Source organism: Eilatimonas milleporae, assembly GCF_003688555.1.
In the GTDB taxonomy this organism is placed as follows: Bacteria; Pseudomonadota; Alphaproteobacteria; order Sphingomonadales; family Kordiimonadaceae; genus Eilatimonas; species Eilatimonas milleporae.
In genome coordinates, this window is sequence record NZ_REFR01000010.1 from 57,672 (window position 1) to 288,357 (window position 230,686).

The window sequence follows — 230,686 nt, forward strand, 5'->3', positions numbered from 1 at the left end:
CGACGGTGCCCGCGCGCCCAACACGGTCCTTGCGACATCCTTCGCCTTTGATCCCGAATTCGTTTGGACGGTCGAGGGAACATACCGCCTTGTCTCGTCGGACGGGCGTTTCACACTCGCGGCGACGGCATTCTACAATGATTACAGGGATCAGCAGTTCAATGTTCAGGTGACGGCGTCCCCCATCTCGTTTGAGACCATCAATCTTCCCGCATCGCGCTCCTACGGGTTTGAGCTTGAAACCACGCTGGAGGTGCGGGACGACCTGTCCCTGACGGCAGGTCTCGGTCTCCTGGATACCAAGGTGACGGAAACGGCCCCTGTCGGCTTTACCGTCGAAGAGGGCAATGAATTCGGCCTCGATCCGGACATCAGCCTGAACATCGGTGTCGACTGGCGTCCGACCGACCGGATCGGGTTCGACGGCCGTCTTTCTTATGTGGGCGAATATTTTAGCACCGTGACAAACACCCCCGGAGACGAGGCCGGCGACTATTTTCTCCTCGACCTGGGCGCAACCGCCGATCTGGGGCCTGTAACGGCCCGTATCTTCGTCCAGAACGTCACCGACGAACTGGCGTTCACGTCCCGCTTTCAGAACCTGAATGCCAATGTCACCCAGCCGCGAACGGTCGGCATAACGCTGTCCGCCGATTTCTAGGGCGACCCCGGCGGTCCCGCAGGCGCTCGGCCCGCCCTCACGCAGGGCAGGCCGCCCCCTCGCACTTGCACTCCCTAGGACGCGCGCCGCCCTAGCGGAGCGGGCCGTGATAACGGCCCTTGCGTGAGCGCAAAAACTGATCCCCAAGCGAGATTTTTCAAACCCGACCTCCCCAGGGCGCGACGGCGCCCCGGCCGGCCAGGCCGCCCTAGCGGAGCGGGCCGTGATAACGGCCCTTGCGTGAGCGCAAACAACGGACACAGGAAGACTATCTCAAACCGGACACCCTAGGGCGCGACTGCGCCTCGGCCGGTCAGGCCGCCCCTGCGTGAGCGCAAAAATCTCCACGCGCAAAAAACCAAACCCCACCCCGCCGGTGGCTTCAGCCCTCCGGCTGCGCAAGTCGTTCGGCCATCTCGCGCAGTGTCGCATCGCTGGCCATGTGGGAAGGGTCCGCCTGTATGTGCCAGGCGGCGTTCGGCAGGCCGTCGGCGGACAGGCGTGCGGCGGCATAGGGCACAAGATCATCGGCCTGCGCATGCCACAGATCGACCGGGCACCGTACGGCGCCCGGCGGAAAGCCCCAGTCGCGCGCCTGCAGCCTGGCTTCCCGCGCCGGGCCGGCCACATCCTGTGCCAGGATGGCCGTCAGCGCCGCGGACAGTCCGGCATGGTCCGCGAACCGCGCCGCCATGGTCTCACAGAATATCCGGAACTCGTCCCGCAGCGCGGTTTCGCCGGCCGTGGCATAGCGCGCATAGGAAGCCTGGCCATCCTCGGGATAGGCGGCAAGCACGGCTTCCATACCGATGAACGGCACGCCGGAGAGAATGCAAAGACGGCCGGCCCGGTCGGCCATGCCGGCGCTCAGGGCATAGGTATAGGGTGCCCCGGCCGACACGCCGACCGCATCGAACCGCCCGGTGATGCCGAGTGCCTCCAGCACCGGCGCGATCATGGCGGGCCAGTCGGCAATCCGGTCCATCGCCATCGGCGGTGTTTGCCCGTAACCGGGGCGCTCGATGACAATCCATTCAAGGCCGTGGTCTTCCCCCAAGGCTGTCATGCGCGGATCAAGTGCCGCGTCCCCGATCAGACCGTGATGCACCAGAACCGGCCGGCCGCCGGCCCGGCCCGATCGACCGTATCCCCAGAGTGTCCCGTCCGCTGTGGTCAGTGTCGGCATCCGTCTTGTCCCGCAGGTCCGGCTCCCGACCGGACACTCCGTGCTATATGCCATGGCACACGGTTTGACCATGGCCGCGACGGTCTCAAGGATACGATACAGACTTCAGGGGCGGGGAATAGGGGGCATGCGGCCTCACGGCCTCGCCTGGCGTCATGCCGTCGGTCGGGATTTTTGGATGGGCAGGGTCAGCTTCGCGGTCAATATGATATTGACACTTATTAGCGTTTTGATCACCATTCTGATTTCCGCCGCCACTGTTCATACGGGCCGGCCATGGGGAGACGCTGCCATGAAGACGGCAATCCGGCTTTTCGCCACCGCTATTTTGTTGGGTGTGCTGGGCGTCATCGTCTGGCGCTTGCCGGTGAACGGTTGGGGGTCACTTGTCTGGGTGGCCTCGATCGTTCTGCTGACGGTTTTGCGCATGCCCCACGCCCGGCAAACAAAGACCAACACGATCACCGACAAGCACGCCGTTTCGCTCGAACGGGTTCTGCTGGCACTGGTGGCGATCGGCGGGACGTTCGTGCCGCTCATTCATCTTGCCACCGGTTTTTTTGCCTTTGCCAATTACCGCCTGCCGGATTGGGCGGTGATCGTCGGTGCCGCCATTCTGGTGCCGGCCTATTGGCTGTTCTGGCGCAGCCATGCCGATCTCGGCCTGAACTGGAGCGTCACCACGGAACTCCGGGCGCAGCATGATCTGGTCACATCCGGGGTCTATGAACGCATCCGCCATCCCATGTATGCGGCGATCTGGCTGATTTTTCTCGTCCAGCCCCTGTTCATCCACAACTGGATTGCTGGCCTGTCCGGCCCGCTCGCCTTCGCTGTCATGTATTTCGTCCGCGTGCCCTATGAAGAGGTTATGATGCGTGAACGCTTCGGCGAGGCCTATGACGCCTATTGCAAACGCTCGGGACGCCTCTTTCCCCGTTAAGGCCATGTCCTCCGCCGTGAGCGCAAACCCCGGACACAGGAAATATCTCAACCCGGGCCCCGGCCGGCCAGGCCGCCCTAGCGGAGCGGGCCGTGATAACGGCCCTTGCGTGAGCGCAAATCCAACACCGGACAGGGCGCCCTAGCGGAGCGGGCCGTGACATGCGGCCCCTGCGTGAGCGCCAATACCCAACAGCGCCAAACCCCGACACCCTCTTTTTTGGACTTGGCAGTCCAGAGTGGCGCCGATACTCTCATGACAGGTGGGAGTTCGATCAGACAGGGGAGACGGGACATGGACGGCACATCACAGGCATCCGGCTCTGACGCCGCGGCGATTGCCGGCCTCCTCAAACGTCAGCGCGAAAGCTATCTGGCCGACGGTCTGCCGGACGCCGAGGTGCGGCGGGATCGTCTGTCGCGCGCGCGCATGGCGCTGATGTCCAACCGCGACGAGTTTATCGCCGCCGTGTCGGAGGATTTCGGCAACCGGTCGGCCGAGACCACGCTGTTCGCCGATGTGGTGCCGTCCAACGGCGCCCTCGGCGACGCGCTCGACCATGTGGCGCGGTGGATGAAGCCGGAAAAGCGCGGCCTGATGTTCCCCCTTGGCCTGCTGGGCGCGCGGGGGCGGGTCATGCACCAGCCCAAGGGCGTGTGCGGCCTGATCACGCCGTGGAATTTCCCCCTGACCATGGTTTTCGTGCCGCTGGCACAGATGCTGGCGGCCGGCAACCGGGTGTGCATCAAGCCGTCCGAGCACACGCCGAAAACCTCGGCCCTGTTCGCCGACGTGCTCAGCGCCGCCTTCACCGACACCGAGGTCGCCGTGGTCACCGGCGGGGTCGACACCTCGCAGGCTTTTGCCGCCCAGCCCTGGGACCATCTGATGTTCACCGGCGCGCCGGCGGTGGGCAAGCTGATCATGCGCGCGGCCAGCGAGCATCTGACCCCGGTGACGCTGGAGCTTGGCGGCAAAAGCCCGGCCATCATCGGACGCGGCGCCAAGCTGGCCGACGCGGCCGAGCGCATCGCCACCATGAAACTGATGAATGCCGGCCAGATCTGTCTGGCGCCCGATTATGTCTCCATCGATGCCGAGCGGCGCGACGAATTCGCCGCCCTGTACGAGGACAAGGTGCGGGCCATGTATCCCACCATGCTGGGCAATGACCAGTACACCTCGATCATATCGCGGCGCCACCGCGACCGGCTGGAAGGCTATCTGGATGATGCGCGGGACAAGGGCGCGGATGTGCGCGTCATCAGCCCCGAAGGCGAGGATTTCGCCGGCCAGAACCAGGCCAACAAGGTGCCGCCCGCCCTGGTGCTGGACCCGTGCGACGACATGCGCGTGATGCAGGAGGAAATCTTCGGCCCCATCCTGCCGGTGCGCACCCATGCCGCCACCGATGAGGTCATCGACTATGTCAATGCCCGCGAGCGGCCGCTCGCCCTCTATTATTTCGGCCGCGACAGGGCCGAGGAAACCCGCATTCTTGAGCGCACCACCTCCGGCGGCGTCACCGTCAACGACATATTGTGGCACGGCTCGCAGGAAAATCTGCCCTTCGGCGGTGTCGGCAACAGCGGCATGGGCCGCTATCACGGCTATGACGGGTTTCTGGAGTTTTCCCACCGGAAATCGGTCATGCACATGCCGTCCATGAGCATCGGCCGCCTGCTCGGCATCGTGCCGCCCTACACCGAAAAGCTGACCAAGGCGATGGCCCGCCAGTTGAAATCCTGAGCGGTCGTTTGTTAAGGGACGGGTGTCGGCGCGTCTCAAGGATAACACCAGGGTAATCAGGACAGCCGGAGAAGCCTTTACAGCCTGACCCGGCAGGGTGCTGACCCAGATAGCGGACCCAGGCAGCGGACGGGAACAATGACCGATTTCACTTTCAAAACAGTGCCCGACATCGTGGTCGAGGACGGCGCGGCGCAGCGGCTGGCCGCCCTGCTGGCCGACCGGTTTGTGTCCACGGGCTGTCACGGCGCCATGACCGGCTCGGCGCCGCGCCGCGTCCTGATCGTCAGTGATCCGGGGATCGCGGCCTGCGGTCTGCTGGCGCCGGTGGCGGACGCGCTGACGGCCGGCGGTTTCGCTGTGACCCCCTTTACCGGTGTCGGCGCCGACCCGGACGAGGCGCAGGTGCTGGCGGCAACGGACGCCGGGCGCCGGGCCGGGGCGGACATCGTCATCGGTTTCGGCGGCGGCAGTTCCATGGATGTGGCCAAGCTGACCGCCTGCCTGATCGCCGGGGACCAGCCCTTGTCCGCCATGTACGGCGTCGGCAACGCGGTGGGCCCGCGCCTGCCGCTGGTGCAGGTGCCGACCACGGCCGGCACCGGGTCCGAGGTCACGCCGATTGCCATCGTCACCACCGGTAAGACGACGAAAATGGGCGTGGTCGCCCCGGTGCTCTACGCCGATCTGGCGGTGATCGACGCGGCGCTGACCCTCGGCCTGCCGCGCGCGCAGACGGCGGCCACCGGGATTGACGCCATGGTCCACGCGATCGAGGCCTACACCAGCGCCCGGCTGAAAAATCCGGTCTCGGACGCGCTGGCCGTGCGGGCGCTCGGCCTGCTGGCCGGTGCCATCGGCACGGCCTGCGACAAGGGCGGCGACCTGTCCGCCCGGCGCGACATGCTGCTCGGCGCCATGATGGCGGGGCAGGCCTTTGCCAATGCGCCGGTGGCGGCGGTGCATGCGTTGGCCTATCCGCTCGGCGGGCATTTCCATGTCTGTCACGGCCTGTCGAACAGCCTGGTCCTGCCGCATGTGCTGCGTTTCAACATGCCGGCGGCGCGGTCTTCCTACGGCGAGCTGGCCGTCGCCGCCGGACTGAGCGGGGACAGCACGGCCGCGCGCGCCGGGGCCCTGGTCGACTGGCTGGCCGGTTTGCCCGCCGCCCTTGGTATTGAAAGCCGTCTGCGCGATGTCGGCGTGGCGCAAGACGCCGTGCCCCTTTTGGCGGCGGACGCCATGTTGCAGACCCGTCTGCTGGTCAACAACCCGCGCGAGGTCAGCGAGGCCGACGCCCGCGCCATTTACGAGGCCGCGTGGTGAGTGTGGGCCAGGACAACGCCGGCCAAAACAACGCGGGCCAGGACAGCGCGGGCCAAAACAACGCCGGGCAGGGCAGTGCTGGTCAGGACAGTGCTGGTCAGGGCAGTGCCGCCGGCGGCCGGGACGGTCGTGACCCCCGCCCGCGCGCCGCCTATCCGGCGGCCCACGGCATCACCACCCGCTGGCATGACAATGACATCTACGGCCATGTCAACAATGTGGTCTATTACAGTTTCTTCGACACGGCGGTGAACCGCTTCCTCATCGACCGGGGCGTGCTGGACATCCACGGGGGCGCCGAAATCGGTCTGGTGGTGGAAACCGGCTGCCGGTATTTCCAGCCGCTGGCCTTCCCCGACGATGTGACCGCCGGCATCGGCGTGGCGCATCTGGGCCGGTCCAGTGTGCGCTATGAGATCGGGCTGTTCCGCGCCGGCGAGGACCTGCCGGCGGCCGAGGGCTTTTTCGTCCATGTCTATGTCGACCGTCAGACGCGGCGCCCGGCGCCGCTCAGCGACGGTCTGCGCGCGGCGCTCGCCGCCATTCAGTTCCGTTAACACGCGAGAGGGGAGTATCAGGTGGATGTAAAGAACAAGGTCGTCGTCGTCACCGGCGGCGCCAGCGGGATCGGCAAGGCGCTTGTCGAACTGTTCGCGGCCGAGGGCGCGGCCCATGTGGTCGCGGCGGATCTGGACGGCGACGGTGCCGCCGCCGTGGCCGATGCCGCCGGCCCGTCCGTCAGCGGCGCCCGCCTCGACGTCACCGACGAGGACGCCGTGCGCGCCCTGGTCACGGATATCGAGACCGAACACGGCCCCGTCGATCTCTATGTGTCCAACGCCGGCATCCTGTTTTCCGACGCGCCGGACTGGACGGTGATCAGCCAGACCAACGCCCAGTGGCGGAAAATCTGGTCCGTCAATGTCTTCGCCCATATTCTCGCCTGCCGGGCGGTGCTGCCGGGCATGATCGCCCGCGCGAAAGAGGGGGCCGGGACCGGCTTCCTCGTGACCGCCTCGGCCGCCGGTCTCCTCAGCCAGATCGGCGACAGTGCCTATTCCACCACCAAGCATGCCGCCGTGGGCTTTGCCGAAAGCCTGGCCATCACCCACGGCGATGACGGTCTCTATGTGGGGGTTCTGTGCCCGCAGGCGGTCGACACCCCGATGATCGGTGAGGCCCGCGAAAGCTCGGCCGCCGTGGACGGCATCTTGCCGGCGGACGAGGTGGCGCGCCGCACCCTGGCCGCCATGCGCGACGGCGCCTTCATGATCCGCCCGCACGATAAGGTCGCCGGCTATTTTCAGATGAAGGCGGCCGACTATGACCGCTGGGTCGGCGGCATGCGCAAGCTGCGCCGGATGCAGATGGAGAAGACCGGGCGCCCCATCTAGACACTTTTTTACCTGGGTTGCCTGGGTTTGCCTCGGGTTGCCTGGGGTTATCATGGGGGGACCGGCCCCCGGACCCGTCCCCGCGCCCGCCTCGAAAGGGGGCTGGCGGGGGACACGGACGATATTGAGACGGTATCAACATTTCCATCTGCCGACAGGGCAGGGATGTAAGGGAGGGACGGCATGGCCGCGGACTATGGCAATCTTTTGGACTTTACGGGCAAGGTGATTTTCGTCAGCGGCGCCTCGCGCGGTATCGGCGAGGCGGTGGCCCGCGCCTTTGCCGCCAATGGCGGCGAGGTCGTCGTCTCCTCCCGCGACGCGGAGGCCTGCGAAAAGGTCGCCGCCGCCATCCGCGCGAACGGCGGCAAGGCCCACGCCAAGGCCTGCCACGCCGGCCGCATGGATGATATCGAGGCCGCCTTTGCCTGGATTGACGACACCTTCGGCCGCATCGACGTGCTGGTCAATTGCGGCGGCACCAACCCCTATTACGGACCCATCGGCGAAACGCCCGAAACGGCGTATGACAAGACCTTCGACGTCAATCTCAAGGGGCCCTTCTATCTGTCGTCCGCCGCCGTCAGCCGGATGAAGACGGCCAAAAGCGGGGCAATCGTCAATGTGGCCTCCATCAACGGCCTGACACCGGGGCATCTGCAGGGCGTCTATTCCATGACCAAGGCCGCCATGATCAACATGACCAAGGCGTTCGCCCGCGAATACGGGCCCGACGGCATCCGCGTCAACGCCATCTGCCCCGGTCTGGTGGAAACCCGCATGACCCAGGTCTTCACCGAGAATGAGGCGGCGCTGCGCGAATACACCGCCCAGTTCCCGCTGCGCCGCGCCGGCCAGCCGGCCGACATGGTCGGCGGTGTCCTCTATCTGGCCAGCGACGCCGCCGCCTACACCACCGGCACCACGCTGGTGATGGACGGCGGCCACACCGCCTGAACATGCGCCAAGGGGAGGGAGTGAGCAATGACTGACATGAACGCAACCATAGACGTGCGCGAGGGCGAGGAACTGGAGCCCGGCGTGATCGACCCGGTGATCAAGGCCCATATCGACGGCCTGACCGGCCTGCCGGCCATCCGCCAGTTTCCGGGCGGGCAGTCCAACCTGACCTATGCCATCGACTATCCGGAAAAAAAGCTGGTGCTGCGGCGCCCGCCCTTCGGCACCAAACCCAAATCGGGCCACAGCATGATCCGCGAGTTTCGCGTCATGAACGCCCTGCGTCCGGTGTTTCCGGCGGTGCCCGTCACCTATTTCCACATGACGGACGCCGACAGCCCGCTCGGTGCGGAATTTTACGTCATGGAAAATGTGCCCGGCTACAAGCTCGGGCGCACCCTGCCGCCGGAGCTGAATTTCACCGAGGAGGACACGCGCAAGCTGGGCCTGACCTTTTTCGACACGCTGATCGACCTGCACCGCGTCGACTACAAGGCCATCGGCCTCGGCGATTTCGGCCGGCCCGAAGGCTATGTGGAACGCCAGATCAAGGGCTGGAACAACCGCTATGAGCGGGTCATCACCGACGATGTCGAGGCCTTCGCCGATGTCCGCGCCTGGCTGGAGGACAACATGCCGCCGGGCGAGGTCGGCCATGCCATCGTCCACGGCGACTACCGGCTGGACAATGTCATCCTCAACCCCGACAACCCCTTCCGCATCGACGCGGTGCTGGACTGGGAAATCTCCGCCCTTGGTGATCCGCTGATGGACCTGGGCAACACGCTCGCCTACTGGATCGAGGCCACCGACCCGCCGGAGATGCGCGCCCTCAGCATGCAGCCCTGCGCCGCCCCCGGCATGCCGACCCGCGCCGAGATTATCGCCCTGTACGGCGAGCGCACCGGCCTCGACCTCAAGGGCTTCGATTATTATCTGGTCTACGGCGTGTTTCGCCTGGCGGTGATCCTGCAGCAGATCTATTACCGCTATTATCACGGGCAGACGAAAAACCCCCGCTTCGCCGTCATGGGTCAGTCCGTCAATGTCCTCGGCGCCCACGCCCGCCGCCTGATCGAGACCAGCGGCATCTGACGCACCGAAAGCCCGTGCCTCTCCGCGTTGGCCGGGCGGCGGGCGCCCGGCCAACGCGGACAGGCCGCCCAAAAGCTGGCGGACGGGCCGGATCTTCAGGGACAGGACAGGCGTGCGCGCCTGTCCGTACGCCTTTTCATAAAAAACGGCCTGTATTCATTTTCCTAAAAGTCGACGGAAATAAAAACCAATTCTTCAACCTATGTCTTTACCAAGACTGGGACTTTAAACCAGTGAAGGCGACATCCCATGAGCCCACGGGAACTGATTCTGCTGATCCATGAGCATGAAAAATGGCTGGCCGACACCTATGTCGGCAAGCGGGCCGATTTCGCCATGGGCGACCTGCGCGGCTTCGACTTCAGCGATACCAAACTGCGCGCGGCCAAATTCGTCGGTGCCGATCTGGAAGGGTGCGACCTGTCCAATGCCGACCTGCGCGGGGTTGACGGTTTCGCCGCCTCCTTCTGCCAGGCGGACCTAACCTATACCGACCTGACCCGCGCCGACCTGCGGGGTGCCCGGTTTCGCGGCGCCATTCTGCATGCCACGGTTCTGCGCAACGCCGACCTGCGCCGGGGCAAGCTGATCAATGGCGACGGCGACACCGTGCGCGTGGTCACATCCGATCTGTCCGGCGCCGATCTGGACGGGGCCGACATGCGCGACGCGGCGCTCACTGGCGCCAACCTGTCCGGCGCCATGCTGAAAAACGCCGACTGCGGCGGCGCCCTCCTGGATGGCTGCAATTTCAGCCGCGCCTGCCTGCAGGGCATCAGCCTCGGCCATGCCAGCATGGCCGGCGCCAACCTGGAAGAGGCCGACCTGTCCGGCGCCGATCTGCGCGACACCAATCTCGAAGGCGTCAATCTGAAAGGCGCCAACCTGTCCGGTGCCGATCTGACGGGCGCCCGCACCGACGGCGCCAATCTGGACGGCGCCAAATTGCGCGACGCCAAAATCCGGTTGGACGGCGGCGACGGCAAAACCGCGCTTCTCGACAGGCTCGGCTTTCTCATCGAGGCCCACGGCCTGTGGATCAAAAGCAACGGCGTCACCGGCCAGCGTCTGGAACTGCAAAATGCCGGCCTTGGCGGCATGGACCTCTCGGGCCGCATGCTGGACGGCGCCAATCTGCGCGGGGCGGATTTGACCGGCGCCGACCTGACCGGCGCCAGCCTGATCATGGCGGACCTGTCCAACACCACGCTCACCGGCGCCGCGCTGGCCGGCGCGCGCCTGGACGGGGCGACGCTGCGCGGGGCCATCCTTGCCGATGCCGGTTTGGACGGTGTCAGCCTGGCCGCGGTGCCGCTGATGGATGATGCGGGCACACCCTCGGGTCGGGTGTGGGCCGCCAACCTGTCCGGCGCGGTTCTGGTGCGCGCCCGCCTGACGGAGGCGGCGCTCACCGGCGCCAATCTGGTCGGCGCCGATCTGTCGCACGCCGATCTTGGCGGCGCCGATCTCAGCGGCACCCGCCTGACCGACTGCGACCTGGCCTATGCCAACATTGCCGGCGCCACCCTGCCGGAAGGGCACAGGACCCCCCAGGCAGCCTAAGAAGCAGGCTGCCTAAAAAGCAGGCCGCCTGAAAGGAGAGCGCCTGAAGCCGTCTGGTATCCGGAGCCATCTGATAGGCTCTGATATCCTGCGGCGGCATGGGGCAGGTGGCGGCCACCGGCAAAACCGGTGGCGCCGTCCCTTGCCCCTGCGTCCCTTGTCCCGTCCCTCTTCAGGGTCCCGCAGCCCTTAACATCCCGTCAGTCCTCAGGGGCCCCTCAATCCTCGCGGGCCTCCCATGTCATGTCCTGCGCCCGGATCGCCGCGCCGCAGCCGTCACAGCGCAGCACCGGGTCCAGCCTGTGTCCGCAGGGTGTGTGGATCAGGGTCAGCGGCGGCCCCTTGCCGTCATCCAGCCATGTGTCCCCCCAGCGCATCATCAGGACGATCATCGGATAGAGATCGCGCCCCTTTTCCGTCAGCCGGTATTCAAACCGGTTGGCGTGGGCGCTGTACTGCACCCGGTCGAAAATACCGTTACGCACCAGTTTTTTCAGCCGGTCGGTCAGGATGTTGGGCGCCGCGCCCGTGTGCTGTTTGAAGGCATCGAACCGGCGCGCGCCGAAAAAGGCCTCGCGCAAAATCCGGAAGGTCCAGGCGTCGCCGATGATATCCAGCGTGCGCTCCACGGAATCCGCCTCGGGGCGGTGTTGGGCTTTTGTAAGTTGCAAAATGATATTCACTATGTTAGTTGCATAACAATACCTACAACATGCACCACCGAAAGCCCACCCTGAAAAGCCCGGCTGGGGCCGGGCCGCGCCCTGGAGAACGCCGCCATGACCAACATTTTCCACACCCGCTCCGTTGAAGAAGCCCCCGTGCCGGACTTTACCGACCTTGTCTTTGAAGACCGCGGCACGGTGGCCAAAATCACCCTCAACCGGCCCGACGTCACCAATGCCCTGTCCATTCACCTGTCCGCCGAACTGACCCGCGCCTTCGAATATCTGCGCGACAGCGAGCGGTTTAAGATTGTCGTCATCACCGGGGCCGGCGGCAATTTCTGCGCCGGCGACGATCTGACGGAAATGGGCGCCGGTGCCTGGGGCAACGCCAATCAGGTCATGCGCCGGGTGCGGGCCTATCAGCATATGGCCAACACGCTGGAGGAACTGGACAAAATCACCATTGCCGCCGCCGACGGCTATTGTGTCGGCGGCGGCCTGGAAATCACCATGGCCTGCGATTTCGTCATCTGTAGCGAGCGGTGCCGCTGGGGCATGCCCGAAGTGGACTGGGGCATCACACCGGGGTGGGGCGGCACCACCCGCATGGCCCGTCTGATCGGCCGGCGCATGACCAAGGAAATCAACCTGCTCGGCGCGCTGCATCCCGCCCGGCGCGGGGTCGATCTCGGCCTGTTCAACCGCACGGTTCCGCACGACCGGCTGGCGGCGGAGACCGACGCCCTTGTCGACCTGTTGCGGACGAAAAACCAGCAGGGCCTGCGGCAGTTGAAATTCATGATCAACAAGAATGTCGAAGCCGACCTTTACACCGCCCAGGGCTTCGAGGCCCTCGGCGCCGCCCTGACCGGCGCCGCCCTCGGCGGCTGGGAGATTGACGATGCCGACGGCGCCCATGGCTGGCACGCCTACAAGTCCCGCGATCCGGAAAGCGCCATCCGCCGGCGCCGCCAGGCCGCGCTGGATTTCTGGGTCGACGCATAGGCCCGGCCGTCCGGCCGTCAACGGCCCCCGTCATGGCGCCGCCCGTGATCGGCGCCCATGGCTGGGGTCGTACGTATTTGGGCAATCCACCCGGTGTCCGGTCCGGCATAGGGCCCAGCCCTCTTTTCGGCACCGGGCTTTCATGCCAGAAAGGGGGCAGGGCCGGTGCCCGCATGCGGGCACCGCGCCACAGGATTTTCACGGACGCGAAAGAGACACCCGACGTGACCCTCCCGGATGACCGCCGTTCGGCCCTTTTGGACCGGCTTGCCGATTATGTGCTGGCCGAGGGGATTTCGGCGGCCAGCCTGCGCCGGCTGGCCCGTGCGGCCGACACCAGCGACCGCATGTTGCTCTATTATTTCACCGACAAGGCCGATGTCATCGCCGCGACGCTGGACCATGTGTCCGCGCGGCTTGTCACCCGGCTGGAGGAACGCACCGCCCGTGTGCCGCTGCCGCTTGACCGGCTGTGCCGCGATCTCGCGCGCATTCTGTTCACGGACGATATGTGGCCGTTCATGCGCCTGTGGCTGGAAATCGCCGCCCTTGCCGGGCGGGGCGATCCCGTCTACCGCGATCTGGGCGAACGTCTTGGCCGGGGCTTCCTTGACTGGGGCGCGGCGCAACTGGACAGCCCCGACCCGGAGGCCCGCGCCGCCGACGCCGCCCGCCTGTTCGTCATGATGGAAGGCACGCTGCTGCTGAAAAGCGTCGGCATGGACGACATCGCCGCCCGCGCCGTGGAGTAGGGGCCGGGTCAGGGCCCCATCCCTGTATGAACCTGCACCCCTTGGGGCCCCGCGCCAGCCTTTGCTTTGATCAGCCAATCATTGCTTTAATCCACCAGCCTTTGCTTTGGTCAGCCAGCCTTTGCTTTGATTGGACAGACTGTTATAACGTTGCGAATGATTCACAACAAGCTGGCGAAAGCAACGTGGCCGCCGACCCCTACGCCCTGATTGACCCCTATCAGCCGACTTTTCAGTCCGACCATACGGCCGGCCCGCAGCCGATCGCCAATGCCATTGCCTCAGCCGTCGGCGCACAGTTGGGCGAAGGGCTGTCCTTTTTCGGCCTGTCGGCGGATGTGCCCCCGGGGTTTCGCATGCACGGTCGCTCAATCCCGGGTCTGACCCTTGAAATCCACAGGAAAGGGCGGTCCCGCACGGCTGGCGCGAGCCATGATCGCGCGGCAACCCTGTCAACCGGTGTTGCCACCACAATCTTCACCGACCAGCCGGAGGACTGGGAGACCCGCGCAGGCGATCATGACAGCATTGAGCTTTTCTCCATCCTGACCGATATGGACTGGCTGGAACGTGCCGACCTCATACCGGCGGGCAAAGGGGCTTTGACGCATCTGGCCATCGGCTATGCGCCGGTCGACCCCGGTATTCTGAGGGCGCTGCCTGTCTCGGACGGCGACGACATCCACACGCCGGTGACCCGGCTTTTCCTGGAAGGGATCGCCCTGCAACTGCTCGGACAGTCCCTTGGGCGCCTGATATCAGGGGACAGCCGGATTATTGACGCCGCGACGAACCAGCGCGCGCGCCGGGCCCGCGACTATATCGTCAGCCTTCCCATCGACAAACTCGGCATCGTGTCCGCCGCCGCGGCCCTTGGCACCTCGCCGCGTCAATTGCAGCGCGACTTTCTCACCGTCTTCGGCGAGGGACCCGTCACCTATGCGCGGCGCTTCCATCTGATGGAAGCGGCGGCAAAAATCAGATCCGGTTCCCTGACGGTCGTCGAGGCCGCTTTCGATGCGGGATATTCAAGCACCGGAACTTTTTCGCGCGCGCTCTTCAACACCCTCGGGGTCCGCCCCCGCGATCTGAAGGCCAGATCGAAGTGACGAGGGTCAACACCTGCCCGAAGGGGCACGCTTCCCAACCCGCGACCATGACCTGACCTCTCGCAGTGCAAAATTGGCGCGCACGGCCATGATTTTGGCGCGCACGGCCCCGCAGAGCCTTCATCCATATGATAGTCACTATCAATGTCAATGAAAGTGATTGTCGGGGGTGTTCATGCGTCGCGTGTCAATATCAGCAGTGTCTGTCTTTATGTTTGCAGCGGTCGCCGTATCGCCCCGGTCCGCTGCCCAGGACGGCGCCGGGGCGGTGCCCGTCGTCGAGACGATTATCGTCACCGCACAAAAACGGGTGCAGCCGATCGATGAGGTTCCGGCCACACTGACGGTGATCGACGCCGACATGATCGAATTCGCCGCCGGCAATGATCTGCGCTCCGTGATCGAGCGCACACCGGGCGCCGCGTCCATCGGTTTGGGGTTTTCCGGCAACAATTCCGTCAGCCTGCGAGGGCTGGGCGGCCTTGCCACCTTTGGCCCTTATGACTCCGCCGTCAGCTTCACCCTTGATGAACAGGTCATCCCGCTTCGCAGTTTCGACGCCCTGCTTCTGGACGCCGAAACGGTCGAAATCCTCAAGGGTCCGCAAGGGACCCTCTACGGCCGCTCGACCATCGGCGGTGCCATCAACATCGTGACGCGGGAAATGACTAAGGACTGGCAGGCCGAAGCCACCGCCCAGGGCGGAGAACACGGCTTTCTTGCCCTTGGCGCCGCCGCCGGCGGTGCCCTCGGCGAACGCCTGCTGGTGCGGGGTGCCGTTCGCTATACCGAGTTCGACGGCGATGTTGAAAACACCCTGACCGACGCGGACACCAACGGGGCCGAGATTTTCGCCGGCCGTTTCAGCGCGAAGGCGCTTTTTTCGGACGACGCCTCTCTCAAAGTCACCTATCAGGCCGACCGCGAGGACCTGACCCCGACCGCCGACCTGCTGCTGTCGGAGCCCCGGTTTCCCATCTCGGGTCAAAGCGGTCTGTCCCTTGCCTCGCGCGATACCGACCGCATCACCGCCCGCTTTGAAAACGACTTTGGCGACATCCGCCTGATCGCCATGGCGGGCTTTGAAGATACGTCGGTCGGGAACGATTTTGACCTCACCGATTCCATTCTGGCCCCGGTCGCATTCGCCGTACCGGTCGCCTTCACCACGGATCCCGACAATGACCGCAGCGTAACAACAACCGACGAAGAGACCATATCGGCGGAAATTCGGGTACAGTCGGAAACCGAAGGTCCGTTTCACTGGCTCGTCGGGGCGAGTTATCTGGATCTCACCTTTGACCGCGAAGTCTCGCGGCGCAGCCTCATCCCCTCCTTCAACATTACCGAGGTCTCGACAAACGGAAACGTCACCTACGGTGTCTTCGCGGATATTTCCTATGACGTGTCGCAAAGGCTGACGATCGGCGGCGGTATCCGCATCGCCCGTGATGAAGTCGACTATGAAGGCGTGACGACCTTTTTCGGTCCCCTTGCCGGAACCCCGGATTTTTCCGAGGACAGCAATTTCGACGACGAGTATCTCGTCGGCAATGTGCGGGCCGTCTACGATTTCGGCGACCACAGCGTCTTTGCACGCTATGCCCGCGGCTTCGCATCCGGCGGCTATGGCGAGTTTGCCGCAAATGCCCTGGTACGGCAGCCCATCGACCCCTTCGAGGCCAGCACGTCCGACAGTTTTGAGCTCGGCATGCGCGGTCAAAAAGGCCGCTTCACCTACAGTATTGCCGCTTTCTACAACGATGTCGCCGACGGCCAGGTCTACCAGTTCGATGCAACCACATTCGTCAATATCGCCGAAAATCTCGACTTCGAGTCCTACGGTATCGACATCGAGGCCAGCGCCTTTCTGGCGCAGTGGGCTGTCCTGGATTTTGGCCTTGGCCTTCAGGAGGCCGAGTTTAAAAATGTGCCCGATACCAACCTGTCCGGCGCCCGCAGCGGCAACCGCGTTCCGCTTGCACCCGAGTTGACGGTATCGGCCGCCCTGTCCGGCGAACGGACCCTGTCAAATAGCGGCCCGTTGGAACGCGCTTTCTATACCCTGTCGGTCCAGCATGTCGGCGACCGTGCCAGCGATCCGGCAAACTCTTTTGAACTTGACGCATACACCATCCTTGATGCGCGGCTCGGCATCACCCTCGGACCGGCGGATATATATCTCTTCGGCTCAAACCTCGGGGACGAGCGCGCGCTTCTCTATGGGCAAAATTTCGGCACGCCGGCCAATCCCATTCCCACAGCCAACATAAACCGGGGGCGTGTCCTCGGCGCTGGCATCACGACGAGGTTTTGAAGATGTCGACGGTTTTCCTTTGGCGCATGGTCGCCCTCATCACAGCCATCCTGTCAGGCTATCTGACAGGGCATGTCATCGTTCTGGCGCGCTATTTCGATTGGCTCATCGCCAATGGGCACGCCGCCATGCTGAAGACGACATACAGCGTCTTCCGTGTCGAGGGGGATCCCGTCACCCCCTATCTGGGCAGCTTCATGGTTCAGTTTGCGGTCGCCGTCCTGCTCCTGGTCGTCGGTTTTCGTCAGCGCGCGCACTTTGGCAACAGCCGTCTTGCCGCCGCCGCGCTTGCGGCCCTTTGCCTGCCGCTGTCGGTGCTGGTGTTCACCCTCACGGGGTTTCACGACATCGAGCATGACGTCATGTCCGCAAGCGATTTATCGTCCGCCACGCTTGAGACCTGGCTCACCTTGAACGTTCCGCTGCATGTCATCAGCGCCGGGATTTATATCGCGGCCGCCATGGCCATGCTGCTGTCCGATCCGCCGCATCACCGCCGCATCACCGCCCCATGACCGTACAGGGACCACCCCATGATCGCCCCATGACCGCCCCGTGACTGCAACGCAAGGGGGCATAGACCCCATTCCGGCGCCGTCACATCCCCTGGCACCACCACATCGAACGAGCCTGACACAATGCCCAGATCCACCAATATTCTCATTCCTTTTTTCACCAGCTACGGCCACACCTTTGCACTGGCAGAGGCCGTCGCCGAAGGGGCAGGGGCGGTCGCCGGCACCGCGGTGAAGCTGGCGCTGTTTCCCGAAGTGCCCCTTGACCGGGACGACATTCCGGGCCGTGAGGCCCATGACGCCTTCTACAAGCGCGCACGCGAAAAGATGGCGACGATCCCGCAGGCTACGCTCGACGATCTCCGCTGGGCGGACGGTATCATCTGGGGAACGCCGACCCGATACGGCAACATGTGTGTCGAGATGAAAAATTTCATCGACAAGACTGGGACACTCTGGTTCGAAGGCGCGCTTGAGGGAAAAGTGACCGGCCTGTTCGTCTCCAGCGGTACATTGCACGGCGGCCAGGAAACGACATTTATCTCCGCGCTCATCCCCATGCTGCATTTGGGTATGATTTACGTCGGCACGCCCTACTCGGAAAACCCGCACATGCTTGACGCCACCCGGGCCCTGGGCGGTTCACCCTACGGCCCGTCGACCCTGGCGGTCCGCGATCTCTCCCGTGACGTCCAGCCGGAAGAACGCGCCCAGGCAAGGGGGCTTGGAAAACGGGTGGCGCAGGTGGCCGCGCGCCTCAAGGGCCTGAAAGACATTCCGGGTGACACTCCGAACAAAATTTTCGACGAGACAGGCTGAAACGGCACCGGACCGTGGGACCGGTGGCTGACGGTCCGCCGGCCCCGTGGTCTCAGGACGCCCGGTTCATCACGAAGCCCAGCACGATGGCCACACCCGCCCCCCACAAGATCGTGGCGCCGGCGCCGGCCACATAAGCCGTCTCCGTCCCGTACAGGCCGGGCGCCCACGCCAGCGCCAGCCCGTCCAGCAGGGCGGCCGCCGCCGTCGCCATCGCAATGCCCAGCGCCGTCTGATCATGCGCCAGCCCCGCCACTGTCCTGACCAGCGGAATGAACGGCACGGTCACCGGGATCACCAGCACATACAGGATGACCATATTGATACCCTCATAGGCCCCCATGGGGCCGATGACCTTCAGCAGAAGCGCGGCCAGAAACCACAGGACGGCACCGGCCATCACCGACAGCACCGTCTGGCGGGGGGTCAGGGCAGGGCGGGAAGAAATCATCTCTCACTCCTTGTAGCGGTTGCTACATATTCCAATACGCGATTGTAGCGACCGCTACAAGGCGGGAAATGCACGGCTGATCCACGTCGGTTTCTTATGGGCGGCGGGGCCATATGACACAGGCTGCCGCAAACATATGTATGCATCATGCATATGTTTGCCCCGCGCGTGGCGTCGCCCCAAAAACCGTTTTGCCAAAACCGCTTAACCGGAAAACCGCTTTTCAGGGCGACGACGCGGGGCGTCAGTTCAGCCAGGTCAGGACGGGCTGTATGGTGCCGACGGCCGGCGCGATCAGGGGTTCGGCCAGTTTCAGCCCGCCCTTGCCATTGGCGAAATACACCGCCCCCGTCCGCGCCACCGGGTCAAAGGCGGCAAAGGCCTTGAAAACCCCGTTGTCGCCCCAGTGAAAATAGACATCGCGGCCGTTCAGCCGTTGCAGGCCCCAGCCCGGCGTCCAGAAAATCTCGGCCGGCGCGATGGCCGCCGGGTCCGCGCCGAAAACATCGGCCCTGACCGGCCCCACCGGGCGCAGCATGTCGGCATGGGCCGCCGCGCTCAGGCCCGTACCGTCACACACCGTGGCGACGAACCGCGCATAGTCGGCCGCCACCGTCCGCAGGGTAAAGGCCGCATTGGCCGTGCGCGGCGACCGCATGGCCCGGCCCTGCGCCTTGCCGCCATTGGCGTCATGGCCGTAGGACCGGCGCACATCGCGGGCCAGCGGCACCACATATGTGGATCGCGGCATGATATCGCCCAGGCTTTGCCGGAACAGCGTCTCCAGCGGCTGGCCCGTCACCTGGGCCACCCGCGCCTGCAACAATTGATATCCTTCGCCCGAATAGCTGAACCCGGTACCGGGCTGGAACAAAAAGGGCAGCGGGTCGCGCCGCCCGGCATCGCTGCCCCGGCCGGCCCAGTTGGGCAGACCCGACCGGTGGCTCAGCACCATGCGCGCCGTCAGATGCGCATACCGCGCCGTATCGGTGATGCGGGGATAGTCGAGATGCCCGGCAATCGCCGCGTCCAGGTCCAGGGCGCCCCGGTCGGCCAGTTGCATGCTCAGATACGCGAACACCGGTTTCGACAGCGACGCGGCCTCGAACGCGGTCAGCGCCGTCACCGGCGCCCCGGTGCCGGTATCGGCCACGCCCGCCGTCTCCACACGGGTCGGCCGGCAGTCCTCCAGCCAGGCGGCGGCCACGCCCGGCACCGCCGCCTCTAACAGCAGCCGGCCCAGCCCGTCCGCGTCCGGTGCGCTCGGGTCCGCGGCCTTTACGCGCTCTGCGACCGGATTGGCGGCCATCAGGGTGGCGGCGACAATCAGCCCCGCCAGGCGTGGCAGGCCGCGCGTGGCAAGGCGGCCGCCGTCCCTTTTGTGGTTTGCTGTTTTGTCTCTGCCTGTATTTCCGGAATTGTGTGCCCCCACCTTTTGCCCCTCTTTTTATGCCCGTCATGGATCGTCGCGGCCCGCGCCGGGTGATTTTATCCCTGTCACGGGCTGTTGTGCCGTTCAACCGGTCTGTCCGCCCATTGCAAGGCACCGGGCTTGATAAAACCGTATCCTTGCTTCCCTGTCACATGGAAACCGTGTAGGACACGCAGGGCCCCCTGCGGGCACCCCGCTTTGCAACGGCCCTGATACCTTTATGGCCGCCTGTGTGGCTTCGCCTGTGCCCCCCTGTTTTGACGAAGGACGCATCATGACCGCCGCCCGTCCATGCGACACCGCCGTCACCTTCCGCCCCTCGGCGCCTGTGGACGCACCGGCCATTCACGCGGTGTGGGTGCGCGCGGTGCGGGCGACCCACCATTTTCTCAGCGACACGGATTTCGACGACATTTCGGCCATGGTGCGCGACGACTATGCCCCCCATGCCGATTTTCTGGTGGCCGAGCGGGCCGGGGTCATCGTCGGCTTCATGGGCATGACCGGCCGCACCATCGACTCCCTGTTTCTCGACCCCGATATGTTTGGCCCGATATGTTCGGTCAGGGGCTCGGCCGCGCCTTTGTCACCCGCGCGGCACAGGCCGGCACCCCGCTCGCCGTCGATGTCAACGAACGGAACACCGGCGCCCGCGCCTTTTACGAACGGCTCGGCTTTACCGTCGTCTCCCGCTCCGATACCGACGACCGGGGCCGGCCCTATCCGATCCTGCATCTCAGTCGGGACGCATAAGGCAAGCTCTTAAAATCTGGGATAAATCAGGGCTCTTTGACGCTCAGGCTTAGAGACCGCGACAAATTTAGGCCGCGTCGATGGTGGCGCGGGCGTCCTCCAGAAGGTCGCGTATGGATTGCCGCTCTTGCACGGTATTTTCGCGCGGGTAGGGCCGACAGTGTTCGGTTTCTCTTGATAACGCAAATGCGAGTCACTATTATATTTGGCGCATTGCGGGTCAGTTCGATCCCCCCCTCTTTCCGGATGTATCCCGGATATGACATGGAGCCATCACATGCGCGTTTTTCAGACAGTTCTGAGCTGCGGCCTTTTGGCGGCGTTCGCATCGCCGGTCTCGGCCCATATTGACGGAACGGCTCATTCCCATTCGTATGATTGGGTCACGGTCGTTGCACTGGCCGCATCGGCGGTCTGTCTCGTCATTCTGTTGCGCCGCCGGGTGAAACGGATCGTCGGGCCGTCCGATCATCGCAGGCACGACCGGCCATGAACAGCGCGCCCGGTTTTTTCAGCCAGGCCACCGGCGCCGCCCGCGCCGACACGGTGCTTCACCGGGACTGGCATCATCTGACCCGTTTTGCCAACCAGCTGTTCGACGTGGGACGCTTCCATGAAGCGGTCTCCTATTACGGCGAGGCATTCGAAGAGGCCCGAAAGCGTCACTGCGATGCCGCGCTGACAGGGGAACGGGCCACCGACGCGGCCCCCCGCATCATTGTTTCAGCCGCGAACATGGCGCGCAATTATGAGGAACTCGGCCAGCTGGACGTGGCGGCCCAGGTCCTGCAAGACGTTGCGCGGGACTTTCTGGCCGTTTTCAAATCCGGAACCTGCGCGGTCGAATACCGCGAAGCCTGCCTTGGACATTTGCCCAAACTGACGCTGGAACTGGTCGGGCGCCGCACCAGTTCCCAGGCCCTGATCGATATCAGCACCAGACTGGTCGCGGCGCTCAAGGAAAGCGCTGAAACTCTGCTGACTTCTGAAATGACACACACCTCAGGGAGACATTGGCAATGCTGACGACCTTATTGCGGGGACTTGACAGGATCGGATGGGTCGGCGAGGCCGGCGCTCACTGCGATGTTCCCTGCGGCATCTATGATACCGGTCCGGCCCTGGTCGCCTCGGTCTCCGTCGTTCGTCTGATGGACATCCTCAACGACAGCGCCAATGAGGACGAGATTGCGCTGACCAATCTGCGCAGCCGCGCCATCGCCGAAAAGGAAAAACAGGCCGAACTTGTCAAGCATGAGATCCGCATCATCTGGGGCGACTATTTCAAGCCGCCGCTCGTGGAAAAATACCCCCAGATCCATGGGCTTGTGCATTCCATCATGCTGAAGGGCAGTGCCTGCAAGCAGGACGTCCACCGCGAGGACGGTCTCGCCCTTGTCGATCTGGTCAATCAGTTCGCCGAGATATTCTGGGACAGCAAGGGGGTCAAACATGCCCGCGGCATCTGCCCCTATCCCCCGGCGATCGAGGTTGTGTATCCCGTCCTGTCCGCATGATGTTCGGCTGGACGCTCATCCGTATCCGGGGCCGGTCCATGGCCCCGGTGCTCCCGCATGGGAGTTATGCGCTTTTCCGTGCGAAGCGGACTGTCCGCACGGGTGACATCGTGCTCGCCGACCACCCCGTTCTGGGGCCGATTGTCAAATCGGTCCGCCGCCAAACCCCGGCGGGATATATCCTTGAGGGACGGTCCCCGGCGTCGATCGGGTCTGCGGCCCTCGGCGTGATCCCTCGTGACGGGATTATCGGGGTCCTGGTCATGGCCCACACCCCGCCGCGCCGCGCACCGGACAGGCGCACCGCATAAGGGTACTCATACCGGAACTTGGCCCATGCCCGGCCCATACCCCTTGTCTGACAGGCGGTACCGACCCGCGCTCAGTCCTTCAGCGCCGCCTTGGCCTCAGGTTGCAGGCGCAGCAGGCTTTCCTGCGCGGCGGAGGCGATCAGCAGTCCGTCGCGCCGGTACATGGCGCCGCGTGCCAGCCCCAGCGCCCCGCCGGACCAGTAGCCCTCGGTCTTGTAATAGGTCCAGTCGTCGACGCGGAAATCGCGGGCATGGAACCACAGGCTGTGGTCCAGGCTGGCCACCGTGCGCAGGCGCTTGTCGCGCGGGATCATCGCATGGGGGCGCAGGTTGGAGGACAGAAAGGCGAAATCGGACACATAGGCCAGCAGCCGGGCGTGCAGGTCCGGGTCGTCGCTGGTCACCTCCTCCTTGGCTTTCAGCCAATAGCCGGTGACCGGGTCTTTCGGCTGCATGTCCATCAGGTCCATCCGGTCGATCGACCGCATTTCGAACGGCATATAGGGCACCGTCTTCGGCTCCTTGCCGAACGCCCGCAGGGTCTTGGCGTAATAGGCCTCGTCATCGTCCAGGGCGTCCGGCGTCGCCACGTCCGGCATGTCGATCTGGTGCGACAGGCCGTCTTCGACCACATGATACGACAGGGCGATGGTGAAAATCGCCTCGCCGTCCTGTATGGCCACCACCCGGCGGGTGCAGAAACTGCGCCCGTCGCGGATCGGGTCCACGTCATAAAGGATCGGCCGGTCCGCCTTGCCCGGACGCAGGAAATAACTGTGCAGCGAGTGCAGGCGGTAGTCCGCCGCCACCGTGTGATGGGCGGCCTCCATCGCCTGGGCCACCACATGGCCGCCGAAAACATGGCCGTTGGGCCACTGGTTGGGGGTGCCGCGAAACAGCAAACGGTCCAGACGCTCGACGGTCAGCTCGTCGAGGAAATCGGAAAAACGGCTCATGGATACTCTTTTCTCTGTGTGTTGGCCCAAATCAAAACGCGGTATCGGCAGTGCGAAACGGTACGGAAAAACGCGGGTCGTCAAAGGGGCGGGGCATGGTGCGCCCCGCCGGGCAAGGGTGGGCGGGGGCCGCCCGGCTCATGCCCGGAAACCCGGATCCATCCTGTCCAGTTTTCTCAACAGGGCCGGCCACACCAGCAGGTCGGCACCGTTGGCGCCGGCCACCGCGCGCAGGTCGCGCAACGTGTTGTCGATGGCTTCCCGCGGCGGCATGTGCAGTTTGCCGGCCGCCTCGCTCAAAATCTGGATTTTGCAGGCGCGCTCCAGGAAATACATGGCCTCGAACGCCTTGGCGATGGAACGGCCCACCGTCAGCGTGCCGTGATTGCGCAGGATCAGCGCCTGCTTGTCGCCCATGTCGGCCACCAGCCGTTCCTTTTCGTCGTCGCGCACGGCCAGGCCCTCAAATTCGTGATAGGCCGTCAGCGCCCACGGGAAAATCGCCGACTGGCAGGTCGGCTTCAGTCCGCCCTCCAGATTGGACACGGCGATGCCGTAATCCGTGTGCAGGTGCATGACGCACATGGCGTCCTCGCGTGCGGCGTGCAGGGCGCTGTGGATCACGAACCCCGCCTTGTTGGCGATAAAGGGTGTGTCCATCAGGATATTGCCCTCCAGGTCCACCTTCACCAGGCTGGACGCGGTGATCTCCTCGAACAAAAGGCCCAGCGGGTTCATCAGGAAATGATGGTCGCTGTTCGGCACCCGCGCGGAAATATGGGTGTAAATCAGGTCGTCCCAGCCATAATGGGCGGCCAGCCGGTAGGCGGCGGCCAGATTGACGCGGGTCTCCCATTCCTCGGCCGACACCCGGTCCCTGACGGACTCGATGTTCAGCTCTTTCAGTGCCATGTCTTCCGGTAAGGCCATGATGCCGCTCTCCCTCATGTGAAACCGTGTGTCGAAACCGCATGATCAGGGCGATGCCCGCTCTTGCATCCCGCGCCGCGTCCCTCTCTCGCGGGGCGGTTGCCGCGTGCGGTGCAGCCATATCTTGCACCGAACCGTGCCGCGCCACCTGTGATAGCGGTAGCGATAATTGCGGTCCCATGCAAACTTTGCTTGATCGCCGTGCTCAGCGCCTTAAACATAATATGTGGACTGGCGAGTCTCAAAAACATTTCTCAATCTTGCCGATCTCGGGGCAGGGTGGGACAGGATTTTCGTGTTTCGCCGGATGAGGGATTTTTATCAGTTTATTTTTTGAGGGGAGTGGACGCTCATGACCGATTTGGACGCCTTTCGCGCCGAGACGCGCGCCTGGCTGGAAGAAAACTGCCCGGCCGGCATGCGCACGCCGATCACCAGCGACAGCGACATCTGCTGGGGCGGGCGCAATTTCACCTTCCAGTCCGAGGACCAGAAGGTGTGGATGCAGCGCATGGCCGCCCGTGGCTGGACCGTGCCCGCCTGGCCCAAGGCGTACGGCGGCGGCGGCCTGGATAAGGCACAGGCCAAAATCCTCGCCGACGAAATGAAGCGCATCGGCGCCCGCGCGCCGCTCAATTCCTTCGGCATCTGGATGCTGGGCCCGGCGCTGCTGGAATTCGGCACCGAGGAACAGAAGCGTCACTATCTGCCGCCCATCGCGCGCGGCGAAATCCGCTGGTGTCAGGGCTATTCCGAACCCAATGCCGGGTCCGACCTCGCCAGCCTGATGACAAAGGCCGAGGACAAGGGCGACCATTATCTCGTCAACGGGCAAAAGGTATGGACATCCTACGCCGATCAGGCCGACTGGATTTTCTGTCTCGTGCGCACCGACTTCGACGCGCCCAAGCATGAAGGCATCAGCTTCCTGCTGTTCGATATGGAAAGCCCCGGCGTCAGCACCAAGCCGATCAAGCTGATCTCCGGCAATTCCCCCTTCTGCGAAACCTTTTTCGACGATGTGACCGTGCCGAAGGAAAACATCGTCGGCGAACCGGGCAAGGGCTGGACCATCGCCAAATATCTCCTCACCCACGAACGCGCCATGATCGGCGACATGGGCGCGCCCGAACCCCTGTCGGCCATCGCCCGCGACAAGCTCGGCGTGGACGCGGACGGCCACCTGGATGACGGGGCGCTGCGCACCGACATCGCCGCCCATGAAATTGACGCGGCCGCCTTCCTGTTCACCATGCAGCGCGCCACGGACGAGGCCAAGGCCGGCGCCAGCCTGGGGGCGTTTTCCTCCATGTTGAAATATTACGGAACCGAATTGAACAAGACGCGCCATGAGCTGATCGTCAAAACCCACGGCTCCGAAGGGCTGGAATGGGAAGGCCAGTTTTCCGGCGACGGCAAGGTGGCGCGCGACTGGCTGCGCACCAAGGCCAACTCGATCGAGGGCGGCACCAGCGAGGTGCAGCTCAACATCGTCTCCAAACGTATTCTCGGACTGCCGGCATAACCGCCGGCGGTCTTTCATTTCTGAATTTTGTTTTCAGGGCGCGCATCCCGGTCGCAGGGACCGGCCGCGCCCGCCTGACACACGATAATATGGCACGCGATAATATGACACGCGACACCATACACGGGGGAGTGATTTCATGGCGCTGGTACTGACCGAAGAACAGCAGCTTCTCAAGGACTCGGCGGACGGGTTTTTCACCGACAAGGCGCCGGTGGCCCAATTGCGCCGCCTGCGCGACGACAAGGACGAAACCGGCTATGACACCGGCCTGTGGCGCGACATGGCCGAAATGGGCTTCGCCGGCCTGCTCGTCGGCGAGGATCACGGCGGCACCGGCTTCGGCCATGTGGGTGCCGGCATCGTGGCCGAAGCCATGGCGCGCACCCTGGCGGCTTCGCCCTTCATGGCCAGCGCGGTGACCGCCGCCGGCCTCATCGACACCCTGGCCTCCGACGCGGTCAAGGCCGATCTGCTGGCGAAAATCGCCGGCGGCGACACTGTCATCAGCCCCGCGCTCGATGAAAAAAGCCGCCACGATCTGACCGCCACCGCCACCCGCGCCGCCAAAAACGCAAGCGGTAACACAGATGGGGACACCTACACACTCACCGGTGCCAAGACCTTTGTCCCCGACGGTCATGTGGCCGACCATTTTCTGGTGCTGGCCCGCACCGACGGCACCCCCGGCGATACGGCGGGTCTCAGCCTGTTTCTGGTGGACAAGGGCACGCCCGGCCTTATCGTCGACCGCACCGTCATGGCCGACAGCCGCAACTGGGCCAAGCTGACTCTGGAAGGCGTCCAGCTTCCCGCCGACCGCCTGATCGGCACGGAAGGCGACGCCTTTGACGGTGTCGACGCCGCGCTTGACCGGGCGCGCATCATCTATGCCGCCGAACTGCTCGGCATCGCCCAGGTCTGTCTGGACACCACGGTGGACTATCTGAAGGACCGCAAGCAGTTCGGCGTCGCCATCGGCACCTTCCAGGGCCTGCAACACCGCCTCGCCCATCTGTACAGCGAGGTCGAGACGGCGCGCTCCGCCATCCTCAAGGGCCTTCAGGCCGCCGACAAGGGCGGCAGCCTCGCCTGGTTCGCCTCGCTGGCCAAGGCCAAGGCGTGCAAGGTGGCCGAGCTTGCCACCAATGAGGCCATTCAGATGCATGGCGGCATCGGCATGACGGACGAATACGATATCGGCTTTTACATCAAGCGCGCGCGCACGGTTCAGCAGCTTTACGGCGATTTTTATTTCCATTCGGACCGTTTTGCCCGACAGTCCGGCTACTGACGGATACGGACAGGGAACCGGGGCGGGCGGATCAGGACCGGCCGGCGTGAAGATTGAGGGACACGCCAGGCCGCCGAACAGACCCCCGCCACATCTGTGTGCCGCCCCCGTGGCGGCTCCACGGGGCCGGGTCCGTGATGAAGGGGCATCAATTCAGGCGATGATTTAGGGAGGACCCGCCGCAATGCTCGACACGCTGGATTTACCGCAACTGCCGCCGCACACCCCCATTGACGAGGCCATGCGCTTCATCGTCGACAAGGTGCCCATGTTCGCGACGCAACAGGTCACCGTGAACGGGGTGCCCTTTACGGGCTTTGCCCATCAGCCGAACGATGTGCGCGCCCTCTATCCCATGATCGCCGCCCACGGCGACCTGCCGTTTCTGGTGTATGGCGACACCCGGCTCAGCTTTGCCGAAACCATCGACCGGGCCAGCCGCCTGGCGCAGGCGCTGGCGGACGATTTCGGGGTGGGACACGGCGACCGGGTCGCGGTCGCCATGCGCAATTATCCCGAATGGGTCATTGCCTATCTGGCGGTCATGGCCGCCGGCGGTGTCGCCGTGCTGATGAACGCCTGGTGGCAGCCCGAGGAACTGGACTGGGCGCTGAAGGATTGCGGCGCCCGTCTCGCCATCGCCGACGGCGAGCGTGCCGCCCGCATGCGGGACAGCATCGCCCCCCTCGGCCTGACGGTCATCGTTGCCCGTGACACCCTGCCGGACGGGGATGCCTTCCACGCCCTCGACGATGCCATCGCCGGCAAGACCGGCGGTGCCTGGCCCGAGGTGGAGCTCGCCCCGGATGACGACGCCATGATGCTGTACACGTCCGGCTCCAGCGGCTTCCCCAAGGGGGCGGTGTCCACCCACCGGGCCCTGGTCGCGGCGCTGATGGCATGGATTGTCGTCGGTCTCGGCTTCCGCGTCCTTGGCCGCGTACCCGACGACCCGGACATGCAGCCGGGGTTGCTGATGGCCATTCCCTTCTTCCACATCACCGGCCTCATTCCGGTGATGATGGCCTCTGCCATGGGCGGACGCAAACTGGTCCTCATGCACAAATGGGATGTCGAGGGCGCCTTCCGCATGATCGAGGCGGAAAAGCTCACCGCCGTCACCGGCGTGCCGACCATGACCTATGAACTGTCCGCCTCCGACCTGCGCCACAAATACGACACGTCCAGCCTGACCGACATGTCCGCCGGCGGCGCGGCCCGGCCCGCCGCCCATGTCCAGCAGATGATGGACGCGTTTGAAAATATCTCCCCCGGCATCGGCTACGGGTTGACGGAAACCACCTCCCTCGGTGCCGCCCACTGGGGGCAAAGCTATGTCGACCGCCCCGATACGGTCGGCCGCCCCATGCCGCCGCTGATGCAGATGAAAATCGTCGACGATGACGGCAATGAACTGCCGCGGGGCGAACCGGGCGAGGTCCTGGCCAAATGCATCACCAACATGCGCGGCTACTGGAACAACGATCAGGCGACCGCCGACGCCTTTACCCCGGACGGCTATCTGCGCACCGGCGATGTCGGCTTTTTCGACGCCGACGGCTATCTGCACATTTCCGACCGCAAAAAGGACATTGTCATTCGCGGCGGTGAAAACATCAGCACGCTGGAGGTCGAGGGCGCGCTGCACGCGCTGGACGGCGTCGGCGACGTCATGGTCTTCGGCATCAGCGACGAACGCATGGGCGAATTGCTCGGCGCGGCGGTGACGCGGGACAGCACCGGCGTCTCGGCCGACGACCTGCGCACCCGGCTCAAGGGCCATCTGGCCGATTTCAAAATTCCCGAGCATATCTGGCTCGTGGACGCGCCGTTGCCGCGCATTGCCTCGGGCAAGATCGACCGGCGCGGCATCAGGGATCATTACCGCGGTCTTTACGCGGACGGAGACACCGGCGCGTAAGGCACCGGCAACAGGAGGGCACGACAATGGATCTGGGACTGAATGGCGAGGCACTGGCCTTGCGCGACCGCGTGCGGGATTTCATCGATGAAAAAATCCTGCCGCTGGAAGACGAATATCACGGCGAAATCGGCAAGACCGGCGACCGCTGGGCCTTTACCCCGCGCATGACCGAAATCATGGAAAGCCTGAAGGCCGAGGCGAAACAGGCGGGCCTGTGGAATTTCTTCCTCACCGGCAGTGAAAAGGGCTTTGGCCTCAACACCGTGCAATACGCCTACCTAGCCGAGGAAATGGGCCGCTCCGCACTGGCGGCGGAAATCTTCAACTGCAACGCCCCCGACACCGGCAATATGGAGGTGCTGGAACGCTTCGGCGATCAGGCGCAGAAGGACCGCTGGCTGAAACCCCTGCTCGAGGGCAAGATCCGCTCGGCCTATGTGATGACCGAACCCGATCATGCCTCCTCGGACGCCACCAATATCTCCATGCCCGCCGTTCTCGACGGCGATCATTATGTCCTGAACGGTGAAAAATACTGGGCCTCCGGCGCCGGCGACCCGCGCACGTCCATTTTCATCGTCATGGTCAAGACCGACCCGGACGCGCCGCGCCACAATCAGCACAGCATGATCCTGGTCGAACGCGACACCCCCGGCGTCGAAATCCTGCGTCCCATGATGGTGTTCGGCCATGACGACGCGCCGCACGGCCATATGCATATCCGCTTCACCGATGTCCGCGTGCCGAAGGAAAATCTCATCCTCGGTCAGGGGCGCGGCTTCGAAATCGCCCAGGGCCGTCTGGGGCCGGGCCGTATCCACCACTGCATGCGCTCCATCGGCGCGGCGGAACGGGCGCTCGATCTGTTGTGCAAACGCGCTGTCGGGCGCGAGGCCTTCGGCCGGCCGCTCGCCAAGCTCGGCGCCAATTACGACATCATCGCCGAATGCCGGATCGAAATCGAAATGGCGCGTCTCCTGTGCCTCAAGGCCGCCTATATGATGGACACCGCCGGCACCGCCGCCGCCCAGCCCTTCATCTCGCAGATCAAGGTGGTCGCCCCGCGCATGGCCCTCAAGGTCATCGACGAGGCCATGCAGATGCACGGCGGCTCCGGCATCAGCCAGGATTTCCCGCTCGCCGCCATGTGGACCGGCCAGCGCACCCTGCGCTTCGCCGACGGCCCGGACGCCGTGCACCGCATGGTCATCGCCCGGAACGAATTAAAGAAATATCGCAGCAACAGCGCCTAACATATTGGTTTTGAGGGATATATGACCATCACTGTCACAAAGGATGACTTAAAGGATTACATCGGCAAGGAAACCGGCGCGTCCGACTGGTTTCAGGTCACCCAGGACCGGATCGACCAGTTTGCCGATGTCACCCTGGATCATCAGTTCATTCATGTGGACCCGGAGGCGGCCGCCAAAACCCCGTTCGGCACCACCATCGCCCACGGGTTTTTGACCCTGTCGCTGCTGTCCCATCTGGCCGGCGGCAGCCTGATCCGGGTCGAGGGCACCGAAATGGGCATCAATTACGGCACCGACAAGGTCCGTTTCATGAGCCCGGTCAAGGTGAACAGCGAAATCCGCTGCCGCACCACCCTGAAACAGGTGGAAAACAAGGGCGCCGGCCGCCTGCTGCTGCATCACGACGTCACGGTCGACATCAAGGGCGAGGAACGGCCCGCCCTGATCGCCGAATGGCTGACCATGATCGTGGTCGGCGGATAAGTGTTTTGAGGGAGAGACGTTTATGAGCATTCGTTTCGACGACCGTGTCGCCATCGTCACCGGCGCCGGCGGCGGTCTGGGGCGCAGCCATGCGCTGGCGCTGGCCGCGCGCGGGGCCAGGGTGGTGGTCAACGATCTGGGCGGCGACGTGCGGGGCGAGGGCGGCTCGGCCAGCGCCGCCGAGGCCGTGGCGGATGAAATCAGGGCCGCCGGCGGCGAGGCCATCGCCCACGGCGCCAATGTCACCGACGAGGCCCAGGTGGCCGACATGGTCGCGGCCGCCGTGTCGGCCTTCGGCCGGGTCGACATTCTTGTCAACAATGCCGGCATTCTGCGTGACAAAAGCTTTACCAAGATGGGCATGGCCGATTTCGAGACCGTCGTGGCCGTCCACCTCACCGGGTCGGCCGTCTGCACCAAGGCGGTGTGGGACATCATGCGCGATCAGGCTTACGGCCGCATCGTCATGACCACCTCGTCCTCCGGCCTTTACGGCAATTTCGGCCAGGCCAATTACGGCGCTGCCAAAATGGCGGTGGTCGGGCTGATGAACACACTCTGCCTGGAAGGGGCGAAATACAACATCCGCACCAATTGCCTCGCACCGGTCGCCGCCACCCGCATGACCGAGGACCTGTTGCCGCCCGAGGCCGCGTCCCTTCTGGACCCGGCTCTGGTGACGCCGGCGGTGCTCTATCTGGCCGGCGAAAACGGGCCGGACCGCACCATACTCTCGGCGGGGGCGGGCGGCTTCGCGCGCGCCGTCATCACCGAGACCGACGGCGTCGTCTTCAAACCGGACGCGGCCACGCCCGAGGCCATCGCCGAACACTGGGCCGCCATCGATGACCGCGACAGCGCCCGCGAGTTGAAGGCCGGCGGCGAACAGACGATGAAATTCCTGTCCAAGGCCGCCGCCCTGCAGGGCATCAAAATCGGGGGGTAAGCCTGTGTCCCCCCGACACACACCATGTTCCCGATGACACCGACTTGACAGTAGAAACCGATATTATCCAAGGAGAACCCCAATGCGCGAGGCCGTGATCGTATCCACCGCCCGTACCCCGATCGGCAAAGCCTATCGCGGTGCCTTCAACGCCACCCAAGGGCCGACGCTGGGCGGCCATGCCGTCCGCCACGCGGTCGAGCGTGCCGGCATTGACGGCGCGGCGGTCGAAGACTGCATCATGGGCTGCGCCCTGCCGCAGGGCACCACCAGCCCCAATATCGGCCGTCTCGCCGCGCTCAAGGGCGGGCTCGGCGTCGGGGTCGCCGGCATGACGGTGGACCGCCAGTGCTCCAGCGGCATGATGGCCATTTCCATCGCTGCCAAACAGGTCGTCCATGACGGCATGGAGATTGCCGTCGGCGGCGGTCTCGAATCCATTTCCCTGGTCCAGAACGACAATATGAACCGCCACCTGCTGGTGGATGAAAGCCTGACGGCCATGCACCCGGACACCTATATGCCCATGCTGCAAACGGCCGAGGTGGTCGCCGAGCGTTACGGCGTCTCCCGCGAGGCCATGGATGAATACGGCCTGCAATCGCAAAGCCGCACGGCCGCCGCCCAGGCCGCCGGCAAGTTCGACGACGAAATCGTGCCCCTGCCGACGAAAATGGGCGTCATGAACAAGGAAACCAAGGACATCACCTTCCACGACGTGACGCTGGAAAAGGATGAAGGCAACCGGCCCGAGACCACGCTGGACGGCCTGTCGGGCCTGAAAACCGTGATCGAGGGCGGCACCATCACCGCCGGCAACGCCAGCCAGCTCTCCGACGGCGCCTCCGCCGCCGTGGTGATGGAGGCCAAGACCGCCTCCGCCAGGGGGCTCGCCCCGCTCGGCATCTATCGCGGTATCGCCGTCGCCGGGCTGGAACCGGACGAAATGGGCATCGGCCCCGTCCATGCCGTGCCGAAACTGCTGAAACAGCACGGGCTGACCATGGACGATATCGGCCTGTGGGAATTGAACGAGGCCTTCGCCGTTCAGGTCCTCTATTGCCGGGACAAGCTGGGCATCCCGAACGAGCTGTTGAATGTGAACGGCGGCGCCATTTCCGTCGGCCACCCCTACGGCATGTCGGGCGCCCGCATGGTCGGCCACGCCCTGATCGAGGGCAAGCGTCGCGGCGCCAGATATGTGGTCTGCACCATGTGTGTCGGTGGCGGCATGGGCGCCGCCGGCCTGTTCGAAGTGGCATAAGTGCAAGCGTAAGGGAGCCCGGAAATGCGCGCGGTATTGTGCAAGGCCCTGACCGGCCCGGACGATCTGGTCGTGGAACAGGTGGACGACCCCGTGGCCGGGGCAGGCCAGCTTCTCATCGATGTCAAGGCGGCGGGACTGAATTTTCCCGACATCCTGATCACCCAGGGCAAGTATCAGTTCAAACCCGAACTGCCCTTTACCCCCGGCGGGGAAGGGGCCGGCGTGGTCGCCGCCGTCGGTGACGGCGTCGACGGCGTCGCCGTCGGCGACCGGGTGATCTTCAACCATCTGACCGGGGCGTTCGCCGAAAAAATCGCCGTCCCGGCCACGACCTGCGTGCCTTTCCCGGATGCCATGCCCTTTGATGTGGCGGCGGGCCTGACCATCACCTACGGGACCAGCTATCACGCCCTGAAAGACCGCGCCGCCCTTCAGGCGGGCGAAACCGTGCTGGTGCTGGGGGCCGCCGGCGGTGTCGGCCTCGCGGCGGTCGAACTGGCCAAGGCCATGGGCGCAAGGGTGATCGCGGCGGCCAGCACGGATGAAAAGCTCGCCGTGTGTACCGCCCACGGCGCCGACGAAACGGTCAATTACACCACCACCGACCTCAAGGCGGCGCTCAAGGAACTGACCGGCGGGCGCGGTGTCGACGTGGTCTATGACCCGGTCGGCGGCGACTTCACCGAGGTGGCCGTGCGCGGCATGGCGCCGGGCGGACGCCTGCTTGTCATCGGCTTTGCCGCCGGCGACATTCCGAAAATCCCCATCAATCTGTGCCTGCTGAAACAATGCGCCCTTGTCGGCGTGTTCTGGGGCGCCTGGGCAACCGCCAACCCGCAAGGCCAGCGCGCCAACATGCAGGACCTGTTCGCCATGTTTACCGACGGCCGTATCAAACCGCTGGTGGACGATGTGCATGGCCTTGACGACGTGCGTGCCGCCTATGCCGCCCTGACCGGGCGCCGCGCCAAGGGCAAGGTGATTCTCACACCCTGACCCCCTTGAGATCCTCCTGAGGTCTTTCTGGGGGCGCTCTTGGCCCTTGTCGGGAACCGGCCTTGTCAGCCTGCCGGCTGGCGGCCTCCCGCCTGCAACGGCCGGTCGCAACCGGTCAGAAGCCAGCCGGCCGGCCCTTCGGAAACCGCGTTCGCCGGGCCGGCCGCCCTTCTGCCTTGATCGATCCTGCCCTCTGGCGGGGGATGACACGTGTCGGTTGTGACTTTCTGGACCGATCAGTCTTGATAATGCGCGCCCACTGCGGGTATCTTTTCCTCCTTGAATGGGAGAGCCATGTCCGACCTGCGCCTGATCGCCGGGAAAACCGCCCGCGCCCGTCTCGCCGAAACCGGCCTGACGCCGGATGCGGTGCGCCTTGTGCTCGGCGCCTCCGGCGGGCCGAAATGGCTGGTGCTGCGCGGGCTGGATCAGGCCGTCTTCGGCGAATGGCTGCCGGGGGCGGCGGGTGAAATTCCGCTCATCGGCTCGTCCATCGGTGCCTGGCGCATGACCGCCGCCGCCCATCCCGACCCCGCCGACGCCTTCAACCGGTTCGAGGACGGCTATTTCGCCTACCGCTATTCCCCCGGTGACAAGGCCGACAAGATCACGCGCGATTCCTACGATATGCTCAACCGGCTGTTCAGCGCCCGGGACCGCGCCGCCATTGTCGGCAACCGCACCCGGCCCGTCCATATCGTCACCGTGCGCGCCAAGGGCTGGCTGGCCAGCGAGGTTGCCGTGCAGGAAGGGGCGGGCCTGTTCGCCGCCATGACCGCCAACGCCCTCGACCGCCGCGCCGTCGGCCGCTTTTTCGAACGGGCGGTGTTTCACAGCGGCCCCACTGTGGCATATGGCGACCAGTGGCGCGATTTCGGCCGCATCGACATTCCGCTGACGGCGGCCAATCTGAACGATGCCCTCATGGCCTCCGGCTCGATCCCCTTCGTCATCGACCCCATCCGCGACATTGACGGCGCGCCGCCCGGCGTCTACCGCGACGGCGGGGTGATCGACTATCATTTCGACATTCCCTGGCGGGTGGACGGCGGCATTGTCCTCTATCCGCATTTCTACCCCCATGCGGTGCCGGGCTGGTTTGACAAGATGCTGAAAAAACGCCGCGCCGCGCCGTCCGTTTTCGACGAAATGCTGGTGCTGGCGCCCAGCGACGCCTTTGTCGCCCGGCTGCCCTATGGCCGCATTCCCGACCGCAGGAATTTCACCGCCATGGACGACGCCGACCGGCGCGCCTATTGGCGCCGGGTGGCTGATGAAAGCCGCCGTCTCGGCGATGCCTTCCGCGCCCTTGCCGCGCGGCCGGACAGCGTGATGGACAGTCTGGAGCCCGCCGAAACCCTGATGTGCGCCTGATCGGTGCCCGCCGCTGCTGCAAAAGACTTGCAGCTTCGCGCAATACATGAAGAATTACTCTTGTTGCAAGTGGGGAGAGTCGATGTCTGAAGTGATTTACAAGGGGCCGGAATTCGGCCCGGAAGATTTGCTGGCCCAGCATATGGGCGCCCTCATTGATCAGAGCGTGGCGACCCACGGGGACGCCACCGCTTTCAGTTGCGTGCTGCCCACCGGGCATGCGGCCAGTATGTCCTACAGCCAGCTCGGATCCATGACCGACGCCATGGCCGTGTTCCTGCGCGAGGAACTGGGCCTCAAGCCCGGCGATGTGGTGGCGATCCAGGCGCCCAACACGCTCGCCTATCCCGTGGTCGCCTTCGGCATTCTCAAGGCCGGGCTCACCATCACCAATGTCAATCCGCTCTACACGGCCGAGGAAACCCAGCATCAGTTGCAGGACAGCGGCGCGCGGGTGCTGTTCGTCATCGACCTGTTCGGCGACCGCGTCGCCCAGTCCATTCGCGATACGGCGGTGGAAAAGGTCTTTCGCCTGTCGCTGGTCGACCTGTTTCCGGGCCTGCGCCGCCATGCCCTCGGCTTCGCCCTCAAACGGGTGAAGAAACTGGTGCCGCCTTTCGGCGTCGACAGTCACGGCACGCTGGCTTCCGTGCTGGCCGCCGGGCGCCGCCACATGAAACGCGGCATTGACGTCTCCCAGTATTTCGCCGGGGCTGACCCGCATTCGGTCGCCTTTTACCAGTATACCGGCGGCACCACCGGGCGCAGCAAGGGGGCGCTGCTCTCGCACCACAATGTCATCAGCAACATCAGCCAGGGCCACAAGCGCAACGAGGGCGCCGTCCGGCCGGGGCAGGAAGTGATGATGCTGGTGCTGCCGCTCTATCACGTCTATGCGCTCGCGGTCGGCGCCATGACCAGCCTGCACAACGGCACCCATGTGGTGCTGGTGCCGGCGCCGCGCCCGCTCGCCAACCTTCAGCCGGTGTTCAACAATTTCGACATCACCCTGATGCCGGGGGTCAACACCCTCTATCTCGGCCTGTTGCAGGAGAACTGGTTCACCCGGAACCCGCCCGACAGCCTGCGCTACTGTTTCTCGGGCGCAGCCCCCCTTCAGCCCGCCACCGCCCAGGCCTGGGAAAAGCTCACCGGCGCCGGCATTTACGAGGGCTACGGCCTGACCGAGAGCACCTGCATGGTCACCACCACCCACCTCGCCAGCGAGCCCAAGCGCGGCACCGCCGGCCAGCCCCTGCCGGGCACCGAACTGCGCATTGTCGGCGACGACGGCAAGGACATGCCCCCGGGCGAACCGGGCGAGCTGTGGATCCGTGGGCCCCAGGTCATGCAGGGTTATCTCAACCGGCCCGACGCCCATGCCGAAACGTTCGCCGACGGCTGGCTGCGCACCGGCGATGTCGCCGTGGTCGATGACGAGGGCTATCTCTCCATCGTCGACCGCATGAAGGATATGGTCATCGTCTCCGGCTTCAACGTCTATCCCACCGATGTCGAGGATGTGCTCACCCGCCATGACAGCGTCGCCGAGGCCGCCGTGGTCGGCGCCCCCGACGCCGTTACCGGCGAACGGGTCGTCGCCTACATCGTCAAGGGCGACGACCGGCTGACGGCGGGCGATGTCACCGCCCACTGCCGCGACCATCTGACCGGCTACAAGGTGCCGAAAACCGTCATCTTCGTCGACGAACTGCCCAAGTCGCCCGTGGGCAAGGTCCTGCGCCGCGACCTCCGCGACCGCGCCGCCGCCGACGTCGAAGCCGCCTGAGGGGGCGGCTGAGTGGGTGCCTGAGGGGGCGTCCGGCGACGTCCCCAGGGCGACGCCGGGGGCCGGGGCCGGAGGCGGTCACCGATGCCTGAGGTAATGCCCAAAGCGCGCGGCCCAGGCACGTGCCCGGGCCGCCTGCTTCTGAAGGCTGATTCCGGGAGTGCCTGCCAAGGGGCCTGTTCTGGGGCTGTCTGTTCTGGGGCTGTCTGTTCTGGGGGCGCCTGAGGCCCTATCGCCTCACAGCCCCTCAGGGGTGCCCAGCATCCTCAGGGCCTCTCCCAGGCTATCCGCCTCCTCCATCCGTGGCCGGCCGGTCGCCGTCCGGGGGGCGCCGATCCTGTTCCCAGCGCAGGGCCCCAGGCTCCGCCCCTGCATCCAGCGACGGATGTCCGGCGATCTCCCCGGCGGGCGATGGTCGTGGCCGGGGGTCTTGCTCCACATCCCCTAGGGTCCCCGGGGGACTCCGGGTCTGTCCCGGGGTATCCGCCTCCATCCGGTGCCGGGCGGTCGCCGTCCGGGGGCGTCGATCCCGTTCCCAGCGCAGGGCCCCGGCCCCCGCCTCTCCATCCGGCGACGGATGTCCGGCGGCCTCCCCGGCGGGCGGTGTCGTGGCCGGGAATCTTGCTCTGCACCCCTAAGCGCCCAGGGGCCTCGCGGTCTGTCTCAGGGTGCCCGGGCCCGTCTCAGGGTATCAGGACCTCCGGGCCTGTCCCGAGGTATCCGCCTCCATCCGGGGAGCGCCGATCCTGTTCCCAGGGCAGGTCTCGGGCTCCCCCCATTAATCCGGTGACGGATGTCCCGTGGCTTCTCCGGTGGGCGATGTCGTGGCCGGGGGTCTTGCTCTGCGCCCCTAAGCGCCCAGGGGCCTCGCGGTGTGTCTCAGGATATCCTGGCCCGTCTCAGGGTATCAGGACCTCCGGGTCTGTCGCGAGGTATCCGCCTCCATCCGGGGCCGGGCGGTCGCCGTCCGGGGGGCGGGCGTCGATCCCGTTCCCAGGGCAGGTCACGGGCTCCCCCCATTCATCCGGTGGCGGATGTCCCGTGGCTTCTCCGGTGGGCGATGTCGTGGCCAGGGGTCTTGCTCTACACCCCCTGGGCGCCTAGGGCCTCGTGGTCTGTCTCAGGATACCCGGGCCTGTCTCAGGATATCCGGCTCTATCCGGTGCCGGGCGGCCTCCCTCCGGGGGCGCTGGCCCCCCCGTCATGTCTTCAGGCCCCGTCCCTTTATCCGGCGGCGGATGTCCGGCGGCCTCCCAGGCGGGCGGTGTCACGGCCGGAGGTGTCTTGCTCCGGGAGGTTTGTTCCGGCGGCCTTGCAGCGGCGGTTTAAGCCGGCGCCCGCGCCCTCCCGCCTTGCTCCTGTCCGGTCTCCGTCAGGCCCCGCCTGGGCCCCGTCATGCGGGCGTTCGCCACGGTTTCGGCCCCCCCCTCGGTTTCAGGCATCCGCTGTTTTTCGGGTATCCAGAGTTGCAGGCGCGCGCGCATTGTGTAACGAAAGACGCTATCACGGCACTGTCAAGGTGGCGGATCATATGATAATGCCTGTGCTTAAATGTCGGCGCAGGGCTATCGACAGGCAAGGGGGAAGGCCATCATGGATCTGGGACTGAACGGCACGCGCGCGCTCGTGACCGGCGGCACGCGCGGCATCGGCGCGGCCATCGTCGACCTTCTCGCGCGCGAGGGCGCCCATGTCGCTTTCTGCGCCCGCGACGGCCAGCAGGTGTCGCATCGTGTCGCGCAACTGCAGGCCGACGGTCTCAACGTTCTCGGCCAGACCTGCGACGTCGCCGACCCGGCCGCCTATCTCGCCTGGTGCCAGGCAGCAGCCCAGACCTTGGGCGGTGTCGACATCTTCGTCGCCAATGTCAGCGGCGGCGCCGGCACCGGCGAGGAGGGCTGGCGCACCGCCTTTGACGTCGACCTCATGGGCACGGTGCGCGGCTGCGAGAATGTCCTTCTGCCCATGGCGCAGTCGGGCGGCGGTGCCATCGTCATCATTTCCAGCATCGCCGGCGTCGAGGCCATGGGCGACCCCGGTCCTTACGGCACGATCAAGGCCGGTCTTCTGTCCTATGCCAGCCAGCTGGCCCGGGCCGCCGGCCCGCACGGCATCCGCGTCAACGCCGTCTCGCCCGGGCCGATCCATGCGGATGACGGTTTCTGGGGGGAGATAGAGCGCACGCAGCCGGATATTTACCAGTCCACCGCCGAGCGTCACCCCGACCGCCGTCTGGGCACGACGGAGGAGGTGGCGCGGGCGGTCGCCTTTCTCGCCAGTCCGGCGGCGTCCTGGATCAACGGCACCAACCTGATCGTCGACGGCGGCTTTACCCAGCGGGTGCAGTTTTAGGGGATTGTGTCGGTGCCCGCTGCCTTGCCACAGTCACGCATATGTCAAGTTTGGTTTGCCGTTGCAGAATGGCAAGACTATTCTTTTCGCGGTCAACAACGCCGCGACTGCCAACACTGTGATTGCAAAACACCGTGACTGACGAGGCTTTTGTAGAATATGAGCTGCCTGTGCCGACGGACACGCCGATAAAGCGCATTGTAATACTTCTGCCGCTGCTTGGCGCCGTTCTGGCGCTGGTCAGTGTTGCCCTGTCGCAAATCCTGTCCGAGGGCACGGGGGTCGGGGCCATCGGCGTTATGGCCGCCGTGTTTCTGGGGGGAGGCGTCGGGTTCGCATTGCAGGTGGCGTTCAACCGCATGGTGCTGCGCCCGCAGGATGTCCTGATCGATGCCGTGCTGGCCATCGCCGCCGAGGAGGAAAATGCCGGCGCCATCCTGGCGCAGGCCCCGAAAGTGCTGGACGAGGAGGTGGCCGGCGCGCTGGATGCGCTGAACGCCCGCCTGGCCGACATGGCGAGCAAGGTCCTGGCAGCGGAGGAGGGGGAGACCCGCCTGCAGGAAGTGATGCAGGACCGCCGCCGCAACGAAGGGGTCCTGCGCGAGCAGCGCGAGGCCTTCGCCAAACTGGCGAACGAATTGTCCCGCGCACGCGATGCGGCTGAATCCGCCAATGTCGCCAAGTCGGAATTCCTGGCCACCATGAGCCACGAAATCCGCACGCCCCTGAACGGCGTGATCGGCATGATCGAGCTTCTGATGGACACCGACCTGGATGAAAACCAGCGGCATTTCGCGGTGACCCTGCGTCAGTCCGGTGAGACCCTGCTGCGGGTGATCAACGACATTCTGGATATTTCCAAGCTGGATGCCGGCAAGGTGGACCTGGAATACCAGCCCCTGCGCCTGAATGACGTCCTGAATGATACGGTCGAGTTTCTGGCCCCCAAGGCCCGGGAAAAGGGCCTTGCCTTGCAGTGCGAATGCGGGTCGACCATTCCGGACGTCATCGTGTCCGATCCCACGCGCCTGCGGCAGATTCTGTTCAATCTTGTCGGCAATGCAATCAAATTCACCGAGACGGGCGGCGTGACCATCGGTACGCGCCTGCTGAACCGTCAGGATGACAACCTGACCGTCAAGATCACGGTCAGGGATACCGGTATCGGTATTGAGCCGTCGGCGATTGCGCGTCTGTTCCAGAAATTCACCCAGGCCGACGCCTCGACCACGCGGCGGTTCGGCGGCACCGGCCTGGGGCTTGCCATCTGCAAGCAGCTTTGCATTCTTCTCGGCGGTGATATCGGGGTTGAGAGCGAGATCGGCGAAGGCTCGACCTTCTGGTTTACCTTCAAGTGCAAGGTCGGCGATGCCAGCGACGTGGTGGAAGGACGCCAGTTCAAGAAAATCGTCGCCCTGTCCGAGACAACCGCACGCCGAAAGCTGCGGGTTCTCGTCGCCGATGACAATCCCATCAATCAGAACATTATTGAAAACCTGCTCGGCAAGCTGGGGCATGAACTGGTCAGGGTTGAGAATGGCGCCGAGGCTTGCCAGGCGGTCGAACAACAGGATTTCGACCTTGTTCTGATGGACGTGCAGATGCCGGTCCTTGGCGGGATAGACGCCACCAAATGGATCCGGGCCATGGAGGGCGACAAGGCGTCCATCCCCATTATCGCCTGCACCGCCGATGCCTTTCCCGAGCAGATACAGCGTTTTCATCAGGCCGGGATGCAGCAGGTGGTGACCAAGCCGATCAACCGCGAAGAACTGATGAACGCGATCGATATCGCCCTCGGCGAAACCATCCACGATTTCGTCGGACCGGAGGCCGTGCCGGGGGCATTGTTCCTGCCAGAGCAGGACGGCCCGGAAGCCGTGCCCCAGATCACGGATGCCGAATTCGATGATCCTGAAACGGGCGCGTCAGCGGCGGAAGACGCGGCAAAACCGGACACCGCCGACAAGACGGCCGGCAATCAGGCGCTGGACGAGCTTCTGAAGGAGCTTGGCTGAATCGTGAATTGAACCAAGCGGACACGGGCATCCAAAATCCGATGCCGGTTTGTCACAGAGCCGCACATTCCGATCAGAGAAACAAATTGATACGCGCCATGCCCTGAACGGTATATCCGCCGGGCTGGCCGCATGATGAGGGGAGGGAGCCATGTGGGCACGATCAGTATCCGCCATTGTCGCGGCCACCGTGATTTTGACAGGCCTGTTGCACGGGGATGCGGCCCTGGCCGATGCGCGGGAGGATGCGGCCACGGCCCTGCATGCCCTGTTTGCCCGCGAGCGCATAATCTATTACCGGGAAAATCCGGGGACTGCCCCGGTGGGTGCCCCCCGTCCCGTCCCTGACCGCTGGCGGGGTGTCGCGCCGGAAGATCACAGCCGCCGGAGCGATCAGGCCGGTATTTTCCTGGACGACCTGAACGCCATCGACCGGTCCGCGTTGGGCGATGAGGACCGTCTGAATCATGACATGTTCCGGTATTATCTGGAGCGCGAGCTGTTGTTCGCCCGCTATCGTACCTGGAGGATACCTTTTTTCAGTGACAGCGGCTTCCATACCTATCCGAGCCGGGCATGGACGCAGTATAACTTCACCAGTGTCGGGGATTATGAGCGCTACATCGCCCTTTTGACGGCGTTGCCGGCTTATTTTGAAGCGCACATCGCCAATCTGGAAACCGGGATGGCGGAAAGGTTCACCATGCCGCGGGTGGTGATGGAGGGGCTGCTGCCGACGTTCGGGGCCTATGTCACCGACGACCCTGCGGAGAGTCCGTTTTACGGTCCGTTCGTCCGCATGGCGGATACCATCGACCCTGCGGAAAGCAAGCGGTTGCAGACGACGGCGCAAGCGGCCATTGCTAACCATGTGGTGCCGGCTTATGCCCGTCTGGACCGTTTCATTCGGGAAGAGTATATGCCGGCGGTCCGCACGGCGCTTGACGCGACCGGTCTGCCGGGCGGTAAGTCATATTATGCGGCAATGGTGCGGTTCTACACCACGCTCGACATCACCCCGGAAGAGGTGCACGCAAAAGGCCTGAGTGAGGTTGAGCGCATCCGCAGGGAAATGGAGGCCGTGATTGCGGACGCCGGATTTGACGGCGGGTTGCAGGCATTCATTGCGTTTCTGCGCAGTGACCCGCAATTTTACGCCAAAAGCGAGCGGGACCTTTTGCTGACCGCCAGCTATCTGGCGAAAAAGATCGATGGGGTGATGCCGGCCTTTTTCGGGCGTTTGCCACGGCAGCCTTACGGGGTTGAAGCGGTCCCGGCGGCGATCGCCCCCAACTACACCACCGGGCGTTATGTGGGCGCGCCCCTGGATGCGCCGCGTGGCGGCATGTATTGGGTCAACACCTATGCGCTGGACAAGCGGCCCTTATATACCTTGCCTGCCCTGACCCTGCATGAGGCCGTGCCCGGCCACCATCATCAGATCGCCCTGTCCAAGGAACTGGAAAATGTGCCTGAATTCCGGCTGGGACTTTACCCGCATGCCTTTGGCGAAGGGTGGGGCCTGTATGCGGAAAAGCTGGGCATTGAAATGGGGCTTTATGAAACGCCTTATGACCATTTCGGGCGTCTGTCCTATGAAATGTGGCGGGCTTGCAGACTTGTGATCGATACCGGGATTCATGCCTTCGGGTGGACACGGGAACGGGCGATTGCCCTGCTGGAAGAAAATTCCGCATTGTCCACCCACAATATCCGCACGGAAGTCGACCGCTATATATCCTGGCCGGGGCAGGCACTGGCTTACAAAATGGGCGAACTGAAGATTCTGGAGTTGCGCCGCCGGGCGCAGAAGGTGTTGGGTGCACGGTTCGATATCCGTGCGTTTCATGACGAGATCCTGTCAGTTGGCGGTGTGCCGCTCGGCCTGCTGGAAGACCGTATCGACCTTTGGATCGAAGCGCAGACCGGTGAGGACGGTGCAGGTTAGGGGATTAGACAAACTATTCCGCTGCTCCTGTTTTCTTGAATTGCTTTTTGCGCGCCCAGCCGCCATTCCTGGGTGATATAGAAAAATTTTTTATCCTGGAGGCCTTTTCATGGATACGGGAGCGATCGCCGGTATCGGCAATACGCCGCTGATCAAGCTGAGATACGCATCGGAACTGACCGGATGCGACATATATGGCAAGGCGGAGTATGCCAATCCCGGCGGATCGGTAAAGGACCGACCCGCGCTGAACATCATCGAGGATGCCGAGAAAAACGGCTATCTGGAACCGGGAGGGCTGATCGTTGAAGGTACGGCCGGCAACACGGGGATCGGTCTTGCCGTTGTGGCGAATGCCAAAGGGTACCGGACGCTGATCGTGATGCCGGAAACGCAAAGCCAGGAAAAGATCGACACATTGAGAACGCTGGGGGCAGGGCTGAAACTGGTCCCGGCCGCCCCTTATTCCAACCCCAACAATTTCCAGCATGTGGCACGGCGCCTGGCGGAAGAGCTGGCATCCACGGAAAAACACGGTGCCGTTTGGGCCAATCAGTTTGACAATGTGGCCAACCGCGAGGCCCACATCAAAACCACGGCCCGTGAAATCTGGGAGCAGACAGAGGGAAAGGTGGACGGTTTTATCTGTGCGGCCGGGACCGGCGGGACCGTGGCCGGTGTCGGCATCGGGCTGAAATCATACCGCAGGGATGTCGTCATCGGCCTGGCCGACCCCATGGGCGCCGCCTTGTACAGCTATTATACGACCGGCGAACTGAAAGCCGAAGGGGGGTCGATTTCTGAAGGAATCGGACAAAGCCGCATCACCGACAATCTGGAAGGCGCGCCGATCGACACCGCCTTCCAGATTCCGGATGAAGAGGCATTGCCGATCGCTTTCGATCTGCTGGAAAAGGAAGGTCTTTGTGTCGGGGCATCGACGGGGGTCAATGTGGCGGGCGCCATCCGCCTTGCAAGGCGGATGGGGCCCGGCCACACCATTGTGACCATCATTTGCGACAGCGGCCTGCGGTATCAGTCGCGCCTGTTCAACCCGGATTTCCTGCGTTCAAAGGCATTGCCCGTGCCGCACTGGCTTGAAAAACGGCTTTAACCGTCAGCATCCACAGTTGGGTATGTTTTCTCAACCCGGACAGTGATCCTTGTTATGCGCAGGCAGTCTGTCAGGAGTCGGTTTTGTGTGTGCCGAGGGTTTCTTCCTCAAGCTCAGTCACGCCTTTCAGACTGTTTTCCGCCGCGAGACTGCCGAGTTTGGAGAATTCTTCCATATATTCCCGCATCATGTCCTGCATGAAGACTGAATACTGTTCCAGAACATCACCCGGCGACGTGCATTTGGACAGGGAATGCTGAAAATCAATATCTTCCTGCAGACGGCGACTGACGAAATTGCTCAATTCGCTGTGGACATTGGCAACGCCTGTGAGAAAAACGTCGCTCATACGCGACAGGGCCTGAATATTTTTTGTGCTGAGCGCCATGAAGGCCTCGCCGTCCATGGCAGGGATGCCGATGGGATTTGGCGTGGCGGCTGTAGTTGCAGCCGTGACACTTGCCGCCGTCTTCTGTGCGGCATCGCTGGCGGCAGCGGTTTTTCCGCTGGTTGAGGTTTGCGAGGCGGTTTTCGTCTGGGCCATAGGGTATCCTTTCCTGTCCTGGAGTAAAGGTGGCGCCCCTCCCTTCCCGCCGGGCGGTCGTGGCCTGCCCGATCAGAACCCGCCCGACTGTTGGCGGCAGTCGGACACGTTACGCATATCGCCCGACACATCCTGAAGGTGTTTCCTGTGAAGGTGGCCGAGCGCCTGTAACCCTATAAAACAACAGACCGGCAAATATTGACCCGCGTCAAGAAATGTGGGTTTGCCAACGAAAATAGACGATATCCCACCATTGCAGCATGTTTCAGGATATCCATCGCCATTGACGATTTAATCGGTGCCATCAATGCAGAGTTGCATGCGCTGGCATGACATGGCCTTCGAGAGACTGGCCGTAAGAGTCTTTTGTGCGATCCGGAACCCTATCCGTATCGGCCGGCGGCCGCAGGCGGAAGGAGGCGTCCACGAGACGACCGGCAAACAGGATCAGATGATGTTCGGCCAGACGGGCCTGTGCATCCTGAAGCCAGTGGCGGATCAGGGCGCGCCCGGTATGCAGGTCACCGTATTGATACGCGGCCAGGGCTGCCAGCAGTCTCCGCTCGTCAGCGCTGGGGCGCCCGCATTTCCGGCACCCTGTTGTCAGGCCGTCCGGCGCGTTGTGCGCCACGAGGCTGAGGAAACAGTCCCATGAGCGTGCCGCCGCCGGGCCGCCGGCATGGCAGAACGCGCGGCTCCATGCCATGAGGCTGTCGTGCCGCTCACGGCTGCCTTCCGGTGCGGTTACGGCGCCGACCCAGCGCCGTGTCATAAACAGAACCAGCTGTTCGGCGGCGTTCAAATCCCTGCAACTGCGTTCCTTTGGCGTGGATGGCGTGTCGTTCCTGTTGGGTGCGGCCATGTCGATGCGTGCGTGAGAGCGCAAGGGGCGGGTCATGAAAAGCTGTCCTTCCTAAATGGTGGAAAGTCAATCAATAATGAAGATAAGAATTATTATCAATAAAAATATCGATCCATATGGATGTATGATGCCATATCAAGCTGATCTTGCAGTAACAGACGTATCCACTGTGATGCCATGTCGCTTCTGATGGAAAGAGCTTCAGGGAAGCGGTTCAGGAGGAGTCTGGTCCAGAGGCAGACGATTGCGCCGCAGTACGGTGCGCAGGGCAAAACTGGAATGGACACGGGCAACGCCGGGCAACCGGGTCAGGCTGTGATGCAAACGCTCGTAATCCGGAGCGTCACGCACGACGACGCGGATCAGATAGTCCACATCCCCGCTCATCAGGAAACATTCCATCACCTCGGGTACATGGGTGACAGCGCGTTCGAATGCGCCCAGATGTTCCTCGCGCTGACTGTCGAGGGAGACCCGAACGAAGACCGACCCCGGCAATCCCACGGCGGCGGCATTCAGTGTCGCACTGTAACCGGTCAGGACATGCCTGTCCTCCAGTGCCTTGACCCGGCGCGACGTGGCGGACTCCGAGAGGCCGACGGCATCGGCCAGTTCACGGTTGGTCAGGCGCCCGTCATTCTGTAGCTGGCTTAAAATGGCACGATCAATCTTATCAAGGGCCATGTGGGGCAAGACTTTGCTTTCAATGTGCATATTGAGAAGAATGTTTGCATGATGCTGCGATTTTACCGCTGACTTCGCAAGGACTTTCTGTGCCTGCTTTGGTAGGGTGCCGGCCATGTCACCATTATGGTCATGATGCATCGAGGATAGAGGGGGTTGCCATGCTGATCGGCGTGCCGAAGGAAATCAAAACACGTGAGTACCGCGTCGGTCTGACGCCGGCCAATGTGCGGGAATTCATCGCCCATGGACATAGCGTTCTGGTGCAGAAGAACGCGGCCTATGAAATCGGTTTCACCGATACCGACTATATGGCGGCCGGTGCGGCGATTGCGGACACGGCGGAAGAAATCTTCGCCAAGGCCGAGATGATCGTGAAGGTGAAGGAACCGCAGGAGTCCGAATATACCCAGTTGCGCGAAGGACAGATCCTTTACACCTATCTGCATCTGGCGCCCGATGTGCCGCAGACGGACGGATTGATTAAATCCGGCTGTGTGGCTGTGGCTTATGAAACGGTGACGGACAGCCGTGGGGGACTGCCGCTGCTGGCGCCCATGTCGGAAGTGGCGGGCCGGATGTCCATTCAGGCCGGCGCGCATGCGCTGGAAATGAGCCAGGGCGGACGCGGTATGTTGCTTGGGGGCGTGCCGGGTGTGGTACCCGCAAAGGTCACGGTCATCGGCGGCGGTGTCGTCGGAACCAATGCCGCCCGCATGGCAGCCGGCCTTGGCGCCGATGTGGTCATACTGGACCGGTCCATTCCGCGTCTGGCGCAATTGGACGATTTGTTTCAGGGGCGGGCAAAAACCGTCTTTTCCACGGCGGAGGCGATTGAGGAACATGTGTTGAGTGCCGACCTGACGGTCGGCGCCGTTCTGATCCCCGGCGCGGCCGCGCCCAAACTGGTGACGGCGGACATGGTCGCCCATATGCCGCGCGGCTCCGTTCTGGTCGATGTGGCCATCGATCAGGGGGGCTGCTTTGAAACGGCGAAACCGACCACGCATGCCGAGCCCACCTATGTGGTTGATGAAGTGGTGCATTACTGCGTCGCCAACATGCCAGGCGGCGTTGCCCGTACGTCGACATTGGCCCTGAACAATGCCACGCTTGCCCATGGTTTGGCCCTGGCGGACAAGGGCTGGCAGCAGGCCCTGAAAGATGATACGCATCTGCGCGCCGGACTGAATGTATGTGAGGGCAAGGTGACGTATGAAGCGGTGGCGCGTGATCAGAACCGCGACTATACCCCGGCGGAAATGCTGCTGTAAGGGCGCTTTCCGCACAGCCGCTTCCATCGGGTTCATAAGATCCCCGTGGGGGTGCCTGTGAGCGGGCGCCTGTCCGTCCAGATATATGGACTGGGCGGCACCATCGCCATGAGCGGTATGGAGGGTGACGCTGTTCTGCCGGTTCTGGACGCGGCCGCGTTGACGTCGGCGGTGCCGGGGCTGGACCGCATCGCCGATATCAGCGCCGAAACCCTGGAAGGCATCGGCAGCGCCAATCTGCATTATGGGCATATTCTGGACATTTGCCGTCGTGCGGAGGCGGGAACGGCGCAAGGTGTCGTCGTTACGCAGGGGACCGACACACTGGAAGAAGCGGCGTTTCTGGCCAGTCTGCTGTATCGGGGCACGGTCCCTCTGGTCTTTACCGGCGCCATGCGCCCGGCCAGCAGCACCGGCGCGGACGGACCGCGCAATATTCTCGATGCGGTGGCAACCGCCCTGGATGCCGGCGCGCCGCCCGTTTCAATCGTGATGAACGGCACGGTGCACGACCCCTGGCGCGTGCGTAAGGCCCACACCAGCACAGTCGATGCCTTTGTCAGCGACGGCGGGCCGCTGGCCACGGTGTCGGAAGGACGGCCCGACTGGCTGGCCCTGCCGCCGGCAAGGCCGTGCCCGGACGGGGCGCGGCCCGCGGACCTGGCCCCGGTTGCCCTTGTTCCCGCCACTTTTAACGACACGGCCTGGATCATCGACCAGCTTGTGGACGCGCCGTATGCCGGTGTGGTGATTGCCGCTTTCGGAGCCGGACATGTCAGCGAGGTCTGGGCGGACAGGCTGGAAGTGCTGGCACGTACAAAACCCGTGGTTCTGGCCAGCCGCTGCGGGGCGGGACGGGTTCATGAGCAAACATATGGCTACACCGGTGCGGAAATCGACCTGATATCACGCGGGCTGGAGCCGTCCGGGCGTCTGGATGGTTATAAGTCGCGGTTGTTGCTTGGTTATATCTGTGCAACTATAGGCCCACAGTGGCGATCCGCCTTTCGCAGGGCGGTCGCCATGGACTTTTCAGGCAAAGGGCCAAGCATAAGGACCCGTTGAAAAAAGCCTTTGATTATTTGGTTTTGATATTTTTAGGGGCATGAAAGTTCGGCTCTATGCTGTTGCCCGATAAAAACAGACCTGGCTTTGTTTTCTTTTGGGTCGATGACGCAACGTTACGCGTGCGAGTCGCGGCTTTGATGACTGATTTCGGGGCATCGAGACGGTTTCTCGATCAGGACAGTGTCCTATGCTTTCACGTTCATCAGTCGGAAAGGGTGCTTTTGCAGCTGGACACATGTTTCAGCCTGTATGAGCGTCGGCATATCCGCCTGATGGTGTGCGATTCCCCCTCTCCCAATATCAGCCAGTTCGCCAATGTCCGCTCGCTTGAGCAACTGACAAACAGCCTGTCGGGCCGCTGGATCGCCGAACTCGTGGCCGAGAAACGTTATCGGTCCCTGATGCAGCCGATCGTCTCGGCGACGGATTATCGTCAGGTTCTGGGGTATGAGTTTCTGTTCCGGGGTATGAAGGAAGACGGAACGGATGTCCCGCCGCCCATCCTGTTCGATACGGCGATGCGCGCCGATGTTGCCTATATGCTGGACATGGCGGCAGGGGAAAGCGCGATTGAGACGGCAATCGACCTTTCCATCGATGGGGATCTTTTCATCAATATCCTGCCCGATACGCTGGCCCGGCCCGAAGGGCTGGATGCCTGGCTGACCACGGTTGTCGAAGACCGGGGCGTGGACACCGAGCGGATTGTTTTCGAACTGGTGGAAAGCCAGCAGATGGCGGACCCGGAATTGCTGAAAACACTGGCGGCCTGGTTGCGCAGCGCGGGTGCACGACTGGCATTGGATGATTTTGGCAGCGGTTTCAACAATCTGGTGATGCTGACGGATGTCCGGCCCGATTTCATCAAGCTTGACAAATCCCTTGTGCAGCATCTGACCCATGATCCGCAAAAGTGGAACATGGTGGCCAATATCGTCGACTCCGCCAAACAGGCCGGTGTCCGTGTCATCGCCGAAGGGGTGGAGGACAAGGTCACGGCATCCGCCCTCCGCGATACAGGCGTTGAATATCTGCAGGGCTATTATCTGGGGTATCCGGCGGAACGGCCGGTGGGGTTGAGAGCCCGCCAATCCGTCAGCATGGCTTAAAGGGCGGAACCGGAAGCCCGCCCGGTTGTTTTACATGCCCACCGCCCCGCTTCGGCGCCGTTTGCGGCTATTTCTCTTTTTCCATGTGATCGACCGCGTCCGGTGCGGCCAGCTTGTCGAGGAGCCTGTCGAGCGTTTCTCTCTCGTCCATGCTCAGTTTGGCCAGAATTTCCTGCTCATACGCCAGTGCGAGCGGAACGATGCGGCGGTAGACGGCATAGCCCTCGGCCGAGAGGGACAGAACCGACCGTCTCCGGTCATCGGCGGCAAAATGGCGTATCAAACGCCCCGATTGCAGCAGCCGTGCGACGGCGCGGCTGACGGCGACCTTGTCCATGGCGGTCCGCTCCGCCACGTCAGCGGCCGACAGGTCCGGCGTATCCCCCAGCACCGCCATGACACGCCATTCAGGCAGGCTGATCTGGAAACGTGCCTCGTAGCGGTCGGCAATGGCGCGGGACACCCTGTTGGACAGAACCGAAAGCCGGTAGGGCAGGAAGGACGCAAGTGTCAGCGCGGCGTGACGGTCGTTCATATCATGGTCAGCCATGGCGCGGCCTTTTTGACGTGAGAGATGCATTGTCGCTTGCGGAAAGTTTCATATGAAACTAATATCTTCGCAAGCAAAACTTGGACCCGGTATATGCAGAGGGTTGCGGTCTGCACCGTATCCTGCATCACCATTAAGGAGACGATAAATGGCGGATCTTTGGGACAATCCACTGGCGACGGACGGTTTTGAATTTGTCGAGTATGCAGCGCCCGATCCCGAACTGCTGCGCACGCTGTTTGAGCGTCTGGGCTTTCCCGCCGTCGCGCGCCATCGCTCCAAGGATGTGACGCTGCACCGTCAGGGGGACATCAATTTCATCATCAATGCCGAACCGGAAAGCTTCGCGCAAAAATTCGCCGCCACCCATGGCCCCTGCGCCTGTGCCATGGCATTCCGTGTGAAGGATGCGGCCTTTGCCTATGACGAGGCAATCAAGCGGGGTGCGAAACCGGTAAGCGATCCTGTCGGTCCGATGGAACTGAACATCCCCTGCCTTGAGGGGATCGGTGGCAGCCGTCTGTATCTGGTGGACCGTTACGGCGACAAAACGATCTACGACGTGGACTTCGTGCCCATCGAAGCCGCAGCGCGCAGTGAGCTTAACGCGGGACTGACCTATCTGGATCACCTGACCCATAATGTCGCCAAGGGCGGCATGGATGTGTGGGCGGGTTTTTACGAGAAGGTCTTCAATTTCCGTGAAATCCGCTATTTCGACATTGAGGGCAAGCTGACCGGTCTGGTGTCCCGGGCCATGACCAGCCCGTGCGGCAAAATCCGTATTCCGATTAACGAGTCTTCCGACGACAAGTCGCAGATCGCCGAATATATCGAGGAATACAAGGGCGAGGGCATTCAGCACATCGCGCTTGGCACCGATGATATCTATCAATCCGTCGATATTCTCAAAGATCGCGGCGTCGCCTTTCAGGATACGCCCGATACATATTATGAGCAGCTTGACACCCGCGTCGAAGGCCACGGCGAGGATACCGGCGCCCTGAAAGAACGCCGCATCCTTCTGGATGGTGCACCGACCGACGGGCAGGGTATTCTGCTGCAGATTTTTACCCAGAATGTGATCGGTCCGATTTTCTTCGAGATCATCCAGCGCAAGGGCAATGAAGGCTTTGGGGAAGGAAACTTCCAGGCGCTGTTCGAGTCCATCGAACTGGACCAGATTCGCCGCGGCGTCCTCGATGCGGATGAGGCATAAGGAAAGGCCCGGGCCATGAAATTGCAGGGCATTCATCACGTTGCCTACCGCTGCCGGGATGCCAAGGAAACGGTTGCCTTTTACCAGAAGGCGCTGGACATGGACTTCCAGCTTGCGATTGCCGAAAACGAAGTGCCGTCCACCAAGGAACCGGACCCGTACATGCACATCTTTCTCGATGCCGGGAACGGCAATGTGCTGGCCTTTTTCGAACTGCCCAATTCACCGGACATGGGGCGGGACGAAAAAACGCCCGAATGGGTGCAGCATATCGCTTTCAAGGTGGACAGCATGGACGCGTTGCTGGCGGCGAAAGACCGGTTGGAGGGGCAGGGCATCGAGGTGCTCGGCCCGGTGGACCATACCATTTTCAAGTCGATCTATTTCTTCGACCCGAATGGTCACCGACTTGAACTGGCGGCCAATACGGACAAGCCCGGTATGCTTGCGGAGTTGCACCGGGTCGCGCCCGATATGCTGGATGAATGGTCGAAAACCAAAAAAGCGCCGCAGCACGCCGCATGGCTGCACGGTGAGGGAGAATTTCCGGGGTAGGGTAGGCGATGTCTTTCGCAGGAGCCACGGCCCGGAGAGCCGATTTCGTTTTGGGGAACTGAATTTATGAAGCTTGCGTCTTTAAAGGAGGGCCGCGACGGCGCCCTCGCCATTGTCAGCCGTGATCTGAGCCGCATGGCCGATGCCCGTGATATTGCGCCGACCCTTCAGGCGGCACTGGACAACTGGGCGGAGGTCAAATCCCGCCTGCAAGACCGGTATGAGGCCCTGAACAGCGGAGCCGTAGAGGGTATGTCCTTTGATGAGACGGTCGTGGACGCCCCATTGCCGCGCGCCTATCAGTGGGCTGACGGGTCTGCCTATGTGAACCATGTGGAACTGGTGCGCAAGGCACGCGGCGCGGAGATGCCCGAAAGTTTCTGGACCGATCCCCTGATGTATCAGGGCGGGTCCGACAGCCTTCTGGCGCCGCGCGACCCTGTACAGGTGTTCCAGACCGACGGCTGGGGTGTGGATTTCGAGGCCGAGATTGCCGTCATCACCGACGATGTACCCATGGGTGTCAGCGCTGAGGCGGCGTTGGATCACGTTCAACTGATCCTGCTGGTGAACGATGTTTCGCTGCGCGGTCTGATCCCCGGGGAGCTGGCCAAGGGCTTTGGCTTTTTTCAGGCGAAGCCGTCCAGTGCGCTCAGCCCCGTGGCGGTGACGCCGGATGAACTGGGCGATGTCTGGGCAGGCGGTAAATTGTCCCTGCCGCTGCTTTCTTTCCTGAACGATACACCTTTCGGCAGGCCCGACGCCGGTGTGGACATGACCTTCCACTTCGGCCAGTTAATCGCCCACGCCGCCAAAACGCGGCCGCTTGCGGCGGGCTCCATCATCGGGTCCGGGACCATTTCCAACAAGATGGACGGCGGTCCCGGCAAGCCGATTGCCGAGGGCGGTGTTGGATATAGTTGTGTTGCCGAAATCCGTATGATCGAGACGATCGAAAGCGGTGCCCCGAAGACACCGTTCCTGCAGTTCGGCGATACCGTGCGGATCGAAATGCGGGATGCGGGCGGTCAGTCCATCTTCGGTGCCATTGAACAGACGATCGAACACGCGGACGGAGACCGGGGATGAGCACGGACGGACCCTGCCAGCGTAAGCTTTACAACTATTTCCGGTCATCCGCGTCATACCGGGTGAGGATTGCGCTGGCCCATAAGGGGTTGTCCTATGACTATGTGCCGGTGAACATCATGCCCAAGGTCAGCGAACAGAAAGACGCGGCCTACAAGGCGCTGAACCCGCAGATGCGGATACCGTTCTACAGGGATCATGCGGTGTCTATTTCGCAATCGCCGGCTATTCTGGAATATCTGGAAGAGTGCTTTCCCGATCCACCGCTTTTGCCGGGGGATCATGCGGGCCGGGCCCTGGTGCGGCAGATGGCGGCACTGGTTGGATGCGACATTCATCCGCTGAACAATCTGTCGGTCTTGACCTATCTGAAGCGCGATCTCGGTGCGGACGACGCGGCCGTCGATGCATGGTATAGTCACTGGATAACGCAGGGTTTTCAGGCATTGGAGACGCTTGCGGCCGCCAGTGACATGCGCGGCACCTTCCTGTATGGCGACAGCCCGACGCTGGCGGATGTTTACCTGGTGCCGCAGATGTGGAATGCGCGCCGTTTCAATGTGTCGCTGGAGGCCTTTCCCCTGCTGACGGCCATAGATGCGGCGGCATGCGCCTTGCCTGCCTTTGCCGATGCCGCACCGGAAGTACAGCCCGATACACCCGAGGAGATGCGTGCATAAGAGAGGCAGGCGGGACACGGGCCATGAACGGTATATGGAGGAGGGAGATATGCTGATTAAGACACGTTTGGGCCGCACCGTGGAAGTGGCCGAAGATTATACCGTTGACCAGGAGTGGGAGCATTTCACCGCGGAAGAACACGACCGCTGGGATCGTCTCTATGCCCGACAATGCAAGATGCTGCCGGGCCGCGCCTGCGACGAGTTCATGGACGGTCTGACCAAGCTGAGTCTTTCAGACAGCGGCATTCCCAATTTTATCGAACTTTCGGATCGTCTGGAAAAGCTGACGGGCTGGCGTGTCGTCGCCGTGCCCGACCTGGTGCCCGACGATGTGTTTTTCGATCATCTGGCCAACCGCCGTTTCCCGGCCGGCAATTTTATCCGCCCGGAAGAGCAGCTCGACTATTTGCAGGAACCGGATGTTTTTCACGATGTGTTCGGCCATGTGCCTATGTTGGCCCATCCCGTCTTTGCCGACTATATGGAAGCGTACGGGCAGGGCGGCCAGCGTGCCGGTGGCCGGGGGGTTCTGAAGAATCTGGCCCGGCTGTACTGGTATACGGTGGAATTCGGCCTGATCAAGACCAGGGACGGCATGCGTATTTATGGTGCCGGCATCGTCAGTTCCAAGTCGGAGAGCATCTTTTCCCTAGACAGTGACTGCCCGCACCGCATCCATTTCGATCTGGAGCGGCTGATGCGCACGGACTACCGCATCGACGACTTTCAGCAGACATATTGGGTGATCGACAGTTTCGACGAGTTGCTCAAGGCCACCTATCAGGATTTTGGGCCGCTGTATGACAGGCTGGAAGGCGACGTTACAGCCTATACCCCCGACACGGTCCTTGATAACGATACGGTGCACAGCCATGGTACCCAGTTGTATGCAAATGCAGGCGGGCGGCTCAAAGGGGCGAGCGACCCGTGCCTTGAGGGCCCGCAGGCGGCCTGAACACCTGGCGCGGGGCGCAATACACCCATAATACAGGATTGGCGATGCAGCCTCAGGACTGCTGTTTGCGCCAGTCCGTGGTCAGCATGCCGGCAAAGCCCCAATTGTCCTCGTCAACTTCATCGATGACGATGTGGATATGTTCGGGCTTTTTGCCAAGCCTGCCCACAAGGCTGTCGGTAATGTCGCCGACAAGCTGTTTCTTCTGGTCGCGTGTCGCGCCCCTGGTGATTTCGACCCGCACATAGGGCATGGCCCTGATCCCTTTTCCGGTATGACGCCACACCCCATTCGGACGGACCGAATGGGGCATGTGTCTTGCTGTCTTGCGGTATGGCTGTATATGTACGACTGGGGCTGAACGCCGGCCGGGACTTATTCCGCCGCTGCCGGTGTCGCCGCCAGTTTTGCCTCGCCCGCGCTGCGGATGATGTCTTCCGCCATTTCGTTGGCAATGATGCCGGTGGGACGTTCCTGCCGGTCGCTTGCCTCGAAAATGCGGCTCAGCGTGTCGCCGATGCGCAGGACCTTGGCACGGCGTGCGTCTTCGTCCAGCCGTTCCTTGTACACTTCGGACTCGACCGAGATAATGCCCCCGGCATTGATCACATAATCGGGCGCATACAGGGCACCGCGCCGGCGCAGGTCTTCATCTTCCACGCCTTCACGTTCCAGCTGATTGTTGGCGGCGCCGGCGATAACCGTGGCCTTTATTTCGGGAATGGTCTTGCGGTTCAGGCCCCCGCCCAGTGCACAGGGCGCGAACACATCGCAGTCCACGGCATGAATGCCTTCCGGTTTTACCACGGTCACATCGCCCATGGCTTTCACCGCATTGATATTGTCTTCGACAATGTCGGTGACGATCAGGTCGGCACCGGCATCCAGAAGATGCCTTGCCAGATACTGACCCACATGACCAAGGCCCTGAATGGCCACGCGTATGCCTTTCAGATCGGTTTTGTTCAAGCGGTGACGCACGGCGGCCTTGATGCCGACGAATACCCCGAGAGCCGTGTGCGGCGACGGATCGCCGGTTCCGAACTCACCCCCTTCAAGGCCGCAGACATATTCCGTCGCCTCGCTGGCGGCGGCCAGCATTGCCGGCGATGTGCCGACATCCTCGGCCGCGTAATAGTTACCGCCCAGACGGTTGACGTTGCGGCCGAAGGCGCGCATCAGATCGTCTGTTCCGAGGGTTTTGGGGGCGCCGATGATGACGGATTTGCCGCCACCGAGACGCAGGCCCGCCATGGCGTTTTTGTAGCTCATCCCACGGGACAGACGTAGGACATCGTACACCGCGTCTTCCTCGGCGCGGCTTTCGGCCACATCGACAGGGACGCTTTTGTAGATTGCACCATAATCCCAGAAGCGCGTTCCCCCGGTCGCCGGGCCAAGAGCCGTGGAGTGCACAGCGATAATCGCTTTCAGGCCTGTCACGCGGTCGCTGCAGAAAACAACCTGTTCATGGTCCCGGAAACTGCGCGAATTAAAAACGGGCATGTCTGGTATCCTTCCGTTGAATATCCCGTGGCGTTCGTTCTTGTCGTTCGGTGCGGGGTTTATTCCGCCATGATCCGTATCAGCGTTGTGCCGTTTGTGTGCTGTTTGCAAGAGTCGGGCAAACCCGGTGTATCAGGCCGATTTGTTCCCCATGGCTTTCCCGCGATGTCCTTGCCCGGGAGCGCCCGTGTCCGGGCTTTAACCGCAAACCGTATCTTCAATCAAGGCAATGCGTGCCGTCTTTTTTACCGGGGCGAATTTGCACCGGCCAAGACAGATGCGGGCCGCTGCGTATCCCTTACCCTTCCCAAATGGTTTATCCGTTGCCAATACGGTATCCGAGCGTGGCTTATCCGCCGTATGGCTTAAATTCCCTGTGCTGTCAGCACCCTCCTAGGTACATAATATGGCAGAAAAGCTTTGAAATGAGCTTTCTAAGTTTGCGCGGACGCGCAATCTTCACAGCCATTACTCCCCCGACCGTGAAAGAAAAAAAGAATTTGCAGGGAAACCATGCGTATATGCAATGGTTTGAAAATCCTAATTTCAACAAGCGTTTAAAGAATATATTTCGATGAAGCGGACGGTTAGCCCCGATTCATCCCCATCGCCGGTTCATGGGAGGCGGCTTAGCGTGTTTCTTCAAACAGTTCGCGGCCGATGAGCATCCGGCGTATTTCCGATGTGCCCGCACCGATTTCATACAGCTTGGCATCGCGCCAGAAGCGGCCCGTGGGATATTCGTTGATATAGCCGTTTCCGCCAAGTGCGCGAATGGCCTCGCCCGCCATCCATGTGGCCTTTTCCGCAGCATAAAGAATACATCCGGCCGCATCCTTGCGCGTCGTTTCCTTGCGATCGCAGGCTTCGGCGACCGCATAGACATAGGCCCGGCAAGCGCCCCAGGCGGCATACATGTCCGCCAGTTTACCCTGCATAAGCTGGAATGTGCCGATGGGCTGGCCGAACTGTTCGCGCTCATGCACATAAGGGATCACCGTGTCCAGGCAGGCGCGCATGAGGCCGAGCGGTCCGCCCGCGAGCACCACACGTTCATAATCCAGCCCGGACATCAGAACGTTTACGCCCCGGCCTTCCTCGCCAAGGATGTTCTCGAACGGTACGAAGCAGTTATCGAAGACCAGTTCGCAGGTGCTGGACCCGCGCATGCCAAGTTTGTCCAGCTTCTGCGCGGTGGAAAAGCCTTCGAAATCCTTTTCGATCAAAAAGGCCGTGATGCCGCGTGCGCCTGCGTCCGGGTTCGTCTTGGCATAAACAACCAGAGTGTCCGCATCCGGCCCATTGGTGATCCACATTTTATTGCCGGTCAGGAGGAAGCCGTCATTGCGGCGTTCCGCTTTCAGCTTCATCGAGACCACGTCGGAGCCGGACCCCGGTTCCGACATGGCAAGGGCGCCCACATGCTCGCCGGAGATCAGTTTGGGCAGATATTTCGCCTTTTGATCGGTATTGCCATTAAGGGCAATCTGGTTGACGCACAGGTTTGAATGCGCGCCGTAGCTGAGACCGACGGCCCCGCTGGCGCGGCTGATTTCCTCCATCGCGATCACATGGGCGAGATAGCCGAGCCCGGCACCGCCGTCTTCTTCCGGTACCGTCAGGCCGAGGAGGCCAAGCGCCCCCATTTCCGGCCACAGATCGCGCGGGAAGGTATTGGTTTCATCGACGTCAGCCGCGCGCGGCGCGATGGTGTCACCGGCGAAGCGTGCGACCGTATCGCGCAGCATGGCGATGTCTTCGCCGTGGTTGAAGGAGAGATGCGGAAAATCGAACATGGGGGCTATGTCCTTTCCTGTGTTCGCAGTTTCATCAGTTTTGCTCGTCCAGGTGCAGCAGGGTTTCCCCGTCACCGACCAATACGCCCGGCGTGGCCGACAGACCGTGCACAATACCGTCGCGCGGCGCGGCAAGCGTTTGCTCCATTTTCATGGCTTCCATCACGATGAGGGCATCGCCCTTGGTCACGCTGTCGCCGTCCTTGACCAGTACTTCGAGGATTTTGCCCGGCATCGGTGCCGTGATGGTGCCGGGGCCTTCCATGCCGTCGTCCAGCGATCCGGTGCGACTGTGGCGCGGCAAGGTCAGCGTCCTGTCCGCGCCGATCAGGGTTACATGGGTGTCGGTCACATCCGCGAACAGGCTTTCGCTTATCCTGTTAATGCTGAGGGTCAGCCGGCTTGCGTCCGTAAAACAGGCCGCGCCGTCAAAGTGTTCCGTGCCGACGCTGATCCGCCAGCCGTCCGCATGATGGATGCTGGTGACCGTCAATTCGGTGCCGCTTTCGGTTTCGACAGTCTCGAACAGATGCTGTTCGCTGTCCGCGAGGTTCAGGCGGAAGCCGTCCACCGTATCCCATGGATGGGATGAGCGGCCGAGCCCGTGGCGGTACTGACGCGCCGCCAGAATGGCCAGCACCGCGCGCGCATAATCATGTGCGCCGACCGTGGGCGGGGTCAGCAGGGCGGTTTCTTCCGCCGCGATAAAGCCGGTATCCAGGACCGCGTCCTGAAACCGCGCGGTGCCGAGAATGCGCGCCAGAAAGTCGCGATTGGTCGCCAGGCCGGCCACCGGCGTTGCAGCGATCAGCCGTTGCAGGCGCACTGTCGCCGTCTCGCGGTCCGGGCCCCAGGCGATCAGCTTGGCGATCATCGGGTCGTAATGGACGGAGATATCATCGCCCGCGCGCACGCCCGCATCCACCCGGCAACCGTCCTCGACCGCCGCGTCCGGGTCAAACAGGCCGAGTGTTCCGGTTTGCGGCAGGAAATCCCTGAACGGGTCTTCGGCATACAGCCGGGCTTCAATCGCATGACCGTTCAGGCGTACGTCGATCCCGTCCTGGGTAAGTGGCAAGGGGGCGCCCTCGGCCACGCGGATCTGCCATTCGACGAAATCCAGTCCGGTCACCAGTTCACTGACGGGATGTTCCACCTGGAGGCGGGTGTTCATCTCCATGAAGTAAAAGGCGGTTTCATCATGAAGACCGCCGCTGCCGTCGACGATGAACTCCACCGTTCCCGCACCCTGATACCCGATGCTGGCCGCCGCCTTAACCGCCGCCGTGCCCATGGCCGCGCGCAGGACGGGCGGCATGCCTGGGGCAGGGGCTTCCTCGACCACCTTCTGGTGGCGGCGCTGGATGGAGCAGTCGCGCTCAAACAAATGAACGGCGTTATCATGCGCGTCGCCGAAGACCTGCACCTCGATATGGCGCGGACTGGTGACGAATTTCTCAATCAGCAGATGATCGTTGCCGAAGCTGTTCGCCGCCTCCCGCCGGGCGGAGGCAATGGCCGCTTCCAGATCCTGGGCCTGATCCACCAGGCGCATGCCTTTGCCGCCGCCGCCTGCCACGGCCTTTACCAGGACGGGGTAGCCGATGGTGTCCGCCTCGGCTTTGAAGCGGGACAGCGATTGGTCCTCGCCGTGATAGCCGGGGACGACGGGCACGCCTGCCTCGGCCATAAGGGCCTTTGACGCATCTTTCAGTGCCATGGCACGGATGGCGGATGCGGGTGGCCCGATGAAGATCACACCGGCCTTGTCACAGGCGTCGGCAAAGTCGGGATTTTCCGACAGAAAGCCATAGCCGGGATGAACGGCGTCCGCCCCGGTCGCCTTCGCGGCCTCAAGGATTTTGTCGATGCGCAGATAGCTTTCGCTTGCCGCCGCGGGGCCGATGGCCACGGCCCTGTCCGCAAGTGCCACATGGCGCGCGTGGATATCGGCGTCGGAATAGACGGCGACCGTTTCAATGCCCAGACGGCGGCAGGTCCCGATGATACGACAGGCAATCTCGCCCCGGTTGGCGATCAGCAGGGTGCGGATACGCCGAATGTCCTGCCGCGCGCTCATTGCCCTTTGCTCCATATGGGCGGGCGTTTGGCGAAAAAGGCCGCGATGCCTTCTTTCGCCTCGTCCGTGCCGCGGCGTGCGGCGATGCGCTCAGAAGTGGCGGTGCGGACGTCCTGCCCGATGGGCCGTCCGGCAAAATCGGCGATCAGCCGTTTGGCGTCGGCGACCGCGCCGGGGGCATTTTTCAAAATCTCGTCCACCATGGTTTCCGCCACGGCGATGGCGGCGTCCCGGTCGGCCGCAATGCTGTGAACGAGGCCGATTGCGGACGCCGCTTCGGCGTCAAACCGTTCGGCGGTGAGGAAATAGCGCCGTGCCGCCCGTGCGCCGATGGCGGCGAGCACATAGGGGCTGATGGTCGCGGGCGTCAACCCCAGCCGTACTTCAGAGAGGGAAAATCTGGCGTCCCGGCTGGCGATGGCTACGTCGGCCGCCGCCGTCAGCCCGACGCCGCCGCCGAACGCCGCACCGTGTACAACGGCGATCACCGGCTTGGGGCAGTCATTGATGGCCGACAGCATGGCGGACAGGCGCAGCGCATCCTCGCGGTTTTCCTGCCCGCTGAAATTTGCCGCCGCCTTCATCCAGCCAAGGTCGGCACCGGCCGAGAAGCTGCGCCCCGCACCGGTGAGCAGCACGGCGCGCACAGCCGTATTTTCGGCAAAGCCGGTGAAGGCGTCCGTCAGGGCGGCGATCATGTCCGGATTGAAGGCATTGTGCACATCCGCCCGGTTCAGTGTCGCGCGGGCCAGGCCATTTTCGCCAATATCGACAAGAAGTGTATCGTTTATCGCTGTGTTCATGGCGACGCTCATCCCTTTGGCCCCTTACATGCGGAACACGCCGAAGCGCGTCGTCTCAACCGGCGCGTTGGCCGCCGCCGCAAGACCGAGGGCAAGCGTGCGGCGGGTGTCCGCCGGATCGATCACACCGTCGTCCCACAGGCGGGCACTGGCATATGTGGGATGGCCCTGTGCCTCATACTGCTCGCGGATGGGGGCCTTGAAGGCGTCTTCTTCGTCCGCCGGCCAGCTTTGACCGCGTGCTTCCATACCATCGCGTTTGACGGTGGCGAGCACCGTGGCCGCCTGTTCGCCGCCCATGACGGAAATGCGCGCGTTCGGCCACATCCACAGGAAGCGGGGCCCATAGGCACGCCCGCACATACCGTAATTGCCGGCGCCAAAGCTGCCACCGATCAACATGGTAAATTTCGGCACCTTTGCGCAGGCGACGGCTGTCACCATCTTCGCGCCGTCCCGTGCGATGCCGCTGTTTTCGTATTTGCGGCCAACCATGAAGCCGGTGATGTTCTGCAGGAAAACGAGCGGAATGCCCCGCTGCGCGCACAGTTCGATAAAGTGCGCGCCCTTCAGCGCGCTTTCGGAAAAGAGCACGCCATTGTTGGCGACAATACCGACCGGATAGCCCCAGATATGGGCGAAACCGGTGACAAGTGTTTCGCCGTACAGCTTTTTGAACTCGTCAAATTCGCTGCCGTCCACCAGACGGGCGATGACTTCCCGTACATCATAGGGCTGGCGGACATCCCTGGGGATCACGCCGTACAGCTCCCCCGGATCATACAGCGGTTCGCGCACCGTCTCCGGCGTCATGCTGCGTGTGGCGGGACCGAGAGTGGCGACAATACGCCGGGCAAGCGCCAGGGCGTGCGCATCGTCACGGGCCAGATGGTCGACCACGCCGGACTGGCGGGCGTGTACGTCACCGCCACCCAGATCTTCGGCGCTGACCACCTCGCCGGTGGCGGCTTTCACCAGCGGCGGCCCGCCGAGAAAGATGGTGCCCTGATTCTGGACGATGATGCTTTCATCCGCCATGGCGGGCACATACGCGCCGCCTGCCGTACAGCTGCCCATCACGGCGGCGATTTGCGGGATGCCCATGCCGGAAAGCGTCGCCTGATTGTAGAAAATCCGGCCGAAGTGATCGCGGTCCGGAAAGACCTCATCCTGGTTGGGCAGATTGGCGCCGCCGCTGTCCACCAGATACAGGCAGGGCAGACGGTTTTCCCGTGCGATATCCTGCGCGCGCAGATGTTTTTTCACTGTGACTGGATAATAGGTGCCGCCCTTGACGGTGGCATCATTGCAGACGATCACGCATTCACGGCCCGATACGCGGCCAATGCCGGTGATCAGGCCGGCTGCCGGCACATCGTCATCATACAGTCTGTATCCGGCAAGCTGCGACAGCTCCAGAAACGGGCTGCCGGGGTCAAGCAGGCGGGCGATGCGGTCACGCGGCAACAGTTTGCCGCGTGCCAGATGCTTCTCCCGTGCGCGTTCCGGCCCACCGAGGGCAATACGCGCCACCAGGTCGCGCAGCTCCCGTACCTGGGCGGCCATATGCGCCCGATTTTCCTGAAAATCGGTTTCGGACGGTTTCAATGCACTGGTCAATACGGCCATCAGTGGCATCCTTGGCAATCGGCGGCGGACAGCGGCACGGACGGGCGGGCACATTGACGGTTGGGCAAACTGGGCCGGTCAAACTGGTGAACAGCCGGCAGGGTTCCTTCAACCTTGCCCGCCGGCCGTTCACACCGACCACTCACAGCAGGGGCGGCACAATATGCCAGTATCACCTGCTACCCATCCTTGCGTCAGGGTCCTCCCTCCGGTCGCGTGGGGACTATACGCAGATGCATCTCATTGGTAAAATCGAGTAGAACTATCCTTTCCATAGATGGTGTCTATGTTTGATCTGTATCTTTTGCGCTATTTTCTGGCTGTCGTTGAGAGCGGCAGTTTCACCCGCGCGGCGGAGCGTGTCTTTGTCACCCAGCCGACCCTGTCGGCAGGGATCAAAAAACTGGAAGCGCAGGTGGGCCAGCCGCTGTTCGAGCGCAGCAGCCGCCGCGTTTTCCTGACGGACGCGGGTACCCGTTTTCTGCCGCGCGCCAAGGCCATTTTGCACGAGTGCAACATGGCCATGCAGGCGGTGGACGATGCCCCGGTGCGGCCGGTGTTGCGCATCGGCCTGCTTGTCACGTTGCCGAACCGGGTCATGGGCCGGTTGCTGGGGGCCTTCCACGACGCCAACCCCTCCGTGACGCTGGAGATCACCGACGGCACGGAGCAGGAGCTTCTGAACCGGCTGGACGACCGCAGTCTCGATTACGCCATTTCCATTGACCGGGGGGAGGGCACGTATCCGGCCCTGCTGCTCAAAGAGGAGGCCTATGTTTTTATCGTGGCGCGGGATCACGGACTGTCGGGCCGCAGGCACATTTCCGCCGCCGACCTGCGCGAGGAACGCATGATCGTACGCAGTCGCTGCGAGGTGCTGAGCGAAACCAGCCGGTATTTCACCGACCATAATGTGCGCCCGCGTCTGGTTTACCGCACCGGCAACGAAGGCAGGGCGCTGGCCATGGTGGCCGCCGGCGTCGGCGCAACGGTGGTGCCGGAAGGACTGGTGGATGACCGCGTATCGTCAATGACACTGACGGGATTTCCCTACAGGCGGCGTTTGGCGCTTTTGAGGCCGCGTTACGCGCTGTCCCCGGGGCTGGAGGCCGTCGCCCGCTGTTTCGAGGACAGTGTCAAAACACATCTGGGCGAAGGGCATGGGACCGCTGTGCCGTAACACACAGGGTGCGGGCATTGTTCCGCAGGGGTGAACCGTGTTTGAGAGCGGGGTCCCGCCGCCGACGATACAGGCGGGAAAACGGGCTGAGAAAACAGGTCGGGAAACTGGTCGGGTTTCACCTGATTGTGATCCCTTAAACCCCGATAAATCTTGTCTTATTACCTGTAAGGGATATGTGTTCTCATGAAGTTATCCACCTGTTCGCGCAGTGAGAAATATAATAACATTATCGGAGCGTAACGGTATGCTGCGGGCGGGACGCCGGTGCGGATACCCGGTGGCGGACACATTCATACTGTTTTCAGGCATACTGCTTTGAGAGATTCTGTCTTGAGGGAATGGGGCTTATGACGCAGGGACGTCTTTTTCTGGTTGCGATACTGGTAGTGCTGGGCGGCGTGGCCGGGTGGCTGCTGTTTTCCGAAGGCCGTGGCGGCGAACGGGGCGGATTTGCGGCGCGTACCGTGACCGTCAAGGCAACGGCGCTCGAAAGGCAGACGTTCCGCGATATCGTCGAGGCCATAGGGACCGCGCAGGCACGGGAGTCCGTTACATTGACCGCCCGCGTGTCCGATACGGTCGAGGCCGTGCATTTCGATGACGGGCAGGTGGTCAGCCGCAACGACCTGCTTGTGTCCATCACCGATGACGAGGAACAGGCCCTGATGCGGGAGGCCGAGGCCACACTGCTGGAGGCCACGCAGCAATTGAAGAGAACCGAGGATCTGGTCACGCGCGGCAATGCGTCCGTGTCGACCCTGGATACACAGCGCCGTGTCGTCACCGAAGCCCAGTCCCGCCTGACAGCCGCGCGTGCCAGGTTGAACGACCGCAAGATCCGCGCCCCGTTTGACGGGGTTCTGGGTCTGCGTCAGGTCAGTGAAGGGGCGTTGCTGTCCCAAAGCGCGCCGATCACCACGATTGATGCCATCGACATCATCAATCTGGATTTTTCCGTGCCGGAACGCTTTATCGCCACGCTGACGCCGGGCCAAAGCGTGCAGGCCCAGGTGGATGCCTATCCCGACCGCCTGTTCGAGGGCAAGGTGAAAACCATCGACAGCCGCGTCGATCCGGCAACACGGTCCGTGATCGTGCGGGCCGAAATTCCCAATCCGTCCTTGCTGCTGCGTCCGGGCATGCTGATGACGGTGGAGGTCATTTCCCGCGTGTGGGAGGCGCTTGCCGTGCCCGAGGAAGCGGTCGTTCCCACGGGCGGCGCCAATTATGTCTTCATCATCAGTGATGACCGGGCGGAGCGCCGCCGGGTTGAACTGGGACTGCGCCGTCCGGGCTATGTCGAGGTGTTGAGCGGATTGAGCGACGACGACCGGGTCGTGACCGAGGGGACCCTGCGCCTTGGCCGGCAGGGCATTCAGGTCCGCGTTCTTGACGACACGCCGGAGCGGAAAGGCGCGCCGGAAGCCCGCCGCCGCTACGCAGGAGAGGAGAGCCCGGCATGATTCTGTCCGACATATCCGTCAAGCGCCCGGTTTTCGCCACTGTTATCAGTCTGTTGCTGATCGCTCTCGGGCTGATTTCCTTTACCCGGCTGTCCGTGCGGGAACTGCCTGACGTGGATCCGCCCTTCGTATCGGTCGAAACGCGCTATCCCGGTGCCAATGCCGCCGTGGTGGAAACCCGTGTCACCCAGATACTGGAAAGCAGTATTGCCGGAGTGGAGGGAATCAAGACCATCGAATCCACCAGCCGCGATGGTCGTTCCGACATCAGCATTGAATTTAACCTGGATCGCAGTATCGATGCCGGCGCCAATGACGTGCGGGATCGTATCAGCCGGGTCATCGACAATCTGCCCGATGAGGTCGAGCCGCCCGAGGTCGCCAAGGCGGACGGCGACACGCGGCCTGTCATCTGGTTCAACCTGACCAGCCCGGTCATGGATATCCTGCAACTGACCGATTATGCCGACCGCAACATCGTCGACCGTCTGTCGGTGGTGGACGGTGTGTCCGGGGTGCGGGTCGGCGGCCAGAAGCGCTATGCCATGCGGATCCATCTGGACCGTCAGGCCATGGCGGCCCGTGCCGTTACCGTAACGGATATTGAAAATGCCCTGCTGGCGGAAAATGTCGAACTGCCGGCCGGCAAGGTGGAATCCGTCAACCGGGACACCATTGTCCGCGTCAACCGGGAATATACCCGTGCCGAGGATTTCGAAAGCCTGCTGATCCGCGAGGGGCGTGACGGCAGCTTTGTAAATCTCGGGGATGTGTCGACCATAGAATTGGGAGCCGAACGGGATGAGCGCAGTTTTCGCGGCAACGGCAACCCGCTGATCGGGATCGGCGTCGTCAAACAGTCCAAGGCCAACACGCTGGCCGTGGCCCAGGCCGTCAAGCGCGAGGTCGCGCGCATCCGCCAGACCCTGCCGGAAAGCATGGAACTGCTGGCGTCCTATGACAGTTCGGTTTTCATCGACGAGGCCATCGTCGAGGTCTACAGGACCCTTGCCATCGCCATGGGACTGGTGGTGCTGGTGCTGTATCTGTTTCTTGGCAATGCGCGTACGGTTCTGGTGCCTGCGGTCACCGTGCCGGTATCCATCATCGCCAGCTTCTGGGTTCTCAACATGACGGGCGTGTCGATCAACCTGATCACGCTGCTGGGCCTGGTGCTGGCCATCGGTCTGGTCGTTGACGATGCCATTGTCGTGCTGGAAAACATCTATCGCCGCGTGGAGGAGGGCGAGCCGGGCCTGCTGGCCGCCTATCGCGGGGCCCGGCAGGTGGGTTTTGCCGTGATTGCCACGACGCTGGTGCTGATCGGCGTATTCCTGCCCATCATGTTCCTGACCGGCAATATCGGCCGCCTGTTCGGCGAACTGGCGATCACCATGACGGCGGCGGTGGCGTTTTCCAGCCTGATCGCGCTCAGCCTGTCGCCGATGATGTGTTCCTATCTGGTGCGTCGGCGCAACAAGAAACCGGCGTTTGCCAAGCGGCTGGATATCGCATTCCAAGCCCTGCAGGAAGGGTATACCCGTGTTCTGACCGTGTGTCTCGCCAACAAGGGGCTGGTCATCACCGCCTTTATCCTGTGTTTCGCCATTATTGCCGGCGTGCAGGGCCGTATCCCCAGTGAACTGGCGCCGGTGGAGGACCGTTCATACCTGTTTCTCAGGGTTCAGGGGCCGGAAGGGGCCAGCCATGAGTTTATGGACGCCCAGGCCGACAAGGTGGAAGAACAGATCCTGCCATTGCTGGAAACCGGCGAGCTTGTGCGTCTGCTGCTGCGCGTTGAAGGCGGCAGCGGCTGGGGCTTCGTCATCCTGACCCCCTGGGGGGAACGCGAACGGTCCGCCGGCGAGATCGCCGATGAGCTGCGGCGCAAGCTGGGCCAGTATGTGCCGGGTATTCAGGCCATTCCCATCCAGACCAACGGCCTGTCGCGCGGCGGCGGCAGCGGCGAGGAATTCCAGTTCGTCGTCGGTGCCGACACCTATGAGGAACTGGGCCGCTATACCGAAATCCTGCGCGAGGAATTGCGGAGCTATCCCGGTCTGGTCAATGTGGATATCGACTATAAGGAAACCCAGCCGCAATTCCGCATCCGGATCGACCGGACGCGGGCGGCCGATATCGGCGTGCCGATCCAGGAAATCGGCCGGACGCTGGAAACCATGATGGGCGGGCGCAATGTCACCACCTTCGTCCAGGAGGGCGAGGAGTATGACGTCATCCTCCAGGCGGAGGAAAACGACCGGCGCGAACCCGCCGATATGACCAATATCTATGTGGCCTCGCGCAGCGGCGGCCTGATCCCGCTGAGCAATCTGGTCCGCGTCGAGGAAACGTCCGGTGCCTCGGCCCTGCGCCGCTTCAACCGGGTCCGGGCGCTGACCGTGTCGGCCAATCTGGCGCCCGGCTATGCGCTCGGCGATGCCGTCACCTTCATGGAAGGGCTGGTGCGCGAGGTCATTCCCGATGCCACCAGCATCGATTACAAGGGCGCGACGCGGGAATACAAGGAAGCGGGCGGCGATATCTATTTCATCTTCGCCATGGCGCTTGTGGTCGTCTTTCTGGTGTTGGCGGCGCAGTTTGAAAGCTTTATCCATCCCATCGTCATCATGATCACGGTACCGCTGGCGGTGCTGGGCGGTCTGGCCGGTCTGTATCTGGCGGGCAGCACGCTGAATATATACAGCCAGCTGGGGATGATCATGCTGATCGGACTGGCGGCGAAAAACGGTATTCTGATCGTCGAATTCGCCAATCAGATGCGGGACGAGGGACTGTCGGTGCGCGAGGCATTGATGAGTTCCGCCCGGACCCGTCTGCGTCCGATCATGATGACGGGCCTGTCCACCGCCATCGGTGCCGTACCCCTGATGCTGGCAAGCGGGGCCGGGTCCGCCAGCCGGCAGACCATCGGCGTCGTGGTGTTCGGCGGGGTGATCGTCGCCACCTTCTTCACGCTGTTCATCGTGCCGGTGTTTTACGACATGCTGGCGCGCTACACACGCTCCCCCGGCCATGTGGCGGCCAAGCTGAAAGACCATGAGGACAAGGAAGCAAGCGGCATCCCGGCGGAGTGAGGGATGCCGACGGAAACCATACGGCGTCTTGGTGCGGTGCTGCGGACTACAGTCGTCAGGGATTTCAGGTGTTGGGGATTTCAGGTGTTAGGGGTTATAGGGGCAGGAACGGCGAGGGCCTGTTGGTGCCGAAGATGGCAAGCCTGAAGGCGCCCGGTGTCGCGTCACCGCGCCGGTGAAAGCCGAAAGTGTTGGCAATGACCAATGTGTTCGCCGGTACGGTGAAGGCTTTCGGTGCCGACAAGCCCAGTGCGTCACGTTCCTGCGGCGATACCCGGAAAGCGCTGGCCCGGCTGCCGCGGGGGTGCCGCAGGGCCTCTTCGATGCGTCGGATTTCCCACCGATAACGGGTCTCGTTTAGCCGATGGCTGCCGGGGACATACATGAAAGGCCCGTTTTCGTCCCGCACATCCTCCAGAAACAGCCAGAATTTCACCGTCGGTGTAAAAGTGTCCCTGTGCAGGTCCTTCTGAGGGTCGTGGGCATCCGCTGTGCCGCCGTGACATGTGCGATTGATCCAGAAATGCCTGTGGCGCACCCGTCTGCCCACAATCGCGAGAGAGGCCTCATGCAGGCGCGGATCGTCGAGAATGCTGGCGGCGATGTCCCTGTCGCGGTCGTCCGTCAGGCGGTTCAGGATAACAAAGCGGCCGAGCGTACCGCCTTCGCACCGGTCGAAGCCCCATGGATAAAGGGTTTTGGGCGCGAAACCGCTGGCACGCCTGTCCGGGACCGGGTCATGCGCGGCCACGTCGTCCAGTACCCTCAGTGCCATATTCCGCAGCCGTTTGAAATCCGGCAGGGGCAGAAAGTCAGGCACCATGGCGAAGCCGTCCCGCCGCACCGCCCGACCGATGGCGGAGCGGTCCCGCCACCACAGACGGGTGCGCAGAGCCGTCAGCGCATGGGCGGTGCGAATACGGGCCGGCCAGAAGCCGAGGGCGTTCAGCGACCGGCTGCCCAGTATCGGATCGTTCAGGTTTTTTTCCGCGGTCAGGAGTTTCAGCATCGGCAGCGGGACATGGCAAAAGTGGCACAGCCGATAGCTGATACTATTCGTATTGCGATTGCAAGGCGCATTTCATCCTGTTTTCCGGGAACGGGGAATGTCTGCTGCCGGTCAGACCGTCCGGGCGCTTTCCACCTGGAAGCCCTGTTCCTCCAGTGCTGTGCGCAGGCGGTCGGCGTGGGCGCGATCCTTGGTTTCCACCACCAGCTCCATTTCCGTCATTTTCAGGGAAATGGCGCCGAACTCGCGCTGGTGCTGCACCTCGATCACATTGGCGCCGACCTGGGCGACAACGGCGGTGACCCGGGCCAGGCTGCCGGGTTGGTCCAGCATGGTGATGCGGAAGCGGTTGATCCGCCCGTCGCGCGCGAGACCGCGCATGATGGCGGAGGCCAGCAGCCGCAGGTCGATGTTGCCGCCGGTCAGCACCATGCCGACCTTCTTGCCGCGAAAGCGTTCGGGATAATTCTGCAGGGCCGCGAGGCTGGTGGCGCCGGCGCCCTCGACGACGATTTTCTCAATTTCCATCATGGTGACGATGGCCGCCTCCATGCGGGCCTCCGGCACGGTCAGGATCTCGTCGACATGGGCGCCGACGACGGCCTGGGTGTTGGTGCCGGCCTGGGCGACGGCGATGCCTTCGGCGATGGTGACGCCGCCATGCACTTCCGTCACCCCGTCCATGGCGCGCTTCATGGACGGATAGGCCTCGGTCTGGACGCCGACTAGGTGGATGTCCGGGTTCATCGCCTTGGCGATCGTCGCCATGCCGGCAATGAGGCCGCCGCCGCCGACCGGGACCAGCAGAATGTCCAGATCGGGGACGTCCTCCAGCATTTCCAGCCCGACGGTGCCCTGTCCGGCCATGACAAGCGGATCGTCATAGGGGTGTATGAAGGTGAGGCCTTCCTTCTCGGCGATTTCCGCCGCCGCCTTGTTGGCTTCCTCCAGCGAGCCGCCGCTGAGCACGACGCGCGCGCCCAGTTCCTCGGTGCTTTTGATCTTGTTGAAGGGGGTGCCCGCCGGCATGACGATGGTGGCCGGGATGCCGAGCCGTGCGGCGTGATAGCTGACCCCCTGGGCATGGTTGCCGGCGGACATGGCGATGACGCCGCGTGTCTCGGCCGGCAGGGACAGAAGCTTGTTCAGCGCCCCGCGTTCCTTGTAGGTGGCGGTGAACTGGAAAATCTCGAACTTCAGATAACAGTCGGCACCGGTGATGGCGCTGAGCGTTTTGGAGTGTTCCATCGGCGTGCGTTTGACGGCATCGCCGATGGCGACGGCGGCCGCGCGGACGTCATCCGCCGAAATGGGCAGGCTGTCGGAGACGGGCGTCGGATCGTGGGCCATGGCATCACCTTGCAATCATGAGTGCGGCACCGCAAGTTTCCTACGGTGCCGTTTCCTCTGCCATAGGGGACCGCCGCCTGTCCAGCATAGTGGCCCTCTGTCAGGCGACCGATCCCTGCCGCTGTGCCCGGATAGAGCCTTATTCTACTGCCTGACAAAGGCCTTGTTGATGATTTTCCAGCGATCGCCGACTTTCGCCAGGGTCAGAATGTCAAAAAAGCGGCCGTTGCTGTCGAAGACGACCGTGGCCAGCCGCCCGTCCACCACATTCATCGACAGGATTTTGCCGGTGCGGGGCGTTTGCGCAGGATCGCCGGACGCCCAGCGGGGCAGCACGTCCGCCATGTTCCAGACGCGCACATATGGTGTGCCGTCCTCGTTTTCGGCCACGGTCAGCATTTGCGCCGTTTCGCTGGCGAAAGCCCGCTCAAGACGTTCCAGGCTGGCTTCGCCCTGACCGTCGAGATAATCGAACACGGCGGCGGTGACCGCGTCATGATCGCTCGTCGCGGGGGCGGCGAGAGCGGGCGCGGCCTGTCCGGCCAGCAGTGACAGGAGCGCCAGCCCCAGGGCGGCGCCCGCGATGGTATAGCCGTACGGTGATTTCATGATGTGGAGTCCCCTTCCTGATCCTGTCGGTTCCCGCACCAGCATACGCTGTAAAAGCCCCCCGAAAAACCTAAACCAATGTTGGAGACAGTCGGGCCCGGCGCAAGCCGGCTCAAGGCCGGGCCAGCGCCGGGTCAAACCGGTCAGGGGGGTGACTGAATGACAGGATGAGAGGGGCGCGGGATGCCCTGAACCATCTGTCCAGAGCCGTTGCCCCTAGGTCAGCGGTAATGCCGGGCGGCCCAGTCCTCCAGCGCGGCGACGACTTCCGGTTCGTCGAGAATGGGGGCGTGGCCGATGCGGGGCAGGGTGAGTGCCGCCAGGTCGGGATGTTCGGCCTGCATTTTGTCCAGTGTTTCCGCCGACAGGATGTCGGACAGGGCGCCCCGGATCACCAGGGTCGGCACGGTTTTCATCGGTTCGAACACCGGCCACAATTCCGGGGCGGCATTGTCCGTATCCTGTCTGAAATTGTTCGCCAGCGCCGGATCATAGTCGAGGACGATGCTGCCGTCCTTTTCCGTGTACAGGCGTTTTGTGAAGGCCATCCACTGATCCGCGTCGAAGTCGGGATAGACATCGCCGGCAATGGTTTTCACCGCCGCGACAGCCTCGTCCCATGTGCGGCGGGGCGCGCCGCCGCCCACATAGCCCTTGATCTTTTCAATGCCGGCGGCCTCGATATGGGGGCCGATATCGTTGATGACCGCCGTTTTGATGACGCCCGGCCGGGCTGCCTGCATCAGCATGGTCATCAGTCCGCCAAGCGATGTGGCGATGACATGGACGCTGTCCAGTCCCAGATGGTCGAGAAGGGCGAACATGTCGGCCACATAGGCGGGCGGGGCGTAGCGTTCCGGCTGCGGGTCCCAGGCCGACAGGCCGCGTCCACGCTGTTCCACCAGAACCATCCGGCATCGGCCTGCCAGCTGGTCGGCCACATGGGCGAAATCGCGGGCGTTCCGGGTCAGGCCCGGCAGACACAGCACCGTGGGCGCGCCCCCGCCGGCGCGGTCATAAAGCCGGTAATGCTGTTGCAGCCCGTCGGCGTTGGTGAAATAGACGTCGTCATAATCCGTCATGGCATCCTCAGTCATAGCATCTATCCTTGTAGCGTTCGCGCAGGTGCCGTTTCAAAATCTTGCCGTTCGGGTTGCGCGGCAGGTCGGATACGAAGTCCAGACCGGCGATACGCTGTTGCCGGCCCAAACGGTCATTGGCCCAGGCCAGAAGCGTGTCCGCGTCTGCCGTGCCGTCATCCCGCCTGACCACCAGGGCAAGCGGCGTTTCGCCCCAGCGTCTGCTGCCGACACCGATGACCGCCACATCGGCAATATCAGGGTGCGTTTTCAGAACCGCCTCGATGTCCTGAGGGTAGATGTTCTGCCCGCCGGACAGGATCATGTCTTTCCTGCGGTCGACGATATAGAGATAACCGTCGGCGTCCAGGCGCCCGATGTCGCCGGTGCGCAGCCAGTTCCGCCCGTCGGGCCCGCGCCACGTGGCCTCGGCCGTGGCGTCGGGACGGTTGAGATAGCCGGGCATGACAAAGCGGCCGGTGCCGACGATTTCGCCGGTTGCGCCAAAGGGAAGCTCATGGCCGTCTTCATCGATGATGCGGATGTCGGTGCCGGGCAGGGGCTTGCCGACGGAGGCGAGACGGCCATCGGCCTCTTCCGGGTCGAGGGTGGTGATCAACCCCTCCGTCAGGCCGTAAAGCTCGATCAGTTTCGGTCCCAGCCGCTTGAACAGGGCGGCTTTCAACTCGCCGTGCAGGGGGGAGCCACAGCTCATCACCGCCCTGAGGCCGGACAGATCGAAGTCCGCCTGATCCGGCACGTCCAGAAGGCGCTGATACTGGATCGGGACCATGGAGGCATTGGTGATTTTTTCCCGCGCCATCAGGGCCAGCGTTTCACGGGCATCGAAGCCACCTTCCACGTAGAGCGTGCCACCGACAAGCAGGGTGGCGAGGAAACCGACCCAGCTGATGTTGGAATAGAGGCCGATGTTGAAGAGCGTTCTTGACTGGCTATCGTAGCGCAGGGCCAGCGCCAAGTCATAGGCCCAGTCGCGCCGGCCGCCATGGGTGTGGAGAATGCCCTTGGGCCGGCCCGTGGTCCCGGATGAGTAAATGATGTTGAAGGCGTCGTCCGGTGCGATGGCCGCAGCGGGCGGCTCCGCCGTTTGTGTGGCAGTGGCGGCCTCCAAGTCGTCCCAGCCGGATCGTACCCCTTCGGCAATGAATTTGTGAAAACCCGCCGCGCCGCAGGCGGTATCCACACGCGCGGCTTCCTCTGGTGTGGCGATGACGGCACCGACGCCGGCATCGGTCAGCATGGCGTCCAGAGCCGCGTCACTGACGGACAGATTGATCGGAACCGAGGCGCAGCCGGCTTTCATCGCCGCGATCAGTGACAGGACCATGGCCGGGCCGTTCTGCATGACAATGCCAAGCCGTCCGCCCGGCCCGCAATTCGCGGCTGTCAGCAGGTTGGCGATGCGGTTGCTGCGGCGATCCAGTTCCGCCCAGGTCAGGGTGTGACCCGACGAGACAAGGGCCGGTTTCGCCGCCCGCCATTTTCCGTGCAGACGGATGATATCCGGCAGCAGGGCAGGCCGTGCATCCAGCGTGGCCATGGGTATCATCCTCGGACATGGGAAGGGGTCCGGACTGTCCGGACCCCGGCCTGTATCATTTAGAACCGAATCTGGAAGGTGCCAAGCACGGTGCGCGGATTGCCGTAAAAGGCCGTCAGAGTGCCTTCGGTGCCCAAATTGGGGATGAGAGCGCCGTCCGGGCCGGGGGTGATGAAGTTGTAGCCCGCGACGATATATTCCTTGTCGGTGATGTTCTTGGCATGCAGGCCGAATTGCAGGCGTCCGTCATCGGATTCCCAGACAAGACTGGCATCCCACAGCGCGAAACCCGGCTGGTCGAGGAAGGGATTGGGTTCCTCAAACTGGCTGGCGGCGCTGCGGTAGGCGACGGTGTTGATCACCGAAAACAGGCCGTCCGTGCCCCCGAAGCTCAAAGGGCGGCTGTAGGTCAGGTTGCCGCTGAGCGTCCAATCGGGGGTGTTCTGGAACACGCGCTGGTCGGCGACGTCATTGCCGAAGGCATCGATGAATTCATTGAACTCGGCATCCAGATAGCCCAGCGTCCACGCGAAATTCAGCCCGTCGCCTGCGCCGGTCAGGTCGGTGCTGAGCAGGGCCTGGCCTTCGAATTCGATGCCGTTGATGTCGGCGTCGCCCGCGTTCGAGGTGATGCCGATGAAGCTGTCATTCACACCGTCGCCGGTGGTGTCGACGCCGATGGAGCCGGGGATCTGCACATTGGTGTAGTTCGACAGGAAGCCGGCAATGCTGAAGAGCAGGCGGCGGTCGAACAGGGCGGCTTTCCAGCCCAGTTCGAACATTTCCACCTCTTCCGGCTCGAAGCGCAGGAATTCGAAGATGTCGTCGTTATCGATATCGCCGTCACCGTCCAGATCGGGGGCTGCGGTGGATTGGCCCCGTGGGTCGAAGCTGCCGCCCTTGAAGCCTTCGCTGTAGGTGAAATAGAAATTATGTTCTTCCGTCGGCTGCCAGCTGATCGAGGCGCGTGGATTGAATTCCTCATACGTTTCGCTGCCGTTGAAGTCCGACGTGGTCGCGATGACCGTACCGGCCCCGCCGAAGCGCTCCGAGAAACCGCCGGCCAGCGTTTGCCGCAGTATCTGCGACGTGCGTTCGTCATGGGTGAAGCGGCCGCCGACGGACAGGCTGACGGTTTCCGTCAGGTCATAGGTGAAATCGCCGAAAATGGCCCATGTTTCCGTTCCGACATCGCCCAGGGTCAGGGCGTTCAGGCCCGGCACGCCGATAAGGTCGCCGGTGGTGCCGAGCAGCACCTCGAACGCGTTGAAGGCGTTGGCGTCCAGATAGTAGAAACCGAGCAGGCCGGAAAATTTGTCATCCTGATACAGGATTTGCAGTTCTTCGGAAAACTGGTCGTTTTCGTAATCCACCGGCACATCCACATCGGCCACCGGCAGGCTGTCGAAATCAATGGGCGAGCTGGATTCGTCCTCGCGGTAGGCGAGGATGTTCTTCACCGTCCAGTTTTCGTTGATTTCCCACTCGATATTGAGGGCGATGCCGCCCATCTGCACTTCCTGGGTCGGGGTGTTGAGCCCGGCGCGCGTGTCGAAGACATCGTTCAGAACCGGCTCGCCCGAGGCGCTGGGGATCAGCCTGTGGCCCTGACGCGGGTCCGAGTCATCGTCGATATAATCGCCTGACAGACGGACGAACACATTTTCCGCCGGTGTCCATTCAAGGGATGCGCGGGCGGCCATGATCTGTTTGTTGTAGTTGTCCACATCGTCAAGAACGAGATTTTCGCCGAACCCGTCCCGGTTCAGTGTGGCAAAGGTACCGCCAATGCGCAGCGTATCGGTGATCGGCGCGCTGCCGGTGACGATCAGGTCCAGTTGGTCATAGGCCCCGACGGCACCGCGCACCTGCAATTCCGGTTCATCGCTGAGGCGTTTGGTGACATATTTGATGGCCCCGCCGATGGTGTTACGGCCGTAAAGCGTACCCTGGGGCCCGCGCAGGACTTCGATCCGTTCCACGTCATAGATGTCGAGAACGGCGGCCTGCGGCCGGTTGAGATAGACATCGTCGATATAAAGACCCACGCCCGGCTCGAAACCGGCAACCGGATCCTGCTGACCGACGCCGCGGATGAAGGCGGTGAGTGTCGTGTTGGTCCCGCGCGAGACTTCTAGTGTGACATTGGGCGAAAATTTCGCCAGTTCGACAATGTCCTGGGTGGCCATCAGCGTCAGTTGATCCCCGTCGAAAGCGGTGACCGATATGGGGACATCCTGAAGGGTTTCGGCCCGGCGCCGTGCCGTGACCGTGATTTCCTCCAGCCCCGCCGAGGCGCTATCGGCCCCGGAAACAGAGTTTTGCTGCGCCTGTGCCGGCGTGCCCCCTACGCATACAAGACCGATAACGGCAACGGTTGACAGCAGCCCGTGCCGCCGTGGCTGAAAACTTTTCATCTACCCCTCCCAAGGTGAATGCGAAATACACTCCCAACGGTTGGGCGCAGTGAAATTCAACAAGCGTTGAAGTGTCAAGAACAAAGCATATGATGAAAGGGGTGTTTTCTACAGGCGTTGAAAAACTGTTGCCGATAGGTCACTCTTTCGCGGGATACGGCCCGGATAAGGCTGTGCCACAGGGATGGTGTGGCCTTTCCGCATGTGTGACGGGCCGGGCAGCGGGAGGACAACGGACGCCTACATGGTGGTTAAGGGGGGAGGTCCGTCATGACCAACGGGAAAGACAAGGCAGCCGGCGACGCGGGCACGGGGCAAGAGGGGCCGGCCGCAAGCAGGCCGCGCAAGGACCGTATACTGGATGCGGCCGAGGCCCTTTTTGCCAAGCATGGATTTGACGGCGTGACAATGCGCCAGGTCGCCATGGCGGCCAGTGTCGATGTGGCCCTGCCCAATTACCATTTCGGCAGCAAGCGCGGACTGTTCGATGCGGTGCTGCTGCGCCGGGCGGAAGTGCTGAACCGGGAACGCCTGCAGGCGCTTGAGGACTGCACGAAGGCCGCCGGGTCCGGCGGTCCGGCGGCGGAGGCGATCATTGACGCCTTTCTGCGCCCTTTGCTGAGCGACAGCCATGCCGAGGAGGAAGGCTGGCGCCACTATTACGAACTGATCGCCCAGGTGAACAATTCGCCGGAATGGGGCGGTGTGCTGATGACGAAATATTTCGACCCTCTGGTCCGGCGGTTCATGGAGGCTCTCAAGCGGGCCCTGCCGCAGGCGGACGAGGCCGACATCTACTGGTGTTATCATTTCCTCTCCGGGGCGCTGACGCTGACATTTGCCCAGACCGGGCGGATCGATCATCTGTCGGGCGGCAAATGCCGGTCCGATGACCTTCAGGCGGCCTATGAACGCATGGTGCCCTTTGTCGCCGCCGGATTCCGGCATATCTGCGGCGGTGACCCCCCCTCGTAACCCGGTCCTGCCCATTCCCACGGCCGACATGTCCATTGCCGGACACCGTTGAATTCGGTACCAGAAACACACCCACTGATGGGGGGCCGATTCCACGGCTGACAAGGGAGGACAGGGTTTGAGCATGAAAAAGATATTCGGTGCCGCGGCGATATTGTCTGCTGCGGGCCTGCCGTCGCAGGCGGAAGAACTGACCATTGACCGACTTGTGGACAGTCCGGCCCTGTCCGGACCGACGGTGCAGGGTCTGAAAATTTCCCCTGACGGACGGCGTATCACCTTTCTGCGCGGCCGGCAGGACAATCAGAGCCAACTGGATCTGTGGGAATTCGACAGGGAGGCCGGCGCGGCCCGTCTGCTTGTTGATTCCGCCACCCTTCTGGGCGGAGGGCCCGAAACCCTGAGCGAGGCGGAAAAGGCCCGCCGGGAGCGTAATCGTGCCCTGACGGGTAAGTCCGGCATTGTCGATTATTTCTGGAATGACAGCGGCGACAGCCTGCTGTTTCCGCTGAGCGGCGACCTGTTCGTCCTGCCGGTGGGGGGACAGGTGCGGCGGCTGACCGAGACCGACGCATTTGAACTGGACCCGAAATTCAGCCCCAAGGGACGCTATGTTTCCTTTGTGCGGGACGGGGACCTGTATGCGATCGAACTGTCCGGAGGGCGTGAAATCCGCCTGACCGACAGTGCGGGCGAAGGGATCAGCAACGGTGTTGCCGAGTTTATCGCGCAGGAGGAGCTGGGCCGTTACACCGGCTATTGGTGGTCACCGGATGAAAACCGCATCGCCTTTGCGCAGGTGGATGAAAGTGCGGTCGATATCAAGGAACGCTATGAGTTGTCCGCCGACGGCGGCGTCACCACCATCACCCAGCGCTATCCCGCCGCAGGCACGACCAATGCGACCGTGGCCATCGGGGTCGTGGCCCTGGATGGCAGCGCCCCCAGAATGATGGAGATAGCCTGGCCCGGGCATTATCTTGGCCGTTTGAACTGGACGGCGTCCGGTGACGGGTTCATCACCCAGATTCTGGACCGGGGGCAGGGCGAAAATGTCCTGACCCTGCACACGGCCGACGGTACGGGGGAGAAAGAATTCCTGACGTTGGAGTCCGATATCTGGATCAACCTGAACAATGATCTGACCCCGCTGGCGGACGGCACCGTACTGCTGACCCATGAAGGCACCGGGTACCGGCATATCTATGTTTTTGGCCGTGACGGCAGGGCCCTTGCCACGCTGACGTCCGGCGACTGGGTGGTGCATGAGGTCGAGCATGTGGATGAAGAGGCCGGCGTGGTGTATTTTTCCGGTTTCCGGGAAAGCCCGCTGGAACTGCATCTTTACAGCGTGCCGCTGGCGGGCGGCGATATTACGCGCATCACCCGCGAGCCGGGCTGGCATAATGTCACGGTGGCCAAGGGGATGTTCGTGGACAAGTTTTCCAGCCCCGTGCAACCGCCGCAAGTGCTGGTCCGGGCGCTGGACAGCGGCGCCACGATTGCGCCCATCCTGGAAAACGCACTGGACCAAAGCCATCCCTACAGCCCGTATATGCGCGAGCATGCCGCCAGCCGGTTCGGCACCATAAAGGCGGCGGACGGTGAAACGGACCTGTACTACCGCCTGTACCTGCCGCCCGATATGAAGGAGGGCAGACGATATCCGGCGGTCATGGCCCCTTATGGCGGCCCGCACGGGCAGCGGGTGCGCATGGACTGGTCACTGGATTTCAACCAGATTCTGGCCCGCAACGGATATGTGGTGATGGTTCTGGACAATCGGGGCATGTGGAACCGGGGCCTGGCGTTTGAGTCCCATGTGAAAAACGCCATGGGAACGGTCGAGATCGCGGATCAGGTCGAAGGCGCGGCCTTTCTGCAAAGCCAGTCTTATGTGGATGGAGGGCGTATCGGAATCTGGGGCTGGTCCTACGGCGGGTATATGACCCTGATGAGCCTGTTCCAGGAACCGGACGTTTTCAGGGCCGGGGCCGCCGTGGCGCCTGTGACCGATTGGCGGCTGTATGACACGGCCTATACCGAGCGGTATCTCGGCCTGCCGGAGGCGCCGGGAGATGTCTATGAGCAATCGTCCGTCTTTGCTTACATCGACGGTTTCAGGGGCGATCTGCTTCTGATTCACGGCATGGCGGACGACAATGTTTTCTTCGACCATTCGGTAAAGCTGATCGCGGCCCTGCAAAACCGCCGCAAGCCGTTTGAACTGATGACCTATCCGGGCAAACGGCACGGGATTCGGGGGGCGGACGCGCGGGCGCATCTTTGGCACCGGATGTTTGATTTTTTTGAGCGGACGCTCAAGGCGCCGTCTGAATAGGTTCAGAAAAAAGTATTGCATTTCAATGTTCTATGGAGAGGTCGAGGGGCCTCTCCATTGTTTTTGTGCGCCGCACAAAAAGTCTTGACAAGGGTGGGGTCCCTGCATACATTACCCTCAATTGTGCGGCGCACAAAAAGCCGCTGAGACCCAGAAGGCACTGGAACATTCAATTCAAGGATCGGACCCATGACGACCAAAACTGAAAGCACCGCAACCAAGAAAGCGGCCAACGGCGCCAAAAAAGGCTTTGATGCGTTTGCCGATATGTTCTCCGCACCGGCTGTGGACGTGAATTCGCTGTTTGAATTTCAGCGTAAGAATGTCGAAGCCACGGTTGAAGCCAACCGCATCGTTTTCGACGGCATGAAAAACGTTGCCCAGCATCAGATTGACATGGCCAAGGACAACCTGGCCGAGCTGAACGAGCTGGCCAGCACCTCTTTCATGGAAAAGACCCCGGAAAACGGCATGTCCTCCGGTATGGAAGCCGCCCAGGATATTTTCCGCAAGAATATGACGGCTGCTCGCGAAGCCGGTGATGTGGCTGTCGAAGCCAGCCAGAAAGCCATTGCGGTCCTGCAAAAGCGCTATGAAGAAGGCGTGAAAGAACTGCAAGCTTCGGCCAAGTAACACTGGCTGTTTGAGCTGATAACCGATCTCTTTGGGACTGGAACTCCCCTCCCTCCCTCCCTCCCTCCGGGCCCAGAGAGATTGGTCGCCACCTGAATAAGGTGGCGCATACGAAGGCCGGGGCGTCACATGTTGGCGCCCCGGTTTTCTTGCATATGCCATATGCCCGTGCCCTGAATTCCGGGCCATTGAATTCCAGGCCCTGAATTCCACGCTCTGAGTTCTGGACGTCGACCCGCTGGCGACTGGTGCGCGTGTCTTTTGCTGTTCTTTGCCGCCAGATCGGTTAGGGTGCGCACCCCGAGGGCCGCCCACACGACGGCCGTCCCCGTTCATATCTGTTCTGACGATGTTGATGATTGCATGACCCTGAAAAGCCATATCGATCGCCGCCGTACATTCGCGATCATTTCCCACCCGGACGCGGGCAAGACGACACTGACGGAAAAGCTGTTGCTGTTTGGCGGGGCCATTCAGATGGCCGGTGAGGTCAAGGCGCGCGGGGAACGCCGCCGCGCCCGGTCCGACTGGATGAAGGTTGAGCAGGAGCGGGGCATATCCGTTGCGTCGTCGGTGATGACCTTCGACTATGAGGACCATACCTTCAATCTGCTGGATACGCCGGGCCACGAAGACTTTTCCGAGGATACCTACCGGACGCTGTCGGCCGTGGACAGTGCCGTCATGGTGCTGGACGCCGCCAAGGGGATCGAGGCACAGACCCTGAAACTGTTCGAAGTCTGCCGCCTGCGCGACATGCCGATCGCCACTTTCATCAACAAGATGGACCGGGAGGCAAAGGACCCCTTCAGTCTTCTGGACGAGGTGGAACAGACGCTGGCGCTGGACGTGGTGCCGGCCAGTTGGCCCATTGGGATGGGGCGCGATTTTCTGGGGTGTTACGATCTGATCCGCGACCAGTTGATCCTGTTCGATCGCGGCAAGGGCGATACCCTGACGCAAGGGATCCAGTGCAGCGGACTGGACGATGCCAAACTGGCCGAATATCTGCCCGACCATGCCCTGGACACCTTAAGGGAAGAGGTGGACATGGCGCGCGGTCTGTGTCCGGAGTTCGACCTTCAGGCCTATCTCGAGGGGACCCAGACCCCGGTTTTCTTCGGGTCCGCCATCAACAATTTCGGTGTGCGGGAACTGCTGGCCGGTCTTGGCGCCTTTGCCCCGTCGCCGCGGCCCGCACCGGCGGTGGAGCGCGCCGTTGCCCCGGATGAGGCCAAATTCAGCGCCTTTGTCTTCAAGATTCAGGCGAATATGGACCCGAAACACCGTGACCGCATTGCCTTTGTGCGGATTGTTTCCGGCCAGTTCAAAAAGGGCATGAAAATGACCCATGTGCGCAGCGGCAAGGTGATGGCGGTGCACAATGCCCAGCTTTTCCTGGCGCAGGACCGTGAGATCGCGGAAGAGGCCGTGGCGGGCGACATTATCGGTCTGCCCAATCACGGGACCCTGCGTATCGGCGACACCCTGACGACGGGAGAGAAAATCCGCTTCACCGGTGTACCGTCCTTCGCCCCGGAGATTTTGCAGAAAGTGCGCCCCGACGATCCGATGAAAGCCAAACACCTGGGCAGGGCCCTGGAGCAGCTGGCGGAAGAAGGGGCCGCCCGCGTCTTCAAACCGTATCTGGGGTCCGACTGGGTGGTCGGTGTTGTCGGTCCGCTGCAATTCGACGTTCTGGCCGACCGTATCCGTACGGAATACCAGATCCCGGTGAAGTTCGAGCCGACCAGCCTGCTGACGGCTGAATGGGTCGAGGGCGATGCCCGCCTGTTGAAACAGTTTGTCGACGGGAACCGTGCCTCCATCGCCGAGGATCATACCGGCGCGCCCGTGTATCTGGCCCGCAACAGCTGGCATCTGGACAAGGCCAAGGACGACTTTCCCGATTTGCGGTTTCTGAAGACCAAGGAAGAAATCGTCTAGCCGTGTTAGTCTTGCCCACCGTATTCACGGGGCAGGCAAGGAGGCTGACATGGCTGAGACCGGAGGAGGGGCGTCCACGGAAACGGGACGGATAACGGGGATTGGCGGTATTTTCGTCGAGGGACGGGACGCCGCCGCCCTGATGGCATGGTACCGCGATGTGCTGGGCATGCCGGTGGGTGAGTATGGCGCCAATTTCACTCACAAGGACGATCCGAAAGCGCAGGAAGCCTATTCCGTCTGGTACGCATTCAAGGCGGGGACGGAGTATCTGAAGCCATCCGACAAGGGGTTCATGATCAATTTCCGCGTCGATGATCTGGACGCTTTCCTCGCACGGTTGAAGGGTCGTGGGGTGGAACCTCTGGCCGACGTGCAGGACACGGATGAGGGACGCTTTGCCTGGATCCTCGATCCCGAAGGCACGAAGATCGAGCTTTGGCAGCAAAAAGGCGGGTTGCCCGGCTGACCGGCGCAAACCGCCTGTCACGAATTAGGGGAGCAAGCGACGCGATGGCTGTAAAAGGGAGTATTTCATTCTGGATACCGGGAAATACAGCCCAACCCCGCAGGTCGCCTAACACATGTCCACATTTCGCCCCGATATGTTTCTGGACAGATAACGTCCCTATCTTTGTATTTGAGAACACTTTCTGGACATTTACTATACATAAAAAGCCCAATTAACGCCAGCATTTAGAATAAAAAATACGCTTGATACTTCCCAGTTCGAAACCGTTAAGCGGGAAGTATGTGTTTTCCCATTTGACAGCCTAAGCAGATTGAAAACTGCGCATTGCACGTGAATAGCGTTCATTGCTGAAAGGGGTAGACCGGGAAGTGCGTGACCCTGCCAGTCTTGGTTATATCAATGCTCTAAGTACCTAGAAAGATAGACCAAAGCCTGATCCCATTCTGACCCGCCGCACTCCCAAGGTTGGTGTTATAAATTGCCTCTGACAATTCTGTGATTGCCTCGGTCAATGGGGACGAAAAGGCTTCTCAAAAGTGGCGCCGCGCGACACAACAGTTCATAGAGACCGGACGGCGCAAAATTCTGCCAAGTCCTTGGTTTTGGTAGCGGAGGCCTATTTTCTGAAGACTTTGCAGTGGTTCAGGGTACGGGTTGATTATATAAACCCATGCGACTCTTCAGCTTTGCGTAAGCGCAAAGGGTATATCGCTATATATAGAGTGACATGCCATCAGGTATATAAAACGGGTGTAAGATCACTCCAACTCATCAAAAAAGCGCTGTGTTGCCCGATGAATATCCTTACACTCCTGTGCTTTAAAAAAGGAAATGTAGATATAGTTTTTCGTCATTTCTATTCCGTTTAAGATAATTCTCTTCGAATAAAGTCTGGCTTGTATCGTAACTTTCGCCAACAAATTCACTTAAGGCGCGCACATATCAGAACACGGCCTTGATATAACCGTTCTCATGTTTGAAAAATTCTGAGAAATTGCTGTCTTCCTCGCATAGATCATCAAATGACGACGGAATGGCGACAATGTCTTTGGCGAAAGTTTCGGATATACAATCGTTTATGCTGCGCACTATACACGACGATAAAGGCTGATAGGTAGCGCCAGCTACAGGCGATGGGATAAGATGACCGCCAGTTCCAAACTAGCTGAGTGCTTCATACACCCAACCCTTCGAATAGAGGGCTTCCTTATCGAAGATCAATCTACAGACCCGATATCGTCGGGTCTGCTCATTATTCTTCAGCTGCCACTTGGGCTGATGCTTTATCAAAGGCAGCCCGCGCCGCGTGACTGCTCCAATCTTTGAACAGCGCCTGTGTTTTTTGCTGAATTTGTGCCTGTCCGGCTTCAAAGCGCTGGCCAATTTCCGATTTATTAAAGGCGATAACGGCTTCCATATCTTCAACGGAAAAGGCTCCTGCATATGCTTTGATAACTTCTTCCATAAGGTCCGGCACATGAAGCATAAAGGCCTGTTGAAAGGCATCGGTAACTTGCTTCAATTCTTCCGGGTCAGCGCCTTCCGATTTTTGCTGTATGGATACAACTTTCTGTGCCATCATCTGACGTGCCATCATCGTAACCATCTGATCAATTTTGATTACCTCCAATAAGCGTTTAGCGACATCAAAATTGGCATGCGTCATAATGTTTTGAGCCCTATCAAGAGACATTTAATATCCTTTCTTATCTCTAAAAATCTGGAGCTTGAATACCGGCGAGCGATTTATGTTTCGGTGCAGGATTAGGAGTTTGTAAACTTACATCTTCAGCTTCCGACAATGAAACGCTGTCTGAAACTGCAAGCGTTAAATGCTTCCTTTTGCGGTCTTCTGTTGTCAATTCCACCAAGCCTTTCCAACTGAATTCAAACACCCGGTCCGCCATTTGGATAGTATCGGGCCGGTGAGCCACGATTATCCTCGTCATCCCGAGTGCTCGGATTGAGGCATTGACCTTGCGCTCAGTCTCGACATCCAAATGCGCAGTACCCTCATCCATGAACAGGATTTTGGGATCGCGGTATAGCGCTCGTGCTAGCAATACCCGCTGCTTTTGACCGCCAGATAGTATCGAGCCCATATCCCCTACCAGGCTTTCATAATTCATTGGCATCGCTAGAACTTCATCATGAATGCAGGCTTTTTGAGCGGCATCAATCACGCGGCTCATATCGATTTCCGTATCGAAAAATGCTATATTTTCAGCCAGTGTCCCGGCAAATAAGGTATCTTCCTGCATCACCGCCGCTGTTGCTTGCCGGTATGTTGCGATACCGATTTCCAAAAGGGGTCGGCCATCAATCTTGATCAGGCCTTTCGTCGGCATAAACAGGCCCATCATAATCTTGGTTAAAGTAGTCTTGCCACAGCCTGATGGTCCGATGATGGCTATGGTCTGTCCAGCTCCAATATCAAGTGACGTGTTTGTCATTACATCCGGCAGGCCTTCGCCGTAATTAAAAGCTATGTCTTCAACCGTTATATTGCCGTCAATCGGTCGCATGAGCGCTAAGGAGCGATCCTCGAGTGCAGCGGCCTCCGGTTCCGCCAAAGCAATGTCGGACAATCGCTCCAAGTGTAAATCGAGCATGCGGAATTCAATGAAGCGTTCGACAAGAGCCGCAGCCTTATCGGAAAATTGGCGCTTATACGCCATGAAGGCAAAGATCATCCCAATGGTAAAGTCACCCGCCAGCACCATGGAAATTGCCACAAAGATCAGAATTACATGCTCGACCCCGAAAATCAGACTGTTACCAAGGCCAAAGCCAATACGCAGCTTTTCAACCCGTGCGCCCGCATTGATCACATCGGCAAAACGGTTATGCCACAGATGTTTGCGGTCATGTTCACGGCCAAAGACTTTCAAGCTCATCACACCTCGAGCTGTTTCGATGAAAGTGGATTGCTCTTTTGCGCTGGCTATGATTTGTTCTTCTGAACGGGTGTGGAAAGGACGGTATGTGGCCCAGCGCAGCCCTAGATATAAGGCAAAGGCTAGAAACGCGATGGCCGCCAAGGTCGGGCTGTACACAAACATGAAAATCAGTGTGGTGACGGCCATGATCCCATCGATTACCACCGCGACCATGCCTTCTGTAAACAACCGTCGGATAGGTTCGGTTGAGCCAAAGCGAGACACAATATCGCCGATATGGCGTTTTTCGAAAAATGGTAGCGGCAGCTTTAACAGGTGGCCGAACAAATTTGTTATCATTTGGTAGCTTAAAAGATTACCAAAATGCAGCAGAATATAGCCCCGCAAAGCTTCAGCTGCCGCATTGATCAGTGTGAATGCCCCAAAGCCTAGAGCCAACACTAACAATAGCTCTTCATCATATTTGACCACGACATGATCGACCGCCAACTGAAGGTAAAACGGACTGGCTAGCACAAAGAGCTGCAACACCACACTCATCGCCAACGCATGCAGTATAGACCGCTTTAGACCCGTAATTTTGGACCATAGATCCGAAAGACGCAGAGGGGTTTTCTCTACCTTACGCTCGAACCCGGCTTCCGGGGTCAATTCAAGGGCCACGCCGGTATAATGCTTGGATATCTCATCTGTTGTGTAGGTTCGAGCCCCCTGAGCGGGATCATGCACAACCACACCTTTACGTGTGACGGCTTTAAGGACAACAAAATGGTTAAGGTCCCAATGCAATATGGCCGGGGTTTGTAGTTTGTCCAACTGCTCAAGCGGTACCTTGAGCGCGCGGACCGTCAGTTGCATCCGCGCCGCCATATCCATCAGTGTACGCAGCTTTACGCCGGCCGCCGATGTTGGAAACTTGCGCCGCATGGTTGCCAGGTCGATCTCACGACCATGATAACTCAGCACCATAGCGAGCGCCGCATGGCCGCATTCTGTCACTTCTGATTGGCGATATATCGGAAGTGTCTTGCCTGCAAAAAACGTAAGAATATCCAAGCGATTCACAGCAGTTATCTCGTTCCTACACGTAATTTTTGATGTATTCACTTTCGGCTAGCGCACCATATTGCCGCATCAAAAGTTGTATCATCTCTGAGTTTTATTCTACTGAACCCGCCTTCAAAATGAGCCTGCCCACAGTTAAAGGAGCTGGCATAACTAGCGGATAGATAGTGTATTTGGCGGCAATCTCGTATGCTGCCTGCTCACGCTTTAGATTTGTTTCTTAACAGCCAGTAAGAAGAAAAAATAAATATCGTCGTGAAAAATATAAAAATTAAAAAATCCTTATTTAAATATTTATACATTATAAAATAAATAGATGCATTTTGCGCTATAATACTATATATATAATTCTTGTTGCCGTTATAAATCATTTTTAGAGTGTAAAAATTTACAATTAAGTATGAAGGCGCAACAAAAAAATATAAATGATTATAATTTTTTCCCCAAAAAATCATATATGCAAGTGCTATAATTGCACTCAAAAATATCAAAAATGACATCATAAAGGCAATAATTTTCACTTCATTTATAACCATCATAATTTCCATTTTTTAAATGGGAGACACAATGCAATTTGCATTGTGTCTCTTTGTATTAAAGGAAGTTAAAGGCTAAAGCCCCAATACCGCCGACTGCTGTACCAAGTGCGAAGGCGGTGGCTACACCACCAGCTGAGAAACTAACTTCAGCAAAAAGAGCAGCTGCTATTAGCGGCAATGGACCGCCACTAATTTGGTCAATTTCGCAAGCACTAAGTTCAGCAATACCTTGACAACCAGACATTAATTATCCCCTTAGCTGTTAATTGCCCGATCTAAAGCGATGAAACCAATAATAGCTCCATAGGCAAAAGCCTCACCATAGATTGCAGCAGCAATAATCAACGGGATACCGCCAGAAACAAGATCTATCTCGTCACTGCTAAGCTCAATACCGGTGTTTTTCATATTAATACCCTTTATGGTATGAGGTTATGATCTGAGACGGCAATAGCCGCCTCGGTTCAGGCGGGAGCTTTAGGGTTCGATATCCAGTCTTATCCCTATGGCTCCCGCATCTGCCTTTTGCGACCTATGCAAATGGCAAATCCTGATTAGGGCGAAAAAAATACTGCTCCATAATCACGTTCTCTCCCTAACCGCCCTCAGCGGCTCCAATAGCCAACTTAAAAAGCTTTGCCGCTCAAGGATGATATTGGCGTCCAGCAGCATGCCGGGCTGCAAGTCATAGGTTTTGCCGAAGGCGGTGATGCGTCTGTCCGACAATGCCACCTTCACCTGATAAAAAGGCTCCTGTACCGACACTGGTACATTAGCGTCCTGCGGCGCGATGATGGATGTGCTGATATTGCTGATGACGCCATCAAAAGAGCCGAAGCGCTGATAAGGGAAAGCCGCATACAGCAAACGGACATCCTGTCCTTTTTCGACAAACCCTGCTGCGCGGCTGGGTACCAGAAGATGAGCTTCCAAGACACCGCCTTGGGGCAGAACGGTTGCCACGGCCTTGCCTGCCGTGACCTGCGAGCCCCCTGTAATAGATAAGCTTGTCAACCGGCCCGATGTCGAGGTGACAAGTGCATAGCTGTCCTGACCTTGAATATTGATGCGTTCCTGCGCCAAATTCGACAGGCGGGTATCGAACTCCGCCATGGCATTTTGCAGGCTAGGTTCAATCGCCTCCAGATTCAGTTGGGCCTGCGCCTTACGGTTATCAAGACCGCTCGCTTGTGCCTGCAAAGCTTCCAATTGGCTTTGGGCGCTTAACCAATCCTGTTCGCGCCGCTCTAGCTCAATGGCGGTGAGAACACCCTTTTTATTAAGTGTAACGCCATCTGTATGGCGCCGCTGCGCAGAAGCGACCAGGGAAGACTGCAAGTCTATTCGCGCCTTCAAGGCACGAAACTCCCCTTCGATACTTTCAAGCTCAAAACGGTATCCTACCGCCTCTGCCTTGGCAGAGGTATGGGCAATCTCCATCTACCGGCGGACCAAGCGCTCACGTGCGTTAATCGCCGACAACGCTTCATCTTGAATGACGCGACCCGATGCCAAGGAAAGCCCGGTATCAACAACGGCAATTATATCTCCCGCCGCCACATGGTCACCAAGTGCAAAGTTGATTGACTGAATATATCCGTCTTTTGTGGGGACAATACGCACCAAACCGCTATCCGGGACAAGATAGCCTGGTACTTTCTCGCTGCGTGCGAATGTACCGAAAGCGGCGAATAGAATTGCAGCTATAACAAGAATAAAAAGCAGAGTGGCAAGCGCTGAAATCTTAGGCGGTTGTACAATAACGACATCACCATACAAGCGTTGGCGCTGCGCATCGATAGATTCTTTACGAAATAACCCAGCATTCACAACCGCCCCAACGCATTACATGCAGCGCCTACTCAGAAAAGTCCCAAAGCAAATCCGATGAAACACTTTTATGGCGATCATTTTAAAGTTGCAATATCTTTTTGTGATAATTTATGTCTTCCAGATTGATGTAATTGAATTTTTTTATTTAAAATAAATCCTGATTAATTATCCGAAGTTTTAAATATAAAAAAGGTTGCTTCAAAATCTTTCTTGAGATCAAAGAAGATCACGGTTATCAATGCCAGATCAGCGCAAATGGTATGCTATAAAGTGATCGGATTTTTCATTGCTCAAACCACTTTGAAAGCACTTTTGGTTCTCAGAGGATTTTTTCAATTTTTGGTTGCGGGGCCGGAAGTGCGACTACTTGTCCTTCTAAAAGCAGCCCTATGCGACAGGTGGTTACAGATGAAGCTGAAAGGTCCAAGCGCTAATGATGACGTTATCGATAATGTTCTAGCGAAAGCGTCAGGTGAAAAAAAACTGCGAATTCCTACGTAGCGTTAAGTAGGGAACAGGCCCTGGTCAACAGGGGCGAAAAGGCTGATCAAAAGTGACCCAAAAAATTCTCAGAACTATCGCCGCATTACAGGAAGTCAAAGAAAAAAGGCCGGGACGTAAGCTGATGGTGGCCGGTGCGATCCTGCTGCTGTCGGCGGCTTTCCTTCTGTGGCCGGGGCGGCTGGACCCCTTGGCGTGGGCACCGCCCGACGATCCGGGATTTACCGGCGATTTCGCTGTCAACACGGCGCTCGGCCGGGCGGAGGTGATCGCCCTGGACACCGGCCACGGGCCCGAGGATGTGGCTGTCGACGGGCAGGGGCGTCTTTACGGCGGGCTGGCTGACGGACGTATCGTGCGCATTCTGCCGGACGGGCGGCAGGAAATCTTTGCCGTGATCGCGGGCGGTCGTCCGCTCGGCCTGCATTTTGACGGGCGCGGTCAGCTCATCGTTGCCGATGCCTATCGCGGCCTGCTGAGCATTTCGCCTGCCGGTACCGTCACCGTATTGTCAACGGAGGCCGACGGGATTCCCTTTCGGTTTACCGACGATGTGGATGTGGCGCGCGACGGGCGTATCTATTTTACCGATGCCAGCTGGCGCTACAGCCAGCCGGATTACCGGCTGGATATCATGTCGGGGCGCGGATACGGCCGTTTGCTGGTCCATGATCCGGCGGTGGGCACGACGGCCACGCTGTTGGACAATCTGTATTTTGCCAATGGCGTGGCCCTGTCGGCGGCGGAAGATTTCATTCTGATCAATGAAACCGGACGCTACAGAGTGAGGCGCCTGTGGCTGAAGGGCGCGCGCTCCGGCCAGGACGAGGTGTTTATCGACAATCTGCCGGGATTTCCCGATGGCATATCCCACGGGGAGGGCAGCGGACTGTTCTGGCTGGCGCTGGCGTCTCCCCGCAGCGCCCTTCTGGACAGGGTTCACCCCTATCCCTGGCTCAAGCGGTTGATCGCGAAACTTCCAAAATCGATCCAGCCGTCCGCGCGCCCGCACGGCCATGTGGTGGCCCTGCGTGAAGACGGGCGTGTGGCCGCCAGCCTTCAGGCGCCGGACGGCCGGCCCGTGACCTTCATCACATCGGTTGAAGAAGCCGGCGGGACATTGCATTTCGGCAGTCTGGAGGCCCCGCAGATCGGCCGGATGGCCGTGCCCGAGGCACTGTTGCCGCGATGAATGCCAGCGTGCGGGGACTGGACGGAGAAACGGTTTTCAGCCCGTGGGCAGGGGCACGGTGCCGAAGCTTTGCACCATGGTGCCGGCGATCAGGTTCCAGCCGTCGACAAGGACGAAAAAGATCAGCTTGAAGGGCATGGAGACAATGACCGGCGGCAGCATCATCATGCCCATGGCCAGGAGTGTGGACGCCACCACCATGTCGATGACCAGAAAGGGGATGTAGATCAGAAAGCCGATTTCGAAGGCGCGGCGCAATTCGCTGATCATGAAGGCGGGGACCAGCACCGTGATATTAATGTCGGTCAGGTCTTCCGGTCGTTCATCGCCGCTCATGTCGAGGAAAAGGGCCAGATCATTTTCCCGGACATTGGCCAGCATGAACTGTTTCATCGGTACGACCCCGCGCTCATAGGCTTCCACCTCGTCGATTTCTTCCTCGATCAGCGGGTTGAGGCCCACGTCCCAAACCTGGGTGAAGACGGGCGCCATGATGTAGAAGGTCAGAAACAGGGCCAGCGACACCATCACGATGTTGGGCGGTGTCGACTGGGTGCCAAGCGCGGTTCTCAGCAGGGAAAACACGACCAGAAGCCGCGTGAAGCTCGTCATCATGACAAGAATGCTGGGGGCCAGGCTCAGCACCGACATCAGCAGGATCAACTGCACCACCCGGCCGGTCAGTGTGCCGCCGCCGCCGAGGTCCAGTGTCACCGACTGGGCCACCGCCGGCGCGGACATGGCGGTGAGAGCACCGATCAGCAGGCTGGCAAGTGCCAGAAAAATGGTTTTTTTAGCTGCCGGACCGTTCTGTCCGGTGTCTGGATGGATCACGCTTGCCCCTTCGCCGCCTGCCCCTGGAACCGGGTACCGGATATTTCTGTCCGATACGAGTAGATGCATAAGGACATGAATGAACCCCTAACGCCGCGTCTGTTCCATTTTCTTTAAAGGGCTTTTGTGTTTTTCGGCAAGGGGTGTTGCGCCGTCCCCTGGGTTGCCCTCATCAGACGGTGCCGTCACGGCCCACGGCGCCGGGGCCGGCCGGTTTCCCGTCGTGGCCGGTTCCGGGGCCGGTTTCGGGGCCGGTTTCGGGCGCGGCGTGACCGCTGTCGATCAGACGCGTTCCGTCCTGCCCGACCGATAGCAGATACTGTCTGCCGCGCCACTGGGCGAGAACAAGGCGGTTGCGGCTGTCCAGCATGTGGGCTTCGAGGATTTTCAGTTTTTTATCCTGTCCGGTCATGCCGCCGGCGGGTGTAAGGCCGAACCGGCGCAGGGCCCATACGATCAGGCCGATCAGGGCCAGAACCAGAATCAGGGCGGCGATGGCGTTGGAAAAGTCACCGATCATGCGGGTCTGTCCTTGTGACACCGGTTACTTGAGCCTTGGCCGGGCTCATGGGGTCTCATGCCCGGTACCTTGCGTATCCATGTCCGTTTCCTGCGTATCCGTTTGCATGCCGGAGCGGTCGGCCATTTGTCTGTTGGCGGCATAGACCCGTTCAAGGATCAGGGACACGGCATGCAGGGCTTCGAGGGGGACGGGGCTTTCCACCTCGAAAGCGTCGAGCAGATTGACCAGATCCTTGTCCTGACGCACTTTGACCCCATCGCTGAAGGCGATGTCGAGAATTTTTTCCGCCACATATCCATGGCCCTTGGCGGTGATATGCGGAAGGTCCGCCGCACCGCGCCGTCCCACCGCGACAGCCTTTGTCGCGGGTGGAGATGCCTGGCCGTCTGGCGTGCCGGAATTGTTTTTGCCGGTTTTGTCCTTCATGCCCGGTATTTGACGCCGAAGCGGCCGGCAAATGCAAGGGGCAGATCCGTCACTGTCCGACCGGAACCTGACATTGTACCCGGATATACAGGGAGCATGAATTAACTGGCCCGGTATTTGCTTTGTACGTGGCGTTGGCTTTTGGGCCGCCGAAAAGCGGACCCGACACGGTTGCGGGACTGTCCCGGGTAAAACAGTCGGACAAGAGGGGAACCCCCATGAATACATCGTCAATTCCCATCATGGCCGCCCTGAAGGAGCGCATGGGCTGGCTGGTCGCCAACCAGAAGGTGATCAGTGAAAATGTTGCCCATTCCGACACGCCCGGCTACGTGGCCAAAAGCCTTGAAAAGCAGGATTTTTCAACGCTTGTCGACCGTCTGGCGGATGACCGCGGCGTGACGCGGACAACCATGCGGGTCACCAATGAGCGGCATATCGGGGCCGCCGTGTCCGCCGATGCCGCAAGGGTGAGCGAGGTCAAGGGCAGTGAAACCACGCCTGACGGAAATTCCGTCGTTCTTGAGGATGAAATGATCAAGCTGGCCAACACGCAGATGGAATACGGTCTGGTGACCAGCCTGTACCGCAAAAATATCGGACTGATGAAACTGGCGGCCGGGCGCGGGGCGGGCGGCTGATCTGATCACGCATGATTTGCCTGCGTGATTTGAAGACGCCGCCAGGTCCGGCGCGATTAACGACCGGGTAAGAGTTGCCGGGTTATATATGAGGGAAAGGGAAGAAGATGGATCTGCAAAAATCCATGACCATATCGGCTTCGGGCATGACGGCCCAATCGGTGCGGATGCGTGTGATCGCAGAAAACCTGGCGAATGCGAATTCCGTATCGCCGGACCCGTTTACGGACCCGTATCGCCGCAAGATCGTCTCTTTTTCCTCGGAACTGGACCGGGCGATGAATGTGGATGTGGTGCAGGCGAACAAACTGAATTACGATCAGAGCGATTTCGGCACGCGGTATGATCCCGGCAATCCGGCGGCGGACGGGCGTGGATATATCCGGGTCAGCAATGTGAACAGTCTTCTGGAGATGATGGACATGCGTCAGGCGCAGCGATCTTATCAATCCAACCTGAATGCCATGGAGGCGGCAAGAAGACTGGCAAGCATGACGGTGGATTTGCTAAGATAACCGCATGCAAGGTTTGAGGGACGAACGATGGATATAAAGCAGCTTGATGCACTGAACGCATACGGCCAGGCCGGCAGCGGTCTTGCCGGCGGGCTGTCGGCGCGCGGCGATGGGGCAGACGGGGCGGGGTCCAGTTTTGCCGAGCTGATCAAGGATACGGTCGGAGATGTCCGTCAGGCCGGTGAAACCATGGAAGCGACATCGGCCAAGGCTCTTGTCAACGAAGCCGACCTGGTTGAGGTGGTCACGGCCGCCAGCAATGCCGAAATGGTGGTGGAAACCGTGGTCGCTGTGCGTGACCGGGTGATCAGCGCCTATAACGAAATTATCAAGATGCCGATCTAGTCTTCCGGAGGGCGGGGGCGGTCAGCCCGAATTGCCTGACCGGAGGCGCCTGACGGAGAAACGGGTCCCTGACTGGAGCGGTCTTTTGGAAGGTACAGAGGTCCTTGATATTGCACGCGATGCCCTGACCACGCTTGTCTTCGTGTCGGGGCCGGTCATGATGACAGCGCTGGTGGTGGGACTGACGGTGGCCCTGTTCCAGACAGTGACCCAATTGCAGGAAATGACCCTGACCTTCGTTCCCAAAATCGTGGCCGTCTTTCTGGCGCTTCTGGTCACGCTGCCCTATATGGGCCGCCTGCTGGGTGGTTTGATGGAACGGCTGATGGCACAGATCATCGCCGGCGCCTGAAAGGTGCCATACTTCTGTCCAGTGTGGCCGGAGGGGTGTATCCATATGACTGTTCCGGAAGCGGGGACCGGATATGCTGTCTGACATATTGCCGCAGGAAGCGTTCGGTTTTCTGGTCGTTCTGACCCGAATGACGGCACTGGTGATGATCGTGCCGGCTTTCGGCGATCAGACCGTGCCGGTCCGTGTCCGCGTCATGCTGGCACTGGCTGTATCGGTGGTCGTGTATCTGAGTGTGCGTGCCACCTTGCCCGAAATGCCGGCGAGTGTTCTCGCCCTGGGTTGGCTTGTGATCACCGAGCTTGGCTTTGGCCTGATTGTCGGCGGGATCGCCCGGTTTCTGGTGACCGCCCTGCATGTGGCGGGGGCGGCGATTTCCATGCTGTCCGGCCTGGCGGCGGCACAAGCGTTCGACCCCGCGCAAGGGACGCAAGGGGCCGTGATCGGCAGTTTTCTGACCGTGCTGGGGATCACGATGATTTTTGTCACCGAAACGCACCATCTTCTGATCGAGGCCATGGTGGCGAGCTATGACCTGTTTCCGACGGGCGGTGGGGTACCGGTGGCCGATGTCGCGCAGATGGCCAGGGATTATGTGATCACGTCGTTTCTTCTCGGGGCGAAAATGTCGGCGCCGTTTATCCTGTATTCCCTGGTTTTCTATCTGGGCATGGGCCTCAGCGCCCGCATGGCGCCGCAGATGCAGATCTTTTTTGTCGCCATTCCCGTCAACATCCTGTTGGCGCTGTCTTTGCTGGCGGTGATTATTGCGACTATGATGCAGTTCTTTATCGCGTATATGCGGGAAGAATTGCAACTGCTGCTGGGGTAGCCGGATGGCGGAACAGGACAAGGACCAGAAAACAGAAGATGCGACCGCCAAACGTCTGGAGGAGGCGGTTCAAAAGGGCCAGGTTGTCAACAGCCAGGAAGTCAAGACCCTGTTCATGCTGCTGGCGGCCACGGTTTTTATTGCCATTCCGGTCGGGTTTTTCATCAAAGGGCTGACGGATCAACTGGCGGGTTTCATGGGACGGATGCACGAAATGCCCATGGATACGCGGGGATTGCCGACGATATTCGCCGATCTGTTTTTTGAAATCTTTCTGTTGATGTTGATCCCGTTCTCGCTCTTTGTCATGGCCGGGATTGTCGGCAGCCGTATCCAGCATCCGGGCGTGTTTTCCTTCGAAAAACTGAAATTCGAGCTGAACAGTCTCAATCCGGTGTCGGGCCTGAAAAAGCTGTTTTCGCCGCAGAAGCTTTTCGAACTGGCCAAAAGCATCGCCAAGATTTCAGTGGTCGTCATCGTTATTTTCCTGATTGTCTGGCCGGAACGGGACAATCTGGATACCCTGATCATGATCCCGTTCGAACAGTTGCCCGCCCTTATTCAGTCCATGGCCTTTCAGATGTTTTTCGGCGTGACGCTGGCGATGATGGCCATTGCGGCCGCCGATTACGCCTATCAGAAACATCAGTATCTCGAACAGTTGAAGATGACCAAGCAGGAGGTCAAGGACGAACGCAAGCAGACCGAGGGGGATCCGGAGGTGCGCCGCAAACTTGCGAAAATCCGGATGGAGCGGGCGATGCAGCGTATGATGGCCGCCGTACCGGACGCGGATGTGGTGATCACCAACCCCACCCATTACGCTGTTGCGCTCTCCTACAAGCACGGAGAGATGGCCGTGCCCAAACTGGTGGCGAAAGGCGTGGATCACATGGCGGCGCGCATTCGTGAAGTGGCCGTTGAAAACGGGGTGCCGATCGTGGAAAACCCACCGGTGGCCCGCGCGCTTTATGCCGTCGTGGACATCGACGAGGAAGTGCCCCCGGACCATTACAAGGCCGTGGCCGAGGTGATCGGCTATGTCATGCGCCTGAAACGCAGCGGTGTCACGCCCCGTCCCGCCGCAGAGCGGGCCTCGTGATCCTGTCATGGCCGGTCTGATTGACGATTTTTTTCCTGTGGCCGTCCGCTCGGATGAGAGCGGACGCGAACAACCGCTCAGCCGTAAGCCGGGCGGCGGACCGCTGCGGCTGTTTGCGCGGCTGATCGTCTGGCCGTTTCCGGTGATACTGGCCGGTGTGGGCATATTCGCTGCCTCGCAAGGCATGGATGCGGCCCTTGCCGCCCTTGCCGGCGGTCTTGCCGTGCAAGGCGTTATGCTTGCCGCCATGCTGTGGCGCTGGCGCGATCCGGGCGGGACGGACGTGCCGGGGCTTGCTGACCAGAACCCGCTGGCCGAGGCGCTGCTGGCGCATGATGGCAAACCCGTCATGGTGACCACCCTGCGGGGGCGTTTTGTCACCGCCAGCGCCCCCTATATGACGCTTGCCGGGGAGACGGCCTCACTGCGCCCGTTTCTCGCCCGGTCGGAAGACCGCCGGCTACTGGCCGGCATCCTGACGCAGATACGCCGCACGGGCAGCGGCAGCGCGCGGCTCGACCTGCGCTTTCCGGGAGATGAGACGCCCGCGGCCTATCGTGTGCGGGCAACCCGCGCCGGTGACCGGTCCGGCGGTACACCCGGCGATCTGGTCGTCTGGACGGTGGACGGTGACACACGGACACCGGCCGATGCGCCAGCCGATGGGGCAGCGGATACGTCCCCGGCGGACAATGTATTGGCAGGGCATGTCGCGCCCCTGGAAACATGGGTGGGCAGGTTGCTGCAAACGCTGGAGTGCGGCCTGATCCTTGAGGACAAGGCTGGCCGGCCCCGTTATATGAACCGTGTCATGCGTGGCTGGCTGGACGGTCCGGCGGACAGGGGCGCTGGCGACACGCCGCTTCTGTCAGCGGTGGGCGCGCGGGACGAAAAAGTGCTGGCTGCCGCCCTAGGACCGCAGGACGGCGGCCTGCATTTGCCCGATGGCCGCCGCCTTGACATGGCGGTATTCGATATTGCCGGCCCGGGGGCAGAGGGCGTTTCTCCCGGTCGGTGTATCCTGTGCGGCGAGTTTCCCCCCGGGCAGGCCGGCGCGCGTGAGACGGCCGATGACACGCGGCTGGCCGGTCCCGTTTTTGACGCGGCGCCGATTGCCGTCGCCATCGTGGAGCGGGATGGAAGCCTGATCGAACAGAACAGGCTGTTCAGCGATCTGTTGCGGGAAACCGGCGCGGACAGGGATGGAAATGTCCTGTCCATGCTGCCGCAGGAGGACAGAAATGAACTGGCCGGTCTGATCCGCGATATTTACGGCGGGGCCATGCCGGGCCGTTTGCTGGAAGTGACCCTGCACGGCGAGCGGGAACGTCTGGGGCGGATTTATTCTTCGTCCCTGACGCATGGCCCGCGCCGGGCGGCGGTGCTTTATTTCATTGATACGACCACCGAGAAAAGCCTGGAACGCCAGTTTTCCCAGGCCCAGAAAATGCAGGCCATCGGCCAGCTTGCCGGCGGTGTCGCCCATGACTTCAACAATCTTCTGACGGCGATCCTGGGGTTTTGCGACCTGCTGCTGCTGCGGCATGATCCGTCGGACCGGTCCTTTTCCGATCTGATGCAGATCAAGCAGAATGCGAACCGCGCGGCCAATCTCGTGCGTCAGCTGCTGGCTTTTTCCCGCCAGCAGACATTGCGGCCGAAAGTTCTGATCGTGACCGATGTGCTCGCGGAACTGTCCAATCTGCTGCGGCGCCTGATCGGCGAGAAAATCGATTTTCGCGTCCATCACGGGCGTAACCTGAAATCCGTCAAGGTGGACCAGGGACAACTGGAACAGGTCATCATCAATCTGGCCGTCAATGCGCGCGACGCCATGCCGGACGGCGGTTCCCTGGAAATCCGCACCCGCATGGTGGAAGAGGGTGATGTCCTGATCGACACCCATGACGTGATCGAGACGCAAAGCTATGTCCTCATCGAAGTGGAGGACACCGGCACCGGTATCCCGCAGGAAAACATCAACAAGATTTTCGAGCCTTTTTTCACCACCAAGGAAGTGGGGCAGGGCACCGGGCTGGGCCTTGCCACGGTTTACGGGATCGTCAAACAGACGGGCGGCTATATTTTCGCGGAGTCCAGTGTGGGAGAGGGGACCGTCTTCCGGCTGTTTCTGCCGGTCCACGGTGAAGACAGTGAGGACGTACGGGTGGAGGTCAAGCCGGAAGCCGTGCGCGACCTGACCGGTGCCGGGACCATTCTGCTGGTCGAGGATGAGGACCCTGTGCGCATGTTCGCGCGTCAGGCGCTCAGCAACAAGGGATATACCGTTCTGGACGCTGATTCCGGCGAAGCGGCCTTGCGGCTTCTGGACGACCATGACGGTCCGGTCGATCTGATGATTTCCGATGTGGTCATGCCGCAGATGGACGGCCCCGCGCTGGTGCAGGCGGTGCGCCGGAAATATCCGGATATTCCGGTGATCCTGGTATCCGGCTATGCCGAGGATGTGCTTCGCAAGGATCTGGAAGCCGGCAAATACGAATTTCTGTCCAAGCCGTTTTCCCTGTCCGATCTGGCGGAAAAAGTTAAGTCCCTGATCAGATAGTCTTTTTGCGACAACTTTGTGCGCATTGCCATGGCGCATTAAGAACAAAATAAGAATATGCTTTCCATTTAAGAACAAAAAGTGTACAAACTGTCCATTGAAGCCCTCACGGCCCTGTGGAATAAGGGAGGCCAAGTCATGTCGATGCCGGAATTGCAGTTAGTGAAGGGAAGTTCCATGGATAAGGCGAAAGCCCTGGAAGCGGCGCTCAGCCAGATCGACCGTGCCTTTGGCAAGGGGTCGGTGATGAAGTTGGGCCAGCGCGACAGCTCCATCGAGATCGAGGCGATCTCCACCGGGTCCTTGAACCTGGACATCGCGCTTGGGATCGGCGGATTGCCGAAGGGGCGCATTGTTGAGATTTACGGACCGGAAAGCTCGGGCAAGACGACGCTTGCGCTGCATGCGGTCGCCGAATGTCAGAAGGTCGGCGGGATTGCCGCCTTTGTGGATGCCGAACATGCCCTGGACCCTGTCTATGCCCGCAAACTGGGCGTCGATGTGAATGAACTGCTGGTCAGCCAGCCCGACACAGGCGAGCAGGCGCTGGAAATCGCCGACACGCTGGTCCGGTCCGGGGCCGTTGACATACTGGTGGTTGATTCGGTCGCGGCGCTGACGCCCCGCGCCGAACTGGAAGGGGAAATGGGCGACAGCCACGTCGGATTGCAGGCGCGGCTGATGAGCCAGGCCCTGCGCAAGCTGACGGCCTCCATTTCCCGGTCCAACACCATTGTCATCTTCATCAACCAGATTCGCATGAAGATCGGTGTCATGTATGGCAGCCCGGAAACCACGACAGGCGGGAACGCCCTGAAATTCTATGCATCCGTGCGGCTTGACATTCGCCGTGTCGGCCAGATCAAGGACCGGGACGAGGTGGTGGGTAACTCCACCCGGGTCAAGGTGGTCAAGAACAAGCTGGCGCCGCCCTTCAAACAGGTCGAATTCGACATCATGTACGGGGAAGGTGTTTCCAAGATGGGGGAAATCATCGATCTTGGCGTGAAGGCCGGCGTGGTGGAAAAGTCCGGGTCCTGGTATTCCCATTCCAGCCAGCGTATCGGCCAGGGCCGGGAAAACGCCAAAAAGTTTCTGTTGGACAATCCCGATGTCGCCAACGAGATCGAACACCAGATCCGCAAGAATGCTGGGCTGGTCAATGAGGCCATGCTGGTCGACCCGACCGACGAAGAGGCAAAGGACGCAAAGGATACGGCCTGAGCCGGCAGTGCCGGCAGTGATCCGCTGACAAGGGATTTTCTGACAACCGGTCCATGGAGGGCGGCCCCGATTGCGGGGCCGCTTCTTTCTTTTGCGGAGGGGCGGGCGCTTTGCCGGTTTTCGCCGCTTTTCCCAGGAGAGACGCGGTGGGCGAGGGCCTTGCTGGACAGTGTCTCCTCCCGGCGCTAAAAGCGCGGTATAGTCTAAGTGGCATATGCAAATTGCATATGCAAATTGGTCCGGTGCCTTGAAAATTCCGTGCCTTTGAGGGGCGGACGGCGGTACCGTGACACTGCATGAGTGGAGAGCCGGAGCGATGAGCGGAGCCGCAACCAGTATCAACGATGTCCGCAAGGCCTTTCTGGACTATTTCGCGGCGCGGGATCATGCGGTGGAGCCGTCGGCCCCGCTGGTGCCGATGAATGACCCGACCCTTCTGTTCATCAATGCGGGTATGGTACCGTTCAAGAATGTGTTCACCGGTGCCGAAGTGCGCGACATCCCGCGTGCGGTTTCCAGTCAGAAATGCGTACGGGCCGGCGGCAAGCACAATGATCTGGACAATGTGGGCTATACGGCGCGGCACCACACTTTTTTCGAGATGCTGGGCAATTTTTCCTTCGGCGACTATTTCAAGGACGTTGCCATTGAACATGCCTGGCATCTGGTCACGCGGGAGTTCGGTATCGATCCGCAGCGTCTGACCGTGACCGTCTTTCACGAGGATGACGAAGCCCACGGTTTATGGCGCAGGATTTCCGGCCTGCCGGACGACCGCATCATCCGGATCGCCACGTCGGACAATTTCTGGTCCATGGGCGACAGCGGGCCGTGCGGACCCTGTTCGGAAATCTTTTACGATCACGGGCCCCATATCTCCGGTGGCCCCCCCGGCACGCCGGAGGAAGACGGCGACCGTTTCGTCGAAATCTGGAACCTCGTCTTCATGCAGTATGAACAGCAGGCGGGCGGCGACCGCATCGATCTGCCCCGGCCCAGCATCGATACCGGCATGGGGCTGGAACGGATTGCCGCCGTCATGCAGGGCAGCCACGACAATTATGACATTGATCTGTTCCGCCGTCTGATCGATGCCTCCATAGAGGCGACCGGCGCGCCGGAAACCGATGCCACACGCCCGTCCCACCGGGTGATCGCCGACCATTTGCGGGCCGTCAGTTTCCTGGTGGCCGACGGCGTCCTGCCGTCCAATGAAGGGCGGGGCTATGTACTGCGCCGGATTATGCGCCGTGCCATGCGGCATGCCCACTTGCTGGGGGCGAAGGATCTGGTCATGCACCGCCTGACGCCGACGCTGGTGGCGGAAATGGGTGCCGCCTACCCGGAACTGGTGCGCGCCGAGGCCCTGATCACCGAGACATTGCGGCTTGAGGAAGACCGGTTCCGGCAGATGCTGGAAAAGGGTCTGCGCCTTCTGGACGAGGCGACGCAAGGGGTGTCGACGGGGGCCGAACTGCCCGGTGACGTGGCCTTCAAACTGTATGACACATACGGGTTTCCGCTCGACCTGACACAGGATGCCCTGCGTGCCCGTGGCATCGGTGTCGATGAAACCGGTTTTGCCGAGGCCATGGCCGAGCAGCGCGCCAAGGCCCGTGCCGCCTGGTCCGGTTCCGGCGATGCGGCGACGGAAAAGGTCTGGTTTGAAATACTGGACGACCGTGGGGCCAGCGAGTTTCTCGGCTATACGGCGGAACGGGCGGAAGGGGAAATCGTCGCCATGGTGCGGGACGGCGCACGTGTGGATACGGCACAGCCCGGCGAAACGGTGTCGGTGATCTGCAATCAAACCCCTTTTTACGGCGAGTCCGGGGGCCAGATGGGCGATACCGGCGTTGTGACCGGCCCCGTGGGCCGGGCGCGGGTGGAGGATACGCTGAAGAAGGCCGGTGGCCTGCATGTCCACCGGGCCGTGGTGGAAGAGGGATGTCTCGCCGTCGGTGACACGCTGGACATGGCCGTTGACGGAGACCGCCGCAGACGGTTGCGGGCCAATCATTCGGCCACCCATGTCCTGCACGAAGTGCTGCGCCGCCAACTGGGAGACCATGTGACCCAGAAAGGCTCCCTGGTGGCGCCGGACCGGCTGCGGTTCGATATTTCCCACCCCAAGGCGGTCGCACCGCAGGAACTGCGCGCCGTCGAGGAGGAGGTGAACCGCCTGATCCGCGACAATGCGGCGGTGGAAACCCGCCTGATGACCTATGACGACGCCATCGGATCAGGCGCAATGGCGCTGTTCGGCGAAAAATACGACGATGAAGTGCGCGTGGTGTCCATGGGCACGGCGCAGGACGATCAGAACCGCCCGCACTTTTCCGTGGAACTGTGCGGCGGCACCCATGTGAGACAGCTGGGCGATATCGGTTTGTTCACCATTGTCGGGGAAAGCGCCGTATCCGCCGGTGTGCGTCGGATCGAGGCCCTGACGGGCGCGGCGGCGCATCAGCATTTGCTGGAACAGCAGGCGTTGTTGAAGGCGGCGGCCGATGCCGCCCGGTCCGCGCCCGGTGAACTGCCGGAACGGATCGCGTCCCTGATCGCCGAGCGCCGCGTCCTGGAAAAGGACCTGGCCGAGGCGCGCAGGAAAGCGGCCCTTGGCGGTGGCGGCTCCGGCCCTGCACCGGTCGAGGTGGCCGGCCTGAAATATCTGGGACAGGTGCTGGATGGTGTCAGCCCGAAAGAACTGCGCGGTCTCGCGGATGAGGCAAAACAGACCCTTGGCAGCGGTGTGGTGGCCTTTGTCGCGGTGAATGACGGCAAGGCCGCCGTTCTTGTCGGCGTGACGGAGGATCTGGCGGGCCGTATCAGCGCGGTCGATCTTGTCCGTGCCGGGGCGTCAGCCGTCGGCGGCAAGGGCGGCGGCGGGCGGCCCGACATGGCGCAGGCCGGCGGACCCGACGGCGACAAGGCGGATGCGGCCCTGGCCGCCATATCCGGCGCGATCGAGAACAGCCTGATGCCGGCCGCCTGAGACCGCTGCCGGCCATGATAAAAGGGCGTATACGTCCGACAAGGATAAGGGGAAGACACTGACACCGGACCGTCGGAAAAACACGCTGCGCCGCCGCCTGTTCGACTTTCTCGAACTGGGCAGTTTCGGCAGTGTGCCGGCCACGGTTTTCGAATGGTTCATGATCGTCCTGATCCTGGCGACGGTTGCCTCCGTCGCGCTGGAGACCGTGCCGCTCCTGTGGCAGCATTATCAGGACTGGTTCGTCATGTTCGAGGTGGTGTCCCTGGCCATTTTCACCGTCGAATATCTGGCCCGCGTCTGGGTGTCGGTTGAGCGTGACAATGGCGGCACGGTGGCACCGTGGCGCAGCCGCCTGCATTATATGGTCTCTCCGCTGGCGCTGGTGGATCTGGCGGCGATATTGCCCTTTTATCTGATTGCCGGGGCGGACCTGCGTTTTCTGCGTATTTTCAGACTGCTGCGTCTTTTGAAGCTGGTGCGCTACTCGCCCGGACTGGCATCGCTCGGCCGGGTGGTCTATGCCGAGCGCCGCGCCCTGCTTGCGGCTTTTATCGTCATGATGGGCCTGCTGTTTTTCGCGTCATCGGCCATGTATTTCGTGGAACGGTCGATCCAGCCGGATGTGTTCGGCAGCATTCCGCAGGCGCTCTGGTGGGCGCTGGCCACCTTTACCACGGTCGGGTACGGCGATGTGGTGCCGATCACGCCTTACGGCAAGATGGTCGGCGGGGTCGTCATGATTTTCGGCCTGGCATTTTATGCCCTGCCGATCGGGATTATCGCATCCGGCTTCAGCGATGAGGTGCATCGGCGCGAATTTGTCGTGCCCACCGGGGTGATCGCAGAGATTTCCCTGTTCAGGGGGCTGTCCAAGGAAACGGTTGCCGATATTGCCGCGCGCCTGCGCACACTGATGATCACGCCGGGCACGGTTGTCACCCAGCGCCGGGACGAGGGCAACGGCCTGTATTTCGTCATGTCCGGCGAAATCAGCGTTTTTTACCATCAGCGGTCCATACAGCTCGGTCCCGGCGATTTTTTCGGAGAAACCGGACTGATCTCGGAAAACGGCCGCCAGCCGGCCTGTATCGCCCGCAGCAAATGCCGCCTGTTGTGGCTGGAACACCCGGACCTGCACATGCTGATGACACTGAACCCGCAACTGATCGGGAATATCCGTGGGCAGGCGGAAAAACGGCTGACCGATTTTGTCGACGACGGCCTGATCAGTCCGAAGGACGGGACCGCCATGCTGTCGGTCCTGTCGCTGATGATGCCGGATCCGCTGAGCGGGGCCGGGGGCGACCCCACCCTGGAAATATGACCAGGCCCCGCCGGAGAACCCGGCAGGGCCTGCGAAAGCTTTCGATCCGCGGGTCCGGACTTGAGCCATCGGGCCCGGTGTTCCGTGCCCCGCCGGCGTGTCCGGTCAGCCCAGTTCCGCCTTCAGGTTTTCATCGATCTTGTCGAAGAACTGGCCGGTGGTCATCCACGCCTGATCGGGGCCGATCAGCAGGGCCAGGTCCTTGGTCATGAAGCCGTTTTCCACCGTCTGGATGCAGACACGCTCCAGCGTCCTGGCAAAGGCTTCAACCTCGGGCGTGCCGTCCATTTTGCCGCGATACTGAAGTCCGCGCGTCCAGGCAAAGATGGAGGCAATCGGGTTGGTGGAGGTTTCCTTGCCCTCCTGATGCTGGCGGTAGTGCCGGGTCACGGTGCCGTGGGCGGCTTCGGCCTCGACCGTCTTGCCGTCGGGCGTCATCAGGACCGAGGTCATCAGGCCGAGGGAGCCGAAGCCCTGCGCCACCGTATCCGACTGGACATCGCCGTCATAATTCTTGCAGGCCCAGACAAAGCCGCCGGCCCATTTCAGGGCGCAGGCCACCATGTCATCGATCAGGCGGTGTTCGTAGGTGATGCCGGCGTCCTTGAAGCGGTCCTCGAATTCAGCCTCGAAGACATCCATGAACAGGTCCTTGAAGCGGCCGTCATAGGCTTTCAGGATGGTGTTCTTGGTGGACAGATAGACCGGGTATTTGCGTTGCAGGCCGTAATTCATGCAGGCGCGGGCGAAGTCGCGGATGGATTCATCCAGATTGTACATGCCCATGGCGACACCGGCTTCGGGGAAGTCGAAGACGTCGCGCTCGATCGGGGCGCCGCCGTCCGCCGGGGTAAAGGTCATGGTCAGCTTGCCGGCACCGGGGACAAGAAAATCCGTGGCGCGGTACTGGTCGCCGAAAGCGTGGCGGCCGATGATGATCGGCTGATTCCAGCCGGGCACCAGACGCGGCACATTGTCGATGATGATGGGCTCGCGGAAAACGGTGCCGCCCAGAATGTTGCGGATGGTGCCGTTGGGGCTGCGCCACATTTTTTTCAGGTCGAACTCCTCGACGCGGGCCTCGTCGGGGGTGATGGTGGCGCATTTCACGCCGACGCCGTGTTCCTTGATGGCGTTGGCGCTGTCTATGGTGATCTGATCGTCGGTGGCGTCGCGGCTTTCTATGGACAGGTCGTAATAAAGCAGTTCCACATCCAGATAGGGCTGGATGAGGCGCTCCCGGATCCACTGCCAGATAATGCGTGTCATCTCGTCGCCGTCGAGTTCGACGACCGGGTTTTTCACTGTGATTTTTGCCATAATGTCCTCAAACGCCAAATGATCGGAGAGCGCCGTGTCAACGCCGGCGCCGGCCGGAATGCCATATCCCTTACCCAGTTTCGCTTTCCGGCGCGCCGTTACCCTTTGTCGCGGGGAAGCCGCCGCGCTTGCGGCGCGGCGACGGTCCATGCCGGTCAGGAGGTCTTGAATGACAGCCTTCTGGCAGTCGGCGGGACAAAGGGCCAGCCGGAAAATCGCGCGCACCCTAGCACCTCGCTTTTCAAAACTGAAGAGGCCAGTTCAAAACCGAAGACGCCAGTCGGCGGAAGCCGCGTTCAAGCGCCGGGCCATGTCCAAAACAACGGGCGGGCCATCCCCGGAGTGGTGGGGGCGTCCGGCAAGGATGGCCTGTTCCAGGGTGGATGGCCGGCTGGACCCGGTGACCGGCCAGAATGGGCGGCCAGTTAGAACAGGAGTCTGGTCAGACCAGGAGGTTGGTCAGAACAGGTGGCTGGCGCTTTCGCCTGTGTCCACCGCGCCGCCCTTCAGCAGGGTGACGGCCTGATCCACCGTGTCCGCGACTTTCAGCATGTCGCGGTGATGGTGTCCGGCAAATCCTTCCGTGACCACGGTATCGATCAGGTCGATCAGCGGTGACCAGAAGCCGCCTTCATTGATCAGGATGATCGGTTTTTTGTGCAGGCCGAGCTGACGCCAGGTGAGAATTTCAAAGGTTTCATCCAGGGTGCCGAGCCCGCCGGGCAGGATCAGAAAGGCATCCGACATGTCGAACATCAGCTTCTTGCGCTCATGCATCGAGGTGGTGACGATGGTCTCGCTCAGGCCTTCCTGGGTGATTTCCACGGCATCGAGATGGTCAGGGATGATGCCGACGACGCGGGCGCCGGCATGGGTGGCACTGCGCGCCACTTCGCCCATGAGGCCGACACTCCCCGCCCCATAGACTAGGCCGAACCCTTCTTTTGCCAGTTGTGTTCCAAGTGTCTGCGCCAATGTGGTATAGGCCGGTCTGGTGCCATGGCGGGAGCCGCAGTATACACAAACGGTTTTTACGGGGTATTGGGTCATCCAGTATTCGCTTTCGGTCAGGTTTGTTGGGGCGAAGCCTCAGTTTTGACAAGATTTTAATCGAAATCGAGGGAAGAAAAGTCCATCTTTCCTTACAGAAAGGCGACAGTTAAAAAATTGAGACAGCGTAGGGTGCGATCAGAATGGCAACACTTCCCCTGATAGGCAAGGTGCCGCAAAGAGTTTTGGCGTCTGTCGGCGCCGTCCTTGCCGTGCTGGTTCTGGCGGTGTGGCTGCTGTGGCCGTCGCCGGTCGGCGATCCGGGGGAAAACGGCGCCGGCGAGACCGGCACGCCCGCGCAAACGCCCGACCCCGCCGCCGTTCTGCCCGACGAGGCGCGCCCGGCCTTTGATCTGGTGCGCATATCGCGCGGCGGCACCGGCGTCATTGCCGGACGGATGAGCCCCGGCGCGCAGGTCGAACTGTTCGCCAACGGCCGCAAAATCTCCGAAGTGACCGCCGACGCCAATGGCGAATGGGTCATGATCCTGGAAGAGCCCCTTGCCGCCGGGTCGGTGGAATTGAACCTGAAGGGCCGCGAAGGCGCCGATGCGCCCGAGCGCGAAGCGGAAAATGTGGTGGTGGTCTCGGTCCCCGAACGGGAGAGCGAGCGTTTCATGGATGCCCGCGAAAACGGCGTCGTCGCGGTTCTGTCGCCCAAGGACGGCGACGGCGGCAGCCGCGTGCTGCAGAAACCCGGCAGCGCCGTCATTGCCGAAGTGGGCGACAGTCTGGCGGTCGACACGCTGGATTACGGCGCGGGAACGGAGGTCGTGGTCTCCGGCCGTGCGGTGGCGCGGGCCCAGGTGCGGCTGTATCTGGACGATGCGTATCAGGGCGAGGCGCGTGCCGATGACGGCGGCCGCTGGCAACTGGCCCTGCCGACGGCGCTGGAGGAGGGCGGGCACCGGCTGCGTGTGGATCAGACGCTGGGCGACGGCAAGGTCTTGCTGCGGATCGAGCAGCCGTTCGAGACCGGGCGCCCGCTTGACCCGGCCGAGGCGGAAGGCGGCGTGCTGGTCATGCCCGGCAACACATTGTGGCAGATCGCCCGCCAGCTTTACGGCACCGGGGTGCGCTACACCCTGATTTTCCGCGAGAACAGCGAACAGATTCAGGATCCGGACCTGATTTATCCGGGCCAGATGTTCCGTCTGCCCGACCGCGAGGCGGGCTGAGCGTCCGGCCGGATAGGCTGCGGGCAAAAAGCCCCGGGTGATCGGGATAGGGGTTCGGACGTCCCCTTGCCGGCGGCGCCTTACCCGATGGCTTTCAGATTGCTGCGCATTTCCAAAAGGTGCGGTTCCGCCTCCAGCAGGATGAGGGTCAGGGCGCTCATCAGGTCGGTGCCGCGCAGCAGGTCGTCCGTTCTGGTCATGCTTTCGAAATGCACCTCGCCGCTGCGCAGCAGCTTGTAGCGGCCGTCGAGCCCGCGATTGTTTTTATAAATGCCCGAAATGGCGCGGCTGCGCGCCTTGCCGTCCTCGACCGTGTAAAACAGCCTGCCGATCACCGCTTTCAGGTGAATGACGGGTTTGCCGTTGATGGAGGATTTCGCGGTGGCGTAAAACCGGATGCCCTCCCAGTCAAAATCGATGCTGTCGAATTGCCGTTCTTCAAGCCTTTCCAGCTGGCTTTGTGCCTGTTCGACCGTCTGTTGCAGTGTTTTCATCGATTTTTCGGTCTCTCATTCTGCCGAAAGCGAAACATCCGACCGGCAGAAACACCGGTTTGCGTGGGCATGGCCGGTGCGGGACCGGCCAAGCGTGCCTGATATGTTTGTTATAAGGGTGGTTTTGCCCACGCCGGGCGGTGCTGGCAAGGGAAAATTCCACCGGGGTCCTCCGCCCTAGCGGGTTGCAAATATGTGACGGTCGGTGTGGGCCCCGTGTCCGCTTTTCGGGTGCGGTGCTTGACGGCAGGGGGTGTTGCGGCCAGTGTGGCGGTGATTTTGCCGATGACAGACCATCGCGGCAAATGTGCAGATGTGTCAACGACAGGAAAGTACCGGGTAAATCCATGAAGGCCAGCGATACCGTCATAACGCCGATCCACCGTGAGGGGCATTTTTTCGTTGCGCTGTTTTTCGCGCTTTCGCTCATCCTCTTCTGGCTATGGGCGCCGCTTGGCTGGGTCGGACTGGTGGCAACCGCCTGGTGCCTGTATTTCTTCCGCGATCCCGAGCGCGTGGTGCCGCAGCGCGGCGGCATACTGGTCAGCCCCGGTGACGGTGTCGTCTCGTCCATCGGTCCCGCCAGGCCGCCGGCCGAACTGGGATACGGCGACGATGAGGAACGCCAGCGCATTTCGGTCTTCCTCAACGTGTTCAACGTCCATGTGAACCGCAGTCCCGAGGCCGGCACCGTCGCGGCGATGGTTTACGTGCCGGGGCGCTTCGTCAACGCCGCCGCCGACACGGCCAGCGACCGCAATGAAAGGCAGCTTGTCCGTCTGACGACCGATGACGGGCACGATATTGCCTTTGCGCAGGTGGCGGGCCTGGTGGCACGCCGTATTCTCTGCGATCTCAGCCCCGGGCAGAAAGTGGCGCGCGGCGAACGTTTCGGCATCATCCGTTTCGGCAGTCGTGTCGATATCTATCTGGACCCGGCCTATGACATTCTGGTGGCGCCCGGCCAGACCATGATCGGCGGCGAAACCGTTTTGGCGGCCGTGAAGGGGTAATCCCCTCTTATCCGTCGGGGAAGCAGACATGACCGGACACCGGCCAGACCCAGACAGCGACCTGCCGCCGACAGCGGAGCCGGCCATGCGCCACCACCGCATGTCCGCCGGGCCGCGCCTTGCGAAAATCTTTTCGATCCGCACCATCCTGCCCAATGTGGTTACGCTGGCGGCCTTTGCCGCCGGGCTGACCGCCATCCGTTTCGCCGCGCAGGAACGCTGGGAGCTGGCGGCGGCGTCCATCGTCGTGGCGGGGGTGTTCGACGGGCTGGACGGGACCGTGGCCCGTCTTTTGAAAAGCACCAGCCGTTTCGGCGCGGAACTGGATTCCCTGTCCGATGTGGTGGCTTTCGGTGTGGCGCCGGCGGTGGTGCTTTATCTGTGGAGCCTACAGGCCCTGGGGCGGTTCGGCTGGGCCGTCGGGCTGGTGTATGCCATTGCCATGGCGCTGCGGCTGGCCCGCTTCAATGCCCGCCTGGATGAGGCGGAAACGCCGCGCCGCCGCGCCGCCTATTTCACCGGGGTCCCAGCACCCGTGGGCGCGGGGCTGGCGATGGCCCCCCTGATGATGGAGTTCAGTCTTGTCGGTGGCGGCCTGGCGGCGTATCCGCTTTTTCTGGCGCTGTATCTGCTGGCCGTGGCGGGGCTGAGCGTCTCGACCCTGCCGACCCTGTCGCTGAAGGCTGTGCGTCTGAGGCGTCAGTGGTTTCCATCGGTAATGCTGTTTTGCGGGGTGATGATCGCCGGGCTTTTCACCCATATATGGACGACGCTTCTGGTAATGCTGGCGCTCTATCTGCTCAGCCTGCCGGTCATGGTCCTGCACTACCGGCGGCGTCGCCACCGCTAGGCCCGGACCGGTTTGACCGGAAAGGGGCGATCCTGTGCGGGGCCTGGCCTGCCGGGCGATGCCGGCGGACCTTAAAGCGTGTTGCGCTTGTCTTCGAGAAAACGGCGCGCCGCGTGCTGCATGGCCAGGCCGTATTCCAGAACGAAACGGGACGCGGGACTGTTTTCCCCTTCCAGCAGCATTTCAAGCTGTTCGATCTGGACATCGTGATGGGCCAGACGCTCATCGATCAGGTCGCCGGTCCGCTCCGGCGCAACGGCTTCCGCGAACAGCAGCGCTGCCAGAAATTCCGAGCGATGACGGTCCGGCCCAGGCGATTTGGCAAGGGCATCTTCCAGCGTTTTGCGTCCCTCGGAAGTCAGGCTGTAGACCTTCTTGTCCGGTCGTTTCGACTGGCTTTCGGCGCGAAAGGCGATCAGTCCTTCTTCCGTCAGCTTGGTCAGGGCCGGATAAATGGACCCGAAGCTCGCTTCGCTGAAGAAACTGAAACTGCCTTCGGCAACCATTTTCTTGATCTCGTATCCCGTTGCATCCCCAAGACTGAGTATGCCGAGACACAGTGTCCGGATATCCATATAAAGTCCTCGCCTGTTGCGTCTTTGTGCCCTGAGACTGTGCCGATTTTCGGGCAGGCCCCGCAGGGACATGCCATGGTATTCTATCGGGACATTGTATCGGGATGATATAGTATGCTGCGCGCGATCAGGCAAAGGAAAGCCGATCAGCTTTGCGTGAATACAGTGTCACAGAGCCGGCAAACCTGCTGCAAAAGCTGGCATCCATTTTGCTTTCCAAAAGTGGAAAAGCAAGCGGATGAGAGCGTATGGACCCTGACCCATACCGACAGCATGGACAGATGAGTATGCCGTGGGTCCGCAGTTCTGACGAAGGAGGGCAGATAGATGGATGCCGTTTCGAAAACCAACACCCATGCTGCCGGGTCGTGCGGGCATAGCCGGAATATGACAGTGGCCGGCGCCGGGAAGGCCCGTCGTCGTGTTATGGGACCGGCAAGTCTTGCCGGTATCCTGCTGATGGTCTCGGCGTGCGCCAGCGGCGGCGGTCTCTGGGAAAGCGGGGACGATATCCAGGTTCAGGCGCGGACCACGCTTCTGGAAAAGGATGTGGGCACGGTGTCCGAGGATTACCGGACGCTCAGGGACCGGTTCAACGCCCTTGAGGAGCTGTATGTCGATCTGGCCCGCGAACTGCGCATGCAACGCGCGGCCATAGCCGAATTGCGGGACAGCCAGGGTACGGCCGAACTGACCAGTCAGGCCCAGGCAAAGGCCCAGGAGGCCCTGAACAACGTCTCCGGTCTGCGGGTTGAAATCAACCGTCTGCAACGCCAGTTGCGTACGGTGGAACGGGTCAGTCTTGCCAACACCACGGCACTGGCCGCCAACGTATCCGCATCGACCGAGGAGGGCGGGGACGACGCTGACCTGCCCGTCGTGGACGCCGAACAGCAGTCAGATCCGTTTTACGGCGTCCATCTGGCGTCCTACCGGACACGCGATCAGGTGCCGGGTGCGTGGGAGGGGTTTCAGCGCCGCTTTGGCGATATGCTGTCCGGCCTGGTCCCGGTTGTCTATGTCCAGAGCCAGGAGGGAATCGGAACCTTTCTGCGTCTGATCGTCGGGCCGTTTGATACCCGTGCCGACGCCGGCCTCTTGTGCGAGGCGCTTCAGGGGCGCGATCCGAACCAATATTGCCGTACATCCGAATATCAGGGCGATCCCGTCGGCGGGTAGACACTGTCTCCGGCGTTCGCGTTCAAGGAATTTATACATTTTTACGGTGTAGGGCCGTTTGCGTGTGACAAAACCTTGACAGCGCCGCAGAAATCACGTCCCATCCTAATGCCTGAGACAATTTGTCGCCCGTTTCCGGCTGGGGAGGTGGAGCAGGCGATGCACCGCTGAAAGGGGAGAGCCGCTCAGACGTGTTGCAGGCAAATTTGTTTAGGCTCCGGGCACATGTGGGGGCATTGCTCGGTCTGGCGCGGTGAAGCGGCCCTGGTATCAGGGCTTTCGCCGCGCCTTCCTTTTGCGGACAGTGCGGCAGACAGGCAGGCAGTCAGCGGGTTCGTGGATGGCTCCTGATGCCTTTATCCACGCATATTGCGGCGCGGTTGCCCGGTCTCAGCGCGTTTTCGCCCCGACGGTGTGGGCGGAGGGCAGAGCCGTTACAGGGTTCGGCCCGGATCGCGGTGTAAAAAGAACCGGACCACAGCCATGGTGTTTTTCGCCTATATGCACGCGCGGCGTTTGGCTGTGCCTCCATGACAGGATCCGCTGCAGGGCGTCCTGAAAAGCGGCGAGGCCAAGAGCACCGGCACATAAAAACATGGCGGATACGGCAAGATGGGCGAGCATGATCTTTCCCCTTGTTCTATACATGTTCTTTATTGCCTGAAAAATCCGGCGCCATCAAGAACAAAAAATGAACAATTTCGATCCATGGACTCAGTGCTTCCGATGGAGGTTTCAGCCTGATTGCCAATATGGCGCGCTTGGTGCTAGAAACGGATCAAGTGTGGTATTGGCGCCCGATGAAGCCAATAGCCTGAAAAAACGAAAAAAAGAAAAGAGTGTTGCATGGCGTATCTGGATCATTCCAAGTCCGAGGATGACGAACCCGGTCCCGGTGAGCGCCGTGGAACCCGGTCGGATATCGATGCCGCAAAATCACGGCCGCATCGCAAAGCCAATGGCGTACAGTCCAAGCAGAATTCAGATAAACAGGGCTCTGGTAAACAGCGTTCTGGCAAACAGCGTTCTGGCAAACAGGGTCTTGGCAAACAGGGTTCTGGCAAGCAAGGATCGGCCAAGCAGAGTCTGACCGGACAAGGCACCGATGGCGCCGTTCAAAAGCGTGCCGCACACACGCGGCCGCCGCTGCGCGGTATCTACAGCGCCATTGATCTTGGTACCAACAACTGCCGTCTTCTCATCGCCAAGCCGACCCGCAAGGGCTTTCGGGTTGTCGACGCCTTTTCCCGGGTTGTCCGCCTGGGAGAGGGGATGACGAGAAACGGATGTATCAGTGACGTGGCCATGGACAGGGCGATTGCAGCGTTGCGTATCTGTGCCGACAAGATCCGCAAGCGCGGCGTCACCTGTATGCGTCACGTGGCGACGGAAGCCTGCCGGGTGGCCGAGAATGCCGACGACTTTCTTGCGCGTGTCAAGGCGGAAACCGGACTGAATATTGAAATCATTTCGGCGGCAGAGGAGGCGCGCCTGGCCGTTATGGGGTGTCAGTCGCTGGTGGCGCCCAGCAACCGCCACGCCATGGTGTTCGATATCGGCGGCGGCAGCACGGAACTGATCTGGGTGCGTATGCGTCCCGGAAAAGCCGCCGCCATAGAGGGGTGGATGTCCATTCCGTGGGGCGTTGTCAATCTGACCGAAGCCTATGGATGCCAGGGCGGACATGTGCCGCCAGAGGCCTACGAACGGATGGTCGACAAGGTGCGGGAGCACCTTCAGGAGTTCGAGCAGGCTTACCGCGTGTCCGAGCATGCGGGCAGTCGCCGGGTCCAGTTTCTGGGAACATCCGGCACGGTGACCACGCTGGCCAGCCTGCATCTGGAATTGCCCCGGTACATGCGTGACAAGGTTGACGGTGCCTGGATGAAGGCGGCGGATATCCGGGCATTGTCGGGCCGGGTTGCCCTGATGGCCTATGACGAAAGGGCCGCGCAACCTTGTATCGGGGCCGAACGCGCCGACCTTGTGGTTGCCGGTTGCGCGATTTTGGATGCCATACTGGGGATGTGGCACGTGCCCAGTCTGCGGGTTGCCGACCGGGGTATTCGTGAGGGTATCCTGCGCGGACTGATGCAGGTCGATCCCTTGCCGATCCAGGCTTACAAGCCGTCACACCTGTAGGACGGCCTGACGGCGCGGGATGAAAGGGGTGTCATGACGAATGGATGGAACCGCCAGTCAAAAACGCTGAGCCGGGCACGGGGTGCCAAGGTCCGCGTGAAGACGGCGCGCGGCCGCAAAAGCGGCTCCACACGCTGGCTGCAACGGCAGTTGAACGATCCTTATGTGGCGGAGGCCAAGCGCCTTGGCTACCGGTCCCGTGCCGCTTTCAAGCTGAAGGAAATCGATGAGCGTTTCGACCTTCTCAAAGGGACCGGGCGGGTGGTCGATCTTGGCTCGGCACCGGGGGGTTGGCTACAGGTTCTCAGTGAACGGCTTGGTGACAGGGCTGAAATTGTCGGCATCGACCTTCAGGAGGTGGAGCCGGTGGCCGGGACCGTCTTTCGGCAGATGGACTTTCTGGCACCGGATGCCGACAAGACGTTGAAGGCAATGCTGGGCGGTCCGGCGGATATTGTGCTTTCGGACATGGCAAATTCAGCCACGGGTCACAAGGGAACCGACCATTTGCGCACAATGGGATTGTGCGAGGCTGCGCTGGATTTCGCGCTGGATGTCCTGGCCCCCGGGGGCAGTTTCGTTGCAAAGGTGCTTCAGGGCGGGTCCGACCGGGATCTGATGACACGGCTGAACAGGCATTTTGCCGATGTGAAACATGTCAAGCCGCCGGCAAGCCGGCCTGATTCCAAGGAATGGTTCGTCGTCGCCAGAGGCTTCCGTCCTGGGGGCTGAGCTCCGGACAGCCCGGTTTCGGGCGAAAGACCGTCGGTTTCCGCCCCTTCCATATTTGCTCCATTAACAGTTTGTGTTCTTGCCCGGCTCGCGGTAATAAGCGGCGAATATCGCGCGCCGGTGGCTGCTCGCCCGCCGATCTGGGCGTTCCTGATCAGGATACGCCGGGTGGTTCAGAAGCAGCCTGACGGCATGCCGCGCCCGCACCGGACCCGCCTTGATCAGAAAGGGAGCGCCCATGGATATTCGTCTTGGTCTCACATTCGACGATGTGTTGCTTCAACCCGCGGCGAGCGATGTCATGCCGGCCGAGGTGGATGTGCGCACCCGGATCACCAGGGATATTTCCCTGAACACCCCGTTGATGTCCGCAGCCATGGATACGGTGACGGAAAGCGGCATGGCCATTGCCATGGCACAGGCCGGAGGGATCGGTGTCCTGCACCGCAATATGACCGCCGAAGCCCAGGCGGAAATGGTTCGCCAGGTCAAAAAGTTTGAATCAGGCATGGTCGTCAATCCGGTGACGATGCGCCCGGACCAGACGTTGGCCGATGCGCTCGACCTGATGCTGCGGCACAAGATATCCGGTATCCCGGTTGTTGAGAACGGGCCGGGCGAGGGGCCCAAGAAACTGGTTGGCATCGTCACGAACCGCGATGTCCGCTTTGCCACCAACACCAGCCAGCCCATTGCCGAACTGATGACCCGGGAGGTCGTGACCGTAGAACAGGGCGTCACCAGTGACGAAGCCAAGCGCCTGTTTCACCAGCACCGTATCGAAAAGCTGATTGTTGTCGATGACGCCTACCGGTGCGTCGGTCTGGTCACCGTCAAGGATATGGAAAAGGCGGTTGCCCATCCCGATGCCTGCAAGGATGGGCAGGGACGCCTGCGTGTGGCCGCGGCCACGAGTACGGGCGAAGATGGTTTCGAACGGGCGGCGGCACTGGTCGCGGCGGAATGCGACCTTCTGGTGCTGGATACGGCACATGGTCATTCGGCCCGTGTGATCGAACAGGTGCGCCGTATCAAGACCGAGTTCCCCCAGGCCCAGCTGGTTGCGGGCAATATCGCGACGGCCGAGGCGGCGCGGGCACTGATCGATGCGGGGGCGGATGCCCTGAAAGTGGGGATCGGGCCGGGGTCCATCTGTACCACCCGGATTGTCGCCGGTGTCGGCATGCCGCAACTGACCGCCGTGATGGATGTGGCGGAAGAAGCGGCACGGAGCGATACCCCGGTGATCGCCGATGGCGGACTGCGGACATCCGGCGATATTGCCAAAGCCGTTGCCGCCGGCGCCAGCGCCTGCATGGTGGGGTCTCTGCTGGCAGGCACGGAAGAAGCACCGGGAGAGGTCTTCCTGTATCAGGGCAGATCCTACAAATCCTATCGCGGCATGGGATCGGTCGGTGCCATGGCGCGCGGGTCGGCGGACCGGTATTTTCAGGAAGATGTCAAGGACACGCTGAAACTGGTGCCCGAGGGTGTTGAGGGTCAGGTGCCCTATAAGGGGCCTGCCGCCAATGTTCTGCACCAGCTTGTCGGCGGCCTGCGTGCCGGTATGGGGTATACGGGGGCGGCCACCATTGATGCCATGCGGCATCAGGCCGCTTTTGTGCGGATCACCAATTCGGGCCTGAAGGAAAGTCACGTTCACAATGTGACGATCACGCGCGAATCCCCCAATTATCCGACCAAGTAGGACATGCCTTTATGACCCCGGCGGCAAGAGCTTCGGCAGTCATCACCCTGCTGGACGCTGTTGAAACGGCCCTGGCCGAAGACAGCCTGCCGGCCGACAAGATCGTCAGTAATTTTTTCCGTGAGCGCCGCTATGCCGGTGCCAAGGACCGCCGCGCCGTGGGCGGGGAAGTGTATTCCGTCATTCGCAGCCGTGCCCTGATGTCGTGGGCTCTCGATGAAGTCGGCCTTGAGCGGACGGGCCGGTCGCTTTTTCTGGCGCGTCTGGCTTTCAAGAGCGGTGATATCGACGTTTTCGGCGCGGATCATCCGCACGCCCCCGAAGCCCTAGAAGACGGCGAGGTGGACGCGTTCAAGGCCATGAAAAACCTGGAATGGACGGATGCGCCGCTGGCCGCCCGTCTTGGCATACCCGACTGGGCATCGGAGGGGTTGATACAGCGTTTCGGGTATGACCTCAGCCGTGCGCTGACCGCCCTGAATACGCTGGCCAGTCTCGATATCCGTGTGAACCCCCTGAAACGGCAGGCAACCTATGGGCCCGGTATCCAGGGGTTTCAGGCCGTGCCCATGTCGCCCATCGGGTTCCGGGCGGCTGAGCCCGTCAATATCCGTACCCATGACGCCTATCGCAGCGGCGAGATTGAAATTCAGGACGAGGCGGCGCAGGTCGCCACCTATCTTGTCGATGCGGCGCAGAGCCAGCAGGTGGTGGATTTGTGTGCAGGCGCGGGCGGCAAGGCATTGCTGTTGTCGGCGCTGATGCGCAACCGTGGCCAGATCTATGCCGGCGATGTGTCGGCCATCCGGCTCGACGCTCTGCGCTTGCGCTCCAAACGGGCCGGGTGCCGTAATGTACAGATTATGGAACTGCCTGAAAGCGGCAAGGAACGCGACCGCAAACTGATGGATCTTTACGGCAAATGCGACCGGGTTATTCTGGATGTGCCGTGTTCGGGCAGCGGCACCTGGCGGCGCAATCCCGAACTGCGCTGGCGTTTGAACGACGAACGTTTGCGGAAGATGGTCGAAGGGCAGCGTCGTCTGCTGGCGGAAGGTGCCGGACTGGTCCGGCGCGGGGGCCGTCTGATTTACATGACCTGTTCCGTTATGCCGCAGGAAAACGAGGATGTGGTGGATGCCTTTCTTGCCCTCAACGCAGCAGGGCGCTGGCGCCGCATTGATTTCCGCAATATCTGGACAAAAGCGGGTCTGCGCGGTGCTCCGCCGCCGTCACAGGCGGCCAATAATCTGGATCTGCAACTGATCCCGCATCATCACGGGACGGACGGGTTTTACGTCTGTGTCCTGGAACGGGGGCAGTAAGCCTCGCCGACCAACGTCACGCTGTCCCGAGCGCCTGTCGCTGCCGCTGTCACACACCGACAAGAGCCGCGGCGGAGAACAGAAGGCGTATATTCGGCGCATAAACGCATTTTGAAAACATGTCAGCGAAAAGATACGCGACAGCCATGGCCCGAAGCGCTAGTCTTTTTACCGCTCAGAATTATATCAAAAGACGAATGCTATCAAAGAGGATGAGCATGGGACGGATTGGAATGGCCGTGTCGGCCCTGGGTATTTTCATACTGGCACACGGCACAGGGGCTTTGGCCCATCAGACGGCGTCTAAATTCCAGGCATTGTCCAAGGATCTGACGACGGAAGCGACTTCGGCACTGTCGGCTGCCGATGCCGAACGGGCGCAAGGCCTTTATGAGCGGGCGCTGGTGGCCGACCCGGCCAATGTGCAGGCCCTGATCGGTCTTGGCCGGGCGCATGAAGCACAGGGCCGTGTTGGCCGCAGTCTGAAATATTACCGCCATGCCCTGGAGCTTGAACCCAATGAACTGACGGCTTTGGAGGCGCAGGCCCTTGCGTTTTTGAAGCGCGACCTTGTGGACCGGGCAAAACGCAACCGCGACAAGCTTGCCCGTCTTTGCCTGACCGGTTGTACCGCATTGACCAGCGTTGACGAGGCGCTCAGCCAATATGAGGCAACCGAAACCGCGGAAGCGGAAACCCAGGGCCGATAGTTCCGGGGCCGGCGGTCATTTCCTAGCCTGATTCTGTTATGGGCCTGATTCTGTTATGGAAAAAGGCGTTTCCGGTTCTTATTCCGCCGCATCCCTGACCGCCGCACAGGCGCCCTTTTCCGGCTGGGCTTCAATCCAGCCGGTCATATGTGCAAGGGCCCGCCGGCTCATGGCGGCTTTCCGTTCTTTCTTTTTGACACGGCTCTCCAAAGGCGGAAACAGCCCGAAATTCACATTCATCGGCTGAAAAGTCTTTGCGTCGGCGCCGCCCGTAATATGGGCGATCAGGGCACCGTGGGCGGTCGTGGTCGGCGGCAAAAGGTGCACTGTGTCCGGTTGGGCGGTGTTTGGGGCCGCCCCGTCCGTTTGATTAGCGGTAAGGCGTTCGACGGCGGCCATGCGGCCGGTTATGAGCCCGATGGCGGCGCTTTCCACATAGCCTTCGACCCCGGTGATCTGTCCGGCAAAGCGCAGGCGGGGGGCCGCCCGCATCCGCAACAGATCATCCAGGACAAGGGGACTGTTGATAAAGGTGTTGCGATGCAGGCCGCCCATACGCGCAAAGACCGCTTTTTCCAGCCCCGGAATGGTACGGAAAACACGGTTCTGTTCGCCGTATTTCAGTTTGGTCTGAAAACCGACCATATTATACAGCGTGCCCAATTTGTTATCCTGCCTGAGCTGGACGACCGCATGGGCCTGTTCGCCCGTGTGCGGATTGGTCAGGCCCACGGGTTTCATCGGACCGAAACGCAGGGTCTCTGACCCGCGTTCCGCCATGACCTCGATTGGCATGCAGCCTTCGAAATAGGGGGTGTTCTTTTCCCAGTCCTTGAAGTCGGTCTTTTCGCCGGTCAACAGGTCCTGGATGAAGCGGTCATACTGGTCCCGGTCCATCGGCAGATTGATATAGTCCGCGCCGTCGCCCTTGTCATACCGGCTTTGGAACCATGCGGTGTCGAAGTCGATGCTATCCTTGTGGATGATCGGGGCAATGGCGTCGAAGAAAGCGAGGCTGTCTTCTCCGCACAGCGTGATGATCGCTGCGGAGAGGTCGGGCGCGGTCAACGGACCGGTCGCCACAATGACATTGTCCCAGTCTTCCGGCGGAAGACCGGTGACTTCGCCGCGTTCAATGGTGATCAGAGGGTGTTTTTCCAGGGCCTCCGTCACACCGGCGGAAAAACCGTCTCTGTCCACGGCCAGGGCCGAGCCCGCCGGCACTTTGTGCCTGTCTCCCATCGTCATGATGAGCGAGCCAAGCAGCCGCATTTCGGCATGCAACAGGCCGACAGCATTATTTTCCGCGTCGTCCGAACGGAAGGAGTTGGAACAAACCAGTTCTGCCAGACTGTCCGTCACATGGGCGTCCGTCGGGCGTACGGGGCGCATTTCATGCAGGATGACGGGCACCCCAAGCTCCGCAGCCTGCCACGCCGCTTCCGAGCCGGCCAGTCCGCCACCGATGATATGAATGGGCTGCATGGGCTCAGACCTTTCCTTGTCCAAATCGTCTTTTCTTTTACCGTGCGCCTGTTTACTGAAGGATGCAGGTTTTGAACAGCCTGTTGTCAAGGGAGAGCGGAAATGACAGCCGGTTTTGATGATGTGCTGACCTTCTGGTTCGAGGATGTGGGACAGGACCGCTGGTACAAGAAAGACCCGGCGCTGGATGCCAAGATCCGCGATCGTTTCCTCGTCACGTATCGGGCCGCCGCACAGGGCGAATTGTTTGTCTGGCGTCATAAGGATGAGGGTCGGCTGGCTGAAATCATTGTGCTGGACCAGTTTCCGCGCAATCTTTTCCGCGAAGATGCCGCAGCGTTTGCGACCGACGGCATGGCCTTGATCCTGTCGCAGGAGGCTGTGCGCATGGAAGTCGGCCCGCACTGGGGCGCGGATCGGAAACAGTTCCTGCTGATGCCGCACATGCACAGCGAAAGCCTGTTGATTCAGGAAGAGAGCGTGCGTCTTTTCCGCCAGCCCGGTCTGGAAGAGAATTACGATTTTGCCGTGCGTCACAAGGCGGTGATTGAGCGTTTCGGGCGCTTCCCGCATCGCAACGCGGCGCTGGGCCGCGACAATACGCCTGAAGAGGATACCTATCTGGCGGAACCGGGCAGCGGGTTTTGAGGCCATGACCGGCACCGGCTACAAGGCACCGCCACGTGTGCGGCCTGAAATTCAACAGGCGGTTTTCGCCCTGGTCAAGCAGGTGGGCCGGGGCGAAGTGGCCAGTTACGGCATGATTGCCAGCCTGCTACCGGGGGTGACAGCCCGCATGGTCGGTCATGCCATGCGCCATGCAGGTACTGACGGTACAGTGCCCTGGCACCGCATCATCGGGTCCAGCGGCATGGTCAGCAGCCACGAAGGGGCGTCACGCCAGCAGACCCTGCTGACAGACGAGGGCGTGACTTTCAGCAAATCGGGGCGCGTATTGTGGCGGCTGCATCGCTGGCCCGGTCCCATGCCGGACTGGCTGGCGGAAAGCGATATGGACCCTATCGACGTGTCCGAGATCATGGCCCGCTGGCCCTGACCGGCGATACACCTCTGACAAGGCCCGCTTCGCTTTCATTGGCCGCCCGTCAGGCCTGGTCCATCGTGCAGCGGCGCGAGCAGGGCGGAGGCGATGTCCCGTGGCCGGATGGTTTTACCGCCAACGCCACTCGATCCGTTCATTGTTGGGGTAGCGGATGCCATAAACATGATCGATCGTCCAGGTTTCACCGGGTTGCAGGGTTTTGCGCCATAGAACGAGCCCCGGTTTGTCGCGCCAGTTCCGTTCATCGGGCTGGGTGGCACCGTCATCGAGACTGACGGTAATCGTCTCGTTCTCCGAGACCGGCAGGGTGCCGACGACCTCAAGAGTGACGGGGACCCGGTATCTGTTGGCCAGACGGAATTGCACGGCCACACTGTCGGTCCGTTGGCCTGAAATGAAACGACGACCCGTGTCCCTGCCGCCCATATCGACATATTTGACTTCAATCTGTGGCAGGGAGCCGAACGGCAGACTGACCCGCTCACCCGCCCTGAGGGACGGCCACAGCGTGCGGCCAAGATAGGTGCCGTCGCGCCAGAGCCGAACCGTCGGGGTATCGGCCGCCGCCATGTCGGGCAGCGTGGCATCGATGAACATACCGGCGATCTCGGATCGTTCGGGGGCTGTCCCAACCACAATGGTTCCATCCAGGGCCATGTCCTCAAGCGGAACACGCACGGGCTGTCCGGTCGCGGGAACTGTCTCTGCCAGATCGATGGCGAACTGTGTGTCGAAGTTGTCCTGTTTCATACGCGCGCCAGTGACGGCAACTTCCATATTGGCCATTTCGGCGCGTGCGAGCGAGGCCGGGGCGAGGGGGCGGATCGGCTCCTCCCGTTTCCATGGGCGCGGCATGATGTTGACGAAACGGGTGGGCAGGTCGATATCCGGTCCATCCGCCGCCGCCTGACGGGGCCCCAGGGTCATGACATCCGCCGGCCATGCTTCCCCGCTGGTCTGGGAGACAAGGGCATGGCTTTTGAGGGCGATGCGTCCCGTATCACTGTCGAGGCGGGCTTCGAATTCCCGTCTCCAGAACGCATTTCCGGTATAGGTAACCAGCGTCATTCCGCCGGCCCGTGCAAGCGGCGTGGTCAGGCGGATCTGTATGTCGCTGACGGTGAGCGCATTGTTGCCCATCAGGGCAATCTGTTTTTCGATCCGCGTTTTTTCCGCGACAAGGTCAGCCTGCTTCACCGCGATCTCAGCCTGTTGCATGTGCAATTTTTCAGCCTGGGATTCGATAAAGTTCAGCGCATCGCGCCAGTCGCCTGAATCAGACGACAGGCGCGACAGATAGCCAAGACCCATGTCCACCCGCTGGGCGGCGCGCGTCAATGCCGCCAAATCCGTATCGATGGTTTTGATGCGATCCATCAGCGTTTTGATGTCGGGCCTTGCCGGGTCGGTGACGGCGCGCTTTGTCACCGTGACCGCAAGAATGTCCAGCGTCCGGCCATCGATGCTCAGACTGCGGATGTTGTCTGCTGTCAAAAGGTCCGGAAGACCCCGGAAAAGAAGACGACTGGTGCCTTTGGGGACGGAGCGAGACACCTGCCGGCTGACCGTCGCCCCGCCGCCTTCATGGACGATGACAGCGGAAATATCGCTGTCGAGGGCAAGCGGAGTGTCCGCATATATCTTTTGATCTGAAAGAGATACGGTCGCCAGTAGAACCATTGCAGCAACAGCGGGCAAGGCGGCATTCAGGAATTTCATGAAGTCCTCCAGGGGTGGGAATCGTGCGTGCCCCATTTGGCATACGGGAGCAGTCGCCTACAAAGAACATCCCAAATAAGAGGCAAGAGTATGACGGGTGGTGCGGTCTTGTCTTTCTTTTATCGAAACGTCGATCTCAGATTATTCCGCCGCCTGTCGGGCCAGAATGGGGGCAAGATAGTGGCCCGTATAACTTCGCGGTGTGCCGGTCACGTCTTCGGGCGTACCTTCGGCAATGATTTCGCCGCCGCCGTCGCCGCCTTCCGGCCCCAGATCGATGATCCAGTCTGCGGTTTTGATGACTTCCAGATTATGTTCAATCACCACCACTGTATTGCCCTGGTCCACGAGGGCCTGCAGCACTTCCAGCAGTTTGCGTACATCTTCAAAGTGCAGGCCCGTTGTCGGCTCATCCAGAATGTACAGCGTTTTGCCGGTGGAGCGTTTGGACAGTTCCTTGGCCAACTTCACACGTTGCGCTTCGCCGCCTGACAGCGTGGTTGCCTGCTGACCGATCCGGATATAGCTGAGGCCGACCTTTTCCAGCATTTCCAGCTTTTGCCGGATCGCGGGCACGGCTTTGAAAAATTGCACACCTTCCTCAACCGTCATATCAAGGACATCGGCTATTGATTTGTCTTTAAAGCATATTTCGAGTGTTTCGCGATTATATCGCTGGCCATGGCACTGATCGCATTCCACATAAACGTCAGGCAGGAAATGCATCTCGATCTTGATGACGCCGTCTCCCTGGCAGGCCTCGCAGCGTCCGCCCTTGACGTTGAAGGAAAAGCGCCCCGGCTTGTATCCGCGCGCCTGTGCCTCCGGCAGGCCGGCGAACCAGTCACGGATCGGTGTGAAAGCACCGGTGTAGGTTGCCGGGTTGGATCGCGGGGTGCGTCCGATAGGGCTCTGATCAATATCGACGATTTTGTCCAGATGTTGCAGGCCGGTGATCTGATCGTGTTCGCCGGGGATTGCGCGGGCATTGTTCAGTTTGCGGGCGACGGCCTTGTAAAGTGTTTCGATCGTCAGTGTCGATTTTCCGGACCCCGAAACCCCTGTGATGCATGTCAGCGTGCCAAGGGGGATGCGGGTACTGACATTTTTAAGATTGTTGGTACGCGCCCCTTTGACGGTCAGATACTTGCCGCGCTTGCCTTTCCGCCTTTCCGCCGGCAGGGGAACGGTGCGCACGCCCGACAGATACTGCCCCGTCAGGCTGTCCGGGGTCGTCATGACGGTTTCCGGTTTGCCTTCGGCGACAACGCATCCGCCATGTTCACCGGCGCCGGGGCCCATATCGATGACATGATCGGCAGTGCGAATGGCATCTTCATCATGTTCGACCACCAGAACGGTGTTCCCGATATCCCGAAGGTTTTTCAGGGTCTCCAGCAAACGGTCATTGTCGCGCTGGTGCAACCCGATGGACGGTTCATCCAGAACATACAGCACGCCCGTCAGGCCGGACCCGATTTGACTGGCGAGGCGGATGCGTTGGCTTTCTCCACCAGAAAGTGTTCCAGATGAACGGCTTAGGGTTAGATATTCAAGTCCTACATTATTCAGGAAGCCCAACCGGTCCTGAATTTCCCGCAGGACCTTTTCAGCGATGGCTCGATGTTTGTCGCCCAGTTTTGCCGGCAGGGCACTGAACCAGTCATGCGCGGCCTTGACCGACAGGGCGGTGACTTCACCGATATTCTTGCCGTCGATCTTGACGGCCAGGGCTTCCGGTTTCAGGCGGGCACCATGACAGGCCTCGCATTTGGCGGAAGATTGATATTTGCCCAGTTCATCACGCATCCAGGCGCTGTCCGTTTCACGCCAGCGCCTTTCGATATTGGGGATGACCCCTTCGAAGGGTTTGGTGACTTCAAAGCGCCGTTTTCCATCGGCATAGACGATGGCCACATCTTCGCCATCGGTGCCGAACAAAAGTGCGTTTTGTGCCGTTTTCGGCAACTTTGCCCAAGGGGTGTCCACCGAGACGCCGCAATGCCCGGCGACCGCCGCCAGGGCCTGGGCATAAAAGGGGGAGGGATTGTTCTGTTTGTTGGACCATGGTGCAAGCGCGCCCCCGGCGATGGATTTGGAGGGGTCCGGCACCACCAGGTCAGGGTCGAAATAAAGCTTGCTGCCCAGGCCGTCGCAGGTGGGGCAGGCGCCGAAGGGATTGTTGAAGGAAAACAGCCTTGGTTCGATTTCTTCAATGGTGAAACCGGAAACAGGGCAGGCGAATTTGGCCGACAGCAGCAACCGGCCGTCTTCAGGCACACCGTCGGGGAGCGTTGCCCCCTTGCCGGTAACGATTTCCACCGCCAGCAGACCGTTCGACAGATCCAGCGCGGTTTCCACGCTTTCCGCCAGGCGCTGCGCCAGTCCGTCCTTCAGGACGATGCGGTCCACCACGACGTCGATGTCATGTTTCAGTTTTTTATTCAGCGCCGGGACTTCATCGATCAGGTAAAGCGTGCCGTCCACCTTGACACGTTGAAAGCCGCGCTTCTGCAAATCCTGAAGCTCTTTGCGGTATTCGCCCTTGCGGCCACGCACGAGAGGCACCATGACGTAAAGCCGCGTGCCCTCTCCAAGTGCCAGAATACGGTCCACCATCTGGCTGACGGTCTGACTTTCGATGGGCAGACCGGTGGCTGGAGAGTACGGAATGCCGATACGCGCCCAGAGAAGACGCATGTAATCGTAGATTTCCGTCACCGTGCCAACCGTTGAGCGGGGGTTTTTCGATGTGGTTTTCTGCTCGATCGAAATGGCGGGGGACAGGCCCTCGATGTGGTCGACGTCCGGTTTCTGCATCAGTTCGAGAAACTGGCGGGCATAGGCTGACAGGCTCTCCACGTAGCGGCGCTGGCCTTCGGCATAAATGGTATCGAAGGCCAGAGATGATTTCCCCGAGCCGGACAGCCCCGTAATCACCACGAGACTATCGCGCGGGATGTCCACATCGATGGATTTCAGGTTATGTTCGCGCGCACCGCGCACCGAAATCTGGGTCAGCATAAATGGAAGCTTTCAGCCTTGAGATACAGCCTTTGAACTGGCGTTCACGGGCGGTCGAGTCAAGCGTATCTTCAGTCCACCGTGTTTCTCTGTTGACAGTTTGGCAATTTATAGAACAAAATGTGAACATAATGTCCAGAAAAATTACCTGATCCTAGGAAGATCATCGCTGATCACGGAGAATGGCAATGGCACAAGCAAAGGATATGCGCGAGGGCGGCTGTCTGTGCGGCGCCGTGCGCTACCGTGTCGACATGACCCATGCGATACACAGCACATGCCATTGCCGGCATTGTCAGAAAACACATGGGGCGCCCTTCGGTATGTTTACCAACGTTCCGGTCGCTGCGTTCACCTGGCTGTCCAGGCCGGAGGGGGAAGCGCATGCCAGCCGCCGCGCCGTGCGCCGGTTTTGCAAGGAGTGCGGCACACCGATGACGTGGGAGGCGCCGGAATACCCCGATCAGCAGAGTTTTTCCAGCACCACACTAGACGATCCAGGCGGTTTGACGGTTGCCCATGAACTGTATACCAGCCGCCGGTTACCCTTTATCGCCCCGATTGCCGGGGCCCGGCAATATGAGACCGAATGAGACCGGCTGGCAGGCGTGATGGAGAGGACGCCCAGAGCGCCCAGAGCGCCCAGAGCGCCCAGAGCGCTCCAGGCGCTCCGGGCCATCCGCATGGAGGCCGGCAGCGCCTGGCATCAGCACTGCGCCGCCCCTTCCTGTTCTATGGTGCAGGCGGTGTACAGGCCGTCAAACCATATTTCCCATTCCTGGGTGGTTGGGTTGCGCTGCTCAAAAAGCTGGCGGACACTGCCGTCGGAATTCAGGCTCCATGTGCCGCGGAACGGCAGGCGCGTTCCCGGCGTATAATACCAGATATCGCCGGTCAGCCGTACGCGGCCGGGCTGGGCCGTCCCTTCTATATCAACGGCATAGGCGCCAGACGATACCCAGACCTGCCGCCAGACACCGGTGACGGGATTGAAGTAATTCAGGCTGGTGCCGGTGGAGCCGCTGTTACCGGCCCAGCTTTCGTGCAGCGCGCACCCGTTTTCAATCACCCGGATGGTGTTGCGCCCGGCATGCTGCCCGCTGGTCTGGTCAAGCACATCCCAGGTGCCGGACCAGAAGTCAAAGGCACGGAAACGGGGGTCATCCTTGCAGGACAGTTGCGGTGCCACCTGTGGTGCCTGGGCATTGATGCCGGGCACCGCTGTAAAAGCGGCGAGCGCCAGAATCAGTCCGGAAACACAGGTGACCGTGGAGCGGTGTTTGAATATCCAATTTTCTGTCAACAGCTGTTTCAGCATTACATCCCCCGTTTCAGTCGGCATTTTATGGCAATGGACAGTGCCGTGTCACGCAGGGACAAGTGTAGCAACCGGGCGGGGCTGTCGAAAAGCTCTTTGAAGGCGGGCTGAACTTTGGTCTATGGTCGCGGGCCCCGGCCATGTATATGGACCTGAGTTTGATCCCACGCCCCAACCGGACTGTCGTTGGCGGTACGGTGGTACGGGGCAGGGGCCCCGGGAACAGGCAACTCGATTTCAGTGAAGGGAGCGCGGCATGGCCGGAAGTGTGAACAAAGTGATTTTGGTGGGCAATCTGGGCCGTGACCCTGAGGTCCGCACCATGCAGGACGGCGGCAAGGTGGTCAATCTGTCCGTTGCCACGTCCGAGACATGGCGGGACCGCAATTCCGGCGAGCGGCGTGAACGTACGGAATGGCACCGGGTGGTCATTTTCAATGACAACCTTGCCAAGGTCGCCGAAAGTTATCTGAGAAAAGGCTCAAAAATTTATGTGGAAGGCCAGCTTCAGACCCGCAAATGGACGGATCAGTCCGGCCAGGAGAAATATACGACCGAAGTCGTTCTTCAGCGGTATCGCGGTGAACTGACCATGCTGGACGGTCGCAGCGAAGGCGGCGGCGGCTATCAGGGCGATCAGGGCTATGGGGCTTCGGATTATGCAGGGGGCCCCGGTGGCGGCTCTGTCGGCGGTTCCGGTGGCGGACATGAAGGCGGTCGGGGAAGCGGCCAGGGCGCCGGTATGGGCGGCGGCCGTCAAGGCGGTTTTCAGGACAGCTCCGATCTGGATGACGAAATCCCGTTTTAAGCGTTATTCCCGGCCATGCCGATAGAACAAGACGGCCGGCATAAATGATATGCCGGCCTTTGCGATGGATCGTTTCAGGGGCTGTGGGCCGGTTTCCCGGCGGGAGGCATCATTCCGCCGCTTCCACCTGAGCGCCCCGAAGGCCGTCGCGCAGGCCAAGATGGGCCATGGCATGACGCAAGGCATCAATGCGGCTGGTGAAACGGTGATCGGCCGGGATGCAGTGATCGGCCTCCAGACCGGCGAGAATAGTGCTGACCTGTTTGTTCATACCCGTGACGTAGATTTGTTTTTCCGCCTTGTGGGCGTCCGATGCGATGGTTTCCACCGCCCGCGCGGCGGACACATCCATGAAGGCGACGCGGGAGAAATCCAGTACAATGGCATCGGTCCCGTCGCGTGAATGTTCGCGCACCTGGTGCCCCAGATCGGCGACGGCGCCAAAACTGAGGGGGCCGCCGAAATCGAACAGGCTGATCCGGCCGTCCGCCTTGTCCAGGATATAGGTCTCCTCGGTGCTTTCATCGTCGGGTTGCCGGACACCGATGGTTTGCAGCTGATGGTCAGCAACCTGTTTGACGAAGGTCAGGGCGGCCAGCACTACACCCGTCGCGACCGCCGAGATGAGATCGACAAACACGGTCATCCCCAGAACCAGGGCCATCAGCAACAGGTCCCAGCGCGGGCCGCGATGGGCTTTGCGCAAATAGGTCCAGTCGATGATATCGTACCCCACCTTGACCAGAATGCCGGCCAGTGCCGCATGCGGTATTTGCGAGGCATAAGAACCAAGGCCCAGAACAATCGCCAGGAGGAGGACGCCGTGGGTCATGCCGGACAATGGTGTGCGGCCCCCGGCGCGGATATTGACAACGGTCCGCATGGTCGCACCGGCGCCTGGGACGCCGCCGATCAGTCCGGCGAGTGTATTGCCGACACCCTGACCGACCAGTTCGCGGTTCGAATGGTGACGGGTGCGTGTCATATTGTCGGCAACCAGCGAGGTCAGAAGACTGTCGATAGCACCGAGAAGCGCCAGAATGAAGGCCGCTTCTATGATCAGAGGTACCGCACTGGCTTCGTAAACCGGCAGATGCAGTTCCGGCAATCCGGTCGGAATGGTCCCCAGAACCGGTACGCCGGGCAGGAACAAGCTGACCGCCGTCCCGATCATCAGCGCCGCCAGGGGTGCCGGCAGCAAACGGCCGAAACGTGAAGGCCAGGCAAAGACAGTCCCAAGGGTGACGGCACCGACCAATAGCGCATTCCAGTGCGGTGCACTGATCGCGGCCGGTATCTCGGCAAGGGCGCCCAGCGTTCCGCCGGGTGGTTCATGACCAAGAAGCCGGGCGACCTGAAGGATGATGATGATGCAGCCGATACCGCTCATGAACCCTGAGATGACGGGGTAGGGGACGAGGCGGATGTATTGGCCGAAGCCCATGAACCCGAAAGCAACCTGCATCAAACCGGCGAGAATGACGGCGGTGAACACCATGTCCGGTTGTCCGGCAAAGCCCGCGAACAGGCCGGCAAAGACCACGACCATCGGTCCCGTCGGACCGGAAATCTGCGGTCCCGTACCGCCGAACAATGACGCGAAGAAACCGACGGCAATGGCCCCGTAAAGACCGGCAATGGCCCCGGCGCCCGAAGCCACGCCCAAGGCCAAGGCCAGAGGCAGGGCCACCACGCCCGCCGTGATACCGCCGTAAATGTCCCCGCGCAGATTGGAAAAGTCGATTTTCATACCGTGCCGCCTGATGCCACTGGTTTTCGTTCCTGATCCGTTGTGCCGCGTTCTGTCCTATTCCGCTGCAAATGTATGCGAGCCTTGAGGCATCGCGGGGTCGACCGTGTCATGCCCGCCATCGTGGGAATGGTCATGCGAATGGTCATGGGCCAGCCTGCTGGCGATCTCATCCGGGAGATCGACACGCACATCCTCGAAAATGCCGTTTGCCGGATTGTGCGCGAAAACACTGCCGGTCTTGATGTCGTACACCCAGCCGTGAAGCTTGATTTTATTCGTGGCCAGCTTGGCCGCCACATAAGGGTGCGTGCGGATATGCATCATCTGCTGAAGGACGTTTTCCTGAATAAGCGGGTCCAGCAACTGGCTGTTCGATTTGCCGGGATATTTTTCCTTCAGAACGCGGACGGCGCTGCTGGTATGGCCGAGCCAGTCCTTGACATGGGGAAAGTCAACGAGGCTTTCGGGTTGCAGGGCCGCTTTCATGGCGCCGCAGTCACTGTGTCCGCATATGACGATATGGCGTACGCCCAGGGCGGCCACCGCATATTCGATGGATGCGGTCATACCGCCGGTCGTATCCATATGCGGCGGTACGATATTTCCGGCATTGCGGCAGATAAACAGCTCGCCCGGTTCGGCCTGTGTGATCAGATTGGGATCTATGCGGGAGTCGGCACAGGTGATGAAAAGAATGCGCGGTGACTGACCGCACGCCAATTCCTGAAACAGGCCCTCCCTTTCAGGAAAGACCTCTTCCTGAAAGCGTTTAACCCCTTTTAGCAGTTTACGCACATACCCCTCCTGCTGCTGCCGTGACCGGCGGGAATGCCGGTTGGCTTTCATTGCGGGTCAGGCCCTTGAAATGCCCCGGGGCCCGTGGGGTTTGTGTTCCCGTTTTTTGGTGCGGAGGCACAAACCCCATACCTCTCCACGCTATTGGAAAGCGCAATAACACCTATTGAATATATAAATGCACTTTTTTACACGATCAGACAATTGAAGAAGCATAGAAATAACGATAGGATTTATCTATCAGTGGAGGGCAGGATGAAACGCAATCGTCCGACGATCAAACAACTGCGCTATTTTCTCGGTGTTTGCGAGGCCGGCAGTTACCGTCGGGCGGCGGAACGCATGGGTGTGAGCCAGCCGACATTGACGGCGCAGATTGCCGGCCTTGAAACGGCGCTGGGTGTACGGCTTCTGGAACGTTCGCGCGGGGGGACGTCACCGACACCCATCGGTCGTGACATGGTTCCCAGGGCCCGCCGCGTTTTATCGGAGGTGGAGGCGCTGATCGACGCCGCCGATGTGTCGCGTCAGGGACCGAGCGGGACACACCGCCTGGGCGTACCGCCGACGCTGGGACCTTATTTTCTGCCCAATCTGGTGCCCGAATTGCACCGGCGCTATCCGGCGCTGAAACTGTATGTGCGGGAAAGCGCACCCCGTGAACTGGAACTGGAACTGATGGAAGGCCGTCACGATTTCATTCTGACACCGCTGCCGGTCACAGCCGGCGGTGTGGTGGTGGACCGTCTGTTTGAAGAATCCCTGCGTGTCGTGGTGCCGGAAGATCACCCCTTCGCCAGTAAAAAGAGCCTGAAAGCCGAGGACCTTCAGGGCGAGACGATTCTGGCGCTGGAGGAAAAACACCATCTGTATGGTCAGGCACGTGCCCTGAGTGAACGGCTTGGCGCCAATCTCAGGCGTGATTATGAAGGCACCAGCCTGGATACACTGCGTCAGATGGTCGGCATGGGCATGGGGATCGCGTTTTTGCCGGCATTGTATGTGCGGTCGGAAATTTCACCGCGCAAAAGCGAGGTCGCCGTGCTGGAACTGGAGGCGGACACGACCCTGCGCACCGTGGGACTGGCATGGCGCAGCCACGCGCCCAACAGCCGGCTGTACAGGGAGGTCGCCGGCCTGATCCGTGATGTGGGCCGGCGCGAATTTGCCGATGTGATCCGCATTCACGATGCCAATACCGGTTTGGCCCATGACAGCGATACCGCCGTAGGGATCACGAGCGGGTTATAGCGCTCGACGCCGGCCATTGCGGCGATACAACAGGCCCTCAACTCTCAACACGTTCATAGGATATATGATAATAGTCAAACCAGTTGGCGCCGGCATCGCTGCTGGCCTCGACGGTCATGGTCCGCATATCGCGGTCCACTGTATAGGTCAGGCGAAAATTCAACATGCCGCCGTCTTCTGTCGGGAACCCCGTGCCGCTTTTAAGGTTGGTCAGGATCAGGCGGTTGCCGTCCAGCATGCCTTCATAGATGTCCATCAGGCCCCAATTGTCATCGATCGCGGCAAGGCGGTAGACATTTCTGTACTGATCCCATGTCAGGTGGCTTTCAACATGAAAACCGGGCCCGTCCGGCGTGCGCGGACGTTCATAAAGAGCGAGACCGCGCTGGCGCAGTGATACGTCAACGGTTTCCGGTGGCCCCTCCTGCCAGGTGAGGCCCTTGTCGGGTGTGAACCGGCTGCGCGTCGTCCAGGTGCCGGCCATGGCCGCGAATGCGGCCATTTTTTCGCGGGGTACCGCCCCGGCATCGTCGGCACCGTATGCCGTGGACAAAGTGGCGGCGATGACGGTGCCGGCAAGAGCGAAAGCGCCAGCAAGGGCGCGGAGCGTCTGTATCAAGGTCATTCCTCCGGTGGGTGTGCGATGTGTTGCGGCAAAGCGTATGAGTATAGGAAAAACACCGCAGGACCGGCAGCGCGACAATGGTTTATCCGATACTGAACTTCGCTAGGCAAAAGGGTTTATCCGGCAATAAGGCGGGTAAGGGATGAAGCGATAGTCTCTTTAGGCGTGTAAAAATCTTTTCTGTCAGCGTCCTCTCCTAAATGTGATGCCGTTTCGGGCGGTTTCAGGAAATATATGACCTGTTTGATGTTGCATCCGTCGCGGCGGTTATTTACCGGTTTTTACGATCATACTAAAAGTGCAACAAATTTAATGCGTTGCTTAAAAAATCTTCAGGGGAGATCGCCGTTATGTCTTTTCAGTCTTTCGTTCCCATCGGAATGTGTATTGCGGTTCTGGCGGCACTGCCGGCCGCTGCACAGCAGCGGTCCGAGCAAACCGGATCCGTGGCGTCCACTCAGTCGCGGGAAGAAAGCCCGCGGTTCAGCGGCATCTATCTGGGGGTGGGCGGCGGGTTCGCCGACTTTGAAAATGCTGAGTCAACCGGACAGGCGTCTTTCCTTATCGGCATACGCCGCCAGGAGAAAAACGGCCTTGTCTACGGGGTGGAAGGCCTTGCCGGTGCGGCCGGCGATGCCGATGGCGAACCCTTTCTGGATCTTTTTGACGGTTTCGCAAGCATCATGGGCAAGGTCGGTTATACGCCCGACAACAGGGTGCTGTTTTATGGCGGTATCGGCTATGGCTCGGTACAGACCGAAACGGATGAGGGCGAGGACAATTCCTTTGGCGGCGCCGCTTTTGAAGGTGGGGTCGAATATATGTTCCTGCCCTTCATGGGTGCGCGTGCCAGCGCCCAGTATTATGCCGTGGGTGATGACAGGGATGCCACCGTCGGGACCGTTTCGGTCTTTTTCAGCTTCTAGCGCGGACGGGCGCTGTTATGCGTCAATCCGCCATCAGGGCGCGTTGGATCAGCAGCCGCTGAATATCCGACGTGCCCTCGTAAATCTGGCAGACACGCACATCGCGGTAGATTTTTTCCACCGGATATTCCGATAGATAGCCATAGCCGCCCAGTGTCTGGATGGCGGCGGAGCAGATTTCCTCGGCGACTTCGCTGGCATAAAGTTTGGCCATGCAGGCCTCTGTCAGGCAGGGCTCGCCCCGGTCCTTGCGGGCTGCGGCATCGAGGACCATCAGTTCGGCGGCCTGAAGCCTGGTGGCCATGTCGGCAAGCCGGAACCCGACGGCCTGATGGGCAATGATCGGCTGGTTGAAGCTTTGCCGTTCCCTGGCATAAAGGCGCGCATAGTCAAACGCGGCACGCGCCATGCCGACGGCCTGGGCCGCGATGCCGATCCGCCCCGTTTCCAGGTTGGCGAGGGCTATTCTGTATCCGTCATTTTCCGCGCCGAGAAGCAGGCTGCTGTCGACAGCCATATCGTCGAAAACGATCTGCGCGGTGTCGGAGGCCTTTTGCCCCAGCTTGTCCTCAATGCGGGCGACGGTGTATCCCGGCGTGTCCGTGGGCACCACAAAGGCCGAGATTCCGCGTTTGCCGGCGGCCGGGTCGGTGACCGCGAACACAATGGCAACGCCGCCGACCTTGCCGGATGTGATGAATTGTTTGGTGCCGTTCAGCACCCAGCCGCTGTTGGTGCGCACAGCCTTCGTTTTCAGTGCGGCGGCGTCCGAGCCGGCTTGCGGTTCCGTGAGGCAGAAGGCGCCAATGATCTCGCCCCTGGCCAGCGGGCGCAGGAAGCGGTCCTTTTGCGCATCCGTGCCCTGTTGCAGGATCGCGGCGCCGACGGGGGCGTTTGTCACACTCATCAGGGTGGACAGGCCGCCGTCTCCGGCGGCGATTTCCATCAAGGCCAGTGCATAGGATATATAGTCGGTTCCGGCCCCGTCCCACTCGGTGGGGATGGTCATGCCCATCAGCCCCAGGGTGCCCATCTCGGACAGAATGTCGTCAGGGAAGCACCCCTGTTTTTCCCAGTCCTGCGCATATGGTGCGACCCGGTCCTTGACGAAGGACCGGGCCATGTCCCGCACCATGCGCTGTTCTTCGCTCAGCTGCATGGAGGTCTCTTTATGACAGTGTGTTCAGTTGGCCAGTTCAATGGCAACGGCCGTGCCTTCGCCGCCGCCGATGCACAGGCTGGCCACGCCCTTTTTCAGGCCGCGTTTGCGAAGGGCATTGATCAGCGTCACACAGATACGCGCGCCGGATGCCCCGATGGGGTGGCCGAGGGCGCAGGCGCCGCCATTGACATTGACCTTGCCGTGGTCAAGGCCAAGTTCCTGCATCGCGGCCATGGGGACAACTGCAAAAGCCTCGTTGATTTCGAACAGGTCGACGTCATCCTTGTTCCAGCCCGCACGGTCCATCGCCCGCTCGATCGCTTTCACCGGTGCCGTGGTGAACCATTCGGGCGCCTGGCTGTTGCTGCCCTGACCGCGAATATAGGCGAGAGGTTCCAAGCCGCGCTTTTCCGCCTCGCTCTCCCGCATCATGACAAGCGCGGCGGCACCGTCGGAGATGGAGCTGGCATTGGCGGCCGTGACCGTCCCGTCCTTTTTGAAGGCCGGACGCAGGTTCGGAATTTTTTCCGGCATGGCTTTGCCGGGCTGTTCATCCACACTGACCTGAATCTCGCCCTTGCGGGTCTTGATGGTGACGGGGGTCACTTCGGTGTCGAAATCGCCGTCTTCTATGGCGCGCTTGGCCCGGTTCAGGGATTCGATGGCATAGGCATCCTGCTGTTCCCGGGTAAACTGGTATTTCTCGGCGCACAGTTCGGCGAACATCCCCATGGGCTGACCTTCATAGGCGTCGGTCAGACCGTCCAGGGCCATATGGTCCTGGAGGGCCACATCGCCGTATTTGTGTCCGGTTCTGCCGGACGGCAGCAGGTGCGGCGCGCGGGTCATGCTTTCCATCCCGCCGGCGACGATCACGTCAGCCGATCCCGCGAAGAGAGAATCATGCGCCTGCATCATCGCCTTCATGCCGGAGCCGCACATTTTATTGATCGTCACGGCCCCCGTTTCGTCGGGCAGACCGGCGGAACGCATGGCCTGCCGGGCCGGTGCCTGTCCCTGACCGGCGGGCAGAACACAGCCCATGATGGTTTCGTCGACCGCTTTGCCTTCCACGCCGGCGTTTTCAAGGGCGGCGGTGATGGCGGTCGCGCCCAGTTCCGCGGCCGGGACGCTGGCCAGGTCTCCTAAAAGGCCCCCCATGGGCGTGCGGGCCATGCCAACAATGACGACTGGATCCTGTGACATCTCTGATCTCTCCTTTAAGAGCTAAATGTGGATCTGACTGTATGCGCCGCACCCGGACGACTAGTGTCCGGGACGGTTAGGTTTAACCGCTGCTCTCCCGCCTTAAGCCGGAAAATGGGGCAGATTGCCCCTTGTTGGCAAGGCTCCATTCGTCTTATGTGGGCGGTTGCCGGGGTTGGTCAAGATGGCGCAAACGCCTTTCTGCTGCAATGCACCAATGCGTGAAGGAAACAGGAATGGGAACGAGGATCGGTTTTTTTGTTTTTCTCGGTTTGATTGCAGGTGCCGTCAGCGGATCATGGCTGCCGCTTGCGCCCAGCATTACCGCGATTCTCGGCGGGCTGGCCGGGGCGGGACTGGCCATTTTCGTGGACCGGCTGGCGCGGCGCCGCAATCGTCGGCAATCGACCGATATGCCGGAATAGAAAAGATTATTCGGCGGCAAATGGGCCGGTTTTTTCCCGCGCCTCCGACGGTGCCGTGTCCGGCAAGGCCGAGTCCCCGGCCCGGGCCTGTTGCGCCGCACGCCAGCGGGCCTTGATCATGTCACTTGTCAGGCGGCTGCCGTCCGGGGACCAGCCAGGCGGTGCGAGGAGAAACAAGGCGCGGTCTTTCCAGCTTCTGGCATGCCAAAGATCCTGCACGATGCCGATCCATTCATGGAAAGCGACGCGTAAGGGATTGTATGTGCCAAGGTCGCGCACCAGGCCGTATCGGCATTTTTCCCGCGCATCCTCGGCGACGAAGGTTCCGAACATCTTGTCCCATATGATGAAAACACCCGCGTAATTGGCGTCCAGATATTTTGGATTGGTCGCATGATGGACACGGTGGTGACTGGGGGTGTTGAAAACCGCTTCGAACCAGCGCGGCATGCGGTCGATGACTTCCGTATGAATCCAGAATTGATAGACCAGATTCAAGCCGGTGCAGAAAAAGACGATGGCCGGTTCAAAACCCAGTATGAAGAGCGGCCAGCGGAATATGAGGCCGGGCGTCAGCTTGCCGGTCCATGTCTGGCGCAGGGCCGTCGTCAGATTGTAGTGTTGGCTGGAATGGTGGATCACATGGGCCGCCCACATCCAGCGCATGCGATGACCGAAGCGATGAATCCAGTAATAGGCCAGATCATCCAGTACAAAAGCAGCCACGAACACAAGCACGCCTGCCCCAAGATCGAAAATCCGGAAATTTTCCCAGATCCAATAGGACAGGGTGAGGAAAGCCCCGGCGAAGATCAGCCCGGACACCACATTGCCGATCCCCATGATCAGCGATGTGGCGGTGTCCAACCCTTCAAAGCGGGCCCTGCCGGTTTTCCAGCCATACAGCATTTCGGCCAGCACCAGAATGACGAAAGCGGGAACCGCCAGGTCCGTCGGCTGGGGTAGGTCAAGCAACATGGCTGCTGTCCTTGTGCTGTGAAGGGACGGTGACGGCGGGCCCGCTGCCGGGATTTTCGCGCTGGTCTTGGGCCCCCTGATTCGCATCCGTCACCGCTGCCAGCCAACCCAGGGCAGATGCCCGCAGGGCATCGTCCGCCGTGAACGTGATGGCGGGTTGCGTGAAATCGTCCAGTGTCAGTCGCAAGCCCCCCTTTGTCGGCACCACATGGTCGATATCGCCCCGGGCGAGCACGCGGCAGACTATACGGTCGCGCGGCTGTGTGACCAGGCCAAGCCGCTCCGCTGTTCCGTCCAGCCTGACAAGGGCAACGCGCCGTGCTGTGTCCACCAGAATCCCGGTGACGGACTCACCCGGAAAGGTGCGCACCATATTGCGGTGTACGCGTTCGTCCGTCAGGCCGTCCTGTACCGGGTACAGCCGTCCGGCAAGCCATGACAGCAAGGCAATCGCGGCCACGGAAAAAATCAGCAGCATCGGGTCCATACCCGACAGTTGACCGTGTTGGTACGATCCGGTCAAGTGGCCTTGTAACCGGGCACATAACATGCGGGAGCATACAGGAATGAGTCTTGCCATCGTGACACTTGCCATTGTGACAGGGGCGATTGTCGGTCGCGTCCGTCTTCGGCCCCTTTGGGAAGGTGCCATCAGGGCGGTCCTGACGATCCTGCCGGTTTTTTTGTCCGCGGTTGCCACCGTTTCGGGCGGGCCGGTCCTGGCGGAGAGCGGTGCCGGAGGCGAAACCGCAAGGGACGGCGCCCCGCTTGTCATTGCCCATCGCGGTGCCAGCGGGTACCGGCCCGAGCATACGCTCAGCGCCTACGCGCTGGCCATCGAACAGGGCGCCGACTATATCGAGCCCGATCTGGTGATGACAAAGGACGGCCATCTGGTGGCGCGGCATGATGTGTACCTGTCCACCACGACGGATGTGGCGGATCACCCCGTTTTTGCCGACCGGCGCCGGACATTGGATGGCCGGACCGACTGGTTCGTGTTCGATTTCACCCTGGCTGAACTGAAAACCCTGCGGGCGCGCCAACCCCGCAAGGGCCGTAGCACGGTGTATGACGGTGTGGAGACAATTCCCACATTCGATGAGGTGATTGCCCTGGTACGGGACAGCCGTGGCGGGGGGCACCCTGTGGGCCTGTATCCGGAAATGAAGCGTCCCGACCTGTTTGCTGCCATGGGGCTGGAGCCCGCCGGCGTCCTGGTGCCGGTCCTGAATCGTCTGGACGAGGAGGGCATTCCTGTCTTTTTCCAATGTTTTGACGGTGGTTTTCTGCTGTCCTTGCAGGGCAGGGTCAGGGTGCCGCGTATTCTCTTGCTTTATGAGACGAAAGACCGCCGGACAGGGCAGACAGTCCCCAATCTGGACCTCGATCCGTTCATCGGCCGGGTGGACGGTCTGGGCGTTTCCAAGGGGCTGCTGATTGATGGAAAGGGGCGGACGACGGATTTCATCGGCCGGATGCACGCTCTGGGCCTGCCGGTTCATGTCTGGACACTGCGGGATGATGATGTGGCGCCCGGGTTCGCCGACGTGCAGCAGGAACTGAAAGCGATACTGGCCTTGGGCGCGGACGGTATTTTTGCCGATTTTCCGGACACCGCCCGCCGTGTCGTCGATCAGATGCGTCTTCTGAAGCCGCCGACCGAACTGGTCGACTGACAGCGCCTGATCGGTCCAGGAAAACGGCGGACTTGGCACCGAGTATGGCGCGCTGGTAAGAAAGATAGATGGTCGATTTTCTGAAAGCCCTGTTTACCGCCATTGTGGCCGTGATCGTTTTGCGCGCGGCCGTGGAATTTCTGTTTCAGGCTGTCCGCATATATTAAGTCTGGCCACCACCCCCGCCTCGGTGCCAGGGGTGGGACCGTGTTTGCGTCTGCCTTCGTCGCCGTCCCGCCGGCATTTGGTCGACCGCGTTTAGTCGTCAGCGTCCCGAGGCAGGGGAAAGGGCTTGCCGAAGGGGAAGGGCAGTTCCTCCTCGCGGTAGCTCAGATAGCCGAGCACGTCGGAGACATAGCGGCCGAGACCGGCGATCACCCTGGACAGTGACGGTTCCCTGCTGCCGAGAAGAATGGCGACGAAAAAGTGAATCACGGCCAGTGTCAGCCCCAGCACCATCGAGAACCATCCGAGCACGCCGAACAGCACCATGAAAATGGCGCGCTTGAAAACGGCGCTCCAATCCCGGTCTTTCAGGTCCTTGAACAGCTCTTCCTCCTGTCCTGTCGAGGCACTGCTGCGGGGGGCGGTGTCCTGGTCCGGTTTGCTCTGGCTTTCAGCGTCCGTATAGGACGGCCTGGTCGCCCCGGTTTTCAGGCTTTCAGCCTTGTGCACACCGGCTTCGGCCTGCGCGGCGGCCTCGGTTTTTTTAGACGGACGGGCAGCCGTGCCGGTTGCGCCTGTTTTGGCCGGGGCGGCGGGCTTGGCCTTGCTCGCCGCTGTCTTTCTGGGTGTCGCGGGTTTCTTTGCCGTGCCGGTTTTCGTGGTCGTAACGCTTTTGCTGCTGCCGGCTGCGGATGCCGTGCTTTTCCGGGAGGTGGCCGGTTTTTTGGCCGCTGCTGTATCGCTGGCGGTTTTTTCGGATTTGTTATCCTCTGTCGGTTTGCTGTCGCTCATGGAGCCCCCTTAACATATGGCGTTGGCGGTCCTCCTATAGTTGGGGATTGACAGATTTTGATCAAGAAGAATGGCAGCGGCGCGCCAAGACAGATGCGCCCGCATCATGGCAAGGTCGCGCCGGAGTCAAGCCAGAGTTAAGTCAGGGTCAAGCCGGAGTGGGGATAGGATGTCCGGTGGTTATTCGGCCAGCGCGGCCGGCAGCCAGGGACTTTCCCCTGCGATCATGCGTCCTGCATCTTCCGCCGTCACCGGTTTGGAAAAATAAAAACCCTGTGCCGAGTTGAACGCCAGACCGCGCAGCATATCCAGATGGTCGGCATCTTCCAGACCTTCGGCGATCACTTCCAGGCCCAGGCTTTGTGCCAGAAGCGCCACCATCGTCAAAATCTTGTACTGGTGATTGTCCCGCTGAAGCTGGCTGATGAAGCTGCGGTCGATCTTGATCACATCGATCGGGAACTGGTGCAGATATGTGAGCGAGCTGTACCCGGTGCCGAAATCGTCGAGGGCCACCTTCACGCCGATTCGCTTCAGACGGTGCAGCACCTCGGAAATGCTGCTGGGATTGGACATGATCGCGCTTTCGGTCAGCTCGATCCGCAGTTTCTCGCCGGCGATGCCGGCTTCAAGCAGGGCGGTTTCGGCCACTTGCGCCACATTGTCCCGGGCGAACTGAATACCGGATACATTGACGTTGACGGCGGGCACTGCTTCCGTCCCGTATGTGTCCTGCCAGGCGCGAATCTGGTGGCACGCCGCCTGAAAAGCCCAGCGCCCCAAGTCGACGATGACCCCTGTTTCCTCGGCCAGCGGAATAAACTCCCGCGGGGATACAAAACCTTTGTCCCGGTGCTGCCAGCGGGCGAGGGCCTCGAAACCGTGCAGGCTGTTTTTCTCCAGATCGATGATCGGCTGGTAATGCAGGTCCAGTTCGCCGCGCTCCACCGCACGGCGCAGTTCGGTTTCCAGATGGAATTGCGAGCGGACGCGCTGATGCGTGTCCCGGCGATATGTTTCTGTCCGGGCCTTGCCGTTGGTCTTGGCGCGGTGCATGGCGAAATCGGCATCGCGGATCAGGTCTTCCGGGTGGGTGGAACTGGACAGGGTGGTCGCCACGCCGATGGACACCGATGTGAAAACTTCATTGCCGTCAAGATCGTAAGGCAGACGCATGGCGGCATGGATCCGCTCGCCGATCATCGTCACTTCCTCAAGGTCATGGCAGCGCGAGACCAGAACGGCGAACTCATCCCCTGATAGACGCGACAGGGTGTCGGAGGACCGGATGCAGCGCCTGAGCGTCGCGGCCATGGCCACCAGGAAACGGTCGCCCGCCGAATGACCGAAGCTTTCATTGATCTGCTGGAAACGGTCGATGTTGATGATCAGGACCGCGCAGCCGCTCTGGTGACCGTCGCGTTCGCATTCGACGACGGCTTCCTCCAGCCGGTTGCGGAACAGGACACGGTTCGGAAGACCCGTGAGCGCATCGTGAAACGCGTGATGCAGAAGATTGCGTTCGGCAAGCTTTTCCGCGGTCTGGTCTTCAATGGTGCAGACCACCTGATGAACCCGCTCTTCATGGTCCGTCAGGGGAATGAGCTGGCTGGAAAGAAATCTTTCCATCGTGCCGCTGCGGACGCTCCATTCGAAATTGGACTGCCGTTCCATGCGGAAGACGTCCTGGATTTCGCTGACAAGGATATGATTGTCCTGCCCGTTCCACAGCACATCGATGGTGCAGGGCAGGGTGACATCAGTGCCGATCCCGAAAATGTCGCGGGCAAACCGGTTGATGAACAGCGCCTCGACGCCGCCGCGTTCCGACAGGGTGCAGACCAGCACGCCGACCGGCAGGCGTTCGACAACGGCATTGGTATTGACGACGCGCGACACGGTGCGTGCGCTTCCCACATGCTTGGCGATCGAGGAAACGTTCGTTTCAGTCACAGCTGTCTCTGCCTGCTGTACCACAACTGTCTACACTAATATTTGCTCGGCCAGAATCAGTCTCAAAGCTAATCGGACATGCGTAAAGATTTAGTAAAACCAGACATGCGGCAAACCAAAAATACAGCTTATGAGTAAATGGAGTCGCTGCAAAGAAAGGCAAAATAAAAGATAAAGGACAAAAAAATTGGGGAAGGACAGAGCCTTCCCCAGGCGATCCACCCACTGGGACGGGTTAGTGGGTGGGGTAACCCGTAGTCACATGGCTGTATCAGCTACAGCCACTGGTCGCACCGCATGTGTCGCACTTCAGACAGGTACCGTTGCGCACAAGGGTGAAATTACCGCATTCCCCGCAGGCATCCCCTTCATAACCTTTCAGACGAGCGGCCGCGCGGGCATCCGCCGTTGCATCCGTCGCACCGTTCGTCATGGCCGACCCGACAGTGACGCTCAGGGTTTCCGTGCCGGTGGCCACGGCAACCGTTTCGAGAGCCGTGTCCCCGGTTTTGACCGGTGTGTCCTGCTTGCCTTTCAGCACCACAAGGTTACTGCCGCGCACATAGCCGGTTGATGCCAGTTTCTGCACACGGGCAAGGGCTTCCGTCACGTCCGCGCCCATTTCCGGCAAGGCCTCGCCGCGGTCACCGCGACCGGTGGTGTCGGGCATCAGGTCCGCGGGCGTCGCATGGGACAGGTCTTCGCGGCCAAGATAGCTGATCGCCAGTTCACGGAAGATATAATCCAGGAGCGATGTCGCCATTTTGATCGTGTCGTTGCCTTCAACACGGCCAAAAGGTTCAAACCGCGTGAAGGTGAAGGCGTCGACAAATTCCTCAAGCGGTACGCCATATTGCAGGCCGATGGAAATGGCGATGGCAAAATTGTTCATCAGCGAGCGGAAGGCAGCACCTTCCTTGTGCATGTCGATGAAGATTTCACCAAGCGATCCATCGTCATATTCACCTGTGCGCAGGTACACCTTGTGCCCGCCGACGATTGCCTTCTGGGTATAACCCTTGCGCCGCTCCGGCAGGCGTTTGCGATTGGCCGGGCCGGTGCTTTCCACTTCGACGATACGCTCGACAATCCGTTCCGCGACGATATTCGTCTTTTCAGCGACCGTCTTCTCTTCAAGCTCTTCGCTCAGATCATCATCGTCGAGCAGGGCGGCGTTCAGCGGCTGGCTGAGCTTGGAGCCGTCGCGGTACAGGGCATTTGCCTTCAGGGCCAGCGACCAGCTCAATTCATAGGCCGCCATGCAGTCTTCAACCACGGCACTGTTCGGCATGTTGATGGTTTTGGAAATGGCGCCGGAAATGAAAGGCTGCGCCGCCGCCATCATACGGATATGGCTTTCCCAACTCAGATACCGTTTGCCGATCTTGCCGCACGGGTTGGCACAGTCGAAAACGGACAGGTGCTCTTCCCGCAGATGGGGCGCGCCTTCCAGCGTCATGGCCCCGCAGCAGAATATATTGGCATCTTCGACCTGCTTTTTGGAAAAGCCCAGCGCGGCCAGCATGTCGAAATTGTAATCGTTCAGCTGATCATCGCTGAAGCCAAGGGTTTCCTTGCAGAATTCAGCACCGAGCGTCCACTGATTGAACACGAATTTGATGTCGAAAGCGTTGGCAAGCTGTTCTTCAACCGCCTCGATTTCCTTTGCCGTGAAGCCTTTCGCCTTCAGTGCGGCATGATTGATGCCGGGGGCGTCTTTAAGCGTGCTGTGCCCGACGGCGTAATCTTCGATCGCCTTGACCTGAACCGGTGTATATCCCAGCACTTCAAGCGATTGCGGCACGATACGGTTGATGATTTTGAAATAGCCGCCGCCTGCGAGCTTTTTGAATTTCACCAGGGCAAAATCGGGCTCGATCCCGGTGGTGTCACAGTCCATGACCAGACCGATAGTGCCGGTCGGGGCGATGACGGACGCCTGCGCGTTGCGGTAACCGTGGCTCAGTCCCAACTCCAGGGCGTTATCCCAGGCTCTGGCCGCCGCCGTGGCAACGGCGCTTTCGGGGCAGGACGGGATATCCAGCGGAACCGGGTTGGTATGCAGCTTTTCATAACCGTCCGCCTCGCCGTGGGCGGCGCGGCGATGGTTGCGGATCACCCGCAACATATGCTCGGCGTTTTTCTTGTATCCGGGGAAGGGGCCGAGTTCACCGGCCATCTCCGCCGAGGTGGCATAGGACACACCCGTCATCAGGGCGGTGATGGCGCCGCACAGGGCCCGGCCCTCATCGCTGTCATAGGACAGGCCCAGGCTCATCAGCAGGCCGCCGATGTTGGCATAGCCCAGTCCCAGCGTGCGGTACTCATAGGACAGTTTGGCAATCTCCTTGGACGGGAACTGTGCCATCAGGACCGAGATTTCCAGAACCATCGTCCACAGCCGGACAGCATGCTCGAAATTCTCGACCGCGAAATGACCGTCTTCGGTCCTGAATGTCATCAGGTTGAGCGAGGCCAGATTACAGGCGGTGTCGTCCAGAAACATATATTCCGAGCATGGGTTGGAAGCGCGGATATCGCCGGACTCCGGGCAGGTGTGCCAGTCATTGATGGTGGTATGGAACTGAATGCCGGGGTCTGCGCACGCCCATGCGGCATGACCCACATCGCGCCAAAGCCCGGCCGCGTTCAGCGTTTTTGACGTCGACCCGTCGATGCGGTTTGTCAGGGTCCAGTCTGTTCCGTCCTTGACGGCCTGCATGAACGCGTCACTGACGCGAATGGAATTGTTGGAATTCTGCCCGGAAACCGTGAGATAGGCTTCCGAATCCCAGTCCGTGTTGTAGGTCCGGAAATCTATGGACGTGTATCCCTGTTCCGCGAACTGTATGACACGCTGAATATAGTTCTCCGGAATCATCACTTTCCGTGCGGCGATGATTTCCTTTTTCAGCGGCTTGTTTGCCTTGGGGTTGAAGGCATCCTCACCCAGATCCGGCTTGGCGTCATGGACCGCTTTCATGATCCGGTTCAGGTGGATTTCATTCAGCTTCGAGCCGGAGACAAGCGCCGCGACTTTTTGTTCTTCCACCACCTTCCAATTGATAAAGGCTTCGATATCGGGGTGGTCGATATCCACAACGACCATTTTCGCCGCCCGCCGCGTTGTGCCGCCGGATTTGATGGCCCCGGCTGCGCGGTCGCCGATTTTCAGGAAACTCATCAGGCCGGACGATTTGCCGCCGCCGGACAGTTTCTCCCCTTCGCCGCGAATGTTGGAAAAGTTCGAGCCGGTGCCGGATCCGTATTTGAACAGCCGGGCCTCACGGGTCCACAGGTCCATGATGCCGCCGTCATTGACGAGGTCGTCGCTGACGGACTGGATGAAGCAGGCATGCGGCTGCGGGTGTTCATAGGCACTCTTGGATTTTACCAGCCGGCCGTTTTCAAAATCCACATAATGGTGTCCCTGAGCCGGGCCATCGATGCCGTAGGCCCAGTGCAGGCCCGTGTTGAACCATTGCGGTGAATTGGGCGCGGACATCTGCTTGGCCAGCATGAAGCGCATTTCATCGAAAAAGGTGCGGGCGTCGGCTTCGCTGTCGAAATAGCCGCCTTTCCAGCCCCAATATGTCCAGGTTCCGGCCAGCCTGTCGAAAACCTGTTTGGCGCTGAGCTCACTGCCATAGCGTTTGTCTTCCGGCAGGGCGGCGAGCGCATTTTCGTCCGCCTCCTTGCGCCAGAGCCATGACGGAACGGTGTTTTCCTCAACCGGTTTCAAGGCCTGCGGCACGCCGGCCTTCCGGAAATATTTCTGGGCGATAATGTCGGTTGCCACCTGGCTCCAGGCTTCCGGCACTTCCACATCTGCCATGTGAAAGACGACGGAGCCGTCCGGGTTGCGGATCTCGCTGACTGCGCGTCTCCAGTCGATCCCTTCATAGGGACATTGATTTTCTTCTGTGAACCGCCGCTCTATACGCATTTAGAAACCCCCTGAGGCTGCTTTTCGTTTTCTGATCCCTGACTTTCCGAGGTGGTCCGGCGGTACGGTTGCGGAAGCAAGACGGAGCAAGCCTGAAGTCTTCCGTTGGTATTCTGCCCGTTTTATGTCGCTGCCGGCCCGGTTTAAAATCAGCCCCGAATGAAAGACCTGAAAAGCAGACCCCGATCCGTGCAAACCCCAACGTATCAACACCATGCAGCGATTTCGCCCGACTTTCGATCCCGCCACTATATATGGGGGTCCCCACCGAAAGCGACACAAGCTTATGTGTGGAAAGGAGGGGCAGCAAGTCTCTTTTTATAAGTTTTGAACATTGACACGGGCTGTTCGAAACGAGCTTTCCAGACGACTCATTGCAAGCCTGCGGAGTCGTCCCCCACAGCCGGTTTTGCAAAAATCCGGCACGGTCGATCCGGCAGTTTTGCATTCGGCGAACAAACCTGCGCCATATTCTCCACAATGGCGAATTCCCAAGGAGAATCGCGAATTGGAAAGCGTTGCTGGACCAGCTTTTACACCATGAAAACAAGAGGGGCTGACGATGCGCCGTAACCGTTTGTCAAAGCATATGCCGGTGTGTGCCTGTCGTTCGGTCATCCTTTTCCTGCCATGTTTTCTGTGGTAAGTCCCGGCTGTATGTATGGTTTCACGGCCCCGGAACGGCCGGAAAAGGCGGGTTTTCCGGGAACAGATAAAGAGAAGGTGGTCGCAGTATGAGCGGTCTTATCTCATCGGTTTTTTCGTCCCCGATTTTCACCTGGTGGAACAGTGCCACCTTCGGCACACGCCTGTTCACCAGCCGCAAGGGCGTGAAAGTGGGGGAGGATGATCAGGGTAATCTGTATTACAGGGAGCGGGACGGCGAACGCCGCTGGGTGATATACAGAAATGGTCCGAATGAAGCGTCCCGTGTTCCGCCGGAATGGCATGCCTGGTTGCATTACACGGTCGATGTGCCGCCAAGCGAACAGCCCCCGGTCACGAAAAAGTGGGAAAAACCGCACAAGCCCAATCTGACCGGAACCGACGGTGCCTATGTGCCCGGCGGCAGTCTTCTGGCCGGTGCGAAGCGTGCCGCCAGCACCTCCGACTATGAGGCATGGCGCCCCTGAACCGGGGGACCATAGATGCGGCGGAAACGTAACGGATCACTGTTGCCGTTTCACATTCGCTGTAAGCAAGGATTTCTATAATGTCTGCAAGTTTGGTGGAGTCGCTGATCGGAGCTCTGGTTCTGCTGGTGGCCGGCTGGTTTGTCTTTTACGGCTATCAGCAGACGGAGGGCCGCACAGCAGGCGGTTATGAACTGCAAGCCCGGTTCGACCGTGTAAACGGCCTGACGATTGGAAGCGATGTCCGGTTGTCAGGCATAAAGGTCGGGACGGTCGTCGATCAGAGGATCGATCCCGAAACCTTTCAGGCCGTGGTCCGGTTTACCGTCCGGTCCGATGTCGCGCTTCCGACGGATACCGCCGCCGCCATCAGCGCCGAAGGGCTTCTGGGCGGGGGATATCTGTCCCTGCTGCCCGGCGGGATGGAGGAAACGCTGATTGAAGGGGACGAGATCGAGGAAACGCAGGATGCGATTGACCTGGTCGGCCTTCTGGGGCGTTTCATGTTTAATGATGACGGCAATGATGATGGCGGGAAGAAACCGGCGGATGCGACGACGCCGTAAACCGCCCCTTCTGCCTTTGTTGCTGGGCGTTTTGCTGGTTTTGTCCGTGACGGATCGGTCTGCTGTCCGAGCGCAGAGCGTTCCGATTGAACGATCCGGACAGTCTGAAGTGCCAAGGGCGCAGTCGGACGGGCCCGAGGCGCCCACGCTGGAAGACAGGCCCAGTGTTTTTCTGCGTGCCCTTGACAAGATCACCGCGCGTATCACGGAAATCGATATTCCGGTCGGGGAAGAGCGCCGTTTCGGATCGCTGGCGATCAGCGTGCGCTATTGCCGGACCCGCCCGCCTATCGAACCGCCTGAGACATACGCTTATCTGGATATCTTTGAAATTCGCGGACAGGATCGCATGCCCGTTTTTTCCGGCTGGATGGTGGCGTCCAGTCCCGCGCTCAATCCTCTTGAGCACCCGGTCTATGATGTCTGGGTGATCCGTTGCAGCACCGACGCCCCTTTTGTCCCCGCCGGCAGCCGGTAAAAGTCCGCATCGATGTCCAGCGCATCCCGCAATCTGGCCTGATAGTCCTGCCGGGGAATTTCGACAACGCCGAAACGGCGTAAATGATCGGTTGCGAACTGCGTGTCCAAAAGGCGGTATCCGCCGGTAATCAGTCTGGCAACCAAATGCACAAGAGCGACTTTGCTGGCGTCGCGTACCGTGTGAAACATGCTTTCGCCAAAAAAGGCACCGCCCAGGCTGACCCCGTACAGACCGCCGACCAGATTGTCATCCCGCCACACTTCGACGGAATGCGCGTGCCCGAGATCGTGAAGGGCGGTGTAGAGCCGTTCCACCCTGTGACTGATCCATGTGGAGGTTCGCCCTTCGGCTGAGGCCGCGCAGGACCGCACAACGGCGCGAAAGGACCGGTCGACGGTAACCGTGAACGTATCCCGGCGTACCAGTTTGGCCAGGGACCGGGGGATGTGAAAGCTGTCCAGGGGCAGAATGCCGCGTTCGTCCGGATCCAGCCAGAAAAGATGCGCGTCCGTCCGTTCTTCCGCCATCGGGAAAATACCGGATGCGTAAGCTTTCAATAACAGGTCGGGAGTGATCATATCGTCGTGAGGCATGGCCCAGAGTCAAAGATCACTCCTTCCCGGAATTCAAGAGATTTCTATATCAGGGTGCCTCTGAGGCGAGGAATTTTTCCAGCCAGTGAATATCATAGGCACCGGTTTTGAAATCATCATTGTCCATGAGGCTTTGATGAAGCGGAATTGTCGTCGTCACGCCGTCGATGACATATTCCTCAAGACTGCGGCGCAGACGCAGCAGGCAACCGTCCCGCGTATACCCCACCACGATGAGTTTGGCGATCATGCTGTCATAATAGGGAGGAATGGTGTAGCCGGCGTAGGCGGCACTGTCACAGCGTACATTCAGGCCGCCCGGCGGGTGATACTGGGTTACGCGGCCGGGGCTGGGCATGAAGGTTTTCGGGTCCTCTGCATTGATACGGCATTCAATGGCATGACCCAGAAACCGGACCATTTCCTGTGTGTAGGACAGTTTGCGGCCGGACGCGACGCGGATCTGTTCCCGCACGATATCGATACCGGTGATCATTTCCGTCACCGGGTGTTCCACCTGTAGGCGGGTGTTCATTTCAATGAAATAGAACTCGCCGTCTTCATAAAGGAACTCAATGGTGCCGGCGCCCACATATCCGAAATCCGCCATGGCCTTGGCAACGATACCGCCCATGCGGCTACGGGTTTCGTCATCGATCACGGGTGAGGGGGCTTCTTCCAGCACTTTCTGGTGCCGGCGCTGCAATGAACAGTCCCGTTCGCCCAGGTGAATGCAGTTGCCGTGAGAGTCGCCGATGATCTGAAATTCAATATGCCGTGGCCGGCCAAGAAACTTTTCAATATAGACCGCGCCGTCGCCGAAAGCAGCCTCGGCCTCCTGACGGCAGGCGGTCAGGGCGGCGCTGAGATCGCCGGCCTCATGCACCACCTTCATGCCACGTCCGCCGCCGCCGGCGGCTGCCTTGACGATAACGGGATAGCCGATTTCATCCGCCACGCGTGTGGCCTCCCCGTCATCGGTGATCCCGCCTGGCGAGCCGGGCACAACCGGTATACCGAGTTTCTGCACGGTATCCTTGGCGGTGATCTTGTCGCCCATCATCCGGATATGGTCCGCTGACGGACCGATAAAGGTCAGGCCGTGTTCGGCAACGATCTCGGCAAACCGGGCGTTCTCGGACAGGAAACCGTACCCCGGATGAATGGCGTCAGCACCGGTGATTTCCGCCGCCGCCATGATGGCCGGAATGTTCAGGTAACTGTCTTTTGCCGCCGGGGGACCGATACAGACGGACTCGTCAGCCAGACGCACATGCATGGCATCGGCATCGGCGGTTGAATGCACGGCAATGGTTTTCACGCCCATTTCGTGACAGGCACGATGGATCCTGAGCGCAATTTCGCCCCGGTTGGCAATCAGAACTTTTTCAAACATGTCCTGTTACTCGACGATGCAGAGAGGTTCGCCATACTCAACAGGCTGGCCATCCTGGAAATGAATTTCCTTAACCGTGCCGCTTTTGGTGGCGGCGATCTGGTTCATCACTTTCATCGCTTCGATGATGAGGATGGTATCCCCTTCCTTGACGCTGTCCCCCACCTTGATGAAGGGTTCCGCGTCCGGCGAGGGGGCGGCATATGCGGTTCCGACCATGGGGGCGGTGATGACGCCCGGATGCTGTGCCGGGTCCGTCGCGGCCGGTGCTGTCTCCGAAGCGGCAGGTCCGGGTGCGGGCGCTACAGGCACGGTCTGTGCGGCGGGACCCTGGCCTGGCACGGCCACTTGTGTGATGGTCGGTGCCGTTATTTCCCGGGCAACGCGGATGCGGAAATCATCCTCTTCAACCTCGATTTCCGACAGCGAGGATTGATCAAGAAGATCCGCCATTTCGCGGATCAGGTCTTTGTAATCGTGGAGTTTGGACATTCATCCCTTCTCTTAATTTGTCGCGATTGTGTGGCTTGGTACCGCTTCATGCCTGTGACCTGGCACTCATGCAGCCCGAGCCTGTAAAATAATCGCGGCCATTCAAGAATTTGCCGATAGCATAGCTGCAATCGCCTCAAGCGCAAGGATATAGCCTTGTGCGCCAAATCCTGCAATCTGACCCATGACGACAGGGGCAATCAGCGAACGGTGACGGAACGTCTCACGCGCGTGGATGTTGGAAAGGTGGACCTCGACCGACGGCAGTGACAGGCTGGCCAAGGCGTCGCGCAAGGCGATAGAGGTATGGGTATAGCCTGCCGCATTGATGATGAGACCGCTGGCGAGGGTCGCTGCCTCCTGTACCCAGTCTATGAGCTGGCCTTCATGATTGCTTTGCCGGAAATCGATGGCCAGTGACAGGGCCGCGGCCCTTTCCCCGACGCTGTGCGAGATGTCCTCCAGCGTATGGTGTCCATAAATATCGGGTTCCCTGGTGCCGAGCAGGTTCAGGTTCGGACCATTCAGGATGAAGATTATCGGCTCCGGACGACCGGCCATGTATATTCCCCCTTAACAATCAGGCCAGGATACAGGCATGGGCGTCTCTGTTTCGGACGTCCTGTCACCTTTTCGGCGTGCCCATACGCCTAGGATATGGCCTTCCCTCACGCTTGAAGGCCCCTCTATAATACCATATTGAAAGGATGCAAAGCCGGGAGACTACTGTGATGGCCTCACCGGCCCGAGCATGAGAGCCGTCCGATAGCCCCACGCGTCGGCCACTGGGCGGGCTGTCGAATTCAGACCTGTTAAGATTAGGAAGTTCCCGTGATCACTTTGACCGTTAATGGCGACCCCACGCGTCTCGAAACGCCGTCCAGCATTGCCGTTTTTCTGAAGGATAAAGGCATTGATCCGACCAAGGTGGCAGTGGAGCGTAACCGCGAAATCGTGCCCCGGTCGACCTATGACGCTGTTTTTCTGGAAAACGGCGATGCCCTGGAAGTGGTGCATTTCATCGGGGGCGGCGATGTCGGCGACGGCAGCACGGGTGAGGAAGCCGGCACGGTTTCCAGTGGTCGGGACGAAACCTGGACTGTCGCGGGCCGCACATTCCAGTCCCGCCTGATTGTCGGGACCGGCAAGTACAGGAATTTCGAGCAAACCGCCCGCGCGGTTGAAGCCTCGGGCGCTGAAATCGTGACAGTGGCGGTGCGGCGCGTCAATGTCAGCGATCCCAACCAGCCCATGCTTGTGGATTATGTTGATCCTGAAAAGATCACCTATCTGCCGAATACGGCGGGCTGCTTCACAGCCGATGATGCTGTGCGCACATTGCGCCTGGCGCGGGAGGCCGGGGGCTGGGATCTGGTCAAGCTGGAAGTGCTGGGGGACCAGAAGACACTCTATCCCGATATGACGGAAACCCTCGCTGCCGCCGATGTACTGATCCGCGACGGTTTCAAGGTGATGGTTTATTGCAGCGATGATCCTATTCTTGCCAAACGCCTGGAGGATATGGGGTGCGTGGCCATTATGCCGCTGGGGGCGCCAATCGGCTCCGGACTGGGGATCCAGAACCCGGTCCAGATTCGTCTGCTGATCGAACAGGCCCGGGTGCCCGTACTGGTGGATGCGGGGGTCGGCACGGCCTCGGATGCCACCATTGCAATGGAATTGGGGTGTGATGGTGTGCTGATGAATACCGCCATTGCCGAGGCCTCAGACCCGGTGCGCATGGGCCGGGCCATGCGTCTGGCGGTAGAGGCGGGGCGTGAGGCCTATCTGGCCGGCCGCATGGCCAAGAAACGGTATGCCGATCCCAGTTCGCCATTGGCCGGCCTGATCTGATCCTATTGAACTGACGGCTGTGAGCCAGGCGCTTGGTGCAGTAGCCATATGCCAGGCAGCACACTACCACCGTCCATTATGACGAGGGTCAAGGTACCGTCAGCCGTGAAAGCCAGGGAGCCGGTTGCCAGTTCTACCGCCCTGCGGCGCGTTCGGCTGCGGCCCGGTCACGAACGCGGCTGACAGTATCTTTCAGATAATCGAAGCCGCGCGCACCGTTCACGAAATCATCGCCGATGATATAGAAGGGTGTGCCCTGAATTCCCATTTCCCTGCCGATGGCCAGGGTGTTTTCAATGGTCTTTTCAATCAGGGGGTCCCGCATATCCTTTTTCAATTGCGCAATATCCAGACCCGTCTGTTCGGCCACCTTGTATATCGTATCCTCGTCCAGACCACCCTCGGACGTTAACAATGCCGTGTGCAGGTCGGCATATTTGCCCTGGCGTTGGGCCGCAAGGGCCGCCCGCGCCGCAATGCGGGAGACCGGCGGAGCATCCGGCTGGTCGAGAACCGGGAACTGTTTGGGTATGAAACGGATATTGCCGTCTTCACTGACCAGTTTCATCACTTCGGCGAAGTGGCGGCGGCAGAAACCGCAGCGAAAGTCGAAGAACTCGATCAATGTGACATCGCCATTCGGGTTGCCGAGCACCGGTGCGCTCTCGTCGCTTTCAAGATAATCGCGATACAGATCAATCTGCGCCATCTGTTGACGGCGTTGGTATTCCTGAATGGCCCGAATGACCACATCCGGATTTTTTTCCAGATAGTCGGCGATAACCTGTTCGATTTTCTCACGCTCGCTGCTGTCAACGGGGGTGTCGTCCGCAAGCGGGCCTTTTGCTGCCGATAGTACGCCGAACAACAGAACCATGGTTGCGATGGAGGCAAATGCAGGCAGCATTTTCTTGACCATGAAAAACCTTTCAATATGGAAATATGAATCTCGGGATATCAGAAATTAACGGCGGCGACGGCCACGCTGCTGCTGCAATACGGGACCGGCTGCGGCCAGGATATCCTGAGCTCGCAGCCATTCCGGGCTGCCGCGATCGAAAGCCTCGACCGCCATACGGGCATGGTGTGCCGCGCGTCCTGCATAGCCTGCAGCGTAAAAGCGTTCCGCCGTTGCCAGATTGGCGTGTGCCTCTTTGCCTTGCCAGCTGTAGGTTTTGGCCAGATTGAACCAGGCGAAGGTGTTGCCCCTGTCAAGGCGAGTGGCTTCTTCCAGGACGGGCTGGGCCCGTGCCATCATGTCTTCGTCCTCGGTTGAGACCAGGGCCTGACCGAGGGCCGTGATGATCAGCGGCTGGTTCGGCGCCAGTTCCACGGCGCGTTCCAGAACCGGCAGTGCTTCCCTGACCTTGCCGTTTTCGAACAGGATTTGTCCCTTGATTTCATGGAAATAGGGATTCTCTGGCTCAGCCGCGATCAGGGCGTCGGCCTCCTCCAGCGCCAGGTCCCATTCCAGCGCCTTGTGATAGCCATAGACGCGTGCATAGCGCGCCGCGATCGATATGTCGCTGACCGGATAGGTGCGCAGTGTCTGGACAGGGTCGCTTACATAGCCGAACAGTTTGGCCTGTATGCGTTCAAACCGTTCGCTCAGGATGACGTCAGGCGGCTTGTCCTTGTGCGGGCTTCTTTCCAGCGCGTCCTGCAACTGCAAAATCCGCGTCCGGTTGATAGGGTGCGAGCGCACATAAGGGTCCTGGCGGATTTGTGCCAGTATTTCCTGGTCGCGCAGCTTGTCAAAGAAGCTGATCAGCCCGGCAGGCGATATGCCGACAGCCTCCAGATAACGGGCACCGGCAATGTCGGCTTCGCTTTCCTGTCCGCGGCTATAAGCCAGAAACTGGCGCTGCGCGGCCTGCTGGCCGGCGGAAATCAGGCCGATCCCCGCATCCCCGCCGCCGGCGGCAATGGCGGCAGCGCCCAGCACCATGGACAATATACTGGTTATCCCGGCATTTTGAGCGGCACCACGGGTCCGCAGGCTGTGCTGACAGGCAATGTGACAGGTTTCGTGTGCGAGTACGCCGATCAGTTCATTGACATTGTCATTGGCCAGGATCATGCCGGAGTGAACGCCGATATAGCGTCCATTGGCGGCAAAGGCATTGATGCTGGAATCGCCGATCAGGAAAATCGTGATCGAGGAGGGTTCGAGACCGGCGGCCAGAAGAAGCGGATCGGTGATATCGCGGAGGAAACGTTCCGTTTCGGCGTCACGCAGGATCGACTGGGCCCGGACCGGGGCACTCAGCAGTGCGCATAAACACAGAATATAAACAATCAGACGTTTCACAGCTCAGTCTCTTTGCTTCTGCCGCTTTTCCTCACATGACCGGCCTGTTGCCGATAATTGCCCTCATATTCCAAGGCTAACGATTGCCGATTGAACCGTCAATGAACCGGCGCTGACAAGCATGTGAGCGTGTCAAAACACTGCCGGGCAATCTGGACAAGAAAAAGGCCGGCCATGTCCTGATACGGGTATGGCCGACCTTTGCCTTTGGCATGCTGAAAGGGCTATCCGAAAGTTCGTTGCCACCAGCCGCGTTTTTTGGGTTGCGGGTTCGTGTCCGTGGGTTTTCCGCCACCTTCTGCCTCGACAGGAGCATCTGCAACCGGTGTCGGGGCCGGTATGTCGGCAGCTGCGGGTTTGGGGGCGGCGGTATCCCGTCCGGCCGGCACCGGTGCCGTTTGCGTTGCAGGGGCTGGCGATGTCTTGTCCGCTGTATCCGTGTCTTTATCCGCCTTTTTGGGTTTGGGGGCGGTCTTGCGCGGCCGGCGCGCAGGTTTTGCCGGTTCCGTTGCGGATTTTTCCGCTGTGGCGGCGGTGTTCTCAGCTCCGGCAGTTTCGGCCGCTGCGGCGGTTTTTGCCTTTGCCGGTTTGCGGCGGCTGCGTTTCGGCTTGTCCTCGGACGGTTTTTCACCGCTTTCCGAAGATGGGGCACTGTCCGAAGACTGGACATCCGCTTCATCCTGAACGGGGGCTTCTTCCGCTTCCGTTTTTTTACGGGTACGACGGCGGCGCGGTTTGGCCGGGGCGTCTTCCGCAGGGGACTTTATGCCGGTATCCCCTTGGCTCTCCAAGGCCTGCGATGCTGTTTCCGGCTCAGTTGCACCATCCGCGTCTGCGGCATCCGCTGTCTTGCCTTCCGGCTCTGCCGGTTTTTTCCGGGTGCGGCTGCGGCGTGGCTTGGGTTTATCGCCTTCGCCTTCGGCAGCTTTGCTGTCCGGCTGTGTTTCGGATTTTGTTTCCGCATCCGTGTCGGCCTCATCAGTATGGGGCACATCGGTATGGGCGTCTGCCGTATCCGCGGGCATTGTTTCAGACGGGGCCTCGGCCGTGACTGTGTCGCTGACCGTATCAGTCGTATCCTGCGCAATGGTCTCGTCGCCGGTGCGGTTCCGGCGCCGTCGTCCGCCGCGCCGTCCGCGCCGTCTGCGATTGCTCTCGGACGCGGTTTTATCATCCTCGTCGGTTTCGCCGCTGCGGGGGGGCGATGCCGTCTCGCTGCCGCTCTCTGCCTGGGTCTGACCGGTGTCGGTCATGTCCTCACCGCTTTTCTTGCGGCGACGGCGACGGCGTTTACGCTTCGGCTTTTCGTCATCCTGTGGGTCGGCCTGGGCAAGGGCGGCCCCGGTTGCTTCCTGCATACCTTCCGGCGTGACGATTGCCTCGCTGCTTTCTTCTGTCCGGGCACCGCCGACACGGGCCTCGCGCGTAATCTCGATATCAGACTGGCTGATAGTGCTGCTTGCAACGATATCAACCCTGAAGTCGTATCGTTCTTCCAGTTCCAGAAGCAGGGCGCGTTTCTTGTTCAGCAGATAAATCGCGACATCCGGATGGACATGCACGGCGATTGATGCGCTGCGTCCGCGAATCCCTTCTTCCTCAATCTGGCGCAGTGCCGAAAGGGAAGCAAAATCCACAGAGCGGACAAAGCCGGTTCCGTTACAGTGCTGGCATGGCTCCGTGCTGACCTCCATCAGGTTCGGACGCAGCCGCTGGCGCGACATTTCCATCAGTCCGAACGAGGAAATGCGTCCCACCTGAATGCGTGCACGGTCGCTTTTCAGCACGTCCTTCATGCGTTTTTCGACGGCACGGTTGTTGCCGCGTTCTTCCATGTCGATGAAGTCGATCACGACAAGACCGGCCATATCGCGCAGGCGCAGTTGGCGGGCGATTTCTTCAGCCGCTTCCAGATTGGTTTTAAGGGCGGTGCCCTCGATATTGTGTTCCTTGGTCGCCCGTCCCGAATTGACGTCTATGGAGATGAGGGCCTCGGTCGGGTTGATGACCACATATCCACCGGAGCGCAACTGCACAACCGGGTGGTACATGCTGTCAAGCTGGCTTTCCACCTGATACCGGTGGAACAGCGGAATACGGTCTTTGTAATGCTGAACCTTTTTCGCGTGGCTCGGCATCAGCATTTTCATGAAGTCCTTGGCGGACCGGTAGCCGGCTTCGCCTTCAACCAGTATTTCATCCACGTCCCGCGAATACAGGTCGCGGATCGTGCGCCGGATCAGGTCGGCTTCTTCATAAATCAGGGCAGGGGCCACTGATTTCAGGGTCAGCTCCCGAATACCGTTCCACAGGCGAAGCAGATATTCATAATCGCGCTTGATTTCCGCCTTGGTCCGCTGAAGTCCGGCTGTCCGGACGATCAGGCCCATATCTTCCGCCAGGTTCAGGGAGGAAATGATCGTCTTCAGGCGCTTGCGGTCCGCAGGCGAGGAAATCTTGCGGCTGATGCCGCCGCCATTGGTGGAATTCGGCATCAGCACGCAGTACCGCCCGGCAAGCGAGAGATACGTCGTCAGCGCCGCGCCTTTGTTGCCCCGTTCTTCCTTGACGACCTGAACCAGCAGGACCTGCCGCTTACGGATGACTTCCTGAATGTTGTAGCGACGTTTCAGTTCCCGCAGTCCCCGGCGCCGTGCGGCCGCGGCCGCGACTTCGTCGTCGCGTTCGGCCTCGGCGGCGTCGCCGCCGTCCGAAACGGCTTCGGCCTCATCCATATCATCCCCGTTGGCATCCGGCCCGTTGACATCGGGGTCTTCACCGTCGGCACCGGATTTGGGGGCTGCGGCGGCGGTTTCATCGCCGTCGACAGGGTCATCGTCGCTCTCGGCGGCGGCTTCGGCCTCGGCTGCCATCAGAGCTTCACGGTCCTCGACCGGAATCTGGTAATAATCGGGGTGGATTTCGCTAAAGGCCAGGAAACCGTGGCGGTTGCCGCCATATTCCACAAACGCGGCCTGGAGGGAGGGCTCCACCCGTGTCACACGGGCGAGATAGATATTCCCTTTCAGTTGGCGTCTTGCTGTGGCTTCGTAATCGAATTCCTCTACGCGGCTTCCCTTAACGACTGTGACGCGCGTCTCTTCGGTATGACGCGCATCGATAAGCATTCTGATCGACATCTATTGTTTCTCCGAGCGGGCTGCCGCGCGGTCGCACCCTCGGGAATGAGGGGGGCGCTGGCGGGCCCTTGTACAAAATTATGCCCTCCGGCCACTGCCGGAGAGAAAAGCTGGATAAGGACCCTGCCGTCCGGATGCGTCCACGATGACGAACGCCGCCAAGCCGCTTGCGAGGCCGGGGCAAATCCGTCGATTGCGTGGTAAATCATGGAAGGCATCGGGTCTTTATCCGGTTAGAGACCGACCGTTCCGGGCCGCCGCCGGTATCCTGTCCGTAAATGTGGGAACAGTTATTTGCCGCGGGTCCGAAAATATGACCGGTGCTGGACCTGTCGCCTGAAACAGACGGCAAATCGGTAAACTTTCACGCCAATCTAGTGATTTCACCTGCACATGACAATCCTCTTTCGTGCGGGCGATGCCAACCTGCCGTGGCGGACCGGCTGTTGACCATGACATGTCTTGTTCCATTGTCACGAAAGACTTACAATACAATGCCGTATAAAGAAACGTATAATATGGCGGTGTCTACGGCGTAAGGCCATGCAGTGCAGGGAGCCCCGCGGAACAATGCGGCTTATGACTGATTTGTTGTACAGGCGGCCATGTGCCGGGCGTGCGGTATCCGTTTTTTTCCTTTTTATTGCCTTGGGTTTGCTGGTGTCCGTGACGGGTGGGGCCGGGGCTGCCGATACGTCGATCAAGGGTATCCGTTTCGGTGAAAATGCCGGGCGGACGCGTATTGTTCTCGATGTTTCACAGGCAACAACACCCCGTCTCTTTCTGCTGCGGGACCCGAACAGGGTTGTTATCGATCTGGCAGGGGCCGAATGGTTGAACACGACCCCGGCCAGCGCGCGCGGCGTGGTTGCCCGGTACCGTCACGGCCTGTTCAGTGCCGATACCTACCGCATTGTTCTGGATTTGTCGCGGGCCGCTGTGATCGCGCGGTCCTTCACCCTGCCGCCAAACGGCAAGCGCGGATACAGACTGGTCATCGATTTGGAGCCGGCGGATCAGGACCGGTTTCTGGCTGCGGTGGCCGCGACACGCAAGGCCCGCCAGGCCTCCCGCGTGCCCGAGCACGATATCGTGCAGACACCTGTGCGGCGCGCATCGGACAAACGCGTCATTGTGGTCGATCCCGGTCATGGCGGTATCGATCCCGGAACCCTCGGTGTTCTTGGGGTGAATGAAAAGATCATCACCCTGCGTATGGCCCGCGTCATCAGGAAGGAACTGGCCAAAAATCCCCGCTATGAAGTGCATCTGACACGGGACCGGGATATCTTCATCCCCTTGCGAAAGCGCATCGATATTGCCCGCAGGCATGGGGCGGAACTGTTTATCAGCGTGCACGCGGATGCCATCAAAAACCCCAAGGTACGGGGCGGAACCGTATATACCCTGTCCGAGACATCATCGGATAGGGAAGCGGCGCGCCTGGCGGCAAAAGAGAACAAGTCCGATCTGATCGCCGGCCTTAATCTGGAAGAGGCGGCGGATGAGGTGAGCAGCATTCTGATCGAGTTGGCGCAACGGGAAACCATGAATTATTCGGCGGAGTTCGCCGGCATGCTCCTGCCCGAAATGCGGCGTGAGGTCGTCATGCATAAGCGCGGTCACCGTTTCGCCGGTTTTGTGGTGCTGAAAGCACCTGATGTACCGTCGGTTCTGATCGAAACGGGCTATCTGTCCAACAGGGCGGATGCCCGTGTCTTGGACAGCGCCGAAGGACGGCTGCGCATTGCGCGGGCAATCCGCCGGGCCACCGACAAATATTTTGAGCGCCTGACCGCCATGGGGCGGTGATACCCTGCGGCACGGGGCGTCATACGACCACGGCCACAGGTCGGCCAGCCCCTATGGCCTGACCGTCTGCCGTCAGCCTATCGTCAGCCGGCGAACATGCCGCGCCGATGCGCCGTGAAGGCGTGTTTCCCCCCGTGAGCGGATTGCCTAATAAGTGACACATTGATTTGCATAAAAGAGACTTGGGATTTGCATAAAAGAAATCAGGGTTTCTTAAAATACGAGGAATATCTGTCTGACCGGTGGGTTTTACGTTATGCCGGTTCAGTCAGGCCGGGGTACGGGTAAGTTTGCGGGCGAGATGACCGAAATAAACGATTTGGAAAATACTGTCGAGAATACCCCGGAGACTGGCGGGGCGGATCGACCCCGGCGGCGGTCCTTGTGGTTCCGGTTGTTCATTTGGGGCGGTGTCCTGGCCGTCTTGGGGGCAGTCGCGGCCGTTTCCGTCATCATATGGGCGATTATCCACTATGGGCGCGATTTGCCCGATTACCGCCAGCTTGCCAATTACGAACCGGCCGTCATCACCCGTATACACGCCGGTGATGGCAGTCTGCTGCGGGAATTCGCACGGCAACCCCGTCTGTTCGTGCCTATCGAGGCCGTGCCCGAGCAATTGGTGAATGCCTTTCTGTCGGCGGAAGACAAAAATTTCTACGACCATGCCGGGCTGGACTATATGGGCATGGTGCGGGCCATGCTGCGCAATGTCATCAGCCTGGCACAGGGGAACCGCCTGCAGGGGGCATCCACCATCACCCAGCAGGTGGCACGCAACTTCCTGCTGACGCTCGATCAGCGTGTGGACCGCAAGATCAAGGAAATGATCCTGACCCTCCGCATAGAGCGGGCGTTCAGCAAGGACCGTATTCTCGAGCTGTATCTCAATGAAATCAATTTCGGCAACCGCTCCTACGGGGTGGCGGCAGCGGCCCTGAATTATTTCAACAAGGCGCTGAACGAACTGACGGTTGCCGAAATGGCCTATCTGGCGGCCCTGCCGAAAGCGCCGCACAATTATCACCCTGTTCGCAACAAGGCCCGTGCGGTCGCGCGCCGGAACTGGGTGCTGAGCCGTATGCATATCCTCGGGTTTATCGATGACGCTCTTTACCGGGCGTCCGTGGACGAGGACCTGGTGATGCGTGAACGTACGGGGCAGGCTCTGTTCAAGGCTGATTATTTCGCCGAGGAAGTGCGCCGGGAGGTTGCCGGGCGATATGGTCAGAAAACCCTTTACGAAGGGGGGTTGTCGGTCCGCACGTCCCTGGAACCGCACTTGCAGCGTATTGCCGAGGCCACCCTGCGTAACGGCCTGATCGCCTATGATCGCCGGCATGGATGGCGCGGCCCCATCGCCCGCACGCAGGTGACCCCGGACTGGAAGGAAAAACTGGCCGCCAGGGCTGTGTCCCTCGGGATGGCTGACTGGCGACTGGCCCTTGTTCATGAAGTGCGTGCGAGCGGGGCGATTATCGGCTTTGCCGATGGCGTATACGGTTTTGTGCCGTTCGAGGCCGTGACATGGGCACGCGCATGGCGCACCGGCGAGCGGTTGGGCCCGAAAGTCAGCGACATGGCGGAAGTTCTGGCCATCGGCGATGTCGTGCCGGTCTCGCCCCTGAACGGAAGCGCCTCGGTTTCTCTGGACAATTTCTGGCAGGAAGACGGTGCGGCCATGGATGCGGTCGCCCAATACCGGTTGGAACAGGTGCCGGCGGTGCAGGGCGGTCTGGTTGCCATGGACCCGCACACAGGGCGTGTCCTGGCGCTGGTCGGCGGCTATGATTATGACGCCAGCGAATATAACCGTGCGACCCAGGCCGAGCGTCAGCCGGGATCGGCTTTCAAGCCATTCGTTTATGCCGCGGCCCTTGACAAGGAGTTCACGCCGGCCAGCCTGGTTCTGGATGCGCCGTTTGTGATCGATCAGGGCGACGGTCTCGGTAAATGGAAGCCCAAGAACAGCTCAAACAGATTTTATGGGCCGAGCACGCTGCGTCTGGGGCTGGAAAAATCCCGCAATCTGATGACGGTGCGGCTGGCGCAATATATCGGGATGCCCGCCATTTTGAATTATGCCCGCCGCTTCGATCTGGCCGGCAATATGGAGCCGTCGCTGGCGGCTTCTCTTGGCGCCGGCGAAGTGACGCTTTTGAAACTGACGGCAGCCTACGGCATGCTGGTCAATGGCGGCAAATACATCGCGCCCAGTCTGATTGACCGGATACAGGACCGGCGCGGGCGTACGATTTATGCCCATGACGGGCGTGACTGCGCTGCCTGTGATCTTCCCTGGACCGGCACGGCATTCGAACCGGATTTGCCGGATTCGCGCCGTACCGTCATCGACCCGCAAACCGCTTTTCAGCTTGTTTCCATGCTGGAAGGGGTGGTCCAGAACGGAACAGGCCGCAAGATCCGTGTTCTCGGGCGCCCCCTTGGCGGTAAAACCGGCACCACCAACGATTCAGCCGATGCCTGGTTTGTCGGCTTTGCCCCCGATTTGGTGGTGGGGGTATTTGTCGGGTTTGATCGGCCGCGTTCTTTGGGACCCGGCGAGGAAGGGTCCAGTGTCGCGGTGCCGATTTTCCGCGATTTCATGCGCGATGCCTTAAAAGGGGAGCCTGCCATCCCGTTCCGCATGCCCACAGGCATTCGGCTGGTGCGGATCAATGCGGAAACGGGCAGACCCGCCCGTTACGGCGAGGAAAAGATGATCCTTGAAGCGTTCAAGCCAGGCACGGAACCCGGCTTTGGCGATGTTGCCGTGCTTGACGGATCGCTGCCAATCGGCGAAACCAAGAGCACCGTGCGCAAGGGGACCGGCGGAATTTATTGATCCGCCAAGCTTTTCATGACACGGCGTTTATCCACCAATCTTTAATGAATATATGAGGAAATCCATGCGCGCGGAAGCCCAAGCGACCGTAGACCAACTCAAGCAGTCCCTGGCACTGCTGAGGAGGCATCTTTGACTGGGATCAGGCTGTTCTCAGACTGGACGAACTGAATACCCTCGCCGAATCTCCCGATTTATGGAACGAGCCTACAAAGGCGCAAAAACTGATGCGGGAACGGACCCGGCTGGACCAGTCGATTTCCGCCGTCAGCGGGATTGAGGGCGACCTTGCCGATACGGTCGAAATCCTTGAAATGGCGACAGCCGAAGGGGATAGCGACATGGAGGCGGAAGCCGAGGCCGCCTTGTCCGGGCTGGCCGAAAAGGCGAAGGCGGCTGAACTGACGGCTCTGCTGTCGGGCGAGGCCGACGGTAATGATACCTATGTGGAAATTCATTCCGGTGCTGGCGGCACGGAGTCCCAGGACTGGGCCAGCATGTTGCTGCGCATGTATGTCCGTTGGGCTGAAAAGCACGGCTTCAAGGTTGAAACCGTACAGTATATGGCGGGCGAGGAGGCCGGCATCAAATCCGCGACCATTCTGGTCAAGGGAGAAAATTCCTATGGCTGGCTGAAGACTGAATCCGGCGTACATCGGCTGGTCCGGATTTCCCCGTATGATTCCAGCGCCAGACGGCACACCAGCTTTGCTTCGGCCTGGGTGTATCCGGTGATCGATGACACAATTGATATTGAGGTCAGCGAGAGCGATCTGAAAGTGGATACTTACCGGGCGTCCGGTGCCGGTGGGCAGCATGTGAATACGACGGATTCCGCCGTTCGCATCACCCATTTACCCAGCGGAATTGTCGTTCAGTGTCAGAATGAGCGATCGCAGCACAAAAATCGCGCCACGGCGATGGCGATGCTGCGCGCGCGTTTATATGAAGCGGAATTGCGCCGGCGTGAAGAAGAAGCCAATGCGGTCAATGCCCAGAAAACCGAAATCGGCTGGGGCCATCAGATTCGCTCTTATGTTCTTCAGCCTTATCAGATGGTGAAGGATCTGCGGACCGGGCAGGAGTCCAGTCAGCCGCAGAACATACTGGACGGAGACCTTGATGATTTCATGGCCGCAGCCCTGGCGGCGCGTGTGCATGGCACCGAAGCGGACGTTTACGATATCGATTAAGGCAAAAGGCGCCGCGAAATCCTGGCTTCGGTAAGCCGGATGTGTCGGGCTTTTGCGGTAAAGCGTACTGATCAAAGGCTGTCCTCAAGCGTGGGGCAGCCTTTTTTGTGGTATTCGAGGGTGTCGGGCTTATTCGGCGGCCGTGGGGGCTTTCAGGAAATCCGGTGCCGGGGTCTCCGTATCCCGTGACGGAGCGGGTAGGGCCCCTGTCTGGGATAACGGATTATCCAGATTGGTGTATGTTCCCGTCAGTTTGGCCCCGGCTTCCACGGTCAGGCTGGCATGATAGACGTCACCCTCAACCCGTGCGGATTTTTCCAGGCGCACGGTCTTTGCCCGGATATCGCCGGAAACCTGGCCACGGATTGTCGCCGTCTCCGCACTGATCATGCCGCTGATCGAACCGGTTTCACCCATGACAAGGCTGCTGCAGGTCAGGTCGCCGATAATGCTTCCGTCCAATTGGACCTCACCGGCGGTTTTCACATGGCCCTCGATTTCCACATCGGCACCGATGATTGATGGGGTGGTCACACTGCCTCCCGTCCTAGCCGTCTGCGCTTTGATATCGTCTTTGGATTTCGCGAACATCCTCTGCCGCCCTCAAAAAAGGTAAAGGATCACGTACCTGTCCATCATACCAGACTTCGAAATGAAGGTGGGTGCCCGTTGTCCGGCCCGTCCGGCCCATGTCGCCGACACGCTGGCCATCCGCGACCGAGTCCCCTACTTTCACGCGCACGCGTTTCATATGACCGTAACGCGTTCTGAAGCCGTTGTCATGGTCAAGCTCGACCATATTGCCATAGGGGCCGTACCATCCCGCATGCACGACCCGACCCGGAGCAGCCGCCAGAATAGCGGTTCCCGGCCATCCGGCCATATCCAGGCCGGGATGATTTGTCCATGTACGCCGCATCGGGTCGCGGCGGCGTCCGAATCGGCTTGAGATATAATAATCCGCCGCCGGTTCGGTGACCGGGAAACTTTGCAGGATTTCCCCGGCGGCCTCACGCCGTTGCCAATTGTCGAAAAGGTCCTGGAAAAGGCTACCGTCTTCCATATCGAAGATGGCCGGAAAGCCGGCCTCGGGCATATAGGGGCCGCCAACGGCCTGCGCCGCACCGCTCCACTTGTCAAACAGGGTGGCGGTGTCCAGCCTGGTCGCCGTGATGGCCTCGTCAATGCGTTTCAATTCTCCGCTGACACTGTCATGCAGCAACGATGCAACATGTCGTTGACGCTGGTCAGTTTCGCGCAGAAGGGCGACAATGGCCTCCCTGCGGTCGGTATGGCCGGGTTCCACCGTCATACTGTGGGATGTGGCGCTGTTCAGATAGGAAATTGGGCGTGCCTGATCCGTTTCGGCGCTGCCTGTGGTCATCTCCGGTGCCGATGTACGGTCGGTGGCTGTGACGGTTTCATTTTCCGTCGCCGCTTCGGCCTGTACCGTCCGGTTGTGGTTCCGTCTGGCCGGCTCATTGGCGTCAATCAGGCTTTCAAGGAATTGCTGCCGTTCCTGCAGTTTTAGCGCCCGCTGTTCCACATCGCGCTCAAGGCGGGTGTAATCGCGGTTCAGGGCATCATAATCGGCTGAAAGTGCATTGAGGGCTCGTTCCTTGGACGCAAGAACACTGTCACGCGTCAAGAAAACATAGCTTGTCGTCAGTCCCCAAATCGCCAAGGCGACGCCGGCGGATGCCAGGCCCATCTGCACATAGCTCGTGATGGTGATGAAGCGGACACGCCCCTCACTGCGCAGGAAAAGCTGCCGTTCGGGGAAAACCCTGCGGCGCCAATCCTCAACCCTTTTTGCTATGACACTTATGCCTCGCAACAAAACGACCTCACCTGAACCGTGGCGACCCCAACCCTTTGGTATCGCCATTTATTTTAGCGTGTTTTAATGTTTTAGAGAACCAGTGGCGATACGCCCAGCGCCCTTGGCATGCATTCCAGCCATTTTGCAAGGACAGGTCAAGCCTTGGATCACACTCTATGTATCTTACGGATTGGAAATAAGGGACTTTCCCGGTGACACAGGTGTGACGGCAAGAGGTTCGTACCAGTCCGCCGGCAGACCGGCTTCCTCGCGTGCAAGCGTGTTAAAGGGCGGTTTCAGAAGGCCTTTGAACCTCTGACGTACCAGCGTTTGGAATAGCTTCTGCGGGTCCGCGTTGCGCTTGCCGGCAATGAAGTGAAACCATCGGCTGCCGGCCGCCACATGTGAAGTTTCCTCTTCGTAAATGGTCTTAAGGGCCTTGGCCGATGCCGAATCGCCGGTTTTCTCAAAGCGCATTATCATTGCCGGTGTGACATCAAGGCCGCGGGCTTCCAGCACCATTGGAACAACGGCCAGCCGTGCCGCGATGTCGTCCATTGTGGCCAGGGCCGATTCCCACAGGCCGTCATGGGCGGGCAATGCCCCGTAAAAACTGCCCATATCCTTCAGACGGTTCTGTAAAAGGGTGAAATGACGTGCTTCGTCAGCGCCGACCCGTATCCAGTCATCGAGGAAGGATCGCGGCATACCGGGGGCAAAACGCGCCACCATGTCAAAGGCAAGGTCGATGGCATTCAGTTCAATGTGCGCGACGGCATGGATAAGCGCTGTACGGGTTTCCAGGCTGCCCGCCTTGCGCCGTTTGGGCATGCGGGCAGGGGGCAGCAGTTCGGGCCTGACAGGTCTGGCCGGTCTGTCGGGCGGCGTGTACGAATGTGTGTCCGGCGCGGAGAGGGTCAGCGCATCGTTTTGCCACAAGGCGGCGACGTCCCTGGCCGTCGCCGCCTTGGCATCGGCATCAGCGGTCCGCAGGACGGCAATGGCTGCCGCATGAACCGTTGTCCATGGTCTGGATGTGATGCGGCTTTCCGTTGGCATCATACCGCCTCAGGTACCGAAGGCGTCCGTGTCAGAGGGCGCGAACGGCGTCCAGAACCTCGTCCGCATGACCCTTGACCTTGACCTTGGGCCAGATGCGGCTGATCACGCCATTCCCATCGATCAGGAAGGTGGCGCGCTGGATTCCCATATAGGTTTTGCCATACATGCGCTTTTCCACCCAGACGCCGTAGGCCTCCGTGACATGGCCATCCTCATCGGCGCCCAGAATGACTTTCAGATCGTGCTTGGCCGTGAATTTGTCATGTTTGGCGACAGTATCGCGGGATACGCCGATAACGGTTGCACCCAGCGCATCAAACTCATCTCTGCGGTCGGTGAAGTCCTTGGCTTCCGTTGTGCAGCCGGGCGTATCGTCCTTGGGATAAAAGTAAAGGACAACGGGTTTTCCCTTCAGGTCCTTCAGCGCGAGTGTGTCGCCCCCGGAGACGGGCAGGGTGAAGTCGGGGGCAGTCTGACCTTCTTCAAGGCTCATGTATTCTCTCCATTTGTCGGCTGGCCGTCACTGTGCGGGGTCTGCAGGTCGCCGGCCGGCACCGTGATGAGTTGCTGGAAAATGCTGTAAACGATGCCTTGGCTACGGGACAAGGCCTGTTTCAGATCATCAAAGGTCTTCAGGCCGGTGGCATGGCACAGTATTTCGCGCAACCCCGGCGGCAGGTCGCTGTCCGTGCCGGGTATGGTCTCGCCGAATGACAGCCGCAGAATTGCCTGGATATTGCTTTGCAGCCAGTACGCCTTGTCCAGAGCCTCCGCCGTGTCCCGGGCCAGAATGCCGTGTTGCGCCAGACCTTTTAGGCAGTCGCTGATTGACGGTGTGAACAGGGCCCGCGTGTTTTCCCCGTCACGCAGCATCAGATACTGGCAGATGAATTCGATATCGACCAGACCGCCACGCCCGTGTTTCACTGCCCAGTCCTGTGACGCACGGGTGTTTTCGGCCAGTTTTGCTCTCATATCGGCGACGGCCAGCAACAGGGCAGGGCCGTCATGCTGGCAGGTCAGAACGGACAGAATCGTGTTGTTGAGCGGTCCGGCCATGCTGTCCGGCGCCAATATGAGACGCGCGCGGGTAAGAGCCATGTGCTCCCACATCCAGGCCGCGCTGCGATAATAATCGGCAAAGGTTTTCAATGTCACGACCAGCGGCCCTTGCGCACCGGACGGGCGTAGGCGGGTGTCCACCTCGAACAGACGGCCCGCGGGTGTCAGCGCTGTAATCGCGGTGACCACCTGTTGCACCAGACGCGAATAATACTGACTGGGGCCAAGCGGCTTCGGCCCGTCCGACTGTATGGCTGCCGATGACGGATCCGCCAGCGGCACGTGGTACAGAAAGACAAGATCCAGATCCGACGTATGGGTCAGTTCCCGTCCGCCGTATTTGCCCATGGCCAGAACGGCCAGACCGCCGCCCCGGATGCGGCCGAATTTTTCGGTAAAGCTGTCCTCTACCCTTGGGATCAGAAGCTTTAACGCCACATCGGCCACACGGGCGAGCGCGGTACCGCATTCCCGTACATCGGCAAGACCTTCCAGCATGTGCACGCCGATGCGGAAGCGGTGTTCGCCGACAAAGTGGCGCACGGCGTCCAGCATGTCCTGATAGTCGGCGGCGCGTTCGAACATGGTGGACAGACGCGTTTCAAGAACGGTTTCGTCCTCAATGGGGGCGAAAAACTCCGGATCCAGCACCGTATCCCAGAGGCCGGGCTGTTTCGCCAGGGTTTCCGCCAGTGCCGGGGCCAGACCCATGATGCGTGCGACTAGCCGGAACAGGTTCGGATTGGCCTGAAACAGGGAGAAAATCTGTACGCCCGACGGTAACTGGCCGAGCCAGGAGTCAAAACGGACAAGCGCCGCACTGGGGGCTGCCGTCATGGACAGGGCTTCCGTCAACGGCGCCAGGCAGCAGTCCAACAGTTCGCGGGCGCGCTGGGTTTTCAAAGCCCGGTACCGCCCGCGCCGCCATATGGCGATCCGCTCGGCACTGCCGGCAGGGTCTTCAAACCCAAGATCGCGGAGCGTTGCCTCAAGGGCATCCGGAGAGAAAGCCGGCTCGGCGCCGCTGTTGGCGCTGTCCGGCATCAGATCGTCAAAGTGGGAGCGGACAATCCTTGTATGGTGGCCCAGCGCGCTTTCCAGTGCACCGGCATCTGTGAAGCCGGCGAAGCCGGCGACATGATCCAGACCGTTCCGGTCTTCCGGCAGGCGGTGTGTCTGCTCATCCGCGATCATCTGCAGGCGGTGTTCCAACATGCGCAGGAAGTAATAGGCCGCTGTCAGGTCCCTGGCCGTTGTCTCTGGCAGCAGTCCTTCGGTGACAAGGGTTTGCAGCGTGACAAGGGTTTCCCTGCTGCGGAGGGCGGGGCGCCGGCCGCCATGCAGCAGCTGGTTGATCTGGGCGAAAAACTCTATCTCGCGAATGCCGCCCGGCCCAAGTTTCACATCATAGCCTGCGAAGGTTTTGTCCGTCTGGCCAAAGTGGCTGTGTACCTGGTCCTTCAGGGCGGAAATATCGGCAAGGGCGGCAAAGTCTATGGTGCGTCGCCAGATCCAGCTGCCCAGGTGGTCCAGATATTCCGCCGCCGCCTGTCTGTCGCCCGCGATGAAACGGGCCTTGATCATGGCCGACCGTTCCCAGTTCAGCGCTGAGGACTGGTAATAGCTTTCCGCGGCATGGGTGCTGATGGCAACGGGTGTCGCGCCCGGGTCGGGTCTCAGACGCAGGTCGACCCTGAAGACATACCCGTCCGCCGTGCGCTGATCCAAAAGGGCGATCAGATCCTGGGTCAGCCGGATCATCGCATCGCCGGCTGTCTTTCGGCCGTCATAGCGCACGCGGGCGGGGTCGTAGAGGGCCACCAGATCAATGTCGGAGGAATAATTCAACTCCCGCCCGCCGTGTTTACCGAGGGCAAGGATAAAATATCCGCTTGGGTCATCATATGTCGGGTCGACCATATCCGGCGTTCCGTCCGGTGTGCCGATTTCCCCTTTTGCCCGACGCTCCGCGACAAGATGTGCCAGGCCGAGCTGTACGGCGGCGTCCGCAAAGGCGCTCAAACCATGGGTAATGTCTTCCAGGCTTGCGGTGCCGCCGACATCCTCGGCCGCGAGAACAAGGGCTGTTTCCGCTTTTTTGCGTCTGAGATAACCGGCCAACTGGGCGCGGGATTCCTCTTTGGGCCGGATACTCTCCATATCCCGGAGAATCGCCTGCATCAACGCTGGGCGCTGTCCGCGCAGGACCTCGCAGGCGAACTCCGGCATCTGCTGTGCCAGGCGGGCAAGATATGGGCTGTTTCCGAACAGGGTGTCGCTCAATGCCCGTGCCGTTGGCGGCAGGATATGTGCGCCGGCAAATTCCTGCAAATGTGCCCAAATTTCGTCGGCTTTGCGGCTATCATGAGGGGGGATGTGTGGACGCGAGGACAGGGCCATGGTCTAAAGGGCCGTATATAAGATGTGATTGACCCGCGAAACCGGGTAACGGGGCAAGCACATGGGTGACGGACATACTTGTGTGACATCCCGGACGTGCAGACCGGATGCTGGAGTGTCGGCAGCATCGGTGCGGAAATCAAGACCCGTACACAGCCAGCGCGGTATTATTGTGTACAACATGCGAGTGACGGCGGATTGAAAAGATTGGTCAGCATAACAGTCAAGGCCGGTGTTTGGGCCTTAACCGGACTTGTACTTTTCATGACCTTCGCCATTGGCCGTTTGATGGTGTCGCCGGTTGATCTGGCATTCGCGCGGGACACCATTCTGGCGCAGGCCGCCGCGGCCGCCCCTGGCTGGACATTGGATTTTCAGGGCGCCAGGATCGGTTGGGACTGGTACGATGTAAGGCCGTGGATCCATCTGGAACAGGTAACGGTCCGCCCGCCGGCTCCGGTATTGGGCGATGTGTCAGCGACCGGTGGGGAGAATGGCGCTGTACTGCGTGTTCCCGCACTGCGCCTTGGCCTGACCTATCGGACCCTTTTCGGTGAAATTGATTTTTCCAGACTGCAGCTTGACGGTCTCGCGGTTGATGTTCCGGAACGGGTGTGGCGGCCGCTTGTGGTCCCCTCGGGTGAACGCGGCGACACCCGTTTCGAGCCGGAACGGATGGCGCTGTTCGTGCAGGGCCTTGAAGAGGTCCTTGCCCGCGGGCGCAGCGGTCTCCCTGGACTGAGACATGTTGAACTGCGCGGCGCCCGGTTGACGCTTCTCGGTCGGGAACCGGGCCTGGATATTGATCCGGGCGATGGTGCCGACAAAGACATTCTTCTGTCCCTGCCGGTGTTCCGGCTGGACATATATGGCGGCGATGCGGCTGTGACGACCCAGCTGGATCTGGCGCTGGGCACTGTGCCTCTGGGATTGCGCATGGACGCCCGGTATGACGGTGAGACGCGCAATCTTGAACTGTCCGGGGCGGTGACGGATCTGGTTCCGGCCGACCTGCCGGCTCTGCACAGCGAGATTGTCCTGCCGGATGTGCTGAATTATCTCCACCTTCCCGTGGCTCTTGACATCGAGGCCTTGCTTACCGCGACCGGCGGTTTGCGCCGGGCCCGGTTCGGGATCGATATCGGCGAAGGCGTTCTCAGCCATCCTGTCGCCTATCCGAAACCAGCGCCGATCCGGTACGGTACGGCCGTCGCGTCGTTTGAGGCCGACAGCGCCGAATTGCGTCTCGAACAGTTGGAACTGGCGCTTCAGTCAGCGGTTATTCAAAGCGACGGCCTTCTTTACTGGGAAAAGGGCAAGACCGCTCCCGGTGTCAATATGGCGGGCACCGTCGGGCGTATGACAATTCCCGAACTGTTGACCTATTGGCCGATCCGGCGGCATCCGGACGGGCGGGAGCGGGGAGCGCGTGCCTGGGTTTTTCAGCAGATGCTGGACGGCGAGGTTACCAATGCGCGCTTTGCAATCAATGCCGACACCGACGGGCAGGGCGCGTTTGAACAGGGCAGCCCGTTTCTGGTCACATTCGATTTTGACCATATCGACAGCTATTTCGTGACCACCATGCCGCCGCTTTACGAAGCCGTGGGCTCCGGCCGCATGACGCGGAAAACCATGCAGATGGATATCCGTTCGGCAATGGTCGAGGGCCTGCCGGTGGGCCGGTCGTCCGCCCTGCTGACCGATCTGGATGTCAGGCAGGAAAGCTACGGCACCTTTAACGTCACCCTGAAAAGCGAAATCGCCCAGATGCTGTCCGGCCTGAACCATCATCCTGTCCGCATGCTGGATAAGGTGAACATCAGCCTTGATCGTCTGCGCGGTCAGGCCGAAACCCAGGCCGAAATCGGTATGTATCTGGGACGTACCGCCGAGAATGCCGATGTACGCTACAATATCGCAGCCGTTCTGCACGATCTGGAAGTGGATGACATTCTGGAGGGAGAGGGCCTGCGCAGCGGTGAAATCGTCATGCGCCTGGACAATGACACACTGGTTGCCGAGGGCGTCGGCACCGTCAACAGTGTGCCCCTGAACCTGCTGTGGCGGGAAACGTTCAAACCGGATGCCGGCGGGTGGAAAAGCGACCTGTCCGCCTGGGGGCGGGCAACGGCCGCCCAGCTTGAAAACCTGAAAGTACCGGTGACCGAATATGCGGTCGGCCCCCTTTATGTGCGTGGCCGTTTTCTCGGGGACGGGGTCAATTTTCATGAAGGAACGTTTTCCGCCGATCTGACGGACAGTGCCTTGCGCATTCGGGAACTGGCATGGGCCAAGCCCGCCGGTCAGGTGGTGCAAACCCATGGGCGTCTGCGCTTCCGGGACGAGGCAACCTATATCGACGCGATGACCGTGACCGGCGATGACATTGACGCGCATCTGGATATCGTCGCCTACAAGGACGGTACGGTGATGGCGGATACGGTGTTTTCCCGGTTGGGCAGCAACACATTCAAAGCCCGGATAGCCCGTGCGGCTCCCCTATTTCCATCCGGCGGGGAGGCCGTCTTTCCCCCGTGGCAGGTGAATGTCATGGCGGATACGCTGGATATCCGCCCTTTTCTGGAGGAGCCGACCGCTGCCATGGCGGCTTTTGACGTCCTTGCCGCGGAACGCGCGGCGTTGGCGGACATCAAGGCGCCCTCCGACGAGGACGCGGATCTGGCGATCAGTACGGACAGGCTGATCCTGCTGAACGGCGAAAGCCTTTCCGGTCTGTCCCTAGCGGCCCGGTTCCGCGATGGTGAACCCAAGGAGGTGGATCTGACCGCCCGCCACATGGAAAGCGGATTGCCCATGTCCCTGAGCATTGTCGAGCAGGGCGGGGCAGAAGACCGTGATGATGCCGGCCAGCTGTTTAGCCTGGCCAGTGCCGATGGCGGTGCCTTTCTGCGTGCCATGGGATATTTCGCGCATATGAGGGGCGGCACCCTGGCGGCTTATGGCACGACGCGTGGCTGGGGCGACCGTCTGAGCCTGAAGGGGATCGCCAACAGCGATACGGCGACGATCTTCCGCCAGTCCGCTTTTAGCGACGATGTGACTGTCGGCATTATGCCGGGCCTGGACAATTATGTGAATGAGGACGGGCTGCTGATGTCGACCTTCAATGCCACCCTGGCGTATGAAAACGGGCTGATTGATTTTGACAAATTCCAGGCCAACGGCCCCAGAATCGGTATGACCATGGAAGGGGAAGTGGGCGTGCGTGTCGGCAAGGTCAATGTAAACGGTGTTATCGTACCGGCTTACGGGCTGAATTCACTGTTCGGGCGTATTCCCATCATCGGGACATTGCTGTCCGGCGGTAAGGGCAAGGGACTGATCGGGTTTGCCTACAGGGTGAAGGGAACCCTTGATGAGCCGACGGTCAGCGTCAATCCGCTGTCCGGCCTGGCCCCCGGTTTCCTGAGAGGGATTTTCGAGGGATCGAAAGGCAAGGTGGCCGATGTGGAAACCCCGGTGCCTGAACCGGACGAAGACACACCGGCAGAGCCCAGTCCGCAACAACCGCCCGCCGGCGGACAAAACATCGGCGGACAGGGGGGCGACACCAGGCCCCGCACCGGCCCCAGTCAGGGTATTGGTGACAGCCCTGAGGATACTGAAGAGGCCGGCATGAAAACGGCCGGCAAGAATGGAACGGGTCCTCTGCCCACCCCGGCCCCATGAAAGGGGCCATGCGAGGCAGGCAGAGAAAAACGGCTATCCGTCGACGGCGATCCGGATCAGGGCGTGCCGTTTTTTTCCGGCGGACAGTTTTGCCTGACCCGTGCTGAGCGCCGACATTTCCAGCACCTGCGTCTCATCGCTGACCGGCTGGTCGTTCAGGCGTGCACCGCCCTGCTTGATCAGGCGACGGATTTCGCCCTTTGATTTTCCGAGACCGGTTTCGACAAACAGGTCGACAAGAAGTGGCCCGGCCGCGAGCATGTCCCGGCTGAGGGTAATACTGGGCAGGTCGCTGCCGGCGCCGCCCTGGGCGAATGTTTCCTGCGCTGTGCTTTCGGCCGATTTCGCAGCGTCCGGTCCCCGGCACAAGGCGGTTGCCTCATTGGCCAGAACGGTTTTGGCCTCATTGATTTCGGCCCCGTCCAGGGCTTCCAGCCGCGCGATTTCATCCAGCGGCAATTCGGTGAACAGCCGCAGGAAACGTCCGACATCGCTGTCCTGGGTGTTACGCCAGAATTGCCAGTAATCGTAAGCGGGCAATTGTGCCTCGTTCAGCCATATGGCGCCATTTGCGGTTTTGCCCATTTTTTTGCCGTCAGCCGTGGTGATCAGGGGTGACGTCAAACCGAACACCTGGGTGCCGTCCACGCGGCGGGTCAGTTCAACGCCGTTGATGATATTGCCCCATTGGTCCGATCCCCCCATTTGCAGGCGGCAGTTCCTGCGGCGCGCCAATTCCAGGAAATCGTATGCCTGCAGGATCATATAGTTGAATTCCAGGAAGGTGAGCGGTTGCTCCCTGTCCAGCCGCAGCTTGACACTGTCGAAGGTCAGCATGCGGTTGATGGTGAAATGGGGGCCCATTTCACGCAGGAAATCGATGTAGCTCAGATCGTCCAGCCAGTCCGCGTTGTTGACGGTGATGGCGGCCGCCGGGTTCCGGTCGGAGAAGTCCAGAAAATGCTCAAAAATTCCGTGAATGCCGGTCATGTATTCCGCCAGCGTTGCGTCGTCCAGCAGCTTGCGGGCCGTATCCTTACCGGAGGGATCGCCCACGCGGCTTGTCCCGCCGCCCATCAGTACGACCGGTTTGTTGCCTGTTTTCTGGAGCCAGCGCAGCATCATGATCTGAACGAGACTGCCGACATGCAGGGACGGCCCCGTGCAGTCGAAACCGATATAAGCGGTCACCGGTCCATCCTTGAACAGGCGGTCCAGACCTTCCAGGTCCGTGGCCTGATGGATAAATTCCCTTTCGCGGAGAATACGCAGAAAGTCGGACGTGATTTCGCTCATGGTTCGGTTCCTCGGACAGTATGCGGCATGGATGGGATATCGGGTCCACTGCCACGAAGCGCGTCCTCTAGCACAGGCCGGCGGCACAGGCCAAGGGGACAGCGTATCCGATGGACAAGAAGGCCTTTTTCCGGACGGAGAGTGACAGCGGGCGCACCGCATTTTGCGGGGGCGGGATCAATTGCGTCGTGGTGTTCCCATTATACTGGTCATACCCGGCACATGGTCCTATGGTCTCGTGAATTGAGAGTTTTTACCGAGTAAGCCGACCGGGATTACAGATGTCTTCTTCCTCCACACCTTCTGGTGCCGTGCCGTCCTTTTCCAACCTTGATGCCCTTATGGATGGCCGCGAGTGTTATGTCATAGGCATGATGAGCGGGACGTCGATGGACGGCGTGGACGCCGCCCTGATCCGTACGGACGGTGAAAGGGTGACCGAGTTTGGACCGACGCTGACCAACAGCTATGACGAGGATACGCGGCGGCGGATACGCGAGGGGATCCAGCTGGCCTTCTGTCAGGGGCGGCCCGGCGGTGACGGCGGAAATTCTGAAAATCTTCCGGAAGAGCTTCGCCAGCTGGAACGGCATCTGACGGAGCTGCACGCCGAGGCTGCCGCAGAATTGCTGATGGAATGGGGCGAACGTGCCAGCAATGTTGCTGTGATCGGGTTGCACGGGCATACCCTGGCGCACCGTCCCGACCAGGGCTGGACCTGGCAAATCGGTGACGGGGCGGGCCTGTCGGGGCAGCTCGGTCTGCCGGTTGTTTTCGATTTCCGCAGTGCCGACATGGCGGCCGGCGGGCAGGGCGCACCGTTGGTTCCGCTATATCACGCGGCGCTGCTGCGGGCCGAGCGGCGTCACGACCGGGTTGCCGTGCTGAATATCGGCGGTGTCGCCAATGTGACCTGGATCGATTTCTCCAGAAGCGAAATCGATCCGGATATTCTGGCATTCGATACCGGCCCCGGCAACGCCATGCTGGACGACTGGGCTGCCATACAAACCGGTGTGCCATGTGACACGGACGGCGAGCTGGCCGCCACGGGCCGCCTGCACACGGATGTTCTGTCCAGTATGCTCGCATCGCCATATTTTGATGAAGCACCGCCCAAAACGCTGGACCGGGATGATTTTACCATTCAGTCGGTGCGCGGTTTGTCGGCGGCGGACGGTGCGACGACGCTGACCGATTTTGTCGTTGAGTCCATCGTGGCGGCGCAAAGCCATTTCCCGCAGCCGGTCGAAGCCTGGTATGTCTGCGGCGGGGGCCGGCACAACAAGACGCTGATGCGCCGGCTGCGCAGTCATCTTCCGGTGCTGACAGATCCGGTGGAAATTCTGGGATGGCGCGGCGATGCCCTGGAGGCCGAGGCGTTCGGTTTTCTGGCTGCGCGCAGCGTACGCGGTTTGCCGACAAGCCTGCCGTCCACCACCGGATGCAGGGTGCCGACCGTGGGGGGGCGTCTGATCCTGCCCGGTTCGGACTGACCGTCCCGGCCATCCTGGTCGCATACCGGTCAGGGCCGTGCCGGTGTTATTCCCTGCCGCTCAAACGTTTGTTCAGATACGTATTCACCACGGCCATCAGTTCGTTCAACTCATTCTCAAAGAAATGATTCGCCTGTTTGACCACCGCATGGTCGATGGTGATGCCTTTCTGGCTTTGCAGTTTTTCGACCAGCTTGATGGTTGAAATCGGCGTGACCAGATCGTCTTCTTCCGCCTGAACGATGATACCGGAAGACGGGCAGGGTGCCAGAAAGGAGAAGTCGTATAAATTGGCCGGCGGCGACACGGAGATAAAACCCTTGATTTCCGGCCGGCGCATCAGAAGCTGCATACCGATCCACGCGCCGAAGGAAATGCCGGCAATCCAGGTTCCGGTGGAATTGGGTGTCATCGCCTGTAGCCAGTCGAGGGCGGACGCGGCATCGGACAATTCCCCGGTGCCATTGTCGAATTCGCCCTGGCTGCGGCCCACGCCGCGGAAATTGAAGCGCAACGTGGCAAATCCCCGGTGTACGAAGGCATGATACAGATAATAGGTAACCTTGTTATCCATATTGCCGCCATATTGCGGATGCGGATGAAGGATCAGTGCGACAGGCGCCGTATCGGACTTTCCAGGGTGGTAACGGCCTTCAAGGCGTCCGGCGGGTCCGTTGAAAATAACTTCGGGCATATATGTGTCCGTACTTTCGCGCTTGGCCGGCGGGGCGGGCGCTGGGTGTGAAGCATGCTGGCGGCCCGTGGCCGGGCTGCCCCACCGGCTGACTGCATATGGCTGGCTGGAATTGGCCTAGCGATCCCTATATCCAATTCGGTCCCATATCCGCAAGTCTCACGGCACTTGAAAGTGAATACGGCGTTGAAGGCAGTGCCGTATCGGCTTATGTCACTGGCATGGCAACGATACGACAAAACCGGTCAGTCGCTTATCTGGATTACAACGCCACGGCCCCTGTCCGTGCGGCGGTGGTGGATGCCGTGGCCGAGACCATGCGTGTGGCCGGGAACCCGTCCTCTGTCCATACGGCCGGCCGTGAAGCCCGCAGGGTGGTGGAAGTGGCGCGTGCCCAAGTCGCCGCCCTTGCCGGCGTGAGACCGCGCGATGTGGTGTTCACCTCGGGCGGGTCGGAGGCCAACAATGCGGTTCTGAAGATGACGGGCGCCGCCAGTCTTGTTGTCTCGGCAGTGGAACATGACAGTGTGCTGGCCGGTGCCGCGACAAGCGGTCTGCCGGTTTTCCGTGTCGGTATGACGGCGGACGGCCTGATCGATTTTGCAAGTCTGGAAACCGCGCTGGAGCAGGCGCCAAAACCGGCCCTTGTCAGTGTCATGCTGGCAAACAATGAAGCCGGGATGATCCAGCCCGTGGCGGAAATCGCCGAGCGGGCCCACGCACACGGGGCCCGCTGTCATACGGATGCGGTGCAGGCGGCGGGTAAGATTCCGCTCGATTTCAAGGAATTGGGTATCGATTATATGAGCCTGTCGGCGCACAAGCTGGGTGGGCCGCAGGGGGTCGGTGCCATTGTTTTGGCGCCGACAGCCCCGCTTGCCCCTCTTGTCGCCGGTGGAGGGCAGGAACTTGGCCGCCGATCCGGTACGGAAAATGTTGCAGGCATCGCAGGGTTCGGTGTCGCCGCCGTCGAGGCGCTGGCCGAGCTTGGCGATATGGACCGTGTGGCCGCTCTCAGGGACCGGTTGGAGGCCGGGGCTGTGGCGGCGGCGCCGCAGGCGCGTGTCATAGGGCGGAACACAAGACGCCTGCCCAACACAACGTGTCTGATGCTGCCCGGTGTGCGCGGTGAAACGCAGGTGATGCATTTCGATCTGAGCGGCGTCTGCCTTTCGTCCGGATCGGCCTGTTCGTCCGGCAAGGTGAAGGTCAGCCACGTCCTGACGGCGCTGGGTTTTTCCGAGGGTGATGCCGAAGCCTCCATCCGTGTTTCCCTTGGGCATGCGACCACCGAAGCGGATATCGATCGTTTTCTGGACGCCTGGCATGCCCTTGTCGCGCGGCAATCCGCACGCGCACAGGCATAGGCTATGTGAGGAACCGCATCATGGCACCGCCGATTTATCTGGACTATCAGTCGACGACACCGCTGGATGAACGGGTTCTGAAAGCGATGATGCCCTATCTGGCGACGCATTTCGGGAATCCGCACTCGGCCACCCATGCCTATGGCTGGACGGCGGAAGCCGCTCTCGACCTTGCGCGGGAAGAGGTGGCCGCCGTTATCGCGGCGAAACCGCGTGAAATTGTCTTCACATCCGGCGCGACGGAGGCGAACAACCTGGCCATAAAGGGCGTCATGCAGGCGCTTGGAGCCAAACGTCCCAAGCTGGTGACCGTTGTGACGGAACATAAATGCGTTCTCCAGTCGGCCGCTGCCTGCCTGCGGGACGGGTATGAGGTGGAAATGCTGCCTGTCGGCTCCGATGGGCTGGTCGACCCGGACAGGCTGTCGGCCGTTGTCGACGAGCGGACGGCGCTGGTTTCGGTGATGGCTGTGAACAATGAAATCGGTGTCGTTCAGCCCCTGGCCGAGATCGGGCGGATTGCCCGCGCCGCCGGTGCCCTGTTCCATACGGATGCGGCCCAGGCTTTCGGCAAAATCCCCCTGAATGCCGAGGCGATGAACATCGATCTGATGAGTATATCGGGCCACAAGATATATGGCCCCAAGGGGGTCGGTGCCTTGTACAGGCGGGATGAGCGCCGTGTGGCTGTGAGGCCGCAAATGGATGGCGGCGGGCAGGAAGGCGGCCTGCGGTCCGGCACGCAGCCGCCGGCACTGGTCGCAGGGCTGGGGCGGGCGGCGCGTCTGTCCTCAGACGGTATGAGCCAGGAGGCCGGTCACCTGAAAACACTGATGGACCGTCTGAAAACGCGGTTGCGGGCCGATATTCCCGATATGCTGCTGAACGGTCACGAGACCACACGCTGGCCCGGCAATCTGAATGTCAGCTTTCCCGGATTGGACGGCGATCTCTTGCTGGCGGAACTGAGGGGCCTGGCCCTGTCCAGCGGCGCTGCCTGCGCCAGCGCTGTCGAGGGGCCGTCCTATGTGCTGGAAGCGATTGGCCGCGGCGAGGCGGAAACCAGGGCCGCGCTTCGTATCGGTATTGGCCGTTTCACCACCGATCAGGATATTGACACGGCAGGAAACGATATTGTGCAGGCTGTGCAAAAACTGAAAGGGCTGTGTTCATGAGATCCGTGGTTGGGGCGAAGCGAAACCGCAAATCCGGAGACGCGCAAGACGGCGGTATCAGCGTGACCTTTACACGTGCCGACGGGACCAGCGTGACCGCCTCGGGGGAAGAGGGCATGTCCCTTTTGCAACTGGCGCAGGAAAACGGGCTGGACGTGGAAGGAACATGCGAAGGCAATATGGCCTGTTCCACCTGCCATATGATTGTCGCGTCCGACTTTTACCAGCTTTTGCCGGCCATGAGCGAAGAGGAGGAAGACATGCTCGACCTTGCCATCGGGCTGTGTTCCACATCCCGTCTGGGGTGTCAGGTCCTGTTGAAGGATGACATGGACGGGCTTTGCGTACAGTTGCCGGGCGAAACCCGCAATATGATGGGCCTTTAATTGACCGCTTAAGGGATTGGGAAGCCGTCCGTATGGGCGCCTTATCCCATCCTGTCGGGCAGGTGGTCTTCCTCGATCAGGTCGGAGAAGCGGGTTTTTTCCTTGTCAAAGCTGAGCTTGACCGTGCCGACAGGCCCGTGCCGCTGTTTGCCGATGATCAATTCAGCCTTGCCGTAAAGTTGTTCCATATCGGCCTGCCACTGTGCGAATTTTTCCGTCTCGCCCTCTGACGGCTGTTCCTTTTCCTTATAATATTCTTCCCGGAAGACGAACATCACCATGTCGGCGTCCTGCTCGATCGAGCCGGATTCACGCAGGTCGGACAGCATCGGCCGCTTGTTTTCGCGTTGCTCCACCTGACGGCTGAGCTGTGACAGGGCGATGACCGGCACGTGCAGTTCTTTTGCCAGACTTTTCAATCCCCGGGTGATTTCGGAAATTTCCTGCACCCGGCTTTCCGACGCGCCGCCTGTGCCGCTGCCCCGCAGGAGTTGCAGGTAATCCACAACCACGAGCCCCATTTTGTGCTGGCGTTTCAGGCGCCGGGCCCGCGTCCGCAGGGCTGAAATGGACAGGGCAGGGGTATCGTCGATGAAAAGCGGCGTGTCCTCCAGCTCCATCGCCGCACGGGCAATGGCTTCGAACTGGGCTTCGTCCAGTTTGCCCTGACGCATATCGTGGCTTTGGATCGGCTTGTGGCCTTCATAGAACAGGTTGGAGCGGTCGGACAGAATCCGGGCCGCCAACTGGTCGGCCGACATCTCCAGCGAGAAAAAGGCGACCACCGCCCCCTTGCTGCGGTCCATGTCATGACCGGCTTCCAGGTCTTCGGCCCAGCGTTTGGCGGCATTGAAGGCAATGTTGGTGGCCAGCGCGGTTTTGCCCATGGCAGGGCGGCCCGCCAGTATCACAAGGTCGGAGTTGTGCAGACCGCCCATCATGGCGTTGACACTGGACAGGCCCGTGGTGATGCCTGACAGGCTGTCGGGATCCTTATAAGCGTTTTCAATGTGTTCGACGGCGACACGCAGGGCGCGGGAAAAAGGTTGGGCGCCCCCGTCCACCTGACCCAGTTCCGCCAGGTCGAACAATTGCTTTTCCGCGTCTGAAATCTGCTCGGACGCTTCGGTGTCCACGGGGGCGTCATAGGCGTCATTGACCATGTCTTCGCCGATCTGGATCAGCGACCGGCGCAATGCCAGGTCATAGATGGCGCGGCCATAGTCCTCGGCATTGATGATCGTGGCGGCACTGGCCGCCAGGCGGACAAGATATTGTGCACCGCCGACATCGTGCAGGGACTCGTCTTCCTCGAAATAGGGCTTCAGCTTGACGGGATCGGCGAGCTGGTTTTTGTCCATCAGGCGGAGTATGGACTCATAAATCCGGCCGTGAACGGATTCGAAAAAATGCTCCGCCAGCAGAAAGCTCTGCACTTTCTGGGCGGCTTCGTTGTTGACGAGGATGGCCCCCAGAAGCGCCTGTTCCGCTTCCAGATTATGGGGCGGGCGACGGTAGCCCAGTGCGTTATTGCAATTGTCCCCGTTGTCTTCCGGGGCATGCGTGTCGCCGCCAGTGTCGTTGGCCGCAGCTGTTTTAAGCGTTTCCATCAGTCCCTAACCCTGAGCCACGGCCATTATGGTGTGGATGATTTATTGGCGTGCCGTGCAAATCCCATTTGTAAGGCAGGCGGGCTGCGGTGTGTGAAAAAAATCGCGGTCGTCCCCGGTGTTTTATGCACATGTGGATAAATACGGGGATAAGTCCGCCTGAAGGTCTGCCCGTCTGTTCCAGCGCCAAATCTTTCAAGGATGAGGTGAGCGGGTGGTTGCCGGCCCTTCGGGCTTGCGGATGCCCCGGCGATGCCCCATAGGGTAGACATTCCATGGGGGATAAGAGGGGACCGTATGCTGCTTGAAGAACTGATCGAGCTGTTTCTGCCGGACACAGTCGACCTGGTGACGAATGGCGGCCTGCTGACAATCCCCTTTGACGCGCTGGATGGTGCCGTCACCAATGTGGAAATCCGCCTGACCGGTCCGACCGGCATTCTGTTCAGTGCAGAAGCCGATGACGATGCCCGTGCCGTCATTTTCGACCTGCCGGAATACGCACCCGAAGGCGGATATGTTCTGTCCAAGGTGATCATCACCGTTTTCCCGGGGGTCAATTTCAGTTTCGACGCGGATGATGTTCTGGGGTCCGCCGCATCCGACACCATTACCGTGGTGAATGATCTTGCCGATGATGTCGGGCCTGTGATCGCCGGCATCAGCCTGACGGACGCGGTGGTCGATCTGGCGGATACGGACGGGCCGGTTTTTGCATTGGATATGAGCGACGATACCGCCGGGCTGGCGCGGGCCACGGTGACGCTGCGTGCACCGAACGGTGATCTGATACATGCATCCGCCGATGCGGTGGATGGCGACCTTGTCGATGTGCCTTTTGATTTGGACCGGAACAGCCCGGCCGGCACTTACGAAATTATTGAATTACAAGTCAGTGACTTGGCTGGCAATGTTACGGTATTGGATGAGGAAACGCTGTCCGACCGGACAGGTCGTTTCTTTGAAGTCGTCAATGAAAGAAGCGATACGACCGCGCCTGCACTGGACGGGGTGAGTTTTCCGGCGCGGCTGTTTATCGACGATGACGACTTCGACTTCGACGTGGATATTGACCTGCTGGAAGAGGACGCCGGTGTCACCGCCGTGACTTTGACATTTACCGGCCCTGACGGTGCGGTGCTGGCGGCCTCGCGGGTGGAAGACGATCCCGGCGATGATTTCGGCCGCAGGGTCAGGCTGGGCGTGGATGCGCCGGACGACACCCCGGTGGGCGATTATGTGCTGTCCTCCCTGACACTGGTTGATGCGGTGGGCAATGCAAGAACCTACGACACCGCAGAGCTGGAAGAGCTTGGCTTTGCAACGGCGCTGCGTCTTGTCGACCGGTCCCTGCGCGGCGACGATACGTCGCCGGAGCTGGACAGTCTTGTCCTGCCGTCGGTTCTGGATGTGGCGGGCGGCCAGACCAGTTTTGCCGTGACACTGACGGGTGACGATGGCGGTGACGGTCTTGACAGGCTGGCCCTGGTTTTCGACGGCCCGGACGGGGCAGCGCTGCGCCTTGAAGGTGCCGTCTCCGGCACGGCGGCCACCTTCACCCTTCCCGAGGACAGCGTTGGCGGGACCTATCGCCTGGTATCGGCGACGATATTCGATGCCGCGCGCAACAGCGTGTCGTTTGACGGCGATATCCTTGCCGCCGTTGCCGGGGATGGTGTCATGACATTGGACAATCCCCTGGCCGGCGGCGCCGATGCGGACCGCTTGCGCGGCGGCGAAGACGGCGACCGGCTGTTCGGCGGTGCCGGCGATGATGTTCTTGTCGGGCTTGCCGGCGATGACCTCGTCGATGCCGGTGAGGGAGACGACGCTGTCTTTGCCGGTGCCGGCGATCAGGGGCGCGATACGCTTGTCGGTGCCGGGGGCGCGGATGTCCTGGGCGGTGGCGGCGGGAATGATCTGATCATCGGCGGCAATGTGATCAGCCCGGCCGCCGGGCTGCCGTCGGCGCTTACCCGTGCCGGCAGGGACGGTGCCGATGAAATTTTCGGCGGTGACGGTGATGATACCCTGGTGGGTGGGCATTGGCAGGAACCGGCCGCGACGGCGGACGGACTGTTCGACCGTCCGGAGGCACGTCTGGACGGTATGGCGGCTGAAACGATCTGGGGCGGCGGCGGAGACGATCTGCTGTTCGGCGGTGGTGGCCATGACCAGTTGGGGGGCGGTGTTGGTGCCGATGAGATCATCGCCGGCGGCGGGGACGATGTCCTTTATGGCGGCCGGGGCGACGGCGCCGCGTCCGGGCCTAACGACACATTGGACGGCGGCAACGGCAATGATCTGATTTTTGCGTCCGGCGGAGACGACCTGATCCTCGGCGGGGCGGATGACGATGAATTGTTCAATGGCGGCGGTGGCCGCGACACATTATGGGGCGGTCCCGGGGATGACCGGCTTGCCGGCGGAGGGGGACGTGACGATTTTATTTTCGGCACGGACAATGGCCACGACAGGGTGGACGATTTTGACGTGGATGAGGACCGTTTGATTTTGAATGCGTTTTCAGACCGGTTTGCAGGCAGTGCCGGCGTTGTCGGGTCCATGGAACTGGCGAATGTCGACGGTGTTTTCGGCGTGCGGCTTGATCTGGCCGAAGGGCAGAGCCTGTTTTTCACCGGCCTGACGCCGACAGATTTCCTGTCAGCGGACATTGTGATCGGATAGCAAGCCCATCCTGTAAGCAGCTGTCTAGCAAAAAGGGCGGCACCCGGTTATCGGGTGCCGCCCTGATCGCAAATATTTGTCTTAAAACCGTACAGGCTTCAGACCGTCTCTGTATCCTGATCGGCGGTTTCGGCCGTTTCGCCGCTGTCGGCGTCGTCGGTTTCCTGTTCGCCAGCCGCCAGGTCTTCGGCCTCTTCGACATCGTCCTCATAGGAGACTTCGTCTTCGAGGTCGTCCATTGCCACCACGGCGGCACCGGTCTCAAACTGGGTTTCCGCTTCCTCAAGGGAACGGGCCACATTGACGGCGACAGTCACGACCACCTCCGGGTGCAGACGTATGGCGACGTCATGCAGGCCCAGCGTCTTGATCGCGCGGTTCAGGATAACCTGAGTGCGGGCGATGGTGGCGCCGGCCTCGGTCACGGCATCGGAAATATCGCGGCTTGAAACCGAACCGTACAGTTGGCCGGATTCACCGGCGGCACGGATCATGACCACTTTCAGGTCGGCCATTTGCGCGGCGACGACCTCGGCTTCCTCGCGGCGTTGCAGGTTTTCGGTTTCCAGTTGTGCACGCTGTGCCTCGAAAACCGCCTTGTTGCTGTCCGTTGCGCGCAGGGCTTTTTTCTGCGGCAGCAGGAAATTGCGGGCAAAGCCGTCCTTAACCGTGACGATATCGCCCATCTGGCCAAGTTTCTCGACCCGTTCCAGAAGAATGACTTGCATTTCCGTCTCCTCTTTTACGGGGGTTACTGAACGACGAACGGCAGGAGCGCGATGTTGCGCGCCCGCTTGATCGCACGCGCCAGTTCACGCTGTTTCTTGGCGGAAACGGCGGAAATACGGCTTGGAACGATCTTGCCCCGTTCGGACACATAGCGCTGAAGCAGCTTTACATCCTTGTAATCGATCTTGGGGGCGTTATCGCCGGAAAACGGGCAGGTTTTGCGGCGGCGGAAAAACGGACGTTGTGCCATTAGCGTGCCTCCCTCTTCTCGAAGCGGCCACCCCGGTCGCCCCTATCACCTCTGTCACGGTCACCGCGCGGGCCGCCGCGGCGGTCGCGTTCGGCTTTGCTGCGCAGAACGATGGAAGGGCCTTCCTCGATTTCGTCGACCCGGACAGTCATGTAGCGGATGATGTCATCATGCAGACGCGCCCTGCGCTCCAGCTCGCTCAGGGTGCCGGCGGGAGCGTCGATGTTCAAAAGGACATAATGCCCTTTGCGGTTTTTCTTGATTTTGTAGGCCAGATTTTTCAGGCCCCAATATTCATTCTTTGCGACCTTGCCGCCGTTTTCTTCCACGATGCCGGTAAATTCGGCCGTGATGCTTTCCACCTGCGAGGCATTGATGTCCTGCCGCGCGATGAAAATGTGCTCGTAAAAAGCCATTTCCGTCTCCATATACGCTGATCGCTCGTCCCATCCCCGGTCAGGACCCGTTCTAATTTCGGGGCCACTGTCAGTGGATAATGACGCCTCCAGCTTGCTCCAGAATGCCTGCCCGCAACCCCGGCATATTGATCCGGGCTGCGGCGCAGGACGCGGCTATATACCGTCGGTCTTCCCGAAGGGCAAGAGAAAAGCACGGCTTCAAGGGCACTGGCCCCACGCCTGTCCGGCCTTTCCTTGCAACCGCCGACTGGCTGTGCCATGTCCGGTGCGGGCTGTCCGTGGCCGCATGTGTCGCGGACGGAACAGTATCCTGCGAATTTATACCGATCATGAGGGGGATCAGCATGCGGGCTTTCGTTTTTCCCGGACAGGGCAGCCAGTTTGTCGGTATGGGACGCGACCTTGCCGACGGTCATGCCGCCGCCCGCGAGGTGTTTGAGGAAGTGGACGACGCGCTTGACCAGAAACTCAGCCATCTCATGTGGGAAGGGCCGGACGATACGTTGCGCCTGACGGAAAACACCCAACCGGCACTGATGGCGCACTCGCTGGCCGTGATCCGGGTGCTGGCCTCGGACGGGAAGGTGCTGACGGATATGGCCAGCCACGTGGCGGGGCACTCTCTCGGAGAATATTCGGCCCTGGCCGCTGCCGGGGCTCTCAGCCTGTCCGATACGGCGCGCCTGCTGAAGCGGCGCGGACAGGCCATGCAGGCCGCCGTTCCCGTCGGGCAGGGGGCGATGGCCGCCTTGCTCGGCCTGGATCTGGAAACCGTACGGACGGTGGCGGAAGAGGCCGCCGGCGCCGAGGTCTGTGTCGCGGCCAATGATAACGCCGACGGTCAGGTGGTCGTATCAGGGCACAAGGCCGCCGTTGAACGTGCCATTGATATCGCCAAGGCGCGCGGGGCAAAGCGGGGCGTTCTGTTGCCGGTGTCCGCGCCTTTTCACTGTCCCCTGATGCAGCCGGCCGCCGATGCCATGGCCGATGCGCTGTCTGGTACCGAGATTAACCAGCCGTCCGTCCCGGTTGTCGCCAATGTGACCGCGATGCCCGTCAGCGATCCGTCACACATCCGCGAATTGCTGGTCGAGCAGGTGACGGCGCCGGTGCGCTGGCGGGAAACGGTGGCCGGTTTTGCCGGCCTCGGTGTCGACACGGTGGTTGAAGCCGGCGCCGGCAAGGTACTCAGCGGCCTTGCCAGGCGGATCAACCGCGATCTTGCAACCATATCATTGCAGGGGCCGGACGACGTCGAGGCTTTTGCCGCCGCACTGTAAGGAGATACACGAATGTTCAGTCTTGAAGGCAAAACCGCCCTGATCACAGGCGCCACCGGCGGTATCGGCGCGGCGATTGCCGGGGCACTGCATGCCGCCGGCGCCACCGTCGGTCTATCGGGTACGCGCGAGGGCAAATTGCGTGAACTGGCGGAAAACCTTGGCGAGGGTGCCCATGTTCTGCCGGCGGATCTCTCGGACCGTGCCGGCGTGGACCTGTTGGCGAAACAGGCGGCCGAGACCATGGGGCGGGTCGATATTCTGGTCAACAATGCGGGGATTACCCGCGACAATCTCGCTTTGCGCATGAAGGACGATGACTGGGACAGCGTTCTTCAGGTCAATCTGGAATCCGCCTTTCGTCTGTCCCGTGGATGCCTGCGGGCGATGATGAAGGCCCGGTTCGGACGCATCATCAACATTACCTCCGTGGTGGGTACGACCGGCAATCCGGGGCAGGCCAATTATGCCGCCGCCAAGGCGGGCCTCGTGGGGCTGTCCAAATCCCTGGCACAGGAGGTGGCAAGCCGTGGCATCACCGTCAACTGTATTGCGCCCGGTTTTATCGTCACACCCATGACCGATGCTCTCACCGACGATCAGAAAGGCGCGATCACGGCCAATATTCCATCGGGCCGTCTGGGCAGTCCGGACGATATCGCGGCGGCTGTTCTGTACATCGCCAGCGATGAAGCCGGATATGTCACCGGCCAGACATTGCACGTCAATGGCGGCATGGTCATGATCTGACGGCGGGACGGCCGCCTGAAGCGCCGTTTTGCACGCGTGCCGTGATTTGCCTGGCGGGGCTGTAACAGAAGCTTCTCAAGCCCGGTATTCTGTGTTACCAGCGGGCCAAGGTTGGAAGGGATGTCAGTAAAGCCGGGGGTCGCCCCGGTGAACAGGCTTGACAAACGGGCTTCACTTACGCCTTTACCAACACATATATATGCCGGCTCCGGGTTGGTGCATGTTCATGACAACGGGCATGGAAAACCCGCACCTCTCACGGGGTATCTGCCGCCGTTGCAGAGTGGCGTAGCAGTTGATACGAACGAATTATCTGGCCCCGGGTGGGCGAAACAGCGAAGGGAAGAGCAATGAGCGACATTGCCGACAAGGTGAAAAAAATTGTAGTCGAACACCTGGGCGTCGACGAAGACAAAGTTAGTGCAACCGCCAGCTTTATTGATGACCTGGGCGCGGACAGCCTTGATACGGTCGAGCTTGTCATGGCTTTTGAAGAGGAGTTCGGGATCGAAATTCCGGATGAAGCGGCTGAAAAGATTCAGACTGTCAAAGACGCGATCGACTTTATCAACGAAAACGCCTGACACGGACCGCACGGTCCCGGAACCGCCTGCGGGCAGGCATTCGGGGCCGCGAAAACCGTCAGGACGATAACCGCTTCAGGGCAACAGACGCACCGTTTGGGTTGACTGTTGCCCTTTTTATTTCGACATACGTCTATTAGGGGCGTGATTGGGGTGCCTGTGACCGGCCTGTGGTTGGCCCGTGATGGGTTTGGCCGGCGATGGGGATGAAGGGGCCTGATTTTTCAAGGGGCCGTTCGCACCGGCACCCGAATGAATATGGGGCGCCGCGATGGATACCGGATTGCCCGGTCCGGCGTTAAAGGGAGACGTTTGATGAGACGCGTAGTTGTGACCGGTATGGGGATGGTCTCGCCGCTTGGTGACGGCATAGACACCACCTGGGAGCGCCTGGTCAACGGCGAATCCGGTGCCGATACCATCGCCAAATTTGATGCAAGCGAATTTCCCTGCACCATCGGCTGCGAAGTCAAGTTCGGTGACGGTACCGACGGCACCTTCAATCCCGAAAAATGGATCACGGAAAAAGAGCGCCGCCGTGTCGATGATTTTATCGTCTTTGCCCTCGCCGCTGCGGGGCAGGCCGTCGAGGATGCCGGATGGACCGACCCGGGCGAGGAAGCGTGTGAGCGCACCGGGGTGCTGATCGGTGCCGGCATCGGCGGTCTCAGCTGGATTGCCGATACCTCGGTACTTCTGGAGGAGCGCGGGCGCAAGCGGGTCAGTCCGCACTTTATCGCCGGATCGATCATCAATCTGGCCTCCGGACAGGTTTCGATCAAATACGGATACAAGGGACCGAACCACGCCGTGGTCACGGCCTGTGCCACGGGGACCCATGCCATTGGCGATGCGGCGCGCATGATTGCCCTGGAGGATGCCGATGTCATGATCGCGGGCGGGGCCGAGGCGTCCATCTGCCGTATCGGCCTTGCCGGATTTTCCCAGGCGCGGGCGCTGTCGACCGGTTTCAACGATACGCCGAAAGCCGCGTCCCGGCCTTGGGATCAGGGTCGTGACGGCTTTGTCATGGGCGAGGGCGCCGGTGTTGTCGTTCTGGAAGAGCTGGAGCATGCCAAGGCACGCGGGGCGAAAATCTATGCCGAGATCGTCGGCTACGGCATGTCGGGCGATGCCCATCATGTGACCGCCCCGGACCCGAAAGGTGGCGGTGCCTTTCGCGCCATGCAGGCGGCGATGAAACGCGCCAGGATGAATCCGGAGGATCTCGGCTATATCAACGCCCATGGGACCTCCACCCCGCTGGGCGACGAGATCGAGTTTGCCGCCGTGAAACGCCTGCTGGGCGATGCGGCGGGCCAGGTGTCCATGTCGTCGACCAAATCGGCCATAGGCCACCTTTTGGGGGCCGCGGGCGCGGTGGAGGCGATTTTTGCCATCCAATCCGTGCGCACCGGTGTTGTGCCACCGACCCTGAACCTGGACAATCCGGCGGAAAGCTGTACGGGGATCGACCTGGTGCCGCATAAAGCGCGTGAGCGTACCGTCAGGGCCGCTCTGTCCAATTCCTTCGGGTTTGGCGGTACCAATGCGACGCTGGTCGTGCGGGATTATGCCGGAAACTGAGGATTGCCGCAGGCACTGTCCGGAACCTGACGGAGCGGGTGCGGCAAAGGACGTTCCATGACTGCGTCGCCCCCGCCCCGTGCCCTGAAAACCGTCAGTCTTTTGCGGCATATGATGGCGTCGGTCACCGTTCTGGCGGGGTCTTTTCTCTGTATTGTCTGTGTTGCGGCAGCCCTGTTCACACAGTGGTCGGCCCAGGGTTTTTCCGGACGCGCGGGAAGCCTGATCTATCTGCCGCCGGGCGGCGGAACCCATGATGTCGCGCGGGAAGCGGTGCGGGCCGGTCTGGCCCGCCGGTCCTGGCATGTTCGTCTGACCGTCCGTCTGAAAGGGTGGGACCGTGCCCTTCAGGCCGGGGAATATGAACTGGTATCGGGGCAGAGCCTGGCCGGTCTTTTGACGGACATGGTGGACGGTCGCCGTTTCAAAAGGCGTCTGGCCGTGCCCGAAGGCCTGACCAGCGCTGTTGTGATGGATTTGATCCGCAACAGCGAAGGCGTCGTTGCCCCCTATGGCGATTTGCCGGCGGAAGGCAGCCTTCTGCCGGACACCTATTTCTACGAGCGCGGCGATACCGGCGCGGCATTGCTGGACCGTATGCGGGGTGCTTTGACGGATACACTGCAACGCCTGTGGACCCAGCGGCATTATGACCTGCCGATTGCCACACCGCGCGAAGCGGTCATTCTGGCCTCTATCGTGGAAAGGGAAACCGGTGTGGCGCATGAGCGTCCGCTGGTCGCCGCCGTATTCGTCAACCGTCTGAGGGCGGGCATGCGCCTTCAGTCCGATCCGACAGTGATCTACGGCCTGGACAGAACCGGCGATATCGGCCGGCCGCTGAGCCGGCGGGACCTCGCCGGCGAAACACCCTACAATACCTATCGCATACGCGGTCTGCCGCCGACACCGATCGCCAATCCGGGGCGCGCGGCCCTTGCCGCCGTTCTGGATCCGGCACCGGTCGATTATCTTTACTTTGTCGCGGATGGTACCGGGGGACACGCTTTTGCCCGCACGCTCGAAGACCACAACCGCAATGTTGCCCGCTGGCGTCAAGTGGAGCGCAACCAGCGGTGAAACATATGTATGCGTCATGCATATGTCCGAGAAAAACCCCTGTTTTTTCCCATTGCCCTCTGTTTTTTCCCACTGCAATGACTATAGTGCGCGGCACTTTCCAGCGCGTCGCCCGAGACGCACGGCCTGCGATACGAGGAGACCTTGGCGTGACACTGACAAGCATGACGGGCTTTGCCGAGCTTGGCGGCAGTGAGGGGCCGTTCCGCTGGCGCTGGCAGGTCAAAAGCGTCAATCACAAGGCACTCGATATCCGCTTGAAACTGCCCTCTTTTCTCGAAACGCTGGAGGCCCGCATCAAGACCGCTGTGCGAAAGGCGTGCACGCGGGGGGCCGTTTTTGTCACGCTTGATCTGGACCGCGAAGAAGGGGCGGACGATTTCACCGTTAATGAAGGCCGGCTGGAAGCCCTGCTGGATATTGTCGCGCGGTATGCGGACCGGCCCGGCGTGGCGCCGGCACGGCTGGACGGCCTGCTGGCGGTCAAGGGCGTGGTCGAACAGCAGCGAAGCCAGGTGGATCAAGACAGTCTGGAAGGTATTTCCGCAGCCCTGATGGAAAGCTTTGACGCCTGTCTGGTGATGCTGTCCAAAGGCCGGCGCGATGAAGGCGCCCGTCTTGCCGCGATGCTGGGCACCCAACTTGACGACATGTCGGAGCTCAAGCGTCAGGCCGAAGAGGCCGCCGGTGACAGGGTGGCCGCCATGCACCGGCGTTTCCGTGAGCAATTGGACCGTCTCGGCGATGTGGCGAAACCGGTTTCGGACGAAAGACTGGCGCAGGAAGTGGCCATCATGGCCGTCAAAGCGGATATCCGGGAAGAACTGGACCGGCTGGACAGCCATTTTGCCCAGGCACGCGATCTGGTTGCCGGTGGCTCTCCGGCAGGCCGTCAGCTTGACTTTCTGTCCCAGGAACTGAACCGCGAAGCCAATACGCTCTGCGCGAAGTCCGGCGATGTGGCCCTGACCCGTATTGGGCTGGCGCTGAAAGGGCTGATCGACCAGTTTCGCGAGCAAGTTCAAAATATCGAGTAGGGGAAATATCCATGGTCCAGAAGTCCGTTCATGACCGCCGTGGCCTGATGCTGGTTCTGTCTTCGCCGTCCGGTGCGGGCAAGACGACACTGTCCCGTCGGTTGTTGGACAGCGATCCTTCCCTGGTGATGTCCGTTTCCGCGACGACGCGTCCTCCCCGTCCCGGCGAGGAGGATGCCAAGGATTATTTTTTCGTCAGCCATGAACGTTTCGGCGCCATGGTGGCCGGCGGCGAGCTTCTGGAGCATGCCGAGGTCTTCGGCAATCACTACGGGACCCCGCGCGGACCGGTCATGGAAGCCCTGAACGCCGGACGGGATGTCCTGTTCGATATCGACTGGCAGGGAACCCAGCAGCTTGCCGAAAGTGCCAGCGATGATCTGGTGCGCGTGTTTCTGCTGCCGCCCAGCATGCGGGAGCTTGAGGCACGTCTGAAGAAGCGCGCGCAGGACAGTGCCGAAACCGTGGCGCGGCGGATGGCCAAGGCGGATGGCGAGATCAGCCACTGGGCGGAATATGACTATGTGCTGATCAATTCGGATCTTGATGCGACGTTTGAGCGCCTTCAGACCATTCTGGAAGCCGAACGTTTACGCCGCCGCCGCCGTCCCGGTCTGTCGGATTTCGTCCGCGGGCTCCTGCGCGAACGCGAAATGCTGTAAGCCTGCCGGGTCAATCCCCGGCCGGGCCCTGTGCCCGGTCCTGATAGCAGCGGGCCAGGCGGACAAAATCGGCCACGCTGAGGGTTTCCGCCCTTTGGGTCGGGTCCAGTCCGGCCGCCCTGATCAGAGTTTCGGGGGCGGATGTCAGGGCTTTCAGGCTGGCACGCAGCATTTTACGCCGCTGTCCGAAGGCCGCTTCCACGGTTTTTTCCAGGGACCGCAGGTCCAGACCCGCATCCAGAGGGGGCGCGGGCTCGATATGGACGATGGCGCTGGCGACCTTGGGGGGCGGTGTAAAAGCCGAAGACGGCACGGTGAAGGCGATACGCGGCTTCGCGCGCCATTGTGCCAGAACCGACAGCCGTCCATAGGTTTTGCCGCCCGGTTTGGCGACGATGCGTTCCGCCACCTCACGCTGAAACATCAGTGTCAGCGACTTGTACCAGGGCGGCCACGGGTCCGCTGTCAGCCAGCGGATCAGCAGCGCCGTGCCCACATTGTAAGGCAGATTGGCGACAATACGGACCTCTTCACCCGGTTCGGGCGCGATCAGCGCCGTTTCCGTCACATTCAGGGCATCGTCATTGTAAATACGCAGACGTCCCTCATCTCCATAGGCTCTGGCAATGTCGGCAAGGGCATCCAGGCAACGCGCATCTCTTTCGACGGCGATGACACGGGACGCTCCTTCTTCCAACAGGGCGCGTGTCAGGCCACCGGGGCCGGGTCCCACTTCATAGACGGCACACCCCGCCAGGGGGCCGGGCACGCGGGCGATCCGGCCCGTAAGGTTAAGATCCAGAAGAAAGTTCTGCCCAAGGGATTTCTGTGCGCGCAGTCCATAGCGGTTGATGACCTCGCGCAGGGGCGGCAGGGCATCGTGTCGTCCGGTCACGATGCGGGCTCTGTTCGCGAATGTCCGTCCGACATATCACCGGCGGCAGGGGCGGATATGCGACCCTGTGACAGGGAAACGGCCATTCTGAAAGCCGCCAGCATGCTGTCCAGGCGGGCTTCATGGGTCTTGCCGTCGGCCACCAGATCCAGCGCCGTGCCGTGGTCCGGGGAGGTGCGGACGATGGGCAGGCCGAGGGTCACATTGACCCCGCCCCAGAAATCCAGTGTTTTCAAGGGGATGAGTGCCTGATCGTGATACATGCAGAGGGCTGCGTCAAAGCTGTTTCGGGCTTCCGCATGGAACATCGTATCGGCTGGAAACGGGCCGGATATATCCATGCCGTGGTCGCGCAGAAGGCGCAGGGCCGGCAAAATGTGGGTGCCTTCCTCAAGGCCGAGGGCGCCGTCTTCACCGGCATGCGGGTTGAGGCCCGCGACGGCCAGACGCGGCGCGGCAATCCCGAACCGGGTTTTGAGGGCTTCGTGTGTTGCGTGGGCCGCACGGACAATGGCATCCGGCGTCAGCTGCCGCGCAACCTCCTTCAGGGGGATATGCACGGTTACGGGCACCACACGCAAGCCGTCACAGGCCAGCATCATGACAGCGGTCTCTGCCGGCAGACCGCAGCGCTGTGCCAGATAGTCCGTATGCCCTGCCGCCTTGAAACCAGCACCATACAGGGCGGATTTCTGAATGGGCGCGGTGACGATGGCGCCTGCATCGCCCGAGAGCGCGAGGGAAACCGCCATGTCCAGGGCCGCAATAACCCCTGCGGCCGTATCCGCCGAGATCGCACCCGGCGTTACCGGGCCTGCCATATCCACCGGCAACAGGGGCAGGCCGCTGTCAAAGGCTGCGGCCGTCTCCGCCGGGTGGGCAATGTCCCGAACCGGCAGGTCCGCGACATGCGCAAGGAAGGCCGTGCGGGAACCGATTCCAAAGAAAGGGGGCAGGGCGTGCTTATCCCGTGACAGCCACAGGCGTGCGATCAGCGACGGTCCGACCCCCGCGGGCTCGCCCATGGTCAGGGCAACGGGTGGTGATGCGGTTTCCGCTGTCGTGTTTCTGTCCACGGACATTGACTGCTGTCTTGGCGTGTCAGCGATAATCGACAATCGCATCGCGCCTGAGATCGCGAAGATACCGGCGCGCCATCATCGACAGGCGCTGCTGTTCGATCTGGTTGTAAATCTGGTCGAAATCAGGCTCCTGCACCTGCGGGTCCGACCGTTCACAGACGATCAGGGCCCGCCAGCCGTCATCCATCTTCAGCATGGTGCTGATCTGGCCGACAGGCAGGCTTTCCACCGCGGCGCGCGCCGCGCCCTGCAGGTCCCGAACCCGCAGCTGCCCGATTTCAGGCCGTCCGTCCGCGCCTGTACGCTCCACATATTGGGCGATGTCGTCACAGGTGGTTTCCTCGCCGTTCAAAGCGGCGATTTCACGTTCAAACCGCGCCGTGGCGGCTTCGTCTTCCAGTTTTTCGGTGGTCAGAAGCAATTGCCTGAGGGCAAGCTGTGCGTCCAGCGGGTCCGCCGTCAGAATACGCCGCCGGTCCCGCACCGCCAGGATCAGATAGCCGCCGGGGGTGCGGATCGGGTCCGCAACCTCGCCAATCGGTGTGGCAACGGTGACTTCGGCCTGAAGCGGGTCAAGGTCATCCGCCGTGATCCATCCCAGATCACCGCCGACGGCAGCGGATGCCGACGCGGACAGTTGCTGCGCCAGTTCGGGGAAGGAAGACCCTTCACGGATACGCCGGACCAGTTCTTCAGCCGTGCCGCGGACACTGGCCTCCTGTGCCGGACTGTTGACCAGCAACACGATTTCCGCCATGCGGTATTCAAATTTGCCGCGATTGTCATACAGACGCTGGATATAGGCCTCGACTTCTTCATCCGACACGCTGACAAAGGCGCCCATACGGCCCTGCACCAGTTGCGACCAGGCCAGTTCGGCATTCATCTGGTCAAGCATGGTTCTCTTGGACGCGCCGATACTGGACAGGGATTGTTCGAACTGGTCCGGTGTCTGCCCGACGGCCTGGGCCCTGCGTTCGAAGAAGGATTGCAGTTGGTCGTCCTGAATGGTCAATTCATTCTGGGCGGCTTCCTGAACCTGTAGGCGCTCATCCACCATGGTTTGCACCACCTGTTCGCGCACCCGCTCGAATTCTTCCTGTGTGCGCACGCCGCCTGCCACGGCGATCACCAGCCGAAGGCGCTGGTTGATGTCAAAGGTCGAAATGGGCTCGTCATTGACGAGAACCTCGATACTGTTCAACGGCTGTTGGGCGGCAAGTCCGTTGCCTACGCCCGATGCTGCCCACAGCACTGCCGCGGCACCCATGCAGGCGACCACGGCCCGTTTGAATTCCTGTCTTCCCGCCACCTTGCTCAAGACCTGTCTTGTCATTCTATTTGTACGCTCTGCTCTTATTGGCATGTATGGCATTAGTATCCGGCCAGACTAAGGCATGCCGCACACCCGGGAATATCCGGGGCGGGATGGATGCATCAGTCTGGTTGCCAACAGTCTTAGTCATTTTGCCCGTTTTCCTCTACCCCAAATTCCTCAGGCGGATTTCAAAGAGAAACTGCGTTCCGGGAATGATATCCCGGTCCCGCGTAAAGGTACGGCGGAATCCAAGGCCGAACTCGAAACATTCGTCGCGGTAATTGATGCCGGCGCCGAATTCAACTCCCTCGAAGCCGTCGCCGATCTGATCCCCGGCCGGGTCGGGCACACCGGTGAAGCCGGTGGTCAGGTCCTGGATGACATGTCCGGTGAGCGACCAGTTGCGGTCGATTTTATACAGGGCGTTGGCCCGCAGTTCCTCGCGGTCCTCCCTGTTGATAAAGGTGAGGTCCCGGTCCAGCATCAGATATCCGAACCGGATAAAGCTTTCAGTCTCGCCGACGCGCAGGTCGATCTCGTTCCGGCGCAGGGCCAGATTGCTGTCATCCAGTCGGTACCGGTGATCGATCGTCAGCCAGTTCCGGTAGGAAATCTGGGTCTGGCCGACAATGTCGGACACGTCGCCGCTGAGGCCGGAGCCCTGAAAAAACTGTGGATTGTCACCGCTGATCTGGAGCGACTGGCCGATCATCATGTTGGTGGACCAGTGGCGGCCCTCATAACGCCAGCGCAGGCCGTATGTGACACGGCTGCCTTCCTGCCACAGGTCGTACCCGGCGGCGCGCTCCGATGAGAACAGATTGACGGCATTCAGTTCGAAGGCACGGCTGTCCTCATTGACCAGGCTGGGCAGGGCACCGGTTTCGGGCGACAGCGTCAGGGACAGCAGCGGTTCCAGCGTGTGACTGCCGCTGCCGGTGGTTTTGACCAGAGGCCAGCTGACCATGCCGGTGATACGGGCCACCGCCCGGTCCTGGCCGCCTTCATTGGCGGCCGTATTGCCGGCGAAATCCACGTCATCGGGCCGTTCGGCATCGTTGATATTGTAGAAATCCGTCCGCGCCAGCGCATCAAGATCGAAAACCAGGCCCTGGCCCGTGATCCATTGCCGTGTCCAGGCAGCGGACAGGGACAGCCGCTGTGTGTCCAGCCCGCTGGTGCGGTGCAGGGCAAGGGCATTGCCGCGCAGCGATACAGTCCCCCCCAGCGGCTTGACGTCCGGGATGAATTCGGCGTCGATCAGGGGCAGGGCAAACGCGGTCAGACCGGCCACATCCTCCGTCCGCAGGCCCTGGAACGCCAGACTGCGCGCGGAGATGTAGGACTGGTCGAAAAATCCCTCCAGGTGGTATTCATTCTGTAGGGCGTCGGCCTGTGAAAAGTTGTAGCGTCTTAGATAGGTATCGTCGGACGCCCAGGCCAACTGGAATGTGGATCGCCAGTTATCCGAATGCTGAAACTGCCCGTCGGCCTGTATATGGCCGCGGAATTCATTCTGGCCGGTGTCGTTGCCCAGATTGTCCAATTCGTCCGTATTGGTGATGCTGCCGGATGCCACATAATGGCCATAGCCCAGATGCTGGCGGTATTCCGCGCCCAGAACCGGTCCTTCTCGTGTGGTGATCATCGGCGTCAGCGTCAGGTCGCGGGACGGACTGAAGACATGGTGATAGGGCAGGGACGCCATGAACCCCAACTCGCGCCGGTTCCGGAATTTTGGCGGCAGCAGACCGCTGGCCCGTTCGACACTGGAGTCCGGGTGGGAAAAGGTCGGTGTCCACAACAAGGGCACCCCGAGAAATTCGATAAAGGCGTCATCATAGTAAATGCGGCGTTTGCCGCGATCATGAACGACCCTGACGGCCTTGATCTGCCAAAGCGGCGTGTCGTTCGGGTCTCCCTCGCACACTTCGCAGGGGCTGTAGACGGCGCGGCGCATCGTGGTGCGGCCCGAGGCGTCATCATGCTCGCCTTCCGAGGCCGCCGCCTGTGAGCCGTCATTCAGCAGCAGACGGATATCCTCGACAAAGGCCCGTTTCAGATTGTCCTCAAGGCGGATCCGTGGGGCCAGAATGCGCGTACCGTCGGGCATTGTCAGTTCAACGGCACCGACCGCCTCCGCCGTGCCGCGCTGCTCATTGTAGCGGATTTCACCGGCCTCCAGCACATAGCCGTCCCGGACCAGTTTGACCCGGCCGATCGCCCGGACATCGCCGGTCTCGGTGTTGTAGGTCAGCTGGTCGGCGGCCATTTCGATTTCGTCAGGCGGGATATCCGCACGGCCGGTGCCTGAGGGTTGTGCCAGGACGTCGGCAGGCCAGATGGCGGCAACGGCAAGGCCGCACAGGGCACAGCCGGCAGCCAGGCGGTGCAAAAGAAAGCGCACACGCGGCCTGTCGGCGGACGCCAAAGAACGGCTTTTCGATTTTTGCAGGACCACGGGCACCCCTAGATAGCACTTGAACCTGGCGAAAACGGCAGGTTGTGCGGGCGCCTTCGGCCTTGTCGCGGCCGTTCGCTGCCCGTTGGATGCTGTGATAGCGGCTGTTGCTGTGATCCGCAACGGTCTAGGCCAAAGGGATTTTGTGCCTTGGCAAATTGAAGCATGGCTTGCCAACGGGCATGCTTGGCGGCATTACACGGTAGAGGACGCAAATGACGAGCCATGGTGGATCGCCTGCGGGCGGTGAGCGCCTTTATTGATGAGAAAGTCATTTGATGCCGGTGTTATTTTGAAATCGCGTATCCAAGGTGCGGCACTGTGCCGTCAGATCATGTCATAACCCAGGCAAAAGCAAGAGGGACCCAATGAACATTACATTCGCGCCAAGAACGCATCCGAAAAACGGAGCGGCGGTCTATTTCGTCACGGAAGACGGGATGTTTGACGGTATGGCGGGCGAAGCGAACGAGGCGGCGGGTGGGGCCCTGGAACGCGCGGTCGCGGCGTCCCGTTTCAAGGCCGGCAAAGGCGATGTGCTGGAAATTCTCAGCCCCGCAGGCACCGGGCTGGAGCGCCTGATTCTCGTTGGTCTGGGCAAAGGCGCGAACAGCGAAGGCGATTTTCTCATTTGCGGGGCGGCGGCCACGGCGAAGCTGCTGACATCGGGCAGTGTAACGGCCGGCTTTGTCATCGACGACACGATCGATCCCGTCGCCCTGGCCGAGGGGGCCCTGCTCAGAAGCTACCGCTTCGACAAATACCGTACGAAAGAGCCCGAGACCAAAAAACCGTCTCTCCATGAAATCTCGTTGCTGTGTGCCGAACCCGGCGCGGCGAAGGACGGGTTTTCACCCCGCAAGGCCGTGGCCGACGGTGTTTTTCTGACGCGGGACCTCATATCCGAGCCCGCCAATATCCTCTATCCCAATAGTTTCGCCGACCGGATCAGGGAGCTGGCCGATATCGGGATCGATGTCGAGGTTCTCGGCGAGACGGAGATGGACGGGCTGGGCATGCGGTCGCTGCTGGCGGTCGGGCAGGGCTCACAGCATGACTCCCAGCTTGTCATCATGCGCTGGATGGGCGGCGAGGAAGACGATGCGCCGCTGGCTTTCATCGGCAAGGGCGTCACCTTTGACACGGGCGGTATTTCCATCAAGCCCAGCGAAGGCATGGACCAGATGAAATGGGACATGGGCGGCGCCGGCATTGTCGTGGGACTGATGAAGGCGCTGGCGGGGCGCAATGCCCGTGTCAATGTGGTCGGTGTCGTCGGTCTGGTGGAAAACATGCCGTCCGGAACCGCCCAGCGCCCCGGCGACGTGGTGACCAGCATGTCCGGCCAGACGATCGAAGTGTTGAACACCGACGCCGAAGGGCGGCTGGTGCTGGCCGATGCGCTTTGGTACTGCCAGGACCGTTTCAAGCCCCGCCTGATGATCGACCTTGCCACCCTGACAGGGGCCATGATCGTTGCCCTGGGGCATGAATATGCCGGATTTTTCACCGATGACGACGCCATTGCCGACGGACTTTTCGCCGCCGGTGCCGACACGGGCGACAAAACGTGGCGGCTGCCCCTGCATGATTCTTACGACAAGCTGATCAACACGCCGACGGCGGATATGAAGAATATCGGCGGCAGAGGGGCCGGATCGATCACGGCGGCACAGTTTCTGAAACGGTTCACCAATGATGTCCCGTGGGCCCATATCGATGTGGCGGGCACCGTCTGGTCGGATAAGGACCTGCCGCTCAGCGAAAAGGGCGGCACCGGTTACGGCGTCCGTTTGCTGGACCGTTTTGTCGCAGACGGCTATGAACCCGAGGACAAGTCCTGAGGCCATTCTCGACGCCGAGGGCCGACAGCCATTGAATGCGGGGGGCCATGCCTGAAATCCGCTTTTATCACCTGCAACGCCAGCCCGTGGAACAGGCCTTGCCGCGCCTGCTGGAAAAGGTCTTGCAGGCCGGTCACAAGGCGCTTGTAAAAGTGCCGGACAAAGGTCTTGCCGAGACCCTGGACAGGGCGCTGTGGATCTATGATCCGGGCAGTTTTCTGCCCCACGCACGGGCTGGCGGCGATCATGACGCCGATCAGCCCGTGTTGCTGACAACGGATGATGATAATCCGGCGGATGCGGATGTTCTGGTGCTGATAGACGGCACCGCCAGCCCCGATATCGAACGCTATGACCGCACCCTTTATATGTTCGACGGTCGCAATCCGGATATTGTCGAGGCCGCGCGGACCCACTGGCGCGATTTCAAGGCGGCGGGGCTGGCCATGTCCTACTGGCAGCAGGGCGAACGGGGCGGATGGCAGCAGGTGCGGCAGGTGGCCGGCAGCGGGTCGTAGAAGACTGCCAGCCCTTGTCGGTAGGGCGGGCCGTTTGTTCCGTGCGGGCGGCAAAATGCAGGCAATCAGGATATTCGGAGCGCCCTCTGAGCGGTAAACCGCTCAGGGCAGGCTCAGCAGTCCTCGGTCCGGATAGAACGCCTTGTAGGCATACGCGAAGTCGAGACTGTAGGACACGCCTTCCAGGGCGTCGCCCGCCCGGCGCTGTACCAGCACCGAGCCTATGGCATTGCTGCGGACCACGATCTGGCTGTCCAGAACCGACAGAGTGCCCGGTTGCCATGTGAAGATGAGACCGTCGGGACCTTCCAGCCGTCCGGCCTGGGCAATGGCCGGCAGGGGCCAGGCCTGCGTGCCGACCCGCACGATACGGCTGGCCCGGATGCTGTCAGCCATGCCGTCCGTCATGGCTGACTGGACTGTCCCGCGTTTTGGCGCGCGCTTGGTGACGGCGTAAGGGGAGCTTTCCAGCGTGTCATATCCGGCATAGGGGCTGCTGCCATAGACAATCTGGCTGCCATAGGGCGGGGCAAGGACGATCCCGTCCGGCACCCGTGCCTGATAGGTCCCGTAATTTTCGATCCGGTGCGGCAGCACCGTCAATGCCGCATCCGCATGGGTGCCGACGATGCCCGTGCCGGTGAATTGCTGCCACCAGCTCTGGCTTTCCCGGTCATACAGGACCAGATTGCCGTATCGCAGATGACCGCTGACACCAAAGGTCAGGGTCGGACCCGCGCCGTCTGCGTCGCCTTCCGTACCGCCTGGCAGGCGCCGGTCAAAGACCATGGTGGTGTTTGTGAACGGGCTGTATGTGACGGCGACGGGGACACCGTCCAGCGTGTCATTGACCACTTCGTGCCATATGAGGATTTCGAGCGGGTAGGCCCGCGTGACCTGCCCGACCGTGACGGTGATCACGGGGCTTTGCGCTGTCGGTCCCGCTGTCGCCACGCCACGGAAGCGGGGATTGACGATGGCCCGGATACCGTCCTTGGGTGCCTCGGCGAAACGGAAGCCGTCTTCGGGCACGGTGGTGCGCTTGAAATCCGTTTCGCGCCATTGCCTGCGTATGCGGACCGGTATGTCCCGTTTGCGTAGCAGCGTCTGGTCATCGCCCATGGCCGCGGGCTTTATCGGCAGGCAAAACAGGCAAAGGCCTAGCATGAACAGCAGCAGAACACTGGCTGTGATACGCTGGGAAACCGTTTTGCAAACCGTCATGAAGAAACCCCCTTGATGTTCCCGCACCGTCATGGTCCGTTTGACCTGTTGATGCTGGGGGCACCATGGCATGACTTTTATGAATGTGCCATGAAACGCATTGCCATGAGGTTCGTGGCTGAAAAAGGGGGGGGGATGCCATGCGCTGGTGGGCACGGGCATGTGTCGGGCTGATCGTCATTTATGGTGTCATGCTTGGCGTGATTTATGTCCGGCAGGAACATCTGATGCTGAATTTCGCGCCTGTCGCCGACAATCATGCCTATGCCTTTGATACGACGGTCGAAGATATCTGGCTGGAGCGTGACGGTGCGCGGCTGCACGGTGTTTTGTTTCGCACGGATGCCGCGGTGCCCGCGCGCGGACTTGTCCTGTACTATAAGGGCAATGCGGGCAATGTCGGCAACAGTTCCAAAATGGCGCGCACCTTTCTGGGACTGGGTTTTGACGTCATGTCGATGGACTATCGCGGTTTCGGTAAAAGCCGTGGCCCGCTGAGCGAGGATGCGCTGCTGGCCGATGCGGAAGCCTGGTATGATCTGGCCCGTGAACGCTACGGACAACAGGATATCCGTGTCGTCGGGTATTCCTTCGGCAGTACGCAGGCGTCACATGTGGCCGCCACCCGCCCGGTCGAGGATCTGATTCTGTTCGCCCCCATGAAGTCTATTCTGGATCTGGGGCGCCGCCGGTACCCCTGGGTGCCCACCTTCATCAGCCGGTTCCCCCTACGCTCGGACCTGAAGCTGATGCAGGCGCACACGGCCCGTATCGTGATCTATCACGGTACAGCGGACGCAGTGGTGCCTTTTGCCTCGGGCGCGGAGCTGAAATCCGTCATGGGGGCTGACGATGCCTTTGTGGAGGTCGCCGGCGCCGGGCACGGCGACCTGCCATGGACAGCTCTCGTCCAGGAGGACATCGCCCTGCGGTGGAGCGGTCTTTAGACCGCGCCACGATCAGGCGGATTTCAGCGTGTTTTCGGCATTGTGCAGGGCATCTTCCGCTGCCAGCCAGGTTTCTTCCGCCGCAGCCAGATCCTCTTCCGCGCGGGCCAGCTTCTTCTGCAGGTCGGTAATCGTGGCGGGGCCGTCGGTTCTGTCCTGCGCGTACAGGGACGGGTCTGAAAGTTTTGTCTGCAATGTATCCCGCCGGTTTTCGTGGCGCACGACGTCCTGTTCAGCCTTTTCAACGGCCTTGCGAAAGGGCGCCAGACGTTGCCGGTCCGCCGCCGCTTTCTGGCGTGCGGCCTTGCGGCTGGTCTCGCCGCTGCCGCTCTGGGCAACGCCATCCGGCGTCTTGCGGGACCCGCGGCGCAGTTCCCCCAGATAACGGCGATAGTCGTCCAGATCGCCGTCAAAAGGGCTGACCTTGCCGTCACCCACAAGCCACAGCCGGTCGACGCAGGCTTCCAGCAGGTGGCGGTCATGGCTGATCAGCAGAACCGCGCCGTCATAACCGTTGATGGCATGAATAAGGGCTTCCCGGCTGTCCACGTCCAGATGGTTGGTCGGTTCGTCCATGATCAGAATTTGCGGTTTCTCCAAAGTGGCCAGCGCGAACAGAAGCCGTGCCTTTTCACCGCCGGACAGGCTGTTGACGGGGCGGTCTGCCTTATCCTCGCCAAAACCGAAGGCGGCAAGCCTGGCCCGCCGGCGGGCTTCTGTCATGTCGGGCAGAAGCTTTTCAAGATGGTCGTAAGGGCTGGCTGCCGGGATCAGTTCGTCAAGCTGGTGTTGGGCAAAATATCCGATTTTCAGGGCGCGGGGACGCCGCAGCTTGCCTTCCGCCGGCGTCAGCCGGCCTGACAACAGCTTGGCAAAGGTGGATTTGCCGTTGCCGTTGGCGCCCAGGAGACCGATGCGGTCATCCATATCCACCCGCAAATCCAGCCGTTTGAGAACGGGGGTATTGTCGCCATAAGCCGCGCTTGCACCCTCCAGTGTGATCAGGGGCGACGATAACGGTTCCGGTTTGGGAAAATCGAACGGAATGGTGTTGTCTTCGACGACGCTGGCGATCGGTTTCATACGGGCCAGCATTTTCATGCGGCTTTGTGCCTGCCGGGCCTTTGACTCCTTGGCACGGAAACGTTCGACGAAGGCCTCGATCCGCCGGCGCTCGGCCTCCTGTTTGGATTTCAGGGCCATCTGCCGTTCCAGGGCGGCGCGGCGCTGTTCCTCGAACGCGTCATATCCGCCGGCATAGCGGTACAGCTTGCCGTTGGTAAGGTGCAGGATGTGGCCCACCGCATTGTTCAAGAGGCCCCGGTCGTGACTGACGATCAGGACTGTGTAGGGATAGCTTTTCAGATAGCTCTCCAGCCAGATCACACCTTCCAGATCCAGATAGTTGGTGGGTTCGTCCAGAAGCAGAAGGTCGGGTGCTGTAAACAGCACGCAGGCCAGGGCGACACGCATCCGCCAGCCTCCCGAAAAGCTGCTGCATGGGCGCTTTTGCGCCGCATCGTCAAAGCCGAGACCGGCCAGAAGGCTGGCGGCGCGCGCCTCCGCTGACTGGGCGCCGATGTCCGCCAGGCGCGTATGGATATAGGCAATGCGTTCAGGGTCCGTTGCCGTTTCCGCCTCGGCAAGAAGGCTGGTTCGCTCGGTGTCGGCCGCCATCACCGTGTCGATCAGGCTTATGTCATGACCCGGCGCTTCCTGGGCGACATGCCCGATCCTGGCGTTGGGATGAACACTGACAGCACCGGACTCGGCGCTGATTTCACTCCGGATCAGGGAAAGCAGGGTGGATTTTCCGGCGCCGTTGCGGCCGACGAGGCCCACTTTCTGCCCGGACGGGATGGCGGCTGTCGCTCCGTCAAAAAGTACCCGGTTGCCGATACGAAATGTGAGGTCTGTAATCTGTAGCATGCCGCGCGGCTTAGCATGTCGCGCGTATTGTATCAAACCCGCCCCGGCATCGGCTGTGGGCCGCTGTATCCTTGGGCTGTACAGAAAAGGATGATGTGGGTATAAGGCGCGCGACTCGCGGTTGGCGGCGGTATCGGTGCCCGATTGTTTGCCGGCTGCTCATCCTATTCATATCCCGGCCGGAAACGGCCCTGAATAAACAAGGAAATGCCTCATGGCTCTGCAACGCACCTTTTCCATTATCAAACCCGATGCCACCGAACGCAATCTGACCGGTGCCGTCAATGCATGCCTGGAAAAGGCAGGTCTGCGCATCGTCGCCCAAAAACGTATCCTGATGACCCGTGCCCAGGCGGAAACCTTTTATGCCATTCACAAGGAACGTCCCTTTTTCGGTGAACTGGTGGATTTCATGACCTCCGCCCCGGTGGTCGTACAGGTTCTGGAAGGCGAAGACGCTGTCGCGAAAAACCGTGAGGTCATGGGGGCAACCAATCCGGAAGACGCCGCCGAAGGCACGATCCGCAAGCTGTATGCCCGGTCCATCGGCGAAAATTCCGTCCATGGTTCTGATTCGCCGGAAAATGCTGCGATTGAAATCGCCCAGTTCTTTTCCGGCAATGAGATCGTCGGCTAAGGCCGGCGGTCATCACATCCGTATCCGGCAAGCCGGCCCCTGTGTTTTACGGGGGCCGGCTTGTTTTATGCGGTCGTGGTCGTCTCTTCCGGTGCGGGACAGATCAGGGACTGCGGCGCGGTCACCGGTGCGGCAAGCTGCACGCGGCCGGCTGAGACCCTGATTTTACCTTCGGCCACCATGCGGACGGCTGCCGGATAGATGCGGTGCTCTGCTTCCAGGACGCGGGCCGCAAGCAGGGGCGGGGTATCCTGCGGCAGAACGGGAACGGCGGCCTGCATGATAATCGGGCCGTCATCCATTTCCGGACGAACGAAATGCACCGTGCAGCCGGTGATACGGACGCCGTCTTCCAGGGCGCGTTCATGGGTGTGAAGCCCTTTGTACGCCGGTAGAAGAGACGGATGGATATTGATCATCCTGTCTCTCCAGCGGTTGACGAAATCATTGCCGAGCAACCGCATGAAGCCGGCCAGACAGACCAACTGCACACCATGCGCCTGAAGGCTTGCATGCAGTTCATCCTCAAAGGCCGGGCGGGTTTCGAAATCCTTGTGGTCGATGGTCACGACCGGCAGGCCGGCTTCCGCTGCGAAATTCAGGCCCGGGGCATTCGGCCTGTTGGAAATGACGACGGCGATTTCCGCCGGAAACCCGGGTGTGTTGCAGGCTTGTATCAGGGCCTGCAGATTGCTTCCGCGACCCGAGATCAGGACGCCCAGTTTCAATATACTCACGACATTGCTCCTCGGGAAACGCATTGCCAGGTGCCACACGCATTGTCACTCATGGGTACAGACGCAGCGACCCTGACCGCTGTCCTTCAGAACACCGCCGATGACGACGGGCGTTTCCCCGGCGGATGTAAAGGCCGCCAGCGCAGCGTCCGCATGCCGTTCCGCCACCACCGCGACCATGCCGATGCCGCAGTTGAAGGTGCGCAGCATTTCATCCTCGGCAATGCGGCCCTGTGTCCGCAGCCAGTCAAACACGGCCGGGCGCTGCCAGCGGTTGGTGAATATGGTTGCCGACAGCCCGTCCGGCAGAATACGCGGAACATTGCCGGGAAAACCGCCACCGGTGATATGGATCAGCCCCTTGACCAGACCCAGACGGATTGCGGGCTGGCAGCCTTTTACATAAATCCGGGTGGGGGTCAGAAGGCTCTCGCCAAGGGACAGACTGTCGTCATAGGGCGCCGGAGCCTCCAGCGCCGCGCCGCTGGCCTCCACAATCCGCCTGACCAGGGAGTAGCCGTTGGAATGCACGCCACTGGACGCAAGGCCGATCAGGACATCGCCGTCTTCGATATTTGTACCATCGATCAGGCTGCCGCGTTCCGCCGCGCCGACGGCAAACCCCGCAAGGTCATAGCTGCTGCCCGCATAGAGACCCGGCATTTCAGCGGTTTCGCCTCCGATCAGGGCTGCGCCCGCCTGACGGCAGCCGGCGGCGATACCGTCGACGACCCGGGTCATCTGGGCGACATCCAAGCGCCCGGTCGCCATATAATCCAGAAAGAACAGCGGCACCGCGCCCTGGACAATGAGGTCGTTGACGCACATGGCCACCAAATCGATCCCGATGGTGTCATGGCGGCCGACGGCTTCGGCCAGGGCCAGTTTTGTGCCGACCCCGTCGGTGGCTGCCACAAGGATCGGGTCGTGGAACCCTGCGGCCTTGATATCGAACAGCCCGCCAAAGCCGCCAAGGCTGGCATCGGCCCCGTCGCGGCGCGTGCTGGCGGCGAGCGGTTTGATGGCCTCCACCAGGGCATCGCCCGCAGCGATATCGACGCCGGCCTGTTTATAGGAAAGACCTTCTTCGCTTTCTTGTTTCGTTTCCGTCATGAAATTGTCCAAAAGAATGACCACGCTAGACAGCCGGTCCTGATCGGGAGTTCGCTGTGCCGCAGGTTTTCAGACCCCGCAGCCATTTGCCCGGAGACTAGCGAAAAGGTATGACGCTGGCGAGGATGAATTATCCGAAAAGGCAGTGGCGGACTTACCCGTGGGCAATGGCGGTTTATCCGCTGTACCCTGTCGGACAGGGTGTCCATCGCGCCTTTGAAGTCTGAAAACCAGGTCTGTTGTTGTCGGCCGGCCTGCTATTGTCTGGCGATGCAATACGCACATTATATGCCGGTAGAAATATAGTGTGTGGACACAAGGGCCGGAATACATACGGTATACCCGGACAGGTACCGGGCATTGCGCCGGGCGACCGGGGTTTGTGAGGATGATGACTGCTGTGTTCCGGCTTATGACAATGACGGTTGCACTGTTGCTGGTGGTTGGGCAAAAGCCGGCCGACGCCCAGCAACCATCGGATGACAGTCTTTACAGCGTGCGCGGTGTTCGCGTTGACGAGACCGCCCGGGATGCCAGCCGCGCGCGTGCCGTTGCCCTTGCCGGTGCCGAACGGCGTGCCTATGGCATACTGATTGCCAAACTGACGCGGCCGCAGGATCGCGTGCAATTGCCCGATATGAACGAATCAATGATTCGACGCATAATTCGCGGGATCGACGTTATCGAGGAACAGTCATCCGGGCGGCGCTACCGGGCCATTCTGGATATTCATTTCGCGCCGGCCATGGTCAGTCGGTTTCTGGCCGATGCCGGGGTGCCACAGGTGGTGGGCGGCGGGCAGGGCGTCCTGGTTCTGCACGCCCATGGGCGTGGTCTGGAAATGGGTCTTTGGGTGGCCGATCAAATCCGCGATGCGGCGCGCGGTGACGTGGATTGGGGCAACAGGTTGAGGCGGTACCGTTTTCCTGTGGCGGATATATCGTCCCGCGCCGCTGTCACGGCGGCACAGGTCCGCGCCATGGATGCGAGCAATGCCCTACGCCTGCGGGAGACATATGGCGTGGGCGATGTTCTGTTGATCTTCACCCGTTGGGATAAGGTATCCCACAGCCTCGCGTATGAGTTTCTGTTAAGCGAGGAGGAACTGTCCGGTAGCGGACGCATGATCTCCGACCCTGCCGCAAGCGATGCCATCGCCGAACGGGAGACGCTGGCACTGGCCCTTGGGACTGTGCTTGAGCGGGTCGATACGGACTGGCGTGAACAGCTTCTGGTCGATATGGGCGAGGGCGGCAGCCTGGAGGTTGCCGTGCCGAGCCGTTCGCTTGACGAATGGACCGCCGTGCGCGAGAGACTGAAGACCGTGCAACTTGTCGACAGTGTGGCGACAGTTTCCCTGCGGATTCCGGTGAGCCGTCTGTATTTTCATTTTACCGGCCGGTATGAACAGATGCGGCTGGCTTTGTCCTACGCCGGTTTAAGACTGGATGAACGGGATGGAGACTGGTGGCTGATCCCGGTTGACGGTGCCGGCCAGGATGACGCAAGACCTGAATGAAACGCTGAACCGTGTCGTCCGGGCGCTCAGCTGGACACAATTGCCTCGGACCCTGCACAAAGACAGGGCTTATGAACGGGGGTGGGGAATATGAATCGCTGGTATGCCGTCGGGGCACTGGTCGTTGTCGGTGCTGTCCTGTATCTGACGCGCGGTATTCTGCTGCCGTTTGTTGCCGGGATGGCGCTGTCCTACTTTCTTGATCCCCTGACGGACCGTCTGGAAGCGCGCGGTTTGGCCCGGGGCGTGGCAGCCGCCTTTGTCATCGGTTTCTTCTCGCTGGTTTTCGTCGGCATTCTGGTGGCGCTGGCGCCCACCATTCTGTCCCAGTTTGAACGGCTTATCGCGGTTCTGCCGGAAACCCTTGCGGGCCTGCGTCCGTGGCTCAATGAGACCATTGCGGACTTGTCGGCCCGCTTCGGCTTTTCCATCGCGGCCGAGGCTGAGAGCGTTCTGGGCACCTATGGCGGTGAAATCCTGGCCAGGGCCCGCGACGCCGTCCTCGGCCTGTTGCAAAGTGGCCTGGCCCTTTTCAATCTTTTGTCGCTGATGCTGATCACGCCCGTCGTGGCGTTTTATCTTCTGCGGGACTGGGACCATATGATTGCCCGTCTTGACAGTTGGCTGCCGGTGGAACAGGCGGCGGCCATTCGTCAGATTTTTCGCGATATAGACTCAGCCCTGTCCGGATTTGTGCGCGGCCAGATCATAGTCTGTTTGTGCATGGCTGTGCTCTATGGCACCGGGTGGACGCTGATCGGGTTGAATTTCGCCCTGATCCTTGGGTTGGTGGCCGGCGTTCTTGCGTTTGTGCCGTTTCTGGGGGCGTTGACGGCCTCTGTCCTGGCCTTGACGATGGGGGTGGCACAGTGGGGGTTGGACCCTCTCAAACTGGTGCTGGTTTTTCTGATCCATGTGATTGTCCAGAATATCGAAGGCTCGTTTCTGACCCCGCGCCTTGTGGGCAGCCGGGTCGGTCTGCACCCTGTGTGGGTTCTGTTTGCGGTTTTTGCGGGCGGTGAGGTCATGGGACTGGTCGGTGTTCTGATTGCCGTCCCGCTGGCGGCGGCAATCGCGGTTTTCGTCCGTTTCGCGGTCGGACAGTATCAAAGCGTCAATGTCGTGACGGCGTCGTCCTCTCCTGCGGACGAGGCTTCTGCCCAAACGCCTGTCTCGTCCTCCGGCAAAGCGGAAGGCGGCGGTTCCTAGTCAGGACCGGTAAACCCATGTCATCCAGCCAAATTCCCTTGAGCCTGCCACATGAAACCAGCTTTGCCAGGGTTGATTTCATGACCGCCCCCTGTAACGAAGCGGCCGTGCGGCAGATGGATCTCTGGCCCGGCTGGCCGCATGCCGTTATGGCCCTTGTGGGGCCGGAAGGCTCCGGGAAGTCCCATTTGGCAAGCGATTGGGCGGCAAGGGCGGGGGCCCGGCGCTTTACCCCCCAAATGCCGGCGGACAGCCTGGCCGGCGGCGACCCTGCGCCTGTGTTGATCGAGGACGCGGATCGGGGCGCATATGCCGAGGATACAGTGCTGCATGTTTATAACTGGGTACGGGAAACCGGTCAGACCCTGCTGTTGACCGCCCGTACGGCGCCGACCCGGTGGCCGGTCCGTCTGCCCGACCTGCGCTCCCGTCTGTCCACGGTGCCGGTGATGGAGATCGGGCCGCCTGATGACACACTTCTGGCGTTGCTTCTGGCCAAACTATTTGCCGACCGACAGCTTGCCGTGGCCCCTGACGTGGTGACATATCTGTTGCCGCGCATGGAACGCCGGTTCGATTTCGCCCACCGGCTGGTCGCGCTGATGGACAGTCGGGCCTTGTCTTCAAAGCGGGCTCTTACCATACCGCTCGCACGGGACTGTCTGGAAAGTCTGGCGTCCGGTCTGTAAAGGTTTTGTAAAGACCGGGGCATAGGTTGCAGTCTGTCCTGCGGGGCTTGATCGCGGTCCATGCCAAAGGGCATAGTTCCATCGGAATGACATGGGTGCGGGACACGATGCCCGGATGGTCAGTGAGCCCACCTGTTACACATATCTGACAAGGAGAAGACCGTATGGCGGATCACAGTTCCGAAACAAGCCAAAACGGGCGCGCCGGTCAGGCTCCAGCGGATCATGCCTCTCAGGCTGATCATGCACCCCAGGCTGATCATGCAAATGATGCCGGCCTGCCGGGCGGCGAAGGGGCTGCGGACACGCCGCCGGGGGGACATATGGCGGCCCGCCAGACCATCAGCCGCCGCTTGCGCGCCATGTCCGGCAATACCAAATATCTGAACCGGGAGCTGAGCTGGCTTGAGTTCAACATGCGGGTTCTCGAAGAAGCGCAGAACACGCGCCATCCTCTTTTGGAAAGGCTGCGGTTCCTGTCGATTTCCGGCAACAATCTGGATGAATTTTACATGGTCCGTGTCGCCGGCCTGCGCGCGCAGTGCGACATGGATGCCGAGATCATGTCCGAGGATGGGCTGACCCCGCATCAGCAGTTGAGCAAGGTCAACGCCATGGCTGAACGCCTGATGGAGTTGCAGCAGGAGGTGTGGGGTGTCTTGCGTCAGGAAATGCGGGAAAACCGTATTGAAGTCCTGGACGCGGACGAGGTGATCTCGCAGGAGCGGGCGTGGCTTGAAAGTGAATTCAAGGACAATATTCAGCCACTGCTGACGCCGATCGCCGTCGACCCGGCGCATCCCTTTCCGTTCATTCCCAATCTCGGCTTTACCATGGCCCTGTCGCTGAGACGTATCGCCGACGGTGAAACCATGTTGGCCCTGATTCCGATGCCGCACCATATGAAACGCTTTGTCCGCTTGCCTGGACAGGTGGTGCGCTTTATCGCGCTTGAAAAGCTGCTGACCCTTTTCTTTGACGAGATTTTTCCCGGATACGATGTGCTGGGCTCAGGCGTATTCCGTATCGTCAGGGACAGCGATATCGAAATCGAGGAAGAAGCCGAGGATCTGGTGCGTGTCTTTGAAAGCGCGCTGAAACGCCGCCGGCGCGGCCGGGTGATCCGTCTGTCCATCGATACCAGCATGCCGGAAGACATGCGCAATCTTGTCATCAGGCGCCTTGACGCGGATGAGCAGGCGGTGGTGCCGATGAACGGGATATTGGGCATCAACGACGTGGGCGCCCTGATCGTGGACGATTTTCCGGACATGAAGTTTCTGCCCTATAATCCGCGCTATCCGGAACGCGTGAAGGATTTCGGCGGCGATATATTCAAGGCAATCGCCGCCAAGGACTTCGTGGTCCATCACCCTTATGAATCCTTTGAAGTGGTGCACCAGTTTCTGCGCCAGGCCGCGCGCGACCCCGATGTGGTCGCCATCAAGCAGACACTGTACCGCGCAGGATCGCAGTCACAGATCATCCGCGCCCTGATCGAGGCGGCGGAAGCCGGAAAGGCCGTCACCGCGATTGTCGAGTTGAAAGCCCGTTTTGATGAAGCGCAGAACATCAAATGGGCCCGTGACCTGGAGCGTGCCGGCGTGCATGTGGTGTATGGTTTCATCGAAATGAAGACCCATGCCAAGGTCTCGATGGTCGTGCGCCGCGAAGGGGGGCGCCTGAAAAGCTACATGCATTTCGGCACCGGCAATTATCATCCCATCACGGCCAAGATTTATACCGACACATCCTTTTTCACCGCCGATCCGGCCCTGGCCCGGGATTCGAACAAAATGTTCAATTATCTGACGGGGTATATTGAGCCGGTGGCGCTGGAGAAACTGGTTCTGTCGCCGTTCCGGATGCGTGACTTCCTCATAGAAAAGATCGAAGAGGAAATTGTCCACGCCCGGGCCGGCCGGCCGGCGGCGGTGTGGGCCAAGATGAATTCGCTCCTGGATCCCAAGATTATCGACAAATTGTATGAAGCCTCGCTCAACGGTGTTCAGGTTGATCTTATTATCCGGGGTATTTGTACCATCAAGCCGGGGATCAAGGATTTAAGCGAGAATATCCGCGTGCGCTCCATTGTCGGCCGGTTTCTTGAACATTCCAGGATCTGTTGTTTCGGCAATGGGTTCGGCCTGCCGTCACGCCAGGCCACCGTCTATATTTCATCCGCCGACTGGATGCCGCGCAATTTCGATCGCCGGGTCGAACAGCTTGTACCGATTGAAAATCCGACCGTGCACGATCAGATCATGGGGCAGATCATAGCCGCCAACCTGAAGGACACGGAACAGACCTGGATCATGAATTCCGACGGTTCCTATACCCGTTATGAACGCCCCAAGGGTGATAAGGGATTTATCGCCCACGACTATTTCATGACCTATCCGTCCATGTCAGGCCGTGGGACGGCCCTCAGCGAGGGTAAAGCCATCCCGCCCCTGCTGAATTATCTTCAGGATGCGGTGCCCACTGGGCCGGCGCCGGTGTCCGGAGCCGCCTGAATGGGGTCAAAACAGAAAAAGACCGGCGGCAATGACTATGTCGCGGTGATCGATATCGGTTCCAACTCGGTAAGGCTGGTGGTGTTTTCCACGCTGAAACGCGTACCGGACATTATCTTTAACGAAAAAATCCTGTGCGGACTGGGCGCGGGCCTTGCCAAAACCGGACGGATGTCCGCCGGTGCAATGGCCGAGGCCCTGTCGACGCTGAAACGCTATCGGGCGCTGTGCGACCAGATGGGGGTCGACCACATTGATACATTTGCCACCGCAGCCGTGCGCGATGCCTCCAATGGCGGCGACTTCGTCAAGCAGGTGCGGGCGCTGTGCGGATTTGACATCCGTGTGATCGACGGCGAAGAGGAGTCGCGCCTGGCCGCTCTTGGCGTCCTGTCGGGCGAGCCTGCGGCAAGGGGTATTGTCGGTGACCTGGGCGGCGGGTCGCTGGAACTGGCCGAAGTGGCCGGTGGCCGCGTCGGCAGGCGTTTGTCCCTGCCATATGGCGCCCTGCGGCTGATGCACAGTTTCGGCGATGATCTTGAGGGTATAAAGGCCCATGTCCGTACCGGGTTGAAAGAAATCGACTGGCTTGCGGATGCCGAGGGGCAGGACCTGTTCCTTGTCGGCGGATCGTGGCGCAATATTATCAAACTGCTGATGCATGAACGGGCCAGCCAGCTTGCCATATTGCAGGGATTCCGTGTGCCGCGGCAGGAACTGTCGAGCTATTGCCGGCGTTTGTCCTTGTCCCATCCGGACAACCTTCCCTTTGCCGCCGATATCCCATCGCGCCGGCGCGAGGTACTACCGGTGGCGGCGCTCATCCTGCGGGAAACCCTGAAGGCGATGAAGGTGCAGTCAGCCGTGGTGTCGAGCTATGGTGTGCGTGAAGGCATTCTTTTCGACCGTCTGCCGAAGGATGTAAGGGCGCAGGACCCCTTTATCGCCGCGTGCCGTGAACTGGCCGAAGAACGCTGCCGGTTTCCCGAACACGCGGATATCCTGTTCGACTGGACGCGGCCCCTGTTCAACGGCGGTTTGTGGTATACACCTGAAAGCCGCGCGCGTCTGCATCTGGCGATCTGTCTGCTCGGTGATATCGCCTGGCGGGGGCACCCGGATTTTCGCGCCGAAAAGGCTGTTGAAATCGCCTTGCATGGACAGTTTATCGGGGTCGGGCATGAGGACCGTGCGTTTGTGGCCGTTGCCCTCAACCAGGCTTATGGGGCCCCCGTCACAGTTCCGCAGATTGCTCATGTGCTGCCGCTGCTCAGCGTGGATGCCATATTGGAGGCGCGGGTGTTGGGGGCGGCGTTGCGCCTGGCGCAGCGTCTGTCCGGCGGGGCCGCGCAAGCCCTGACCATGAGCCATCTGCGCCTACAGGATGGGCGTCTGCTGCTGGGCGTGCCCGCAGATGCGCGCGACATTGTCAATGATGTGGTGGTCAAACGTTTGCGTCAGTTGGCACTGCTGATCGGTTGCGACAGCGACGTGGAATTATACGCTGAAAAAGCGGACAAGGCGGGCCGCAAGACGGCGGATAACGCGGCCTGATATGCTCCGGTTTTGGGGGCGGGGGGACGCTTTTATCCCCCGGTTCGCTGTGTCCCTAGTGCGAAAAGCCTAGTCTTCCGGTTCCAATTCGACGACGTCGATATTCTGTCCGTGTACCGTCAGCGCAAGGGAACCATCCAGCAGTTTCAGGGCGTCTTCACCGAAAATCGCCCGACGCCAGCCGTGCAGGCCGGGGAAGTCCTGTGCCGGATCGGCGGCCCAGCTTTCAATATCCTGGGCGCTGGCCACCATGCGGGGGGCAACACCGGCTTCCTGGCATTTGATTTTCAGCAGAACCTTCAGCAAATCCGCCATCGGCGGTGTCGGATTGCGCGGTTTGCCGCGGTCAACCCGGGGCAGGGCGTCCGCCGGCAGGGCATTGGCCTGCTCGATCGCGCTGAATAGGGATTTTCCACCGCTGGACCGGCTGAAGCCCCGCGCCAGCCCCCGGATATTGTCCAGGTCTTCGACATTGGACGGGCCATGTGCGGCAATCTCAAGCAGGGTGTCATCCTTCAGCACGCGGTTGCGCGGCAGATTGCGGCGCTGGGCTTCCCGCTCCCGCCAGGCGGCGATCTTTTGGACCAGCGCCAGAAAACGGGGCTTGTTGCTGCGGATTTTGATCCGCTGCCAGGCGGTTTCGGGGTCGACTTCGTACAGGGCCGGATCGGTCAGGACGGCCATGTCTTCCGCGACCCAGTCTTCACGCCCTGTTTTGCGCAATTGCTCCGACAAATGGCGGTAGATCACGCGCAGATGCGTTACATCGCCGAGGGCGTAGTCGATCTGTGTGTCGCTCAAGGGGCGTTTTGACCAGTCGGTATAGCGCGCTGTTTTGTCCACCTGCTCGCGCGCAATCTTGGTGACCAGCGTTTCATAGCCGACGGATTCGCCAAACCCGCAGACGGTGGCGGCAATCTGTGTATCGAAAACCGGTTTCGGTATGTGGCCCGTCATCTGATAAAAGATTTCCATATCCTGACGGCAGGCATGCATGACCTTCAGCACGGATGGGTCATCCAGCAGTTCAAACAGCGGTGTCAGGTCCAGTCCGTCGGCCAGCGGATCGACGGCGGCCGCACCTTCGTCATCGGCCAGTTGCACCAGGCATAGCAGTGAATAATAGGTGTTATCGCGCAAAAATTCCGTGTCGATGGTGACGAAATCGGCTTGCCGCAACCGGGTGCACAGGGCGGCCAGTGTGTCAGTATCCGTGATGGGCTGCATGTATTTTTGTCTTTTTGCGTTGGGTTTGCGTGACGAATGTGCCCCCACATACACGGGATAGGGACGGGCGTCACCCCCCGGTGCCCAAACCGGCCCGAATGACACAGGCATCACACGCAAAATGCCATGCCGCTGCCCGGCTTATGAGGTGGGCTTGACAAGCCTGGCCAATCATGCGCTTTTCCGCGCTGAAATCTGCACTGTCTTTAACGCTACATTGAACAGGGTCTTTCCTTCCATGCATCTTTACCGCAGTCACACTTGTCATGCGCTTCGCAAGTCGCACGTCGGCGAAACCGTGCGCCTGTCCGGCTGGGTTCACCGCAAGCGGGACCACGGCGGCCTTTTGTTTATCGATCTGCGCGACAATTACGGTGTGACCCAGTGCGTGTTTGATATGGACAGCGCCGCTTTTGCCGATGCGGAAAAAGTGCGTGCCGAAAGCGTCATCACTGTCGACGGCCGGGTGAAGGCCCGCTCCGAGGACACCATCAATGCCGACCTGCCGACGGGCGAGGTGGAAATCTATGTGGATGCGATGGACGTGCAGTCGGCGGCCGGTGACCTGCCCATGCCAGTGTTCGGCGACGCGGAATATCCCGAAGACATCCGTTTGACATACCGTTTCCTGGATTTGCGCCGCGACCGGCTGCACCAGAACATTCTGCTGCGTTCAAACGTGATCCGCTATTTGCGTGAGAAGATGCATGCGCAGGATTTCGTTGAATTTCAGACGCCGATCCTGACAGCCTCCAGCCCGGAAGGCGCGCGGGACTTTCTGGTGCCGTCACGCCAGCACCCCGGCCAGTTTTACGCGCTGCCACAGGCCCCGCAGCAGTTCAAGCAGTTGGTCATGGTCTCGGGCTTTGACCGTTATTTCCAGATCGCGCCCTGCTTCCGCGATGAGGACGCGCGTGCCGACCGCAGCCCCGGCGAATTTTACCAGCTTGACGTGGAGATGAGTTTCGTCACGCAGGAAGACGTGTTCGCCGCGATCGAGCCGGTGATGGTCGGCGTGTTTGAGGAATTTTCCGACAAGACCGTGACACAGGCGCCGTTTCCGCGCATTCCGTTCAAGGAATCCATGCTGAAATACGGCAATGACAAGCCGGATCTGCGCAACCCCATTGAAATCGCCGATGTGACGGAGATTTTCCGTGGCTCCGGCTTCGGCATTTTCGCCAAAATGGTCGAAAACGGTGCCGTTGTACGCGCCATCCCGGCGCCGGAGGCGGGCAAGCAAAGCCGCAAATTCTTCGATGGCACCAATGACTGGGCCAAGCGCGAGGGCTTTGCCGGTCTTGGCTATATCAACCTCAAGGGGGGTGTGCCTGGTGGTCCGATTGCCAAAAATCTGGGCGAGGAGCGCACAAGCCAACTGATCGACATGCTCGGCCTTGGTCCCGATGACGGTGTTTTCTTTGCCTGCGACAAGGAAGCGGGCGCCGCCAAGCTGGCGGGGCTGGCCCGTACCAAGGTGGGTGAGGACCTGGGCCTGATCGATGACAGCGAGTTCAAATTCTGCTGGATCGTCGATTATCCCATGTATGAGTATGACGAGGACGAAAAGCGTATCGACTTCAGCCATAATCCCTTTTCCATGCCGCAGGGCGGGCTGGAAGCGCTGGAAAACAGCGATGCACTCGATGTGCTGGCGTACCAGTATGACATCGTCTGCAACGGGGTTGAGCTGTCTTCCGGTGCGATCCGGAACCACCGGCCCGACATCATGGTCAAGGCGTTTGAGATCGCCGGCTATGATGAGGCCACGGTCGAGCGTGAGTTTGGCGGTATGCTGAATGCGTTCAAATACGGCGCGCCGCCGCACGGCGGCCTGGCGCCGGGCGTGGACCGCATCGTCATGCTGCTGGCGGATGAACCGAATATCCGCGAGGTCATCCTCTTCCCCATGAACCAGAAGGCGGAAGACCTGATGATGGGCGCGCCCGGCACTGTGCACGCCAAGCAACTGCGCGAGCTGCATATCCGCACGGTCGAGCCGCCGAAAAAGGAAGGCGACGCTTAAAGCCCTGCCAAGGAACACCGCCCCGAGGAGACGTATCTGATGACCGTACCCGTCACCGACACCATCCTGATTGTCGATTTCGGCAGTCAGGTCACGCAGTTGATCGCGCGACGGGTGCGTGAGGCCGGGGTTTATTCCGAGATCGTGCCGTTTCAGTCGGCGGATGCGGCGCTGGATCGTTTGCGGCCCAGGGGGGTGATCCTGTCCGGCGGGCCGGCCTCGGTGACCCACAGCGATACGCCGCGTGCACCGGAAGGGCTGTTTTCCATGGGAGTGCCGGTCCTTGGCATTTGCTACGGTCAGCAAACCATGGTGGCCCAGCTTGGCGGGTCCGTCACCACGTCCGACCATCAGGAATTCGGCCGTGCCTTTGTCGATGTGCAGGAGCCTTGTGGCCTGTTTGACGGTATCTGGGAAACCGGCACGCGCGAACAGGTGTGGATGAGCCACGGTGACCATGTGGATGCCCTGCCGGACGGTTTTCGTGTGGTCGCGACCAGCGAGGGTGCGCCCTTTGCCGCCATTGCCGACGATGCACGGCATTTTTACGGCCTGCAATTCCACCCCGAGGTGGTACACACGCCGCACGGCGCCGCGCTGCTTGCCCGCTTTGCCCGCGAGATTTGCGGCTGTGCCGGCGACTGGTCCATGGCGGGGTTCCGCGAGGCCAAGATCGCCGACATCCGCGCGCAGGTGGGGGACGGCAAGGTCATCTGCGGTCTGTCCGGCGGGGTTGATTCCTCCGTTGTCGCCGTGCTGCTGCATGAAGCCATCGGCGACCGGCTCACCTGTGTGTTTGTCGACCACGGCCTGATGCGCCAGGGCGAGGCCGATCAGGTCGTCAGTCTGTTCCGCGAGCATTATCACATCAATCTGGTGCACCGGGATGCCAGCGACCTGTTCCTCGGCGCGCTGGCGGGCGTCAGCGACCCGGAAGTCAAGCGCAAGACCATCGGCAAGCTGTTCATCGATGTCTTCGAGGAAGAGGCCGCCGCCGTCGGCGGGGCGGACTTTCTGGCGCAGGGCACGCTCTATCCGGATGTGATTGAAAGCGTCTCTTTTACCGGCGGCCCATCGGTGACGATCAAGTCGCACCATAATGTGGGCGGCCTGCCGGAGCGCATGCGCATGGCGCTGGTCGAACCCTTGCGCGAGCTGTTCAAGGATGAGGTCCGCGCACTGGGGCGGGAGCTTGGCCTGCCGGATGCCTTTGTGGGCCGCCATCCCTTTCCGGGGCCGGGGCTCGCCATCCGTATTCCGGGCGGGATCACCCGCGAGAAATGCGACATTCTGCGCAAGGCCGACGCCATTTATCTGGAAGAAATCAGGAACGCCGGTCTTTACGACAGCATCTGGCAGGCCTTTGCCGTGCTGTTGCCGGTGAAGACCGTCGGCGTCATGGGCGATGCGCGCACCTATGACCATGTGTGCGGCCTGCGCGCCGTCACCTCCACCGACGGCATGACGGCGGACTATTATCCCTTCCCGCATGATTTTCTGGGCCGGGTGGCCACCCGCATCATCAATGAGGTGCGCGGCATCAACCGCGTTGTCTATGACATCACCTCAAAACCCCCCGGCACGATCGAGTGGGAATAAAAAAGAAAACTCATATGAAAAAAGGGAAACGGGTAAAGTCAAATATCGGAGCATGGATAGCTGTCGGTGCTGGCATAGGCGCAGCACTCTCTGCTGCAACTCAGCAGCCATATTGGGTGGCGATAGGTGTTGCATTGGGAGCCGCACTTGGCAGCGTTAAAAACAGAAAAATGAATCATGAATATCCTAGAGATATTGTTCGACTGACAGGAAGCGGCAGATGCTTTCCAAAAGTCTTATAGCCCCATCTGACGCACGGCGAGGTCGCGCATGATTTCCTCCGATCCGCCCCCGATCGCCTGCACTTTCACTTCCCGGTAAACCCGCTCGACCGGGTTGCCGCGCAGATAGCCGGCACCGCCCAGGATCTGCATCGCCTCCGACGCGCAGAACTCAAGCGCTTTGGATGCGGAGAATTTCGCCTTGGAAATCTCCGCCACCGGCATGGGGCCTTCATTGGCCTGATGACAGATATGATTGAGGTAAGCCTCCACCATATCCATTTTCGCGGACATGTCGGCCAGCTTGTGCCGGATCACCTGATGCTCGATCAGGCGTTTGCCGAACGTTTCTCGTTCCTGCGCCCAGGCCACGGATTCGTCGAAGCAGACCTTCATCATGCCCAGCATGCCCGCCACCATGGTGAGGCGTTCAAAATTGAAATTGTTCATAATAGCGAGAAAGCCTCTGTCCTTCTCGCCCATCAGGTTGGTCGCCGGGACGCGGCATTCGTCGAAATACAGCGTGGCCTGGTCCGACGCCCACCAGCCCATCTTGCGGGGCAGGGGGGTGCGGGAGAAACCCGGCGTATCCGCCTCGACGAAAAACAGGGAAATGCCTTTTAGGCCTTCCCCGCCTGTCCGGGCGCCGACAACGAAATAATCCGATTTCATACCGCTGGTGATGAATGCCTTCGATCCGTTCAGGACATAATGGTTGCCGTCCTGTCGCGCTGTTGTCCGGACGGCGGCGACATCGGAACCGCCGCTCGGCTCCGTGATGGCGAGGCTGGAGCTTTTGCGTCCCGCCACAATGTCGCGCAGGCACATGTCGCGGATCTCTTCATTGGCGAGCTCGGCGATCGGGCCGATCGAGATGGATCGCCCTCCAAGCGCGGCATTGACGCCTGTGGCGCCGCACCGGCTCATTTCCTCGGCATAGGCGGCACGCATGAAGCAGTCATCGAAGCCGAGGCCGCCGTATTCCTCGTCAACGCCGAAACCGAAGGCGCCGAGAGCGCCGACCTTCTCATGAAGCGCCCAGGGGATTTCACCGGCCTCGTCCCATTCATCGGCATATGGGGTTACCTCGTTGGCGACAAAGCTCCGCACCGTTTCCCGGAAGGCGCGGCGTTCCTCGTTTTCAAAGGGGTTCATCATGGCGGTATCTCCGGGACGGTGTTCAGAAACAGGGTGACGTCAGGACCGGGTGGGCGCGGTCTGTCCTGGCGGTCTGATGGCGTTTTGTGGACACAGACAACGATATTCCCCTTCCGGTAGCATGACTCTTTATAGAACGTATCAGAGGCGCGGTCGATGACAACGGAGCGGTCCGGCAGTCGTCAAGCTGTACCGGCCCTGTCGATCACCTGTGATCGCGCGGTTGGCCTAAATCGTGGCCGGTTCGGGGTTTGGCCGGTGCCCGTCGGCGGTTCTGCTCCGCCGGCCCCTGCCGACGATACGGTAGAGCGCCGGCAGCACCAGCAGGGTCAGCAGGGTCGAGGATATGATCCCGCCGATGACCACCGTTGCAAGCGGACGCTGAACCTCGCTGCCGGCGCCCACATTGAAGGCCATCGGCACAAAGCCCAGGCTGGCGACAAGCGCGGTCATCAGCACGGGCCGCAAGCGTTGCAGGGCGCCCAGTCGGATTGCGGTCTCAAGGGCTTCTCCCCGGTCGAGCTTTTGCCGGATAAAGGTCAGCATGACCACTCCGTTCAGGACGGCGACACCGGACAGCGCGATAAAGCCCACACCCGCCGAAATCGACAATGGCATGCCTCTGAGGGCGAGGGCGGCGACACCGCCGGTCAGGGCCAGCGGCACGCCGGTAAAGACCACCGCCGCATCCCGTGCCGTGCCGAACAGCATCATCAGAAGGCCGAAAATAAGCATCAGTCCCACCGGTACGACCACGGACAGCCTGCGGCTTGCCGAGATAAGCTGTTCGAAGGTGCCGCCATACTCGACCCAATAGGCGACCGGCATCGCCACCTCGGCCTTCACGGCGGCCCGCGCCTCCCGCACGAAGGAGCCGAGATCGCGCCCGCGCACATTGGCGGTCACCACAAGCCTGCGCTTGCCGTTCTCACGGCTGATCTGATTGGGGCCGGGGGCGATCGCGATATCCGCGATTTCGGACAGGGGCACTGACAGCGCGTCCCGGTCCGAACGGCGCTGTTCGGGCAGCGGGATGAGAAGGTCTCCCATCGACGCGACATCCGACCGTATGTCCTCGGGCAGGCGCACGACGATATCGAACCGCCGGTCGCCTTCGAAGAATTGCCCGACCGCCGCGCCGCCGAGGGATATGCCGGCGACCCTTTGAATATCGGCAATCGACAGGCCGTAACGGGCGAGGGCGTCCCGGTCCGGTGTGATCGACAGGATCGGCAACCCCTTGACCTGTTCGCTTTGAACGTCGGCAGCGCCGGGAATGCGCGCAATGACGGTCTCGACCCGTTCGGCAAGTGCCGCCAGTGTATCGAGATCGTCGCCGTAAATCTTGATGGCCACATCGGCGCGCACGCCCGAAATCAGTTCGTTGAACCGCATCTGGATCGGCTGGGTAAGCTCGTAGCGGCTGCCGGGAATGCGGGCGATGGCCGCCTCGATCTCCGCCAGAAGGGTGCTTTTCGGTTTCCTTGGATCGGGCCAGTCCTTTCGCGGTTTCAGCATGATGAACGTGTCCGCCACGCTCGGCGGCATGGGGTCCGTTGCCACATCCGGCGTCCCGATCTTGCCGAACACGCGTTCGACCTCGGGAAAGTCCGCGATCCGGGCTTCCAGGATGGACTGCATTTCAATGGCCTGGGTCAGGCTGGTCCCCGGAATGCGCAGCGCGTGCAGGGCGATATCGCCTTCGTCCAGGTTCGGAATGAACTCCGCTCCCAGTCTGGTGGCGCCGTATGCGGCAAGGACCGTCAGGCCGAGCGCCGCCGCGACGACGCCGTGGCGTGCCCTCAGGGCAAAGACGAGCGCGGGGGTGTAGAGCCAGGATGCCCCCCGTATGGCGCGGCTTTCCCTTTCCTCGATCTTGCCGCGCATCACCATGGCAACCGCAGCCGGCACGAAGGTCAGCGAGAGGATCAGCGCCGCTGTCAGTGCCATGACGACGGTCAGGGCCATGGGATGGAACATTTTGCCCTCAATCCCGGACAGGGCGAAGATGGGCAGGTAAACGACCGTGATGATCAGAACGCCGAAAAGAGATGGTTTGATCACCTCGCTGCTGGCCCGTGCGGCGATGTCGAACCGTTCGTCCCGGTTCAGAAGACGCCCGCGCCTTTTCTGGTCTTCCGCGAACCGCCGCAAACAGTTCTCGACGATGATCACGGCGCCGTCGACAATCAGCCCGAAGTCGAGCGCGCCCAGGCTCATCAGATTACCCGAGACCCGGTTTTCCACCATGCCCGTGACGGTCATCAGCATGGCAAGGGGGATGACGGCGGCCGTCAGCAGGGCGGCGCGTATGTTGCCGAGCAGCAGGAACAGGACGACAACGACCAGCAACGCCCCTTCCGACAGGTTTTTCGCAACGGTGGCAATGGTACGGTCGACCAGGTCCGTCCGGTTGTAGACGGGGGTGATGGCAACGCCGTCCGGCAATGTGCCGGCAATGGCGCGGATCTTCTCATCGAAGGTGATGGAGACCGTTCGGCTGTTTTCCCCGATCAGCATGAAGGCCGTGCCGAGAATGACCTCCTCGCCATTCATGGTGGCGGCGCCTGTGCGCAATTCCTTTCCGACGATCACATCGGCGACATCGCGCAAGACAAGGCCCGTGGTGCCGTAATCGGCCACGGGAATCCGCTCAAGGTCCGCCAGTGTCCGTGCCTGACCGGGAATGCGGATAAGATTTTGCTCGCCGTTGCGCTCGATATAGCCGGCGCCGGTGTTGGCGTTATTGCGCTCGACCGCGCCGAGAATGTCCGTGAGGGTCAACCCGTATCGTGCCAGCGCCATCGGGTCCGGCGTGATATGGATCTCCTTTTTATAGCCGCCGATGGTGTTGACTTCGGTCACGCCCTCGACGGTGCGCAGTTGCGGCAGAACCACCCAGTCATTGAGCGTGCGCAGCGCCATGGCGTCGTATGGCCTGCCGTTTCCGTCCCGCGCCATCGGGTCCGCCGACAGAATATAGAAATAAATCTCGCCGAGCCCGGTGGCGATCGGGCCAAGTTCCGGCGAGATACCGGGGGGCAGCGTGCCGCGCACCGCCTGCAATCGTTCCGATATCAGTTGCCGGGCGCGGTAGATGTCCGACCCGTCCTTGAACACAACGGTCACCTGGCTCAGCCCGTAGCGGGAAATCGAGCGTGTATAGTCCAGATCCGGCAGGCCCGATATGGCCGTTTCAACCGGAAATGTGATGCGTTGCTCCGTTTCGAGCGGTGAATAGCCCGGTGCTTCGGTATTGATCTGTACCTGGACATTGGTGATGTCCGGGACCGCATCGATGGGCAGTCGCTGGAAATTGTAGATGCCGAGGGCCGCCAGTGCCAGAACCAGGGCGAGAACGATCCAGCGCTGGCGTATCGACACGCGAATGATGCTCTCCAACATGTCGTACACTCCTAATGGTCGTGGCTGGCGCCGGATTTCTCGACGTCCGCCTTGATGAGGAAGGCATTGGCGGTGACATATTCCGTTCCCGGTGCCAGGCCGCCACGGACCGCGGCCCAATCCCGGTCCTGCGGGCCCAGGTCGAGCATCCGCACCTCATAGGTCTCGCCCACCTTGGCGAAGACGACCGTGAAATCCCGGAACCGCTGAAGGGCCGCTGTCCGCACCGCGAGGGGGGCGTCCATGGCACCTGTCTCAATCTCGCCGGTGATCCGCATGCCGGGCAGCAGGTTTGTGTCCGGCGGCAGGACGGCGCGGGCGATCAGGGTTTGTGACCCCATGGCCGTGATCGGCATATAGGCGAACACCTTTGCCGCGATTGTCCCGTTGCCTCCTGGGTGGGCAATCCGCACGGGCATGCCGACGTTTACCCTCGGACGATCTTGCGGAAAAATATGAAGACGCGCTTCCAGTTGCGCGGTATCCCCGATGCAGAGAAGCCCGTCGCCGCCCGACACATCGCCCACATTGGTGCGCCGCTCAAGCACGACACCGTCGATCGGCGCGGTCAGGGTAATGGGTTGCAGCGTCGACACATTTTCAAGCCGGATCACCGGCGCGCCGCGCCGGACCCTGTCGCCGACCGATACATCGACCGACAGGACACGTGCCACATAGGGCGATTTCACCTCGGCAACGGCATCCGGCGCGAAGGCGACCACACCTGTGGCCGTCAGGGTCTGGCGAATGGACGCCGGGCCCGCGATCTCGGTCTGCACGCCGGCCGCCGTGGCAATGGCATCCTCGATTTGGGTGCGGCCTTCAAAGGAATCGTACCGCCAGGACGCCCGGCGTCCGCCATGTTCCGCGCTGACCGAGACCGTAAAGGAATGCGGTTCGGCAACGACCCCGTCGCCAAGAAGATAGGCGCCCCGAGGCGCAAAGGCGAAACGGTCGGTCCGGCCGCCCAGGCGCTCCAGCTCGATTGCGGCGTTGACCTGTCCGGGGGGCAGCGGCACGCCGTTCTCATAGGCGTAAAGGCGGAATTCGGGCGCGGTGCCGGCTTCGTGGATCGTCACTTCAAGGGCGAAATCCCCGTCCGACAGAAGGCGTCCGCCCTTGGGGCCTTTGACGTCCGTCTGTTCTGCGGCACCACCTGGCTCGGCGGGCGGTGCCGACGGGTCGCTGCATCCGGACAGCATCAGGGCCGATGCGGCCAGGGTTGCGACATACACTTTAAAAAGCCTTGCGCGGATCATGGCTGCATCTCCCTTGCGGCATGCTCGCCGCTTAGCCGCAGCAGGGCGGCGTCCGTCATCAGATAGGTCTCGATGTGATCCACCCGCTGTTTGTGCAGACCGATGAGAACCTCGTGGGCATCCAGAATGTCGCGAAACGGCAGCGCGCCCTTTCGATATCCCTCTTCGGCAAGGGCGAGCGCTTCCTCAGCCTGCGGGATCAGGCTTGTCTCAAGGGTTTCCAGGGTTCTGACCGTCAACAGTGCCGATTGGCGCAGGGCATGCGCCTGCCGGGTGACCTGCTGCACAAGCGCGCGCCGCTCCGTTTCAATGGCCCGTTCCTCGGCGCGGGCCTTGGCAAGGGAGGCATCGCTGCGCGTGCCCATGCCGAGCGGTACCGACACCCCGGCCACAAGGCCGAAATTGTCCGCCGCGCCAAAATTCCGGACACCGACGCTCCAGGTGACGTCCGCGTTCCGCTTGCTATGCTCGAATGCGGTTCTGGCCTGTGCCTGACGTTGGCGGGCGTTCAGTTCCAGCATTTCGGGCAGGGCGGAAAAGCCGGGATCGACGGTGCGAACCGTTCGCACCGTTTCGATCAGCCGTGTGTCGAGCGCAAAACCCGCTTCGGCCCCGGTCAGGCTGGACAGCTGGAACAGGAACGCCGCTTCCTCCATCGCGAACCTGCGCAGGTCGGTTTGCGCCGACAACAATTCTGTCGAAGCCCGCACACCGGCAAGCGCGGGGTCGGCGGCCTGGCGCACCCTTGCCTCAATCGCCGATTTCAGGTCGGTGACATGCTCGATTTCCATGCAGGCCACTGCCTGCCGCGCTCTGGCAATCAGGGCCGAGAAATACAGTGTCCGTACATCATAAATGATTTGCGTGTCGGATCTGGCCGTGGCGGCCTCCATGACATCGACGCCGCGCGCCGCCAGTCTTTCGCGGGCTTCGCGTTTGCCGCCCCTTTCCCAGACGCGGGTATAACTGCCCGTCAGTTCAAGACTGTCGATATTGTCCGTGCGCCCAATGGCCGGGAAATCCTCGGTGCCCACCCTGACCGCGTCGGGGGGACGGAAGGCGGCGATGGCCTGATCCGTGCGGGCAATCTCTACGCCTGCGCGCGCCACGTCCCGGCGCATATCGTGGTGCAGGGCCAGCGTGATCGCACGGTCCAGCGACATCAGTCCCGCCGGTGCGGTTTCCGCGACCGGGCAGCGTGTCTCATGGTCCGGTAAGGGCGTGGATACGGACAGCGCCAATGCGGCTGCCAGTGGTATCAGCATTACGAAAAACTCCAAATCCGGGAAGGTCGGGCATCCGTGGGGGCACGGATGCCTGTGTGACGCGGATTTGGATCAGTCGGGGATGTGGTCGGTCAGATAGACAGGGTCGGGCAGCGGTGCATCGGATGCGAAAAGAAAGGCCGGTTTCACCTGCTCGTTCCATTCGATCGAGAGGGTTGCCCCCGTCACCGCGCATCCGTGACAGTGGGAGACATGATCGCCGGCGCCGTGTTCCCCGGTCTGACCGTCATCGCTGTTGCCGTGGTGATGACCGTCCCGGTGGACATAAAAGGCTTCGTGCAGGGCCAGTATCATACTGTCCGGCGACACTTTCTCGATCCCGCTGCCCGTGTCGTGCTGTGCATGCAGAAGTGTATCGGCCGCATTGGCGGCTGCCCCGGACACCGTCCAGGCAAGACAGATCAGTATGATCAGACACTTTCGCATACACGAATGGATAGGCTTTGGCTGCGCCATAAATCAAGCGCTTTTCTCTTGAAAAAGATGTGAAGCGTCATTACCGAAAAGGCACCATCATATCATCCGCAATCGCTAAAGAAGGACTTAGTAGGGTACTCCGGTGGCGAAGGTGTGTCGTGAGGGTGCGGATTGCTCTTTCTAACCGGTCCGGATCGCTTGCCGTTCCTTTGGACAGGGCATCATATGTTGCACTATACACGTTTACGAGGCCGGTTTGGTATGGTGCCATATATACGGCACCCCAGTGGCTTTGGGATTAGTATTTTTTGTCGAATAGATTGAATGTCATGCAGAATATTGTATTGAAAAGCATGTTGTGGAATTTTTATTAAAATTGGTGAATTTAATTTATTTGAAATCTTGAGTGATAAAATGAGTATTTGTAAATTCATAAATCTGGATCTGAATTTTTACAGAGAAAACTACACTGATCTTAGAGCGTTTTCTGATGCCAGACTTGTGAGTCACTATGAAAGAAACGGCTACAGAGAAGGCAGGCTGACTTCGGCTATTGCCGATAGGCAGGGGTTTCTGGGTATAATCACTGGAAACAATATTTTAGAAATAGGTCCTTTCTATAATCCGCTGATACGGGGACGCCATGTAAAATATGTTGATGTTCTTGCGACGGCAGGTTTAAGAGAAAAAGCAAAAAGTATCGGCAAAAATCCGGACCATATACCGCATATTGATTATGTGGTGCCTGCTGGAAATCTTAGCGTAATTCATGACCGCTTTGATGCTGTATGTTCCTCTCACAATATTGAGCATCAGCCGGACCTGATCGGTCATTTAAAGGATGTCGCACGATGTTTGTCTCCGGGCGGGAAATATTATCTCATCATACCGAATGCAGCTTATTGTTATGATGCAAGCCTGCCGCTCACGAAAATAAGCGAAATCTTCAATGCCGCGTATGAACGGCGGACAGTGCACACCATCGGGTCTGTCATCGAGCACTGGGCGATGACCACCCATAACAAAACACTGAGACACTGGCAGTCAAAAGGGCAGGGCTTTACGCCGCTCGACCCGGATAAGGTGATGGCGGCCATCCGGGAATATGAACAGGCCGATGGCGGCTATATCGACGTGCATGCGTGGCAGTTTACCCCTCTGTCCTTCAGCAATATCATGAATTGCCTTATTGCCATGGGGGCTGTTCCGTTCCGAAGCGTGACGGTCAATGGGCCTGTTTACGGCCGTAACGAATTCACCGCCATACTCGCTGCATGAAGACCCGCTGCGCTGTCCTTAAGACGGGTCCCTGGCCAGGGGCAGGCGCGCGTCCGCCCAGGCCAGCAGGCCGCCTTCCACATTGAAGATGTCCGTGTGTCCGGCCGCTAGGGCTTTCTCCGCCGCCTGTAGTGAGCGTTTGCCGCTGAGACAGGAAAAGGCAACCGGCCGGTCCTTGTCGCCGCCGGCAGCCGCCAGGGCCGCGATCAGGAAGTCCGGGTCCTGCAGGGTGACGCCGTGACTGTCCACGGGCCGGCCCGTCTTGGCCCATTCATCGGGTCCGCGCACATCGATCAGTGTGATCGCCCCTTTCGCGCACAGGTCATGGGCTTCATATACGGTGATCCGTTTGATGTGTGTTGCGGATTTTTTGCGGCCAAGGCCGAACAGACGTTTCAAAGACATGATGAGTAGAGCTTTCTGTGAACGGATACGCTGTAATACCGATACGCTGTAATACTGGAGATTATCAGGATTTCGGGCGGGTGCGCCACCCGAACATCCCGTAGATCGGGCAGAATTTTACGGCCCCGTTGCCAGAAAGATAACCCCGGCGGCAAGCGAGACGATCCCCGTTATATCCGGCAGGGCCATGGACGGGACAAAAAACGGCAGGGCCGCCAGAATGGCCCCCAGAAGAACTCTCAAAATACGGTCCGGTGTTCCGACATTCGCAGATATCATTGCGGCCTCCATTCAATTGACTGCGAAGGCAGGTTATCAGGATGGCCCCGGTGTTTCGGTGACTTAGTCACCAAGGCTTGCCAGACGTTCCAGCGGCGCGGTGTCCCGTATACGGAACATGCCGCGTCCGCGTTCGATAAAGCCCTGTTTCTCCCATTCGGCCAGCTTGCGGCTGATCACTTCGCGGGCCGTGCCGAGATCGGCGGCAAGTCTTTCGTGAGTGATGCGAATGTCGGGCGACTGCCTGTGCATTTGCAGTGCACGGTCCGCAAGGCGCCGGTCAATCGGGACAAAGGCCACTTCCTCGACTTTTTCCATCATCGCGGCCAGGCGGGCGGAAAAGGACGAAAACACGATCCGGCGGAAATCGGCCGAGCGGCTCAATTGAGCCTCAAACGCATCGGCGGGCAGGGCGCAGGCCCATGTGTCCTCTTCCGCGACCGCCTCGGCACAATAGGCATCGCCGCCCAGAAGACACGAGGTGGTCAGCACACAGGTCTCGCCGCCGCCGAAACGGTACAGCATGATCGTTCTGCCGTTTCTGGCGATCAGATCGACCCGGATCGATCCTGTCAGAAGATAGAAAAACCGGTTGCAGGGGTCGCCGGTCTGAAAAACCCGCGTGCCCTTTGGGACGAAGACGGTCGAGGCATCCTTCAGGCAGTCGGGTCTGTGAAAGTTTTCCTG

General features: G+C 60.9%; 195 protein-coding genes (2 of these 195 only partly in view). 111 read left to right on the forward strand and 84 right to left on the reverse strand.

Features of this window, described 5'->3' with window-relative positions:
- Positions 1–661: the end of a TonB-dependent receptor gene (locus tag BXY39_RS05120; protein ID WP_147453479.1), read on the forward strand. The gene continues 1,745 nt to the left of window position 1, outside the view; 661 of the gene's 2,406 nt are visible here — the last part of the coding sequence; its start codon lies off the left edge, out of view; it ends in the stop codon at positions 659–661.
- A gap of 382 nt (positions 662–1,043) precedes the next feature.
- Here the strand turns inward: BXY39_RS05120 and BXY39_RS05125 are convergent, their stop codons facing one another.
- A complete protein-coding gene (locus BXY39_RS05125) occupies positions 1,044–1,847 on the reverse strand; it encodes an alpha/beta fold hydrolase (protein ID WP_121937790.1) in 804 nt (267 codons plus the stop codon).
- A gap of 292 nt (positions 1,848–2,139) precedes the next feature.
- On the opposite strand from BXY39_RS05125, the gene BXY39_RS05130 reads away from it, so the two are divergent.
- From BXY39_RS05130 to BXY39_RS05165, 8 genes are all read left to right on the forward strand, one after another.
- Complete coding sequence (locus BXY39_RS05130; RefSeq protein WP_121938358.1) at positions 2,140–2,790, forward strand: protein-S-isoprenylcysteine O-methyltransferase; 651 nt, start codon at positions 2,140–2,142, stop codon at positions 2,788–2,790.
- 294 nt (positions 2,791–3,084) lie between these two features.
- A complete protein-coding gene (locus tag BXY39_RS05135) occupies positions 3,085–4,539 on the forward strand; it encodes a coniferyl aldehyde dehydrogenase (RefSeq protein WP_121937791.1) in 1,455 nt (484 codons plus the stop codon).
- Positions 4,540–4,677: 138 nt separating this feature from the next.
- Positions 4,678–5,865 carry an iron-containing alcohol dehydrogenase gene (locus BXY39_RS05140; protein ID WP_121937792.1) on the forward strand — a complete coding sequence of 396 codons (1,188 nt, stop codon included), beginning with the start codon at positions 4,678–4,680 and terminating at the stop codon, positions 5,863–5,865.
- A 170-nt stretch (positions 5,866–6,035) separates the two neighbouring features.
- Positions 6,036–6,422 carry an acyl-CoA thioesterase gene (locus tag BXY39_RS05145; RefSeq protein ID WP_342779427.1) on the forward strand — a complete coding sequence of 129 codons (387 nt, stop codon included), beginning with the start codon at positions 6,036–6,038 and terminating at the stop codon, positions 6,420–6,422.
- A 21-nt stretch (positions 6,423–6,443) separates the two neighbouring features.
- On the forward strand, positions 6,444–7,259 hold the full coding sequence (locus tag BXY39_RS05150) for an SDR family NAD(P)-dependent oxidoreductase (RefSeq protein WP_121937794.1): 816 nt from the start codon (positions 6,444–6,446) through the stop codon (positions 7,257–7,259).
- A 183-nt stretch (positions 7,260–7,442) separates the two neighbouring features.
- The gene (locus tag BXY39_RS05155) at positions 7,443–8,216 is read left to right on the forward strand and encodes a glucose 1-dehydrogenase (RefSeq protein WP_121937795.1); all 774 of its coding nucleotides are present in this window, start codon (positions 7,443–7,445) and stop codon (positions 8,214–8,216) included.
- A gap of 27 nt (positions 8,217–8,243) precedes the next feature.
- Positions 8,244–9,314 carry a phosphotransferase family protein gene (locus BXY39_RS05160; RefSeq protein ID WP_121937796.1) on the forward strand — a complete coding sequence of 357 codons (1,071 nt, stop codon included), beginning with the start codon at positions 8,244–8,246 and terminating at the stop codon, positions 9,312–9,314.
- Between the two features lie 249 nt (positions 9,315–9,563).
- Entirely contained in the window at positions 9,564–10,877 is a 1,314-nt protein-coding gene (locus tag BXY39_RS05165; RefSeq protein ID WP_121937797.1) for a pentapeptide repeat-containing protein, read from the forward strand.
- A 218-nt stretch (positions 10,878–11,095) separates the two neighbouring features.
- On the opposite strand, the gene BXY39_RS05170 is transcribed toward BXY39_RS05165, so the two are convergent.
- Positions 11,096–11,548 carry a winged helix-turn-helix transcriptional regulator gene (locus BXY39_RS05170; RefSeq protein WP_121938359.1) on the reverse strand — a complete coding sequence of 151 codons (453 nt, stop codon included), beginning with the start codon at positions 11,546–11,548 and terminating at the stop codon, positions 11,096–11,098.
- 108 nt (positions 11,549–11,656) lie between these two features.
- On the opposite strand from BXY39_RS05170, the gene BXY39_RS05175 reads away from it, so the two are divergent.
- The 6 genes from BXY39_RS05175 (at position 11,657) to wrbA (ending at position 18,062) form a co-directional block, all read left to right on the forward strand.
- A complete protein-coding gene (locus tag BXY39_RS05175) occupies positions 11,657–12,550 on the forward strand; it encodes an enoyl-CoA hydratase/isomerase family protein (protein WP_121937798.1) in 894 nt (297 codons plus the stop codon).
- A 224-nt stretch (positions 12,551–12,774) separates the two neighbouring features.
- Positions 12,775–13,302 carry a TetR/AcrR family transcriptional regulator gene (locus BXY39_RS05180; protein ID WP_170163643.1) on the forward strand — a complete coding sequence of 176 codons (528 nt, stop codon included), beginning with the start codon at positions 12,775–12,777 and terminating at the stop codon, positions 13,300–13,302.
- Between the two features lie 185 nt (positions 13,303–13,487).
- The gene (locus BXY39_RS05185; RefSeq protein ID WP_170163644.1) at positions 13,488–14,411 is read left to right on the forward strand and encodes an AraC family transcriptional regulator; all 924 of its coding nucleotides are present in this window, start codon (positions 13,488–13,490) and stop codon (positions 14,409–14,411) included.
- 211 nt (positions 14,412–14,622) lie between these two features.
- On the forward strand, positions 14,623–16,728 hold the full coding sequence (locus tag BXY39_RS05190) for a TonB-dependent receptor (RefSeq protein WP_170163645.1): 2,106 nt from the start codon (positions 14,623–14,625) through the stop codon (positions 16,726–16,728).
- Between the two features lie 2 nt (positions 16,729–16,730).
- Positions 16,731–17,243 carry a hypothetical protein gene (locus BXY39_RS05195; RefSeq protein ID WP_147453481.1) on the forward strand — a complete coding sequence of 171 codons (513 nt, stop codon included), beginning with the start codon at positions 16,731–16,733 and terminating at the stop codon, positions 17,241–17,243.
- A gap of 123 nt (positions 17,244–17,366) precedes the next feature.
- Positions 17,367–18,062 carry an NAD(P)H:quinone oxidoreductase gene (gene wrbA / locus BXY39_RS05200; RefSeq protein ID WP_121937803.1) on the forward strand — a complete coding sequence of 232 codons (696 nt, stop codon included), beginning with the start codon at positions 17,367–17,369 and terminating at the stop codon, positions 18,060–18,062.
- A gap of 52 nt (positions 18,063–18,114) precedes the next feature.
- On the opposite strand, the gene BXY39_RS05205 is transcribed toward wrbA, so the two are convergent.
- Positions 18,115–18,513 carry a hypothetical protein gene (locus BXY39_RS05205; RefSeq protein WP_121937804.1) on the reverse strand — a complete coding sequence of 133 codons (399 nt, stop codon included), beginning with the start codon at positions 18,511–18,513 and terminating at the stop codon, positions 18,115–18,117.
- 244 nt (positions 18,514–18,757) lie between these two features.
- Positions 18,758–19,945: a serine hydrolase domain-containing protein gene (locus BXY39_RS05210; protein ID WP_121937805.1), complete on the reverse strand. Its 1,188-nt coding sequence runs from the start codon at positions 19,943–19,945 to the stop codon at positions 18,758–18,760.
- Between the two features lie 555 nt (positions 19,946–20,500).
- Between BXY39_RS05210 and BXY39_RS19985 the strand changes: the two genes are divergently transcribed.
- From BXY39_RS19985 to BXY39_RS05235, 5 genes are all read left to right on the forward strand, one after another.
- A complete protein-coding gene (locus BXY39_RS19985) occupies positions 20,501–20,698 on the forward strand; it encodes a GNAT family N-acetyltransferase (RefSeq protein ID WP_211332102.1) in 198 nt (65 codons plus the stop codon).
- Between the two features lie 277 nt (positions 20,699–20,975).
- Positions 20,976–21,191: a hypothetical protein gene (locus BXY39_RS05220; RefSeq protein ID WP_121937806.1), complete on the forward strand. Its 216-nt coding sequence runs from the start codon at positions 20,976–20,978 to the stop codon at positions 21,189–21,191.
- Positions 21,188–21,724: a hypothetical protein gene (locus BXY39_RS05225; RefSeq protein ID WP_121937807.1), complete on the forward strand. Its 537-nt coding sequence runs from the start codon at positions 21,188–21,190 to the stop codon at positions 21,722–21,724. Before BXY39_RS05220 ends, BXY39_RS05225 begins: the two co-directional genes overlap by 4 nt.
- Complete coding sequence (sodN, locus tag BXY39_RS05230; RefSeq protein WP_121937808.1) at positions 21,718–22,215, forward strand: superoxide dismutase, Ni; 498 nt, start codon at positions 21,718–21,720, stop codon at positions 22,213–22,215. Before BXY39_RS05225 ends, sodN begins: the two co-directional genes overlap by 7 nt.
- Entirely contained in the window at positions 22,215–22,526 is a 312-nt protein-coding gene (locus BXY39_RS05235) for a S24/S26 family peptidase (protein WP_281270005.1), read from the forward strand. The genes sodN and BXY39_RS05235 overlap by 1 nt, the downstream gene beginning before the upstream one ends.
- A 71-nt stretch (positions 22,527–22,597) precedes the next feature.
- On the opposite strand, the gene BXY39_RS05240 is transcribed toward BXY39_RS05235, so the two are convergent.
- Both BXY39_RS05240 and BXY39_RS05245 read right to left on the reverse strand, forming a co-directional pair.
- Complete coding sequence (locus tag BXY39_RS05240) at positions 22,598–23,482, reverse strand: acyl-CoA thioesterase (protein ID WP_121937810.1); 885 nt, start codon at positions 23,480–23,482, stop codon at positions 22,598–22,600.
- A 138-nt stretch (positions 23,483–23,620) separates the two neighbouring features.
- The gene (locus BXY39_RS05245; RefSeq protein WP_245998973.1) at positions 23,621–24,412 is read right to left on the reverse strand and encodes a class II aldolase/adducin family protein; all 792 of its coding nucleotides are present in this window, start codon (positions 24,410–24,412) and stop codon (positions 23,621–23,623) included.
- Between the two features lie 352 nt (positions 24,413–24,764).
- Between BXY39_RS05245 and BXY39_RS05250 the strand changes: the two genes are divergently transcribed.
- The 14 genes from BXY39_RS05250 (at position 24,765) to BXY39_RS05320 (ending at position 44,698) form a co-directional block, all read left to right on the forward strand.
- Positions 24,765–25,937: an acyl-CoA dehydrogenase family protein gene (locus BXY39_RS05250; protein ID WP_121937812.1), complete on the forward strand. Its 1,173-nt coding sequence runs from the start codon at positions 24,765–24,767 to the stop codon at positions 25,935–25,937.
- Positions 25,938–26,076: 139 nt separating this feature from the next.
- Positions 26,077–27,231, forward strand: a complete 1,155-nt coding sequence (locus BXY39_RS05255; protein WP_121937813.1) for an acyl-CoA dehydrogenase family protein — start codon at positions 26,077–26,079, stop codon at positions 27,229–27,231.
- Between the two features lie 184 nt (positions 27,232–27,415).
- Entirely contained in the window at positions 27,416–29,152 is a 1,737-nt protein-coding gene (locus tag BXY39_RS05260; protein ID WP_121937814.1) for a class I adenylate-forming enzyme family protein, read from the forward strand.
- A gap of 26 nt (positions 29,153–29,178) precedes the next feature.
- Positions 29,179–30,408 carry an acyl-CoA dehydrogenase family protein gene (locus tag BXY39_RS05265; protein ID WP_121937815.1) on the forward strand — a complete coding sequence of 410 codons (1,230 nt, stop codon included), beginning with the start codon at positions 29,179–29,181 and terminating at the stop codon, positions 30,406–30,408.
- Positions 30,409–30,429: 21 nt separating this feature from the next.
- Entirely contained in the window at positions 30,430–30,894 is a 465-nt protein-coding gene (locus BXY39_RS05270) for a MaoC family dehydratase (protein ID WP_121937816.1), read from the forward strand.
- Between the two features lie 22 nt (positions 30,895–30,916).
- Complete coding sequence (locus tag BXY39_RS05275; protein ID WP_121937817.1) at positions 30,917–31,840, forward strand: SDR family NAD(P)-dependent oxidoreductase; 924 nt, start codon at positions 30,917–30,919, stop codon at positions 31,838–31,840.
- Between the two features lie 82 nt (positions 31,841–31,922).
- Positions 31,923–33,104 carry an acetyl-CoA C-acyltransferase gene (locus BXY39_RS05280; RefSeq protein WP_121937818.1) on the forward strand — a complete coding sequence of 394 codons (1,182 nt, stop codon included), beginning with the start codon at positions 31,923–31,925 and terminating at the stop codon, positions 33,102–33,104.
- 24 nt (positions 33,105–33,128) lie between these two features.
- Positions 33,129–34,103: an NADPH:quinone oxidoreductase family protein gene (locus BXY39_RS05285; protein WP_121937819.1), complete on the forward strand. Its 975-nt coding sequence runs from the start codon at positions 33,129–33,131 to the stop codon at positions 34,101–34,103.
- A gap of 294 nt (positions 34,104–34,397) precedes the next feature.
- Complete coding sequence (locus BXY39_RS05290) at positions 34,398–35,477, forward strand: patatin-like phospholipase family protein (protein WP_121937820.1); 1,080 nt, start codon at positions 34,398–34,400, stop codon at positions 35,475–35,477.
- Between the two features lie 82 nt (positions 35,478–35,559).
- Positions 35,560–37,266, forward strand: a complete 1,707-nt coding sequence (locus tag BXY39_RS05295; RefSeq protein ID WP_170163647.1) for a long-chain-fatty-acid--CoA ligase — start codon at positions 35,560–35,562, stop codon at positions 37,264–37,266.
- A gap of 1,593 nt (positions 37,267–38,859) precedes the next feature.
- On the forward strand, positions 38,860–39,618 hold the full coding sequence (locus tag BXY39_RS05305; RefSeq protein WP_121937823.1) for an SDR family NAD(P)-dependent oxidoreductase: 759 nt from the start codon (positions 38,860–38,862) through the stop codon (positions 39,616–39,618).
- A 134-nt stretch (positions 39,619–39,752) separates the two neighbouring features.
- Positions 39,753–41,636, forward strand: a complete 1,884-nt coding sequence (locus BXY39_RS05310) for an ATP-binding protein (protein WP_121937824.1) — start codon at positions 39,753–39,755, stop codon at positions 41,634–41,636.
- A 151-nt stretch (positions 41,637–41,787) separates the two neighbouring features.
- The gene (locus BXY39_RS05315; RefSeq protein WP_121937825.1) at positions 41,788–43,584 is read left to right on the forward strand and encodes a DUF885 domain-containing protein; all 1,797 of its coding nucleotides are present in this window, start codon (positions 41,788–41,790) and stop codon (positions 43,582–43,584) included.
- A 109-nt stretch (positions 43,585–43,693) separates the two neighbouring features.
- Positions 43,694–44,698 (forward strand): cysteine synthase A, encoded by a 1,005-nt coding sequence (locus BXY39_RS05320; protein WP_121937826.1) that lies wholly within the window; start codon positions 43,694–43,696, stop codon positions 44,696–44,698.
- Positions 44,699–44,768: 70 nt separating this feature from the next.
- On the opposite strand, the gene BXY39_RS05325 is transcribed toward BXY39_RS05320, so the two are convergent.
- The 3 genes from BXY39_RS05325 to BXY39_RS05335 form a co-directional block, all read right to left on the reverse strand.
- Positions 44,769–45,242: a phasin family protein gene (locus BXY39_RS05325; protein WP_121937827.1), complete on the reverse strand. Its 474-nt coding sequence runs from the start codon at positions 45,240–45,242 to the stop codon at positions 44,769–44,771.
- A gap of 304 nt (positions 45,243–45,546) precedes the next feature.
- Positions 45,547–46,140: a hypothetical protein gene (locus tag BXY39_RS05330; RefSeq protein WP_121937828.1), complete on the reverse strand. Its 594-nt coding sequence runs from the start codon at positions 46,138–46,140 to the stop codon at positions 45,547–45,549.
- Positions 46,141–46,305: 165 nt separating this feature from the next.
- The gene (locus BXY39_RS05335; RefSeq protein WP_121938360.1) at positions 46,306–46,788 is read right to left on the reverse strand and encodes an Lrp/AsnC family transcriptional regulator; all 483 of its coding nucleotides are present in this window, start codon (positions 46,786–46,788) and stop codon (positions 46,306–46,308) included.
- Between the two features lie 161 nt (positions 46,789–46,949).
- Here BXY39_RS05335 and ald point away from each other — a divergent pair, with 161 nt between their 5' ends.
- From ald to BXY39_RS05350, 3 genes are all read left to right on the forward strand, one after another.
- Positions 46,950–48,062 (forward strand): alanine dehydrogenase, encoded by a 1,113-nt coding sequence (gene ald / locus BXY39_RS05340; protein ID WP_121937829.1) that lies wholly within the window; start codon positions 46,950–46,952, stop codon positions 48,060–48,062.
- Between the two features lie 57 nt (positions 48,063–48,119).
- Positions 48,120–49,127, forward strand: a complete 1,008-nt coding sequence (locus BXY39_RS05345; protein ID WP_121937830.1) for an asparaginase — start codon at positions 48,120–48,122, stop codon at positions 49,125–49,127.
- A 140-nt stretch (positions 49,128–49,267) separates the two neighbouring features.
- Positions 49,268–50,239 carry an EAL domain-containing protein gene (locus tag BXY39_RS05350; protein ID WP_211332103.1) on the forward strand — a complete coding sequence of 324 codons (972 nt, stop codon included), beginning with the start codon at positions 49,268–49,270 and terminating at the stop codon, positions 50,237–50,239.
- A gap of 67 nt (positions 50,240–50,306) precedes the next feature.
- Here the strand turns inward: BXY39_RS05350 and BXY39_RS05355 are convergent, their stop codons facing one another.
- The gene (locus tag BXY39_RS05355; RefSeq protein WP_121938361.1) at positions 50,307–50,789 is read right to left on the reverse strand and encodes a MarR family winged helix-turn-helix transcriptional regulator; all 483 of its coding nucleotides are present in this window, start codon (positions 50,787–50,789) and stop codon (positions 50,307–50,309) included.
- Positions 50,790–50,937: 148 nt separating this feature from the next.
- On the opposite strand from BXY39_RS05355, the gene hppD reads away from it, so the two are divergent.
- The 5 genes from hppD (at position 50,938) to phhA (ending at position 55,290) form a co-directional block, all read left to right on the forward strand.
- Positions 50,938–52,008 (forward strand): 4-hydroxyphenylpyruvate dioxygenase, encoded by a 1,071-nt coding sequence (gene hppD, locus BXY39_RS05360; RefSeq protein ID WP_121937832.1) that lies wholly within the window; start codon positions 50,938–50,940, stop codon positions 52,006–52,008.
- Positions 52,009–52,023: 15 nt separating this feature from the next.
- Positions 52,024–52,563: a VOC family protein gene (locus BXY39_RS05365; protein WP_121937833.1), complete on the forward strand. Its 540-nt coding sequence runs from the start codon at positions 52,024–52,026 to the stop codon at positions 52,561–52,563.
- 66 nt (positions 52,564–52,629) lie between these two features.
- Positions 52,630–53,652: a fumarylacetoacetate hydrolase family protein gene (locus BXY39_RS05370; protein WP_121937834.1), complete on the forward strand. Its 1,023-nt coding sequence runs from the start codon at positions 52,630–52,632 to the stop codon at positions 53,650–53,652.
- Positions 53,649–54,332 carry a maleylacetoacetate isomerase gene (maiA, locus tag BXY39_RS05375; RefSeq protein ID WP_121937835.1) on the forward strand — a complete coding sequence of 228 codons (684 nt, stop codon included), beginning with the start codon at positions 53,649–53,651 and terminating at the stop codon, positions 54,330–54,332. The genes BXY39_RS05370 and maiA overlap by 4 nt, the downstream gene beginning before the upstream one ends.
- A gap of 49 nt (positions 54,333–54,381) precedes the next feature.
- Positions 54,382–55,290, forward strand: coding sequence for a phenylalanine 4-monooxygenase (phhA, locus tag BXY39_RS05380; RefSeq protein ID WP_121937836.1), 909 nt, complete (start codon positions 54,382–54,384; stop codon positions 55,288–55,290).
- 52 nt (positions 55,291–55,342) lie between these two features.
- On the opposite strand, the gene BXY39_RS05385 is transcribed toward phhA, so the two are convergent.
- The 6 genes from BXY39_RS05385 to BXY39_RS05410 form a co-directional block, all read right to left on the reverse strand.
- Positions 55,343–55,543, reverse strand: a complete 201-nt coding sequence (locus tag BXY39_RS05385; protein WP_121937837.1) for a tautomerase family protein — start codon at positions 55,541–55,543, stop codon at positions 55,343–55,345.
- 122 nt (positions 55,544–55,665) lie between these two features.
- Positions 55,666–56,796 carry a Leu/Phe/Val dehydrogenase gene (locus BXY39_RS05390; RefSeq protein WP_121937838.1) on the reverse strand — a complete coding sequence of 377 codons (1,131 nt, stop codon included), beginning with the start codon at positions 56,794–56,796 and terminating at the stop codon, positions 55,666–55,668.
- Positions 56,797–57,425: 629 nt separating this feature from the next.
- Positions 57,426–58,592 carry an isovaleryl-CoA dehydrogenase gene (locus BXY39_RS05395; RefSeq protein WP_121937839.1) on the reverse strand — a complete coding sequence of 389 codons (1,167 nt, stop codon included), beginning with the start codon at positions 58,590–58,592 and terminating at the stop codon, positions 57,426–57,428.
- A gap of 34 nt (positions 58,593–58,626) precedes the next feature.
- Positions 58,627–60,672 carry an acetyl/propionyl/methylcrotonyl-CoA carboxylase subunit alpha gene (locus tag BXY39_RS05400; protein ID WP_121937840.1) on the reverse strand — a complete coding sequence of 682 codons (2,046 nt, stop codon included), beginning with the start codon at positions 60,670–60,672 and terminating at the stop codon, positions 58,627–58,629.
- The gene (locus BXY39_RS05405) at positions 60,669–61,475 is read right to left on the reverse strand and encodes an enoyl-CoA hydratase-related protein (RefSeq protein WP_121938362.1); all 807 of its coding nucleotides are present in this window, start codon (positions 61,473–61,475) and stop codon (positions 60,669–60,671) included. The genes BXY39_RS05400 and BXY39_RS05405 overlap by 4 nt, the downstream gene beginning before the upstream one ends.
- 24 nt (positions 61,476–61,499) lie before the next feature.
- Entirely contained in the window at positions 61,500–63,104 is a 1,605-nt protein-coding gene (locus BXY39_RS05410) for a carboxyl transferase domain-containing protein (protein WP_121937841.1), read from the reverse strand.
- Between the two features lie 286 nt (positions 63,105–63,390).
- On the opposite strand from BXY39_RS05410, the gene BXY39_RS05415 reads away from it, so the two are divergent.
- The 3 genes from BXY39_RS05415 (at position 63,391) to BXY39_RS05425 (ending at position 68,848) form a co-directional block, all read left to right on the forward strand.
- Positions 63,391–64,284, forward strand: coding sequence for a LysR family transcriptional regulator (locus tag BXY39_RS05415; protein WP_245998974.1), 894 nt, complete (start codon positions 63,391–63,393; stop codon positions 64,282–64,284).
- 350 nt (positions 64,285–64,634) lie between these two features.
- Complete coding sequence (locus BXY39_RS05420; protein WP_170163649.1) at positions 64,635–65,750, forward strand: efflux RND transporter periplasmic adaptor subunit; 1,116 nt, start codon at positions 64,635–64,637, stop codon at positions 65,748–65,750.
- Positions 65,747–68,848 (forward strand): efflux RND transporter permease subunit, encoded by a 3,102-nt coding sequence (locus tag BXY39_RS05425; protein WP_121937844.1) that lies wholly within the window; start codon positions 65,747–65,749, stop codon positions 68,846–68,848. The genes BXY39_RS05420 and BXY39_RS05425 overlap by 4 nt, the downstream gene beginning before the upstream one ends.
- A 94-nt stretch (positions 68,849–68,942) precedes the next feature.
- Here the strand turns inward: BXY39_RS05425 and BXY39_RS05430 are convergent, their stop codons facing one another.
- The 6 genes from BXY39_RS05430 to BXY39_RS05455 form a co-directional block, all read right to left on the reverse strand.
- Positions 68,943–69,857 (reverse strand): phytanoyl-CoA dioxygenase family protein, encoded by a 915-nt coding sequence (locus tag BXY39_RS05430; protein WP_121937845.1) that lies wholly within the window; start codon positions 69,855–69,857, stop codon positions 68,943–68,945.
- Positions 69,858–69,968: 111 nt separating this feature from the next.
- Positions 69,969–71,207 (reverse strand): threonine ammonia-lyase, encoded by a 1,239-nt coding sequence (locus tag BXY39_RS05435; RefSeq protein ID WP_121937846.1) that lies wholly within the window; start codon positions 71,205–71,207, stop codon positions 69,969–69,971.
- A gap of 144 nt (positions 71,208–71,351) precedes the next feature.
- On the reverse strand, positions 71,352–71,816 hold the full coding sequence (locus BXY39_RS05440; protein WP_170163650.1) for a nuclear transport factor 2 family protein: 465 nt from the start codon (positions 71,814–71,816) through the stop codon (positions 71,352–71,354).
- A gap of 221 nt (positions 71,817–72,037) precedes the next feature.
- On the reverse strand, positions 72,038–72,913 hold the full coding sequence (locus BXY39_RS05445; protein WP_121937848.1) for an alpha/beta fold hydrolase: 876 nt from the start codon (positions 72,911–72,913) through the stop codon (positions 72,038–72,040).
- Positions 72,906–74,456, reverse strand: a complete 1,551-nt coding sequence (locus BXY39_RS05450; protein WP_121938363.1) for a class I adenylate-forming enzyme family protein — start codon at positions 74,454–74,456, stop codon at positions 72,906–72,908. The genes BXY39_RS05445 and BXY39_RS05450 overlap by 8 nt, the downstream gene beginning before the upstream one ends.
- A 59-nt stretch (positions 74,457–74,515) precedes the next feature.
- Positions 74,516–76,873, reverse strand: a complete 2,358-nt coding sequence (locus BXY39_RS05455; protein WP_121937849.1) for a TonB-dependent receptor — start codon at positions 76,871–76,873, stop codon at positions 74,516–74,518.
- A gap of 270 nt (positions 76,874–77,143) precedes the next feature.
- Here BXY39_RS05455 and BXY39_RS05460 point away from each other — a divergent pair, with 270 nt between their 5' ends.
- The 5 genes from BXY39_RS05460 (at position 77,144) to BXY39_RS05480 (ending at position 83,238) form a co-directional block, all read left to right on the forward strand.
- Positions 77,144–77,848: a TetR/AcrR family transcriptional regulator gene (locus BXY39_RS05460; RefSeq protein ID WP_121937850.1), complete on the forward strand. Its 705-nt coding sequence runs from the start codon at positions 77,144–77,146 to the stop codon at positions 77,846–77,848.
- 124 nt (positions 77,849–77,972) lie between these two features.
- Entirely contained in the window at positions 77,973–80,189 is a 2,217-nt protein-coding gene (locus BXY39_RS05465) for a S9 family peptidase (RefSeq protein ID WP_121937851.1), read from the forward strand.
- Positions 80,190–80,378: 189 nt separating this feature from the next.
- Positions 80,379–80,822 carry a phasin family protein gene (gene phaP / locus BXY39_RS05470; protein WP_121937852.1) on the forward strand — a complete coding sequence of 148 codons (444 nt, stop codon included), beginning with the start codon at positions 80,379–80,381 and terminating at the stop codon, positions 80,820–80,822.
- A gap of 363 nt (positions 80,823–81,185) precedes the next feature.
- Positions 81,186–82,769, forward strand: a complete 1,584-nt coding sequence (locus BXY39_RS05475; protein ID WP_121937853.1) for a peptide chain release factor 3 — start codon at positions 81,186–81,188, stop codon at positions 82,767–82,769.
- A gap of 49 nt (positions 82,770–82,818) precedes the next feature.
- On the forward strand, positions 82,819–83,238 hold the full coding sequence (locus tag BXY39_RS05480; protein ID WP_121937854.1) for a VOC family protein: 420 nt from the start codon (positions 82,819–82,821) through the stop codon (positions 83,236–83,238).
- 1,255 nt (positions 83,239–84,493) lie between these two features.
- Here the strand turns inward: BXY39_RS05480 and BXY39_RS05485 are convergent.
- The 6 genes from BXY39_RS05485 to BXY39_RS19135 all read right to left on the reverse strand — a co-directional run bounded on the left by BXY39_RS05485 (position 84,494) and on the right by BXY39_RS19135 (position 89,575).
- Positions 84,494–84,934: a DUF2059 domain-containing protein gene (locus BXY39_RS05485; RefSeq protein ID WP_121937855.1), complete on the reverse strand. Its 441-nt coding sequence runs from the start codon at positions 84,932–84,934 to the stop codon at positions 84,494–84,496.
- A gap of 19 nt (positions 84,935–84,953) precedes the next feature.
- Positions 84,954–87,206, reverse strand: coding sequence for a peptidase domain-containing ABC transporter (locus BXY39_RS05490; RefSeq protein ID WP_211332105.1), 2,253 nt, complete (start codon positions 87,204–87,206; stop codon positions 84,954–84,956).
- A gap of 594 nt (positions 87,207–87,800) precedes the next feature.
- Positions 87,801–87,989 carry a hypothetical protein gene (locus BXY39_RS19130; protein ID WP_147453482.1) on the reverse strand — a complete coding sequence of 63 codons (189 nt, stop codon included), beginning with the start codon at positions 87,987–87,989 and terminating at the stop codon, positions 87,801–87,803.
- A gap of 11 nt (positions 87,990–88,000) precedes the next feature.
- Positions 88,001–88,153, reverse strand: a complete 153-nt coding sequence (locus BXY39_RS19300) for a hypothetical protein (protein WP_170163651.1) — start codon at positions 88,151–88,153, stop codon at positions 88,001–88,003.
- 174 nt (positions 88,154–88,327) lie between these two features.
- Positions 88,328–89,185, reverse strand: a complete 858-nt coding sequence (locus BXY39_RS05500) for an HlyD family secretion protein (RefSeq protein ID WP_121937857.1) — start codon at positions 89,183–89,185, stop codon at positions 88,328–88,330.
- Positions 89,186–89,575: an HlyD family secretion protein gene (locus tag BXY39_RS19135; protein WP_147453483.1), complete on the reverse strand. Its 390-nt coding sequence runs from the start codon at positions 89,573–89,575 to the stop codon at positions 89,186–89,188.
- A gap of 628 nt (positions 89,576–90,203) precedes the next feature.
- Between BXY39_RS19135 and BXY39_RS05510 the strand changes: the two genes are divergently transcribed.
- On the forward strand, positions 90,204–91,271 hold the full coding sequence (locus tag BXY39_RS05510) for an SMP-30/gluconolactonase/LRE family protein (protein WP_121937859.1): 1,068 nt from the start codon (positions 90,204–90,206) through the stop codon (positions 91,269–91,271).
- Positions 91,272–91,307: 36 nt separating this feature from the next.
- On the opposite strand, the gene fliP is transcribed toward BXY39_RS05510, so the two are convergent.
- The 3 genes from fliP to BXY39_RS05525 all read right to left on the reverse strand — a co-directional run bounded on the left by fliP (position 91,308) and on the right by BXY39_RS05525 (position 93,054).
- Positions 91,308–92,012 (reverse strand): flagellar type III secretion system pore protein FliP, encoded by a 705-nt coding sequence (gene fliP / locus BXY39_RS05515; RefSeq protein ID WP_121938364.1) that lies wholly within the window; start codon positions 92,010–92,012, stop codon positions 91,308–91,310.
- 265 nt (positions 92,013–92,277) lie between these two features.
- Positions 92,278–92,625 (reverse strand): flagellar biosynthetic protein FliO, encoded by a 348-nt coding sequence (gene fliO, locus BXY39_RS05520; protein WP_121937860.1) that lies wholly within the window; start codon positions 92,623–92,625, stop codon positions 92,278–92,280.
- Positions 92,626–92,670: 45 nt separating this feature from the next.
- The gene (locus tag BXY39_RS05525) at positions 92,671–93,054 is read right to left on the reverse strand and encodes an EscU/YscU/HrcU family type III secretion system export apparatus switch protein (RefSeq protein WP_121937861.1); all 384 of its coding nucleotides are present in this window, start codon (positions 93,052–93,054) and stop codon (positions 92,671–92,673) included.
- 218 nt (positions 93,055–93,272) lie between these two features.
- Here BXY39_RS05525 and BXY39_RS05530 point away from each other — a divergent pair, with 218 nt between their 5' ends.
- The 10 genes from BXY39_RS05530 (at position 93,273) to BXY39_RS05575 (ending at position 104,953) form a co-directional block, all read left to right on the forward strand.
- The gene (locus tag BXY39_RS05530) at positions 93,273–93,695 is read left to right on the forward strand and encodes a hypothetical protein (RefSeq protein ID WP_121937862.1); all 423 of its coding nucleotides are present in this window, start codon (positions 93,273–93,275) and stop codon (positions 93,693–93,695) included.
- A 107-nt stretch (positions 93,696–93,802) separates the two neighbouring features.
- Entirely contained in the window at positions 93,803–94,210 is a 408-nt protein-coding gene (flgC, locus tag BXY39_RS05535) for a flagellar basal body rod protein FlgC (protein WP_121937863.1), read from the forward strand.
- Positions 94,211–94,237: 27 nt separating this feature from the next.
- Positions 94,238–94,555, forward strand: a complete 318-nt coding sequence (gene fliE, locus BXY39_RS05540; protein WP_121937864.1) for a flagellar hook-basal body complex protein FliE — start codon at positions 94,238–94,240, stop codon at positions 94,553–94,555.
- An 85-nt stretch (positions 94,556–94,640) separates the two neighbouring features.
- A complete protein-coding gene (gene fliQ / locus BXY39_RS05545; protein WP_121937865.1) occupies positions 94,641–94,907 on the forward strand; it encodes a flagellar biosynthesis protein FliQ in 267 nt (88 codons plus the stop codon).
- Between the two features lie 73 nt (positions 94,908–94,980).
- A complete protein-coding gene (gene fliR / locus BXY39_RS05550; RefSeq protein WP_121937866.1) occupies positions 94,981–95,739 on the forward strand; it encodes a flagellar biosynthetic protein FliR in 759 nt (252 codons plus the stop codon).
- 4 nt (positions 95,740–95,743) lie between these two features.
- Positions 95,744–96,841 (forward strand): flagellar biosynthesis protein FlhB, encoded by a 1,098-nt coding sequence (gene flhB / locus BXY39_RS05555; protein ID WP_121937867.1) that lies wholly within the window; start codon positions 95,744–95,746, stop codon positions 96,839–96,841.
- 7 nt (positions 96,842–96,848) lie between these two features.
- Positions 96,849–99,407, forward strand: a complete 2,559-nt coding sequence (locus BXY39_RS05560) for a response regulator (protein WP_211332107.1) — start codon at positions 96,849–96,851, stop codon at positions 99,405–99,407.
- 138 nt (positions 99,408–99,545) lie between these two features.
- Positions 99,546–100,631, forward strand: a complete 1,086-nt coding sequence (recA, locus tag BXY39_RS05565) for a recombinase RecA (RefSeq protein WP_121937868.1) — start codon at positions 99,546–99,548, stop codon at positions 100,629–100,631.
- Positions 100,632–100,947: 316 nt separating this feature from the next.
- Complete coding sequence (alaS, locus tag BXY39_RS05570; RefSeq protein ID WP_121937869.1) at positions 100,948–103,626, forward strand: alanine--tRNA ligase; 2,679 nt, start codon at positions 100,948–100,950, stop codon at positions 103,624–103,626.
- Positions 103,627–103,759: 133 nt separating this feature from the next.
- Positions 103,760–104,953 carry a cyclic nucleotide-gated ion channel gene (locus tag BXY39_RS05575; RefSeq protein WP_121937870.1) on the forward strand — a complete coding sequence of 398 codons (1,194 nt, stop codon included), beginning with the start codon at positions 103,760–103,762 and terminating at the stop codon, positions 104,951–104,953.
- Between the two features lie 105 nt (positions 104,954–105,058).
- Here the strand turns inward: BXY39_RS05575 and BXY39_RS05580 are convergent, their stop codons facing one another.
- Positions 105,059–106,273: an NADP-dependent isocitrate dehydrogenase gene (locus tag BXY39_RS05580; protein ID WP_121938366.1), complete on the reverse strand. Its 1,215-nt coding sequence runs from the start codon at positions 106,271–106,273 to the stop codon at positions 105,059–105,061.
- A gap of 459 nt (positions 106,274–106,732) precedes the next feature.
- A complete protein-coding gene (locus BXY39_RS05585) occupies positions 106,733–107,323 on the reverse strand; it encodes an LOG family protein (RefSeq protein WP_121937871.1) in 591 nt (196 codons plus the stop codon).
- A gap of 143 nt (positions 107,324–107,466) precedes the next feature.
- Between BXY39_RS05585 and BXY39_RS05590 the strand changes: the two genes are divergently transcribed.
- On the forward strand, positions 107,467–108,501 hold the full coding sequence (locus tag BXY39_RS05590; RefSeq protein ID WP_121937872.1) for a LysM peptidoglycan-binding domain-containing protein: 1,035 nt from the start codon (positions 107,467–107,469) through the stop codon (positions 108,499–108,501).
- Between the two features lie 80 nt (positions 108,502–108,581).
- On the opposite strand, the gene BXY39_RS05595 is transcribed toward BXY39_RS05590, so the two are convergent.
- Positions 108,582–108,995, reverse strand: a complete 414-nt coding sequence (locus tag BXY39_RS05595; RefSeq protein ID WP_121937873.1) for a hypothetical protein — start codon at positions 108,993–108,995, stop codon at positions 108,582–108,584.
- A gap of 305 nt (positions 108,996–109,300) precedes the next feature.
- Here BXY39_RS05595 and BXY39_RS05600 point away from each other — a divergent pair, with 305 nt between their 5' ends.
- Positions 109,301–110,008, forward strand: a complete 708-nt coding sequence (locus tag BXY39_RS05600; RefSeq protein ID WP_211332109.1) for a phosphatidylserine decarboxylase — start codon at positions 109,301–109,303, stop codon at positions 110,006–110,008.
- Between the two features lie 28 nt (positions 110,009–110,036).
- Positions 110,037–110,858 carry a CDP-alcohol phosphatidyltransferase family protein gene (locus BXY39_RS05605; protein WP_245998976.1) on the forward strand — a complete coding sequence of 274 codons (822 nt, stop codon included), beginning with the start codon at positions 110,037–110,039 and terminating at the stop codon, positions 110,856–110,858.
- A 71-nt stretch (positions 110,859–110,929) separates the two neighbouring features.
- On the opposite strand, the gene BXY39_RS05610 is transcribed toward BXY39_RS05605, so the two are convergent.
- Positions 110,930–111,433 (reverse strand): PadR family transcriptional regulator, encoded by a 504-nt coding sequence (locus tag BXY39_RS05610; protein WP_121937875.1) that lies wholly within the window; start codon positions 111,431–111,433, stop codon positions 110,930–110,932.
- A 327-nt stretch (positions 111,434–111,760) separates the two neighbouring features.
- On the opposite strand from BXY39_RS05610, the gene BXY39_RS05615 reads away from it, so the two are divergent.
- The 6 genes from BXY39_RS05615 to BXY39_RS05645 all read left to right on the forward strand — a co-directional run bounded on the left by BXY39_RS05615 (position 111,761) and on the right by BXY39_RS05645 (position 119,229).
- The gene (locus BXY39_RS05615) at positions 111,761–112,612 is read left to right on the forward strand and encodes an SPOR domain-containing protein (RefSeq protein WP_121937876.1); all 852 of its coding nucleotides are present in this window, start codon (positions 111,761–111,763) and stop codon (positions 112,610–112,612) included.
- An 846-nt stretch (positions 112,613–113,458) separates the two neighbouring features.
- Positions 113,459–114,754: a Ppx/GppA phosphatase family protein gene (locus tag BXY39_RS05625; RefSeq protein ID WP_121937878.1), complete on the forward strand. Its 1,296-nt coding sequence runs from the start codon at positions 113,459–113,461 to the stop codon at positions 114,752–114,754.
- 33 nt (positions 114,755–114,787) lie between these two features.
- A complete protein-coding gene (locus BXY39_RS05630; protein ID WP_121937879.1) occupies positions 114,788–115,486 on the forward strand; it encodes an RlmE family RNA methyltransferase in 699 nt (232 codons plus the stop codon).
- Between the two features lie 238 nt (positions 115,487–115,724).
- Positions 115,725–117,194 carry an IMP dehydrogenase gene (gene guaB, locus BXY39_RS05635; protein ID WP_121937880.1) on the forward strand — a complete coding sequence of 490 codons (1,470 nt, stop codon included), beginning with the start codon at positions 115,725–115,727 and terminating at the stop codon, positions 117,192–117,194.
- A gap of 11 nt (positions 117,195–117,205) precedes the next feature.
- Positions 117,206–118,519 (forward strand): RsmB/NOP family class I SAM-dependent RNA methyltransferase, encoded by a 1,314-nt coding sequence (locus tag BXY39_RS05640; RefSeq protein ID WP_121937881.1) that lies wholly within the window; start codon positions 117,206–117,208, stop codon positions 118,517–118,519.
- A 218-nt stretch (positions 118,520–118,737) separates the two neighbouring features.
- Positions 118,738–119,229 (forward strand): tetratricopeptide repeat protein, encoded by a 492-nt coding sequence (locus BXY39_RS05645; protein ID WP_170163652.1) that lies wholly within the window; start codon positions 118,738–118,740, stop codon positions 119,227–119,229.
- Positions 119,230–119,307: 78 nt separating this feature from the next.
- On the opposite strand, the gene trmFO is transcribed toward BXY39_RS05645, so the two are convergent.
- Positions 119,308–120,714, reverse strand: a complete 1,407-nt coding sequence (gene trmFO / locus BXY39_RS05650; protein ID WP_121937883.1) for a methylenetetrahydrofolate--tRNA-(uracil(54)-C(5))-methyltransferase (FADH(2)-oxidizing) TrmFO — start codon at positions 120,712–120,714, stop codon at positions 119,308–119,310.
- A gap of 102 nt (positions 120,715–120,816) precedes the next feature.
- Between trmFO and BXY39_RS05655 the strand changes: the two genes are divergently transcribed.
- Together BXY39_RS05655 and BXY39_RS05660 are read left to right on the forward strand one after the other, a co-directional pair.
- Complete coding sequence (locus BXY39_RS05655; RefSeq protein ID WP_121937884.1) at positions 120,817–121,362, forward strand: DUF924 family protein; 546 nt, start codon at positions 120,817–120,819, stop codon at positions 121,360–121,362.
- Positions 121,363–121,366: 4 nt separating this feature from the next.
- Entirely contained in the window at positions 121,367–121,771 is a 405-nt protein-coding gene (locus BXY39_RS05660) for an MGMT family protein (protein ID WP_121937885.1), read from the forward strand.
- Positions 121,772–121,885: 114 nt separating this feature from the next.
- On the opposite strand, the gene BXY39_RS05665 is transcribed toward BXY39_RS05660, so the two are convergent.
- Both BXY39_RS05665 and uvrA read right to left on the reverse strand, forming a co-directional pair.
- Positions 121,886–123,496: a mucoidy inhibitor MuiA family protein gene (locus BXY39_RS05665; protein WP_170163653.1), complete on the reverse strand. Its 1,611-nt coding sequence runs from the start codon at positions 123,494–123,496 to the stop codon at positions 121,886–121,888.
- Between the two features lie 141 nt (positions 123,497–123,637).
- Positions 123,638–126,520 carry an excinuclease ABC subunit UvrA gene (uvrA, locus tag BXY39_RS05670; RefSeq protein WP_121937887.1) on the reverse strand — a complete coding sequence of 961 codons (2,883 nt, stop codon included), beginning with the start codon at positions 126,518–126,520 and terminating at the stop codon, positions 123,638–123,640.
- Positions 126,521–126,708: 188 nt separating this feature from the next.
- Between uvrA and BXY39_RS05675 the strand changes: the two genes are divergently transcribed.
- Positions 126,709–127,113: a GFA family protein gene (locus BXY39_RS05675; protein WP_170163654.1), complete on the forward strand. Its 405-nt coding sequence runs from the start codon at positions 126,709–126,711 to the stop codon at positions 127,111–127,113.
- 113 nt (positions 127,114–127,226) lie between these two features.
- Here the strand turns inward: BXY39_RS05675 and BXY39_RS05680 are convergent, their stop codons facing one another.
- The gene (locus tag BXY39_RS05680) at positions 127,227–127,838 is read right to left on the reverse strand and encodes a hypothetical protein (protein WP_121937889.1); all 612 of its coding nucleotides are present in this window, start codon (positions 127,836–127,838) and stop codon (positions 127,227–127,229) included.
- A gap of 256 nt (positions 127,839–128,094) precedes the next feature.
- Here BXY39_RS05680 and ssb point away from each other — a divergent pair, with 256 nt between their 5' ends.
- The gene (ssb, locus tag BXY39_RS05685) at positions 128,095–128,646 is read left to right on the forward strand and encodes a single-stranded DNA-binding protein (RefSeq protein ID WP_121937890.1); all 552 of its coding nucleotides are present in this window, start codon (positions 128,095–128,097) and stop codon (positions 128,644–128,646) included.
- A 109-nt stretch (positions 128,647–128,755) separates the two neighbouring features.
- Here ssb and BXY39_RS05690 read toward each other — a convergent pair whose 3' ends face one another.
- Both BXY39_RS05690 and BXY39_RS05695 read right to left on the reverse strand, forming a co-directional pair.
- Positions 128,756–130,396 carry a SulP family inorganic anion transporter gene (locus tag BXY39_RS05690; protein WP_121937891.1) on the reverse strand — a complete coding sequence of 547 codons (1,641 nt, stop codon included), beginning with the start codon at positions 130,394–130,396 and terminating at the stop codon, positions 128,756–128,758.
- A 57-nt stretch (positions 130,397–130,453) separates the two neighbouring features.
- Positions 130,454–131,194 carry a carbonic anhydrase gene (locus BXY39_RS05695; RefSeq protein WP_121938368.1) on the reverse strand — a complete coding sequence of 247 codons (741 nt, stop codon included), beginning with the start codon at positions 131,192–131,194 and terminating at the stop codon, positions 130,454–130,456.
- A 255-nt stretch (positions 131,195–131,449) separates the two neighbouring features.
- On the opposite strand from BXY39_RS05695, the gene BXY39_RS05700 reads away from it, so the two are divergent.
- Positions 131,450–132,445, forward strand: coding sequence for a hydrogen peroxide-inducible genes activator (locus BXY39_RS05700; RefSeq protein ID WP_121937892.1), 996 nt, complete (start codon positions 131,450–131,452; stop codon positions 132,443–132,445).
- 37 nt (positions 132,446–132,482) lie between these two features.
- On the opposite strand, the gene BXY39_RS05705 is transcribed toward BXY39_RS05700, so the two are convergent.
- Positions 132,483–133,070 carry a DUF1579 family protein gene (locus tag BXY39_RS05705; protein WP_121937893.1) on the reverse strand — a complete coding sequence of 196 codons (588 nt, stop codon included), beginning with the start codon at positions 133,068–133,070 and terminating at the stop codon, positions 132,483–132,485.
- A gap of 350 nt (positions 133,071–133,420) precedes the next feature.
- On the opposite strand from BXY39_RS05705, the gene BXY39_RS05710 reads away from it, so the two are divergent.
- Positions 133,421–133,996, forward strand: coding sequence for an outer membrane protein (locus tag BXY39_RS05710; RefSeq protein WP_121937894.1), 576 nt, complete (start codon positions 133,421–133,423; stop codon positions 133,994–133,996).
- A gap of 22 nt (positions 133,997–134,018) precedes the next feature.
- Here BXY39_RS05710 and BXY39_RS05715 read toward each other — a convergent pair whose 3' ends face one another.
- Both BXY39_RS05715 and BXY39_RS05720 read right to left on the reverse strand, forming a co-directional pair.
- Positions 134,019–135,155 (reverse strand): acyl-CoA dehydrogenase family protein, encoded by a 1,137-nt coding sequence (locus BXY39_RS05715; protein WP_121937895.1) that lies wholly within the window; start codon positions 135,153–135,155, stop codon positions 134,019–134,021.
- A 24-nt stretch (positions 135,156–135,179) separates the two neighbouring features.
- Entirely contained in the window at positions 135,180–136,364 is a 1,185-nt protein-coding gene (locus BXY39_RS05720; protein WP_121937896.1) for a thiolase family protein, read from the reverse strand.
- 236 nt (positions 136,365–136,600) lie between these two features.
- Here BXY39_RS05720 and BXY39_RS05725 point away from each other — a divergent pair, with 236 nt between their 5' ends.
- On the forward strand, positions 136,601–136,789 hold the full coding sequence (locus BXY39_RS05725; protein ID WP_121937897.1) for a hypothetical protein: 189 nt from the start codon (positions 136,601–136,603) through the stop codon (positions 136,787–136,789).
- Positions 136,790–136,795: 6 nt separating this feature from the next.
- Here the strand turns inward: BXY39_RS05725 and BXY39_RS05730 are convergent, their stop codons facing one another.
- Positions 136,796–137,767, reverse strand: a complete 972-nt coding sequence (locus BXY39_RS05730) for a sterol desaturase family protein (protein ID WP_121937898.1) — start codon at positions 137,765–137,767, stop codon at positions 136,796–136,798.
- Positions 137,757–138,245, reverse strand: a complete 489-nt coding sequence (locus tag BXY39_RS05735) for a hypothetical protein (protein ID WP_147453484.1) — start codon at positions 138,243–138,245, stop codon at positions 137,757–137,759. The genes BXY39_RS05730 and BXY39_RS05735 overlap by 11 nt, the downstream gene beginning before the upstream one ends.
- An 88-nt stretch (positions 138,246–138,333) precedes the next feature.
- Between BXY39_RS05735 and BXY39_RS05740 the strand changes: the two genes are divergently transcribed.
- Complete coding sequence (locus BXY39_RS05740) at positions 138,334–139,446, forward strand: glycerophosphodiester phosphodiesterase family protein (protein WP_170163655.1); 1,113 nt, start codon at positions 138,334–138,336, stop codon at positions 139,444–139,446.
- Between the two features lie 258 nt (positions 139,447–139,704).
- On the opposite strand, the gene BXY39_RS05745 is transcribed toward BXY39_RS05740, so the two are convergent.
- The 3 genes from BXY39_RS05745 to BXY39_RS05755 all read right to left on the reverse strand — a co-directional run bounded on the left by BXY39_RS05745 (position 139,705) and on the right by BXY39_RS05755 (position 146,302).
- The gene (locus BXY39_RS05745; RefSeq protein WP_121937901.1) at positions 139,705–140,403 is read right to left on the reverse strand and encodes a DUF4389 domain-containing protein; all 699 of its coding nucleotides are present in this window, start codon (positions 140,401–140,403) and stop codon (positions 139,705–139,707) included.
- A 180-nt stretch (positions 140,404–140,583) separates the two neighbouring features.
- Entirely contained in the window at positions 140,584–142,356 is a 1,773-nt protein-coding gene (locus tag BXY39_RS05750) for a putative bifunctional diguanylate cyclase/phosphodiesterase (RefSeq protein WP_121937902.1), read from the reverse strand.
- A 271-nt stretch (positions 142,357–142,627) separates the two neighbouring features.
- Positions 142,628–146,302 (reverse strand): vitamin B12-dependent ribonucleotide reductase, encoded by a 3,675-nt coding sequence (locus BXY39_RS05755; RefSeq protein ID WP_121937903.1) that lies wholly within the window; start codon positions 146,300–146,302, stop codon positions 142,628–142,630.
- Positions 146,303–147,036: 734 nt separating this feature from the next.
- Between BXY39_RS05755 and BXY39_RS05760 the strand changes: the two genes are divergently transcribed.
- The 3 genes from BXY39_RS05760 (at position 147,037) to BXY39_RS05770 (ending at position 148,479) form a co-directional block, all read left to right on the forward strand.
- Positions 147,037–147,435, forward strand: coding sequence for an NADH:ubiquinone oxidoreductase subunit NDUFA12 (locus BXY39_RS05760; RefSeq protein ID WP_121937904.1), 399 nt, complete (start codon positions 147,037–147,039; stop codon positions 147,433–147,435).
- 80 nt (positions 147,436–147,515) lie between these two features.
- The gene (gene mlaD, locus BXY39_RS05765; protein ID WP_121937905.1) at positions 147,516–148,001 is read left to right on the forward strand and encodes an outer membrane lipid asymmetry maintenance protein MlaD; all 486 of its coding nucleotides are present in this window, start codon (positions 147,516–147,518) and stop codon (positions 147,999–148,001) included.
- 109 nt (positions 148,002–148,110) lie between these two features.
- A complete protein-coding gene (locus BXY39_RS05770) occupies positions 148,111–148,479 on the forward strand; it encodes a DUF2155 domain-containing protein (RefSeq protein WP_211332110.1) in 369 nt (122 codons plus the stop codon).
- Here BXY39_RS05770 and aat read toward each other — a convergent pair.
- The 4 genes from aat to aroQ form a co-directional block, all read right to left on the reverse strand.
- The gene (gene aat, locus BXY39_RS05775; RefSeq protein WP_121937907.1) at positions 148,416–149,075 is read right to left on the reverse strand and encodes a leucyl/phenylalanyl-tRNA--protein transferase; all 660 of its coding nucleotides are present in this window, start codon (positions 149,073–149,075) and stop codon (positions 148,416–148,418) included. The genes BXY39_RS05770 and aat overlap by 64 nt on opposite strands.
- Positions 149,076–149,124: 49 nt before the next feature.
- Positions 149,125–150,471: an acetyl-CoA carboxylase biotin carboxylase subunit gene (gene accC, locus BXY39_RS05780; RefSeq protein WP_121937908.1), complete on the reverse strand. Its 1,347-nt coding sequence runs from the start codon at positions 150,469–150,471 to the stop codon at positions 149,125–149,127.
- 6 nt (positions 150,472–150,477) lie between these two features.
- Entirely contained in the window at positions 150,478–150,963 is a 486-nt protein-coding gene (gene accB, locus BXY39_RS05785) for an acetyl-CoA carboxylase biotin carboxyl carrier protein (RefSeq protein WP_121937909.1), read from the reverse strand.
- Between the two features lie 102 nt (positions 150,964–151,065).
- Positions 151,066–151,524, reverse strand: coding sequence for a type II 3-dehydroquinate dehydratase (gene aroQ, locus BXY39_RS05790; RefSeq protein ID WP_121937910.1), 459 nt, complete (start codon positions 151,522–151,524; stop codon positions 151,066–151,068).
- Positions 151,525–151,794: 270 nt separating this feature from the next.
- On the opposite strand from aroQ, the gene thiS reads away from it, so the two are divergent.
- On the forward strand, positions 151,795–152,817 hold the full coding sequence (thiS, locus tag BXY39_RS05795; RefSeq protein ID WP_121937911.1) for a sulfur carrier protein ThiS: 1,023 nt from the start codon (positions 151,795–151,797) through the stop codon (positions 152,815–152,817).
- 133 nt (positions 152,818–152,950) lie between these two features.
- On the opposite strand, the gene BXY39_RS05800 is transcribed toward thiS, so the two are convergent.
- From BXY39_RS05800 to BXY39_RS05810, 3 genes are all read right to left on the reverse strand, one after another.
- A complete protein-coding gene (locus BXY39_RS05800) occupies positions 152,951–153,736 on the reverse strand; it encodes a DsbA family protein (RefSeq protein ID WP_121937912.1) in 786 nt (261 codons plus the stop codon).
- Positions 153,737–153,781: 45 nt separating this feature from the next.
- Positions 153,782–155,128, reverse strand: coding sequence for a M48 family metalloprotease (locus BXY39_RS05805; RefSeq protein WP_121937913.1), 1,347 nt, complete (start codon positions 155,126–155,128; stop codon positions 153,782–153,784).
- Between the two features lie 224 nt (positions 155,129–155,352).
- Complete coding sequence (locus tag BXY39_RS05810; protein ID WP_211332111.1) at positions 155,353–158,268, reverse strand: Rne/Rng family ribonuclease; 2,916 nt, start codon at positions 158,266–158,268, stop codon at positions 155,353–155,355.
- Positions 158,269–158,928: 660 nt separating this feature from the next.
- Here BXY39_RS05810 and BXY39_RS05815 point away from each other — a divergent pair.
- The 3 genes from BXY39_RS05815 (at position 158,929) to prfB (ending at position 164,118) form a co-directional block, all read left to right on the forward strand.
- Complete coding sequence (locus tag BXY39_RS05815) at positions 158,929–160,080, forward strand: N-acetylmuramoyl-L-alanine amidase (RefSeq protein WP_170163656.1); 1,152 nt, start codon at positions 158,929–158,931, stop codon at positions 160,078–160,080.
- A gap of 301 nt (positions 160,081–160,381) precedes the next feature.
- On the forward strand, positions 160,382–162,925 hold the full coding sequence (locus BXY39_RS05820; RefSeq protein ID WP_121938369.1) for a penicillin-binding protein 1A: 2,544 nt from the start codon (positions 160,382–160,384) through the stop codon (positions 162,923–162,925).
- A 64-nt stretch (positions 162,926–162,989) separates the two neighbouring features.
- A protein-coding gene (gene prfB, locus BXY39_RS05825) for a peptide chain release factor 2 (protein ID WP_121937916.1) occupies positions 162,990–164,118 on the forward strand; the annotation gives its coding sequence in 2 pieces (ribosomal slippage) (positions 162,990–163,058 and positions 163,060–164,118; 1,128 coding nt in all).
- A 129-nt stretch (positions 164,119–164,247) separates the two neighbouring features.
- Here the strand turns inward: prfB and BXY39_RS05830 are convergent.
- The 5 genes from BXY39_RS05830 to BXY39_RS05850 form a co-directional block, all read right to left on the reverse strand.
- A complete protein-coding gene (locus BXY39_RS05830; protein ID WP_170163657.1) occupies positions 164,248–164,652 on the reverse strand; it encodes a bactofilin family protein in 405 nt (134 codons plus the stop codon).
- A 13-nt stretch (positions 164,653–164,665) separates the two neighbouring features.
- On the reverse strand, positions 164,666–165,958 hold the full coding sequence (locus BXY39_RS05835; protein ID WP_170163658.1) for a peptidoglycan DD-metalloendopeptidase family protein: 1,293 nt from the start codon (positions 165,956–165,958) through the stop codon (positions 164,666–164,668).
- Between the two features lie 165 nt (positions 165,959–166,123).
- Positions 166,124–167,002 carry a ferritin-like domain-containing protein gene (locus BXY39_RS05840; RefSeq protein WP_245998977.1) on the reverse strand — a complete coding sequence of 293 codons (879 nt, stop codon included), beginning with the start codon at positions 167,000–167,002 and terminating at the stop codon, positions 166,124–166,126.
- Between the two features lie 28 nt (positions 167,003–167,030).
- A complete protein-coding gene (gene bcp / locus BXY39_RS05845; RefSeq protein WP_121937919.1) occupies positions 167,031–167,495 on the reverse strand; it encodes a thioredoxin-dependent thiol peroxidase in 465 nt (154 codons plus the stop codon).
- Positions 167,492–170,395, reverse strand: coding sequence for a bifunctional [glutamine synthetase] adenylyltransferase/[glutamine synthetase]-adenylyl-L-tyrosine phosphorylase (locus BXY39_RS05850; RefSeq protein ID WP_170163659.1), 2,904 nt, complete (start codon positions 170,393–170,395; stop codon positions 167,492–167,494). Before BXY39_RS05850 ends, bcp begins: the two co-directional genes overlap by 4 nt.
- A 333-nt stretch (positions 170,396–170,728) precedes the next feature.
- Between BXY39_RS05850 and BXY39_RS05855 the strand changes: the two genes are divergently transcribed.
- A complete protein-coding gene (locus BXY39_RS05855) occupies positions 170,729–174,157 on the forward strand; it encodes a YhdP family protein (RefSeq protein ID WP_147453485.1) in 3,429 nt (1,142 codons plus the stop codon).
- A gap of 33 nt (positions 174,158–174,190) precedes the next feature.
- Here BXY39_RS05855 and tyrS read toward each other — a convergent pair whose 3' ends face one another.
- The gene (tyrS, locus tag BXY39_RS05860) at positions 174,191–175,453 is read right to left on the reverse strand and encodes a tyrosine--tRNA ligase (protein ID WP_121937922.1); all 1,263 of its coding nucleotides are present in this window, start codon (positions 175,451–175,453) and stop codon (positions 174,191–174,193) included.
- A 341-nt stretch (positions 175,454–175,794) separates the two neighbouring features.
- On the opposite strand from tyrS, the gene BXY39_RS05865 reads away from it, so the two are divergent.
- Complete coding sequence (locus BXY39_RS05865; protein WP_211332135.1) at positions 175,795–176,949, forward strand: anhydro-N-acetylmuramic acid kinase; 1,155 nt, start codon at positions 175,795–175,797, stop codon at positions 176,947–176,949.
- A gap of 46 nt (positions 176,950–176,995) precedes the next feature.
- On the opposite strand, the gene BXY39_RS05870 is transcribed toward BXY39_RS05865, so the two are convergent.
- A complete protein-coding gene (locus BXY39_RS05870; RefSeq protein WP_121937923.1) occupies positions 176,996–177,643 on the reverse strand; it encodes an alpha/beta hydrolase in 648 nt (215 codons plus the stop codon).
- Between the two features lie 98 nt (positions 177,644–177,741).
- Between BXY39_RS05870 and BXY39_RS05875 the strand changes: the two genes are divergently transcribed.
- From BXY39_RS05875 to BXY39_RS05885, 3 genes are read left to right on the forward strand one after another with little or no spacing between them, the layout of a single operon-like run.
- Complete coding sequence (locus BXY39_RS05875) at positions 177,742–179,010, forward strand: cysteine desulfurase family protein (RefSeq protein WP_245998979.1); 1,269 nt, start codon at positions 177,742–177,744, stop codon at positions 179,008–179,010.
- A 20-nt stretch (positions 179,011–179,030) separates the two neighbouring features.
- Entirely contained in the window at positions 179,031–180,185 is a 1,155-nt protein-coding gene (locus BXY39_RS05880) for a cysteine desulfurase family protein (protein ID WP_121937925.1), read from the forward strand.
- Positions 180,182–180,571 carry a 2Fe-2S iron-sulfur cluster-binding protein gene (locus BXY39_RS05885; protein ID WP_121937926.1) on the forward strand — a complete coding sequence of 130 codons (390 nt, stop codon included), beginning with the start codon at positions 180,182–180,184 and terminating at the stop codon, positions 180,569–180,571. The genes BXY39_RS05880 and BXY39_RS05885 overlap by 4 nt, the downstream gene beginning before the upstream one ends.
- Before the next feature lie 41 nt (positions 180,572–180,612).
- On the opposite strand, the gene BXY39_RS05890 is transcribed toward BXY39_RS05885, so the two are convergent.
- Positions 180,613–182,181: a replicative DNA helicase gene (locus tag BXY39_RS05890; protein ID WP_121937927.1), complete on the reverse strand. Its 1,569-nt coding sequence runs from the start codon at positions 182,179–182,181 to the stop codon at positions 180,613–180,615.
- 297 nt (positions 182,182–182,478) lie between these two features.
- On the opposite strand from BXY39_RS05890, the gene BXY39_RS05895 reads away from it, so the two are divergent.
- Positions 182,479–184,869 (forward strand): calcium-binding protein, encoded by a 2,391-nt coding sequence (locus BXY39_RS05895; protein WP_170163660.1) that lies wholly within the window; start codon positions 182,479–182,481, stop codon positions 184,867–184,869.
- Between the two features lie 98 nt (positions 184,870–184,967).
- Here BXY39_RS05895 and rplI read toward each other — a convergent pair whose 3' ends face one another.
- Genes rplI through rpsF form a run of 3 tightly spaced genes read right to left on the reverse strand, consistent with a single transcriptional unit; the run spans position 184,968 to position 186,264 of the window.
- On the reverse strand, positions 184,968–185,597 hold the full coding sequence (rplI, locus tag BXY39_RS05900) for a 50S ribosomal protein L9 (protein ID WP_121937929.1): 630 nt from the start codon (positions 185,595–185,597) through the stop codon (positions 184,968–184,970).
- A 23-nt stretch (positions 185,598–185,620) separates the two neighbouring features.
- Positions 185,621–185,848, reverse strand: coding sequence for a 30S ribosomal protein S18 (gene rpsR / locus BXY39_RS05905; RefSeq protein WP_121937930.1), 228 nt, complete (start codon positions 185,846–185,848; stop codon positions 185,621–185,623).
- Positions 185,848–186,264 carry a 30S ribosomal protein S6 gene (rpsF, locus tag BXY39_RS05910; RefSeq protein ID WP_121938372.1) on the reverse strand — a complete coding sequence of 139 codons (417 nt, stop codon included), beginning with the start codon at positions 186,262–186,264 and terminating at the stop codon, positions 185,848–185,850. Before rpsF ends, rpsR begins: the two co-directional genes overlap by 1 nt.
- A 347-nt stretch (positions 186,265–186,611) precedes the next feature.
- On the opposite strand from rpsF, the gene fabD reads away from it, so the two are divergent.
- From fabD to gmk, 7 genes are all read left to right on the forward strand, one after another.
- The gene (fabD, locus tag BXY39_RS05920; protein WP_121937932.1) at positions 186,612–187,547 is read left to right on the forward strand and encodes an ACP S-malonyltransferase; all 936 of its coding nucleotides are present in this window, start codon (positions 186,612–186,614) and stop codon (positions 187,545–187,547) included.
- A 12-nt stretch (positions 187,548–187,559) separates the two neighbouring features.
- Positions 187,560–188,297: a 3-oxoacyl-[acyl-carrier-protein] reductase gene (gene fabG, locus BXY39_RS05925; protein ID WP_121937933.1), complete on the forward strand. Its 738-nt coding sequence runs from the start codon at positions 187,560–187,562 to the stop codon at positions 188,295–188,297.
- A gap of 350 nt (positions 188,298–188,647) precedes the next feature.
- Entirely contained in the window at positions 188,648–188,881 is a 234-nt protein-coding gene (locus BXY39_RS05930; RefSeq protein ID WP_121937934.1) for an acyl carrier protein, read from the forward strand.
- 315 nt (positions 188,882–189,196) lie between these two features.
- On the forward strand, positions 189,197–190,468 hold the full coding sequence (gene fabF, locus BXY39_RS05935) for a beta-ketoacyl-ACP synthase II (protein WP_121937935.1): 1,272 nt from the start codon (positions 189,197–189,199) through the stop codon (positions 190,466–190,468).
- A 57-nt stretch (positions 190,469–190,525) separates the two neighbouring features.
- On the forward strand, positions 190,526–191,548 hold the full coding sequence (gene mltG / locus BXY39_RS05940) for an endolytic transglycosylase MltG (RefSeq protein ID WP_121937936.1): 1,023 nt from the start codon (positions 190,526–190,528) through the stop codon (positions 191,546–191,548).
- Positions 191,549–191,697: 149 nt separating this feature from the next.
- The gene (locus tag BXY39_RS05945) at positions 191,698–192,585 is read left to right on the forward strand and encodes a YicC/YloC family endoribonuclease (RefSeq protein ID WP_121937937.1); all 888 of its coding nucleotides are present in this window, start codon (positions 191,698–191,700) and stop codon (positions 192,583–192,585) included.
- A gap of 11 nt (positions 192,586–192,596) precedes the next feature.
- Positions 192,597–193,247: a guanylate kinase gene (gene gmk, locus BXY39_RS05950; RefSeq protein ID WP_121937938.1), complete on the forward strand. Its 651-nt coding sequence runs from the start codon at positions 192,597–192,599 to the stop codon at positions 193,245–193,247.
- Between the two features lie 10 nt (positions 193,248–193,257).
- Here the strand turns inward: gmk and rsmA are convergent, their stop codons facing one another.
- The 4 genes from rsmA to BXY39_RS05970 form a co-directional block, all read right to left on the reverse strand.
- Positions 193,258–194,142, reverse strand: a complete 885-nt coding sequence (gene rsmA / locus BXY39_RS05955; protein ID WP_121937939.1) for a 16S rRNA (adenine(1518)-N(6)/adenine(1519)-N(6))-dimethyltransferase RsmA — start codon at positions 194,140–194,142, stop codon at positions 193,258–193,260.
- Positions 194,139–195,224, reverse strand: a complete 1,086-nt coding sequence (gene pdxA / locus BXY39_RS05960) for a 4-hydroxythreonine-4-phosphate dehydrogenase PdxA (protein WP_121937940.1) — start codon at positions 195,222–195,224, stop codon at positions 194,139–194,141. The genes rsmA and pdxA overlap by 4 nt, the downstream gene beginning before the upstream one ends.
- A gap of 19 nt (positions 195,225–195,243) precedes the next feature.
- Positions 195,244–196,560 (reverse strand): peptidylprolyl isomerase, encoded by a 1,317-nt coding sequence (locus BXY39_RS05965; RefSeq protein WP_170163661.1) that lies wholly within the window; start codon positions 196,558–196,560, stop codon positions 195,244–195,246.
- 145 nt (positions 196,561–196,705) lie between these two features.
- A complete protein-coding gene (locus BXY39_RS05970) occupies positions 196,706–199,003 on the reverse strand; it encodes an LPS-assembly protein LptD (RefSeq protein WP_147453486.1) in 2,298 nt (765 codons plus the stop codon).
- A gap of 368 nt (positions 199,004–199,371) precedes the next feature.
- On the opposite strand from BXY39_RS05970, the gene BXY39_RS05975 reads away from it, so the two are divergent.
- Both BXY39_RS05975 and BXY39_RS05980 read left to right on the forward strand, forming a co-directional pair.
- On the forward strand, positions 199,372–200,847 hold the full coding sequence (locus BXY39_RS05975; protein ID WP_121937943.1) for a leucyl aminopeptidase: 1,476 nt from the start codon (positions 199,372–199,374) through the stop codon (positions 200,845–200,847).
- A 47-nt stretch (positions 200,848–200,894) separates the two neighbouring features.
- The gene (locus BXY39_RS05980; RefSeq protein ID WP_121937944.1) at positions 200,895–201,365 is read left to right on the forward strand and encodes a DNA polymerase III subunit chi; all 471 of its coding nucleotides are present in this window, start codon (positions 200,895–200,897) and stop codon (positions 201,363–201,365) included.
- A 102-nt stretch (positions 201,366–201,467) separates the two neighbouring features.
- Here the strand turns inward: BXY39_RS05980 and BXY39_RS05985 are convergent, their stop codons facing one another.
- Positions 201,468–202,589 carry a DUF3179 domain-containing (seleno)protein gene (locus BXY39_RS05985; protein WP_170163662.1) on the reverse strand — a complete coding sequence of 374 codons (1,122 nt, stop codon included), beginning with the start codon at positions 202,587–202,589 and terminating at the stop codon, positions 201,468–201,470.
- 140 nt (positions 202,590–202,729) lie between these two features.
- On the opposite strand from BXY39_RS05985, the gene BXY39_RS05990 reads away from it, so the two are divergent.
- Positions 202,730–203,536: an alpha/beta hydrolase gene (locus BXY39_RS05990; RefSeq protein ID WP_121937945.1), complete on the forward strand. Its 807-nt coding sequence runs from the start codon at positions 202,730–202,732 to the stop codon at positions 203,534–203,536.
- A 12-nt stretch (positions 203,537–203,548) separates the two neighbouring features.
- On the opposite strand, the gene BXY39_RS05995 is transcribed toward BXY39_RS05990, so the two are convergent.
- Positions 203,549–205,465, reverse strand: a complete 1,917-nt coding sequence (locus BXY39_RS05995) for an ABC-F family ATP-binding cassette domain-containing protein (protein WP_121937946.1) — start codon at positions 205,463–205,465, stop codon at positions 203,549–203,551.
- Between the two features lie 214 nt (positions 205,466–205,679).
- Here BXY39_RS05995 and ndk point away from each other — a divergent pair, with 214 nt between their 5' ends.
- Complete coding sequence (gene ndk, locus BXY39_RS06000) at positions 205,680–206,102, forward strand: nucleoside-diphosphate kinase (protein WP_121937947.1); 423 nt, start codon at positions 205,680–205,682, stop codon at positions 206,100–206,102.
- Positions 206,103–206,167: 65 nt separating this feature from the next.
- Here the strand turns inward: ndk and purN are convergent, their stop codons facing one another.
- Positions 206,168–206,839 carry a phosphoribosylglycinamide formyltransferase gene (purN, locus tag BXY39_RS06005; protein ID WP_245998980.1) on the reverse strand — a complete coding sequence of 224 codons (672 nt, stop codon included), beginning with the start codon at positions 206,837–206,839 and terminating at the stop codon, positions 206,168–206,170.
- A 45-nt stretch (positions 206,840–206,884) separates the two neighbouring features.
- Positions 206,885–207,952: a phosphoribosylformylglycinamidine cyclo-ligase gene (gene purM, locus BXY39_RS06010; RefSeq protein WP_121938374.1), complete on the reverse strand. Its 1,068-nt coding sequence runs from the start codon at positions 207,950–207,952 to the stop codon at positions 206,885–206,887.
- A gap of 418 nt (positions 207,953–208,370) precedes the next feature.
- Between purM and BXY39_RS06015 the strand changes: the two genes are divergently transcribed.
- The 5 genes from BXY39_RS06015 to BXY39_RS06035 all read left to right on the forward strand — a co-directional run bounded on the left by BXY39_RS06015 (position 208,371) and on the right by BXY39_RS06035 (position 215,439).
- Positions 208,371–209,471: a DUF2066 domain-containing protein gene (locus tag BXY39_RS06015; protein ID WP_170163663.1), complete on the forward strand. Its 1,101-nt coding sequence runs from the start codon at positions 208,371–208,373 to the stop codon at positions 209,469–209,471.
- A gap of 90 nt (positions 209,472–209,561) precedes the next feature.
- A complete protein-coding gene (locus BXY39_RS06020; protein ID WP_121937950.1) occupies positions 209,562–210,680 on the forward strand; it encodes an AI-2E family transporter in 1,119 nt (372 codons plus the stop codon).
- A gap of 17 nt (positions 210,681–210,697) precedes the next feature.
- On the forward strand, positions 210,698–211,369 hold the full coding sequence (locus BXY39_RS06025; RefSeq protein ID WP_121937951.1) for an HdaA/DnaA family protein: 672 nt from the start codon (positions 210,698–210,700) through the stop codon (positions 211,367–211,369).
- Positions 211,370–211,692: 323 nt separating this feature from the next.
- Positions 211,693–213,885 (forward strand): RNA degradosome polyphosphate kinase, encoded by a 2,193-nt coding sequence (locus BXY39_RS06030; RefSeq protein WP_211332136.1) that lies wholly within the window; start codon positions 211,693–211,695, stop codon positions 213,883–213,885.
- Positions 213,886–215,439, forward strand: coding sequence for a Ppx/GppA phosphatase family protein (locus BXY39_RS06035; RefSeq protein WP_121937952.1), 1,554 nt, complete (start codon positions 213,886–213,888; stop codon positions 215,437–215,439).
- Positions 215,440–215,508: 69 nt separating this feature from the next.
- On the opposite strand, the gene rnd is transcribed toward BXY39_RS06035, so the two are convergent.
- Entirely contained in the window at positions 215,509–216,666 is a 1,158-nt protein-coding gene (rnd, locus tag BXY39_RS06040; RefSeq protein ID WP_121937953.1) for a ribonuclease D, read from the reverse strand.
- Between the two features lie 238 nt (positions 216,667–216,904).
- On the opposite strand from rnd, the gene aspS reads away from it, so the two are divergent.
- Genes aspS through BXY39_RS06055 form a run of 3 tightly spaced genes read left to right on the forward strand, consistent with a single transcriptional unit; the run spans position 216,905 to position 220,533 of the window.
- Complete coding sequence (gene aspS / locus BXY39_RS06045) at positions 216,905–218,692, forward strand: aspartate--tRNA ligase (RefSeq protein WP_121937954.1); 1,788 nt, start codon at positions 216,905–216,907, stop codon at positions 218,690–218,692.
- Positions 218,693–218,731: 39 nt separating this feature from the next.
- Positions 218,732–220,291: a glutamine-hydrolyzing GMP synthase gene (gene guaA / locus BXY39_RS06050; protein WP_121937955.1), complete on the forward strand. Its 1,560-nt coding sequence runs from the start codon at positions 218,732–218,734 to the stop codon at positions 220,289–220,291.
- Positions 220,292–220,305: 14 nt separating this feature from the next.
- Positions 220,306–220,533: a hypothetical protein gene (locus BXY39_RS06055; protein ID WP_121937956.1), complete on the forward strand. Its 228-nt coding sequence runs from the start codon at positions 220,306–220,308 to the stop codon at positions 220,531–220,533.
- Here BXY39_RS06055 and BXY39_RS06060 read toward each other — a convergent pair.
- The 5 genes from BXY39_RS06060 to BXY39_RS06080 all read right to left on the reverse strand — a co-directional run bounded on the left by BXY39_RS06060 (position 220,528) and on the right by BXY39_RS06080 (position 228,046).
- On the reverse strand, positions 220,528–221,670 hold the full coding sequence (locus tag BXY39_RS06060; protein WP_121937957.1) for an acyl-CoA dehydrogenase family protein: 1,143 nt from the start codon (positions 221,668–221,670) through the stop codon (positions 220,528–220,530). The genes BXY39_RS06055 and BXY39_RS06060 overlap by 6 nt on opposite strands.
- A 228-nt stretch (positions 221,671–221,898) precedes the next feature.
- Positions 221,899–225,075, reverse strand: coding sequence for an efflux RND transporter permease subunit (locus BXY39_RS06065; RefSeq protein WP_121937958.1), 3,177 nt, complete (start codon positions 225,073–225,075; stop codon positions 221,899–221,901).
- An 11-nt stretch (positions 225,076–225,086) separates the two neighbouring features.
- The gene (locus tag BXY39_RS06070; protein ID WP_121937959.1) at positions 225,087–226,334 is read right to left on the reverse strand and encodes an efflux RND transporter periplasmic adaptor subunit; all 1,248 of its coding nucleotides are present in this window, start codon (positions 226,332–226,334) and stop codon (positions 225,087–225,089) included.
- On the reverse strand, positions 226,331–227,599 hold the full coding sequence (locus BXY39_RS06075; RefSeq protein WP_121937960.1) for a TolC family protein: 1,269 nt from the start codon (positions 227,597–227,599) through the stop codon (positions 226,331–226,333). Before BXY39_RS06075 ends, BXY39_RS06070 begins: the two co-directional genes overlap by 4 nt.
- Positions 227,600–227,671: 72 nt before the next feature.
- Complete coding sequence (locus BXY39_RS06080) at positions 227,672–228,046, reverse strand: hypothetical protein (protein WP_121937961.1); 375 nt, start codon at positions 228,044–228,046, stop codon at positions 227,672–227,674.
- A 405-nt stretch (positions 228,047–228,451) separates the two neighbouring features.
- Between BXY39_RS06080 and BXY39_RS06085 the strand changes: the two genes are divergently transcribed.
- Entirely contained in the window at positions 228,452–229,315 is an 864-nt protein-coding gene (locus tag BXY39_RS06085) for a class I SAM-dependent methyltransferase (RefSeq protein WP_121937962.1), read from the forward strand.
- Between the two features lie 18 nt (positions 229,316–229,333).
- On the opposite strand, the gene BXY39_RS06090 is transcribed toward BXY39_RS06085, so the two are convergent.
- The 3 genes from BXY39_RS06090 to BXY39_RS06100 all read right to left on the reverse strand — a co-directional run.
- Positions 229,334–229,720: a rhodanese-like domain-containing protein gene (locus tag BXY39_RS06090; RefSeq protein ID WP_121937963.1), complete on the reverse strand. Its 387-nt coding sequence runs from the start codon at positions 229,718–229,720 to the stop codon at positions 229,334–229,336.
- Positions 229,721–229,837: 117 nt separating this feature from the next.
- Entirely contained in the window at positions 229,838–229,999 is a 162-nt protein-coding gene (locus BXY39_RS06095) for a YgaP family membrane protein (RefSeq protein WP_170163664.1), read from the reverse strand.
- A gap of 63 nt (positions 230,000–230,062) precedes the next feature.
- Positions 230,063–230,686 carry the 3' portion of a Crp/Fnr family transcriptional regulator gene (locus BXY39_RS06100; RefSeq protein ID WP_121937965.1) on the reverse strand. Its footprint extends 12 nt past the window's final position, so 624 of the gene's 636 nt are visible here — the last part of the coding sequence; its start codon lies beyond the right edge, outside the window; the stop codon is at positions 230,063–230,065.

Excerpts from the sequence above, each read along its gene's own strand:
- BXY39_RS05240 (WP_121937810.1), bottom strand. The coding sequence starts at position 23,482 with ATGAGCCGTTTTTCCGATTTCCTCGACGAGCTGACCGTCGAGCGTCTG.
- BXY39_RS05420 (WP_170163649.1), top strand. The coding sequence starts at position 64,635 with ATGACGCAGGGACGTCTTTTTCTGGTTGCGATACTGGTAGTGCTGGGC.
- BXY39_RS05500 (WP_121937857.1), bottom strand. The coding sequence starts at position 89,185 with ATGGAGATTGCCCATACCTCTGCCAAGGCAGAGGCGGTAGGATACCGT.
- BXY39_RS06015 (WP_170163663.1), top strand. The coding sequence starts at position 208,371 with ATGACGGTTGCACTGTTGCTGGTGGTTGGGCAAAAGCCGGCCGACGCC.
- alaS (WP_121937869.1), top strand. The coding sequence starts at position 100,948 with ATGAGCGGAGCCGCAACCAGTATCAACGATGTCCGCAAGGCCTTTCTG.
- gmk (WP_121937938.1), top strand. The coding sequence starts at position 192,597 with ATGGTCCAGAAGTCCGTTCATGACCGCCGTGGCCTGATGCTGGTTCTG.
- BXY39_RS05335 (WP_121938360.1), bottom strand. The coding sequence starts at position 46,788 with ATGGCCCTTGATAAGATTGATCGTGCCATTTTAAGCCAGCTACAGAAT.
- BXY39_RS05385 (WP_121937837.1), bottom strand. The coding sequence starts at position 55,543 with ATGCCCTATGTGCGGGTCGAAATCACCAGGGGCGCGACACGCGACCAG.
- BXY39_RS05395 (WP_121937839.1), bottom strand. The coding sequence starts at position 58,592 with ATGTTCGATTTTCCGCATCTCTCCTTCAACCACGGCGAAGACATCGCC.
- tyrS (WP_121937922.1), bottom strand. The coding sequence starts at position 175,453 with ATGAGCGAAATCACGTCCGACTTTCTGCGTATTCTCCGCGAAAGGGAA.
- uvrA (WP_121937887.1), bottom strand. The coding sequence starts at position 126,520 with ATGCTGACCCAGATTTCGGTGCGCGGTGCGCGCGAACATAACCTGAAA.
- BXY39_RS05665 (WP_170163653.1), bottom strand. The coding sequence starts at position 123,496 with ATGAAATTCCTGAATGCCGCCTTGCCCGCTGTTGCTGCAATGGTTCTA.
- BXY39_RS05390 (WP_121937838.1), bottom strand. The coding sequence starts at position 56,796 with ATGCCCGTTTTTAATTCGCGCAGTTTCCGGGACCATGAACAGGTTGTT.
- BXY39_RS05800 (WP_121937912.1), bottom strand. The coding sequence starts at position 153,736 with ATGGTCAAGAAAATGCTGCCTGCATTTGCCTCCATCGCAACCATGGTT.
- BXY39_RS05295 (WP_170163647.1), top strand. The coding sequence starts at position 35,560 with ATGTCTGAAGTGATTTACAAGGGGCCGGAATTCGGCCCGGAAGATTTG.
- phaP (WP_121937852.1), top strand. The coding sequence starts at position 80,379 with ATGACGACCAAAACTGAAAGCACCGCAACCAAGAAAGCGGCCAACGGC.
- BXY39_RS05630 (WP_121937879.1), top strand. The coding sequence starts at position 114,788 with ATGACGAATGGATGGAACCGCCAGTCAAAAACGCTGAGCCGGGCACGG.
- BXY39_RS05315 (WP_121937825.1), top strand. The coding sequence starts at position 41,788 with ATGTGGGCACGATCAGTATCCGCCATTGTCGCGGCCACCGTGATTTTG.
- recA (WP_121937868.1), top strand. The coding sequence starts at position 99,546 with ATGTCGATGCCGGAATTGCAGTTAGTGAAGGGAAGTTCCATGGATAAG.
- BXY39_RS05155 (WP_121937795.1), top strand. The coding sequence starts at position 7,443 with ATGGCCGCGGACTATGGCAATCTTTTGGACTTTACGGGCAAGGTGATT.
- BXY39_RS05245 (WP_245998973.1), bottom strand. The coding sequence starts at position 24,412 with ATGGCCTTACCGGAAGACATGGCACTGAAAGAGCTGAACATCGAGTCC.
- BXY39_RS05255 (WP_121937813.1), top strand. The coding sequence starts at position 26,077 with ATGGCGCTGGTACTGACCGAAGAACAGCAGCTTCTCAAGGACTCGGCG.
- guaA (WP_121937955.1), top strand. The coding sequence starts at position 218,732 with ATGACCGTACCCGTCACCGACACCATCCTGATTGTCGATTTCGGCAGT.
- fliE (WP_121937864.1), top strand. The coding sequence starts at position 94,238 with ATGGATATAAAGCAGCTTGATGCACTGAACGCATACGGCCAGGCCGGC.
- aroQ (WP_121937910.1), bottom strand. The coding sequence starts at position 151,524 with ATGGCCGGTCGTCCGGAGCCGATAATCTTCATCCTGAATGGTCCGAAC.
- BXY39_RS05425 (WP_121937844.1), top strand. The coding sequence starts at position 65,747 with ATGATTCTGTCCGACATATCCGTCAAGCGCCCGGTTTTCGCCACTGTT.
- BXY39_RS06095 (WP_170163664.1), bottom strand. The coding sequence starts at position 229,999 with ATGATATCTGCGAATGTCGGAACACCGGACCGTATTTTGAGAGTTCTT.
- fliR (WP_121937866.1), top strand. The coding sequence starts at position 94,981 with ATGCTGTCTGACATATTGCCGCAGGAAGCGTTCGGTTTTCTGGTCGTT.
- maiA (WP_121937835.1), top strand. The coding sequence starts at position 53,649 with ATGAGCACGGACGGACCCTGCCAGCGTAAGCTTTACAACTATTTCCGG.
- BXY39_RS05440 (WP_170163650.1), bottom strand. The coding sequence starts at position 71,816 with ATGAAATCACCGTACGGCTATACCATCGCGGGCGCCGCCCTGGGGCTG.
- BXY39_RS05840 (WP_245998977.1), bottom strand. The coding sequence starts at position 167,002 with ATGATGCCAACGGAAAGCCGCATCACATCCAGACCATGGACAACGGTT.
- trmFO (WP_121937883.1), bottom strand. The coding sequence starts at position 120,714 with ATGCAGCCCATTCATATCATCGGTGGCGGACTGGCCGGCTCGGAAGCG.
- ndk (WP_121937947.1), top strand. The coding sequence starts at position 205,680 with ATGGCTCTGCAACGCACCTTTTCCATTATCAAACCCGATGCCACCGAA.
- rpsF (WP_121938372.1), bottom strand. The coding sequence starts at position 186,264 with ATGGCTTTTTACGAGCACATTTTCATCGCGCGGCAGGACATCAATGCC.
- BXY39_RS06085 (WP_121937962.1), top strand. The coding sequence starts at position 228,452 with ATGAGTATTTGTAAATTCATAAATCTGGATCTGAATTTTTACAGAGAA.
- BXY39_RS05165 (WP_121937797.1), top strand. The coding sequence starts at position 9,564 with ATGAGCCCACGGGAACTGATTCTGCTGATCCATGAGCATGAAAAATGG.
- BXY39_RS05715 (WP_121937895.1), bottom strand. The coding sequence starts at position 135,155 with ATGCAGCTGAGCGAAGAACAGCGCATGGTGCGGGACATGGCCCGGTCC.
- BXY39_RS05325 (WP_121937827.1), bottom strand. The coding sequence starts at position 45,242 with ATGGCCCAGACGAAAACCGCCTCGCAAACCTCAACCAGCGGAAAAACC.
- BXY39_RS05205 (WP_121937804.1), bottom strand. The coding sequence starts at position 18,513 with ATGATTTCTTCCCGCCCTGCCCTGACCCCCCGCCAGACGGTGCTGTCG.
- BXY39_RS05445 (WP_121937848.1), bottom strand. The coding sequence starts at position 72,913 with ATGACTGAGGATGCCATGACGGATTATGACGACGTCTATTTCACCAAC.
- BXY39_RS05855 (WP_147453485.1), top strand. The coding sequence starts at position 170,729 with ATGACCTTCGCCATTGGCCGTTTGATGGTGTCGCCGGTTGATCTGGCA.
- BXY39_RS06080 (WP_121937961.1), bottom strand. The coding sequence starts at position 228,046 with ATGCGAAAGTGTCTGATCATACTGATCTGTCTTGCCTGGACGGTGTCC.
- BXY39_RS05985 (WP_170163662.1), bottom strand. The coding sequence starts at position 202,589 with ATGACGGTTTGCAAAACGGTTTCCCAGCGTATCACAGCCAGTGTTCTG.
- BXY39_RS05140 (WP_121937792.1), top strand. The coding sequence starts at position 4,678 with ATGACCGATTTCACTTTCAAAACAGTGCCCGACATCGTGGTCGAGGAC.
- BXY39_RS05530 (WP_121937862.1), top strand. The coding sequence starts at position 93,273 with ATGAATACATCGTCAATTCCCATCATGGCCGCCCTGAAGGAGCGCATG.
- BXY39_RS05640 (WP_121937881.1), top strand. The coding sequence starts at position 117,206 with ATGACCCCGGCGGCAAGAGCTTCGGCAGTCATCACCCTGCTGGACGCT.
- BXY39_RS05645 (WP_170163652.1), top strand. The coding sequence starts at position 118,738 with ATGGGACGGATTGGAATGGCCGTGTCGGCCCTGGGTATTTTCATACTG.
- rnd (WP_121937953.1), bottom strand. The coding sequence starts at position 216,666 with ATGCAGCCCATCACGGATACTGACACACTGGCCGCCCTGTGCACCCGG.
- fliP (WP_121938364.1), bottom strand. The coding sequence starts at position 92,012 with ATGTCCGCGCCGGCGGTGGCCCAGTCGGTGACACTGGACCTCGGCGGC.
- BXY39_RS19300 (WP_170163651.1), bottom strand. The coding sequence starts at position 88,153 with ATGAAAAACACCGGTATTGAGCTTAGCAGTGACGAGATAGATCTTGTT.
- BXY39_RS05930 (WP_121937934.1), top strand. The coding sequence starts at position 188,648 with ATGAGCGACATTGCCGACAAGGTGAAAAAAATTGTAGTCGAACACCTG.
- BXY39_RS05605 (WP_245998976.1), top strand. The coding sequence starts at position 110,037 with ATGACCGGACACCGGCCAGACCCAGACAGCGACCTGCCGCCGACAGCG.
- BXY39_RS05595 (WP_121937873.1), bottom strand. The coding sequence starts at position 108,995 with ATGAAAACACTGCAACAGACGGTCGAACAGGCACAAAGCCAGCTGGAA.
- BXY39_RS05885 (WP_121937926.1), top strand. The coding sequence starts at position 180,182 with ATGAGATCCGTGGTTGGGGCGAAGCGAAACCGCAAATCCGGAGACGCG.
- BXY39_RS05995 (WP_121937946.1), bottom strand. The coding sequence starts at position 205,465 with ATGCTACAGATTACAGACCTCACATTTCGTATCGGCAACCGGGTACTT.
- BXY39_RS05560 (WP_211332107.1), top strand. The coding sequence starts at position 96,849 with ATGGCCGGTCTGATTGACGATTTTTTTCCTGTGGCCGTCCGCTCGGAT.
- BXY39_RS05475 (WP_121937853.1), top strand. The coding sequence starts at position 81,186 with ATGACCCTGAAAAGCCATATCGATCGCCGCCGTACATTCGCGATCATT.
- fabF (WP_121937935.1), top strand. The coding sequence starts at position 189,197 with ATGAGACGCGTAGTTGTGACCGGTATGGGGATGGTCTCGCCGCTTGGT.
- flgC (WP_121937863.1), top strand. The coding sequence starts at position 93,803 with ATGGATCTGCAAAAATCCATGACCATATCGGCTTCGGGCATGACGGCC.
- BXY39_RS05430 (WP_121937845.1), bottom strand. The coding sequence starts at position 69,857 with ATGCTGAAACTCCTGACCGCGGAAAAAAACCTGAACGATCCGATACTG.
- sodN (WP_121937808.1), top strand. The coding sequence starts at position 21,718 with ATGCTGACGACCTTATTGCGGGGACTTGACAGGATCGGATGGGTCGGC.
- BXY39_RS05370 (WP_121937834.1), top strand. The coding sequence starts at position 52,630 with ATGAAGCTTGCGTCTTTAAAGGAGGGCCGCGACGGCGCCCTCGCCATT.
- BXY39_RS05125 (WP_121937790.1), bottom strand. The coding sequence starts at position 1,847 with ATGCCGACACTGACCACAGCGGACGGGACACTCTGGGGATACGGTCGA.
- ald (WP_121937829.1), top strand. The coding sequence starts at position 46,950 with ATGCTGATCGGCGTGCCGAAGGAAATCAAAACACGTGAGTACCGCGTC.
- BXY39_RS05130 (WP_121938358.1), top strand. The coding sequence starts at position 2,140 with ATGAAGACGGCAATCCGGCTTTTCGCCACCGCTATTTTGTTGGGTGTG.
- BXY39_RS06020 (WP_121937950.1), top strand. The coding sequence starts at position 209,562 with ATGAATCGCTGGTATGCCGTCGGGGCACTGGTCGTTGTCGGTGCTGTC.
- BXY39_RS05290 (WP_121937820.1), top strand. The coding sequence starts at position 34,398 with ATGTCCGACCTGCGCCTGATCGCCGGGAAAACCGCCCGCGCCCGTCTC.
- BXY39_RS05865 (WP_211332135.1), top strand. The coding sequence starts at position 175,795 with ATGGATGGCCGCGAGTGTTATGTCATAGGCATGATGAGCGGGACGTCG.
- flhB (WP_121937867.1), top strand. The coding sequence starts at position 95,744 with ATGGCGGAACAGGACAAGGACCAGAAAACAGAAGATGCGACCGCCAAA.
- BXY39_RS05135 (WP_121937791.1), top strand. The coding sequence starts at position 3,085 with ATGGACGGCACATCACAGGCATCCGGCTCTGACGCCGCGGCGATTGCC.
- bcp (WP_121937919.1), bottom strand. The coding sequence starts at position 167,495 with ATGAGCCTTGAAGAAGGTCAGACTGCCCCCGACTTCACCCTGCCCGTC.
- mltG (WP_121937936.1), top strand. The coding sequence starts at position 190,526 with ATGACTGCGTCGCCCCCGCCCCGTGCCCTGAAAACCGTCAGTCTTTTG.
- BXY39_RS05455 (WP_121937849.1), bottom strand. The coding sequence starts at position 76,873 with ATGAAAAGTTTTCAGCCACGGCGGCACGGGCTGCTGTCAACCGTTGCC.
- BXY39_RS05735 (WP_147453484.1), bottom strand. The coding sequence starts at position 138,245 with ATGCTGCTGATTTTTTCCGTGGCCGCGATTGCCTTGCTGTCATGGCTT.
- BXY39_RS05285 (WP_121937819.1), top strand. The coding sequence starts at position 33,129 with ATGCGCGCGGTATTGTGCAAGGCCCTGACCGGCCCGGACGATCTGGTC.
- BXY39_RS05975 (WP_121937943.1), top strand. The coding sequence starts at position 199,372 with ATGAACATTACATTCGCGCCAAGAACGCATCCGAAAAACGGAGCGGCG.
- BXY39_RS05625 (WP_121937878.1), top strand. The coding sequence starts at position 113,459 with ATGGCGTATCTGGATCATTCCAAGTCCGAGGATGACGAACCCGGTCCC.
- BXY39_RS05280 (WP_121937818.1), top strand. The coding sequence starts at position 31,923 with ATGCGCGAGGCCGTGATCGTATCCACCGCCCGTACCCCGATCGGCAAA.
- accB (WP_121937909.1), bottom strand. The coding sequence starts at position 150,963 with ATGTCCAAACTCCACGATTACAAAGACCTGATCCGCGAAATGGCGGAT.
- BXY39_RS05655 (WP_121937884.1), top strand. The coding sequence starts at position 120,817 with ATGACAGCCGGTTTTGATGATGTGCTGACCTTCTGGTTCGAGGATGTG.
- fliO (WP_121937860.1), bottom strand. The coding sequence starts at position 92,625 with ATGATCGGTGACTTTTCCAACGCCATCGCCGCCCTGATTCTGGTTCTG.
- BXY39_RS05260 (WP_121937814.1), top strand. The coding sequence starts at position 27,416 with ATGCTCGACACGCTGGATTTACCGCAACTGCCGCCGCACACCCCCATT.
- BXY39_RS05460 (WP_121937850.1), top strand. The coding sequence starts at position 77,144 with ATGACCAACGGGAAAGACAAGGCAGCCGGCGACGCGGGCACGGGGCAA.
- fabG (WP_121937933.1), top strand. The coding sequence starts at position 187,560 with ATGTTCAGTCTTGAAGGCAAAACCGCCCTGATCACAGGCGCCACCGGC.
- BXY39_RS05525 (WP_121937861.1), bottom strand. The coding sequence starts at position 93,054 with ATGAAGGACAAAACCGGCAAAAACAATTCCGGCACGCCAGACGGCCAG.
- BXY39_RS05175 (WP_121937798.1), top strand. The coding sequence starts at position 11,657 with ATGACCAACATTTTCCACACCCGCTCCGTTGAAGAAGCCCCCGTGCCG.
- BXY39_RS05590 (WP_121937872.1), top strand. The coding sequence starts at position 107,467 with ATGGCAACACTTCCCCTGATAGGCAAGGTGCCGCAAAGAGTTTTGGCG.
- guaB (WP_121937880.1), top strand. The coding sequence starts at position 115,725 with ATGGATATTCGTCTTGGTCTCACATTCGACGATGTGTTGCTTCAACCC.
- BXY39_RS05510 (WP_121937859.1), top strand. The coding sequence starts at position 90,204 with ATGGTGGCCGGTGCGATCCTGCTGCTGTCGGCGGCTTTCCTTCTGTGG.
- BXY39_RS05350 (WP_211332103.1), top strand. The coding sequence starts at position 49,268 with ATGACTGATTTCGGGGCATCGAGACGGTTTCTCGATCAGGACAGTGTC.
- BXY39_RS05745 (WP_121937901.1), bottom strand. The coding sequence starts at position 140,403 with ATGAGCGACAGCAAACCGACAGAGGATAACAAATCCGAAAAAACCGCC.
- BXY39_RS05810 (WP_211332111.1), bottom strand. The coding sequence starts at position 158,268 with ATGTCGATCAGAATGCTTATCGATGCGCGTCATACCGAAGAGACGCGC.
- wrbA (WP_121937803.1), top strand. The coding sequence starts at position 17,367 with ATGCCCAGATCCACCAATATTCTCATTCCTTTTTTCACCAGCTACGGC.
- BXY39_RS05600 (WP_211332109.1), top strand. The coding sequence starts at position 109,301 with ATGTGCAGATGTGTCAACGACAGGAAAGTACCGGGTAAATCCATGAAG.
- hppD (WP_121937832.1), top strand. The coding sequence starts at position 50,938 with ATGGCGGATCTTTGGGACAATCCACTGGCGACGGACGGTTTTGAATTT.
- mlaD (WP_121937905.1), top strand. The coding sequence starts at position 147,516 with ATGTCTGCAAGTTTGGTGGAGTCGCTGATCGGAGCTCTGGTTCTGCTG.
- BXY39_RS05720 (WP_121937896.1), bottom strand. The coding sequence starts at position 136,364 with ATGTCACAGGATCCAGTCGTCATTGTTGGCATGGCCCGCACGCCCATG.
- BXY39_RS05355 (WP_121938361.1), bottom strand. The coding sequence starts at position 50,789 with ATGGCTGACCATGATATGAACGACCGTCACGCCGCGCTGACACTTGCG.
- BXY39_RS06035 (WP_121937952.1), top strand. The coding sequence starts at position 213,886 with ATGGGGTCAAAACAGAAAAAGACCGGCGGCAATGACTATGTCGCGGTG.
- BXY39_RS05660 (WP_121937885.1), top strand. The coding sequence starts at position 121,367 with ATGACCGGCACCGGCTACAAGGCACCGCCACGTGTGCGGCCTGAAATT.
- BXY39_RS06090 (WP_121937963.1), bottom strand. The coding sequence starts at position 229,720 with ATGTCTTTGAAACGTCTGTTCGGCCTTGGCCGCAAAAAATCCGCAACA.
- BXY39_RS05305 (WP_121937823.1), top strand. The coding sequence starts at position 38,860 with ATGGATCTGGGACTGAACGGCACGCGCGCGCTCGTGACCGGCGGCACG.
- ssb (WP_121937890.1), top strand. The coding sequence starts at position 128,095 with ATGGCCGGAAGTGTGAACAAAGTGATTTTGGTGGGCAATCTGGGCCGT.
- BXY39_RS05275 (WP_121937817.1), top strand. The coding sequence starts at position 30,917 with ATGAGCATTCGTTTCGACGACCGTGTCGCCATCGTCACCGGCGCCGGC.
- BXY39_RS05415 (WP_245998974.1), top strand. The coding sequence starts at position 63,391 with ATGTTTGATCTGTATCTTTTGCGCTATTTTCTGGCTGTCGTTGAGAGC.
- BXY39_RS05160 (WP_121937796.1), top strand. The coding sequence starts at position 8,244 with ATGACTGACATGAACGCAACCATAGACGTGCGCGAGGGCGAGGAACTG.
- BXY39_RS05675 (WP_170163654.1), top strand. The coding sequence starts at position 126,709 with ATGGCACAAGCAAAGGATATGCGCGAGGGCGGCTGTCTGTGCGGCGCC.
- BXY39_RS05680 (WP_121937889.1), bottom strand. The coding sequence starts at position 127,838 with ATGCTGAAACAGCTGTTGACAGAAAATTGGATATTCAAACACCGCTCC.
- BXY39_RS05220 (WP_121937806.1), top strand. The coding sequence starts at position 20,976 with ATGCGCGTTTTTCAGACAGTTCTGAGCTGCGGCCTTTTGGCGGCGTTC.
- BXY39_RS05755 (WP_121937903.1), bottom strand. The coding sequence starts at position 146,302 with ATGCGTATAGAGCGGCGGTTCACAGAAGAAAATCAATGTCCCTATGAA.
- BXY39_RS05580 (WP_121938366.1), bottom strand. The coding sequence starts at position 106,273 with ATGGCAAAAATCACAGTGAAAAACCCGGTCGTCGAACTCGACGGCGAC.
- BXY39_RS05730 (WP_121937898.1), bottom strand. The coding sequence starts at position 137,767 with ATGTTGCTTGACCTACCCCAGCCGACGGACCTGGCGGTTCCCGCTTTC.
- BXY39_RS05740 (WP_170163655.1), top strand. The coding sequence starts at position 138,334 with ATGAGTCTTGCCATCGTGACACTTGCCATTGTGACAGGGGCGATTGTC.
- BXY39_RS05820 (WP_121938369.1), top strand. The coding sequence starts at position 160,382 with ATGACCGAAATAAACGATTTGGAAAATACTGTCGAGAATACCCCGGAG.
- BXY39_RS05585 (WP_121937871.1), bottom strand. The coding sequence starts at position 107,323 with ATGACCCAATACCCCGTAAAAACCGTTTGTGTATACTGCGGCTCCCGC.
- rplI (WP_121937929.1), bottom strand. The coding sequence starts at position 185,597 with ATGCAAGTCATTCTTCTGGAACGGGTCGAGAAACTTGGCCAGATGGGC.
- BXY39_RS05690 (WP_121937891.1), bottom strand. The coding sequence starts at position 130,396 with ATGAAAATCGACTTTTCCAATCTGCGCGGGGACATTTACGGCGGTATC.
- BXY39_RS05410 (WP_121937841.1), bottom strand. The coding sequence starts at position 63,104 with ATGGCCGTATTGACCAGTGCATTGAAACCGTCCGAAACCGATTTTCAG.
- BXY39_RS05195 (WP_147453481.1), top strand. The coding sequence starts at position 16,731 with ATGTCGACGGTTTTCCTTTGGCGCATGGTCGCCCTCATCACAGCCATC.
- purM (WP_121938374.1), bottom strand. The coding sequence starts at position 207,952 with ATGACGGAAACGAAACAAGAAAGCGAAGAAGGTCTTTCCTATAAACAG.
- BXY39_RS05320 (WP_121937826.1), top strand. The coding sequence starts at position 43,694 with ATGGATACGGGAGCGATCGCCGGTATCGGCAATACGCCGCTGATCAAG.
- BXY39_RS06070 (WP_121937959.1), bottom strand. The coding sequence starts at position 226,334 with ATGATCCGCGCAAGGCTTTTTAAAGTGTATGTCGCAACCCTGGCCGCA.
- aspS (WP_121937954.1), top strand. The coding sequence starts at position 216,905 with ATGCATCTTTACCGCAGTCACACTTGTCATGCGCTTCGCAAGTCGCAC.
- BXY39_RS06075 (WP_121937960.1), bottom strand. The coding sequence starts at position 227,599 with ATGCTGATACCACTGGCAGCCGCATTGGCGCTGTCCGTATCCACGCCC.
- BXY39_RS05480 (WP_121937854.1), top strand. The coding sequence starts at position 82,819 with ATGGCTGAGACCGGAGGAGGGGCGTCCACGGAAACGGGACGGATAACG.
- BXY39_RS06030 (WP_211332136.1), top strand. The coding sequence starts at position 211,693 with ATGGCGGCCCGCCAGACCATCAGCCGCCGCTTGCGCGCCATGTCCGGC.
- phhA (WP_121937836.1), top strand. The coding sequence starts at position 54,382 with ATGCTGATTAAGACACGTTTGGGCCGCACCGTGGAAGTGGCCGAAGAT.
- BXY39_RS05400 (WP_121937840.1), bottom strand. The coding sequence starts at position 60,672 with ATGAGCGCGCGGCAGGACATTCGGCGTATCCGCACCCTGCTGATCGCC.
- accC (WP_121937908.1), bottom strand. The coding sequence starts at position 150,471 with ATGTTTGAAAAAGTTCTGATTGCCAACCGGGGCGAAATTGCGCTCAGG.
- BXY39_RS05880 (WP_121937925.1), top strand. The coding sequence starts at position 179,031 with ATGGCACCGCCGATTTATCTGGACTATCAGTCGACGACACCGCTGGAT.
- BXY39_RS05615 (WP_121937876.1), top strand. The coding sequence starts at position 111,761 with ATGGATGCCGTTTCGAAAACCAACACCCATGCTGCCGGGTCGTGCGGG.
- BXY39_RS05485 (WP_121937855.1), bottom strand. The coding sequence starts at position 84,934 with ATGTCTCTTGATAGGGCTCAAAACATTATGACGCATGCCAATTTTGAT.
- BXY39_RS05980 (WP_121937944.1), top strand. The coding sequence starts at position 200,895 with ATGCCTGAAATCCGCTTTTATCACCTGCAACGCCAGCCCGTGGAACAG.
- BXY39_RS05435 (WP_121937846.1), bottom strand. The coding sequence starts at position 71,207 with ATGGCCCACGATCCGACGCCCGTCTCCGACAGCCTGCCCATTTCGGCG.
- rpsR (WP_121937930.1), bottom strand. The coding sequence starts at position 185,848 with ATGGCACAACGTCCGTTTTTCCGCCGCCGCAAAACCTGCCCGTTTTCC.
- aat (WP_121937907.1), bottom strand. The coding sequence starts at position 149,075 with ATGCCTCACGACGATATGATCACTCCCGACCTGTTATTGAAAGCTTAC.
- BXY39_RS19985 (WP_211332102.1), top strand. The coding sequence starts at position 20,501 with ATGTTCGGTCAGGGGCTCGGCCGCGCCTTTGTCACCCGCGCGGCACAG.
- BXY39_RS06060 (WP_121937957.1), bottom strand. The coding sequence starts at position 221,670 with ATGATGAACCCCTTTGAAAACGAGGAACGCCGCGCCTTCCGGGAAACG.
- BXY39_RS05225 (WP_121937807.1), top strand. The coding sequence starts at position 21,188 with ATGAACAGCGCGCCCGGTTTTTTCAGCCAGGCCACCGGCGCCGCCCGC.
- BXY39_RS05870 (WP_121937923.1), bottom strand. The coding sequence starts at position 177,643 with ATGCCCGAAGTTATTTTCAACGGACCCGCCGGACGCCTTGAAGGCCGT.
- BXY39_RS19130 (WP_147453482.1), bottom strand. The coding sequence starts at position 87,989 with ATGTCTGGTTGTCAAGGTATTGCTGAACTTAGTGCTTGCGAAATTGAC.
- BXY39_RS05760 (WP_121937904.1), top strand. The coding sequence starts at position 147,037 with ATGAGCGGTCTTATCTCATCGGTTTTTTCGTCCCCGATTTTCACCTGG.
- BXY39_RS05235 (WP_281270005.1), top strand. The coding sequence starts at position 22,215 with ATGTTCGGCTGGACGCTCATCCGTATCCGGGGCCGGTCCATGGCCCCG.
- BXY39_RS05990 (WP_121937945.1), top strand. The coding sequence starts at position 202,730 with ATGCGCTGGTGGGCACGGGCATGTGTCGGGCTGATCGTCATTTATGGT.
- BXY39_RS05895 (WP_170163660.1), top strand. The coding sequence starts at position 182,479 with ATGCTGCTTGAAGAACTGATCGAGCTGTTTCTGCCGGACACAGTCGAC.
- BXY39_RS05465 (WP_121937851.1), top strand. The coding sequence starts at position 77,973 with ATGAAAAAGATATTCGGTGCCGCGGCGATATTGTCTGCTGCGGGCCTG.
- BXY39_RS05270 (WP_121937816.1), top strand. The coding sequence starts at position 30,430 with ATGACCATCACTGTCACAAAGGATGACTTAAAGGATTACATCGGCAAG.
- BXY39_RS05250 (WP_121937812.1), top strand. The coding sequence starts at position 24,765 with ATGACCGATTTGGACGCCTTTCGCGCCGAGACGCGCGCCTGGCTGGAA.
- BXY39_RS05700 (WP_121937892.1), top strand. The coding sequence starts at position 131,450 with ATGAAACGCAATCGTCCGACGATCAAACAACTGCGCTATTTTCTCGGT.
- fabD (WP_121937932.1), top strand. The coding sequence starts at position 186,612 with ATGCGGGCTTTCGTTTTTCCCGGACAGGGCAGCCAGTTTGTCGGTATG.
- BXY39_RS05330 (WP_121937828.1), bottom strand. The coding sequence starts at position 46,140 with ATGACCCGCCCCTTGCGCTCTCACGCACGCATCGACATGGCCGCACCC.
- BXY39_RS05705 (WP_121937893.1), bottom strand. The coding sequence starts at position 133,070 with ATGACCTTGATACAGACGCTCCGCGCCCTTGCTGGCGCTTTCGCTCTT.
- BXY39_RS05610 (WP_121937875.1), bottom strand. The coding sequence starts at position 111,433 with ATGGATATCCGGACACTGTGTCTCGGCATACTCAGTCTTGGGGATGCA.
- BXY39_RS06055 (WP_121937956.1), top strand. The coding sequence starts at position 220,306 with ATGAAAAAAGGGAAACGGGTAAAGTCAAATATCGGAGCATGGATAGCT.
- BXY39_RS05450 (WP_121938363.1), bottom strand. The coding sequence starts at position 74,456 with ATGGCCACGCTGGATGCACGGCCTGCCCTGCTGCCGGATATCATCCGT.
- BXY39_RS05890 (WP_121937927.1), bottom strand. The coding sequence starts at position 182,181 with ATGGAAACGCTTAAAACAGCTGCGGCCAACGACACTGGCGGCGACACG.
- pdxA (WP_121937940.1), bottom strand. The coding sequence starts at position 195,224 with ATGTCCGTGGACAGAAACACGACAGCGGAAACCGCATCACCACCCGTT.
- BXY39_RS06065 (WP_121937958.1), bottom strand. The coding sequence starts at position 225,075 with ATGTTGGAGAGCATCATTCGCGTGTCGATACGCCAGCGCTGGATCGTT.
- BXY39_RS05710 (WP_121937894.1), top strand. The coding sequence starts at position 133,421 with ATGTCTTTTCAGTCTTTCGTTCCCATCGGAATGTGTATTGCGGTTCTG.
- BXY39_RS05875 (WP_245998979.1), top strand. The coding sequence starts at position 177,742 with ATGGCTGGCTGGAATTGGCCTAGCGATCCCTATATCCAATTCGGTCCC.
- BXY39_RS05725 (WP_121937897.1), top strand. The coding sequence starts at position 136,601 with ATGGGAACGAGGATCGGTTTTTTTGTTTTTCTCGGTTTGATTGCAGGT.
- BXY39_RS05265 (WP_121937815.1), top strand. The coding sequence starts at position 29,179 with ATGGATCTGGGACTGAATGGCGAGGCACTGGCCTTGCGCGACCGCGTG.
- BXY39_RS05365 (WP_121937833.1), top strand. The coding sequence starts at position 52,024 with ATGAAATTGCAGGGCATTCATCACGTTGCCTACCGCTGCCGGGATGCC.
- BXY39_RS05405 (WP_121938362.1), bottom strand. The coding sequence starts at position 61,475 with ATGAACACAGCGATAAACGATACACTTCTTGTCGATATTGGCGAAAAT.
- BXY39_RS06025 (WP_121937951.1), top strand. The coding sequence starts at position 210,698 with ATGTCATCCAGCCAAATTCCCTTGAGCCTGCCACATGAAACCAGCTTT.
- BXY39_RS05190 (WP_170163645.1), top strand. The coding sequence starts at position 14,623 with ATGTTTGCAGCGGTCGCCGTATCGCCCCGGTCCGCTGCCCAGGACGGC.
- BXY39_RS05965 (WP_170163661.1), bottom strand. The coding sequence starts at position 196,560 with ATGACAAGACAGGTCTTGAGCAAGGTGGCGGGAAGACAGGAATTCAAA.